222 protein-coding genes, 3 tRNA genes and 2 pseudogenes (1 of these 227 running past the window's edge) are annotated in these 222,302 nt (G+C 68.9%); 96 read left to right on the top strand and 131 right to left on the bottom strand.

Translation table 11 applies throughout. The annotated features are described in order from the left end of the window. The first annotated feature begins 197 nt into the window (after positions 1–197). Positions 198–674: a hypothetical protein gene (locus tag ASD59_RS05255; RefSeq protein ID WP_055829275.1), complete on the top strand. Its 477-nt coding sequence runs from the start codon at positions 198–200 to the stop codon at positions 672–674. Positions 675–699: 25 nt separating this feature from the next. On the opposite strand, the gene ASD59_RS05250 is transcribed toward ASD59_RS05255, so the two are convergent. Genes ASD59_RS05250 through ASD59_RS05225 form a run of 6 tightly spaced genes read right to left on the bottom strand, consistent with a single transcriptional unit; the run spans position 700 to position 4,204 of the window. Next, on the bottom strand, positions 700–888 hold the full coding sequence (locus ASD59_RS05250) for a hypothetical protein (protein WP_055829273.1): 189 nt from the start codon (positions 886–888) through the stop codon (positions 700–702). Then, on the bottom strand, positions 885–1,286 hold the full coding sequence (locus ASD59_RS05245; RefSeq protein ID WP_055829270.1) for a hypothetical protein: 402 nt from the start codon (positions 1,284–1,286) through the stop codon (positions 885–887). Before ASD59_RS05245 ends, ASD59_RS05250 begins: the two co-directional genes overlap by 4 nt. Next, a complete protein-coding gene (locus tag ASD59_RS05240; RefSeq protein ID WP_055829267.1) occupies positions 1,283–2,542 on the bottom strand; it encodes an NADH-quinone oxidoreductase subunit D in 1,260 nt (419 codons plus the stop codon). The genes ASD59_RS05245 and ASD59_RS05240 overlap by 4 nt, the downstream gene beginning before the upstream one ends. Next, positions 2,542–3,156 (bottom strand): NADH-quinone oxidoreductase subunit C, encoded by a 615-nt coding sequence (locus ASD59_RS05235; RefSeq protein ID WP_442854275.1) that lies wholly within the window; start codon positions 3,154–3,156, stop codon positions 2,542–2,544. The genes ASD59_RS05240 and ASD59_RS05235 overlap by 1 nt, the downstream gene beginning before the upstream one ends. 23 nt (positions 3,157–3,179) lie before the next feature. Next, positions 3,180–3,857 carry a NuoB/complex I 20 kDa subunit family protein gene (locus ASD59_RS05230; RefSeq protein WP_442854273.1) on the bottom strand — a complete coding sequence of 226 codons (678 nt, stop codon included), beginning with the start codon at positions 3,855–3,857 and terminating at the stop codon, positions 3,180–3,182. After that, complete coding sequence (locus ASD59_RS05225) at positions 3,827–4,204, bottom strand: NADH-quinone oxidoreductase subunit A (RefSeq protein WP_055829261.1); 378 nt, start codon at positions 4,202–4,204, stop codon at positions 3,827–3,829. Before ASD59_RS05225 ends, ASD59_RS05230 begins: the two co-directional genes overlap by 31 nt. 277 nt (positions 4,205–4,481) lie before the next feature. Here ASD59_RS05225 and ASD59_RS05220 point away from each other — a divergent pair. The 3 genes from ASD59_RS05220 (at position 4,482) to ASD59_RS05210 (ending at position 6,703) form a co-directional block, all read left to right on the top strand. After that, positions 4,482–4,558: transfer RNA gene (locus tag ASD59_RS05220), tRNA-Asp, on the top strand. A 145-nt stretch (positions 4,559–4,703) separates the two neighbouring features. Continuing rightward, complete coding sequence (locus tag ASD59_RS05215) at positions 4,704–5,078, top strand: BlaI/MecI/CopY family transcriptional regulator (protein WP_055829258.1); 375 nt, start codon at positions 4,704–4,706, stop codon at positions 5,076–5,078. Further along, the gene (locus tag ASD59_RS05210; protein WP_055829255.1) at positions 5,075–6,703 is read left to right on the top strand and encodes a M56 family metallopeptidase; all 1,629 of its coding nucleotides are present in this window, start codon (positions 5,075–5,077) and stop codon (positions 6,701–6,703) included. The genes ASD59_RS05215 and ASD59_RS05210 overlap by 4 nt, the downstream gene beginning before the upstream one ends. A gap of 112 nt (positions 6,704–6,815) precedes the next feature. Here ASD59_RS05210 and ASD59_RS05205 read toward each other — a convergent pair whose 3' ends face one another. After that, positions 6,816–7,178, bottom strand: coding sequence for a hypothetical protein (locus ASD59_RS05205; RefSeq protein ID WP_055829253.1), 363 nt, complete (start codon positions 7,176–7,178; stop codon positions 6,816–6,818). Positions 7,179–7,418: 240 nt separating this feature from the next. Here ASD59_RS05205 and ASD59_RS05200 point away from each other — a divergent pair, with 240 nt between their 5' ends. The 3 genes from ASD59_RS05200 to ASD59_RS05190 all read left to right on the top strand — a co-directional run bounded on the left by ASD59_RS05200 (position 7,419) and on the right by ASD59_RS05190 (position 11,036). Next, positions 7,419–9,044, top strand: coding sequence for a DEAD/DEAH box helicase (locus tag ASD59_RS05200; RefSeq protein ID WP_055829250.1), 1,626 nt, complete (start codon positions 7,419–7,421; stop codon positions 9,042–9,044). 109 nt (positions 9,045–9,153) lie between these two features. After that, positions 9,154–10,209 carry a GGDEF domain-containing protein gene (locus tag ASD59_RS05195; RefSeq protein WP_055829248.1) on the top strand — a complete coding sequence of 352 codons (1,056 nt, stop codon included), beginning with the start codon at positions 9,154–9,156 and terminating at the stop codon, positions 10,207–10,209. 38 nt (positions 10,210–10,247) lie between these two features. Beyond that, positions 10,248–11,036 (top strand): lysophospholipid acyltransferase family protein, encoded by a 789-nt coding sequence (locus tag ASD59_RS05190; protein ID WP_055829245.1) that lies wholly within the window; start codon positions 10,248–10,250, stop codon positions 11,034–11,036. Here the strand turns inward: ASD59_RS05190 and ASD59_RS05185 are convergent. Genes ASD59_RS05185 through ASD59_RS05125 form a run of 13 tightly spaced genes read right to left on the bottom strand, consistent with a single transcriptional unit; the run spans position 11,026 to position 21,154 of the window. Continuing rightward, positions 11,026–11,394, bottom strand: a complete 369-nt coding sequence (locus ASD59_RS05185; RefSeq protein WP_055829242.1) for a TfoX/Sxy family protein — start codon at positions 11,392–11,394, stop codon at positions 11,026–11,028. The genes ASD59_RS05190 and ASD59_RS05185 overlap by 11 nt on opposite strands. Positions 11,395–11,397: 3 nt before the next feature. Beyond that, complete coding sequence (locus ASD59_RS05180; RefSeq protein ID WP_055829239.1) at positions 11,398–12,204, bottom strand: MetQ/NlpA family ABC transporter substrate-binding protein; 807 nt, start codon at positions 12,202–12,204, stop codon at positions 11,398–11,400. Positions 12,205–12,227: 23 nt separating this feature from the next. After that, positions 12,228–12,893, bottom strand: a complete 666-nt coding sequence (locus ASD59_RS05175; RefSeq protein WP_055829237.1) for a methionine ABC transporter permease — start codon at positions 12,891–12,893, stop codon at positions 12,228–12,230. Next, complete coding sequence (locus tag ASD59_RS05170; RefSeq protein WP_055829234.1) at positions 12,893–13,882, bottom strand: methionine ABC transporter ATP-binding protein; 990 nt, start codon at positions 13,880–13,882, stop codon at positions 12,893–12,895. The genes ASD59_RS05175 and ASD59_RS05170 overlap by 1 nt, the downstream gene beginning before the upstream one ends. Further along, positions 13,882–14,274, bottom strand: a complete 393-nt coding sequence (locus ASD59_RS05165; RefSeq protein ID WP_055829753.1) for a HesB/IscA family protein — start codon at positions 14,272–14,274, stop codon at positions 13,882–13,884. The genes ASD59_RS05170 and ASD59_RS05165 overlap by 1 nt, the downstream gene beginning before the upstream one ends. 11 nt (positions 14,275–14,285) lie before the next feature. Continuing rightward, positions 14,286–14,681, bottom strand: a complete 396-nt coding sequence (locus ASD59_RS05160) for an SUF system Fe-S cluster assembly protein (RefSeq protein ID WP_055829231.1) — start codon at positions 14,679–14,681, stop codon at positions 14,286–14,288. After that, the gene (locus tag ASD59_RS05155) at positions 14,678–15,916 is read right to left on the bottom strand and encodes an aminotransferase class V-fold PLP-dependent enzyme (protein ID WP_055829229.1); all 1,239 of its coding nucleotides are present in this window, start codon (positions 15,914–15,916) and stop codon (positions 14,678–14,680) included. The genes ASD59_RS05160 and ASD59_RS05155 overlap by 4 nt, the downstream gene beginning before the upstream one ends. After that, positions 15,895–16,923: a Fe-S cluster assembly protein SufD gene (gene sufD / locus ASD59_RS05150; RefSeq protein WP_055829226.1), complete on the bottom strand. Its 1,029-nt coding sequence runs from the start codon at positions 16,921–16,923 to the stop codon at positions 15,895–15,897. The genes ASD59_RS05155 and sufD overlap by 22 nt, the downstream gene beginning before the upstream one ends. Continuing rightward, positions 16,920–17,669, bottom strand: a complete 750-nt coding sequence (gene sufC, locus ASD59_RS05145; protein ID WP_055829219.1) for a Fe-S cluster assembly ATPase SufC — start codon at positions 17,667–17,669, stop codon at positions 16,920–16,922. Before sufC ends, sufD begins: the two co-directional genes overlap by 4 nt. Further along, on the bottom strand, positions 17,669–18,022 hold the full coding sequence (locus ASD59_RS05140) for a hypothetical protein (protein ID WP_055829217.1): 354 nt from the start codon (positions 18,020–18,022) through the stop codon (positions 17,669–17,671). The genes sufC and ASD59_RS05140 overlap by 1 nt, the downstream gene beginning before the upstream one ends. Before the next feature lie 44 nt (positions 18,023–18,066). Further along, positions 18,067–19,533 carry a Fe-S cluster assembly protein SufB gene (gene sufB / locus ASD59_RS05135; protein WP_055829214.1) on the bottom strand — a complete coding sequence of 489 codons (1,467 nt, stop codon included), beginning with the start codon at positions 19,531–19,533 and terminating at the stop codon, positions 18,067–18,069. After that, the gene (locus ASD59_RS05130; protein ID WP_055829212.1) at positions 19,533–20,672 is read right to left on the bottom strand and encodes a cysteine desulfurase family protein; all 1,140 of its coding nucleotides are present in this window, start codon (positions 20,670–20,672) and stop codon (positions 19,533–19,535) included. The genes sufB and ASD59_RS05130 overlap by 1 nt, the downstream gene beginning before the upstream one ends. Continuing rightward, positions 20,669–21,154: an Rrf2 family transcriptional regulator gene (locus ASD59_RS05125; RefSeq protein WP_055829209.1), complete on the bottom strand. Its 486-nt coding sequence runs from the start codon at positions 21,152–21,154 to the stop codon at positions 20,669–20,671. Before ASD59_RS05125 ends, ASD59_RS05130 begins: the two co-directional genes overlap by 4 nt. Positions 21,155–21,312: 158 nt before the next feature. On the opposite strand from ASD59_RS05125, the gene ASD59_RS05120 reads away from it, so the two are divergent. Further along, the gene (locus tag ASD59_RS05120) at positions 21,313–21,963 is read left to right on the top strand and encodes an alpha/beta hydrolase (RefSeq protein WP_055829207.1); all 651 of its coding nucleotides are present in this window, start codon (positions 21,313–21,315) and stop codon (positions 21,961–21,963) included. 166 nt (positions 21,964–22,129) lie between these two features. Here the strand turns inward: ASD59_RS05120 and ASD59_RS05115 are convergent, their stop codons facing one another. Together ASD59_RS05115 and ASD59_RS05110 are read right to left on the bottom strand one after the other, a co-directional pair. Further along, positions 22,130–23,332, bottom strand: coding sequence for an exo-beta-N-acetylmuramidase NamZ family protein (locus ASD59_RS05115; RefSeq protein WP_055829204.1), 1,203 nt, complete (start codon positions 23,330–23,332; stop codon positions 22,130–22,132). Next, the gene (locus ASD59_RS05110) at positions 23,329–23,865 is read right to left on the bottom strand and encodes a DOMON-like domain-containing protein (RefSeq protein ID WP_055829201.1); all 537 of its coding nucleotides are present in this window, start codon (positions 23,863–23,865) and stop codon (positions 23,329–23,331) included. Before ASD59_RS05110 ends, ASD59_RS05115 begins: the two co-directional genes overlap by 4 nt. Positions 23,866–23,959: 94 nt before the next feature. Between ASD59_RS05110 and tyrS the strand changes: the two genes are divergently transcribed. From tyrS to ASD59_RS05085, 5 genes are all read left to right on the top strand, one after another. Continuing rightward, positions 23,960–25,219: a tyrosine--tRNA ligase gene (tyrS, locus tag ASD59_RS05105; RefSeq protein ID WP_055829198.1), complete on the top strand. Its 1,260-nt coding sequence runs from the start codon at positions 23,960–23,962 to the stop codon at positions 25,217–25,219. A gap of 129 nt (positions 25,220–25,348) precedes the next feature. After that, the gene (locus ASD59_RS05100; protein ID WP_055829195.1) at positions 25,349–25,816 is read left to right on the top strand and encodes a peroxiredoxin; all 468 of its coding nucleotides are present in this window, start codon (positions 25,349–25,351) and stop codon (positions 25,814–25,816) included. Between the two features lie 199 nt (positions 25,817–26,015). Beyond that, a complete protein-coding gene (locus ASD59_RS05095; protein ID WP_055829192.1) occupies positions 26,016–27,167 on the top strand; it encodes a peptidoglycan DD-metalloendopeptidase family protein in 1,152 nt (383 codons plus the stop codon). Next, positions 27,151–27,687, top strand: coding sequence for a bactofilin family protein (locus ASD59_RS05090; protein WP_055829189.1), 537 nt, complete (start codon positions 27,151–27,153; stop codon positions 27,685–27,687). Before ASD59_RS05095 ends, ASD59_RS05090 begins: the two co-directional genes overlap by 17 nt. Before the next feature lie 203 nt (positions 27,688–27,890). Then, the gene (locus ASD59_RS05085; protein WP_156376935.1) at positions 27,891–28,295 is read left to right on the top strand and encodes a hypothetical protein; all 405 of its coding nucleotides are present in this window, start codon (positions 27,891–27,893) and stop codon (positions 28,293–28,295) included. 529 nt (positions 28,296–28,824) lie between these two features. On the opposite strand, the gene prfB is transcribed toward ASD59_RS05085, so the two are convergent. The 5 genes from prfB to ASD59_RS05055 all read right to left on the bottom strand — a co-directional run bounded on the left by prfB (position 28,825) and on the right by ASD59_RS05055 (position 34,912). Continuing rightward, positions 28,825–29,947, bottom strand: a protein-coding gene (gene prfB / locus ASD59_RS05075) for a peptide chain release factor 2 (RefSeq protein WP_156376934.1) whose coding sequence is annotated in 2 segments (ribosomal slippage) — positions 28,825–29,877 and positions 29,879–29,947 — 1,122 coding nt in all. Because the reading frame shifts where the segments join, the coding sequence is not laid out codon by codon here. A gap of 158 nt (positions 29,948–30,105) precedes the next feature. After that, complete coding sequence (locus tag ASD59_RS05070) at positions 30,106–32,499, bottom strand: penicillin-binding protein 1A (protein ID WP_055829749.1); 2,394 nt, start codon at positions 32,497–32,499, stop codon at positions 30,106–30,108. 61 nt (positions 32,500–32,560) lie between these two features. Continuing rightward, the gene (locus ASD59_RS05065; RefSeq protein ID WP_055829179.1) at positions 32,561–33,286 is read right to left on the bottom strand and encodes an exonuclease domain-containing protein; all 726 of its coding nucleotides are present in this window, start codon (positions 33,284–33,286) and stop codon (positions 32,561–32,563) included. A 44-nt stretch (positions 33,287–33,330) separates the two neighbouring features. Beyond that, positions 33,331–33,660, bottom strand: coding sequence for a hypothetical protein (locus tag ASD59_RS05060; protein WP_156376933.1), 330 nt, complete (start codon positions 33,658–33,660; stop codon positions 33,331–33,333). Positions 33,661–33,742: 82 nt separating this feature from the next. Continuing rightward, positions 33,743–34,912 (bottom strand): N-acetylmuramoyl-L-alanine amidase family protein, encoded by a 1,170-nt coding sequence (locus ASD59_RS05055; RefSeq protein ID WP_055829747.1) that lies wholly within the window; start codon positions 34,910–34,912, stop codon positions 33,743–33,745. Positions 34,913–35,403: 491 nt separating this feature from the next. On the opposite strand from ASD59_RS05055, the gene ASD59_RS05050 reads away from it, so the two are divergent. The 3 genes from ASD59_RS05050 to ASD59_RS05040 all read left to right on the top strand — a co-directional run bounded on the left by ASD59_RS05050 (position 35,404) and on the right by ASD59_RS05040 (position 40,333). Next, positions 35,404–38,052: an Rne/Rng family ribonuclease gene (locus tag ASD59_RS05050; protein WP_055829172.1), complete on the top strand. Its 2,649-nt coding sequence runs from the start codon at positions 35,404–35,406 to the stop codon at positions 38,050–38,052. Positions 38,053–38,118: 66 nt separating this feature from the next. Next, positions 38,119–39,534: a M48 family metalloprotease gene (locus ASD59_RS05045; protein WP_156376932.1), complete on the top strand. Its 1,416-nt coding sequence runs from the start codon at positions 38,119–38,121 to the stop codon at positions 39,532–39,534. 22 nt (positions 39,535–39,556) lie between these two features. Next, a complete protein-coding gene (locus ASD59_RS05040; RefSeq protein WP_055829169.1) occupies positions 39,557–40,333 on the top strand; it encodes a DsbA family protein in 777 nt (258 codons plus the stop codon). 16 nt (positions 40,334–40,349) lie between these two features. Here the strand turns inward: ASD59_RS05040 and ASD59_RS05035 are convergent, their stop codons facing one another. From ASD59_RS05035 to glmU, 6 genes are all read right to left on the bottom strand, one after another. Then, complete coding sequence (locus tag ASD59_RS05035) at positions 40,350–41,132, bottom strand: chorismate mutase (RefSeq protein WP_055829166.1); 783 nt, start codon at positions 41,130–41,132, stop codon at positions 40,350–40,352. Positions 41,133–41,362: 230 nt separating this feature from the next. Next, positions 41,363–41,950: a prephenate dehydratase domain-containing protein gene (locus ASD59_RS05030; RefSeq protein ID WP_055829164.1), complete on the bottom strand. Its 588-nt coding sequence runs from the start codon at positions 41,948–41,950 to the stop codon at positions 41,363–41,365. Continuing rightward, positions 41,947–43,320 (bottom strand): class II 3-deoxy-7-phosphoheptulonate synthase, encoded by a 1,374-nt coding sequence (locus ASD59_RS05025; RefSeq protein ID WP_055829160.1) that lies wholly within the window; start codon positions 43,318–43,320, stop codon positions 41,947–41,949. The genes ASD59_RS05030 and ASD59_RS05025 overlap by 4 nt, the downstream gene beginning before the upstream one ends. 202 nt (positions 43,321–43,522) lie before the next feature. Continuing rightward, the gene (gor, locus tag ASD59_RS05020; RefSeq protein ID WP_055829158.1) at positions 43,523–44,902 is read right to left on the bottom strand and encodes a glutathione-disulfide reductase; all 1,380 of its coding nucleotides are present in this window, start codon (positions 44,900–44,902) and stop codon (positions 43,523–43,525) included. A gap of 277 nt (positions 44,903–45,179) precedes the next feature. Next, on the bottom strand, positions 45,180–45,866 hold the full coding sequence (gene rpiA / locus ASD59_RS05015; protein ID WP_055829155.1) for a ribose-5-phosphate isomerase RpiA: 687 nt from the start codon (positions 45,864–45,866) through the stop codon (positions 45,180–45,182). Next, positions 45,863–47,218 carry a bifunctional UDP-N-acetylglucosamine diphosphorylase/glucosamine-1-phosphate N-acetyltransferase GlmU gene (glmU, locus tag ASD59_RS05010; RefSeq protein WP_055829151.1) on the bottom strand — a complete coding sequence of 452 codons (1,356 nt, stop codon included), beginning with the start codon at positions 47,216–47,218 and terminating at the stop codon, positions 45,863–45,865. The genes rpiA and glmU overlap by 4 nt, the downstream gene beginning before the upstream one ends. A gap of 66 nt (positions 47,219–47,284) precedes the next feature. On the opposite strand from glmU, the gene ASD59_RS05005 reads away from it, so the two are divergent. Both ASD59_RS05005 and ASD59_RS05000 read left to right on the top strand, forming a co-directional pair. Next, the gene (locus ASD59_RS05005) at positions 47,285–47,968 is read left to right on the top strand and encodes an HAD hydrolase-like protein (protein WP_055829149.1); all 684 of its coding nucleotides are present in this window, start codon (positions 47,285–47,287) and stop codon (positions 47,966–47,968) included. Positions 47,969–48,024: 56 nt separating this feature from the next. Further along, positions 48,025–48,099: transfer RNA gene (locus ASD59_RS05000), tRNA-Val, on the top strand. Positions 48,100–48,112: 13 nt separating this feature from the next. Here the strand turns inward: ASD59_RS05000 and ASD59_RS04995 are convergent. Next, the gene (locus ASD59_RS04995; RefSeq protein WP_162252105.1) at positions 48,113–50,134 is read right to left on the bottom strand and encodes a pre-peptidase C-terminal domain-containing protein; all 2,022 of its coding nucleotides are present in this window, start codon (positions 50,132–50,134) and stop codon (positions 48,113–48,115) included. 187 nt (positions 50,135–50,321) lie between these two features. Between ASD59_RS04995 and ASD59_RS04990 the strand changes: the two genes are divergently transcribed. The 3 genes from ASD59_RS04990 to alr all read left to right on the top strand — a co-directional run bounded on the left by ASD59_RS04990 (position 50,322) and on the right by alr (position 54,784). Further along, a complete protein-coding gene (locus tag ASD59_RS04990) occupies positions 50,322–52,529 on the top strand; it encodes a DEAD/DEAH box helicase (RefSeq protein ID WP_055829143.1) in 2,208 nt (735 codons plus the stop codon). A gap of 92 nt (positions 52,530–52,621) precedes the next feature. Further along, positions 52,622–53,704, top strand: a complete 1,083-nt coding sequence (locus ASD59_RS04985) for an ABC transporter ATP-binding protein (RefSeq protein ID WP_055829140.1) — start codon at positions 52,622–52,624, stop codon at positions 53,702–53,704. 45 nt (positions 53,705–53,749) lie between these two features. Next, complete coding sequence (alr, locus tag ASD59_RS04980; protein ID WP_055829136.1) at positions 53,750–54,784, top strand: alanine racemase; 1,035 nt, start codon at positions 53,750–53,752, stop codon at positions 54,782–54,784. Between the two features lie 3 nt (positions 54,785–54,787). Here the strand turns inward: alr and ASD59_RS04975 are convergent, their stop codons facing one another. After that, on the bottom strand, positions 54,788–56,068 hold the full coding sequence (locus ASD59_RS04975) for a Xaa-Pro dipeptidase (protein WP_055829133.1): 1,281 nt from the start codon (positions 56,066–56,068) through the stop codon (positions 54,788–54,790). A gap of 132 nt (positions 56,069–56,200) precedes the next feature. On the opposite strand from ASD59_RS04975, the gene radA reads away from it, so the two are divergent. Genes radA through ASD59_RS04950 form a run of 5 tightly spaced genes read left to right on the top strand, consistent with a single transcriptional unit; the run spans position 56,201 to position 60,900 of the window. Continuing rightward, positions 56,201–57,571, top strand: a complete 1,371-nt coding sequence (gene radA, locus ASD59_RS04970; protein WP_055829131.1) for a DNA repair protein RadA — start codon at positions 56,201–56,203, stop codon at positions 57,569–57,571. Positions 57,572–57,599: 28 nt separating this feature from the next. Beyond that, positions 57,600–58,196 (top strand): CvpA family protein, encoded by a 597-nt coding sequence (locus tag ASD59_RS04965; protein ID WP_055829128.1) that lies wholly within the window; start codon positions 57,600–57,602, stop codon positions 58,194–58,196. Between the two features lie 27 nt (positions 58,197–58,223). Then, positions 58,224–59,738, top strand: coding sequence for an amidophosphoribosyltransferase (gene purF, locus ASD59_RS04960; protein ID WP_055829124.1), 1,515 nt, complete (start codon positions 58,224–58,226; stop codon positions 59,736–59,738). A gap of 27 nt (positions 59,739–59,765) precedes the next feature. After that, positions 59,766–60,110: a VOC family protein gene (locus ASD59_RS04955; RefSeq protein ID WP_055829121.1), complete on the top strand. Its 345-nt coding sequence runs from the start codon at positions 59,766–59,768 to the stop codon at positions 60,108–60,110. A gap of 37 nt (positions 60,111–60,147) precedes the next feature. After that, positions 60,148–60,900: an SDR family NAD(P)-dependent oxidoreductase gene (locus tag ASD59_RS04950; protein WP_055829118.1), complete on the top strand. Its 753-nt coding sequence runs from the start codon at positions 60,148–60,150 to the stop codon at positions 60,898–60,900. On the opposite strand, the gene ASD59_RS04945 is transcribed toward ASD59_RS04950, so the two are convergent. The 8 genes from ASD59_RS04945 to ASD59_RS04910 all read right to left on the bottom strand — a co-directional run bounded on the left by ASD59_RS04945 (position 60,897) and on the right by ASD59_RS04910 (position 67,671). Beyond that, positions 60,897–61,313, bottom strand: coding sequence for a hypothetical protein (locus ASD59_RS04945; RefSeq protein WP_156376931.1), 417 nt, complete (start codon positions 61,311–61,313; stop codon positions 60,897–60,899). The two genes, ASD59_RS04950 and ASD59_RS04945, sit on opposite strands and share 4 nt — an antisense overlap. 79 nt (positions 61,314–61,392) lie before the next feature. Next, positions 61,393–63,015, bottom strand: a complete 1,623-nt coding sequence (der, locus tag ASD59_RS04940; RefSeq protein WP_055829111.1) for a ribosome biogenesis GTPase Der — start codon at positions 63,013–63,015, stop codon at positions 61,393–61,395. Between the two features lie 33 nt (positions 63,016–63,048). Beyond that, a complete protein-coding gene (locus tag ASD59_RS04935) occupies positions 63,049–64,479 on the bottom strand; it encodes a PQQ-like beta-propeller repeat protein (RefSeq protein WP_055829109.1) in 1,431 nt (476 codons plus the stop codon). Between the two features lie 23 nt (positions 64,480–64,502). Next, positions 64,503–65,279, bottom strand: coding sequence for a tetratricopeptide repeat protein (locus ASD59_RS04930; RefSeq protein ID WP_055829106.1), 777 nt, complete (start codon positions 65,277–65,279; stop codon positions 64,503–64,505). A 92-nt stretch (positions 65,280–65,371) separates the two neighbouring features. Further along, positions 65,372–66,208, bottom strand: coding sequence for a 3-methyl-2-oxobutanoate hydroxymethyltransferase (gene panB, locus ASD59_RS04925; protein ID WP_055829103.1), 837 nt, complete (start codon positions 66,206–66,208; stop codon positions 65,372–65,374). Between the two features lie 75 nt (positions 66,209–66,283). Next, positions 66,284–66,697, bottom strand: a complete 414-nt coding sequence (locus tag ASD59_RS04920; protein ID WP_055829100.1) for a hypothetical protein — start codon at positions 66,695–66,697, stop codon at positions 66,284–66,286. Continuing rightward, on the bottom strand, positions 66,687–67,247 hold the full coding sequence (locus tag ASD59_RS04915) for an RNA polymerase sigma factor (RefSeq protein WP_055829743.1): 561 nt from the start codon (positions 67,245–67,247) through the stop codon (positions 66,687–66,689). Before ASD59_RS04915 ends, ASD59_RS04920 begins: the two co-directional genes overlap by 11 nt. Before the next feature lie 25 nt (positions 67,248–67,272). Beyond that, a complete protein-coding gene (locus ASD59_RS04910; protein ID WP_055829096.1) occupies positions 67,273–67,671 on the bottom strand; it encodes a DUF6249 domain-containing protein in 399 nt (132 codons plus the stop codon). Between the two features lie 141 nt (positions 67,672–67,812). Here ASD59_RS04910 and ASD59_RS04905 point away from each other — a divergent pair, with 141 nt between their 5' ends. Then, positions 67,813–68,631 (top strand): endonuclease/exonuclease/phosphatase family protein, encoded by an 819-nt coding sequence (locus tag ASD59_RS04905; RefSeq protein WP_055829092.1) that lies wholly within the window; start codon positions 67,813–67,815, stop codon positions 68,629–68,631. Here ASD59_RS04905 and ASD59_RS04900 read toward each other — a convergent pair. The 3 genes from ASD59_RS04900 to ASD59_RS04890 are packed head-to-tail and all read right to left on the bottom strand — an operon-like array spanning position 68,618 to position 69,884. After that, positions 68,618–68,914 carry a hypothetical protein gene (locus ASD59_RS04900; RefSeq protein WP_055829088.1) on the bottom strand — a complete coding sequence of 99 codons (297 nt, stop codon included), beginning with the start codon at positions 68,912–68,914 and terminating at the stop codon, positions 68,618–68,620. The genes ASD59_RS04905 and ASD59_RS04900 overlap by 14 nt on opposite strands. Then, positions 68,904–69,443 carry an RNA polymerase sigma factor gene (locus ASD59_RS04895; RefSeq protein WP_055829086.1) on the bottom strand — a complete coding sequence of 180 codons (540 nt, stop codon included), beginning with the start codon at positions 69,441–69,443 and terminating at the stop codon, positions 68,904–68,906. Before ASD59_RS04895 ends, ASD59_RS04900 begins: the two co-directional genes overlap by 11 nt. Before the next feature lie 21 nt (positions 69,444–69,464). Then, complete coding sequence (locus tag ASD59_RS04890; RefSeq protein ID WP_055829740.1) at positions 69,465–69,884, bottom strand: hypothetical protein; 420 nt, start codon at positions 69,882–69,884, stop codon at positions 69,465–69,467. Between the two features lie 179 nt (positions 69,885–70,063). Between ASD59_RS04890 and ASD59_RS04885 the strand changes: the two genes are divergently transcribed. Both ASD59_RS04885 and ASD59_RS04880 read left to right on the top strand, forming a co-directional pair. Beyond that, positions 70,064–70,303: a DUF2188 domain-containing protein gene (locus tag ASD59_RS04885; protein WP_055829083.1), complete on the top strand. Its 240-nt coding sequence runs from the start codon at positions 70,064–70,066 to the stop codon at positions 70,301–70,303. A gap of 86 nt (positions 70,304–70,389) precedes the next feature. Continuing rightward, positions 70,390–72,669, top strand: coding sequence for a glycoside hydrolase family 3 N-terminal domain-containing protein (locus tag ASD59_RS04880; protein ID WP_200943606.1), 2,280 nt, complete (start codon positions 70,390–70,392; stop codon positions 72,667–72,669). A 21-nt stretch (positions 72,670–72,690) separates the two neighbouring features. On the opposite strand, the gene ASD59_RS04875 is transcribed toward ASD59_RS04880, so the two are convergent. Continuing rightward, positions 72,691–73,290 (bottom strand): DUF2726 domain-containing protein, encoded by a 600-nt coding sequence (locus ASD59_RS04875; protein ID WP_055829080.1) that lies wholly within the window; start codon positions 73,288–73,290, stop codon positions 72,691–72,693. 98 nt (positions 73,291–73,388) lie between these two features. After that, entirely contained in the window at positions 73,389–73,739 is a 351-nt protein-coding gene (locus tag ASD59_RS04870; RefSeq protein ID WP_055829737.1) for an arsenate reductase, read from the bottom strand. Between the two features lie 101 nt (positions 73,740–73,840). Between ASD59_RS04870 and ASD59_RS04865 the strand changes: the two genes are divergently transcribed. Then, positions 73,841–74,332: a VOC family protein gene (locus tag ASD59_RS04865; RefSeq protein ID WP_055829077.1), complete on the top strand. Its 492-nt coding sequence runs from the start codon at positions 73,841–73,843 to the stop codon at positions 74,330–74,332. Here the strand turns inward: ASD59_RS04865 and ASD59_RS04860 are convergent. The 9 genes from ASD59_RS04860 to ccoN form a co-directional block, all read right to left on the bottom strand. Next, positions 74,329–75,732: a dicarboxylate/amino acid:cation symporter gene (locus ASD59_RS04860; protein ID WP_082560047.1), complete on the bottom strand. Its 1,404-nt coding sequence runs from the start codon at positions 75,730–75,732 to the stop codon at positions 74,329–74,331. The two genes, ASD59_RS04865 and ASD59_RS04860, sit on opposite strands and share 4 nt — an antisense overlap. Positions 75,733–75,842: 110 nt before the next feature. Then, a complete protein-coding gene (gene ccoS, locus ASD59_RS04855) occupies positions 75,843–76,049 on the bottom strand; it encodes a cbb3-type cytochrome oxidase assembly protein CcoS (RefSeq protein ID WP_055829075.1) in 207 nt (68 codons plus the stop codon). Next, the gene (locus ASD59_RS04850; protein WP_055829072.1) at positions 76,046–78,220 is read right to left on the bottom strand and encodes a heavy metal translocating P-type ATPase; all 2,175 of its coding nucleotides are present in this window, start codon (positions 78,218–78,220) and stop codon (positions 76,046–76,048) included. Before ASD59_RS04850 ends, ccoS begins: the two co-directional genes overlap by 4 nt. Next, positions 78,211–78,699, bottom strand: coding sequence for a FixH family protein (locus ASD59_RS04845; RefSeq protein ID WP_055829069.1), 489 nt, complete (start codon positions 78,697–78,699; stop codon positions 78,211–78,213). Before ASD59_RS04845 ends, ASD59_RS04850 begins: the two co-directional genes overlap by 10 nt. Beyond that, on the bottom strand, positions 78,696–80,186 hold the full coding sequence (gene ccoG, locus ASD59_RS04840; protein ID WP_055829067.1) for a cytochrome c oxidase accessory protein CcoG: 1,491 nt from the start codon (positions 80,184–80,186) through the stop codon (positions 78,696–78,698). The genes ASD59_RS04845 and ccoG overlap by 4 nt, the downstream gene beginning before the upstream one ends. Continuing rightward, on the bottom strand, positions 80,183–81,082 hold the full coding sequence (ccoP, locus tag ASD59_RS04835; RefSeq protein ID WP_055829733.1) for a cytochrome-c oxidase, cbb3-type subunit III: 900 nt from the start codon (positions 81,080–81,082) through the stop codon (positions 80,183–80,185). The genes ccoG and ccoP overlap by 4 nt, the downstream gene beginning before the upstream one ends. Next, a complete protein-coding gene (locus tag ASD59_RS04830; RefSeq protein WP_055829065.1) occupies positions 81,075–81,248 on the bottom strand; it encodes a cbb3-type cytochrome c oxidase subunit 3 in 174 nt (57 codons plus the stop codon). The genes ccoP and ASD59_RS04830 overlap by 8 nt, the downstream gene beginning before the upstream one ends. Further along, positions 81,245–81,982, bottom strand: coding sequence for a cytochrome-c oxidase, cbb3-type subunit II (gene ccoO, locus ASD59_RS04825; RefSeq protein WP_055829062.1), 738 nt, complete (start codon positions 81,980–81,982; stop codon positions 81,245–81,247). Before ccoO ends, ASD59_RS04830 begins: the two co-directional genes overlap by 4 nt. 10 nt (positions 81,983–81,992) lie before the next feature. After that, positions 81,993–83,480, bottom strand: a complete 1,488-nt coding sequence (gene ccoN, locus ASD59_RS04820) for a cytochrome-c oxidase, cbb3-type subunit I (RefSeq protein ID WP_369816578.1) — start codon at positions 83,478–83,480, stop codon at positions 81,993–81,995. Between the two features lie 353 nt (positions 83,481–83,833). On the opposite strand from ccoN, the gene ASD59_RS04815 reads away from it, so the two are divergent. Continuing rightward, positions 83,834–84,064 carry a hypothetical protein gene (locus tag ASD59_RS04815; RefSeq protein ID WP_156376930.1) on the top strand — a complete coding sequence of 77 codons (231 nt, stop codon included), beginning with the start codon at positions 83,834–83,836 and terminating at the stop codon, positions 84,062–84,064. 31 nt (positions 84,065–84,095) lie between these two features. On the opposite strand, the gene ASD59_RS04810 is transcribed toward ASD59_RS04815, so the two are convergent. Next, complete coding sequence (locus tag ASD59_RS04810) at positions 84,096–84,488, bottom strand: response regulator transcription factor (protein WP_200943607.1); 393 nt, start codon at positions 84,486–84,488, stop codon at positions 84,096–84,098. Next, positions 84,485–85,171, bottom strand: a complete 687-nt coding sequence (locus ASD59_RS04805; RefSeq protein ID WP_055829053.1) for a helix-turn-helix domain-containing protein — start codon at positions 85,169–85,171, stop codon at positions 84,485–84,487. Before ASD59_RS04805 ends, ASD59_RS04810 begins: the two co-directional genes overlap by 4 nt. A gap of 156 nt (positions 85,172–85,327) precedes the next feature. On the opposite strand from ASD59_RS04805, the gene ASD59_RS04800 reads away from it, so the two are divergent. Further along, complete coding sequence (locus ASD59_RS04800) at positions 85,328–86,035, top strand: Crp/Fnr family transcriptional regulator (protein WP_055829050.1); 708 nt, start codon at positions 85,328–85,330, stop codon at positions 86,033–86,035. Between the two features lie 72 nt (positions 86,036–86,107). Here the strand turns inward: ASD59_RS04800 and ASD59_RS04795 are convergent, their stop codons facing one another. Beyond that, a complete protein-coding gene (locus ASD59_RS04795; RefSeq protein WP_055829048.1) occupies positions 86,108–86,554 on the bottom strand; it encodes a pseudoazurin in 447 nt (148 codons plus the stop codon). A gap of 64 nt (positions 86,555–86,618) precedes the next feature. Beyond that, a complete protein-coding gene (locus ASD59_RS04790) occupies positions 86,619–87,257 on the bottom strand; it encodes a hemerythrin domain-containing protein (RefSeq protein WP_055829044.1) in 639 nt (212 codons plus the stop codon). A gap of 113 nt (positions 87,258–87,370) precedes the next feature. On the opposite strand from ASD59_RS04790, the gene ASD59_RS04785 reads away from it, so the two are divergent. Beyond that, a complete protein-coding gene (locus ASD59_RS04785; protein WP_055829040.1) occupies positions 87,371–89,608 on the top strand; it encodes an adenosylcobalamin-dependent ribonucleoside-diphosphate reductase in 2,238 nt (745 codons plus the stop codon). Positions 89,609–89,894: 286 nt separating this feature from the next. On the opposite strand, the gene ASD59_RS04780 is transcribed toward ASD59_RS04785, so the two are convergent. The 13 genes from ASD59_RS04780 to ASD59_RS04720 all read right to left on the bottom strand — a co-directional run bounded on the left by ASD59_RS04780 (position 89,895) and on the right by ASD59_RS04720 (position 105,647). After that, positions 89,895–91,097, bottom strand: a complete 1,203-nt coding sequence (locus ASD59_RS04780; protein ID WP_055829038.1) for a hypothetical protein — start codon at positions 91,095–91,097, stop codon at positions 89,895–89,897. A gap of 76 nt (positions 91,098–91,173) precedes the next feature. Next, entirely contained in the window at positions 91,174–92,220 is a 1,047-nt protein-coding gene (gene nirK, locus ASD59_RS04775) for a copper-containing nitrite reductase (protein WP_055829730.1), read from the bottom strand. Positions 92,221–92,566: 346 nt separating this feature from the next. Next, positions 92,567–94,627, bottom strand: a complete 2,061-nt coding sequence (locus ASD59_RS04770; RefSeq protein ID WP_055829035.1) for a TonB-dependent receptor family protein — start codon at positions 94,625–94,627, stop codon at positions 92,567–92,569. Positions 94,628–94,775: 148 nt separating this feature from the next. Further along, positions 94,776–95,111 carry a chorismate mutase gene (locus ASD59_RS04765; protein WP_055829032.1) on the bottom strand — a complete coding sequence of 112 codons (336 nt, stop codon included), beginning with the start codon at positions 95,109–95,111 and terminating at the stop codon, positions 94,776–94,778. Beyond that, positions 95,108–96,013, bottom strand: a complete 906-nt coding sequence (gene ubiV, locus ASD59_RS04760) for a ubiquinone anaerobic biosynthesis protein UbiV (protein ID WP_200943608.1) — start codon at positions 96,011–96,013, stop codon at positions 95,108–95,110. Before ubiV ends, ASD59_RS04765 begins: the two co-directional genes overlap by 4 nt. Further along, positions 96,010–97,002, bottom strand: a complete 993-nt coding sequence (gene ubiU / locus ASD59_RS04755) for a ubiquinone anaerobic biosynthesis protein UbiU (protein ID WP_055829031.1) — start codon at positions 97,000–97,002, stop codon at positions 96,010–96,012. The genes ubiV and ubiU overlap by 4 nt, the downstream gene beginning before the upstream one ends. Before the next feature lies 1 nt (position 97,003). Continuing rightward, the gene (gene ubiT / locus ASD59_RS04750; RefSeq protein WP_055829028.1) at positions 97,004–97,507 is read right to left on the bottom strand and encodes a ubiquinone anaerobic biosynthesis accessory factor UbiT; all 504 of its coding nucleotides are present in this window, start codon (positions 97,505–97,507) and stop codon (positions 97,004–97,006) included. A gap of 47 nt (positions 97,508–97,554) precedes the next feature. After that, positions 97,555–99,327: a pyridoxal phosphate-dependent decarboxylase family protein gene (locus ASD59_RS04745; protein WP_055829026.1), complete on the bottom strand. Its 1,773-nt coding sequence runs from the start codon at positions 99,325–99,327 to the stop codon at positions 97,555–97,557. A gap of 64 nt (positions 99,328–99,391) precedes the next feature. Beyond that, positions 99,392–99,847, bottom strand: coding sequence for a YbaN family protein (locus ASD59_RS04740; protein WP_235561719.1), 456 nt, complete (start codon positions 99,845–99,847; stop codon positions 99,392–99,394). Between the two features lie 50 nt (positions 99,848–99,897). Then, positions 99,898–101,079 (bottom strand): NnrS family protein, encoded by a 1,182-nt coding sequence (locus ASD59_RS04735; RefSeq protein WP_055829023.1) that lies wholly within the window; start codon positions 101,077–101,079, stop codon positions 99,898–99,900. A gap of 72 nt (positions 101,080–101,151) precedes the next feature. Then, positions 101,152–103,434 carry a nitric-oxide reductase large subunit gene (locus tag ASD59_RS04730; protein ID WP_055829021.1) on the bottom strand — a complete coding sequence of 761 codons (2,283 nt, stop codon included), beginning with the start codon at positions 103,432–103,434 and terminating at the stop codon, positions 101,152–101,154. A 130-nt stretch (positions 103,435–103,564) separates the two neighbouring features. Then, positions 103,565–104,929: an oxygen-independent coproporphyrinogen III oxidase gene (hemN, locus tag ASD59_RS04725; RefSeq protein WP_055829018.1), complete on the bottom strand. Its 1,365-nt coding sequence runs from the start codon at positions 104,927–104,929 to the stop codon at positions 103,565–103,567. 28 nt (positions 104,930–104,957) lie between these two features. Then, the gene (locus ASD59_RS04720) at positions 104,958–105,647 is read right to left on the bottom strand and encodes an alternative oxidase (protein WP_055829015.1); all 690 of its coding nucleotides are present in this window, start codon (positions 105,645–105,647) and stop codon (positions 104,958–104,960) included. A gap of 114 nt (positions 105,648–105,761) precedes the next feature. On the opposite strand from ASD59_RS04720, the gene ASD59_RS04715 reads away from it, so the two are divergent. From ASD59_RS04715 to ASD59_RS04655, 15 genes and pseudogenes are all read left to right on the top strand, one after another. Next, positions 105,762–107,282, top strand: a complete 1,521-nt coding sequence (locus ASD59_RS04715; RefSeq protein WP_082560044.1) for a PAS domain-containing sensor histidine kinase — start codon at positions 105,762–105,764, stop codon at positions 107,280–107,282. Further along, positions 107,272–107,877 carry a response regulator FixJ gene (fixJ, locus tag ASD59_RS04710; protein ID WP_055829013.1) on the top strand — a complete coding sequence of 202 codons (606 nt, stop codon included), beginning with the start codon at positions 107,272–107,274 and terminating at the stop codon, positions 107,875–107,877. The genes ASD59_RS04715 and fixJ (ASD59_RS04710) overlap by 11 nt, the downstream gene beginning before the upstream one ends. 217 nt (positions 107,878–108,094) lie before the next feature. Continuing rightward, positions 108,095–108,981, top strand: a pseudogene (hemA, locus tag ASD59_RS14525) (5-aminolevulinate synthase); the annotation flags it as partial. 1 nt (position 108,982) lies between these two features. Continuing rightward, positions 108,983–109,404 (top strand): annotated as a pseudogene (locus ASD59_RS14520) (aminotransferase class I/II-fold pyridoxal phosphate-dependent enzyme); the annotation flags it as partial. A 95-nt stretch (positions 109,405–109,499) separates the two neighbouring features. Beyond that, complete coding sequence (locus tag ASD59_RS14755) at positions 109,500–109,688, top strand: DUF6898 family protein (RefSeq protein WP_082560042.1); 189 nt, start codon at positions 109,500–109,502, stop codon at positions 109,686–109,688. A 36-nt stretch (positions 109,689–109,724) separates the two neighbouring features. Next, positions 109,725–111,041 (top strand): serine hydroxymethyltransferase, encoded by a 1,317-nt coding sequence (glyA, locus tag ASD59_RS04700; RefSeq protein WP_156376928.1) that lies wholly within the window; start codon positions 109,725–109,727, stop codon positions 111,039–111,041. A 6-nt stretch (positions 111,042–111,047) separates the two neighbouring features. Next, on the top strand, positions 111,048–111,506 hold the full coding sequence (gene nrdR / locus ASD59_RS04695; RefSeq protein WP_055829008.1) for a transcriptional regulator NrdR: 459 nt from the start codon (positions 111,048–111,050) through the stop codon (positions 111,504–111,506). 20 nt (positions 111,507–111,526) lie between these two features. Further along, positions 111,527–112,147: a RibD family protein gene (locus ASD59_RS04690; protein WP_055829004.1), complete on the top strand. Its 621-nt coding sequence runs from the start codon at positions 111,527–111,529 to the stop codon at positions 112,145–112,147. Continuing rightward, complete coding sequence (locus tag ASD59_RS04685; RefSeq protein WP_055829002.1) at positions 112,148–112,738, top strand: riboflavin synthase; 591 nt, start codon at positions 112,148–112,150, stop codon at positions 112,736–112,738. It abuts the gene before it with no gap. Continuing rightward, entirely contained in the window at positions 112,738–113,871 is a 1,134-nt protein-coding gene (ribB, locus tag ASD59_RS04680) for a 3,4-dihydroxy-2-butanone-4-phosphate synthase (RefSeq protein WP_200943517.1), read from the top strand. Before ASD59_RS04685 ends, ribB begins: the two co-directional genes overlap by 1 nt. After that, on the top strand, positions 113,865–114,329 hold the full coding sequence (gene ribH / locus ASD59_RS04675) for a 6,7-dimethyl-8-ribityllumazine synthase (protein ID WP_055828996.1): 465 nt from the start codon (positions 113,865–113,867) through the stop codon (positions 114,327–114,329). The genes ribB and ribH overlap by 7 nt, the downstream gene beginning before the upstream one ends. Further along, complete coding sequence (gene nusB, locus ASD59_RS04670; protein WP_055828992.1) at positions 114,326–114,856, top strand: transcription antitermination factor NusB; 531 nt, start codon at positions 114,326–114,328, stop codon at positions 114,854–114,856. The genes ribH and nusB overlap by 4 nt, the downstream gene beginning before the upstream one ends. A 7-nt stretch (positions 114,857–114,863) precedes the next feature. Continuing rightward, the gene (thiL, locus tag ASD59_RS04665; RefSeq protein WP_055828989.1) at positions 114,864–115,853 is read left to right on the top strand and encodes a thiamine-phosphate kinase; all 990 of its coding nucleotides are present in this window, start codon (positions 114,864–114,866) and stop codon (positions 115,851–115,853) included. Between the two features lie 37 nt (positions 115,854–115,890). Then, on the top strand, positions 115,891–116,316 hold the full coding sequence (locus ASD59_RS04660; protein ID WP_055828986.1) for a hypothetical protein: 426 nt from the start codon (positions 115,891–115,893) through the stop codon (positions 116,314–116,316). 177 nt (positions 116,317–116,493) lie between these two features. Then, positions 116,494–118,641 carry a sodium-translocating pyrophosphatase gene (locus ASD59_RS04655; RefSeq protein WP_055828984.1) on the top strand — a complete coding sequence of 716 codons (2,148 nt, stop codon included), beginning with the start codon at positions 116,494–116,496 and terminating at the stop codon, positions 118,639–118,641. Between the two features lie 106 nt (positions 118,642–118,747). Here ASD59_RS04655 and ASD59_RS04650 read toward each other — a convergent pair whose 3' ends face one another. After that, entirely contained in the window at positions 118,748–119,224 is a 477-nt protein-coding gene (locus ASD59_RS04650; protein WP_055828981.1) for an outer membrane protein assembly factor BamE, read from the bottom strand. A gap of 83 nt (positions 119,225–119,307) precedes the next feature. Here ASD59_RS04650 and ASD59_RS04645 point away from each other — a divergent pair, with 83 nt between their 5' ends. The 7 genes from ASD59_RS04645 to ASD59_RS04615 all read left to right on the top strand — a co-directional run bounded on the left by ASD59_RS04645 (position 119,308) and on the right by ASD59_RS04615 (position 123,440). Continuing rightward, positions 119,308–119,841: a ubiquinol-cytochrome C chaperone family protein gene (locus tag ASD59_RS04645; RefSeq protein ID WP_235561718.1), complete on the top strand. Its 534-nt coding sequence runs from the start codon at positions 119,308–119,310 to the stop codon at positions 119,839–119,841. After that, entirely contained in the window at positions 119,838–120,350 is a 513-nt protein-coding gene (locus ASD59_RS04640; protein ID WP_055828978.1) for a YceD family protein, read from the top strand. Before ASD59_RS04645 ends, ASD59_RS04640 begins: the two co-directional genes overlap by 4 nt. 93 nt (positions 120,351–120,443) lie before the next feature. Then, complete coding sequence (gene plsX / locus ASD59_RS04635) at positions 120,444–121,520, top strand: phosphate acyltransferase PlsX (protein ID WP_156376927.1); 1,077 nt, start codon at positions 120,444–120,446, stop codon at positions 121,518–121,520. Further along, the gene (locus tag ASD59_RS04630) at positions 121,517–122,494 is read left to right on the top strand and encodes a beta-ketoacyl-ACP synthase III (RefSeq protein WP_055828976.1); all 978 of its coding nucleotides are present in this window, start codon (positions 121,517–121,519) and stop codon (positions 122,492–122,494) included. The genes plsX and ASD59_RS04630 overlap by 4 nt, the downstream gene beginning before the upstream one ends. A 75-nt stretch (positions 122,495–122,569) precedes the next feature. Beyond that, the gene (locus tag ASD59_RS04625) at positions 122,570–122,878 is read left to right on the top strand and encodes an integration host factor subunit alpha (protein ID WP_055828963.1); all 309 of its coding nucleotides are present in this window, start codon (positions 122,570–122,572) and stop codon (positions 122,876–122,878) included. A 5-nt stretch (positions 122,879–122,883) separates the two neighbouring features. Then, on the top strand, positions 122,884–123,309 hold the full coding sequence (locus tag ASD59_RS04620; RefSeq protein ID WP_055828960.1) for a MerR family transcriptional regulator: 426 nt from the start codon (positions 122,884–122,886) through the stop codon (positions 123,307–123,309). 54 nt (positions 123,310–123,363) lie between these two features. Next, a tRNA-Pro gene (locus tag ASD59_RS04615) sits at positions 123,364–123,440 on the top strand. A 65-nt stretch (positions 123,441–123,505) separates the two neighbouring features. On the opposite strand, the gene ASD59_RS04610 is transcribed toward ASD59_RS04615, so the two are convergent. Continuing rightward, positions 123,506–123,712 (bottom strand): DUF2842 domain-containing protein, encoded by a 207-nt coding sequence (locus tag ASD59_RS04610; protein ID WP_055828958.1) that lies wholly within the window; start codon positions 123,710–123,712, stop codon positions 123,506–123,508. Between the two features lie 2 nt (positions 123,713–123,714). After that, complete coding sequence (locus ASD59_RS04605; RefSeq protein ID WP_055828955.1) at positions 123,715–123,966, bottom strand: hypothetical protein; 252 nt, start codon at positions 123,964–123,966, stop codon at positions 123,715–123,717. A gap of 134 nt (positions 123,967–124,100) precedes the next feature. Here ASD59_RS04605 and ASD59_RS04600 point away from each other — a divergent pair, with 134 nt between their 5' ends. Beyond that, positions 124,101–125,168 carry a COX15/CtaA family protein gene (locus ASD59_RS04600; RefSeq protein ID WP_055828950.1) on the top strand — a complete coding sequence of 356 codons (1,068 nt, stop codon included), beginning with the start codon at positions 124,101–124,103 and terminating at the stop codon, positions 125,166–125,168. Here the strand turns inward: ASD59_RS04600 and ASD59_RS04595 are convergent. Both ASD59_RS04595 and ASD59_RS04590 read right to left on the bottom strand, forming a co-directional pair. Next, positions 125,137–126,549, bottom strand: a complete 1,413-nt coding sequence (locus tag ASD59_RS04595) for an alkaline phosphatase PhoX (protein WP_055828949.1) — start codon at positions 126,547–126,549, stop codon at positions 125,137–125,139. The two genes, ASD59_RS04600 and ASD59_RS04595, sit on opposite strands and share 32 nt — an antisense overlap. Before the next feature lie 973 nt (positions 126,550–127,522). Next, the gene (locus ASD59_RS04590; protein ID WP_055828945.1) at positions 127,523–128,029 is read right to left on the bottom strand and encodes a phasin family protein; all 507 of its coding nucleotides are present in this window, start codon (positions 128,027–128,029) and stop codon (positions 127,523–127,525) included. 289 nt (positions 128,030–128,318) lie between these two features. Between ASD59_RS04590 and ASD59_RS04585 the strand changes: the two genes are divergently transcribed. The 8 genes from ASD59_RS04585 (at position 128,319) to ASD59_RS04550 (ending at position 136,534) form a co-directional block, all read left to right on the top strand. Then, on the top strand, positions 128,319–129,737 hold the full coding sequence (locus tag ASD59_RS04585) for a serine hydrolase (RefSeq protein WP_235561717.1): 1,419 nt from the start codon (positions 128,319–128,321) through the stop codon (positions 129,735–129,737). 71 nt (positions 129,738–129,808) lie between these two features. Continuing rightward, on the top strand, positions 129,809–130,375 hold the full coding sequence (locus tag ASD59_RS04580; RefSeq protein ID WP_055828941.1) for a hypothetical protein: 567 nt from the start codon (positions 129,809–129,811) through the stop codon (positions 130,373–130,375). A gap of 197 nt (positions 130,376–130,572) precedes the next feature. Then, positions 130,573–130,962, top strand: coding sequence for a 30S ribosomal protein S6 (rpsF, locus tag ASD59_RS04575; RefSeq protein ID WP_055828937.1), 390 nt, complete (start codon positions 130,573–130,575; stop codon positions 130,960–130,962). A gap of 12 nt (positions 130,963–130,974) precedes the next feature. Continuing rightward, a complete protein-coding gene (gene rpsR, locus ASD59_RS04570; RefSeq protein ID WP_055828934.1) occupies positions 130,975–131,250 on the top strand; it encodes a 30S ribosomal protein S18 in 276 nt (91 codons plus the stop codon). A 1-nt stretch (position 131,251) separates the two neighbouring features. Next, on the top strand, positions 131,252–131,836 hold the full coding sequence (rplI, locus tag ASD59_RS04565; RefSeq protein WP_055828932.1) for a 50S ribosomal protein L9: 585 nt from the start codon (positions 131,252–131,254) through the stop codon (positions 131,834–131,836). 156 nt (positions 131,837–131,992) lie between these two features. Beyond that, positions 131,993–134,455, top strand: coding sequence for a TonB-dependent receptor plug domain-containing protein (locus tag ASD59_RS04560; protein ID WP_055828929.1), 2,463 nt, complete (start codon positions 131,993–131,995; stop codon positions 134,453–134,455). A gap of 95 nt (positions 134,456–134,550) precedes the next feature. Beyond that, the gene (locus ASD59_RS04555) at positions 134,551–134,928 is read left to right on the top strand and encodes a hypothetical protein (RefSeq protein ID WP_055828926.1); all 378 of its coding nucleotides are present in this window, start codon (positions 134,551–134,553) and stop codon (positions 134,926–134,928) included. A gap of 118 nt (positions 134,929–135,046) precedes the next feature. Continuing rightward, positions 135,047–136,534 carry a replicative DNA helicase gene (locus ASD59_RS04550; RefSeq protein ID WP_055829716.1) on the top strand — a complete coding sequence of 496 codons (1,488 nt, stop codon included), beginning with the start codon at positions 135,047–135,049 and terminating at the stop codon, positions 136,532–136,534. A 33-nt stretch (positions 136,535–136,567) separates the two neighbouring features. On the opposite strand, the gene ASD59_RS04545 is transcribed toward ASD59_RS04550, so the two are convergent. From ASD59_RS04545 to ASD59_RS04515, 7 genes are all read right to left on the bottom strand, one after another. Then, positions 136,568–139,786: a discoidin domain-containing protein gene (locus tag ASD59_RS04545; RefSeq protein ID WP_055828923.1), complete on the bottom strand. Its 3,219-nt coding sequence runs from the start codon at positions 139,784–139,786 to the stop codon at positions 136,568–136,570. After that, the gene (locus ASD59_RS04540) at positions 139,783–140,598 is read right to left on the bottom strand and encodes a carbohydrate ABC transporter permease (RefSeq protein ID WP_055828920.1); all 816 of its coding nucleotides are present in this window, start codon (positions 140,596–140,598) and stop codon (positions 139,783–139,785) included. The genes ASD59_RS04545 and ASD59_RS04540 overlap by 4 nt, the downstream gene beginning before the upstream one ends. A 166-nt stretch (positions 140,599–140,764) precedes the next feature. Continuing rightward, the gene (locus ASD59_RS04535; protein WP_082560040.1) at positions 140,765–141,700 is read right to left on the bottom strand and encodes a carbohydrate ABC transporter permease; all 936 of its coding nucleotides are present in this window, start codon (positions 141,698–141,700) and stop codon (positions 140,765–140,767) included. A 163-nt stretch (positions 141,701–141,863) separates the two neighbouring features. Next, positions 141,864–143,141 (bottom strand): extracellular solute-binding protein, encoded by a 1,278-nt coding sequence (locus ASD59_RS04530; RefSeq protein WP_200943652.1) that lies wholly within the window; start codon positions 143,139–143,141, stop codon positions 141,864–141,866. Next, a complete protein-coding gene (locus ASD59_RS04525) occupies positions 143,138–144,598 on the bottom strand; it encodes a glucoamylase family protein (protein ID WP_055829710.1) in 1,461 nt (486 codons plus the stop codon). Before ASD59_RS04525 ends, ASD59_RS04530 begins: the two co-directional genes overlap by 4 nt. A gap of 90 nt (positions 144,599–144,688) precedes the next feature. Beyond that, the gene (locus tag ASD59_RS04520; RefSeq protein ID WP_055828918.1) at positions 144,689–147,769 is read right to left on the bottom strand and encodes a TonB-dependent receptor; all 3,081 of its coding nucleotides are present in this window, start codon (positions 147,767–147,769) and stop codon (positions 144,689–144,691) included. Continuing rightward, positions 147,769–148,842 carry a LacI family DNA-binding transcriptional regulator gene (locus ASD59_RS04515; RefSeq protein WP_055828915.1) on the bottom strand — a complete coding sequence of 358 codons (1,074 nt, stop codon included), beginning with the start codon at positions 148,840–148,842 and terminating at the stop codon, positions 147,769–147,771. Before ASD59_RS04515 ends, ASD59_RS04520 begins: the two co-directional genes overlap by 1 nt. A 256-nt stretch (positions 148,843–149,098) precedes the next feature. On the opposite strand from ASD59_RS04515, the gene ASD59_RS04510 reads away from it, so the two are divergent. After that, the gene (locus tag ASD59_RS04510; RefSeq protein ID WP_055828912.1) at positions 149,099–150,469 is read left to right on the top strand and encodes a GH1 family beta-glucosidase; all 1,371 of its coding nucleotides are present in this window, start codon (positions 149,099–149,101) and stop codon (positions 150,467–150,469) included. A 3-nt stretch (positions 150,470–150,472) separates the two neighbouring features. On the opposite strand, the gene ASD59_RS04505 is transcribed toward ASD59_RS04510, so the two are convergent. Beyond that, positions 150,473–151,960, bottom strand: a complete 1,488-nt coding sequence (locus ASD59_RS04505; protein ID WP_156376925.1) for a carboxylesterase/lipase family protein — start codon at positions 151,958–151,960, stop codon at positions 150,473–150,475. 156 nt (positions 151,961–152,116) lie between these two features. On the opposite strand from ASD59_RS04505, the gene ASD59_RS04500 reads away from it, so the two are divergent. Next, the gene (locus ASD59_RS04500) at positions 152,117–153,643 is read left to right on the top strand and encodes a PAS domain-containing sensor histidine kinase (RefSeq protein WP_235561716.1); all 1,527 of its coding nucleotides are present in this window, start codon (positions 152,117–152,119) and stop codon (positions 153,641–153,643) included. Next, positions 153,640–154,017: a response regulator gene (locus tag ASD59_RS04495; protein WP_055828907.1), complete on the top strand. Its 378-nt coding sequence runs from the start codon at positions 153,640–153,642 to the stop codon at positions 154,015–154,017. The genes ASD59_RS04500 and ASD59_RS04495 overlap by 4 nt, the downstream gene beginning before the upstream one ends. A 24-nt stretch (positions 154,018–154,041) precedes the next feature. On the opposite strand, the gene ASD59_RS04490 is transcribed toward ASD59_RS04495, so the two are convergent. From ASD59_RS04490 to queF, 3 genes are all read right to left on the bottom strand, one after another. Then, complete coding sequence (locus tag ASD59_RS04490) at positions 154,042–155,688, bottom strand: phytoene desaturase family protein (RefSeq protein ID WP_055828904.1); 1,647 nt, start codon at positions 155,686–155,688, stop codon at positions 154,042–154,044. Positions 155,689–155,796: 108 nt separating this feature from the next. Further along, positions 155,797–156,678, bottom strand: coding sequence for a DUF817 domain-containing protein (locus ASD59_RS04485; RefSeq protein ID WP_082560039.1), 882 nt, complete (start codon positions 156,676–156,678; stop codon positions 155,797–155,799). Positions 156,679–156,749: 71 nt separating this feature from the next. Beyond that, a complete protein-coding gene (gene queF, locus ASD59_RS04480) occupies positions 156,750–157,211 on the bottom strand; it encodes a preQ(1) synthase (protein ID WP_055828901.1) in 462 nt (153 codons plus the stop codon). Between the two features lie 206 nt (positions 157,212–157,417). On the opposite strand from queF, the gene ASD59_RS04475 reads away from it, so the two are divergent. The 7 genes from ASD59_RS04475 (at position 157,418) to ASD59_RS04445 (ending at position 161,329) form a co-directional block, all read left to right on the top strand. Continuing rightward, positions 157,418–158,344 (top strand): NAD(P)H-dependent flavin oxidoreductase, encoded by a 927-nt coding sequence (locus ASD59_RS04475; RefSeq protein ID WP_055828898.1) that lies wholly within the window; start codon positions 157,418–157,420, stop codon positions 158,342–158,344. Between the two features lie 30 nt (positions 158,345–158,374). After that, entirely contained in the window at positions 158,375–159,079 is a 705-nt protein-coding gene (locus ASD59_RS04470; RefSeq protein WP_055828896.1) for a TorF family putative porin, read from the top strand. A 38-nt stretch (positions 159,080–159,117) separates the two neighbouring features. Then, positions 159,118–159,330 (top strand): hypothetical protein, encoded by a 213-nt coding sequence (locus ASD59_RS04465; RefSeq protein WP_055828893.1) that lies wholly within the window; start codon positions 159,118–159,120, stop codon positions 159,328–159,330. Between the two features lie 161 nt (positions 159,331–159,491). Continuing rightward, positions 159,492–159,704, top strand: coding sequence for a cold-shock protein (locus ASD59_RS04460; RefSeq protein WP_055828888.1), 213 nt, complete (start codon positions 159,492–159,494; stop codon positions 159,702–159,704). Positions 159,705–159,919: 215 nt separating this feature from the next. Then, positions 159,920–160,522 carry a fasciclin domain-containing protein gene (locus ASD59_RS04455; RefSeq protein ID WP_082560038.1) on the top strand — a complete coding sequence of 201 codons (603 nt, stop codon included), beginning with the start codon at positions 159,920–159,922 and terminating at the stop codon, positions 160,520–160,522. Positions 160,523–160,745: 223 nt separating this feature from the next. Beyond that, positions 160,746–160,958 (top strand): cold-shock protein, encoded by a 213-nt coding sequence (locus ASD59_RS04450; RefSeq protein WP_055828885.1) that lies wholly within the window; start codon positions 160,746–160,748, stop codon positions 160,956–160,958. 101 nt (positions 160,959–161,059) lie between these two features. After that, positions 161,060–161,329 (top strand): hypothetical protein, encoded by a 270-nt coding sequence (locus ASD59_RS04445; protein ID WP_055828881.1) that lies wholly within the window; start codon positions 161,060–161,062, stop codon positions 161,327–161,329. Between the two features lie 69 nt (positions 161,330–161,398). On the opposite strand, the gene ASD59_RS04440 is transcribed toward ASD59_RS04445, so the two are convergent. The 4 genes from ASD59_RS04440 to ASD59_RS04425 all read right to left on the bottom strand — a co-directional run bounded on the left by ASD59_RS04440 (position 161,399) and on the right by ASD59_RS04425 (position 165,873). After that, entirely contained in the window at positions 161,399–162,562 is a 1,164-nt protein-coding gene (locus ASD59_RS04440; protein ID WP_055828878.1) for a cystathionine gamma-synthase, read from the bottom strand. 111 nt (positions 162,563–162,673) lie between these two features. Next, entirely contained in the window at positions 162,674–163,501 is an 828-nt protein-coding gene (locus ASD59_RS04435; RefSeq protein ID WP_055828875.1) for an alpha/beta hydrolase family protein, read from the bottom strand. Positions 163,502–163,508: 7 nt separating this feature from the next. Continuing rightward, positions 163,509–164,336, bottom strand: a complete 828-nt coding sequence (locus tag ASD59_RS04430) for an alpha/beta hydrolase family protein (RefSeq protein WP_055828871.1) — start codon at positions 164,334–164,336, stop codon at positions 163,509–163,511. Positions 164,337–164,469: 133 nt separating this feature from the next. After that, positions 164,470–165,873, bottom strand: a complete 1,404-nt coding sequence (locus ASD59_RS04425) for a pyridoxal-phosphate dependent enzyme (protein ID WP_055828868.1) — start codon at positions 165,871–165,873, stop codon at positions 164,470–164,472. A gap of 110 nt (positions 165,874–165,983) precedes the next feature. Here ASD59_RS04425 and rnr point away from each other — a divergent pair, with 110 nt between their 5' ends. After that, a complete protein-coding gene (rnr, locus tag ASD59_RS04420; RefSeq protein ID WP_055828865.1) occupies positions 165,984–168,299 on the top strand; it encodes a ribonuclease R in 2,316 nt (771 codons plus the stop codon). 196 nt (positions 168,300–168,495) lie between these two features. On the opposite strand, the gene ASD59_RS04415 is transcribed toward rnr, so the two are convergent. Next, the gene (locus ASD59_RS04415) at positions 168,496–168,870 is read right to left on the bottom strand and encodes a VOC family protein (RefSeq protein WP_055828863.1); all 375 of its coding nucleotides are present in this window, start codon (positions 168,868–168,870) and stop codon (positions 168,496–168,498) included. A gap of 47 nt (positions 168,871–168,917) precedes the next feature. Here ASD59_RS04415 and ASD59_RS04410 point away from each other — a divergent pair, with 47 nt between their 5' ends. Next, positions 168,918–169,637: an NUDIX hydrolase gene (locus tag ASD59_RS04410; RefSeq protein ID WP_055828860.1), complete on the top strand. Its 720-nt coding sequence runs from the start codon at positions 168,918–168,920 to the stop codon at positions 169,635–169,637. Positions 169,638–169,859: 222 nt separating this feature from the next. On the opposite strand, the gene ASD59_RS04405 is transcribed toward ASD59_RS04410, so the two are convergent. Beyond that, on the bottom strand, positions 169,860–170,480 hold the full coding sequence (locus ASD59_RS04405; protein WP_055828857.1) for a glutathione S-transferase family protein: 621 nt from the start codon (positions 170,478–170,480) through the stop codon (positions 169,860–169,862). A 16-nt stretch (positions 170,481–170,496) separates the two neighbouring features. Next, positions 170,497–171,768, bottom strand: a complete 1,272-nt coding sequence (locus ASD59_RS04400; protein WP_055828854.1) for a NupC/NupG family nucleoside CNT transporter — start codon at positions 171,766–171,768, stop codon at positions 170,497–170,499. Between the two features lie 208 nt (positions 171,769–171,976). Between ASD59_RS04400 and ASD59_RS04395 the strand changes: the two genes are divergently transcribed. Then, positions 171,977–174,034, top strand: coding sequence for a TonB-dependent receptor (locus tag ASD59_RS04395; RefSeq protein ID WP_055828852.1), 2,058 nt, complete (start codon positions 171,977–171,979; stop codon positions 174,032–174,034). Here the strand turns inward: ASD59_RS04395 and ASD59_RS04390 are convergent, their stop codons facing one another. Then, positions 174,035–174,910: a branched-chain amino acid aminotransferase gene (locus tag ASD59_RS04390; RefSeq protein WP_055828850.1), complete on the bottom strand. Its 876-nt coding sequence runs from the start codon at positions 174,908–174,910 to the stop codon at positions 174,035–174,037. An 88-nt stretch (positions 174,911–174,998) separates the two neighbouring features. Between ASD59_RS04390 and ASD59_RS04385 the strand changes: the two genes are divergently transcribed. From ASD59_RS04385 to ASD59_RS04375, 3 genes are all read left to right on the top strand, one after another. After that, positions 174,999–175,730, top strand: a complete 732-nt coding sequence (locus ASD59_RS04385) for a response regulator (RefSeq protein ID WP_055828846.1) — start codon at positions 174,999–175,001, stop codon at positions 175,728–175,730. 169 nt (positions 175,731–175,899) lie between these two features. Then, positions 175,900–177,243, top strand: a complete 1,344-nt coding sequence (locus tag ASD59_RS04380) for an ATP-binding protein (RefSeq protein ID WP_055828843.1) — start codon at positions 175,900–175,902, stop codon at positions 177,241–177,243. A gap of 78 nt (positions 177,244–177,321) precedes the next feature. Further along, complete coding sequence (locus ASD59_RS04375; RefSeq protein WP_055828840.1) at positions 177,322–177,816, top strand: hypothetical protein; 495 nt, start codon at positions 177,322–177,324, stop codon at positions 177,814–177,816. Here ASD59_RS04375 and ASD59_RS04370 read toward each other — a convergent pair. The 3 genes from ASD59_RS04370 to ASD59_RS04360 form a co-directional block, all read right to left on the bottom strand. Next, the gene (locus ASD59_RS04370) at positions 177,813–178,613 is read right to left on the bottom strand and encodes a pyrroline-5-carboxylate reductase family protein (protein WP_055828837.1); all 801 of its coding nucleotides are present in this window, start codon (positions 178,611–178,613) and stop codon (positions 177,813–177,815) included. The genes ASD59_RS04375 and ASD59_RS04370 overlap by 4 nt on opposite strands. 5 nt (positions 178,614–178,618) lie before the next feature. After that, complete coding sequence (locus tag ASD59_RS04365; RefSeq protein WP_055828834.1) at positions 178,619–179,122, bottom strand: YbjN domain-containing protein; 504 nt, start codon at positions 179,120–179,122, stop codon at positions 178,619–178,621. Between the two features lie 64 nt (positions 179,123–179,186). Further along, positions 179,187–179,474 carry an accessory factor UbiK family protein gene (locus ASD59_RS04360; RefSeq protein ID WP_055828831.1) on the bottom strand — a complete coding sequence of 96 codons (288 nt, stop codon included), beginning with the start codon at positions 179,472–179,474 and terminating at the stop codon, positions 179,187–179,189. Between the two features lie 190 nt (positions 179,475–179,664). Here ASD59_RS04360 and lgt point away from each other — a divergent pair, with 190 nt between their 5' ends. Genes lgt through pgeF form a run of 3 tightly spaced genes read left to right on the top strand, consistent with a single transcriptional unit; the run spans position 179,665 to position 182,390 of the window. Continuing rightward, a complete protein-coding gene (gene lgt, locus ASD59_RS04355) occupies positions 179,665–180,534 on the top strand; it encodes a prolipoprotein diacylglyceryl transferase (protein WP_055828829.1) in 870 nt (289 codons plus the stop codon). Positions 180,535–180,537: 3 nt separating this feature from the next. After that, complete coding sequence (locus ASD59_RS04350; protein ID WP_055828827.1) at positions 180,538–181,623, top strand: class I SAM-dependent methyltransferase; 1,086 nt, start codon at positions 180,538–180,540, stop codon at positions 181,621–181,623. Then, a complete protein-coding gene (gene pgeF / locus ASD59_RS04345; protein WP_055828824.1) occupies positions 181,620–182,390 on the top strand; it encodes a peptidoglycan editing factor PgeF in 771 nt (256 codons plus the stop codon). Before ASD59_RS04350 ends, pgeF begins: the two co-directional genes overlap by 4 nt. Positions 182,391–182,482: 92 nt before the next feature. Here pgeF and lpxC read toward each other — a convergent pair whose 3' ends face one another. From lpxC to ASD59_RS04275, 15 genes are all read right to left on the bottom strand, one after another. After that, the gene (gene lpxC, locus ASD59_RS04340) at positions 182,483–183,382 is read right to left on the bottom strand and encodes a UDP-3-O-acyl-N-acetylglucosamine deacetylase (protein ID WP_055829703.1); all 900 of its coding nucleotides are present in this window, start codon (positions 183,380–183,382) and stop codon (positions 182,483–182,485) included. 183 nt (positions 183,383–183,565) lie between these two features. Further along, positions 183,566–185,176 (bottom strand): cell division protein FtsZ, encoded by a 1,611-nt coding sequence (gene ftsZ, locus ASD59_RS04335; protein WP_055828821.1) that lies wholly within the window; start codon positions 185,174–185,176, stop codon positions 183,566–183,568. A 242-nt stretch (positions 185,177–185,418) separates the two neighbouring features. Next, positions 185,419–188,814: a TonB-dependent receptor domain-containing protein gene (locus ASD59_RS04330; RefSeq protein WP_055828818.1), complete on the bottom strand. Its 3,396-nt coding sequence runs from the start codon at positions 188,812–188,814 to the stop codon at positions 185,419–185,421. 214 nt (positions 188,815–189,028) lie between these two features. Beyond that, the gene (ftsA, locus tag ASD59_RS04325) at positions 189,029–190,357 is read right to left on the bottom strand and encodes a cell division protein FtsA (RefSeq protein WP_055828815.1); all 1,329 of its coding nucleotides are present in this window, start codon (positions 190,355–190,357) and stop codon (positions 189,029–189,031) included. Between the two features lie 16 nt (positions 190,358–190,373). Further along, a complete protein-coding gene (locus tag ASD59_RS04320) occupies positions 190,374–191,261 on the bottom strand; it encodes a cell division protein FtsQ/DivIB (RefSeq protein WP_055828813.1) in 888 nt (295 codons plus the stop codon). Continuing rightward, positions 191,249–192,184: a D-alanine--D-alanine ligase gene (locus ASD59_RS04315; RefSeq protein ID WP_055828810.1), complete on the bottom strand. Its 936-nt coding sequence runs from the start codon at positions 192,182–192,184 to the stop codon at positions 191,249–191,251. The genes ASD59_RS04320 and ASD59_RS04315 overlap by 13 nt, the downstream gene beginning before the upstream one ends. A 9-nt stretch (positions 192,185–192,193) precedes the next feature. Continuing rightward, on the bottom strand, positions 192,194–193,105 hold the full coding sequence (gene murB, locus ASD59_RS04310) for a UDP-N-acetylmuramate dehydrogenase (protein ID WP_055828806.1): 912 nt from the start codon (positions 193,103–193,105) through the stop codon (positions 192,194–192,196). A gap of 150 nt (positions 193,106–193,255) precedes the next feature. Next, the gene (gene murC / locus ASD59_RS04305; protein ID WP_055828803.1) at positions 193,256–194,686 is read right to left on the bottom strand and encodes a UDP-N-acetylmuramate--L-alanine ligase; all 1,431 of its coding nucleotides are present in this window, start codon (positions 194,684–194,686) and stop codon (positions 193,256–193,258) included. 80 nt (positions 194,687–194,766) lie between these two features. Then, entirely contained in the window at positions 194,767–195,207 is a 441-nt protein-coding gene (locus ASD59_RS14185; RefSeq protein WP_156376924.1) for a hypothetical protein, read from the bottom strand. A gap of 163 nt (positions 195,208–195,370) precedes the next feature. Beyond that, positions 195,371–195,817, bottom strand: coding sequence for a hypothetical protein (locus ASD59_RS14180; RefSeq protein ID WP_156376923.1), 447 nt, complete (start codon positions 195,815–195,817; stop codon positions 195,371–195,373). Positions 195,818–196,056: 239 nt separating this feature from the next. Continuing rightward, a complete protein-coding gene (gene scpB / locus ASD59_RS04295; RefSeq protein ID WP_055828797.1) occupies positions 196,057–196,716 on the bottom strand; it encodes an SMC-Scp complex subunit ScpB in 660 nt (219 codons plus the stop codon). Between the two features lie 181 nt (positions 196,717–196,897). After that, on the bottom strand, positions 196,898–197,716 hold the full coding sequence (locus ASD59_RS04290; RefSeq protein ID WP_055828794.1) for a segregation and condensation protein A: 819 nt from the start codon (positions 197,714–197,716) through the stop codon (positions 196,898–196,900). A 4-nt stretch (positions 197,717–197,720) separates the two neighbouring features. Beyond that, a complete protein-coding gene (gene nagZ / locus ASD59_RS04285) occupies positions 197,721–198,770 on the bottom strand; it encodes a beta-N-acetylhexosaminidase (protein ID WP_055828791.1) in 1,050 nt (349 codons plus the stop codon). Between the two features lie 7 nt (positions 198,771–198,777). Beyond that, positions 198,778–199,530, bottom strand: a complete 753-nt coding sequence (locus ASD59_RS04280; protein ID WP_055828788.1) for an SPOR domain-containing protein — start codon at positions 199,528–199,530, stop codon at positions 198,778–198,780. A 76-nt stretch (positions 199,531–199,606) separates the two neighbouring features. Beyond that, positions 199,607–200,824 carry a deoxyguanosinetriphosphate triphosphohydrolase gene (locus tag ASD59_RS04275; protein ID WP_055828785.1) on the bottom strand — a complete coding sequence of 406 codons (1,218 nt, stop codon included), beginning with the start codon at positions 200,822–200,824 and terminating at the stop codon, positions 199,607–199,609. Positions 200,825–200,845: 21 nt separating this feature from the next. Here ASD59_RS04275 and erpA point away from each other — a divergent pair, with 21 nt between their 5' ends. Further along, on the top strand, positions 200,846–201,223 hold the full coding sequence (gene erpA, locus ASD59_RS04270) for an iron-sulfur cluster insertion protein ErpA (RefSeq protein ID WP_082560037.1): 378 nt from the start codon (positions 200,846–200,848) through the stop codon (positions 201,221–201,223). On the opposite strand, the gene ASD59_RS04265 is transcribed toward erpA, so the two are convergent. Beyond that, positions 201,220–202,551 (bottom strand): dihydroorotase, encoded by a 1,332-nt coding sequence (locus ASD59_RS04265; RefSeq protein ID WP_055828781.1) that lies wholly within the window; start codon positions 202,549–202,551, stop codon positions 201,220–201,222. The genes erpA and ASD59_RS04265 overlap by 4 nt on opposite strands. A 32-nt stretch (positions 202,552–202,583) precedes the next feature. After that, positions 202,584–203,543, bottom strand: a complete 960-nt coding sequence (locus ASD59_RS04260; RefSeq protein WP_055828778.1) for a glycosyltransferase family 9 protein — start codon at positions 203,541–203,543, stop codon at positions 202,584–202,586. 84 nt (positions 203,544–203,627) lie between these two features. Here ASD59_RS04260 and ygfZ point away from each other — a divergent pair, with 84 nt between their 5' ends. Continuing rightward, positions 203,628–204,416: a CAF17-like 4Fe-4S cluster assembly/insertion protein YgfZ gene (gene ygfZ / locus ASD59_RS04255; protein ID WP_055828776.1), complete on the top strand. Its 789-nt coding sequence runs from the start codon at positions 203,628–203,630 to the stop codon at positions 204,414–204,416. Between the two features lie 50 nt (positions 204,417–204,466). Here the strand turns inward: ygfZ and ASD59_RS04250 are convergent, their stop codons facing one another. Beyond that, the gene (locus tag ASD59_RS04250; RefSeq protein ID WP_055828773.1) at positions 204,467–204,697 is read right to left on the bottom strand and encodes a hypothetical protein; all 231 of its coding nucleotides are present in this window, start codon (positions 204,695–204,697) and stop codon (positions 204,467–204,469) included. 118 nt (positions 204,698–204,815) lie between these two features. On the opposite strand from ASD59_RS04250, the gene ASD59_RS04245 reads away from it, so the two are divergent. Next, positions 204,816–205,466: a cyclase family protein gene (locus ASD59_RS04245; protein ID WP_055828770.1), complete on the top strand. Its 651-nt coding sequence runs from the start codon at positions 204,816–204,818 to the stop codon at positions 205,464–205,466. Between the two features lie 78 nt (positions 205,467–205,544). Here ASD59_RS04245 and ASD59_RS04240 read toward each other — a convergent pair whose 3' ends face one another. After that, positions 205,545–206,216, bottom strand: coding sequence for a hypothetical protein (locus ASD59_RS04240; RefSeq protein ID WP_235561715.1), 672 nt, complete (start codon positions 206,214–206,216; stop codon positions 205,545–205,547). Between the two features lie 289 nt (positions 206,217–206,505). Between ASD59_RS04240 and ASD59_RS04235 the strand changes: the two genes are divergently transcribed. Together ASD59_RS04235 and ASD59_RS04230 are read left to right on the top strand one after the other, a co-directional pair. Continuing rightward, positions 206,506–207,093: a DNA-3-methyladenine glycosylase I gene (locus tag ASD59_RS04235; protein ID WP_055828764.1), complete on the top strand. Its 588-nt coding sequence runs from the start codon at positions 206,506–206,508 to the stop codon at positions 207,091–207,093. Then, positions 207,051–207,752, top strand: a complete 702-nt coding sequence (locus ASD59_RS04230; RefSeq protein ID WP_082560036.1) for a ribonuclease HII — start codon at positions 207,051–207,053, stop codon at positions 207,750–207,752. The genes ASD59_RS04235 and ASD59_RS04230 overlap by 43 nt, the downstream gene beginning before the upstream one ends. Here ASD59_RS04230 and ASD59_RS04225 read toward each other — a convergent pair. From ASD59_RS04225 to pyk, 3 genes are all read right to left on the bottom strand, one after another. Next, entirely contained in the window at positions 207,749–208,003 is a 255-nt protein-coding gene (locus ASD59_RS04225; protein ID WP_235561714.1) for a hypothetical protein, read from the bottom strand. The genes ASD59_RS04230 and ASD59_RS04225 overlap by 4 nt on opposite strands. 61 nt (positions 208,004–208,064) lie before the next feature. Continuing rightward, positions 208,065–209,105, bottom strand: a complete 1,041-nt coding sequence (locus tag ASD59_RS04220) for a DNA adenine methylase (protein ID WP_055828758.1) — start codon at positions 209,103–209,105, stop codon at positions 208,065–208,067. 15 nt (positions 209,106–209,120) lie between these two features. Then, positions 209,121–210,560: a pyruvate kinase gene (gene pyk / locus ASD59_RS04215; RefSeq protein ID WP_055828755.1), complete on the bottom strand. Its 1,440-nt coding sequence runs from the start codon at positions 210,558–210,560 to the stop codon at positions 209,121–209,123. A 169-nt stretch (positions 210,561–210,729) separates the two neighbouring features. Between pyk and ASD59_RS04210 the strand changes: the two genes are divergently transcribed. After that, positions 210,730–210,912: a DUF3606 domain-containing protein gene (locus ASD59_RS04210; protein ID WP_055828753.1), complete on the top strand. Its 183-nt coding sequence runs from the start codon at positions 210,730–210,732 to the stop codon at positions 210,910–210,912. Between the two features lie 69 nt (positions 210,913–210,981). Here ASD59_RS04210 and ASD59_RS04205 read toward each other — a convergent pair whose 3' ends face one another. After that, complete coding sequence (locus ASD59_RS04205; protein WP_055828750.1) at positions 210,982–211,566, bottom strand: NAD(P)H-dependent oxidoreductase; 585 nt, start codon at positions 211,564–211,566, stop codon at positions 210,982–210,984. Between the two features lie 67 nt (positions 211,567–211,633). After that, complete coding sequence (locus ASD59_RS04200) at positions 211,634–212,464, bottom strand: universal stress protein (RefSeq protein WP_055828747.1); 831 nt, start codon at positions 212,462–212,464, stop codon at positions 211,634–211,636. A 111-nt stretch (positions 212,465–212,575) separates the two neighbouring features. Here ASD59_RS04200 and ASD59_RS04195 point away from each other — a divergent pair, with 111 nt between their 5' ends. The 7 genes from ASD59_RS04195 (at position 212,576) to ASD59_RS04170 (ending at position 217,565) form a co-directional block, all read left to right on the top strand. Further along, complete coding sequence (locus ASD59_RS04195) at positions 212,576–212,953, top strand: c-type cytochrome (RefSeq protein WP_156376921.1); 378 nt, start codon at positions 212,576–212,578, stop codon at positions 212,951–212,953. Beyond that, positions 212,950–213,438: a pyridoxamine 5'-phosphate oxidase family protein gene (locus ASD59_RS04190; RefSeq protein WP_235561713.1), complete on the top strand. Its 489-nt coding sequence runs from the start codon at positions 212,950–212,952 to the stop codon at positions 213,436–213,438. The genes ASD59_RS04195 and ASD59_RS04190 overlap by 4 nt, the downstream gene beginning before the upstream one ends. 58 nt (positions 213,439–213,496) lie before the next feature. Continuing rightward, a complete protein-coding gene (locus ASD59_RS04185) occupies positions 213,497–214,357 on the top strand; it encodes a universal stress protein (RefSeq protein WP_055828742.1) in 861 nt (286 codons plus the stop codon). Further along, complete coding sequence (locus tag ASD59_RS14175) at positions 214,357–214,494, top strand: hypothetical protein (protein WP_156376920.1); 138 nt, start codon at positions 214,357–214,359, stop codon at positions 214,492–214,494. Before ASD59_RS04185 ends, ASD59_RS14175 begins: the two co-directional genes overlap by 1 nt. Next, the gene (locus tag ASD59_RS04180; RefSeq protein ID WP_055828739.1) at positions 214,491–216,083 is read left to right on the top strand and encodes an MBL fold metallo-hydrolase; all 1,593 of its coding nucleotides are present in this window, start codon (positions 214,491–214,493) and stop codon (positions 216,081–216,083) included. The genes ASD59_RS14175 and ASD59_RS04180 overlap by 4 nt, the downstream gene beginning before the upstream one ends. After that, positions 216,083–216,841 carry a TIGR00730 family Rossman fold protein gene (locus ASD59_RS04175; protein WP_055828736.1) on the top strand — a complete coding sequence of 253 codons (759 nt, stop codon included), beginning with the start codon at positions 216,083–216,085 and terminating at the stop codon, positions 216,839–216,841. The genes ASD59_RS04180 and ASD59_RS04175 overlap by 1 nt, the downstream gene beginning before the upstream one ends. Positions 216,842–216,944: 103 nt before the next feature. Next, positions 216,945–217,565, top strand: coding sequence for an NAD(P)H-dependent oxidoreductase (locus tag ASD59_RS04170; protein ID WP_235561712.1), 621 nt, complete (start codon positions 216,945–216,947; stop codon positions 217,563–217,565). A gap of 3 nt (positions 217,566–217,568) precedes the next feature. Here ASD59_RS04170 and ASD59_RS04165 read toward each other — a convergent pair whose 3' ends face one another. The 6 genes from ASD59_RS04165 to ASD59_RS04140 form a co-directional block, all read right to left on the bottom strand. After that, positions 217,569–218,336, bottom strand: coding sequence for an SDR family NAD(P)-dependent oxidoreductase (locus tag ASD59_RS04165; RefSeq protein ID WP_055828729.1), 768 nt, complete (start codon positions 218,334–218,336; stop codon positions 217,569–217,571). 129 nt (positions 218,337–218,465) lie between these two features. Next, entirely contained in the window at positions 218,466–218,843 is a 378-nt protein-coding gene (locus tag ASD59_RS04160; RefSeq protein WP_055828726.1) for a response regulator, read from the bottom strand. Positions 218,844–218,925: 82 nt separating this feature from the next. After that, positions 218,926–219,525, bottom strand: coding sequence for a response regulator FixJ (gene fixJ, locus ASD59_RS04155; RefSeq protein ID WP_055828722.1), 600 nt, complete (start codon positions 219,523–219,525; stop codon positions 218,926–218,928). Beyond that, on the bottom strand, positions 219,518–220,978 hold the full coding sequence (locus tag ASD59_RS04150) for a sensor histidine kinase (protein WP_235561711.1): 1,461 nt from the start codon (positions 220,976–220,978) through the stop codon (positions 219,518–219,520). Before ASD59_RS04150 ends, fixJ (ASD59_RS04155) begins: the two co-directional genes overlap by 8 nt. A gap of 76 nt (positions 220,979–221,054) precedes the next feature. Continuing rightward, positions 221,055–221,693 carry a helix-turn-helix domain-containing protein gene (locus ASD59_RS04145; RefSeq protein WP_055828714.1) on the bottom strand — a complete coding sequence of 213 codons (639 nt, stop codon included), beginning with the start codon at positions 221,691–221,693 and terminating at the stop codon, positions 221,055–221,057. A gap of 109 nt (positions 221,694–221,802) precedes the next feature. After that, positions 221,803–222,302 carry the final stretch of a copper-transporting P-type ATPase gene (locus ASD59_RS04140; protein WP_156376919.1) on the bottom strand. The gene runs 1,675 nt beyond the window's last position, so 500 of the gene's 2,175 nt are visible here — the last part of the coding sequence; its start codon lies off the right edge, out of view — the gene reads right to left on this strand; its stop codon occupies positions 221,803–221,805.

Below are 222,302 nucleotides of genomic sequence, written 5' to 3'. Positions count from 1 at the left end.
GGGCCGGCCAGATCATCCGTTTCCAGCGAGTTCGGGATGCCTGACACAGGAAACCCCGGCGAGGCGAGGAGCCGTCCGGGATCGACCGTTCATCGCACGCCGTTTGACGAACCATCATAAACCTGCCCTGTCTCTTCCTGCTGTCCGGTCGCCTGGCCTTCTGGCTCGCGCGCAGTCCGGACCGGGAAGCCCCTGTCATGTCCAGAGTGTTCGCCGTCCTGGCCTCCACCGCTGCGCTGCTGGCCGCTGCGCCGGCCGTCGCGGGCCCGTGCGAACAGCTCGCGGGCGGCCGCTGGCTCTACCATCTCTCGGGGGGCGCGCCCGCCCAGATCGTGACCGGCGTCATGGACTTCCGGGACGGGTCGGGGGCCGACCCCCAGGTGCAGCGGGGGGTGGTCTTCTTCGCCCACACGCCGACGCCCTTTCCCGCGCAAGTCACCGGCGTGCCGCTTGCGCACGGAGCCTCGGGTTGGGGCCGGTGGGTGCAATGCACGGCGCAACCGGGCAACGTCGCCAGATTGTCGCGCGCCATCACCGTGGACCTGACGGTGTCCGCCGACGGCAGGTCAGCGGTGGCGACCGGCTACTATGGCGGCCTGTCGGGCTGGGCGGTGCGCGAGCCGGGCGCTGCTGCGACTCCGGCAGGGACCGTGGCGCAACGTCCGCGCAACTAGGCCCCGGGCCGGCCGACGGCGCTCGTCAGACGTCCAGCTCCGAGGCGACGACGCCTTCGCCCATCACCTTCTTGCGCACGGAAAGCACCTTGTGCTGGCCTTGGCGGCTCAGCAGGAAATTGTGTTTCCACGCGTCTCCGCCGCTATCGGTCACCGTATAGCCGACCACGGTCCAGCCCTGCCGCACGAGGTCGCTCAGGGGTTTGTCGCTCATCTCGCCCTCCCCATCCAGCGGCCGAGGCGCTCGCTCCATACCGCCCGGTCGGCGTCGCGTAGATCACGCGACAGCCCCGCCATCGGCGGCAGGAACCGCACCGCCAGCTGGCCCGCGAGGATCGCGCCGCTCATCCATACCATCGAGCGCAGATTGGCTTCCCAGAAGCCGCGGCCCTCGTCCAGATAACCCAGCCGGTACGCGCCCCGCACCAGGGTCACGCCTGCCAGACCCGGCGCCGCGACAAAGGCGCTGGCCGCGGCGAACTTCAGCCCGCCCATGATGGCGCGCCGCTTCGGCGAAAACACGACCTGCGTCGCGACGGCGAACGCCAGCAGCGCGACGAACCAGATGATGTGCGTGGCGGTCAGGACAGGCTCGACCGCGAAGGCGCTCACCGATCCACTTCTCCGAACACGATATCCAGCGAGCCCAGGATGGCCGAGACGTCCGCCAGCATGTGGCCGCGGTTCATCCAGTCCATGGCCTGCAGCGAGCGGAAGCCCGGGGCCGAGATCTTGACCCGGTACGGCCTGTTGGTGCCGTCGCTGACCAGGTAGATGCCGAACTCGCCCTTGGGCGCCTCGACTGATGCGTAGACCTCGCCCTCGGGCGTGCGGAAGCCCTCGGTGTACAGTTTGAAGTGATGGATCAGCGCTTCCATCGAGCGCTTCATGTCGCCGCGCTTGGGCGGGACGACCTTGTTGTCCTCGGTCATCACCGGCTCGCCGGGGCAGTTGCGCAGTTTGTGGATGCACTGCTCCATGATGTGCACCGACTGCTTCATCTCCTCGACGCGGCACAGGTACCGGTCCCAGCAGTCGCCGTTCTTGCCCACGGCGATGTCGAACTCGAGGTCCGCGTAGCATTCGTAGGGCTGCGACTTGCGCAGGTCCCACGGAATGTCCGAACCGCGCAGCATCACCCCGGTGAAGCCCCAGTCCAGCGCCTGCTGCTTCGACACCACGCCGATGTCGACGTTGCGCTGTTTGAAGATGCGGTTCTCGGTGACCAGGGACTCGATGTCCTTCAGCGCCGCCGGGAATTCGGCGCACCAGCGGCCGATGTCGTCGACCAGGGCGTTGGGCAGGTCCTGATGGACGCCGCCGGGCCGGAAATAGTTGGCGTGCAGACGGGCGCCCGAGGCGCGCTCGTAGAACACCATCAGCTTCTCGCGTTCCTCGAAGCCCCACAGCGGCGGCGTCAGGGCGCCCACGTCCATGGCCTGGGTCGTCACGTTCAGCAGGTGCGAGAGAATGCGGCCGATCTCGGAATACAGCACCCGGATCAGCTGGGCCCGGTAGGGCACGTCCACGCCCAGCAGCTTCTCGATGGCCAGGCAGAAGGCGTGCTCCTGGTTCATCGGCGCGACATAGTCGAGCCGGTCCAGATAGGGCACGTTCTGCAGGTAGGTGCGCGCCTCCATCAGCTTTTCGGTGCCGCGGTGCAGCAGGCCGATGTGCGGATCCACACGGGTGACCAGCTCGCCGTCCAGTTCCAGCACCAGACGCAAAACACCATGCGCGGCAGGGTGTTGCGGGCCGAAATTGATCGTGAACTTGCGGTCGTCCAGCGCCCGGGCGTGGTCGGTCAGGCCGTCGTCGAAGACGTCCGTGGCGCCGATCGGCAGGGGCGGGTTATGTCCGTCAGCCATCAGGCCTTGCTCCCTGCGAGGCCCTGGGCCTTTTCATCGCCCGGCAGGACGGTCGTCGCATATTCCGCGCCTTCCCACGGCGACAGGAAGTCGAAATTGCGGAACTCCTGGGTCAGTTTGACGGGCTCATAGATCACCCGCTTCTGCTCCTCGTCGTACCGGACCTCGACATAGCCGGTCATGGGGAAGTCCTTGCGCAGCGGATGCCCCTGGAAGCCGTAGTCGGTCAGCAGCCGGCGCAGGTCCGGATGCCCCTCGAACAGCATGCCGTACATGTCGAACGCCTCGCGCTCGAACCAGTCGGCGCACGGGAAGACGCCCACGGCGCTGGGCACCGGCTGGACCTCGTCGGTCGTCAGCTTGACCCGCACGCGCGCGTTCCGCGTCATCGACAGCAGGTGATAGACCACCTCGAACCGCTCGGCCCGGTCCGGGAAATCGACCCCGCACAGGTCCAGCAGCTGATGGAAGCCGAACCGGTCCTTCAGCGCCGTCAGCACCGACAGGATGTTGGCCCGCGTGGCGATCAGCGTCAGTTCGCCGAAGGCGATCTGCGCCTCGACGCCCAGTTCGCCGACCATCTCGGCGCCCAGCGGCGTCAGGGCGGTCTCGATCTCCTCGATCCTCGCGAGCGCGTTCATCGGTCGATCGTCCCCGTCCGCCGGATCTTCTTCTGCAGCTGCAGCAGCCCGTACAGCAGCGCCTCCGCCGTCGGCGGGCACCCGGGCACATAGACGTCGACCGGCACGACCCGGTCGCAGCCGCGAACGACGCTGTAGCTGTAGTGGTAGTACCCGCCGCCGTTGGCGCAGCTGCCCATCGACAGCACGTAACGCGGGTCCGGCATCTGGTCGTAGACCTTGCGAAGCGCCGGAGCCATCTTGTTGGTCAGGGTGCCCGCCACGATCATCAGGTCGGACTGGCGCGGGCTGGCGCGCGGGGCCATGCCGAACCGCTCCATGTCGAAGCGCGGCATCGACGCCTGCATCATCTCCACGGCGCAGCAGGCCAGGCCGAACGTCATCCACATCAGCGAGCCCGTCCGGGCCCAGTTGATGACGTCGTCCAGCGAGGTGGTGATGAAGCCGCGCTCGCCGAGCTCGGCGTTCACCGCCTCGAAGAATTTGTCGTGGATGGCCGGATCATAGCCCTCCACCGACGAGCGGGCGCCGGTGTTGAACATGGTGGTGCTCATCGGCCCCGGCAGGCGCGAGGATGCGCCCGGCGCCACGGGCGAACTGCCCTGGTTGCCGACCCCGATCAGCGGGACGGTGTTCGTGGTCGTCACTCCCATTCGAGCGCGCCCTTCTTCCATTCGTAGATGAAGCCGACGGTCAGCACGCCGAGGAAGACCATCATCGACCAGAAGGCGAACACCATGCCCGACTGCGACAGGTCGAACATCGACACCGCCCAGGGGAACAGGAAGGCCACTTCCAGATCGAAGATGATGAAGAGGATCGACACCAGATAGAAGCGGACGTCGAACTTCATCCGCGCGTCGTCGAAGGCGTTGAAGCCGCACTCATAGGCCGACAGCTTCTCCGAGTCGGGGTTCTTCGGGGCCAGGACCCAGGCCGCCAGCATGAAGCCGAGGCCGAGGACCGCCGCGATCCCGAGAAAGATCACGATCGGGAGATATTGAAGAAGGAATGCATTCATCCGGGGGGACCTCGGCCGCCCTTGAAGGGAGGGGCGGATTCGGCGCTTTCTAGCCGCTGAACCGCGCCCGTTCAAACCCCCGTTCAAACCCGTGTGACGAAAGGTTTTTCTTGAGAATGGTTCGCAGGTTTTCCAGCCCGTCCGGCGGCGGCTGAAACGGCGTCCGCGCGATGGAAAAACTCTCCGGACGCCCGCTTTCGTCGCTTGACAGTGCGAGCCGCCCCCGCCTAAACGACGCCCCTCGCCGCGACGCACCTCAGCGCCGCGGCCGGGATACGCGGGTGTAGCTCAGTTGGTTAGAGTGCCGGCCTGTCACGCCGGAGGTCGCGGGTTCGAGTCCCGTCACTCGCGCCACTTCTCCTGACCGGAGAGGTGGCGCGGATCCCCCGCCCCCCATCTTCACAGACAGCCTCCTTACCGCGGTTTCATCCCCGCGCCTCAGTCTTGCCTTTTTCCGCTACAAACGTAACACTACAGATGTAGCAGGAGACTCGCCGGCATGATCGAGACCCTTCCCCGCCGTGAACGCGAGGTGTTCGAGATTCTGTGCCGGCTGGAGCAGGGTACGGCCGCGGCGGTGCGTCAGGCCATGGCCGGCTCGCCCAGCGACTCGGCCGTGCGGACCCTGCTGACCCGGCTGGAGGCCAAGGGCCTCGTTGATCATCACAATGAAGGGGCCGCCTATGTCTACGCCCCCGTCCCCCGTCCGGAGACGGTCGCCGCCGGCGCCCTGAACCGTCTGGTCGACACCTTCTTCGCCGGATCCGCCGCCAGCGCCGCCACCGCCCTGCTCGGCCTGACGAAAAAACTGAAGCCCGACGAGCTGGCCGCTCTGGAGCGCGCGATCGAGAACGCCCGGGAGCGGGGCTCGTGACCGCCGTCATCCTCTCCCTTCTGATCAAGTCCAGCCTCGTCGCAGCCCTGGCCCTGTCCGCCGTCTGGTTGCTGGGCGGACGATCACCGGCCGAGCGCGTGACGCTGCTGCGCGCCGCCGTCGTTCTGCTGCTCGCCCTGCCCTTCATCGCCCTGCTCGGCCCCGACCTGACCATCTGGCTGGCCGCAGCGCCCGTCGCGGCGCCCGCCGGGACCTTCAGCCTTCCGGCCGCCGGAAGCGCCGCCGCCGCGCCGACCTTCACCCTGCCCGCCGTCTCGACATGGCTCGCCCTCGCCTGGGCCTCCGGCGCGGTCGCCCTCGTCGTCCGTTTCGGCCTCGGCGTGCTGACGCTAGCCCGCTGGACCCGGAGCGGCGACCTTGTTTCCGATCCCGCCTGGACCGCGGCGCTGGCCCGGCTGGCCGGCGGTTCCGCCCCGCGCCTGCTGGCGTCCGGCCGCGTCGCCTCGCCGCTGAGCTGGGGCGTCCCGCCGGGCGTGGTCCTGATCGGTGCCGCCCAGTTGAACCAGCCGCGCGACGCCGAGGCGGTGCTGGCCCACGAGCTCGCCCACATCCGCCGCCGCGACTGGCTGTTCCTGGCCCTGTCCCGCGTCGCTGTGGCCCTGTTCTGGTTCAATCCGCTGGTCTGGCTGCTGCAGGCCGAGCTCGGACGCCTGTCCGAGGAGGCCGCCGACGCCGACGCCCTGCGCCATGTCGAACCTGAGGCCTACGCCCGCACCCTGCTGGGCATGGCCGCCGACTTCACCCCCGGGGCCGCCACCGGCATGACCGGTCCGGCCCGTTCCCTCGCGAAAAGGATCACCAAGGTCATGACCCAACGCCGTCCCGCCTCGCCCCGTCCCGTCGCCATGATGATCGCCGTCGGCGCCCTGCTGGCCGTCGCCACGCCGCTGGCCGCGGTCGAGCTGTCCACGCGGGACGAGCCCGTCGCCCCGCGCGCGCCGTTCGCGGCCCTGGCCCCGGCGGCTCCGGTCGCTCCCCTCGCACCGGCCGCGCTCGCGGCTCTGGCTCCGCTCCAGGCGCCGGCCGCTCCACCGGCTCCGCCCGCGCCGCCTGAGCCGCCCGCGGCTCCGCAGGCCCCCGAATACCAGGGGGGCTACATCTACAACTCGACCGCGCAGCTCACCGATGAACAGCGCGCCGCCGTGGCCGCCGCGCGCGAATCCGCCGCCCACGCCCGTGTCATGGCCCGGGAGGCGCGGGCTCACGCCGCGGAAGCCCGGACCGTGGCGCGGACCAACGCCCGCATGGCGCGCCAGGCCGAACGCGCCGCCGGTCACTCCCGGGTCATGGCCGAGCACACAGCCCGCGCCCGCGTCAACGCCGAGGAGGCGCGAACCCTGGCCGCCCGTCACATGGCCGAGGCCCGGGCGCAGATGCGCGAAGGCGCGGAGCAGATGGTCGAAGGCGCCCGCAACATGCGCGAGGAGGCCCGCAAGCTGCGCGACCCGGCCTACCGCGCCGAACAGATCGAACGCGCCCGCGAGCGGGGGCAGACGGTCACTGACCAGCAGCTTCTGGATGCCATCCCGAAAATGGAAGATGGCGCGGACCGTATGGAAGCCGGCGCGGCGCGGATGCGGGCGCAGGGCGTCGACCCGAGCTGACGCCCATTCAAACCCCGGCGGCGGGGCCGAAGCCGGGCCCCGCCCTCGCGGGAACGCTGGCTGACGAGGGCGCGGGGGGGGGCATGCCCCCGGCCTTGCGGGATTGAATGCCCTACGGCGCCCGGCCCGCCACCAGCACGTTCTGCACGCGCCGGCCCATCGGATCGCGCGAGTGCCAGGTCTCGCCGACCGAGGCTTCGATCAAGGTGGTGCAGAAGCGCGGCACCAGCATATAGGGCCGGATGTTGGTCAGGCAGACCCGGTCCCCGCTCACCGACCAGCGCGCCGCCAGCCGCCGGCCGTCCGAAAACTGGGCCGAATAGCTGCCGTCCGGATTGAACCAGTGCTTGACCCAGCCGCCGTCCGGGTAACGCGACACCACCGTATTGCCGAAGGCGGAATTCATGTCGGCCCGAACGGAGCCGGTCATCAGCCATGCGACCGCGACAGTTACGACGCCGAGCGTACGCAGCATGCTTGTCCCTCAATCAGCCCTTCCCGGCGCGGACTATTAACAAACGTTCAGACATTGCCAAGCCCGGCCTCCGCCGGCACACGAATAGTTGACTCTGGCGGGGGGACTTCTATATCCGGCGCACGTTCGGGACAGGACTGGCGAATCCGCGCCGCCCGCTCGCCCAGAGATTCAGGGCGGTTCCGCGACATCGCACGACGGCCCGATGCGCGGGGCGTCCTTATCCAGTCCCAAGGACCCATGACCGAATTCTCCCAGCTGGGCCTCTCGCCCACGACTCTCAAGGCCGTCGCCGACACCGGCTACACCACCGCCACCCCCATCCAGGCCTCCGCCATCCCGGTCGCCCTCGCGGGCCGCGACGTGCTCGGCATCGCCCAGACCGGCACCGGCAAGACCGCCGCCTTCACCCTGCCGATGATCGACCGGCTGTCGTCGGGCCGGGCCAAGGCCCGCATGCCGCGCGCCCTCGTCCTGGCCCCGACCCGCGAACTGGCCGACCAGGTCGCCTCGTCGTTCGAGAAATACGCCAAGGGCACCAAGCTGAGCTGGGCCCTGCTGATCGGCGGCGTCTCCATGGGCGACCAGGTGACCCTGCTGAACAAGGGCGTCGACGTCCTGATCGCCACGCCCGGCCGTCTGCTGGACCTGTTCGAGCGCGGCAAGGTCATGCTGAACGGCGTCGAGATCATGGTCATCGACGAAGCCGACCGCATGCTCGACATGGGCTTCATCCCCGACATCGAGCGCATCTTCAAACTGACGCCGCCGCGCCGCCAGACCCTGTTCTTCTCGGCCACCATGCCGCCCGAGATCACCCGGCTGACGACCCAGTTCCTCAAGGACCCGACCCGGCTGGAGGCCTCGCGCCCCGCCATGACGGCCGAGACCATCACCCAGTATCTGGTCCGCATCCCGTCGAGCGATCCCAAGGCCAAGCGCGCCGCCCTGCGCGCCCTGATCGGCCGCGCCGACGTCCGCAACGGCATCGTCTTCTGCAATCGCAAATCCGAAGTCGACGTCGTCGCCAAGTCGCTGAAGCAACACGGCTTCGACGCCGCGCCGATCCACGGCGACCTCGACCAGTCGCTGCGGATGAAGACCCTCGCCGCCTTCCGCTCGGGCGAGCTGAAGCTGCTGGTGGCCTCCGACGTCGCCGCGCGCGGCCTCGACATCCCCGACGTCAGCCACGTCTTCAACTACGACGTCTCGCACCACGCCGACGACTACGTCCACCGCATCGGCCGCACCGGCCGCGCGGGCAAGCTGGGCCAGACCTTCATGATCGTGACGCCGGCGGATGACCGCTCGCTCGACAAGGTCCTGAAGCTGATCAAGATGGACCCGCAGGAACTGGTGCTGGACGGCCTCGACTTCGCCCCCGGCAAGGCCCCGCCAGCGGCCCGTGATGGCGACCGCGCCGAAAAGCCCGCCCGTGGCCGCGGCCGCGGGGCTCGCGGCGAGCCGAGGGCGGACGCCGCTCCCGTCGTCCAGGCCGAACCGTCCACTCCGGTTGAAGCCGTCGCGGCGGTCGAGGCTGCCGTCGAACCCGCCGCCGAATCCGCTGCGCCCGCGCCGGCCGCCCGTCGCTCGCGCAGCCGCCGCAGCGCCAGACCGGCGGCTTCGGCTGTCGAGACCGCCGCCGCTGCGCCCGAGCGCAAACCCACCGAAAACGCGCCCGTCGCCGCCGCCGCTCCGACGCCGGCAAGCCCGGCGGCGGACCGTCCGGTGCAGGAAACCCACCTGCGTCAGTCCGACCGTCGCGGCGACCGCGCCGACGCTCAGCCGGAACGCTCGAACGGCCGTCCGTTCGGCGAGGGCGACGTGCCCGCCTTCCTGCGCCGGCCCGTCTCGATCAAGGCCTGACGCCTCGTCCGGGCCCGGACCGGGCGGCGGTTTAACCCGACGTTACGAACCCCCGGCCTAGCTTCACGGCGCAGGATCGCCGCGGGGGCTTGAGTCTGGGGAATCGCGAATGACGGCCAAGGTCGAAACCACCCTGCGCAGTCCGCAAGCCTACGGGCTGGCGCGCAAGGTCGTCGACGCGATGGAAGCCGCCCGCGTCTGGCCCACGCCGCTGAATTTCGAACTCTGGACCCACGCGCTCGGCGAACCCGAGAGCGTCCTCGCCGTGGAAATCCAGCGCATGACCGCGGCGGGCGAGCCCTTCACCGAGGCCGTCACCGAGGGTCTGGCGGCGGAACACCTGCCCCGCGGCCGCCTGACCGAGCAGATCCGCGACGCCGGCCTGGTGCTGGACCGCGAACTGTCCAGCGTCTCCAGCGTCATCGCCGAGGCGCACCGGTCCCAGGCCGCCTATGGCCAGACCCTGGACCAGGCCGCCACCAGCATCGAGGCCGCCGCTGACGGGGACGGCCTCCAGACCATCGTCTCCGGCCTGACGAGCGCCACTCGCCAGGCCCAGCATGAGACCGAGTCGCTCGAGAAGAAGCTGGAGGTCTCCACCCAGGAGATCATCCGCCTGCGCCACCACCTGGAATTGGTGCGCCGCGACGCCATGACCGACGCCCTGACCGATCTGGCCAACCGCAAGGCCTTCGACGAGCAGCTGGCCGCCGCCTGCGATCACGCCGAGACCGAGGGCGCCGCCCTGACCCTGGCCGTGATCGACATCGATCACTTCAAGCGTTTCAACGACACCTGGGGCCACCAGACCGGCGACCAGGTCCTGCGCTATGTCGCCAGCGTCCTGGCCCGCGTCGCCGCCAATCCCCGGTTCGCCGCCCGCTACGGCGGCGAGGAGTTCGCCCTCATCTTCCCCTATGAGAGCGTGGCCATGGTCGAGGTCGCTCTGGAGAGGATGCGCACCGAGATCGCCTCGCGGGCGCTGCGCCGCCGCTCCACGAACGACGACCTGGGCGCCGTGACCGTGTCGGCCGGGTTCGCGGTCCGGCGGCGGGGCGAAACCGCCTCGGCCTTCCTCGAGCGCGCCGACGCCGCCCTCTATGCGTCCAAGCGCGGCGGCCGCAACCGGGTCTCCTCCGCCGAACGCCCGCCCAGGGCCGCCTGAGCCCTTCCTCCCCGGGCAATTCGCGCCATAGTCGCCGGATGCGCAGTCTCGCCTTCAACATCGCCTACTGGCTCCTGTCGATCGTCTACGCCTCGGCCGCGGCCTTCGCCGCCCTGGCCCCCGGTCGCGGCGCCACCAGCTGGATCATCCGCCGCTATGTGAAGCGCATGGTCCAGGCCATGCGGCTGCTGGCCGGCATCCGCCTGCAGGTGCGCGGCCGCGAGCGTCTTCCGACGGGGGCCTTCATCATCGCCTCCAAGCACCAGAGTTGGGGCGACGGCTTCGCGACCTACGACCAGTTCGACGACCTCGCCTTCGTCACCGGCGACCATCTGGAGAAATTCCCCCTGCTGGGCACGGTGCTGCGCAAGCTGGGGGCCATCGTCGTCAACAACTGCGGCGGCCGCGAAGCCCGCGAGGCGCTGAAGCACCGCTCGGCCGACGCCCACGCCGCGGGCCGCAGGATATTGATCTATCCCGAGGGCAATCTGGCGAAGGTGGGAGAGAAGTTCCGCTACCGATCGGGCGTCTGGCACATGTACCGCGACTTCGACATGCCGGTCGTTCCCCTGGCCACCAACCTCGGCCTGTTCTGGCCGCAGGAGCAATTCCGCAAGACCCCGGGGACGGCGACGCTGGAGTTCCTCGAGCCCATCCCGACGGGATTGGACAAGGACGACTTCCTCGCCCGGCTTGAAGCCGCCGTCGAAGGCAGGACCGCGGAACTGATCGCCGAGGCGACCGGCCGGCCCGCTGCGCCGGCGGTCCAGGTGCCCGCGCCCGATGAGGTGGCCAGGGCGGCGAAGCTGGCGGCGGCTACGACTTAGGTTTGGGCTTGCGCGGCTTCCTGGCCGCAGCCTTCCGCAGGGCGGCGTCGATCGATTGCCGGGCCCAGTCGACGGCCTCGTCCGCATCGTCCAGCGCGCTCTCCGGCAGCGACCAGTAGGCCATCGCCATCCGCTTCCCGTCCTTGGTCGGATAGGTGAACTGCCGAGCCCCCGCGGCCTCGAGAAGCGGCGCATTGACCTCATCGGCCTTCAGCCAGACGATTCCGTCGTCCAGCAGGGCGAAGATCAGGGCGTGGGAATAGACGGCGGCTCCGCCGAACATCCGCTTGATCTCGATCGGGCCCAAGCCGGCGAAATGCTCGCGCACCCACTCGCCAAAGTCCGGATCATAGGCCATCCGTCAGGCCGCCGGGATGACCGCGCCGTCGTATCGGGCGGCGATGAAGTCCTTGACGGCCTGGCTGCGCAGCATGGCCGCCAGCGCCGCGATGCGCGGATCGGTCCGGTTGTCGGGCCGCGCCACCAGATAGTTCACATAGGGGCTGTCCGCGCCCTCCAGGGCCAGGGCGTCCGTCTTCGGCTTGAGCCCTGCGTCCAGCGCGTAGTTGGTGTTGATCACCGCCATGTCGACCTGGTCCAGCACGCGCGGCAGGGTCGCCGATTCCAGCTCGCGGAAGCGCAGATTGCGGGGGTTGTCGGCGATGTCGCGCAGGGTCTGCAGCGGGTTGGCCGGGTCCTTGAGCCGGATCAGACCCGCCTTCTGCAGCAGGATCAGCGAGCGCCCGATCGAGGAGGCGTCGTTCGGCACCGCCACCTCGGCCCCGTTCGGCAACTGGTCCAGAGACCGGAAGCGGCGCGAATAGGCGCCCAGCGGCTCGACGTGCACGCCGGCGACGGTCACCAGATCGGCCCCGCGCGAGGCGTTGAACTCGTCCAGGTAGGGCTTGGTCTGGAAATAGTTCACGTCCAGCCGGCGCTCCATCAGCTGGGTGTTGGGCTGGACGTAGTCATTGAACACCTTGATCTCGATCTGCAGTCCTTCGGCGGCCAGCAGCGGCTTGATGTGCTCCAGGATCTCCGCGTGCGGCACGGCCGTGGCGCCGACGATCAGCGGCGCATCGGCGTCCGCCTTCTTCGGGCCCCCCTGCCCGCAGGCGGCGAGCACCAGCGAGGCGGCGGCGAGGGACAGGAGCGAGCGGCGGATCATGGGCGGGCCTTTCGGGGGAGCGATCAGCGGTGGGAAACGGAGGCGACCAGTCGGTCGCCCAGCATCTGGAGAAGCTGCACCAGCAGCAGCAGAAGGACGACGGTGACCACCATGACATCGGTCTGGAACCGCTGGTAGCCGAAGCGGATGGCCAGGTCCCCCAGCCCGCCCGCGCCGACGACGCCGGCCATGGCGGTGTAGGACACCAGGGCGATGGCGGTCACGGTCGCCCCGGCGAGGATGCCGGGCATGGCCTCTGGCAGCAGGGCGCGGGTCACGATCTGCCAGGTCGTGCCGCCCATGGCCTGGGTCGCCTCGACCACCCCCTTGTCGACCTCGCGCAGGGCCGTCTCGACCAGGCGCGCATAGAAGGGCGCGGCGCCCACGACCAGCGGCGGAATGGCGCCGGCCACGCCCAGCGACGTCCCGACCAGCAGCACCGTCACCGGCAGCATGACGATCAGCAGGATGATGAAGGGCACCGAGCGCAGGATGTTGACGATCAGCGACAGCACGGCGTTCAGCACCGGATTGGCCGCCAGCCGCCCCTTGCCCGACAGGTAGAGCAGAACCCCCAGAGGGATGCCGAACAGCACGGTCAGGGCCATCGAGCCGCCGAGCATCAGCAGGGTGTCGCGCGTCGCCCGGGCGATCTCGGGCCAGTCGATGTTGGCGAAGAAGGCTTCCATCAGGCGGCCTCCACCCGAACGCCACGTGCGGTCAGCTGGGCCACTGCGGCCTCCGCATCGCCGCCCGTGAAGGCCACGACAAGCTGGCCGTAGGGCTCGCCGCGGATACGGCTGATCCGTCCCGACAGGATCGAATAGTCCACGCCCACCGACCGCGCGACGCGGCTCAGTTCGGGCTCATAGGTCGAGCCGCCCCGGAAGGTCAGCTTGGCCAGCCGTCCGCCCGGCGGCACGTCGGCGGTCTCGAACCCGTCCTCGCCCTCGGCCAGCATTGCGCGGGTCGCGGCGTGCTGCGGATGCAGGAAGACGTCGGCCGTCGCCCCCTCCTCCACCACCCGCCCGTCCTTCAGCACGGCCACCCGGTCGCAGACGCGGCGCACCACCTCCATCTGGTGGGTGATGAGCACAATGGTCAGGCCGAGCTCCCGATTCAGCTGATCCAGCAGGGTCAGGATTTCGTCCGTCGTCTCGGGATCCAGCGCGCTGGTCGCCTCGTCGCACAGCAGCACGCCCGGCTCGCAGGCCAAGGCCCTGGCAATGCCGACCCGCTGCTTCTGCCCGCCCGACAACTGCGCGGGATGTTTCCGCGCGTGCTCTGACAGGCCCAGCTGCTCCAGCAGATCGACCACGCGCCGGTCAACCTCGGCCGCCGGCCGGCCCTCAAGCTGAAGTGGGAAGGCCACGTTCTCCGCGATCGTCTTCGCGTTCAACAGGTTGAAATGCTGGAAAATCATCCCGATCCGCCGCCGCGCCGCGCGCAGCTCGGCCGGGTTCAGGGCGGTCATCTCCCGTCCGTCCACCGTCACCCGCCCGGCGTCGGGGCGTTCCAGCAGGTTGATGGTGCGAATCAATGTTGATTTTCCGGCGCCCGACCGCCCGACCACGCCGAACACCTGCCCCGGCGCGACCGTCAGATCGACCGCGTCCAGCGCCACGCGCTCGCCCGCCGCGCTCCGGAAGCGCTTCGTAACCCCTTCAAGCCGGATCATCAGTCGGCTTCCGGCGCCTTGGCGGGAATTATGGTGACGCTCTCGCCACAGCCGCACGCATCCGTCTGGTTCGGGTTCCTGAACACGAATTTCGAGGCTAGTTTCGTGGTCTCGTAGTCGATCTCCGACCCGATCAGGAACAGGATCGCCTTGGTGTCCACGATGATGGTCGCACCCTTGTCGGTCACAACCTCGTCCAGCGGGCCGATCTCGTCAGCCAAGGCGAAGGTATATTCCTGGCCCGCGCATCCGGCATTCTTCAGACCGACGCGCAGCGCCTTGTGCCCGCCAGCCTCTGTCAGCGCGCGCACCCGCTCGGCCGCCGCGTCGGTCAGGGTGACGACAGCGGGGCGCGGACGGCGGGGACGGGTCGTGGTCTGAAGCTCGGTCATCGATCGGTCCATCAGAACATGTTCAGGGCCAGCTTGGCCTCGTCGCTCATCTTCGAGGCGTCCCACGGGGGATCGAACGTCAGCTCGGCGCGCGCCGACCGCACGCCCTCGACCTTCTTCACCGCCTCCTCGACCCAGATCGGCATCTCCCCCGCCACCGGGCAGCCCGGGGCTGTCAGGGTCATCTCGACCAGCACGTCGCGGTCGTCAGACAGGTCGACCTTGTAGATCAGCCCCAGCTCATAGATGTCGACCGGGATTTCCGGGTCGAACACCGACTTCAGTGCCTCGATGATGTCGTCCGTCATCCGGTCGATCTCGCCCTGGGCCAAGGCGCTCTTCTGCGGCGCGTCCCAGGCTTCGGCGAAGGCCGCGCTGTCAGAAATCGGGGTCGTCGGGTCGCTCATGCGAAGAACTCTCGGGCCTTGATCAGGGCGTCGGCGAAGGCGTCGGCGTCCTCTGTCGTATTATATAGGGCGAAGCTGGCCCGAACGCTCGACGTCAGGCCGAAACGATCCGCCAGAGGCTCGGCGCAGTGCAGGCCGGCGCGTACGGCGACGCCATAGCGGTCCATCACCTGGGCGATATCATGGGCGTGGGCGCCGTCGACAGTGAAAGTCAGGATCGCCCCCTTCCCTTCCGCCTCGCCGACCACGCGCAGCCAGTTCACGCCTTCCAGCCGCTGGCGCGCGTGCTCGTAAACGGCGCGCTCATGGGCCGCCACCGCGCCCTTGTCGAAGCGCGACAGCCAGTCGATGGCCGTGCCCAGGCCGATGGCCTCGAGGATCGGCGGGGTCCCCGCCTCGAACCGATGCGGCGGTTTCGCATAGGTGACGCGGTCCATCGTCACCGTCTCGATCATCTCGCCGCCGCCCTGATACGGCGGCAGGGCCTCCAGCGCCTCCGCCGTTCCATACAGGCAGCCAATGCCCGTCGGGCCGAACAGCTTGTGGCCGGTGAAGGCGTAGAAGTCGCAGCCGATGGCCTGAACGTCAGGCGCCGCATGCACCGCGCCCTGGCAGCCGTCGATCAGCACCCGCGCCCCGACTGCGTGCGCCATCTCCGTGATGGTCTGCACCGGATTGATCGTGCCCAGCACATTGGACATGTGGGTCACCGCGACGACCCTGGTCCTCGGCCCCAGCAATTCCGCATAGGCCGCCATGTCCAGCGAGCCGTCGTCCAGCACCGGGATCCACTTCAGCACCGCCCCGCGCCGCTCGCGCAGCAGATGCCAGGGCACGATGTTGGAGTGGTGCTCCATCTGGCTGACGATGATCTCGTCGCCCGGCTGGATCGACTGGCCGATGCCGGCCGCCACGAGGTTGATCGCCTCGGTCCCGCCCTTGGTCCAGACGATGTTCGAAGCCGCCTCTGCATTGACGAACCGCGCCACGCCGTCGCGCGCCGCCTCGAAGGCCTCGGTCGTCTCATTGGCCAGGGTATGCAGGCCGCGATGGACGTTGGCGTAGCTGCCCTCCATCGCCGCCGTCATGGCGTCGATCACCGCCCGCGGCTTCTGCGCCGAGGCGGCCGAGTCCAGATAGACCAGCGGCTTCCCGTTCACCTGCCGCGACAGGATCGGGAACTGCGCGCGAACCGCGTAGGGGTCGAAGGTGGTCACAGGCGATCCGTCAGCCATGCCCTCGCTACCTCTCTCGCGCCCTCGTGCTCGATCCGGTCGACCACCTCGATCAGGAAGGCCTCGGTCAGCAATGCCCGCGCCTCGTCGGCCGGAATGCCGCGCTGCTGCATGTAGAACAGGGCGCTCTCGTCCAGATTCCCGACCGTGTTTCCGTGCGCGCACTGCACGTCGTCGGCGTAGATTTCCAGCTCCGGCTTGGCGTCCACCTCGGCCCGCTCGCCCAGGATCAGGGCATGGTGGCCCATCCGCGCATCCGTGCCGTCGGCTCCGCGTTCGACCACGATCTTGCCCTGGAAGACGCCGCGCGCCGTGTCGCGCACCACGCCCTTGGTCAGCTGGCTGGTGACGCCGTTGGGGGCCACGTGATCGACTACCGTCGTCAGGTCCGTCTGCCGGTCGCCCGACAGCAGATAGACGCTGTCCAGCTGCACATCCGCGCCCCGGGCGCGGTGAGTCAGCTGCGTCTCCTGACGCTGCAGCTTCGCGCCGCCCGTCAGGATGGTCTGGCGATAGAAGCCGCCCGCCTCGACCCGCACCTGCGCCTGGGTGATCGAGACCGCATCCGCCGGCTCGTCGGCCAGAACCACCCGTGTCACCTCGGCGCCCCGCGCCACGTCCAGCTCCAGCCGGTTGTGCGCGACATAGGCCGAGCCGTGGCCCTCATGCGTCTCCAGCAGCAGCAGCTTCGCCCCGGCCCGCACCGAGAGACGCGCCGTCAGGGCGTGGCCCGTGCCGTTGGCCTTCGAAATGAAGCGCAGGCGCACCGTCTGCTGGCCGGAGACCATCAGGGCGCTCGCCCCCACGGCCCGGCCGTTGATGAACACCATGGCCTCGCCGCCGAGCGCCTCGAACGGCCCGCCGCCGGTTACCGGCACGGCCGCCGACGGCGAGGGCGCGGGCGCCTCGCGCAGATGACGGCGCAGGTCCGAATATTTCCACGCCTCGACGCGGCGCGAGGGGAAGCTGGAGGCGTCCTTCAGGTCGATCAGCGGAAGGGCGTTCACGCCGCCTCCAGCGCATATTTGTCGTAGCCCTCGGCTTCCAGCTGATGCGCCAGTTCCGGTCCCCCGGAGGCCACGATCCGGCCGGCGGCCAGCACATGCACCCGGTCCGGTTTGATGTAGTCGAGCAGCCGCTGATAGTGGGTGATCACCAGCATGGCGCGGTCGGGGCTGCGCAGGGCGTTGACCCCCTCGGCCACGATGCGCAGGGCGTCGATGTCGAGGCCCGAATCCGTCTCGTCGAGGATCAGCAGCGACGGCTCCAGCAGGGCCATCTGCAGGATCTCCATCCGCTTCTTCTCGCCGCCCGAGAAGCCGACGTTGAGCGGCCGCTTCAGCATGTCGAAATCCATCTTCAGCGCCGCCGACGCCGCCTTGACCATCTTCAGGAAGGCGGGCGCCGAGACCTCGTCCTCGCCCCGCGCCCGCTTCTGGGCGTTCAGCGCCGTGCGCACGAAGGTCAGGGCCGGGACGCCGGGGATCTCGATCGGATACTGGAACGACAGGAACACGCCCTTGGCCGCGCGCTCGGCGGGCTCCAGGGCCAGGAGATCCTCGCCCTTCCAGCTGACGGCGCCTTCGGTCGCCTCATAGCCGGGCCGTCCGGCCACGGCGTAGCCCAGCGTCGACTTGCCGGCCCCGTTCGGCCCCATGATGGCGTGCACCTCGCCCGCCGGGACGGCGAGCGTCAGCCCCTTGAGGATCGGCTTGTCGCCGACGGAGACGTGGAGATTCTGGATAGAGAGCATCACTTGTACCAATCGATAGCGAGCCCAGCGTTCAGCCGGGCGAGGGCGGCAATCGTCGCCGCCTCGATCATTTCGCCGCGCTTCGCTTCATCAGCCGTGGCGTAGAGTTCTATGTCGGCGCCCTGCACCGCCAACGCCGTCAAAGCGGCGGATCGACTCTCCAGTCGATTACCCAAGGCGATGATCGCGGCGTTCAAAGCCAGGGTTCCGGCCTCAGGGACGTCGAAGGCGCAGTAGGTTTCGTCGCGCGCGCCACCGATAGAACGCCCGTTCGGCGCGACGCGCGCGTCGCCGGCCGTCCACTTGACCTTCGCGGCTTGCCCGACGGCCTCTTCGATCAGTTCCGCCGCCATCGATGCGTGCCGAATACGCAAGCTGAGAAGAGATTGTCGCGCGCTCACCCCACGCTCCCTTCCAGACTGATCGCAACCAGCTTCTGCGCCTCGACGGCGAACTCCATCGGCAGCTTCTGCATCACGTCGCGGACGAAGCCGTTGACCAGCAGGGCCACCGCCTCCTCCTGCGACAGGCCGCGCTGCTGGGCGTAGAACAGCTGGTCGTCGGACAGGCGCGTCGTCGTCGCCTCGTGCTCCAGCTGGGCCGAGCCGTTGCGGGCCTCGATATAGGGCACGGTGTGCGAGCCGCAGTCCTTGCCGATGAGCAAGGAGTCGCACTGGGTGAAGTTGCGCACGCCGGTCGCCTTCGGATGCACCGAGACCAGGCCGCGGTAGGTCGAATCCGACTTCCCGGCCGACACCGCCTTGGCGATGATCCTGCTCTTCGAATTCCTGCCCAGATGGATCATCTTGGTGCCGGTGTCGGCCTGCTGATGTCCGTTGGTGATGGCGATCGAATAGAATTCGCCCGAGCTGTCCTCGCCCTTGAGGATGCAGGACGGATATTTCCACGTCACCGCGCTGCCGGTCTCGACCTGGGTCCACGACACCTTCGACCGGTCGCCCCGGCAGTCCGCCCGCTTGGTGACGAAGTTGTAGATGCCGCCCTTGCCCTCGGCGTCGCCGGGGTACCAGTTCTGCACCGTCGAATATTTGATCTCGGCGTCGTCCAGCGCCACCAGCTCGACCACCGCCGCATGCAGCTGGTTCTCGTCCCGCATCGGGGCGGTGCAGCCCTCCAGATAGGAGCAGTAGCTGCCCTTGTCGGCGATGATCAGGGTGCGTTCGAACTGGCCCGTCTGGCTCGCATTGATGCGGAAATAGGTCGACAGCTCCATCGGACAGCGCACGCCCGGCGGTATGTAGACGAACGACCCGTCGGAGAAGACCGCGCTGTTCAGCGCCGCGAAATAGTTGTCCGAGACCGGCACCACCGAGCCCAGATATTGGCGCACCAGCTCAGGATGTTCGCGCAAGGCCTCGGAAATCGGCATGAAAATCACCCCGACCTTGGCCAGCTCGGCCTTGAAGGTGGTGACCACCGAGACGCTGTCGAACACCGCGTCCACGGCATACCGCGGCGCGCCCTCGACCCCCGCCAGCACCTCCTGTTCCTTCAGCGGGATGCCCAGCTTGGCGTAGACGGCCAGCAGTTCGGGATCGACCTCGTCCAGCGACTTCGGCCCGTCCTTCTTCTTCGGCGCGGCGTAGTAGAACAGCTCCTGGTAATCGACCGGCGTGTATTTCACCGACGACCAGGTCGGCTCCTCCATCGCCTGCCAGCGCTCATAGGCGGCCAGGCGCCATTCCAGCATCCACGCCGGCTCGCCCTTCTTCTCGGAGATGAAGCGGACGATGTCGGCGTTCAGCCCGCGCGGGGCGTATTCGGTGTCGATGTCCGAGGTGAAGCCGTGCTCGTACTTTTCCAGCGCGGCGACGGCGTCGATGGTCTTCTGAACGGCGGCCATCAGGCGACTTCCTTCGCGCGGGCGGCGGACCGTTCGCGGTGCTTGCCATAGGCCTCGACCCAGGCTGCGGCGAACCGCTTCCAGTCATCCTCGACCGTGCCCCAGCCCCCGGAAATGCGGATGCCGCCCGTGGCCATGTCGATCCGGCCCGTGGCCAGGATGGCCCGCGAGGGTTTGGTCTTGCCCGACGAACAGGCCGAGCCGGCCGAGACCATCAGGCCCATCAGATCAAGCGTGATCAGCTGCTGCGGGCTCTCCCAGTCGGACACGGCCATGAACAGGGTGTTGGGCAGGCGTTCGGCCCCTTCGCCGATGATGGTCGCCCCGGCCTTCTTGACCACGGCTTCAGCCGCGTCGCGCCATCTGGCGTGCGCCATCGCCGTCGGCAGGTCACGCGCGGCGCAGACCGCCGCGGCGCCAAAGCCCGCAATTCCCGGCACATTCTCGGTCCCGGCCCGCAGACCGCGCTCCTGCCCCGCTCCGTGCAGGATGCGCACGGCCTCGCGGCCCTCGCCCAGCACCAGGGCGCCGACGCCCTGCGGGCCGCCCAGCTTGTGCGCGGACAGGGTCAGGCTGTCGGCCCTGAGTTCGCGGATATCGACCGGGATCTTGCCCGCCGACTGGATGGCGTCGACGTGCAGCCAGCCGCCCGCCGCCCGCACCAGCCGCGCGGCTTCCACGATCGGCTGGATCACCCCGCTTTCGTTGTTGGCGTGATGGATGGCCACCACCGCCTTGCCCGGTTGACCCAGCAGCTGGCGCAGCTTGTTCAGGTCCACGACGCCGCGCGCGTCGACCGGCAGCATCTTCACCGGCTTGCCCGAGGCCGTCGCGGCCTCGGCCACGCACGGATGCTCGGTCGCGCCGACGATCAGCCGCTCGCAGCCCGCCGCGATGGCGCTGATGATGGCCTGGGCGTTGGATTCGGTGCCGCCCGACGAAAACACCACCGATTGGGAATCGGCCCCGACCAGTTCGGCCACCTGCGCCCGCGCCGTCTCGATCCTCGCCCGCGCCCGCCGCCCGGCCGCATGCACCGCCGACGGGTTGCCGTTGTCGGCCAGGGCCTGCGCCATCACGTCCTGAACCTCGGGACGGACCAGGCCGGAGGCGTTGTAGTCCAGATAGACGCCGCTCACGCCGCCACCCCCATGTCGGCCCGGGCTTCGGACTCGGTCGCGCGGCGCCGCGCTCCGGTGCGGTTCATGACCACGTCTTCCAGCGACACGCCGGCCAGATAGCGGTGGATTTCGTCGCCGAGGTCTTCCCACAGATTGTGGGTGATGCAGCGCTCGCCGGCCATCATGCAGCCCTTGGGCGACGACTGGCCGATGCAGCGGGTGGCGCGGATGGGTTCGTCGACGGCCAGAACGATCTCGGCCACCACGGTCTCGTTCGCCCCCTTGGCCAGGCGATAGCCGCCGCCGGGGCCCCGCACGCTTTGCACCAGGCCGCTCTTGCGCAACCGGGCGAACAGCTGTTCCAGATAGCTCAGCGAGATCTCCTGACGCGTCGCGATCTCGGCCAGGGACACGGCTCGAACCACGCCCTCGGCCTGCCCGTTCTTGGCCAGATCGGCCATCGCCATCACGGCGTATCGTCCCTTGGTCGACAGACGCATCGCGCACCTTCAAAAATCGCGCGCTTTTCGAGGGTCCTGTGCTAGAACCCGCGCCTTCGCAAAGGCGTCGGCGCGCAGGCGGGACTTAGAAAGTCCTACCGCTGCGGTCAAGTATTACGCAGATGCGAAACGACAGTTGAACACGGATTTCGCCGCACATGCCTGAAGTCATCCTGCCCGGCGCCTCCGGCCGCATCGAAGGCCGCTACTCCCCGGGCAAGCGCCCGAACGCGCCGATCGCCCTGATTCTGCATCCGCACCCCAAGGCGAACGGGCATATGAACAACCCGGTCACCGTGACGCTGTACCAGCTGTTCCAGAAGCGCGGCTTCGCGACGCTGCGCTACAACAGCCGCGGCGTGGGCAAGTCGCAGGGCGAGTTCGACAGCGGCATCGGCGAACTGGCCGACGCGGCCACCGCCCTCGACTGGCTGCAGTCCAACAATCCCGGCGCCTCCCAGACGTGGGTCGCCGGCTATCAGTTCGGCGCCTATATCGGCATGCAGCTCCTGATGCGCCGCCCCGAGACGGACGGCTTCATCTCGGTCTCGCCGCCCTCGAACATGTACGACTTCAGCTTCCTGGCCCCCTGCCCGGCCTCGGGCCTGTTCCTGCACGGCACCAACGACACCGTCGTCCCGCCGGTCGAGGTCGAGCGCGTCGTCAACAAGCTGCGCACCCAGAAGGGCATCATCATCGACTATGAACTGGAAGAGGGCGCGACCCACTTCTGGCAGGACCACATCGACGCCGTCGAACGCCGCGTCGGCGCCTATCTGGACAAGCGGCTGGCCGAAAAGCCGGCCTGATCGCCCCATACCGTTCGTCACCCTCGGGCTTGACCCGAGGGCCGGATTGTCCGGTGCTCAGCGCGGGCCGATGGTTCGCCGCTCGCGGCCCCCCCGGCGTCCCGTCCCGATGACGTCCGATCCTCGGGTCAAGCCCGAGGATGACGGCCAGGAGTGGCGGACCTGATCAGTACAGCAGGTACGGCCGCCGCAGCTCCACCCACGCCGCCTCGTCCGGGCCGGCCAGCGCCTCCAGATCGGCGGACGTCGAGGCCGCATCATCGACCCATTCCCTCAAGCCCGGCCCGCCGTTGATGACGTCGATGGCCAGCCTGTCGAAGACGTATTCGTACGGGAAGTCGCGCCACAGGGCGTAGTCCGGATACCGCCGCCGGATCGCCTTGAACCCCAGCGCCTGCAGCCGCCACGGCCGGAACGCCGCATGGTCATAGGCCGGGTCGTCGACGTGAATCTGCACCCCGTTGCACAGGGTCCCGACGTGTTTGTGGAAGGTCGGCTCGAACCAGCAGTCGCGCAGCCGGCAGCCTTCCAGCCACTTCGGCGCGAACGCCTGCATCTCGGCGATCACCGCCCGGGCGTCGATGTCCGGCGCCCCGAACAGCTCCAGCGGCCGCGTCGTGCCCCGGCCCTCGGACAGGGTCGTGCCCTCCAGCATCACCGTCCCGGCATAGGCCCGCGCCATCGACAGGTTGGCGGCGTTGGGGCTCGGATTGATCCAGCTCCGCTCGCCGATCGGCCAGCCGAAGCCCGGACCCTGTTCGGGCGCCCAGCCGCGCATTTCAATGACGCGGTATTCCACATCCAGTTTGAAGTGGTCGATGAACCACCGCCCCATCTCGCCCAGGGTCATGCCGTGCCGCATCGGCATCGGCCCGGCCCCGACGAAACTCTCCCAGCCCGGCAGCAGGGTCGTGCCCTCGACCGGCCGCCCGGCCGGGTTGGGCCGGTCCAGCACCCACACCGCCTTGCCGTGCTTCGCCGACTCCTCGAGCACGTACAGCAGGGTCGTCACGAAGGTGTAGATGCGGCAGCCCAGGTCCTGCATGTCGACCAGCAGGACGTCGAACGTCCCCATCGCCTGGCCGCTCGGCCGCCGCGCCTCGCCGTACAGGCTGAACACCGGGATGCCGTGGCGCGGATCGGTGAAGTCGGGGGACTCCATCATATTGTCCTGCAGGTCGCCGCGCATGCCATGCTGCGGCCCGAACGCGGCCGTCACGGTCAGGTCGGGACAGGCCATCAGCGCGTCCAGCGAATGCGTCAGGTCCGCCGTGACCGAGGCCGGATGCCCCAGCAGCGCGACCCTGCGCCCCTTCAGCGCGGCCCTCAGCGCGGGCTCGGACAGCAGGCGGTCGATGCCGAATTTCATGCGGGCTCCACGGCGGGCAGGTCGAGGGTGAAGGCGGCGGCGTGATGGAAGTCGGGCGGCCCGGCCGGATGGGCCAGCGCCCACCACGCCTTGGCGCCGTCGGCGTCCTCGATGACAGCCGAAAGCCCGAGTCGCCAGTCCGACCGGGTCAGGTCTGGCGCGCCGCCGAGGTCGATCAGCGCCTCAAGCTCATGGCGCTCCGGGTACGAACGGCTCTCGATATGCGGCGGCGGCAGGTCCAGATTACCCATGCCGTCGCGATAGCGGCCGAACCGATAGGCCGCCCAGCGGGTCGAGGGCGACAGGTTGATCTCGCAATAGGCCTCGCCCGCCGGCGTGCGGATGAAGGCCTCCAGGCAGGTATGCCGCCACAGGTGATCGACCCGCACCGACTCCGCCATCGGCGGCAGCTTCAGCTCGTCCGACGGGGCATGGATCACATAGAGCAGGGCCAGCCGCCCGTGCTGCGGACGCCAGGCCGTGACCTCGACCCGCGACGCCGCCTCGCCCGCGGACTGCGCGTGGCGCAGCAAAGACCGTCGTTGGCCGGACGTCCCGGCGGTTCGCGCTTCCATATGAGCGTGCTACACGCCCCTTCCCTCCCAAGCCAAGCCTGATCCCCGACTCATGACCGCCGAGACCGCCTTCCAGTCCGACTTCCTGAAATCCCTCCAGGCGCGCGGCTACATCCATCAGGTCACCCACCCGGCCGAGCTCGACGCCGCGGCGGCGAGCGGGATCGTCACCGGCTACATCGGCTTCGACGCGACGGCCCCGTCGCTGCACGTCGGCAGCCTGATACAGATCATGATGCTGCGCCGCCTGCAGCAGGCCGGCGGCAAGCCCATCGTCCTGATGGGCGGCGGCACCACCAAGGTCGGCGACCCCACCGGCAAGGACGCCTCGCGGCCCCAGCTGACCGACGAGACCATCCAGTCCAACATCGCCTCGATCCGCACCGTGTTCGAGAAATTCCTCACCTTCGGCGACGGCCCGACCGACGCGGTCATGCTGGACAACGACGCCTGGCTGTCGACCTACGGCTATGTCGAATTCCTGCGCGAATACGGCACGCATTTCACCATCAACCGGATGCTGGCCTTCGACTCGGTCAAGCTGCGGCTGGAACGCGAACAGCCGATGACCTTCCTCGAGTTCAACTACATGCTGATGCAGTCGGTGGACTTCCTCGAGCTGAACCGGGCCTGGAACTGCACCCTGCAGATGGGCGGCTCGGACCAGTGGGGCAACATCGTCTCGGGCGTCGACCTGGTGCGCCGGGTCGACCACAAGGCCGCCTTCGGCCTGACCACCCCGCTGCTCACGACCGCCTCGGGCGGCAAGATGGGCAAGACGGCGCAAGGCGCCGTGTGGCTCAACGCCGAACAGCTGTCGCCGTACGACTACTGGCAGTTCTGGCGCAACGTCGACGACGCCGACGTGGGTAAATTCCTGCGCCTGTTCAGCGACCTGCCGCTGGACGAGATCGCCCGGCTGGAGGCGCTCGAGGGCGCCGGCATCAACGACGCCAAGAAGACGCTCGCCGACGCCGCGACCACCATGCTGCACGGCCCTGAAGCCGCCGCCACCGCTCGCGCCGCCGCCGAGGGCGCCTTCGAGCGCGGGACCCTGTCCGCCGACCTCCCCACCGTCGAACTGCCCTCGGCAGAGGTGATCGGCGCCATGATTGCCGCCGTCACGACCAGGGCCGGCCTGACCGCCTCCAACGGCGAGGCCCGCCGCCTCGCCCAGGGCGGCGGCCTGCGTCTCAACGACGAGGCCATCGCCGACGGCGCCCGGCTGATCGAGGCCGGCGACGTCAACGCCGACGGAGTCCTGAAACTGGCGGCGGGCAAAAAGAAGATCGTTCTGGTTCGCCCCACGTAACGCCGGCCGTCACCCTCGGGTTTGACCCGAGGGCCGGACCCTCCATCGCTCGTGCGAAGATGGCCTCGCACCGGCGGCTCAACATCCGATCCTCGGGTCAAGCCCGAGGATGACGGGAGTAAAAAGCCCATGCCCGAAATCACCGAAGGCCAGAAAGCCCCCGCATTCGACATGGCCGCCGACAACGGCGCCCGCGTCTCCCTCGCCGGCCTCGAGGGCAAGACGATCGTCCTCTATTTCTACCCCAAGGCCGACACCCCCGGCTGCACCACCGAGAGCCAGGACTTCTCGGCCCTCGTCGATGAGTTCGCCGCCGCCGGCGCCGTGATCATCGGCGTCTCGCGCGACCCGGTGAAGAAGCTGGACCGGTTCAAGGCCAAATACGATCTGAAGGTCGTCCTCGCCTCCGACGAGCCGGAGGAGGTCACCAACGCCTGGGGCGTCTGGGTGCAGAAGAAGCTCTACGGCCGCGAATACATGGGGATCGAACGCGCCACCTTCCTGGTCGACGGCCAGGGCGTCGTCCGCCGGGTCTGGCGCAAGGTTTCAGTCAAGGGGCACGCGGCCGAAGTGCTGGCGGCCGTGAAGTCGCTCTGAACACGGACTATTCTCTGCAACCTCAGATGTAACATTGGTTACAGAGATTCGCGCACTCGCCTGACAGGCGAGTTTTGGGCTCGAATACGGTCTTCGTTCGCGCGAACACGCGCCATCATGGTTAACAATGCGTGAAGAGACTTGTCCCCGGGGCATGGTCCGGCGCATAAACCCCGCTCGTACGTGGGGGCGTTGCGTGATGACCGAACGTGAGCCGACCGTCAGGCGGTCTCTGATCGGAAAGTGGTTTCCGACCCGATATCTGTATCTGCGCGACGGCGACGCCGTCCGCGCCTGGGCGCTGACGCCCGGCAAACAGGTCATGGCCGCCGCGGCCGCGGTGCTGCTGGGGGGCTGGACCCTGACGGCCTCGGGCAGCCTGGTCTTCGACATGGTGGCCAGGAGCCAGCAGGATCGCACCGTCGCCCGCGCCCGCGCCGCCTCGGAACGGTTGAACGCCGACCTTCAGGCCCGTCTGGACAGCGCCGTGGTGCGCATGAGCGCCACGACCGGATCGCTCGACGAAATGGCGCAGATGGTCGAGCGCCGGCACGCCGCCCTGACCCAGGTCATGGGCATGTTCCGCGGCGTCGAGGGGGCCCAGACCGCCTTGCGGCCCGCCCTGCCGCTCGACGCCAGCCGGTCGTCGCCGGTGCAGCGCATGATCGCTGTCCGCATGGATCAGGAACGGCTGATCGCCCGCGCCGAGAACGAGGCCCGCACCCGCGCCGAACGCCTGCGCCTCGCCTTCCGCCTCGCCGGCCTGAACCCGGCCGCCTATGCGCCGCGCGACGCGGCCCTCGGCGGCCCGCTGGTCGAGGCTCGCGATCCCCGCGCCCTCGCGGCCGTGCTGGACGTCGACGAGGCCTTCGCGGTCCGCATCCGTCACGCCGCCGACGATCTCTCGGAGATGCGGACCCTGGCCAATGCGGCCGAGGGCATGCCGTTCCGCCGCCCGACGCCGGCCCGTACCACTTCGGGATTCGGCGTCCGTTTTGACCCGTTCAACGGCCGTCCCGCCCTGCATCAGGGTCAGGATTTCGCCGCCCCGCTGAACACGCCGATCTACGCCCCGGCTCCCGGAATCGTGTCTTTCGTCGGCGTGCGATCAGGCTATGGCAACACGGTCGAGATAGACCACGGTCGAGGTTTCAAGACGCGCTATGCTCACCTGAACGCCACATCGGTCGCCGCTGGCCAGAGAATTGCACTGGGACAACGTGTCGGCGCGATGGGAACCACCGGACGATCCACCGGCGTTCACCTGCACTACGAAGTGTGGATGGACGGCCGCCCGCAGAACCCCGCCCGCTTCATGAGAGCCGGAGATCAACTTGTTCAACAAGACTAAGTCCCCCGTCCCGTCCCCCGAGCCCCGCGCCAACAGCGGCTCGGCCATTCCGCCCCTGCCCGACCTGCCGACGCCCGGCGGACCGGCCGCGGCGCCGCGTCCCGCCTCGCCGGCTCCGGCGAGCCAGCGCGGCCTGTCGACCCTGTCGTCGGACCTCCAGTTCGACGGCAACATCTCGGGCGGCGGCGATCTCCAGATCGACGGCGCCATCAAGGGCGACGTGCGCGTCGGCCGCCTGATCGTCGGCGAGACCGGCGCGGTCGAGGGCAATGTCTCGGGCGACTATGTCGAGATCCGCGGCCGCGTCGTCGGCGCCATCTCGGGCAAGCAGGTCAAGCTGATCGCCACCGCCTATGTCGACGGCGACATCACCGCCGAACAGATGTCGATCGACATCGGCGCCTATTTCCAGGGCCGCGTCCTGCAGGGCCGCCGCGAGGCGCCCGCCCCGACCGCCCCGCCCCGCCCGGCCGCGCCCGAACCGGCGCCGCAGATCATCGACATGAAGCCCCCGGCCTGATCATCGCGGACTGAAAAGACAAAAAGGCCCCCGGAGCGAGCCGGGGCCTTTTTCTCCGCCCGGGCACGAGGGACAATCGTGGCTCCCCATTTCCGATTCCTGACACGCCGGGGTAGCGTGCACATTGGCGGTCGTTCCCAGGTTCGACCGGCCTCAATTTCTGCGCCGCTTCACTCACATTTCACATGCCCCGGGGAGGGACCATGTCTCGAGTTGTCGTTCTTGGACTGACCGGTTTGATCCTCGCGTCTTGCGGGCCTGCGGATCAGACATCGGCCCCCGAAGCCGCCGCGCCAGAGCCGGCGGCGGCGCCCGCCAGTGCGGCCGCCACGGATCCTGCGGGAGCCTGGACGAAGATCAGGATCACCGGCCTGACCTGTGGGGACAACTGCTATGTCCAGATCCAGCCGATCGACGGTGGCGAGGCGGATGACGTGATGTGCTCCGCCGACCTCTGCACGCCCTGGTTTGAAAACCAGGCTCTGGCAGCCGGGGTCACCGACAAGACCTGGGAGGTGCAGATGGGCGCCGTCGATCAGCTCGATAACGAAGGCACTGTGATGGACGATAATTTCCCGGCCATCATCGCGATCCGCGAAGCGGTCTGAGCGCGTGTCTCGCGCCGTCGTTATTGGACTGACCGTCCTGCTCCTCGCGGCCTGTGGGCCTGCGGATCAGACCCCGGCCGCGGAAAGCGCCGCGCCGGCGCCCGTCCCGGCGCCGGCTGCGCCGGCGAGCGCTCCCCGGACCTCCGCGCCGATGTCCTGGGCGGCGACCGGGGAGCGCTGGCGCCAGGTTGAGGTCGAGCCCTCCGACCCTCTGGAGGCCCTGGAGTATCGGGGCGTCCATTGTCAGCACTATTCCGGCGAGTTCGGCGGGGATGGTTCCGAGCGGGACCAATGGCTGAACACGCAAATGGACAGGCTTCGGTGCGGGGAGCCGCTTGTGGCCGAGGCGCGCGCCATGCGGGCCTCCCGTTCCCGGGAGCCGGATGTCGTCACCCGACTGGACGCCGTTATCGCCGTCTACGAACCATAGGCCGGTCCGCTTGCCACTCCTGGCAGCCACTGGGCGCGTCCGCTTCCGGCTCAAATCTCCACCTGGCCACGCGGCCTGGTCGCCGACGCGCCCTGTTCCCTATTCCACTGTGGACCCGCGCGTCTCGCCAACCCGGGCCGCCAGCGCCGCGCCCATGAACATGTCCAGGTCGCCGTCCAGCACGCCCTGGGTGTCCGACGTCTCGACGTTGGTCCGCAGGTCCTTGACCATCTGGTACGGCTGCAGGACGTAGGAGCGGATCTGGTGACCCCAGCCGATGTCGGTCTTGGCGTCGGCCACCGCCTGGGCCGCCGCCTCGCGCCGCTGCAGCTCCAGTTCGTACAGCCGCGCCCGCAGCATCTTCCACGCCTGTTCGCGGTTCTGGTGCTGCGACCGGCCGGCCTGACAGGCCACCACGGTGTTGGTCGGAATGTGCGTCAGGCGCACCGCCGAGTCGGTCTTGTTGATGTGCTGACCGCCCGAGCCCGAGGCGCGGTAGGTGTCGGTGCGCACGTCAGACGGATTGATGTCGATCTCGATGGCGTCGTCCACCACCGGCGACACCCCGATCGAGGCGAAGGACGTATGCCGCTTGGCCGCCGCGTCATACGGGCTGATGCGCACCAGCCGGTGCACGCCCGACTCCGACTTCAGCCAGCCATAGGCATTGGGCCCGCTGATCAGGATGGTGGCCGACTTGATGCCGGCCTGGTCGCCCGATTCCTCGGCCTCCAGTTCGACCTCATAGCCATGCGCCTTGGCCCAGCGCGAATACATCCGCAGCAGCATGCCGGCCCAGTCGCAGGACTCGGTGCCGCCGGCGCCGGAGTTCACTTCCAGATAGGCGTCGTTGCCGTCGGCCTCGCCCGACAGCAGGGCCTCCAGTTCGGCGCGCCCGGCCCGGTCCTTGATCGCCTTCAGCGACGCGCGCGCCTCCTCAAGCGTCGCCTCGTCGCCTTCCTCGTCGGCCATTTCGGAGAGCATGATGCCCTCCTCCAGACCGGTCTCCATCTCGCGGACGGTGTTGATCTGGGTCTCGAGCCGCGAGCGGTCGCGCGACACGGCCTGGGCGGCCTCGGGGTCGTTCCACAGCGTCGGGTCCTCGACCCGCGCGTTCAGCTCATCGAGCTTTCGAAGTGCGACATCCCAGTCAAAGACGCCTCCTGAGCAGAGCGATGCTCTGCTCGATGTCGGCCTTCATGGCCTCGACATCCGGTCTCATCGCGAACTCCTGCGATACAAAGTGAGGCGCGGACATAGAGCGCCGGGGCGGAAAGGGGAAGGGACTAAGGCAACAGGCAACAGGCAACAGGAAAACCTTGGACGGCCCCGCTCCCTCGGCAGGCCCACCCCTGTTGGCTGATGCCTGTTGCCTGCTGCCTAGTAGAGTCCGCTCAGATCCTCCGCCGGCTCCTTCTTCGGCGGCGGCGGGGTCGTGACCGGCGGCGGGGCGGACGGCGCCGCGGCGGCCGGACCTTCCTGTTCGCGGCGGACCACCTCGTCGTAGTTCTGCGGGCCGGTCGGAATCTGCTGCGCCGGCGCGCGCCGCTCCTCCTCGCGGCGCCGTTCGGTGCCGGGGCGGAAGGCTTCCTCGATGCCGTTGACGGTGCGGAAGACGGCGTTGCGGGGCCGCACGAACGGCCGCGCCGGCCGCTCGCGCAGGGCCACCTGCATGAAGTCTGTGAACACCGGGACCGGCCCCGTCGCGCCCGTCTCCCCCGAGCCCAGCGGCCGGTTGTCGTCGAAGCCGATGAACACCCCGACCACGATGTCGGACGAGAAGCCCACGAACCAGGCCGAGCGGTATTCGTTGGTCGTGCCGGTCTTGCCCCCGACCCAGGGGCCCAGGCTGCTGGCGCTCGCCGCCGTGCCTCGCCGGACCACGCCCTCCAGCATCGAGCTCATCTGATAGGCGGTGATGGGATCGATGACCTGGGTCCCGCGCTGCTCGAGACGCGGCGACTCCTGGCCGGTGAACGGCCGGCCGCAGTCGCGGCAGCGGCGCGGATCGGCCCTGAAGATGGTCTCGCCGTCCCGGTCCTGGACCATTTCGATCAGATAGGGATCGACTCGCCGGCCGCCGTTGACGAAGGCGGCGTAGGCGGCCGTCAGCCGGTACGGCGTCGTCTCCCCGGCCCCCAGCGACACCGACAGATTGGGCTGCAGATCGTCGGCGACGCCCATCTTCCTCGACAGATCGACGACATTGCGCATGCCGATGGCCTGGGCCAGTCGCACGGTCATGACGTTGCGCGACAGCTCAAGACCGCGCCGCAGGGTCTGCGGCCCGTAATATTCGCGGCTGTAGTTCTCGGGCGTCCAGCGTTCCCCGTTGCGTCCGCCGGCGAAGCTGATCGGGGCGTCCAGGATGATCGAGGCGGGCGTGTAGTCGCCCTCCAGCGCCGTCGCATAGACGAACGGCTTGAAGGCCGAGCCCGGCTGGCGTTTCGCCTGGGTGGCGCGGTTGAAGCTGGACAGGGCGTAGGAATAGCCCCCGACCATGGCCAGCACCCGGCCCGACTGGGGCTCGATGGCGACCAGGGCGCCGTTGACCCGCGGCACCTGTTTCAGGGCGTACTGCCCTCCTTGCGCCTCGACGAAGATCAGATCGCCGCGCTTCAGCGGTCGGTTGGCGTTGGCCCAGGCTGCGTCCTCGGTGATCAGATAGCCGGTGCGGTCGTCGCGGGCGGTGCGGATGCGCACGCTGTTGCCCGCCGCGTTCTCGACGGCGGCGGCTTCCCAGGCGCGGCGCTCGGGCGGACGCTGGCCGCGTACGGCGGTCTCGCGCCAGCCCTCGGCGAAATCGGTCGTGCCCCACGCCCCGCGCCAGCCGTGGCGGCGGTCATAGTTCTCCAGCCCCTTCATCAGCGCGTCGCGCGCCGCCGACTGCAGCGTCGGGTCCAGCGTCGTGCGCATATAGTAGCCGCCGCGATTGACCTCTTCCTTGCCGAAGCGGGCGATGGCCTGACGGCGCGCTTCCTCGACGAAGAAGTCGGCGTCGGCGTACTGGGCCCGGCGCGGCGCGTCCTGGGTCGTCAGCGGCCGGGCGCGAGCCTGCACCAGCTGCTCGTCGCTGATCCAGCCGCTCTGGTTCATCTCGCCCAGCACCCAGTCGCGCCGGCCCTTGGCCGCGCCGGGGTGGCGTTTGGGATGATAGTTGTTCGGCCCCTTGGGCAGGGCCGCCAGGAAGGCCGCCTCGTCCGGCGTCAGCTGGCTCAGCGACTTGCCGAAATAGTTGTAGGCCGCCGCCGCCACGCCGAACGAGCGGTACCCCAGGAAGATCTCGTTCAGATACAGCTCGAGGATCTGCTGTTTCGTCAGCGTCGCCTCCAGCCGGTTGGCCAGGATGGCTTCCTTGACCTTGCGGTTGATGCTGCTCTCATTGGTCAGCAGGACGTTCTTGGCCACCTGCTGGGTGATGGTCGAGCCGCCCTCGAGCCGCCGCCCCGTGGCCGCGTTGAACACGTTCTTGAACATGGCCCGGCCCAGGCCGCCCACGTCGATACCGCCGTGGTTGAAGAAATTCCGGTCCTCGGCCGCCAGGAAGGCCTGCACCACCGGCAAGGGGATCTGCTCATAGGGCACATAGATGCGCCGCTCGTCCGAGAACTCGCCGATCAGGGTGCCGTCGCCCGCATAGACCCGCGTCGCCGTCGCCGGCCGGTAGTCGGCCAGCTCGGACGCGTCCGGCAGGTCATGGAACAGCCAGGCCGCATAGACGGCGACGATCAGCCCCGCCAGGGCGATCCCGCCCAGCAGCGCGACACCCGCCATTACGAACCAGCGTTCGGCAATCTTCACCGCAGTCTCCGAATGGCGGGCCCCTTCGACGGGTTTAGCTTGCGTCGTCCGCGTCCGCCATAGCATCCGTACGACGGGTCAGCTCCTGTCGCGCCGCGGCCACGACATCGGCGTCCATATCCCCCTGCCCCGCCATCCAGCGCAGATAGTCGTCGGGCGGTTCCGACCACGGCCGGCCGCGATGCTTGCCGAAGGGAATGCGGTCCATCCGCCGCGGCTCGGCCGTCCAGGCGATCATCTGCTCGACCGTCGCCTCCTTCAGCAGGTCGATCAGCAGATGGGCCGTCACCCAGGCGTCGGGTCCCGCCCGGTGCGCCGGATTGGCCAGGGCCGGATCGAGGTCCAGCCCGCGCCAGTAGCGCAGCACCTGGTTGGAATGCCCCGGCGCCTGCGGCCACACCGCCTTGGCGGAGCGCACGGTGCAGATCCACGGCAGGCCGCCGTGGGCCGTGTCGGCGATGAAGCCCCGCTCGAACCGCGCGCTGTGCGCCACCATCACATCGGCGGGCGGGGCGCCGAACATCTCGCGCAGCCGGTATTCGTCGCAGTGCGGATCGTCGTCGCGGAAATGGCCCGGCGTCAGATGATGCACCGCCATGGCGTGGAACGAGATCTCGCCCTTAGGCCGGAACAGCTTCGCCACCGGCGGCAGAGCCCGCCACCCGTCCCCGTCGCGCACGACATCGACGATCCCGACCTCGATGATCTCCGCGGTCCGGTCTCCCCCGGTGGTTTCCAGATCGACGACTCTCAGGCGCATGGGACCCAGATAGGGGATCGGGCGCGGGAGTGCGAGGCGCGGCGTCATCCCCCGCCCGGGCCGTCGGACCGAACCCGCACCGCGACGCCGTCGGCGATGGACTGCCCCGGATGGAGCACCACCCGCTCCCCCGGCTTCAGCCCGGCGCGAACCTCGGCGGAGTCCCCGTTGGTCTGGCCGATCTCGACCCGCTGCAGGCGGGCGCGGCCGGCCTCGACCTTGAACACCGCCCGCTGCCCCCGATGCCGGAACAGGGCCGATACGGGCGTCCGGACCACCGCCTCCGCGCTCCACACCGTGACCGCCGCCTCGACCCGATAGCCATGGCCGACCGCCGCCCAGGCCGCAGGCGGATCGACGGGATCGATGATCACATTGACCCGCTGCAAGCCGGACCGGCCCGTGCGCGAAACGGTTCTGCCCCCTCCAGGGCTGACCGACGCGCCCTCCCTTGCCCTAGGGCTGCCCCGCCGTCCCGTTCGACGCCATCTGCAGCGTTCCTGCCGGCTCGCGGAAATAGCGGTCTATGCCCGCGGCCACGGCGCGCATCAGGCGGCGGCGCGCGCGGCCGTCATTCAGCAGCCGCTCGTCCTCGGGGTTGGTGATGAAGCCCATCTCCAGCAACACCGCCGGCACGTCGGGGGCCAGCAGCACGGCAAGGCCGGCGTCGCGGTGGCTGCGGCGCAGCATCGGATGATCGGCGCCTTCCAGCTCGCCCAGCAGGGTCCGGGCCAGCCGGGCCGAGCGGTTCTGGGTGGCGCGCTGGGTCATGTCCAGCAGGATGCGGTCCACCGACGGGTCGCGCCCCGGCAGGTTGAGGTTGCGGTGCCAGTTGTCGCCCCGCGTGAACTCGCGCACTGCCCGGCCCGCGCCCTGTTCGGACAGCGTATAGACGCTGGCCCCGCGGGTGACAGGATCGGCCCCGGCATCGGCGTGCAGCGAGATGAACAGGTCGGCGTCGGCCTGGCGGGCGATGGAAACCCGGCGGTAGAGGGCGACATAGGCGTCGCTCTCGCGCGTCAGCCGCACGCGGTAACGGCCGGTGCGCTCCAGCTCCTGCTTCAGGGCCTGGGCCGCCGCCAGGGTGACGTCGCTCTCGTCCGAACTGGCCCCGTGGGCGCCGGGGTCGCGGCCGCCGTGGCCGGCGTCGATGAAGATCAGGGGCCGTTCCGCCGTGCGGACCGGCGCCCGGGGCGCGGAGCGGGCCGAGGCGCGCGTCGGGGCCCGACCGGTGGCCTTCAGGTCGATCACATAGCGGTAATGGGCGATGCCGTCGCCGGGCGGCAGCAGGAAGCGGCGCTCGATCTCGGCGCTGGTGGCCAGGTCCAGCTCGACCCGTGAGGCCACGCCGGCTCCGGCGACCCGCCAGCCGCGCACCAGGCCCGAGCCCGTTCCGTTGAGCCCGCGCTGCGGCGCCACCCCGGCCAGCGACACCACCACCTGGCCCTGCTCGCCGGATTCGACCACCTGCCCGCGCGAGGTCCGGTCCAGATCGACCACCACGCGGGTGTGCTGGGCGTCGCCGCCGAAGCGGACGCGCAGCACCTCGCCCATGGCGCCCGAGGCCAGCCCCCGCCCGGCCGCGAACACGGCGACGCAGAAAACGACGAAGGCCACAGCCGTCATCGCCCACTCGCGAACGCGCCATTGCGCCAGGTTGATACGCGACAGTCCGTGCATTTCGACGGAAACCCACCTTCTTGGTTGGGCCCATCATGGCTCAACGTCGTCGCCAAGCCGTTAAAGCGGACGCGCCTTTTAATTCACGTTCGTCCTGCCTATGATTGTTTTGTCCGCGAACGATCGCGCCCCCTGACTTCAGGCCGGGCGCGCCCTCCTCGCGGCGTGACTTTCACTGATCCGAAAGCCGGCCGGGTTTGCCCCCACCGGTTTGAAGACGGGACCGGGACGCCCCTCAGACGGCGCGTCCGGCCCCAGGACCGTACGAACCCCCATGGGCCTTATCGCCTGCGCTCCCTTCCGGTTTGAAACAACCGACCTCGCCCGCGGCCTTCGCCGCGGCGACGGGATTGCGTCTGCGTCCGCCCCCCATCCCATTCGGCGAGCCGCCTGCCCCCTTCGCGGGGATGGCCGAGCGCGCCAGAGAGAGACTTTCCATGTCAAAGACCATGTTGATCGATGCAGCGCACGCGGAAGAAACCCGCGTCGCCATCGTCGAGGGCCGCCAGGTCGAGGAATTCGACTTTGAATCCCGCGCGAAGCGCCAGCTTCGCGGCAACATCTATCTCGCCAAGGTCGTTCGCGTAGAGCCCAGCCTGCAGGCTGCGTTCGTGGAATACGGCGGCAACCGCCACGGCTTCCTCGCCTTCAGCGAGATCCACCCCGACTATTATCAGATCCCCGTCGCCGACCGCGAAGCCATCATGGCCGAAGCGCATTCGGAGGACGACGAGCACGACGAACACGCCCGCGAAAGCGACGACGAATCCGAAGGCGGCATGGCCGAGGAAGAGCGGCTGAAACGCCGCCTGATGCGTCGCTACAAGATCCAGGACGTCATCAAGCGCCGTCAGGTCATGCTGGTCCAGGTCGTCAAGGACGAGCGCGGCGGCAAGGGCGCGGCCCTGACCACCTGGCTGTCGCTGGCCGGCCGCTACTGCGTGCTGATGCCCAACACCGGCAAGGGCGGCGGCATCTCGCGCAAGATCACCCAGGCCACCGACCGCAAGCGCCTGAAGGCCGCCGCGGCCGCCCTGCACGTGCCCCAGGGCATGGGCCTGATCATCCGCACCGCCGGCGCCAAACGCACCAAGGCAGAGATCAAGCGCGACTATGAATATCTGCTGCGCCTGTGGGAAACCATTCGCGAAACGACGCTGAAGTCCAACGCGCCCTCGGTCATCTATGAGGAAGAAAACCTCGTCCGCCGCGCCGTGCGCGACATGTTCGACAAGGATTTCGACGGCATCCAGGTCGAGGGCGTCGAGGGCTTCAAGGAGGCGCGCGACTTCATGCGCGTGCTGATGCCCTCGCAGTCGAAGAAGGTGCATCTGTACCAGGGCGCGCGGCCGCTGTTCGCCACCAACGGCATCGAGGAGATGCTGACCCAGATCCACCAGCCAGTCGTGCCCCTGCCCTCGGGCGGCTATCTGGTCATCAACCAGACCGAGGCGCTGGTCGCCATCGACGTCAACTCCGGCCGTTCGACCAAGGAACGCAACGTCGAGGCCACGGCCACCAAGACCAACATGGAAGCCGCCGTCGAGGCGGCCCGCCAGCTGCGTCTGCGCGACCTCGCCGGCCTGATCGTCATCGACTTCATCGACATGGATGAGTCGAAGAACAACCGCACCGTCGAGAAGGTGCTCAAGGACGCGCTGGCCAAGGACCGGGCCCGTATCCAGATGGGCCGCATCTCGGGCTTCGGCCTGATGGAGATCAGCCGTCAGCGCCGCCGCCTCGGCGTCATCGAGGGCGCGACCGAGGTCTGCCCGCACTGCCAGGGCGCCGGACGCGTCCGCTCGGCCGAAAGCGCCGCGCTGATGACCCTGCGCGCCGTCGACATCGAGGCCGGCAAGAACGGCGCGGGCTCGGTGAACCTGCGCCTGTGCACCGCCGTCGCCCTCTACATCCTGAACCACAAGCGCGACTATCTGCAGCGCCTGCTGGCCCAGCGCGGCCTGAACGTCGTCATCCTGATCGACGACACCCTCGGCCAGGGCGATCACTCGCTCGAGCGCACCGAAACCAACGAGGACTTCGTCCCCGAGGAACGGCCCGAAGCCTTCATCGACCTCGACGACGACTTCGACGACAGCGCCTTCGAGGACGAGGACGAGGACGACGAAGAAATCATCGCCGACGACGACGCCCTGGACCGCGAGGACACGGACGACGACCAACCCCGCGAGCGGACCGAACGCGTCGAGGGCGAAGGCGGCCGGGGCCGCGGCCGTCGCCGTCGCGGCGGACGCCGTGACGGCGCCGAAGCCTCGACGGACGAGGCCGCGCCTGTGGCCCCCGCCCTCGCCGCCGGCGAGGACGACGACGACAGCGAGAACGGCCGCCGCCGCCGGCGCGGACGCCGCGGCGGTCGCCGTGTGCGGGAAGAGGGCGGCGAGCGCGACGGATTCAACTGGGTGCGCGGCCGCACGCCGTCGCTGGAGGACCCCTACGTCTGGTTCGATCCCATCAATCCCGAACGCACCGAGCCGCGCGCTGAAGCAGACGCCACTCCGGCCGGCGATGTCGACGAGGTTGTCGGCGAACGGCCCGAGGGCGAGATCGGCGGCGAACGCGGTCCCCGCTCGCGCCGTCGTCGTGGACGCGGTCGCGGTCGCGATCGCGGCAGCGAACAGGGCCTGACCCACGAGACCAAGGTCGAGACCCGCGCCACCAACGAGGGCATGCCGCCCGACGGTTCGGTCGATACGCCGATGGCCGTGGTCATCGACGACGCCGACGTCGCCCCGGTCGCCATCGCGGAAGAGCCCAAGCGCCGGCGCGTCCGCCGCAAGGTCTCGGCCAGCGCAACCGCCGCGTCGGAGGCCGAAGCCGTCACCGCGCCGATCGAGCCCAACGAGGCCGAGCCGGAAGCCGCGCCCGCGGTGCTCGACGTCACGCCCGCCGAAGCCACGGTCGAGATAGCCGAGGCGCCAGTCAGGCCGGAGCCCGCGCCCGCTCCTGTCGTCGAACGCGTCGCACCGCCGCAGCCCGAGGTCGATGTCGCCGCCCTGATCGCGGAAGACCCGAACCAGATCGTGGCTCCGCCAGAGAAGCCGAAGCGCGGATGGTGGCGCCGCTGAATGGCCGTGATTAGGTAGTGACCATCGGCCGGGCGGGGGCGCAGACTTGGGTATGAGGAGTTCGCAGTGAACTGGCTGTCCCGAAACGCCGCCGCCCGGCTGTCCGGCGCCATCGCCGCCGTCGGCCTCGTGCTGGCCGCGGCGTCGCCCGCCACGGCCCAGAGCGCCATTCGCGACACCGAGATCGAGGGCATCATCCACGCGTGGTCGGACCCCGTGTTCACCGCCATGGGGCTCGAGCCGTCCGAGATCGAAATCCTGTTGATCAGCGAAAACGACCTGAACGCCTTCGCCACGCGCGGGCGCATCCTGGGCGTCAACACCGGCCTGATCCTGAAGACGCGCAGCGCCAACGAACTGCTGGGCGTGATCGCCCACGAGGCCGGGCACATCAAGAACCGCCACACCCTGCGCGACGGGGCCCAGGGCGCGGGCATGCAGCCCATGCTCATGACCATGGCGCTCGGCGCGCTCGCGATCGCGGCCGGCGCGCCCGACGCCGGCGCGGTCCTGTTGGGCAACAGCCAGTATTTCGGCACGCTCAACGCGCTGCGCTACATGACCCATCAGGAAGGCGAGGCCGACAACACCGGCGCGCGGGCGCTCCAGAACGCGGGGCAGTCCGGTCGCGGTCTGGTCACCTTCTTCGAGAATTTCCGCGCGCAGGAGGTGTTCTCGGATCAGCGGCGCTATCCCTATTTCCGCAGCCACCCCCTGTCGTCGGAGCGGATCGAGAACCTGCGCCGCTTCGTGGCCGAACAGTCAAATTACGATCATCGCGACAGCCCTGAACGTGTCGCCGAACACGCGCTGATCCTGGCCAAGATCCACGCCTTCATGGACGCGCCGAACCAGACGCTGCGCGATTATCCGGAGAGCGACACATCCCTGCCGGCGCGCTACGCCCGCGCCATCGCCCTGTATCGCGACGGCCAGACCGAAAGGGCGCTGGCCGCGGTCGAGGTGTTCCTGACCGAACAGCCGGAGAACCCCTATTTCTGGGAACTCAAGGGCCAGATCCTGTTCGAGGAAGGCCGGCCCGCCGAGGCGATCGGCGCCCACCAGCGTTCCGTCGAATTGAAGCCCGACGCCCCCCTGCTGCGCATCAACCTGGCCCACGCCCTGATCGAAACCCGCGACCCGGCCAAGCTGGACGAGGCCGTCAACCAGCTGAAACGCGCCACGGCCCTGGAGCATGACAACACCCTGGGCTGGCGGCTGCTGAGCCAGGCCTACGCCAGCCAGAACAGGGAGGGCGAGGCCCGCCTGGCCTCAGCCGAAATGTATTTCGCCATGGGCGCCGAACAGCAGGCGACCCAGTTCGCCCTGCGCGCCCGCGACATGCTGACCCCCGGCACCGCCGAATGGACCCGCGCCATGGACATCGTCTTCGCCTCGGGCGCGACCCAGGACGACATCGACGACGTCGACCGCCGCAACAGCCGCCGCGACCGCGGCGGCGTCATCCCCGCCGCGGGCTGACTTCCTCCTTACCGAGACTCCCATGACCGACGCGCCAGACCCGACGCCCGCGCCAGACCGCGGCTTCTTCGACCGTCCCCGCGCGGCGATGGCGGCCATGGCCGTGTCCCTTGTCGCCCTGGGACTGGCGGCGGCGCCCTATGTCTCCGGGGGCGATTTCGACGGGCGGGTCCGGGCCTATCTGCTGAAGAATCCGGAAATCCTGCAGGAGGTCAGCGCGGCGCTCCAGGCGAAGGAGGACGGCGCGCGCACCGATGCGATCAATCAGCGCGCCGCCGCCAGTCCCTCGCTGCTGGCCGTCAGCGCGCAGGACCCAGCCTTCGGGCCGGCTGACGCCAAGGTCACGGTGATCGAATTCTTCGATTTCCGCTGCCCCGGCTGCAAGGCGACGGCGCCGGATGTGCTGCGTCTGATGCAGGCCCACCCGGACGTGCGGTTCGTGTTCAAGGACTGGCCGATCCTTGACCGCGGGACCGACGACGTTTCGCACTACGCCGCCCGCGCCGCCCAGGCCGCGCACCGCGAAGGCAAGTATCTGGCCGTGTTCCGGGCCCTGATGGCCGAACCTGCTCTGAACAAGGCGGCGGTCGACCGCATCCTCGCCGCGAACATCGCGGGCCCCGCCGCACAGGCGGCGATGTCGAGCCCGGAAACGGCGCGGCATCTGGCCGACGTCCAGACCTCGGCCTCGGGCCTCGGCCTGCTCGGCACCCCGACCTTCTTCATCAACGGCCGCGCCAGCGCCAGCATCCAGCCCGCCGACATCGACCGCGCCATCCGGGCGGCCAAGGCGGCCTGAGCCCACTTCTTCGGTCCTAGCCGATCGCGCCGACGCAGCCCTCGTCGCCGCCGACCGGCAGGGCGGCGTCGGTCAGCGACAGGGTCCAGCCGTGGTGGGTCGCGAGACCGCGCCGACGGATGTCGCCCCCGTCGCCGGCGTCTCCGCCGGCGACGACCAGGACGCGCCGGCCGCTCGGCAGGGCCGCGGGATCGATCCGCCCGACCGCCAGCGCTGTCGGCGTCGCGCCGCCGAAACCGTCGAACACGCTGAGCATCGACCAGTCGCGGCGCAGGCCGATCCACCAGGCGCTGTCGGCGTTGACCGCCAGCACGGCGACGCCGTGGCCTTCCGCGGCCCAGGCCAGCGCGGCCTCGGGATCATGGACGGCGCGCATCCCGGCGGCGGCGCCGAAGCGCAGCCGGGCGCCATCGAAGGCGCGGGTCGGCTCGATGGGCGACCAGACCTGGACCTTGATCCGGCCCTGACGCGCCAGACCCCAGCCGACGATCTGCCGCCAGAGGGATTCCACCGCCTCGCGGTTGTCGGGACGGGCCTTGGCCAGCATTCGCGCCAGCACCGCCTGTTCGCGGTCGGGGCGCAGCTTCACATGGGGGCCGGCGGGCGCGTCCTTGGCCTGGCCGACGCGGGCGGCGATGGCGAGGCGGCGCTCGAACAGGGCCAGCAGCTCGTCGTCGAGGTGATCGATCTCGTGACGCAGGGCCGCCAGGGCCATGTGTTCGGGCGAGATGTCGGTGACCGCAGCGACGGCGGTCGGCCAGACTTGCTGGAGGGCGGGGTTGGTACGGAAATGGGGCACGGGAGAGGGCTTTCGGTTTCGGTCACGGCGCTGTGGGGGTTTGCGGGCCGCCGCCCCGTTGCGGGGCGGTCGCCGGCGAGGCCGTCAGGACGATGTCCCGGACGCCTCAGCCGGCGTATCGAAAGCCGTAGAAATACAGGTCCGCGGCCGCGGAAACGCGGGCGGAGGCAGTCGCAGCGATGGCTTGCGGGCGGACCATGCCGCTCAAAGGGCGCACGGATCGTGCCGCGTCAAGCCGGATGGGCGCTGAGAAGGACAAAACGCGTCCGGTTGTCTTCCGAATCCTGAATATCGTTGCGCAGGATCGACAGTTCATAGACCTCGGCGGCGCGTGTGGGCGCCACGGCGGCGCGGGTGAGGTCGCCTGCTTCGGCCACGGCGCGGGCCGCGCCGGCCGTGTCGAAGGCCTCGACCGGCGTCAGGCCCAGGGCCGCGAGAGAGTCCGGACACTGGCGCAGGGCGATCGGATGGCTCTCGGCCGTCTTCACGCTGCGCAGGGTCGCGCCCGACGGCGCCATCAGGGCGAGGCGGATCGGACGCCAGACCTCGGAGACGATGTTCAGTCCCGCGGCCTCCACCAGGGACGCCGCCGGCTCGATCCGGCCGACGGAGGTGTTTTCGACCGGGATCAGGGCGCAGCCGACCTCGCCGGACTTCAGCGCCGCGAGGGCGCCCTCGAACGAGTCATAGGCGACGGCCTCGTCCCACGGACGAAGGTCGAGACAGGCTTCGTGACTGAAGGCCCCCGGGGCGCCCTGGTAGGCGCAGCGTCCGCCCGCTTCGTCCCCTGCGGGCCTGCCGACGCCCTCCATGCTCATGCCGCCTCCGATCGCGCCTGACGGCCCGCCTTCAGCCGTTCGGCGACCAGGAAGGCCAGTTCCAGCGCCTGATCGGCGTTGAGGCGCGGATCGCAGTGGGTGTGGTAGCGGCTGGACAGGTCATCCTCGGTCAAAGCCTGGGCCCCGCCGAGGCATTCGGTGACGTTCTGGCCGGTCATCTCGAGATGCACGCCGCCGGGGTGGACGCCTTCGGCCTCGGCCACGTCGATGAAGCCGCGGACCTCGGCGAGGATGCGTTCGAAGGGCCGGGTCTTGTAGCCGTTGCCGGCCTTCAGGGTGTTGCCGTGCATGGGGTCGATGGACCAGACCACGCGCCGACCCTCGGCCTTCACCGCCTTCATCAGGCGCGGCAGGCGGTCGCCGACCTTGTCCGCGCCGAAGCGGCCGATCAGGGTCAGGCGTCCCGGGATGTTGTCCGGGTTCAGGGCGTCGATCAGCGGCAGCAGATTGTCCGGCTCCATGGTCGGCCCGCATTTCAGGCCGATCGGATTCCTGATGCCGCGCGCGAACTCGATGTGGGCGCCGTCCAGCTGGCGGGTGCGCTCGCCAATCCAGACCATGTGGGCCGAGGTGTCGAACCACTCGCCGGTCGCACCGTCCAGGCGGGTCAGGGCGCTCTCGAGGTTCAGCAGCAGGGCTTCGTGGCTGGTGAAGACCTCGACCCGGCTCAGGTCCGGATGGCTCTCGGGCGTGACGCCGACGGCCTCCATGAAGGCCAGGGCCTCGGTGATCTTGTCGGCCAGTTCGCGGTATTTGTGGCCGTAGGCGCTGTCGGCCGCGAACCCCATGGTCCAGCGGTGGATGTTGTAGAGGTCGGCGTAGCCGCCGCCGGCGAAGGCGCGCAGCAGGTTGAGGGTCGAGGCCGACTGGTTGTAGGCGCGCAGCAGCCGCTGCGGATCTGGCACGCGCTCTTCCGGCGTGAAAGCCATGCCGTTGATGATGTCGCCGCGGTAGCTGGGCAGGGTCTTTCCGTCGATGGTCTCCAGCGAGGACGAGCGCGGCTTGGCGAACTGGCCGGCGATGCGTCCGACCTTCACCACCGGCTTGCCGCCGGCGAAGGTCAGGACCACCGCCATCTGCAGGATCAGGCGGAAGGTGTCGCGGATGTTGTCGGTCGAGAACTCCTTGAAGCTCTCGGCGCAGTCGCCGCCCTGGAGCAGGAAGGCCTCGCCCGCCTCCACCTGCGCGAGCTTGGCGGTCAGGTGGCGGGCCTCGCCGGCGAAGACCAGCGGCGGCAGGGCGCGAAGCTCGTCCTCCACGCGGCCAAGCGCGGCCATGTCCGGATAGTCCGTCGGCATCTGCACGACGGGTTTTTGTCTCCAGCTATCGGGGGTCCAGCGCGTACTCATGCCCTAAGGATAGGCGCTCGCACCGCCCGGGACAACGAAGGCCGTGTCGCAGGCGTCTGTCCGGCGCGCGCGAGAGCCCGCGCCGGTGAGAAAAAGCAGTCTCATGAGTCTCATCCGATGCCCGCCACCTCGCCTGTTCCTCGAGCTCAGCCCCGAGCTATCGCGGCAGACCGACAGACCGGTACGTCAGTATTGGACGTCCCTACCCCGCCGAGGTGTCGGTGGACTGCTTTTCCTTCAGCGTGACCAGTTCCTCGGCCATGGTCGGGTGGACCGCGCAGGTGGCGTCCCACTGGGCCTTGGTCAGGCCGGCCTTCACGGCGATGGCGGCCAGCTGGATCATTTCCGGCGCCTCGGGGCCGACGATGTGGACGCCGACGACCTTCTGGCTCTCGGCGTCGACCACCAGCTTCATCAGCATCCGCTCGTCCGAGCCGGTGAAGGCGTATTTCATCGGCCGGAAGCGGGTGACATAGACATCGACGGCGCCCGGGCACGAATGCCGCGCCTCGCTCTCGGACAGACCCACCGTGCCGACCGGCGGCTGGCTGAACACGGCGGTGGCGACCGCCTCATAGTCGAAATGCTGAGGGTTGTTGCGGTAGACGGTCTCGTGGAAGGCCACGGCCTCGCGGATGGCGACCGGAGTCAGGTTCATCCGGTCGGTGACGTCGCCGATGGCCCAGATGTTGTCGGCGGTCGTCTTCGACAGCGTGTCGACCTGGATCGCGCCCTTGTCGTTCAGGCTCACGCCGGCCGCCTCGAGCCCGAGATCCTTCACATGCGGAACGCGGCCGGTGGCGAACATGACCACGTCGGTCTCGATCTCATGCCCGTTCTCGAGCTTGTTCAGCAGCCCGGTCGCCGTCTTCTCGATGGCCGAATGCTGACAACCCAGAATGACCTTGATGCCGCGCTTCTCGATCTCGCCGGCCAGATGGGCGCGGACGTCGTCGTCGAAGCCGCGCAGGATGTTGGGGCCGCGATAGATCAGGGTGGTCTCGACCCCGAGCCCGGCGAAGATGCCGGCGAACTCCACCGCGATGTAGCCGCCGCCCGCGATCAGGATGCGCTTGGGCAGCTCCGGCAGGTGGAAGGCCTCCTCCGAGGAGATGGCGTGCTCGATGCCGGGCACCTCTTGCGGCATCCACGGGCGGCCGCCGGTGGCGATGAGGATCTTCTCCGCCGTGATCGTCTGGTCCTTGCCGACGATCTCGACGGTGTGGGCGTCCTTCAGCACCGCGCGGCCGTGGATCAGGTCGACGCCCGCCTTGCCGAGGTTGGCGGCGTAGATGCCCGACAGGCGGGCGATCTCGACATCCTTGGCCTGGATGAATTTGGGCCAGTCGAAGCTGGCGTCGACGGTCCAGCCATAGCCCTCGGCCGTATGGAACTGGTGGGCGAAGTCCGAGGCCATGACCATGAATTTCTTCGGCACGCAGCCGCGGATCACGCAGGTGCCCCCGACCCGGAACTCCTCGGCGATGGCGACGCGCTTGCCGCCCAGCGCCGTCAGCCGCGCCGCGCGCACCCCGCCCGAGCCGGCGCCGATGACGAAGAGGTCGTAGTCGTACTGGCTCATTTGCTGTCCCGTGGTGGCCAGAGCGACTTAAGCAGGCCCGCTCGAAATACTAGGCTTGGCGGCTCGTCAATCGCCGGTCGCCCCGCCGCCCTCCATGCCCGGTACCCCCAGACGAAGTTAAACGCGACGCACGCCATGAACGGGAGCAGCGGCCAGCGGTACCCGACCAGGGCAAGGGGGATCGCGGAAAGCCAGGTCACGAAGTTGGCGCGCGCCAGCCACCATGGCGTGTTGAGAGCCATAAAGCACGGCAGGTCCAGCCGGACCGAGCCCCGTCTCAAGGCGCGAGAACCTCTACCCCGTCATCCCCACCGATGATCGCCTCATCGGCCAGATCGAGGAACAGGCCGTGCTCGACGACGCCCGTGATCAGCTTGAGGTCGTCGGCCAGGCGGACCGGATCATGGATGGCTCCACATTTCGCGTCATAGATCAGATTGCCGCCGTCGGTGCGGACCAGTCCGCGCTCGGCGGTGCGCACGCGCGCCGGCATGGCGATGTCGTGATCGGACAGCACGTCGGCGATGCGGTTGGCCGTGGTCTTGTGACCGAATGCGACGACCTCGATCGGCAGGGCGAAGGCGCCCAGGGTCTTCACCACCTTGGCGCTGTCGGCGATGACGATGCAGCGGGAGGACGCCTCCCAGACCAGCTTCTCGCGCAGCAGGGCCGCGCCGCCGCCCTTGATCAGGGCCAGCCCGGGACCGATCTCGTCGGCGCCGTCGACGGTCAGGTCGATGCGCGGCGTGTCCTCAAGCGTCGACAGCGTCAGTCCCAGGTCGCGCGCCAGTTCGGCCGTCGCCTCCGAGGTCGGCACGCACCGCAGGCCGGCCAGGTTCCGGGCGGCCAGCGCCTTGACGAACCAGGCGGCGGTGGAGCCGGTGCCGAGGCCGACGACCATGCCGGCCTCGACCCGGAGGGCGGCGGCCTCGCCCGACCGGCGTTTCTGATCGTCCGCGCTCATTTCGATTTCAACACCTTCTTCGCCCGCATCTTTTCCATGAAGCGCGCGGCCCAGCCGGTCTTGGCCGACTGCTCGCCCCGCGCCAGCGCCAGATCGCCCGGCGCCACGTCCCGGGTGATCACCGAGCCCGACCCGACCATGGCGCCCGCGCCGATGGTCACCGGGGCCACCAGCGAACTGTTGGAGCCGACGAAGGCCCCCTCGCCCACCGTCGTGCGGTGTTTGAAGAAGCCGTCGTAGTTGCAGAAGATCACGCCCGCGCCGATGTTGGCCTTCGCCCCCACCTCGCCGTCGCCCAGATAGGCCAGGTGGTTGGCCTTGGCGCCCTTGCCCATACGGACGTTCTTCACCTCGACGAAGTTTCCGACCTTCGCGCCCTCGCCCAGATCCGCGCCGGGCCGCAGGCGGGCGTAGGGGCCGACCTCGGCGCCCGTGGCGATCGTCGCGCCCTCGATATGGCTGAAGCTGCGGATGCGGGCGCCGGAGGCGATCTTTGCGCCCGGACCGAACACGACATAGGGCTCGATGGTGGTTCCGCCGCCCACCTCGGTGTCGAACGAGAAATGCACCGTCTCGGGCGCCGGCATGGTGACCCCGGCGGCGAGGAAGGTCTCGCGCTGGACCTTCTGGAACAGGGCCTCGGCCACGGCCAGCTCGCCCTGGGCGTTGACGCCCATGACGGCGTCCTCGTCGGCGAAGACGGCGCGCGTCGGGGCGCCGCGCCTGCGGGCCAGTTCGACCACGTCGGTGAGATAGAATTCGCCCTTGGCGTTGTCGTTCTTCACCTCGGCCAGCAGTTCGAACAGCAGGCCGACCGGCGCGGCCATGACGCCCGAGTTGCAGGCGGTCAGCGCCAGCACTTCCGCCGAGGCCTCCTTGGCCTCGGTGATGGCGGCGAGCGTGTCGCCCTCCATGACCAGCCGGCCGTAGGCGCCCGGGTCGCGGGCCTCGAAACCGATCACCGTGACGCCCTCATGGGCGGCGAAGACGGGCTCGATGTCGGCGGCGCGCAGCAGGGGTACGTCGCCATAGGTGATGACGACCTGGCCAACGAAGTCGCCGAGCACGGCCTCGGCGGCGCGGACCGCGTGGCCGGTGCCCAGCGGCGGGTCCTGGACGGCGATGGCGTCCTCGCCCAGCCGCTTGACCACATGGTCGCGCACCTCGGGCGAATGGGCGCCGACCACCACCACGATCCGCTCGCAGCCAAGGGCCTCGGCGGCGTCGATGGCGTGGTCCAGCATGGCGCGGCCGCCGACCGGGTGCAGCACCTTGGGCAGGGCCGATTTCATCCGCGTTCCCTGGCCGGCGGCGAGGATGATGGCGGCTCTCGGATGGGCGGTGCTGGTCATGAATCGGTCCGGCGGCTAGTCGTCGCCAGCGGTCTAGCCCATCACGGCGGCCGGCGGGAGACGCCAATGACGACGCGCGACCTCGAAGGCTGGACCCTGGCCTTCGATCTGGACGGGACGCTGGTGGAGACGGCCCCTGACCTGGTGGGGACGCTGAACCGGCTGCTGGCGCAGCAGGATCTGCCGCCCGTCCCGCTCGAGGCGGCCCGCAACCTGATCGGCCACGGCGCCGTCGCCCTGCTGAAGCGCGGGTTCGAGGCGGCGGGCGCCCATTGGGATGAAGCCGCCTCCCCGGCCCTGCTCAAGGCCTTCCTCGCGGACTATCTCGAACATATCGCCGACCACAGCACGGCCTATCCGGGATCGGTCGAGGCGCTGGACCATCTGGCGGCGCGGGGCGCCATCCTGTGTGTGGCGACGAACAAGCCCACAGATCTGGCCGTCGCCCTGTTCGACGCCATCGGCCTGTCCGACCGGTTCGCCGTCATCTGCGGGCCGCAGTCGGTGTCGGCGAAGAAGCCGCACGCGGCCCATATCCGCGAGACGGTGCTCCTGGCCGGCGGCGACCCCGTCCGGGCCATCATGGTTGGCGACAGCATCACCGATCTGGACGCCGCCCGCGCGACCGGCGTGCCCTGCATCCTGACGACCTTCGGCTATACCGACATCCCGGCCGCCGAGCTGGGCGCGGACGCCGTGATCGCCCATTTCGACGAGCTTCACGCCACGATCAGCCGATTGATCGCCTGATCTGACGTCTTGCGTGGCGCCAAAGCCCGGGCTATGTCGCCGCCTCCGCGATTGATGGATGCGTAGCTCAGCGGGAGAGCACCTCGTTCACACCGAGGGGGTCACAGGTTCAATCCCTGTCGCATCCACCATCACCCTTCCAGATTATTGAGCCCCAGCCGCCGCCGCCGGCAGCCGCACGATCACGTCGTCGATCTGCACCCCGCCCCGGTCGACGACGAGGTTCTGGTAGTTGCGCTGGCCGTCCTGGGTCTCGGATTCGACGTTCTCGACCTGTTCCCGGAACTGGCGGCGCAGATAGGTGGTGAGCTCGCCGGCGGTCACCAGCCGGTCGCCGTCTCCGTCGGCCTCGCCGCCCATGCCCGCGCGCAGGAAGTGGGACAGATAGCCCCCGGCCTGGAATTTGTCGGCCACGGCGCTGGTCAGGTCCTCTTCCGAGCTGAACAGCCCCATCACGCCGGGCCGATCGACGACGTTGCGGGCGAAGCCGCCCGAGAAGCAGGAATCGATCACCAGCAGCGACAGCCGGGTGCGCAGGGAGCCGAACAGCCGGGCCATTTCGGTGTCGCTGATCTGGCCGTCGCGCAGCACGATGGATTCGGACTTGCCATCCGGCTCCAGCCCGCTGACCGCTGCGTCCGACTGGTCGCCGTGGCCCGAGAAGAAGAACAGGAAGGTGTCCTGCGGTCCCGCCTGGGCGGCGACGCTGGCGAAGGCGCGGCGCACGCCGGCGACCGTGGCCTCGGCGTTTGTCAGCACCAGGCTGGCGTCGTTCAGCGACCCGTCCGCGCGCAGGGTTTCGGCCAGTTTGCGGGCGTCCTCGTCGGTGAACTCAAGGGGACTTTGCGCCCCGCCGTAGTCGGACACCCCGACCATGACCGCGAACACCCGCGCCCCGCCCTGCACGGAGGCCTGCCGCGGCGAGCCGAGGCTGGGGCTGACGCTGAAGCGGTATGAGCCGGTCTCGCCGGGGGCGTAGGAGGTGACCATGACCTCGTATTCGCCGTCCTCGGCCAGGACGGTGTCGAGCCGGCTGTCGTGTCCGCCGTCGCGGGCGTCGTCATTCTCCTGCTGGTCCCCCGACGGGGTCCTGAGGATGGTGTAGGCGTCGAAGGCCGAGGAGGTCAGCTCCACCGCCACGCGCTGGCCGCGACGGCCCGTGAAGCGGAAACTGTCGACGTATTCGCCCGAATCCAGAGTGTCGTCGCCCGCGTCGAGGGAGCCGCTGACGGTCTGGCCAATGGTGATCCCGCCGTTGGCCGAAGCGCGTTCGGACGGGCGCACTGCGGCCGGGGGCGGCGTCGCGGCCCCGGCTCCGTCCAGCACCGCCAGCCGGTAGCTCCCCTGTTCGCCCGAGGCGTAGCTGGTGGCGGTGATGCGATAGTCGCCATCGGCAGGAAGGGTCACGACCAGACGGCTGTTGCGCCCGTCGGTCACGGCGGGGTCGTCGTCGTTGAAGGCCGAGAAGCCGCCGGGGCCGCTGATGCCGACATAGGGATCGAAGGCCGTCGAGGTCAGCCGAAGGTCCAGCGTTTGTCCGCGGCGCCCGCGCAGCACATAGCTGTTGATGTACTCGCCGCTGTCGAGCTGGCGGTCGCCCGCGGCGAGCCGGCCATCCAGCGTCTGGCCGAGGCGAACGGGGCGGTCCGGGGTCGTGGCGGCGGCCTGTGACGACGCGGCCGGCGCCGCGGCGCCGCCCAGCGTCAGGGTGTAGGCCCCCGTCTCGCCGGGCTCATAGCTGGTCGCCGAGACCTCGACCTGGCCATTGGCCGGGGCGGTGAAGCGAATCCGGCTGTCGTGCGAGCCGCGCGCGGCCGGATCGTCATCATTGTCTTCGCTGAGCCCGCCGGGCCCCCGCACCAGCAGATAGGGATCGAAGGCCGAAGACGAGAGCGTGAGCTCATAGGTCTGGCCGCGTCGAACCGTGAATGTGAATTCGTCGGCGTATTCGCCGCTCTGCAGGGTGTCGTCGCCCCGCGCCAGCTGGCCGCGAACGGGCCGCCCGCTGGTCAGTGCGACCGCGCCCTGTGCGCCCGGCCCCGGCGTCTGTTGCGAGGCCGGCCGGCTCCCGACCGGCCTCTGCGGCGGGGTCAACTCCTGCGCCCAGGCGACGCCGGTCATGGAGGCGAGCGTCAGGGCGGTGGTGGCGGCGAGTATGGTTTTCAACATGAGATCCCCCGAAAGGGCACTCTGCCCGCGAAACGACGGTCTGTCAGCGGTCATTCGCTGAGGTCCGAAACAGGCAGGGCCACCCTTCGGCCTTGTTCCGGGCGCACACACCCCGCCCTTCGCCGGTCGCCCCTTCCCCGGGGCGAGACTGGCGCGCGCCGCGTTGGCGCCTTACGGACTGCCCATGCCTTTCCCCGCCAGTCATCCCGCGCTTGATCGCGCCCTTTCCGAACGCGGCTATGCCGAGCCGACGCCGGTCCAGTCCGCCGTTCTGGACGCCGCACCGAACGAGGACGGCTCGGGCCGCGACCTGCTGGTCAGCGCCCAGACCGGTTCGGGCAAGACCGTCGCCTTCGGCCTGGCCCTGGCCCCCACCCTGCTGGGCGAGGCCGAGAAATTCGCCGAGTACGGCGCGCCGGTGGCCCTGGTCATCGCCCCGACCCGTGAATTGGCGCTGCAGGTCTCGAACGAGCTTCAGTGGCTGTACGCACAGACCGGCGCGCGAATCGTCTCCTGCGTCGGCGGCATGGACCCCAAGGTCGAGCGTCAGGCCCTGAACCGCGGCTGTCACATCGTCGTCGGCACCCCGGGCCGTTTGCGCGACCACGTCGAGCGCGGCTCGCTGGACCTGTCGACCCTGAAGGCCGTGGTGCTGGATGAGGCCGACGAGATGCTGGACATGGGCTTCCAGGAAGACCTGACCTTCATCCTCGACGCCGCCCCGGCCGAGCGCCGGACCCTGCTGTTCTCGGCGACGCTGGCGCGCGACATCGTGCAGTTGGCCAAGACCTATCAGAAGAACGCGCTGCGCATCGACACCGTGGCCGGCAACGCCTCGCACGCCGACATCGAATACAAGGCAATCCGCGTCGCACCGAACGAGGTCGAACTGGCCGTCGTCAACGTGCTTCGCTATTTCGAGGCCCCCGGCGCCCTGGTGTTCGCCAATACGCGCGAGCGGGTGAAGCATCTGACGTCGAGCTTGCGCGAGCGCGGCTTCTCGGTCGTCGGCCTGTCGGGCGAACTGACCCAGAGCCAGCGCTCGGAAGCGCTGCAGGCCCTGCGCGACGGACACGCCCGGGTCTGCGTGGCCACGGACGTGGCCGCCCGCGGCCTCGACCTGCCCGATCTGGGCCTGGTCATCCACGCCGAGATCCCGGTCAACAAGGCCGGCCTGCTGCACCGTTCGGGCCGTACGGGCCGCGCGGGCAAGAAGGGCGTCTCGGTCCTGCTGGTCAGCTATACGCGCCGCCGCAAGGTCGAGCTGATGCTGCAATCCGCCTCGATCAAGGCCGAATGGTCGGGCCCGCCCTCGGCGGACATGATCCTCGAGAACGACCGCAAGCGCATGCTGGCCGATCCCGTCCTGACCGCGCCGGTCGAGGACGAGGACACGCTGGCCCTGGGCCGGCAGCTGCTGGAGAAGAGCACGCCGGAGCAGATCGCGGCCGCCCTGATCCGCCTGTACCAGCAGAAGCTGCCGGCGCCGGAAGACGTCTATGACGACGACCGCATGAAGCGCCAGCAGGAGACCGGCAAGAACGACAAGGGCCAGCCCGATGTTCCGTACACGGACTTCGCCCGCGGCGGCGACATGGTCTGGTACCGGATCAACATCGGCCGCGACAAGAACGCCGACCCGAAATGGCTGATGCCGACCATCTGCCGTCTGGGCCACGTCACCAAGCGCGACATCGGCTCGATCAAGATCTTCGAACGCGAGACCAAGTTCGAGATCACCCAGGAGATGCAGGCCAAGTTCGAGGCCGCCATCGCCCTGGGCCTCGAGGAAGGCGTCAAGATCGATCCGGCCGTGAAGCCGGGTCCGCAGGAGAAGCCCGTCAGCCGCTGGGACAAGAAGCCCGCCGGCGGCGACCGCCCCGACAGGAAGCCGTGGGCCAAGCGCGAGGAAGGCGGCGACAAGCCGGCCTGGAAGCCGCGCGAGGACCGTTCCGAGGGCGCCAAGAAGCCGTGGGTCAAACGCGACGACGCCGCGCCTGCCGCTGAAGGCAAGAAGCCCTGGGTCAAGCGCGAGGACACCGGCGACAAGCCGGCCTGGAAGGCCCGCGAGGACCGCCCGCAGCCCGACAAGAAGCCGTGGGTGAAGCGCGACGAGGCCCCTGCTCCGGCCGCCGAGGGCAAGAAGCCCTGGGTCAAGCGCACCCCGAACGATCCGACGCCCGAGGGCAAGAAGCCGTGGGTGAAGAAGCCCCCGGTCGAGGGCAAGACGCCCTGGACGCCGCGCTCCGACGCCGAGGCTGCTCCGGCCGCCGCCGGCGACAAGCCGTGGAAGGGCAAGCCCAAGGGCGGCGACCGTCCGTGGGCGGCCAGGGACGCGCGCGGCAAGCCTGCCGAGGCCAGGGCGCCTTACAAGGGCAAGACACCCCGCTGACCCCTGCCCTTCGGCTCCCCGAGCCGAGGATTGATCCGCTCCTGTAACCGTTTACGGTGACTGCAAAACAAGAAGCTGCGGGCAGGAAACATATGGCGGACGTCAGGCTGACCGGCGTGACCAAGAGCTTCGGGACCACCGAGGTTCTCAAGGGCATCGATCTGCAGATCACGGACGGCGAGTTCGTGGTCTTCGTCGGGCCGTCGGGCTGCGGCAAGTCCACGCTTCTGCGCACCATCGCCGGTCTGGAGGAGGCGACCGGGGGCGACATCGCCATCGGCGGCAAGGTCGTCAACGACCTGGGCCCGTCCGACCGGGGCATCGCCATGGTGTTCCAGTCCTACGCCCTCTATCCGCACATGAGCGTCTACGAGAACATGGCGTTCGGGCTGAAGCTGGCGAAGGCCGACAAGGCCGAGATCGACCGGCGCGTGCGCGGCGCGGCCGAAACGCTGAACATCACCGACTATCTGGACCGCAAGCCCAAGGCCCTGTCCGGCGGCCAGCGTCAGCGCGTCGCCATCGGCCGGGCCATCGTGCGCGAGCCGCAGGTCTTCCTGTTCGACGAGCCGCTGTCCAACCTCGACGCCGCCCTGCGGGTGCGGATGCGCTATGAGTTCGCCAGCCTCCACGAGCGGCTGAAAACGACCATGGTCTATGTCACCCACGACCAGGTCGAGGCCATGACCCTGGCCGATCGCATCGTGGTGCTGAACGCCGGGCGGATCGAACAGGTCGGCAAGCCGATGGATCTGTACGAACGGCCGCGCAACCTCTTCGTCGCCGAGTTCATCGGCAGCCCGAAGATGAACCTGCTGCCCGCCGAGATCGTCAGCGCCACGGCGAAAGGTGCGACGGTGCGGACCGCGGCGGGCGAAACGCTGAAGGTGGCGGTCAACGCGGCCCGGGCCAGGGCCGGCGACACGGTCACGCTCGGCGTACGGCCCGAGCATCTGACGACGGCGGGCAAGGGCGATGCGATCCGGGCCGCCGTGACCTTCGTCGAGACCCTGGGCCACGCCACCTACGCCTATCTGACGGCGGGGGAGGCGCCGGTGACAGTGCTGTTGCCGGGCGATGTGCGGCCCGCGGCGGGCGAGACCCTGAGCCTGAAGGTCCCCGCGGACCAGGCGCATCTGTTCGACGCCGAGGGCGAGGCCTTCGCCCGGCTTTAGGCGCCGCTTGTTGCATCGCACAAGCGGGTCGCCATAGATGGCGGGATGCCGGCGCCCGCCACCCTGACCATCGACCTGAATGCACTCGCCGCGAACTTCCATACCCTGGAGGCGGCCGGGCGCGCGCCCGTGCATCCGGTGGTCAAGGCCGACAGCTATGGACTGGGCGCCGCGGCCTGCGCCGCGCGGCTGACAGCCGAGGGGGCGCGGACCTTTTTCGTGGCGCGGACCAGCGAGGGGGAGCGGTTGCGCGCCGCGCTCGGTCCCGATGTCGCCATCTATGTGCTGGACGGATGCCTGACCGGACGGGCGGCGCGGTTGCGGGCGGCCGGGCTGAAGCCGGTCTTGAACACCGGCGCGCAGCTGGCCGAATGGCGGGACTCCGGCGGCGGCCCCTCCGGGCTGCAGATCGACACCGGGATGAACCGGCTGGGCTTCCGCGTCGAGGACGCGCCGGACGCCTTCGAGGGGCTGGATCTGGTGCTGAGCCATCTGGCCTGCGCCGACGATCCGGCCGAGCCGATGAACGCGCGGCAGCGGGCCGCCTTCGCGGCGGCGGCCGCGCGCTATCCGGGAACGGTGCGGTCGTTCGCCAATTCGGGCGGGGCCTTCCTGGGCCCCGACTATGCCTTCGACGCCCTGCGGCCCGGCATCTGCCTGTACGGCGGCGGGCCCGAGGGACGGCCGGACGCGCGGATCAGGCCGGTGGCGACCTTGGCCGCCGAGGTGCTGCAGGTGCGCGAGGTTCCGGCGGGCGAGAGCGTCGGCTATTCGCGCGGCTTCGTGGCGAGCGGGCCGACGCGGATCGCCACCTGCGCCGCGGGTTACGCCGACGGCGTGCTGCGGGCTTACAGCCCCAGGGGTCTGGTCTTTGTCGCGGGCGAACTGCGACCGATCCTGGGACGGGTGTCGATGGATGTCTGCGCCGTCGACGTCACCGGTCTGGATGTCGTGGTGGGCGACCGGGTCGAGCTGTTCGGCCCCAACCGGGCGCTGGACGACGCGGCCGGCGCGGCGGGGACCATCGCCTATGAGCTGCTGACCTCGGTCACGGCGCGGGTTCCCCGCGTCTGCGTCTGAAACTCAGCGCGCGTCCCGGACCACCGCTCCGCCCTTGATCACCACGGGCACGGTTTCCAGCATCCGCACGTCCGCCAGCGGGTCGCCGGAGACGGCGATCAGGTCGCCGTAGCGGCCCGTGACGATGGCGCCGACATCCCCTTCCCGGCCCAGGGCCTGGGCGGCGTTCCAGGTGGCGGCGCGGATCGCTTCGGCGGGGGTCATGCCGTATTCGACCATGACGGCGAACTGCCGGGCGTTCTGGCCGTGCGGATAGATGGCGGCGTCGCTGCCGAACACCATCCGGGCCCCGGCGCGGTGGGCGGCGCGGAAATTGTCGCGCTGCAACTGGCCGATCTCGCGGTCCTTGCGCAGATTGTCCTCGGTGACCCCGAACTCCGTGCCCGTCGCCTGGGTGAAGTCGGTGTTGTAGATGTCCATCGACAGCCAGGTCCCGCGCTGGACCGCCAGACGGATGCCCTCGGCGTCGATCAGCGAGGCGTGTTCGATGGTGTCGATGCCGGCGCGGATGGCGTCGGCGATGCCCGAGGCGCCGTGGGCATGGGCGGCGACCTTCAGCCCCCACATATGCGCCTCGTCGGCCACGGCGGTCAGTTCGGCCAGGGTCATCTGCTGCTGGCCCGGCTCGGTGTTGCGCGAGAAGACGCCGCCGGTGGCGCAGACCTTGATCACCTGGGCCCCGTATTTGCGCACCTCGCGCACGCTGTGGCGGGCGGCGTCGACGCTGTCGGCGTTGTAGTCATTGGCCCGGGCCAGCGAGCGCGGCAGGCCGGTCTCGTCGCAATGGCCGCCGGTGGCGCCGAACGAGACGCCCGCCGGGATGACGCGCGGCCCCTCGACGAAGCCGGCGTCGATGGCCTGACGCAGGGCGACGTCGGCGAAGTCGGGGCCGCCGAGATTCCGCACCGTGGTGAAGCCCGCCATCAGATTGGCGCGGGCGTTGGGGACCTGGAGCACCGTCTCGAAATCGTCGGCGTACTCCAGAACCTTGAAGCCCGAGACATAGGGGGTGCCGGCCAGATGGACGTGCATGTCGATCAGGCCGGGCAGCAGGGTCAGGCCCGGCAGGTCGAGACGGCGGGCGTCGGCGGGCAGGTTCGCCGGGACGGCGGTCCCGACCGCGGTGATGCGTCCGTCGACGACCACGACGACGGGATTGTCGACATAGCGGCCGCGCTCGACATCGACCATGCGGGCGGCGGTGACCACCAGGGTGTCGGCGCGGGCGGGCGCCGCGAGGCCCAGCGTGAGAGCGAGGGCGGCGGCGGCCAGACGGTGCAGCATGGTGTTCTCCCCAGGGTCGGCGAAGCTTGCATGGAGCAGTCGCCCGGGCAACCGGAGAGCCTACGTCAATTCCGGACGCACCCCCTCGCCTGCCCCCTGCCCCGCCGCGCGCGACTCCTGTAAGCCGGAGGCATGGCGAGAGACGGTGCGATCTATGTTTGTCAGTCCTGCGGGGCGGTCCACGGCAAGTGGTCCGGCCAGTGCGGGGCGTGCGGTCAGTGGAACTCGATCGTCGAGGAGAGCCGCGCGGCGCCGCCGGGGGCGATGAAGCCGGCGACCAGCGCGGCCGGGCGCGGGCGGGGCGTGCAGTTCGAGGGGCTGCAGTCCGAGACGCCCGAGCCGCCGCGCATCATCACCGGCGTGGCCGAATTCGACCGGGTCTGCGGCGGCGGGGTGGTGCCGGGGTCGGCGATCCTGCTGAGCGGCGATCCCGGCGTCGGCAAGTCGACCCTGCTGCTGGACGTGGCCGGGCGCGCGGCCCTGTCGGGGCGGCGCGTGGCCTATATTTCGGGCGAGGAAGCCGTCGAACAGATCCGCGCCCGGGCCAGACGGATGGGGCTGGAGACGGCGCCCGTGGAACTGGCCTCGGCCACGGCGCTGCGGGACATCCTGGGGACGCTGAAGCGCGAGAAATTCGACATCGTCATCGTCGATTCCATCCAGACCCTGTGGTCCGACGCCCATGAGGCCGGACCGGGCTCCGTGACCCAGGTGCGGGCCTGCGCCGGCGAGATGGTGCGGCTGGCCAAGTCGCAGGGCGTGGCGGTGGTCCTGGTCGGCCATGTGACCAAGGACGGCCAGGTCGCGGGACCGCGCGTGGTCGAGCATATGGTCGACGCCGTGCTGAGCTTCGAGGGCGAGCGCGGCTATCCGTTCCGCATCCTGAGGGCCGGCAAGAACCGCTTCGGGGCCACCGACGAGATCGGCGTGTTCGAGATGGGCGACGCGGGTCTGCGCGAGGTCGCCAATCCGTCGGCCCTGTTCCTCGGCGAGGGCCGGGACCGAGCCCCGGGGGCGGCGGTGTTCGCCGGCATCGAGGGCTCGCGGCCCGTGCTGGTGGAGATGCAGGCGCTGGTGTCGAAATCGGCCTACGGCACGCCGCGCCGGGCGGTGGTCGGCTGGGACACCGGGCGGCTGGCCATGGTGCTGGCCGTGCTGGAGGCGCGCTGCGGCTTCGGGTTCGGAGACCAGGACGTCTATCTGAACGTCGCCGGGGGCCTGCGCATCAATGAGCCGGCGGCGGATCTGGCGGCCGCCGCGGCCCTGATCAGTTCGGCGACCGACACCCCCCTGCCCCAGGGCTGCGTCGTGTTCGGCGAGATCAGCCTGTCCGGCGAGGTGCGGGCGGTGGGCCGGGCCGAGGCGCGGCTGCGCGAGGCCCAGAAGCTGGGCTTCGACCAGGCCCTGACGCCGCCGCTGACGGTGAAGGACAAGGGGGTCAAGGTGACCTCCGTCACGCGATTGACCGAAGCGGTCGAACGAATCTCGCAAAACCGCTATTGAGGTCGGACCGACTTCAGTTCGAGCGCGCATGACCGGTTTCGACGTTATCGCCATTCTGGTCATCCTCGCCTCCGCCGCGGCCGGCTGGGTGCGCGGGGGCACGCGCGAGCTGATCACCCTGCTGAGCTTCGTGCTGGCGGCCTTCATCGCCCTGGTCGCCCTGCCGCTGACGGCGCCGCTGGGACGCGCCCTGGTCAATCCGGACTGGATGGGGACCATGGCGGCGGCCGTGGTTTCCTTCCTGGCGATCTATTTCGGCATCCGGCTGTTCGGCTCGATCCTGTCGAAGCGGGCGCAGGCGCATCCGCAGCTGGGCGGAGTCGACCGCATCCTCGGCATCTTCATCGGCGCGGCCCGCTCCCTGGTGCTGCTGGGGGCCATCCATCTGGTCATCGTCGCGGCCATGCCGGGCGAGAAGATGCCGCGCTGGCTCAGCGAGGCGGCCCTGCGGCCGGTGACGGCGGGCGCCGCGCGGCTGATCCAGATCGTGCTTCCGGGCATCGGCCGGGGCGCCGACGCCCTGACCCCGGTCGTGACTTCGTCCGTGAGCAAAGGGTTTTCCGAAGACAAAGCCTTGCCCCCGCCCCAAAGAGACAATACTTCGCCGCCGTCCGCCGCACGCTAGCGTTCCCCGCTTCATCGGAGCCCCACGATGAGCCGCCCTGAGCATTCCATCGCCGACCCGGTCGTCCACCGGGCGCATCACCGCGATGCGGACGACGACCGTCCGCGCCTCGAATGCGGCGTCTGCGGCGTCTGGGGGACCGAAAAGAATGCGGCCTCGGCCGTCGTCGCCCTGGGCCTGCACGCCCTGCAGCACCGCGGCCAGGAAGCCTGCGGCATCGCCAGCGTCCACGACACCCGGTTCCACACCGAGCGCCACATGGGTCTCGTCGGAGAGGCCTTCGGCGGCGCGGACCTGCCCGAGCGTCTGCCGGGCACGGCGGCCGTGGGACACACCCGCTATTCGACGGCCGGCGGCAGCTTCCTGCGCAACATCCAGCCGATGTTCGCCGATCTGGACCAGGGCGGCATCGCCATCGCCCACAACGGCAACCTGACCAATTTCCTCTATCTGCGGAACCAGCTGGTCGGCGAAGGGGCCATCTTCCAGTCGACCTCGGACTCGGAAGTCATCCTTCACCTGATCGCGCGGAGCCGTAAGGCCAAGATCGTCGACCGCTTCATCGACGCCATCGGCCGGATCGAGGGCGGCTACGCCCTGGTCTGCGCCACCCGCTCCAAGCTGATCGGCGCCCGCGACCCGCTGGGCATCCGCCCGCTGGTCCTCGGCCGTCTGGGCGAGGCCTGGGTGCTGGCGTCGGAAACCTGCGCCCTCGACACCATAGGCGCGACCTTCGAGCGCGACGTCGAGCATGGCGAGGTGGTCGTGATCGACCACGAGGGGCTGAAGTCGCTGAAGCCCTTCCCCACCCGCGGGGCCCGGCCCTGCCTGTTCGAATACGTCTATTTCTCGCGCCCTGACAGCGTCGTGAACGGCCGTTCGGTCTATGGCGTGCGCAAGCGGATGGGCATGAAGCTGGCCCGCGAGCATGCGGTCGAGGCCGATGTGGTCGTGCCGGTGCCGGACTCCGGCGTGCCGGCGGCGCTGGGCTATGCCCAGGAGAGCGGCATTCCCTATGAGATGGGGATCATCCGCAGCCACTATCTGGGCCGCACCTTCATCCAGCCCAGCCAGGGCGCCCGGCAGAAGGGGGTGCGGATGAAGCACAGCCCCAACGCCTCGGTGCTCAAGGGCAAGCGGGTCGTGCTGATCGACGATTCCATTGTGCGCGGCACGACGTCGGTGAAGCTGGTGCGCGCCGTCCGCGCGGCGGGCGCGACCGAGGTGCATCTGCGCTCGGCCAGTCCGCCGATCCTGTGGCCGGACTTCTACGGCATTGACATGCCCGAGCGGGACCAGCTGATCGCCGCCAACAAGACGCTGGAGGAGATGAAGGCCTTCCTCGAGGTCGACTCCCTCGGCTTCCTGTCGGTCGACGGCCTGTATGACGCCATGGAGGCGGGTCCGCGCGACCCACACAATCCGCAGTTCACGGACCACTATTTCACCGGCGAATACCCGACCCGCCTGCTGGATCGCGAGATCGAGGAAGGCGGGCGCGAGGTGGCGGCGCGGCAACTTTCCCTGCTGGTCAGCGCTTAAGGTTCACACGATCACCGGAGGCGTCGCATGGTCCAGCTCGGCTATTTCACCATCGACACCCACGATGTCGCCAAGGCGCGCGCCTTCTATTCGGCCCTGTTCGGCTGGACGTTCAACGAGACCGAGTCGGGCCCGACCTACGCCCATGTCGCCGGCAGCAAGCCGGCGTTCGGCTTCACCAAGGCCGAGCGGCCCGGCCAGTTTCCCCATCTGTATTTCCGCGTCGATGACCTCGACGCCCTGTGCGCGCGGGTGATCGAGCTGGGCGGCAAGGCGGCGGTTCCGGCGGAGAGCTCGACCGGACGCTCGGTCGTGATCAGCGACGACCAGGGCGTCAGCCTCAGCCTGTGGCAACCCGCGCCGGGCTTCTGACTTTCGCCGGGCCGACGGGCGGGCTATCAGGCCCGGCATGACCGACCTTCCCCTCAAAGACCGCATCGCCCTCGTCGTGGGGGCCTCGCGCGGCATCGGCTATGAGACCGCCCTGGCGCTGGCCCGGGCCGGCGCGCACGTCATCGCCACGGCGCGGACCCAGGGCGGGCTGGAGGAGCTGGACGACGCCATTTTCGCGGCGACCGGCAAGCACGCGACCCTGATCCCGTTCGATCTGGTGGACGGCGGCGCGATCGACCGGCTGGGCGGGGCCATCTTCGAGCGGTTCGGGCGGCTGGACGTCTGGGTGCAGGCGGCCGCGACCATGGGGGCCGCAGGCCTGACGCCGGTCAGCCATGCCGACCCGCGCGTATGGGCCAAGGTCGAGAAGACCAATTTCACCGCCGTCTATCGCCTGATCCGCTCGCTGGAGCCGCTGCTGAAGGTGTCGGAAGCCGGGCGGGCGATCTATGTGACCACCAGCGTGGCCAGCGCACCCAAGGCCTTCTGGGGCGCCTATGCGGCGACCAAGGCGGGCGCGGAGGCGCTGGTCAAATGCTGGGCCGACGAGATCGAGTCGACGCCGGTGCGCGTGGCCATCGTCGATCCGGGCCGGATGCGCACCGCCATGCGGGCCCAGGCCTATCCGGGCGAGGACCCGGAGGAGGTTCCGCATCCGTCTGCCATCGGCCCGCTGATGGTCGAGCTGGCGCGCGGCGATCTGGAGCCGGCGCTTGAGGTGAAGTTCAGGGACTGGAGCGGCGGGCCGCCGGTGGCGGCGCTGATCTAGCCAGCGCGCAGGAAGCCGGTCGAACCCGCCTTGGCGCCGATCCAGCCGGCGGCCACGACCAGCACGACGCCCGCGATCGCCATCCACGTCGGATGGGGGATCAGGAACAGGTTGGCGGCGGTGGCGCACAGGAACAGACCCGCGGCGACCCAGCCCGCCCAGGCGCCGCGCCGCGCGAAGCGGGCCGCGAAGGCGGCGGCGGCGAAGGCGGCCACGGTCCATGTCGCCAGCATGGTGATGAACACCGCTGTCGGCAGACCGGCCATATAGGCCTCCATCGCCGCGCGGTCGGTCATTTCGGTCGGAGCCGGCCCGGCCGACGCGGCCATGGACTGGGACAGGATGTCGCCAGCCATGACGATGACGAAGGCGATGGCCACCCCGACGACGATAGACAATATGAGCCTGAGCATCCGGAACCCTCCCGAGGTTGAGGCAGGGTAACGGCGTTTCCGGCGGCGCGTCAAAGACAGGCCGCCGGGACCGGTGGGCCTACTTCTTCGGCAGGTGCTTCTGGCCCGTGCGGACGCGACCCGAACGCGAGACCTGGCGGGCGCCGCCGCGCGCGCCCTTCTGGACGGCGACCGAGGAGCCGGCCTTCTTGTTGGCGCTGGCCTTCAGCCCGGCCAGCGGCTTGAGCTTGGTCTTGCCGGCCTTCTTCTGCTCCAGCGCCTTGCCGGGCAGGTTGGACAGCATCTCGGCCCGCTCGGCCTTCTTGATGACCTTGCGCGGCGCGGTCTTGGCGTCGCCCTTGTAGCGCTCCGGCCCCGATTTTGAGCCGCCCGGCGCATAGGGGTTCTCGCTGCCCGACTTGACCAGCAGCCGGATCGGCGTGCCCGGCAGATCGAAGGATTCGCGCAGGTTGTTGACCAGATAGCGCTTGTACTGCTCCGGCATGGACTCGGCGCGGCTGGCCATCAGAACGAAGGTCGGCGGCCGGGCCTTGGTCTGGGCCATGTATTTGGGCTTGATCCGCTTGCCGTCGACGGCGGGGGGCGGATGCCTCTGGGTGGCCAGGGCCAGCCAGGTGTTGAGGTCCTTGGTCTTGACCTTGACCGACCAGGTGGCGTGAGCCTGAAGCACGGCCGGCATCAGGCGCTCGACGCCGCGGCCGCTGTGCGACGACAGGGCCACAAAGGGCGAACCCTTCAGCTGGGGCAGCTTGTCCTCGGCCATCTGGGTCAGCTTGGCCAGCTTCGACTGGGGCTCTGTCTCGAGGTCCCATTTGGCGGCGACATAGACCAGGGCCCGGCCCTCGCGCTCGACCAGGTCGGCCAGCTGCAGGTCCTGGGTGTCGAAGGCGTCGTCCTTGTCCATGACCAGCACGACCACCTCGGCGAAGGTGATGGCGCGGATGGTGTCGGCGACCGACAGCTTCTCCAGCTTCTCCTGCACCCGGGCCTTGCGGCGCATGCCGGCGGTGTCGACCAGGCGGATGTTCTGGCCTTCGTATTCCCAGTCGACCGAGATGGAGTCGCGGGTGATGCCGGCCTCGGGGCCGGTCAGCATGCGGTCCTCGCCGATCAGGCGGTTGATCAGGGTCGACTTGCCGGCGTTGGGGCGGCCGATGATGGCGATGCGGATCGGCTTGTCGGGCTCGTCGACCTCCTCGATGAAGATGTCGGCGCTGGCGGCGACGATGGCGGCGTAGAGATCGGCCATGCCTTCGCCGTGCTCGGCCGAGATGGCGACCGGCTCGCCAAAGCCGAGCGAATAGGCCTCGCCGATGCCGCCGCCGCTCTCGCGGCTCTCGGACTTGTTGGCCAGCAGGATGACGGGCTTGTGCTGCTTGCGCAGGCGGTCGGCGAAGATCTGGTCCAGCGAGGTCACGCCCTCGCGGGCGTCCATCATGAACAGGATCAGGTCGCCGTCTTCCAGCGCCGCCTCGGTCTGTTCGCGCATCCGCGATTCGAGGCTGTCGTCGGTGACGTCCTCATAGCCGGCGGTGTCGATCAGCGTCAGATCCATGTCGCCGATGTTGCCGTCGGCGTAGCGACGGTCGCGGGTCACGCCCGGGCGGTCATCGACGAGCGCGAGGCGCTTGCCGACGAGACGATTGAACAATGTCGACTTGCCCACATTGGGGCGGCCGACGATGGCGACTTTGAGAGCCATGTCGGCCTTCTAACGCAGATTGAGGGTCCGGTGTCAGCGAATGCTGACGAGGTCGCCCTTGTCGGTGAGAACGTAGAGCGCGCCATTGTAGGCGGCGGGCGCGAGATAGACCGGTCCGGCGCCGAGCCGGAGCGAAGCCGTCTGGGCTCCGGTCTTGGGATCGAAGGCGACCAGTTCGCCGTCCGAATTGGTCAGGACCAGCCGGTTCGAAGCCAGCAGCGGACCCGACCATTCCGGCCGCACCGTGCGGTCGAAGAAGCCGAAATAGCCGCCCTCCTGACGCACGCGGCCCTCGTTGAGGTCGCGGCTCCAGTAGATCTGGCCGGTGTCGCGGTTGATGACGGTCAGTTCGCCGTCCTTGGACACGACATAGACGACGTCGCCGGCCGGCAGGGGCGCATTGACGCCGGCGATGGGCAGGGGCGCCCATTTGGGCTGACCGGTGCGGAGGTCGAGGGCCGACAGCAGGCCCGAATGACTGACGGCGTAGACCGTGCCGCGGCTGATGACCGGACGGCCGGCGATGTCGCGGATCTCCGACAGGGCGCTGGTGCGGCTGGTGCGCGAAAGCACCTGCTGCCAGACGGCCTGGCCGGTCGAGGCGCGCAGGGCGACGACCTCGCCCGACGAGAAGGGCGCGATCACGGTGTCGCCGGTGACCGCCGGGCTGGAGGCGCGCATGATGCGGGCCGGCTCCGGGATGCCGCGGTAGGACCAGTCCTGACGGCCGGTCGTGGTGTCGAAGGCCTGGATCTGGTTTTCGACGTCGACCACGAACACCCGGCTGCCCGACACGGTCGGGGCGCCGTGGATCGGCACATCCACCGGCGTGGTCCAGAGGACCGCGCCCGTGGCCTGGTCGAGGGCGGTGACGACGCGATAGCCGGACGCGACGAAGACCTTGCCGCCGCCCACGGCGACGCCGCCGCCGAAGCCGCCGCCGGTCGTTCCGCCCGTGCCGCCGAAGCCGAGGAAGCCGCGGCTGCCGCCTTCGCGTTCATCGGGCTTGATATTGACCTTCCAGGCCTGGGCGCCCGTGCCGGAGTCGAGCGCCGACACGGTGGACTCGCCGTCCAGCACGAAGACGCGGCCGTTGTCGGCCACGACCGGCGCCATCACCTGACGCGTGCGCGAAGAGCCGGCGCCGACGCCCCGCCGCCAGGCCACCGCGAACTCCGGAGCCGCGATCACGTGCTCGACCGAATTCTCGGCGTTGCCGCCGGGCTGGGTCCAGGCCGTGGCGGCCTGGGGACCCGGGAGGAAGAAGTCACGCCCCGACAGGGCGGCCGACGGCGCCAGCTGCTGTTCGAACTCCAGGACCGAAATCCGCTGGCCCTCGGACGCGGTGGCCTGGGGGTCCTTGGAGCCGCCGAGGCCGAACGGCAGGGCGTTGCGCACCGTGCCGCAGGAGGCGAGGGAGACGGCCAGACCGCCCAGCAGAGCGACTTTGAGCACGCGATTCATGGCGGACGTCCTGGAAACGGGGATCACGGGCGGGCCGGTGCGGCTGCGGGCGCGGCGGGAGCAGGCGCGCCCGGCTGGGCGGCGGGGGCCGCGCTCACGGGCGGGGCCACGGGAAGAGCCGCCTGGGCGCGAACGATGGCCGGCAGGTTGGCCGCGGCGCCGGAATCGATGGCCGCGATGGTCAGGTCGGCGCGCTGGCTGACGATCTCGGGCGTATCCAGACCGTTCTTGAGCAGCACCAGCGCCTCGCGGGCCGGGGCGACCTGCCCGTTCTGGAGGCGCGCCATGGCGAGGGCCTCGAGGGCGAAGGGGCTGAACGGACGGCCGTCCTTCGCGATCGGCGCGAGACGGGCCTCGATCTGGGCCAGAGTCTCGCTGTCCATGGCCAGCCAGGCGGCCTTGAGCGCGGCGGCGTCGGCCAGCAGCGGGTCCCCGGAGGCTTTCGCCGCCTCGTCGAAGCGGGCGATGGCGTCGGGGATGCGGTTGGCGTCGACGGCGATGGCGGCGCGCTGCATCAGGGCGAGGGCCTTGTAGGCGCCGTTGCCGTCTTTCGCCGCCTGGGTGAAGGCGGCGTCGGCCCCGACCGGATTGTTGGCCTGGAGCGACTGCATGCCGCGATCGAAGGCGACCGAGGCCTTGTCGGCCTTCGACGTCTGCAGGCTGTCCCAGCCCCAGAAGGCCAGGGCGGCGATCAGGGCGATCAGTAGCACGCCGCCGACAACGGGCAGCCAGGTGCGGGCGAGCCGCTTGTAGCGGTCGGAGCGGAGCTCCTCCTCGACCTGCTCGAAGACATCAACCACGGATACGTCGCCCCCAGAAAACGGCGCCGAGGCCGCTGAAATTCAATCCGGCCGGACCCTAGAGGGTCAGCCTGCCCGCCGCAACGCAGCCCTTACGGCGTAGCGGGCTTTTTCGAGAAGTAGGTCTCGACTTCGGCAGGAAAACGGCGGGCCTTCACGTCGGCGGCGTAGGCGGCGACGGCCCGGTCGATCTCGCCGCGCATATCGGCGTAGCGGCGGACGAATTTCGGCGTCCAGTCGAACATGCCCAGCATGTCGGGCGTCACCAGAATCTGGCCGTCGCAGGCGGACGAGGCGCCGATGCCGATGGTGGGCTTGTCGACGGCGGCGGTGATGTCGCGCGCCAGGCCCTCCGCCACGCCCTCGATGACGATGGAAAAGGCTCCGGCGTCAGCCGTGGCCTCGGCCTCCGACATGACCCGCAGCCGCTCCTCGTCGGTCCGGCCCTTGGCCTTGAAGGCGCCGTCCGTCAGCACGGCCTGGGGCCGCAGGCCGACGTGGCCCATGACCGGGATGCCGCGCTGGACCAGATAGGCGATGGTTTCCGCGACGGTCGGGCCGCTTTCCAGCTTCACGCCCTGGGCGCCCGTCTCCTTCATGACGCGAGCGCAGTTTTCGTAGGCCAGCTCCTTGCCGCCCTCGTAGCTGCCGAACGGCATGTCGATGACCACCATGGCCTTCCTCGAGCCGCGCATGACGGCCTGGCCGTGGAGAATCATCATCTCGAGGGTGACTCCGACGGTGTTGGGCAGGCCGTGCACGACCATGCCGACGCTGTCGCCGACCAGCAGCAGGTCGCAATGATCGTCCAGCAGGGCCGCCGTGGGGGCGTCATACGCCGTCAGGCAGACGATGGGCTCTCCGCCCTTGCGGTTGCGGATGTCCGGCGCGGCGAGGCGGCGGACGGTTTCCTGCTTCTGGCTGGACATGGCGGTCCTCCTGTTCGGAGACCTAGATAGCGATGGGGCTTGTCCCCGTCATCCCTGAGGACGACGGGGACAGACTCACATATCCTGCGACAGCTTCATCACGCCGGCCGCGGCCAGGGCGATCAGGGCTCCGGCGGCGATCCAGAACAGTTGCATTCCGCCCATGGAGCCGAGTTCCAGGCCGCCCAGACCGAACTGGTCGAGCGCCCCCTGAACCGAACTCTGGACGCTGAGCGAGGCGGAGCGAATGCCCTCGCCGAGGGCGTCGCCGGCGACCACGCCGTCGCCGACGCCGAGGTTCACGCTCATGGTCTCGCGGACCGCCACGACGCCGCCGACGACGCCGGCCAGCCCCAGGGCGAAGACGCGAACCTGGGAGCTCTTCTGCAGGCGCTGTTCGACCCGGGCGTTGAACAGGGCCGCGTCGGGCAGATGCGGGGTGCGCGCGAACAGGCGCTCGATTTCGGGATCGAACTCGTCAGCCGACATGCTGCGCTCCCCCCAGGGCTGTCGCGGATCGCGGCTGTAGCCGCGCGCGGAGTTTATCCAGACCACGTTTGACATGAGACTTCACCGTGCCGAGTGGCAAATTCAGGGCGGCGGCGATCTCGGGATGCGCCATGCCGGCCCCGTGACAAAGGGAGACACACAGTCGTTCAGGCTCGCTGAGGCCTTTCAGGGCTTCGTCGAGATCCATCAGGCCCGCCTGATCGGCGGCGGGCGCGACTTCTTCCTGTTCAACTTCAGCAATGTAGCGGGCTTCTTTCGTAACACGCTTGATGTAGAGACGCGCCGCGATCCGCTTGACCCAGGCGGCGAAGGTGCCCTCGCCGCGAAACTCCGCGCACCGCTCGAACGCCTGGATAAAGGCGTCCTGGGCGATGTCGTCGGCGAGCGAGGGCTGGGCCCCCATCCGCCGCAGCAGGCCGCGCACCGCCGAACCGTGGCGGCGCACCAGCTCGCCGAACTCCCGCCGTCCGCCCGCCGCCGCAAGGGCGGCGAGCTCGACGTCGTGCCGGTCGATCAGAGGTTGGGTCATCATCAATCCCCCTGTCCGCTCGGGCTTACTCCTTGTTCGGGTTGAAGAAGCTCAGGATGATGAACGCCAGACCGATGGTGGCGGGAATGGCCGCGATGCCCATCAGGCCGCCTGCTACGCCTTCGACATCGTGGTCGTGCCAGCCGAACTGGGTCATGTACCCGAAGGCGGTGAGGCCGACGCCGACCGCCAGCCAGATGACGCCGCGACGCAGGTCGCGGGTCCGCGAGGGAAGCTTGCTGGCCACGTCGCGCGTCATGGCGTCGATCAGGTCGGCGGGCAGTTGCTGGCCCTTGTCGATCGCGTGACGAACCGTCGTCTGGATATCGCGCTTCTCGCGGGATTTCAGATAGCTCGGACCGAAGATGACGGCGGTAATGGCGGTGAAGATGATCAGTACGATCAGTATGGGCGTCAGGTTCATGGGATGTCCCCTTTTCTCGAAACCGGAGCGTGATGCCTCGGCCTTCTGACGACAAGAGGCTGTGAAGACGCTCCATGGATGCGGACGACGAGGTGAAACTTTTGTAAGGCGAAGGCGGGCCCCGCAACCGGAGACACGCCGATGATCGACCGCCGCCTCCTTCTGGCCGGACTGGCCGCGGCCCCCCTGACCGCCTGCGCGACCGGGACGGGCGCGGTGACGGAGGTGCGAGGGGCGGCGCTGACCCTGGTCACCTTCAACATCTGGCACAACCAGGGCGACTGGGCCGCGCGACTGCCGCTGCTGATCGCCGCGATCCGGGCGGAGAGCCCGGACGTCATCGCCCTGCAGGAGGTGCTGGAAGACGCCGCCGTCGGGCTGCCCAATCAGGCGCGGACGATCGCGGACGCCCTGGGCGGCTATGAGATGCATTTCGTCTCGACCGACGCCGAAGGCGCGCCCCGCCGGTACGGCAATGCGATCCTGAGCCGCCTGCCCGTGCTGGCGCACGACTGGAAGACGCTGGAACCGCTGGACGACTATCGCACGGCGCTGCGCGTCCGGGTCGACGCGGGCGGCCGGGCCGTGGATGTCGTCAACACCCATCTGGCGTGGCAGGCCGACGCCCAGGCCGTGCGGGCGCGCCAGCTGGCCGATCTGATGAGCTGGCTGCCGAAGGACGGGACGCCGCTGATCGTCACGGGCGACTTCAACGCGGTGCAGGAGGACGCCGGGCTGGCGGTGCTGACCGGCGAGCGGTTCTTCAGCGCCCTGCCCCGCGGGACGGCGCCGACGACGCTGAACCCGGCGAAGAACCATCCGCCCCGGGTCATCGATCACGTCTTCGCCGAGACGGCCCGGTTCGCGCCGGTGCGGGCGGCCGTGATCGGGGCCGAGCCGACGGACGGGGAGTACCCGTCGGATCATTTCGGCGTGGCGGCTACCGTCAGGCTGCGCTGAACCGGCGCGCGAGGGCCAGGGCGGCCGCGGCGCTGACCGCCACGCCCGCCAGCATGGCGGCGGCGGGGATCAGGGCGCCGATGTCCTCGGTCAGCGGACCGACCACCGGAATCAGGGCCCACAGGATGGCGACGGCGGCGACGACCCAGGGCACGAGGGCCGCGACGGTCATCCACGCCCGGCGCAGGGCGAGCCGCTGCGCGATCCGCGCCTGGAAGGCGTAGTCGCGCGCCGGGAGCGCTTCGGCGGCGAACAGGGCCTGCAGTTTCTGTTCAGGCGTCATCGGTTCCTCCGAGCGCTTTGAGCAGCCGCGCCCGACCGCGCGCAACATGCGACTTCACCGTGCCGAGCGGCAAGCCCAGGGAGATGGCCGCCTCGCCGTGCGACCAGCCGTCGGCGAGACACAGGGCGACACAGGCGCGAACGTCCGGGGCCAGTTCGGCCATGGCGGCGGCCAGGGCCAGCCGGTCCTCGTGCGACACGCCCGCGGGGAGGTCGACCGTCTCCAGCCACACGCCGTCGCGCGCCGCGCCGCGCCGCGCGCTGCGGATCCGGTCCTGGGCCTTGCGCCAGGCGATGCCGCACAGCCAGGCGCGGACCCCGCCCGGGTCCCTGAGCGACCGGAGCGACCGCCAGGCGGCGAGGAAGGCGTCCTGGGCCACATCGTCGGCCTCGGCCCAGCCCCCGCCCAGGGCGCGGCGCAGAAAGCCGCGGACGGCCGCCTGATGCCGCTCGACCAGCCGCGAAAAGGCCGCGTCCGAGCCGGCGAGCGCATGACTCACCAGCTCGGCGTCGCTGTGAAATCCCCCCATGGCGCGCGTTCCCGGGCCGCATCAGGCCCGCGGACCGCGTCCGCCGCTGCGCAGGGCCGAGACCAGCGAGGCCAGGCAGAGCGCCCCCAGCACGAAGCTGACGATCAGGAAGGCTTCGCCGGCTCCGTAGATGTCTGACCAGCTGGCGTAGGCGAAGCCGACCGCCATCACGCCGAACAGCACCACCGAGAACCAGGCGCCGTCGCCGGACCGGCCGCCGCTGTTGTCGCTCGAGGAGTCCCACATTCCGGAGCCGTCGATCGGCTTTTCGATCAGGGCGAGCAGGGCGGCGGGCGGCTCCTGGCCCTTTTCCGCATAGGTCTGGATCAGCTTCAACGCATCCCGTTGCCGGCGGTAGTTCAGGAAGCTGGAGAAGCCGCCGAACACGAACCAGGCCAGCGGGAACAGCAGCCACCAGTAAGAACGGAACAGGTCTTCCATGATCGTCACCCCTCATGCGCCGGACGCCGTGTCCACGCTTTCATAGGGTAGTCGTCGCCGATCCCGCCAGCGGATGCGACGGCCGGGACTTTTTGCGCCCCCCTCGCCGTCGGGACGCGCAACCCATCTTGCGGCCTCGCGTTCGCTGGCGGACACTCAGTCCCCACGGGAGCCCGGCCATGGTCCAGATCACCTATCGCATCGTCGAACACGACGGGGGCTGGGCCTATCAGTCGGGCGGGACCTATTCCGAGACCTATCCGACCCATGACTCGGCGCGGGCCGCCGCTGTCGCCGTGGCGCGCGAGCAGAAGGTGCCGGACGAGGACGCCCTGATCGAATACGCCGACTCCTCTGGCCGCTGGATCACCGAGCGCGCCGACGGCCAAGACCGGCCCGAGATCGACGTCGAGGGCTGACCCGCAACCGCTTGTGATCGGACCGGGCTAGGCGCGGCCCACCCCGGCCGTTAGGTCTGGCCGCCCCAGTCAGCGGAACCGGTTACATGCTCCACGCCCCCCTCGCCGCCCCGACCCGCCGCATGCTCCTGGCCGGAGGCGCGATGGCGGCGGGGATGGTCATGGCGCCGCGGATCGCGGCGGCGCGGGCGGCGGCGGATCTGGACCGGGTCAACGCCCTGATCGCGCGCATGACGATCGAGGAGAAGGCCGGCCAGCTGAACCTGCTGAACGATCCCTTCCGCTGGCGGCCCGAGGGCGTGAACCCGGGCGACTTCAACGCGGACCAGGCCGCCGTCGCCGCCGACATCCGCGCGGGGCGGATCGGAGCCCTGTTCAACGGCGTGGGGGCGGAGAACACCCGGATGGTGCAGGAGATGGCCGTCCGGGACAGCCGGCTGGGCATCCCCCTGCTGTTCGCCGCCGACATCGTCCACGGCCTGCGCACCACCTTCCCCGTGCCGCTGGGCGAGACCGCCAGCTGGGATACGGACCTGGCCATGCGCACGGCGCGCGCCGCCGCCGTCGAGGGCGGGGCCGCCGGCGTGCACCAGACCTACGCCCCCATGGTCGACGTCGGACGCGACCAACGCTGGGGCCGGGTGGTCGAGGGGGCGGGCGAGGACGTCCTGCTGGGCAATCTGTTCGCCGCGGCGCGGACGCGGGGCTTCCAGGGCGATGACCTGAAGGCCTGGTCGTCCCTGCTGGCCTGTCCCAAGCATTTCGCCGCGTACGGCGCCGCCGAGGCGGGCATGGACTACAATTCCACCGACATGAGCGAGCTGGAGTTGCGGTCGGTCTATCTGCCGCCGTTCAAGGCCGCCTTCGACGCCGGCGCCCTGTCGACCATGAGCGCGTTCAACGACCTGAACGGCGTCCCGGCCAGCGGCAGCAAATGGCTGCTGACCGACATATTGCGGGGCGAGTGGGGCTTCGCCGGCTTCGTCGTGTCGGACTACACCTCGGAGCAGGAGCTGATCGCCCACGGCTACGCCGCGGACGGGCGCGACGCGGCGCGGCTGGCCCTGATGGCCGGCGTCGACATGTCGATGAAGAGCGGGCTCTATCTCAAGCACATCCCCGAACTGGTCCAGTCGGGCGACGTGCCCATCGCCCGCGTCGACGAGGCGGTGCGGCGGGTCCTGATGACCAAGGCGGCGCTGGGCCTGTTCGAGACCCCGTATCGCGGTTCGGACGTCCGCATGGAGAGGCGGGTGCACGGCAGCCGCGAGCATCTGGCGCTCGCCCGAGAGGCGGGCCGCAAGTCGATCGTGATGCTGAAGAACGAAGGCGGCCTGTTGCCCCTGCCGAAGTCGGGCAAACGCTATGCCCTGATCGGGCCGTTCGGGGCGGATGCGACGGACCTGTTCGGGCCGTGGTCGATCTTCAAGGATCCCAAGCTGGCGGTGTCGCTGGAACAGGGGCTGCGGGCGGCGCTGGGCCCAGGCTCCAGCCTGACGGTGGTGAAGGGTTCAAACGTCGAGACGCCGCTGGCCGGCGGGATCGAGGCGGCGGTGATGGCGGCGGCCCAGGCGGACGTCGTCCTGCTGGCCGTCGGCGAGTCGCAGGAGATGTCGGCCGAGTCCAAGTCCCGCGTCGATATTGGCATTCCCACGCCGCAACTGGCGCTGGCCGAGGCCGTGGCGGCGACCGGCAAGCCCGTGGTGGTCCTGCTGCGCAACGGCCGCGGCATGGAGCTGGCGGGCGCGGTGAAGGACGCCCCGGCCCTTCTGGCGACGTGGTTCCTGGGCTCCGAAACCGGCAACTCCGTCGCCGACATCCTGTTCGGCGACCATGCGCCGACGGGCCGGCTGCCGGTCAGCTTCCCGTACCGCTCCGGTCAGTCGCCCTTCTACTATGCGCACAAGACCACCGGCCGGCCGTCGCAGCCGACCGACACCGAGTTCACCTCCAAATTCCGCGAGGCGCCGCATCTGGCGCTGTATCCGTTTGGACACGGCCTGACCTATGGGACGGTGCAATATTCGCCCGTCCGGCTATCGGCGCCGACCATGGCCTGGAACGGCGAGATCAGCGCGACCGTGACCCTGACGAACACGGGCGCGCTTCCGGTGTCCGAGGTCGTGCAGCTCTACATCCGCGACAAGGCGGCCTCGATCACCCAGCCGGTTCGGTTGCTGAAGAATTTCCGTCGCGTGACGGTGCCGGCGGGCGGCGCGCTGGAGGTGACGATGTCGCTGAGGTTCCCGGAGCTGAGCTTCCTCGGGCCCGACCTGCGGCCGACGGTCGAGCCGGGGCTGTTCGACGTGTGGCTGAGCGCCGACGCTCAGTCGGGAACGGCGGCGACGTTCAACCTGGTGCGTTGACCGGGTTGCTCCGGATCCCGGTCAGGCGGCGAGGCCGAGGTCCTTACCGGCCGAGACCCGCATGAACTCCCGGGCCAGATGCTCGGCGACGTCGTGGCCGGGCGTCACCTCGATATAGGCGACACCGGCACGCCGCAGCGCCTCCTTCTTGACCGCGTCCCGGGCGGCGGCGGTGCCCAGATAATGCCCGCTGCCCTGGTATTCGATGGCGGCGACGGGATGGCCCGAACCGGAAATCACCAGAATGTCCACGCGCTTGCTGTTAACCGTCGCATAGGCCGCCGGATCACCCGAGGACAACACCTCGCCGAGGCTGACCTGGGCCATGACCCGCCATTTCAGATTCAGGCGTTGAACCACGGCCTCCGCGACCTTGAAGACCCGCGCCTCGTCGGCGGACATCAGGCGGCGGGGTTTGAACGTCGCAGACATCACTGTGCGAAGCTGCTCGGTCGCATCGGGAGCCCGGCCCTCAGAACGCGAGACCGCCGGCCGGGTCGGCCCGGTCGCACTCCGCCAGCCCCGGCGTTCACGGCGGGCCATCAAACGGGAGGCCTTCATCCCCGCGAGGAAGGCCGCCATGACAATCAGGACGACGAGAATGGTCTGCTGATCCGACATCGATCACACCTCTTGCGCGAGCTTCGTCGCCTCAAGCGTGCGCGTGGCGGATTGCAGAGGGCTTAAACGATAAGGCTAACGGGGCGAAGGCGAACTGCTCAGCGACCAAGAGCGGCCACGTAATGATCGGGCTTGAATCCCACCAGGGTCCGGCCGCCCAGATCCAGCACCGGCCGTTTGATCATCGACGGCTGGGCCAGCATCAGGTCCACGGCCTTCGCAGCGTTCAGGTCTGCCTTGTCAGCGTCCGGCAGCGCCTTGAACGTCGTGCCGGCGCGGTTCAGCACCACTTCCCAGCCGTGTTCCGCCACCCAGCCCTCGATCCGGGCGCGGTCAATCCCGGCCTTCTTGTAGTCGTGAAACTCATGCGCCACGCCGTGTTCGGCCAGCCAGACGCGGGCCTTCCTGACGGTGTCGCAGTTGGGGATGCCGTAGAGAGTCGGAGTCATGGCCGCCTGTGTGGCGACCTCGCCCCGGAACCGCAAGCCGGGCCATTTGCATTTAACCAGATAGTTTAATATAAGACGTCGATCAGCAAAGGAGACGTGCCATGACCGCCCTCCCGCCCCGCCAGAAGGTCATCCCCTGCCTCTGGTTCGACAAACAGGCCGAGGAAGCCGTGAGCTTCTATGTTTCGCTGCTTCCGGATTCCCGCATCGACGCCGTCATCCGCTCCCCCGGCGACTATCCCTCCGGCAAGGCCGGCGACGTCCTGCTGGTCGAATTCACCCTCGCCGGCAATCGCTACACGGCATTGAACGGCGGGCCTCATTTCACCTTCACCGAGGCGATTTCGCTGCAGATCGACTGCGAGGACCAGGCCGAGGTCGACCGCCTGACGGAGGCCCTGTCCGCCGTGCCCGAGGCCGAGCAGTGCGGCTGGGTCAAGGATCGCTACGGCCTGTCGTGGCAGATCGTGCCCTATGCCATGAACCGCTTTCTGGCCGATCCGGACCCGGCCGTGCGCCAACGCGTCTTCGCGGCCATGATGGACATGAAGCGGCTGAACATCGCCGCGCTGGAACGCGCCGCGCGGGGCTAGTCCTCGTCCGCCTGCACGGCGCCGGCCACGACCGGGCCGGGCGCGCCTGAGAGCGCCAGGTCCAGGGCCTCGCGGTCCAGACCCTTCTCCCACTTCGCCACCACGATGGTGGCCACGGCGTTGCCGATGAAGTTGGTCAGGGCCCGGCATTCGCTCATGAAGCGGTCGACGCCGAGGATCAGGGCCATGCCAGCCACCGGCACCGACGGCACCACGGCCAGGGTCGCGGCCAGGGTGATGAAGCCCGCCCCCGTGACCCCCGCCGCCCCCTTGGAGCTCAGCATGGCCACGGCCAGCAGCAGCAGTTGGTCGCCCAGCGACAGGTCGACCCCGCAGGCCTGGGCGATAAACAGGGCCGCCAGGGTCATGTAGATGTTGGTGCCGTCCAGATTGAAGGAATAGCCGGTCGGCACGACCAGCCCGACCACCGACTTGTCGCAGCCGGCCCGGCCCATCTTCTCGATCAGGCTGGGCAGGGCGGCTTCGGAGGACGAGGTGCCGAGCACCAGCAGCAGCTCCTCCTTGAGATAGCGGATCAGCTTGAAGATCGAGAAGCCGTTGAAGGCCGCGACGGCCCCCAGCACCACGACCACGAACAGGGCCGAGGTCAGGTAGAAGGTGCCGACCAGGGCGGCGAGGTTGATCACCGACTCGATGCCGTATTTGCCGATGGTGAAGGCGAAGGCCCCGAAGGCCCCGATCGGGGCCGCCTTCATCAGGATGGCGACCAGTTTGAAGAAGGCCTCGGACACGCTCTCCAGCACGGCCATGACCGGCTGGGCCCGATCGCCGATCACGGCCAGGGAGATGCCGAACAGGATGGCGAAGAACAGCACCTGCAGGATCTCGCCGCCGGCGAAGGCGCCGACCACCGTCTCGGGAATGATGTTCATCAGGAAGCCGACGATCGAGGTCTCGTGGGCCTTGGTGGCGTACTGGGCCACTGCGGCCGGGTCGAGGGTGGCCGGATCGACGTTCATCCCGGCCCCGGGCCGCACCACATTGGCGACGACCAGGCCGATGATCAGGGCCAGGGTCGAGAAGGTCAGGAAATAGGCGAAGGCCTTGCCCACCACCTTGCCCAGCCGGCCGAGGTCCCTGAGGTGGGCGATGCCGGTGGCCACGGTCAGGAAGATGACCGGGGCGATGATCATCTTCACCAGGCGGATGAAGGCGTCGCCGAGCGGCTTCAGGCTCTCCCCGAACGTCGGCCAGAAATGGCCGATCAAGGCGCCCAGCCCGATGGCGACCAGCACCTGGACATAGAGGTGGGTCCAGATCGGCGTCTTCTTCGGCGGCGTCGGCGCGGTCGCATCCACGGCGACGCCGGGCGCGACCTTGACCGCGGCGGGCGCAGGCGTGCGCGGCGTGGGCGCCTTGTCGGCGGGTTTCCGGGCCATGGCGTTTTCCCTCGTCGCGGACCAGGAGCCGCGATTCCCCGACCCAGCCTAGAGGGCTCGCCGCCGTATTCCCATCCGCCTGTGACCTGACGGCCCGGAAGCGGAGCCTTTCAGGCGTCGTCGGCTTCCGGCCGGTTCGTCCCGGCATCGCCACAGGGCGCCGGGCCGTCAGGATCGGCGTCGTCATCGATCAGGATGCGGGCCGCATCCCCCTCGATGTCGTCGTACTGGCCGGAGCGCAGGGTCCAGACGAAGGCCCCCACGGCCAGCAGCCCCAGCAGAACCGAGAACGGCGCCAGCAGGAAGATGATGTTCATCGCCCGCCCCTGACCCGAAGCGCATTAAGGGTGACCACCAGCGACGACCCCGACATCGCCAGGGCGGCGACGAACGGATTGACGAAGCCGAGCATGGCGGCGGGCGCGGCGACCAGGTTGTAGAGGGCCGCGAAGCCGAAATTCTCCAGCGCCCGGCGGCGGGCCGAACGGGCCACGTCGATCGCCTCGACCACCGCCATCAGGGCGTCCCGGGTCAGGACCAGGTCGGCGGCGTTCTGGCTCGCCTCGAGCGCCGACCCGGGCGCGATGGCGGCGTGGGCCCGCGCCAGGGCGGCGGTGTCGTTCAGCCCGTCCCCGACCATCAGCACCTTGCGGCCCGCGGCGGCGAGGCGGTCGATCGCCTCGGCCTTCTCCTGCGGCACCATCCCCGCCTTCCATGCCGTCACGCCGAGCGTGTCGGCCACCGCGCCGACCGCCCCGACCTGATCGCCGGAGAGAATCTCCACCGTGATCCCGCGGGCGCCGAGCGCCTTGATCGTCGCGGCGGCGTCCGGCCTGACGACGTCAGAGAACTGCAGCCGGACCTTGGTCTCGCCTTCGAAGCCGAACCACAGTTCCGTTTCGCCCGATCTCAGGGTCGAGGCGCCGACGAAGGCCGCCCGGCCGAGGCGGGCGCGGCGCCCGTCGATCAGCCCCTCGACGCCCAGGCCGGCGTGTTCGACGACGTCCGTCGCCACGGGCCCCTCGCCCGCCGCGCGGGTGACGGCGCGGGCCATGGGGTGGCTGGAGGCGCGAGCCAGCGGAGCCGCCATGGCGATCACCGCCTGCGGCGCGCCCACCAGCGCCGGACGCCCCTCGGTCAGCACGCCGGTCTTGTCGAAAACGACGTGATCGATCTCGGCCAGCCGCTCCAGCGCGGCCCCCGACTTGACCAGCACGCCGCGGCGGAAGAGCCGCGCCGAGGCCACCACCTGCACCGCCGGCACGGCGAGGCCGAGGGCGCAGGGGCAGGTGACGATCAGGACAGCGACCGCGCGGATCAGCGCTTCCCGGGGATCGAGACCGAGGGCCCAGCCGCCGGCGAAGGTCGCCAGCGCCGCCGCATGAACCACCGGCACATAGAGGGCGGCGGCGCGATCCGCGAGTCGGACATAACGCGAGCGCGACTGGGCGCCGGCCTCGACCAGCCGGGCGATGGCCGCGAGGGTGGAGTCCTCCGACCGGGCGCTGGCGCGCACCGTCAGCAGGCCGGCGGTGTTGACGGCGCCGGCGCGGCACAGCTGCCCCGGCCGCACGCGCTCCGGAGCGCTCTCGCCGGTCAGCAGGCTGTTGTCGAGAAGCGCCTCACCCGACTCGAGGACGGCGTCCACGGGGATGCGGTCGCCGGGCCGGACGCGCAGGATGTCGCCTAGCTGGATGTCGCCGAGCGGAACCGACCGTTCGCGGCCGGGCGCATCCACGACGCAGGCGGCGGGGGCCTGCAGGGCCAGCAGGTCGCCGGCCGCGCTGCGCGCCTTCGCCCGCAGCACATGGTCGAGCCAGCGTCCGATCAGCAGCAGGAACAGCAGGGAGACGGCGGCGTCGAAATAGGCGTCGCGGCCGTTGAGGATCGTCTCGGAGAAGCTGATCGCCAGGGTCAGGATCACCCCGACCGAGATCGGGACATCCATATTGGCGCGGCCCGCGCGGAGCGACCGCCAGGCCGACTGGAAGAAGGGCATGCCGGCGAAGATGGCGCACGGCGCGCCGACGATCGCCGACATCCACATCATCATGGAGCGGGTGGCCGGACCCAGCTCCTGGTCGAACAGCCCGGCCCAGATCGGCACCGAGAACATCATGGCGTTCATCGCGCCGAAGCCCGCCACGGCCAGGGCGAGGATCAGACGGCGTCCCTCGCGGTCGCGCTGGACCATGGCCGCGCCGGGGTCGAACGGCGTCGCCGGATAGCCGAGCCGGTCGAGGGCCGAGATGATCCGGGCGGGATCGACGGCGCTGTTGGCGAGGCCGACAGCGAGCCGTCCGGTCGACAGGTTGAGCCGGGCGGACTCGACGCCGGGGAGGCCCGACACCGCCCGTTCGATCTTCGAGATGCAGCCGGCGCAGCGCGCGCCCGTCACCAGAAGATCCACGCTCGCGCGCCCGTCGTCCGTCCGCCGCAGGAAGGCCGACATGTCCGGCGAGCTGGCGGCGTCGAAGGTCAGGGCCATGTCAGCCTCCGCTCGGCGATGAACCGCGCGCCCGAGCCGCCGGCGGCCACGATGCGGGCGTCCCAGGTCCCCTTCAGGGTGCGATCGACGGCGTATACGCCCGGCGCCCTCTCCTGCAGGATCAGTTCGGTGCGTCCCTGCTCGGTCGCCGGGCGCTCAAGGGTAGCCGAAACCCGCAGTCCGGTCAGCGGCTGACCGTCCCGGCTCTGCATCAACACCTCCAGCCCCCGTGTCCGCGCCTCGGCCCCCGCGCGCCAGCCCAGCACCTCCTGTGCTCGCAGCCGCGCCAGTTCCGCATTGTAGATCAGGCCGGCTTCATAGGGCCGCGGCGCCACCTGCCCGGGGTGCGACCGGTAGGCGAGCACCAGAAAGCCGGTGTCCACCCCGATCACCAGAGCGAAGAAGGCCACGACGGCGGCGCCGACATGCCAGCCCTTGATCGTGAAGGGTGGTTTCGAGCCTGATTTCGGGACGTTCATCGCATCTGGCTCCCGTAATCGAAGGCGGTCCGGACGGTCTGAGTCTCGCCGCCCGAGCGGACTTCAAAAGCCGCGTCCCGGCTGCCTTCGGCGACCTGATTGGCCGGGGCGGTGACGAAGATCCGCAACGGGGTGACGCGATTGGGCTCGACCTGGACGCGCAGCGGATCGGCGCCCGGCTGACCGGGAATTCTCAGCGCCGCTCCGGGAACGCCGGCGTAACGGATTTCCACCGTGGCGGTCTCGAAGCCATGATTGGCGATCTTCAGGGTGTAGCCGTTGCGGACCGCGCCGTCGTGCAGCCGGACCCAGGCCGGGTTGCGGTCCCGCAGGGCATGGACGCCGATCTGCTCGCGCGTGCTGAAGCCCCAGATCATGAGGCCCCCGACCAGGATCAGCGCCAGGCCGTAATAGAGGGTGCGCGGCCGGACCAGGCGGTGCTTCGGCTTCAGGCCGACATTCCGGGCCGTGACGGCCGCGTCGGTGTCATAGGCGATCAGGCCGCGCGGCCGCCCGACCTTGTCCATGATCTCGTTGCAGGCGTCGATGCACAGGCCGCAGTTGATGCACTCCAGCTGCGCGCCGTTGCGGATGTCTATGCCCATCGGGCAGACCACGACGCACTGGTTGCAGTCGATGCAGTCGCCGCGGCCCTCCCAGGACTCGGTCTTCTTGTGCGGGCCGCGGGGCTCGCCGCGGTCGTAGCGGTAGGTGACCTGGAACGACTGGTCGTCGAGCATGGCCCCCTGGATGCGCGGCCACGGGCACATATAGGTGCAGACCTGCTCGCGCATGTGGCCGGCGAAGACATAGGTGGTGAAGGTCAGGATGGCGCACGAGACATAGGCCGTCATCGGCGCGGTCCCGACCCAGAAGGTGCGGATCAGCGTTGGCGCGTCATGGAAGTAGAATATCCACGCTCCGCCCGTGCCGAAGGCGACGCCGATCCACACCGCGTGCTTGCCGGCCTTTCGCCACAGCTTGTTGAAGGACATCGGGGCCGCGTCGAGGCGCATGCGGGCGTTGCGGTCGCCCTCGAACATCCGTTCGATATGGATGTAGAGATCCGTCCACACCGTCTGCGGGCAGGCGTAGCCGCACCACAGCCGCCCGAACAGGGCCGTCACGAGGAACAGCGCCAGGGCCGCGATCACCAGCAGGCCGGTGATGAAATACACCTCCTGCGGCCACAGCTGGATCATGAACAGGTAGAAGCGGCCGCCGTCGAAGTCGACCAGAACCGCCTGGTCCGGCAGGCCCCCCGGGCGCTCCCAGCGGATCCACGGCGTGATGTAGTAGATCGCCAGCATCACGATCAGCAGGGCCCATTTGATCCACCGCCACCGGCCGTGGACCAGCTTGGGGTAGATCGGGATCCGCGGCTGATAGAGTCCCCTCGGTCGCGCCTTCTCGCGCTGGCGTTCGGCGACCGAGACCGGACCCGCCGTCGCCGGCCGCTCGCGGGTCCGGTCGATGATGATGGTCATGGCGCGGCGGCTTCACTCGCGCCGGAGGCTTCGCCGCCACCGGCGTTGACGTGGACATAGACGGCCAGCGCCTTGATCACGGCGGGCGAGAAACGGCCCTCCCAGGTCGGCATGACCCCGTTTCGGCCGTTGTGAATCTGGGCCCGGATGGAGTCCCGGTCAGAGCCGAACAGCCATTCCCGGTCGGTCAGGTTCGGCGCTCCCAGCATGCGGTCGCCCACGCCCGTCGGCGTATGACAGGCGGCGCAGTTGTCTGCGTACAGCTGTTGCGCCCGGCCCACCGCCGCGGCGTCGGCCTCGCGGCCGGACAGCGCCATGACATACTCCGTCAGATCGGAGACCTGGGCGGCGTTGAGCATGCCGTCGCGTCCGAACGCCGGCATCTGCGACGTCCGCGTCTCGGGGTGGGCCGACCGGACGCCGACGCGAATGGTGTGTTCGATCTCGGCCAGGGTGCCCCCCCACAGCCAGACGTCGTCGCGCAGGTTCGGATAGCCCTTGGCCCCGCCGCCGCCCACGCCGTGGCAGCTGGCGCAGTTGTCGCCGAAGACCGACTGGCCGACCGCCAGGGCATGGGCCTGCAGGTCGGGATCCGCCTCGATCTGCTCCAGCGACGCCGACATCAGCAGGGCCTCGCCCCGGCCCCGCTGGGTCTGCAGGGCGGCCAGCTGCTCGACCAGGTCGACGCGGTCGGACTGTTTCATGAGCCCGGGGGTGTAGCCCCTGAGGCCGGGCCATGCGGGCATCAGCACCCAGTAGGCGATGGCCACGACGATGGAGCCGTAGAAGACCCACAGCCACCAGCGCGGCAGCGGATTGTCCAGTTCCTTGATCCCGTCCCACTCGTGGCCGGTCGTCTCGACGCCGGAATGTTCGTCGCGCTCGCGTTCAGACATGGTCATCCTCGTCCTTTTCGAGCGGCAGGTGGGACAGGCGGCGGAAGTCTTCGCCGTGCTTCGGCCACAGGGCGTAGATCAACCCGGCCACGAAGACGGCGCCGAAATAGAGGGTGCCGCCCTGCTGGGCGAACCGCGCCACGGTTTCGTAGTCGAGCCCGCTCATCGCATGTTGTCCGGGTCTTCGGCCTGGTAGGTCCGGAAATCGACCTGGGTGCCGAGTTGCTGAAGATAGGCGATCAGGGCGTCCATCTTGGTCAGGCGCGACGGGTCGCCGTCGAAATCACCCTGGGCGACCCGGGGCCCGTAGCGGCCGCGCAGCTCGGAGGTCTCGCTCGCGAACGGATCGACCTGGGCGTTCAGATCCGCCTCGGCGTTCTCGATCTGCGCCGCCGTATAGGGAACGCCGACCGCCAGCATGGCCCGCAGCTTCGCCCGGATGGCGTGCTGGTCCAGGTCCTGGTCGGCCAGGAACCGGTAAGGCGGCATGTTGGACTCCGGCACCACGGCGCGCGGGTCCGTCAGGTGCTCCCGGTGCCATTCGTTCGAGTATTTGCCGCCCACGCGCGCCAGATCCGGCCCGGTGCGCTTGGACCCCCACTGGAACGGGTGGTCGTACATGCTCTCGGCGGCGAGGCTGTAGTGGCCGTAGCGTTCGACCTCGTCGCGGAGGGGCCGGATCATCTGCGAGTGGCAGCTGTAGCAGCCCTCGCCGATGTAGATGTCGCGGCCGGCCAGCTCGAGCGGCGTGTAGGGGCGAACCCCCTCGACCTCCTCGATCGTGCTCTCGACCCAGAACAGCGGGGCGATCTCGACGAGGCCGCCGATCGAGACGACGATGGTGATGCCGATCACCAGCCAGAGCGAGTGACGCTCGAATTTCGCGTGCTTCTTCCACATGGGGCGATCCTCACTCGGCCGGCAGGAGTTGCGGCTCGATCGTCGTCGCGGGCACGTTCGCGGCGGTGCGCGAGGACGGCATGCGGATCGTCTGCCACAGGTTGTAGGACATGATGAGCGTGCCGCCCAGGAACATCAGGCCGCCGACGGTGCGGATGACGTTCTGGATGTGCTTGGCCGACACGGTCTCGATGAAGCTGTTCGCGAGGAAGCCGTCGGGCGTGTACTCGCGCCACATCAGGCCCTCCATGATACCGGAGACCCACATCGCGGTGATGTAGAGAACGATGCCCGTCGTCGCGATCCAGAAATGCCACTCGACGAGGGCGTTGGAGTACAGCCGGTCCTTCTTCCACAGCCACGGGACCATGCAGTAGATGGCGCCGAAGGTGATGAAGCCGACCCAGCCGAGGGCGCCGGCGTGGACGTGGCCGATGGTCCAGTCGGTGTAGTGCGACAGGGCGTTGACCGTCCGGATGGACATCAGCGGGCCCTCGAAGGTCGCCATGCCGTAGAAGGCGATGGCCACGACCATCATGCGGACGACGGGGTCGGTGCGCAGCTTGTCCCACGCTCCCGACAGGGTCATCAGGCCGTTGATCATCCCGCCCCAGGACGGCATCCACAGCATGATCGAGAAGGTCATGCCCAGCGTCTGCGCCCATTGCGGCAGGGCCGTGTAGTGCAGGTGGTGCGGCCCGGCCCAGATGTAGATGAAGATCAGCGACCAGAAGTGGACGATCGAGAGGCGGTATGAATAGACCGGCCGCTCAACCCGCTTGGGCACGAAATAGTACATCATCGCCAGGAAGCCGGCGGTAAGGAAGAAGCCCACGGCGTTGTGGCCGTACCACCACTGCACCAGGGCGTCCTGGACCCCGCCGAAGGCCGAATAGCTGCGCGCCTCCAGCAGGCCGACCGGCACGGCGGCGTTGTTGACCAGATGCAGCAGGGCGATGGTGACGATGAAGGCCAGATAGAACCAGTTGGCCACGTAGATGTGGGGTTCCTTGCGCTTCCAGATGGTGCCGAGGAAGACGAACAGATAGGCGACCCAGACGATGGTCAGCCACAGGTCGACGTACCATTCCGGCTCGGCGTATTCGCGCGACTGGCTGATGCCCGCGACATAGCCCGTGGCGGCCAGGACGATGAACAGCTGGTAGCCCCAGAACACGAACCACGGCCAGACCCCGCCCGCCAGTCGCGCCTTGCAGGTGCGCTGGACGACCCAGAAGGACGTGCAGATCAGGGCGTTGCCGCCGAAGGCGAAGATCACGCCCGAGGTGTGCAGGGGCCGCAGACGGCCGAAGTTGAGCCAGCCGTGCTCGGGGAAATAGAAGATGTCGGGCCATGAAAGCTGGGCGGCGATGAAGACGCCGACGGTCATGCCGATGACGCCCCAGAACATGGTGGCGATCACGCCGGCGCGAATCACCCCGTCCTCATAGCGGGCGGGATCCGACCGGAAACGTCCATGTGCGATGCCTATGGTCATGGCGGCCAGCGCCACGACCGAAGCCGCCATCAGGAAATAGCCGTGGAAGCGGAAGGCCGCGTCGTCGGTGAAGGCCGTCGCGAGCAGGGCCACCACCGCCGCAACGCCCACGAACAGGTACAGGGCGACCACGTCGCCTGGCGTATCGGTATCCTGTGAGACGGTGATCGGCATTCGGCTGGGCCCCGGTGAGAGAGGCCCCTGCGTGCCTCGACTCCCCGTGCGCCGCTTTGCGCTGACGCAAAGCCGTGGCTGGAAAATCGTGGCTCAAACAGTCGCGAGGTTCAAAAATGCGGCACAGCGGTACCCGGAATTCACGGACAATTGGCGTCGGCCTGATCATGATCGGCGCGATGCTCTTCGCCGGCGCGGCGGCCTGCACCGTCGCGGCCGCCGATCACATGGCCGTCGCCGCGGCCCTCTGCGGACCCGTCTCCCGCCACTGCATTCTCTGCGTCGCCTCGGCGGGGAGCCTGCTCGCCTCCGCGGGGGTCATCGCCGCCGGCGTGATGCTGCTGGACGGCCGCCCGAGGCTGCAGGAGGCCCGATCCGGGCGGAGCGTCCGAATCCGGAAGCGCGGTTGACCGCACCGCCAGGCGCGGTCGCCATGTTCGCCTAGTCGATGTGGGCGAGCGCGCTGCGCACCGCGGTCAACAGGGCGTCCGTCAGCAGAGGCTTCTCGATGATCGGAACGCCCGCCGCCGCCGCCCGCGCCCTCAGGTGCGGGCGCGGATTGGTCGTGATCAGAACCGCCGGCATGCGCACGTCGTTGGCGCGGAGCCGGTCAAGAAGCTCCAGCCCGTCCACGCCCGGCAGATGGTAATCGAGGATGAGGCAACCCTTTTTCGGCAGACTCCCGGACGCCAGCAGGCTTTCAGCGTCCCTGAAGCTGCGCACGTCCAGCCCTTCGAGGTCGAAGGAGAATTGCACGGCGTGCGCGACCGCCGGGTCGTCGTCGACGAGGAAGACGGCCGGACGCGGCGCGGAGGTGGACAGGAGCGCGGTCACGCGCAGATGCCGTCCAGGCGGTCACGTTGCAGCAGACGCACGTGCCGGGTGGAACGGGCCTCGATCAGGCCGGCGGTCTGCAACTGGGACAGGGTCCTCGAGACCGTGTGGATTGTCAGACCGACATGGTCGGCGATGTCCTGCCTCGTCATCGGCAGGTCGATGAACTCCGGATGTCCCTGGCGCGCCGCGAAATCGAGCAGGAAGGCGACGACGCGTTCGGTCGCGCCCTGCCGGGCCAGGATCAGGGCGTGGTCCTCGCTGCGCTGGAAGGCGCGGACGGTGATCTGCCACAGGGCGCGGGCGAGGCCGATATCCGTTACGGCCCGCTCGGCCAGCTCGACGCGCTCGATCGCCGAGGCGTGGACGGCGCTCAGGGCCTCGGCGGTGGTGGCGTGTTCGACGCCGGCCTCGAGGCCGACGAAGTCCCCGGGCAGGTGAAAGCCGGTGACCTGGCGACGCCCGTCGCTGAGAAGCCGGTAGCTCACCACCGCCCCCTTCAGGACGCGGTAGACCAGCCGCACCGGATCGCCTTGCCGGAACAGGTGCTCGCCCGGTGCGAACGGCGATCGCGGGGCGGCCGAAGCGTTCGCGAACACGGCGCACAGATGGCAATCCGGCGTTTCCTCGCGCGGCGTTGGGATCGGTTGGTCCGTGATTTCGCAGATGCGGAGAGCGGGCATGGGGTGGTCCGGTGAACTTGAGCCCTCACTCTAGGGCCCGCCCCCTCCCCGCCGATATTCGGGAGTGCCCCCTAGGGGGTTTACCGGAGTCGACGGAGCGCATGGGCAGGGCTCTGGTAAGATGGCCGTCACTCCCGTCGGTCGCAGAGGCGCGCCATGCCCGTAGCCTTCGATATCGAAATCCTGAGGCGTTCGGAGATGTTCGCCGGTCTGGACGCCGAAGCGCTGCAGGCCGTCGTCGCCGCGGGCTCGGTTCGCCGGCTTCCGGCCGGAACCCGCGTTTTCGCCCAGGGCGATCCGGGCGTCAGCGGCCACAGCCTGCTGGAGGGACGGGTCAAGATCGTCCAGACCCGCGCCGATGGCGGACAGGCGGTGCTGCGCTTCATCGGCCCCGGAGAGATGTACGGCACCGTCGCCGCCCTCATGAACCAGGCGTTCCCCGCGGACGCGGTCGCCGTGGTCGACAGTATCGAGATCTGGTGGACCATTCCCGCATTCCGTCAGCTCATCCGTCAGTTCCCCGAGATCGGGCTGCGTTCGACGGCGGCGGCCGGAACGCGCCTGATGGACCTGCAGAGTCGGATGGGAGAAATGACCGGCGAACGGGTGGAGCAGAGGATCGCGCGCACCCTGTTGCGTCTGATGGAGAAGGCGGGCCGGCCCACCGGCGCCGGCGCCGAGATCGAGATCGATTTTCCGATCACGCGTCAGGATCTCGCCGAGATGGCGGGCTCCACCCTGCATACGGTCAGCCGGACCCTGGCGGCCCTGGATCAGCGCGGCGTGACGGGCAGCGCCCGGCGCCGGATCATCGTGCGCGATCCTCGCGCCCTGAGCCAGCTGGCTGAGAACGGCGTCGGCTGAACCGTCGGCTCCGTGTCTCCCGGACAGCGGCTGAAGGCCGACCCGCGAGGGTCGGCCTTCAGCCTTTCCGGCTTAGCGAACGCGGGTCAGCATCTCGGTGAACCGACGGCGCGCGATCGGCGGCGTGCGGGCCACGGCCGTCCGGACGGCTTCCAGATTCGAACCGGCCGCGCCCACCTGGATCAGGGCGACCATGCCCATGCTGTAATGCGGCGCGCACTTCACGCCATACACGCCGGGCTGGGTCACCCGCAGGACGAATTCCCGTCCCATCGGGCCGCGCTGAACCGTCGCGCCGGCCGGAATCATGCCGGCGATGGTTTCGGCGTTGTGGCCCGGGTCGGTCGGCACGAAGCGGATCGTATCGCCGGCCCGCGCCTGAACCACGGCCGGCGAGAAGATCATCGCCCCGCCGGGACCGCGGTTCAGCATCTGCACCGTGTGTTCGCCGGCGACGGCGGGAGCGGCGGCGATCAGCGCGGCGGCGGCGCAGACCATGGGGAGGAGTTTCAGGAACATGACTTGGACCTTAAAGGTGAATGCGCGAGATGTTCGCGGCATGGCCTTGTTCTAGTCTTTGTCGTCACCGGAACATTGCGGCTGAACAAACACTGTCCTCCGTAGTATCCCGGATGTGTGCTGAAAACAGCTCGCATTCTTCCAGTCGCATCTGTTCGCGGATGTCGACATTGATCTTGCAGCACAGGACAAGCAGGACCCGCCATTTGGCGCAGGCGCCCGCGGGAGCCTCGAAGCCCCGGGTGAGGCTGTGCAGGGCGTCGAGCAGCCGGCGGATCCGCGCGTGCTCGGCCTCCATGATCCTCGCCGCCCCGGCCGCCCGCGGCGTTTCCGCCAGGAGCATGGGGAAGACGACGGCGTCCTCGCGCTGCTGGTGGTGTTCGAGCGCCTCAAGAACCTCGATCAACCGGTCGGACAGGCCGTGCGGCCAGATCTCCTCGCCGCTGTGCGCCGTTTCGCAGGCCGTCGCCAGGGCCACCGCGTCCCCGATCACCTCGACCAGGGCGCGGTGGTAGCGGTCGCGGATGTGTCGGACCAGGCGGGCGACGTCCGACGGCGGCGCGACCTCGTCGTGCTGCAGGCGGGTAAGGCTGCGGGTCAGGGCGCCGCGGTCGACCCGATCGCAGTCGGCGACGCCCCAGCGCCGCAGGACGCCGGGATCAGCGTCGGGAATCAGGTCGGGACGCCGGAACTGCGACGGCATGGACTCATCTCCTTGATGCGTCCCGATGACGAAGGCGGACCGGTCCGTCGTTGCGCCCGGACAATCTCCCGGCGGGCAGAATCGGCGAGTCTCCGGGGGAAGGAGATTCCCCCATGGCGTTCGACAACCCGCTCGCGGCCGACATATGGTCCAGCAAATACCGCTTCAGGCCGGCCGAGGGGTCCGGCGACGACACAGTCGAGCAGACCTGGGCGCGGGTGGCGGCGGCCATAGCTGAAGCGGAGACGCCGAAGCTGCGACGGCACTGGCGGGACCGGTTCGCCGACGCCCTGTCGGATTTCCAGTTCCTCCCCGCCGGCCGGATCATGGCGGGGGCCGGGACCGGCCGCACCGTGACCCTGTTCAACTGCTTCGTCATGGGAACGGTCCCGGACGATCTGGGCGGCATTTTCCAGGCCGTGAGCGAGGCCGCCGTGACCATGCAGCAGGGCGGCGGCGTGGGCATGGACTTCTCGACCATCCGCCCGTCGGGCGCGCCGGTGAAGGGCGTCGGCGCCGACGCCTCGGGCCCGCTCAGCTTCATGGACGTGTGGGACTCGATGTGCCGCACCATCCTGTCCGCCGGGCAGCGGCGCGGGGCCATGATGGGCTGCTTGCGCATCGATCACCCCGACATCGAGGCCTTCATCGACGCCAAGCGCGACCCGGCCCGGCTGAGGAATTTCAACGTCTCGGTGCTGGTGCCCGACGCCTTCATGCGCGCCCTTGAAGCCGGAGCGGACTGGCCGCTGGTCTTTGGCGGCGAGACCCACCGGACCGTTCCCGCGCGCGACCTGTGGGCCCGGCTCATGCAGGCGACCTATGACGTCGCCGAGCCGGGCGTCATCTTCATCGACCGGGTCAATGACCGGAACAACCTCGCCGGCGTCGAGACGATTTCCGCCAGCAACCCGTGCGGCGAGCAGATGCTGCCGCCCTACGGCGCCTGCCTGCTGGGCTCGATCAACCTGGCGCGGCTGGTGAACAGTCCGTTCGAGGCCGGGGCGACGCTGGACGAGGAGCGGCTGGGGGAACTGACCCGCACGGCGATTCGCTTCCTCGACAACGTCATCGACGTCTCGCGCTTCCCGCTGGAGGCCCAGGCGGAAGAGGCCCGGGCCAAGCGGCGGCTCGGCCTCGGCGTCACCGGCCTGGCCGACGCCCTCGTGTTCTGCGGCATTCCCTATGGGGGCGAAGCGGCGGCGGACACGGCCCGGCGATGGCTGGGCGTCATCAAGCGCGAGGCCTATCGCGCCTCGGCCGAACTGGCCGCCGAAAAAGGCCCCTACCCGCTCTACGATCCCGCCGTGCTCGACCGGCCCAACCTGCTCGAACTTGACGAGGAGACGCGGGCCCTGATCGCCCGGCACGGCCTGCGCAACGGCTGCCTGACGTCGATCGCGCCGACCGGCACCACCTCCCTGATGGCCGGCAATGTCTCGTCCGGCGTCGAGCCGGTGTTCGCCTTCGCCTACACTCGCAAGGTGCTTCAGCCCGACGGCTCGAAGCGCGAGGAGGCGGTCGAGGACTACGCCCTGACGGTGTGGAAACGGCTGCACGGCGACGCGCCGCCGCCCGCGGACTCCTTCGTCACCGCCCAGACCCTGACCCCGGCCCAGCACCTGCGCATGCAGGCGGCGGCCCAGGAAATGATCGACAGCTCGATTTCCAAGACCGTGAACTGCCCCGAGGACATCGCTTTCGACGACTTCGCGGATGTCTACGTCGAAGGGTGGCGACTGGGCTGCAAGGGCCTGACCACCTATCGGCCGAACGCCGTCACCGGCTCCGTGCTTTCCGCCGCTCCGGCCGTCGCGCCCGTGCCCGCGCCGCCCGCCGAGATCCGCCTGAGCCCGCGGCCCGAGGCGCTGACCGGTTCGACCTACAAGATCAAATGGCCCGACAGCCCGCATGCCGTCTACGTCACCCTGAACGACGTGGAGGGGCCGGACGGGCCGCGGCCGTTCGAAATCTTCGTCAACTCCAAGAACATGGAGCACTACGCCTGGACCCTGGGCCTGACGCGGATGATCTCGGCCGTATTCCGCCGCGGCGGCGACGTGTCCTTCGTGGCCGAGGAACTGAAGGCGGTGTTCGAGCCGCGCGGCGGCGGCTGGATCAACGGCCGCTATGTGCCCTCCCTGCTGGCGGCGATCGGCGGCGTGATCGAGCGACATCTGGCCCGGGACGCGGCCGCCTGCGACCATGGCGACCCTGTCGCGGCCGCGCCGGGCGATCAGACGGCCGCCGCGCGTCCGACGGCCTGCTGCCCCCGTTGCGGCGCCGGCGGCCTGGTCCGCAAGGAAGGCTGCGACACCTGCTTCGAGTGCGGCTATTCGAAATGCGGCTAGGGGGAACGCCCGGATAAGGCCCCTCCCCCGCGTTCCAGACCTTGTTATCCCGGACGCGGCTCAGCCGCGTCCGGGGCGAAATGCGCACGAGTTTTCGGACGCTCGGAAATCGCAGCGCGATTGTCCGGAAGACAGGCAGGGGCCGCACTCGGCCTGACCCGTCTCCCGGATAGCTGCCGCCGCAGCTTCCGGGAGAGCCAGGCGCGGCGGCGGAGCGTCCCGGATCACCGCCCTGCGGTGTCCGGGATGACAAGATGGGGCGTAGGGACGCGGATGTCCCCTCCGTTCAGTAGCGGTATTCGAGGATCAGCCAGCCCTTGTCGGCGTCGCCGAAGGCCGGGTGCTCGCCCTCGAAATGCGCCGCCTTGAGCTCCACCGACCAGTGGCTGTCGATCGGCAGGGCGGCCGACAAATCCAGCTCCCGACCAAGGTCGAACGCGCCGTCGGCGTCGTGGAATAGGTGCGCTTCGGCGGTCAGGCGGGCTGTGCGCCCCCACGCCGGGACGCCGACATGGCCGCGCAGGAACAGGTCGCGGACGCCGAACGCCGGCGTCGAGGTGATGACGTCGGACCAGCCGAGAAATCCGTGACCCGTGCCCAAGGGGGTCTGGAAGCCGGAAACGCCGTCGCCGTCGAACCGCTCATAGCCCAAGCCCGCCGACCAGCGCGGCGCCTGAAGTCCCAGGGCCGCCGCCTGGAAATCAAGCGAATAGTCGGCTGGATTGGACCCGTTGTCGGACTGCACCGCGTATTCGCCGGCCCATGTCAGCGACAGATTCCCGGCCACGGTCCGCGACCCGGCCAGCCGCGCGCCGATCGTGGTCGAGGACGAGGCGGCGGCGTTGTCGAGATCGATGGCGAGGCCGAAGCCGCTCAGCCGGCCGACGGGCGTGTCCGTCTCGGCCTGCAACAGGTGGATATCGCCCCTCCAGACTCCCTGGGGATGTTCATGGCCGAGCGGCCGCTGGACACTGTCGGCGAAGACATAAGTCAGGGCGACCGGCTTCAGCGCCGTCGTCGCCAGCCGCACGGCGTCGAAGGTCTGTTCGTTCTGGCGCCAGCCGGAATTGCCGAGGAACCGGCCATTGCCCACGACCAGCCGCTGGCGGCCCACCGTGAACTCGGTGTCGGGCAGGCCGGTCCAGCGCACCTGGGCCCTGTTCAGCTCCAGGGTTTCCCCGTCGGCGACCGCGGGTCGGCCCGGGACCGGATCGGACGGCGCGGAGTAGCGGTCGTCCAACACGGCGACGCCCTCCCCCTCGATCAGCAGCTGCAGGCCATGGGCCGTCGGCGACCGCCAGCCCAGCCGGGCCCGCAGGGTCAGCGCCTGGGCCCGGTCGACGAATCCCTGCTGATCCACCGTTTCGCTGCGCAAACGCGTCTCGACGAGGATGCGCGCCTTCGTGTCATCCGCCGGCGTCTGGGCCAGGGCCGCCGCGGGGACCGCAGCCAGCGCAAGGGCCAGGGCCGCGGCGCGTCTGATCGTCATGGTCTTCTCTCCGGCTGAAAAAGGACGGCCGCCGGGGACATCCCCGACGGCCGCAAGTCGCACACCAGACTGGCGACTAGTGTTCCATATGGTTGTGGGCCTCGGGCGCGCCCCGGAAGATGTCCGGGTTCTGCGGTCCGGTGACCTCGATGATGCCGGCGGCGCCGCGGTCGACGCGGCTCAGGGCGTGATCGACCATGATATAGCTGCCGGGGACCTCGAAGGTCAGGTCCACCACCGTGGCGCCGCCCGGGGGCACCAGCACGGTCTGCACGTCGGTGACCGGCGGGCTGGTCAGGGAGGCGTCGCGGTAGACGTTCTCGAAGATCTCGCCGATGACGTGGAAGCTGGAGATCTTGTTGGGGCCGCCGACGCCGAAATAGATCCGGGCGCTGTCGCCGACCTCGACCTTGAGGGCGTTTTCGCCGGTCAGGGCCTTGAAGGCGCCGTTCATGACGTAATAGGTCGGCCGTTCGTCGAGCAGCTTCTCGACGCTCTCCGTCAGCAGGCCGGGCGTGCCCTGGTCTTCCTCGGTGTAGATCTCGCCCTGCATGACGTAGAACTCGTGGTCCACCGCGGGCAGTCCGCCCTCGGGCTCGACGAGGATCAGGCCGTACATGCCGTTGGCGATATGCTGGGCCACCATCGGCGTTGCGCAGTGGTAGACGTAGAGGCCCGGCTGCAGGGCCTTGAAGGTGAAGGACTTGGTCTCGCCGGGGTTTGCGTTGGTCGCCGCCGCCCCGCCGCCCGGACCCGTCACGGCGTGGAAGTCGACGTTGTGCATCATGACGCTGTTGGCGGCGTTGGTCATGTTGACCTCGACCGTGTCGCCGACCCGCACGCGGACGAAGGGCCCGGGGACCTTATTGTTGTAGGTCCAGTAGGTATAGCTCGTGCCGTCCTCCAGTTGGCCGATCACCTCGGTGGTCTCAAGGCCCACCACATGGTGGCGCGGGCTGTTGGCGGTCAGCGGCGCGGGCAGGTCGGTGGCGCTGCGGATGATGTTGACCGCGGGCGCCGGGGGCGCTGCGGGCTGGGCGGCCTCCTGGGCGAAGGCGACGCCCGGAGCCGCGGCGGCCAGGGCCAGGACGGCGACGCTGGAGAGAAGTGCAAAGAGTTTCATGGTCATTCCCCGGGGCTCTCTGTGGCCCCAATGGAGGTGGTCTAGGAGCCGTCCGGAGGGGCGACTTTGTGCCGGAACAACGTTCCGAGGGCCTGCGACCGGCGGCCGCGCGGGGGTCGCAGGAAATCCTCCTGACAGGTCTGACATATAAGCAATTACAGTAGGTTACATAACACTTGGGGAGGCGACGCTTGAGCCTTCGCATCACTCCCTAAGGGTTCATACGGAGGGTCGCCCGGGCCGATCCAGGCAGTTCAACCCGCAGGGCGGGCGCCCTGCGGGTTGAAAATCTCTCGATCCGCCCTCAGCCCTGGCCGGGCGGAATCCGGGAGGCTGGATCGATTATTCAGAAACTGCCGCGGAGCCCGACGAAACCGCTGCGCCCCTCGCCCGGCCAGAAGACCGCGCTGGAGGCGACGCGGGCGTCAGTGACGGCGCTGGCGTTGGCGATATAGCGCTCGTCCGTCAGGTTTCGGGCGTCCAAGAACAGCTTGAGTCCGGGTGCGACGGCGAACGTGGCGTTCAGCGACCAGACGGCGTAGCCCGGCGACTTCAGGGTGTTGGCGTAATCGACCCAGCTGTCCTTCGGCGACCACTGCACCGAAGGCGCAACCGACCAGCGGCCGGCGTCGTAGCTCAACTCGGCATGGTAATGGTGTTCCGGGACGACCGGCAGGCCGCCGTCGCCGTAATGGGGATCGCCATCGAAACGCAGATCGGTCCAGGCCCAGGTCTGGTGCAGTTTCAGCCGCCGCGCTCCGTCCCGCCAGATCGTCCAGTCCAGCCCGGCCTCAAGGCCCTGGTGCACCGTATCGCCGGCGTTGAAGGTGGCGGCCGGGATGTCCGGCGCGGTCAGGAAGGTCAGCAGTTCGTTCTCGACCGCCATGCGGTAGAGGGCCACGTCCCATGACAGCGGGCCCTTCCGCCCCCGCGCGCCGACTTCGATGGTCCAGGCCTCCTGGGCCTCGACCGGCACGAAGTCAGGATACGGCGCCTGCACTAAGGCGGAGAAATGCGGCGGCTCGACCGAGCGGGTCAGGTTGGCGAATAGCTGCCGGCCGCCGTCATCCTCCCACAAAAGCCCGACCCGGGGGGCGAACCAGTCGAAATCCTTCGAGGCGCTGCGTACGGGATTGACTTGGTCGACATAGTCGCGCGTCGCCTGGCCCCAGCTTCCCCCGGCGACCAGCGCCAGTCGGTCGGTGACGAACAGCCGGCCCTCGGCGAAGATGTCCGCGGCCGTGGCGCGCTGGGTGTTGTCGCCGGTCCGGACACCACGCTCTCCCGCGTTGTTCTGGAAGGTCAGGCCGTCCAGCCGACCGTCGCGCAGCCAGGCGCCGACGAACAGGTCGGCGTTTCGTCCGCCGAAGGTTCCGGTCCAGTCGAAGCGGCCGAAGGCGCCGATGTTGCGGCTCTGCTGGTCAATGACCACCGAAATGGGGTGATCCAGATCCTTGACCGCGGCATAGACGCCGCCCTCGAACGTCCAGGCCCCGTCCAGGCGCCAGTGGGTCAGGATCGAGCCGCGCAGCGATGTCATGTCGCGACGATAGTCCCGCGCGACATTGGCGGCGGCGGCGGCGGTCGGGTCGTTCAGCGCCTGCGTCAGGGTCAGGGCGCCGGGAATCTCGTTCTCGATGTCGGCGGCGCTGACCAGCATCCGGATTTCGCGGTCCTCGCCGAAGCTGTGGCCCAGGTTCAGGCTGAGCCGCTGCGACGCCTGGGCGGAATGATCCCGCCAACCGTCGGCGCCGAGCACCGTGACGCCGGCCCACAGATCCGTGTCGCCCCACTGGCGCGCGATCTCGCCGTGGCCGCGCCAGGTTTCGAACGAACCTGCTTCCAGCCTCAGTTCGTGGCGGGCCGGCGCGGTGCGGCCGGTCGGGGTGTTGAGCTGGATGGCCCCGCCCATGGTCGCGCCGCCGAAGCGGATGGCGTTGCCGCCCTTGAACACTTCGATGTAGCGGGCGCTGAGCAGATCGACCTCCTGGAAGTCGCCGAAGCCGTCGGCCTGGTTGAACGGCACCCCGTCCTGGGCCAGCACCACGCCGCGGTTGTGGGACGAGTTGCCCACGCCGGAACCGCGGATAGACAGGCGAACCTCCTCGCCCCAGCGCTTCTCGGCGAAGACGCCGGGCACCGCGTGCAGGGCGTCGCCGAGGTGCAGGGCCAGATGGTCCGCGTACTGCTCACGGCTGACCACGGCGACCGCGCCGGGCGTTTCCTGCGCGGCGGCGCGGGCGCGGGCGGCGACCGCCGGGTCCATCGGATCGCGCCGCCCGGTGACCACCACGTCGGCGATCGCCACCGGTTCGTCCGCGGCCGCCAGATGGACGAGGTGCGAAGGCTCCTGAGGCGCCGCGGCTGTAAGCATGAGGGCGGCGGCGGAGACGGTGGAGAGGAGCATGGCGAAACCGGAAAAAGGGCGTTCGGCCCGGATCGGACCGTGCGCCCAATTGGGCCCCCTCCCCTCCGGCCTCCTTGCGCTGACGCAACGGCCCGGCTCCGCAATTGTACGGTGATGCGCCCAGGGCCTTCGCCGGCAAAGGCCGGTCTCAGCGAACGGCGGAATCCTCCTGACAGCCGCAGCAGCTGTCGCGCGGCGGCTCGGCCCGGGCTTGCAGCCAGGCCGCCTCGTGATCGGCGCAGCGGTCGACCAGCAGACGCCAGACGGGTTCGGCGATGGCGGGGGACAGGCCGGCCAGGTCGGCCGCCCGCAGCACATTCGCCAGCACCGCCTCGATCCGCGTCGGATCGCGCACCTTGTCCGGGTCGCCCTTCAGGCGGGCGATCGCCTCGACGACGCGCTGCCGCCGCGCCAACGCCTTGACCATCTGGCGGTCCAGCGCGTCCAGCTCGGTCCGGAGGGTAGCCAGTTTCCGCTCTCTCATGACGACGCTTCGATTGAACCGAGGCCCGCCTCGCCGCGGAGGTAGCCGCCGACGAGCGCGCCGGGCGGGCCCGACGCCCTCACCCGCGCGGCGAGCTCGGCCCCCTCGATCCGGCCGTCCGCCCGGTCGCGCAACGCCGCCGCCACGGCGACCATGTCGGATGTGTGGGGCGACAGGCGCAGGGCCCTGACCCCGGCCGCCCTGAGCGTCGCCGGCGCCGCGTCGATCAGCTGGACGCCGTGCGACAGGGTCTGGACGCCGTTGACGGCCAGGAATTCGCGCCCGTCCAGAGTGCTGAGCGCCAGTCCGTCGGGGTCGCGGTCGCAGATGAACTGACAGGCGTCCTTGTGCAGGCCGTGGTGGCGGGCGTGGTAGCAGCGCCCCGACAAGGCCAGCGGCAGCCGTCCGAACGCGAACAGCTCGATCTCCAGCCCGGGGCAGGCCGCGGCGATCGCCGAAACGGCCTCGAGCGACAGCTCGATATTGGCGCAAAGCCGGACGCAGCCGCGCGCCATCAGTTCGCGCGCGGCCCCCTCGTTGTAGATGTTGAGCAGGGGTCCGGCCACGAACGGCCCGGTCCGGCCCCGCAGGCCGGAGATGTCGTTGATCTCGACCAGCATCTCCTGTTCGGCCGACAGGGCGGCGATGGCCTTGCGGTCGCGCTTCAGGGCCGGCAGCCCCAAGGTGGACCAGACCACCGTCTTGCCCGCCTGCGTCAGCCGGTCGGCGGCGTCGGCCAGGGCGGCGTCGACGAGCGGCGCGCGCTTTCCGCACACCACCTCGCCCAGATAGACCCGGTCGACCGAGGCCTCATCGGCGATCCGCGCATAGAAGTCGCGGATGCGGTCGGGCGCCCAGTTGAACAGCAGAGGTCCGAGAGTCAGCTGAATTGGATCCATCATCGCCAGGTCTTCCGGTAGGCGCCGGCGGTCTCGCGGCCGCCCTCGGCGAGATCGGTCAGCAGGCTCTCGAACGGCGTCGGATCGGCGCCCTCGTCGAGGGCGTCGATGGCGCCGCGGAAGGCGGAGGCGACCCGCGCCACATAGGCCTTGCCACGCTGTCGGCCCTCGATCTTGACCGCCGTGACGCCGGCGCGGCGCAGGGCGGCCAGCAGGCTCATGGCGTTCAGACTGACCGGGTCCTCGAACAGGTAGGACAGGCCGCCGTCCACGTCGAACCGGCCCTTGCACAGGGTCGGATAGCCCGCCGGCTCGCCGGGCGCATACCGGTCCAGTGCCAACCCCCCGAGGCGCGACACCAGAGCCCCCTCCTCCTCGGTGTAGGTGACCGACTCGGGCGGCGAGCAGACCCCGCTGAGGTTGGGCGATCGGCCGGTGACGTAGGAGGACAGGGCGCAGCGCCCCTCGGCCATGACGCACAGGCCGCCGAAGACGAAGGCTTCCGTCTCCACCGTGATCTCCCGCATCAGGGCGGCGATCTCCTCGACGCTGAGGACGCGCGGCAGCACCACCCGTTTCACCCCATAGGCCTCGGCGTAGAAGGCGATGGCCTCGGGCGAGCCCGCGGCGGCCTGGACCGACAGGTGCAGGCGCAGGTCCGGGTGGGCTTCGCGCGCGTGCGCCAGAACGCCCAGGTCGGCGACGATGACGGCGTCGACGCCGGTGCCCGCCGCGGCGTCGACCGAGGCGCGCCAGCGGTCGCCGGCGCCGGCCCGGGCGAAGGTGTTGACCGCCAGCAGAACCTTCGCGCCGCGATCATGAGCCCAGGCGACGCTGTCCGTCAGCTCGGCCGGCGAGAAGTTCAGGCCCGGGAAATTCCGCGCATTGGTGTCGTCCCGCAGACCGCAATAGACGCTGTCGGCGCCGGCCTCGACCGCCGCCCTCAGCATGGCGGGAGACCCCGCCGGACAGACCAGTTCGATCGATCCCATCTCAGGCCTCCGCACCGGCCGGACGCAGGCGGTCCAGCGCCCCCGCCAGGCCCGCATTCAGCCGGTCACGGAACGCCGGCGCGACGCCCAGCAGGTCCGCGAGAGTCAGTTCCGCGGCCTCCAGCGTATTGTGCAGGGCGACCACCGCCCGCGTGTCGCCGTCGACGCGGATGCGTCTCGAGAAGAAGGCGGAGTCGGCATCGCAACGACCGTCGAACAGCGCCAGAAGGGTCAGCAGCGGCCCGGATATCCGGGCGGCGTGGAGCGCCTCGTCGTCGCCGCGGACCACCTGGACCTCGCCGGATCCGCGGCCGGGTCGCAGACGGAAAGCCACCGGAAAGTCCGTGGGGGCGACGATGAAGACCACGTCGCCGGCCTCGCCGAGCCGTTCGAACACGTCAGGCCGGAGGCGCGCCACCCGGCGCAGGGCGAGGGTCAGCAGGCGCTCGACCGGACCGCGCAGGGCCATCAGTACGCCGGTGGCGGCCTTGCCCCATCCGGGCACAGGGCTCCGCGGGAGATGTGATCGCCACCCCGTCCCGCCGTGACCCATCACGCCGCCGCCTCGAGACCGCCGCCGAGGCTCTCCCGGACCAGGTCGATGAACGGCGGGAACAGGGCGGCGCGGAACTCCGGGGCGGCCCAGTAGGGGTTCATGAAGACGCAGCGCACCAGCACCATGCCCGGGGCGTCGACCACGCCGCCGAAGCCGTCGACATGGCGTGCGACCGCCGCCGCATAGTCGGGGCCCAGCGTGGTCTTGGAGACCGAGAATTCCGGCGAGTGATGGATGAGGTCGAACAGCGCCGTGGTTCGACGGTTGGCGCTGGCCAGGGACTCGCCGGTCAGGGCCACGGAGAAGCAGACGATGTTGGCGTCGGCGGGCTCGAGGAAGCGGACTTCCGGCACGGCGGCCCCGAGGGCGGCCTCGAACGCCCGGCGCGTCCGCACCGTCTCGGCGAGCAACGCGCCCAGTCCGGACGGGCCGAAACCCATGGTGCGCCCGCTCAGCCAGACCGCGGCGGCTCCGGCCGCCGAGCGCGACCCCTCGAGGGTCGACGACCATTTGCCGTCGCCGAGTTCCGGCCGGTCGAGATAGGGGGCGTCAAACGCCGAAACCGCGTAGCGGGCCGTGTCCCGGGTCAGGAAGGCGCCGCAGGCGTAGGGCACATAGCCCAGCTTGTGCGGGTCGATGGTCACGGAATCCGCCCGACCGATCGCTTTCAGCGCGGCGACGCTGGCCGGGGTCAGGACATCCTCGTCCGGCCCGCCGAGGATGGCGCACAGAAAGCCGCCGTAGGCCGCGTCGACGTGTCGCCAGATGTGCAGGCCACGCTCGGCTTCCCAGCGTTCCAGCCGGTCATGCAGGGCGTCGATCGGGTCGATCTCGCCCGTCTCGGTGGTGCCGGCCACGCCGACCGCCATCAGCACCGGCCGGCCCGCGGCCTCCGCCCGAAGGATCAGTCTCTCGAGATCGTCGACGTCGAGCCGTCCCTCGGAGTCGAGGTCCACGGCCCACAACGACTCCTCCCCGAGCCCGAACAGGTTGGCGGCCTTGGACCAGGAATAGTGTTTGTTGCCCGGGACCAGCAGCACGGGACCCAGGTAGTCGCGACCCGAGGCGCGGCCGATCCGCAGCCAGATGTTGGCCGGAACGCCAACGGCGGCGCTGTAGCGGCGCAGCACGGCGTCGGTCAGGCCGTGCTCGGCCCACAGCGCGCGGAACCGGTCCCAGCCCATGTGGGCCGAGGCGAAGACGTCGAGCGGTTCGCCGGTCTTTTCAGCAATGTAGAGGCCGAGGCTGAGCCAGTGGTCGAGGCGGTAGCGGGCCCGCCATACGGCCTCGAAATTGGCCACCGTGCCGCCGGAGGTGAAATGGCCCTCCGCGGTCGCCGGGTCGTAGCCGACCATGGCCGCCAGCATGGCGATGGCCTCGGCCTCGATCACCGTGCCGACCTTGCTGGCCTCGCGCGAGGTGTTGTTGGGATTGTGCAGCATGGCCGCCAGCCAGCCCAGCAGCGCCGGCATAGACACCTCGGCCTTCATGTGGCCGATGTAGCGGGGGGTGTAGGTGGGCGTCTCGGCCGTCAGCGTCTCGCACAAATTGGCGAGTTCCCGGGACAGGATCTCGCGTCGTTCCAGCCGCTGGGGCGACAGACGGTCCGCGGGCCCGACGAGGCAGGGATCGTCGGCGAACAGGCTCTTGCGCCAGTCGAACCATTGATCCAGCACCGCCTGGAATTCGCCGCGCACCCAGGTCTCGTTTTCCGAACGAGGGCCAGGGAACAGGGCGCCGGCGATTACGGCGGCGGGGGATGGGTTCATGGTAGCTCCTGCGGGATGGATGGTGCAGAGCCGCCGCCGCGTCGTTGTCGGCGCGCAAGCTCCGTCAGGACGGGCGCGTCAGAATCCAGCCGCCGACGCAGGCCAGCGCGACTCCGACCGACGCCGTGACGGCGAGGCCGGCCCCTGACGCATGAACGAGCAGGCCACTCAGGGGGAGGCTCACCGCGGCGACGGCCTTGGCCCCGCGCGGGATGGCGCCGCGTTGCTCCCAGGCCTTCAGGGGCGGACCCAGTCGATCATGGTTCCGCAGCCACGCCTCAAGCCGGGGCGAGGAACGGGCGAAGGCCCAGGCCGAGACGAGGGCGAACGGCGTCGTGGGCAGAAGCGGCAAGGCCACGCCGGCGACAGCCAGCGCGGCCGCGCCGAGCCCGAGCGCCTGCATCATCAGCCGCCGCCGGTCGCCCTGGGCCGCCGAGGGGGCGCATTGGCACTCCCCGAAACAGCACAGGTCGGTCGGGCACAGCGCCGGATCGCAGCCGTCGGAAACAGGGCGGGTCATGCCCGACCTGTCGCACGTCCCGGTCGCCGCCGCCTTGCGCGGGCGCAATGTCACAGCGATCGGCGCCACAGCATCGGTCCGTAGGCGGCGACGAAGCCGGCGAAGGCGAGGGCCCACAGCGTCGCCGAGACCGCCAGCAGGGCCACGGTCCACTCCGTCAGGAACGGCGCCGAGACCCGCACGACCACCGCCGACAGGATCAGCAGATAGATGGCGGTGGTCGAACCGTCGGCGACACGCGGCCGGCCGGTATGGCCTCGGGTGGCGCGGGTCATCATGGCCAGGGTCTCGACCCCCATGGCGCCCGTGGTCAGGGCGTGAATGCCGGCGGTGAACGGCACGGAGTCGGGGACCAGCGCGGACAATCCCAGCAGGATCAACCCCACGCCGAGCCACGCATAGCCGGCGTGCAGAATCCAGACGAGCGCCTCGCGCCGGGCCAGCCAGCCGCGCCAGCGCGCCAGCCGCGCGAGATTGGCCAGGCCGGCGAGGACCATGGCCGCGCCGGTCAGGGACGCCCAGGGCGCCGCGACCCAGGCGATGAGGGCGAGTGCGGTCAGGGCCAGAACCCCGGCGTCGAAGCGGTTGAAGGCGGTCGGCCCCCGGGCGATCCCGTGGGCCTGGGTCCAGTTCTGGGTGAAACTGGGGGTCACCCGACCCCCGATCAGGGCGATCAGGCCGGTGATGACCGCCACGGCGGCCCGCTCGCCGCCCGGTCCGAACAGCGGAACCTGATCCCGCAGATGGAAGGCGATGTTGGCGGCGGCCAGCACCGACACCATCAGGCAGACCGGCAGGTTGCGCCGGTTCTTCGCCGCCAGCACCTCGCGCCAGATCAGCGCGGCGAAGACGACCAGGAAGGCGCTGTCGATCACGGCGGCGGGGACGGACAGAGACGCCGGCAGGAATCCCGCCGCCCGACCCGCGGCCCAGAGGACGAACAGGCCCGCCAGCTTCAGGCCGGTCACCGGCAGGCGGCCGGTCCAGTTGGGCACGGCGGTCAGCAGGAAGCCGGCGATGACCCCGGCCAGATAGCCGAACAGCATTTCGTGGATGTGCCACAGGCGGCCGTCCATCCCGCCCACCGTCCCGTCGCCCAGCGACATCGACGCGACCCAGATCGGCACGGCGACCGCCGCCCAGACGGCCGAGAACAGGAAGAAGGGCCGGAAACCGAAACTGAACACCGGCGGGCCGGCGTATCGCCGGATGGACTGGGCTGTCGTGGCCACGGGCAGGAATCCTTTGAAAAAGAAAGGGCGGGGAGAGGCGAACCCCTCCCCGCCCCGTACGCTGTCGGCCCGTTACTCGGCCGGCAGGACGGCCGGCTCGGCTGCGGGGTCGGTCCCGGGCCTTGGCTTGAGGCCCGCGATCACCAGCCGGGCGGCGAAGATCGCCAAGGTGACGGCCCCCGCCCCGAACACCACGTCGCCGGGGACGCGCATCCACACCAGGGTCTGGACCAGCGGCGAGTGCAGCACCGCCGGAGAGCGCGCGTACCACATGCCGTGCTCGATGCTGGCGAAGGCCTGCACCACCCCGATCGGCAGCAGCGACAGGAAGAGCATCATCGCCAGACCGATGTTCAACAGCCAGAAGGTCCAGGCCAGCAGGGTGTCGCTCCAGGCCTCGCGGCGCGCCAGGCTGCGGAAGCAGAACAGCAGCAGGCCGATGCCCAGCATCCCGTAGACCCCGAACAGGGCCGCGTGGGCGTGGGTCGCCGTCGTGTTGAGCCCCTGGATGTAATACAGGCTCAGCGGCGGGTTGATCATGAAGCCGAAGACGCCGGCGCCGAGCAGGTTCCAGAAGCCGACGGCGACGAAGAACAGGATCGGCCATTTGTAGGCCTTGACCCACGGGGCGGCCTTCGTGTGCCGCCAGTTCTCGAAGGCCTCGAAGCCGACCAGGGCCAGGGGCACGACCTCGAGGGCCGAGAACACCGAGCCGATGGCCATCACCGAGGTGGGCGTGCCGGCGAAGTACCAGTGGTGGGCGGTGCCGAGGACGCCGCCGGTCATGAAGACGATGGTGCCGAACACGACCGCGACATTGGCGACCATCGGCCGGACCAGGCCGAGGCGGACGAACAGCAGGCTGATCACCGCCGTGGCGAACACTTCGAAGAAGCCCTCGACCCACAGGTGGACCACCCACCAGCGCCAGTATTCGACCATGCTGATGTGAGTGTGTTTGCCCCACATGAAGCCGGCCGCATAGAACAGGGCGATGGCCACGGTGGACAGGAACAGGATCACCAGCACCGGCTTGGCCTGGGACTTCTCCCGCAGCGCCGGCCAGAGGGCCCGGGTCACCAGCAGCAGCCACAGCAGCAGGCCGACGAACAGCAGGCTCTGCCAGAAGCGGCCGAGGTCGATGTATTCCCAGCCCTGGTGGCCGAACCACCAGTTGGTGTCGAGGTCGAAGATCTGCTGCACGCCGAACCATTCGCCGGCCATGGAGCCCAGCACCACGACGACGAGGGCGACCCAGAGAACGTTGACGCCCAGGGCCTGGAACCGCGGCTCCTTGCCCGAGACGATCGGGGCGATGTAGAGGCCCGTGCCCAGCCAGGCCGTGGCGATCCAGAACACCGCCAGCTGGGTGTGCCAGGTGCGGGTCACGGCGTAGGGAATCCATTCCGAGATCGGAATGCCGTAGAAGTCATGGCCCTCGACCGCATAGTGGGCGGTGACGGCTCCGAGCCCGACCTGCAGCAGGAACAGGGCGATCACGGTCAGGAAATACTTGCCCGCCGCCTTCATCGACGGCGTCGGCTTCATGCCCATCAGCGGATCGGCATTGGGCGGTTCGAGGTGCTCGTCCTTCGGCTGGCGGGCGTGCCAGAAGACCAGGGCGGCGACGCCGAAGATCAGCAGCAGGACGCTGGCCACCGACCAGACGATGTTGGCCGGGGTCGGGACGTTGTCGATCAGCGGCTCGTGCGGCCAGTTGGAGGTGTAGGTGATGACGTCGTTGGGACGCTGGGTTCCCGCACCCCAGCTGGCCCACCAGTAGAAGGCCGAGATCTGGTTGCGGCGGCCGGCGTCCGGCACGGCGTTATTGGCGATGGCGTATTGCTCGCGCAGCGATTCCAGGGCCGGATCGTCGCCCAGCAGGGCGACGTAGTGGGCCTTGACCTCGCGCATGGCGGCGGCCCGGTCGGCCGAGACCGTGATGGTGTCGGTCGCCGGATCATAGGTGTTGGTGCGCATCTCGCGCTTGACCCGGGCCTTCAACGCCGCCTGGCGTTCAACGTCCAGGCTGGCCCAGGACTGGCCGTGTTCGCGCTGCGACCACATCTCCAGCAGAGCGGTGGTTTCCCGGTGCAACTGGTCGGCCGACCAGTCAGGCGCGACATAGCCGCCGTGGCCCCAGACCGAGCCGACCTGCTGGCCGCCCATGGACTGCCAGGCCAGCTGGCCGGTCTGGATGTCCTCGCGGGTCAGCAGCACCGCCCCGGTCGTGTCCACGACCTGCGCCGGTATCGGCGGCGCCTGCCGGTTTATCTCCCGTCCCATCATCCCCAGCACGGCGAACGATGTCGCCATGATCAGGGCGAGGACGATCCAAAGTCGTTTGGTTGTCATCGCGATATCCTTGCGGCCACTCGGGAGGTCCCGAATCCGGCCAATTGAAGCTTCCATTCCGTCGATCAGCGTGGCCGGACGTTGTGCGCCGACAAACTCCGGGATTCCCCCAGTGGGGGTTGTCCCGGGATCACACAGCCCGGGCGTGCCGGCTCGTGGCGACCGGCAGACGGGCGTCGAAACAGGCCGCCACCACGCGCATGACGCGGTGGGCCTCGGCCGGGATCCGGATGGTTCGGCCGCTGACCTCGCACAGGCCGTCGGCCTGCAGCCGGCTCGCGGCGACGATCGCGCTGTCCAGCGTCACGTCGGCGAAGCCGTGCGCCCGGCAGACCTCCGCGACATCGACCGTGAGGTCGCACATCAGCCGCTCGATCACGGCGGCGCGCAGTTCGTCTTCGGCATCGACGGCCAGGCGGCGCGCGACCGGGAGGCGTCCGGCCTCGACCTCGTGGCCCCACCGGTCGGTCGTGATGGCGTTCTGCACGAACCCCTCGGCGAAACGTCCGATCGAGGAGGGACCGATCGGCACCAGCACGGGCGCCGGGTCGTCGGTGTAGCCCTGGAAATTCCGACGCAGCCCTCCCGAGGCCGCGGCGATGGCCAGGGGGTCCTCCGGCAAGGCGTAGTGATCCAGGCCGATGCGGACATAACCGGCCGCGCGCAGAGTCTCGTCGGCGGCCTCGGCCTGGGCCCAGCGGCCGTCGCCGTCCGCGAGGTCGGCCTCCCGGATCATCACCTGGTGCTTCTTCATCCACGGCACATGGGCGTAGCCGAACACGGCGACCCGGTCGGGCCGAAGGGTCACCGCCGCCTTCGTGGAGGCCGCGACATTCTGGGGCGTCTGGCCGGGGAGGCCGTACATCAGGTCGAAATTGATCGCGGCTACGCCGGCCTTGCGTAGACGGTCGTTGGCGGCGGCGACCATGTCGAACGGCTGGATGCGGTTGACCTTCGCCTGGACGTCGGGGTCGAAGGTCTGCACGCCGAGGCTGACCCGGGTCACACCCGCCTCGCCGGCCGCATCGATGAAGGCGTCCGACAGCATGCCCGGATCCAGCTCGGCCGCCACTTCCGCGCCGGGACGCAGGGCGAACCGGTCCGCCATGTGCCGGACAAGGGCCAGGAAGTCGTCAGGCGACAGGGCGTTGGGACTGCCGCCGCCGAAATGCAGATGGGCGGCGCCAGCGTGCGGTCCGATGGCGTCCGCCCAGAGGTCCACCTCCAGCATCAGGGTCTGGAAGAAGGCGCGGACCCTGTCGTACTCGTGGAAGACGCTGGTGTGGCAGCCGCAATACCAGCACAGGCGCTTGCAGAAGGGCACATGGACATAGGCCGAGATGGCCTGGTCCGCGCGGGTCGCCGCCAACCACTCCCGCGCCTGCCCCTCCCCGGCGGCGGTCTCGAAGGCGACCGCCGTCGGATAGCTGGTGTAGCGCGGCAGGTTGCGCTCGGCGTGGGAGCGCCAGGCGGGTGGAAGGGTGCGGAGCGACATGCGGAACGCCTCGGTCTGTGGTTCGCTGTTACGCCGCCGCCTTCCAGTTGGGTTGCAGCTCGACGTGCACCGGGCAGGGCGCGATGGCGATCGGCGCCGCGCCGCACAGTTCGTTGGCGAAGCCGTGATTGACGTCGCGGTGGTGGGCTTCGTCGGCGCGCACCACCAGCACCACGTCACGCAGGGTGGCGTCGGCCGGCAGGTTCCAGTAGCGGAGGGCGATCTCGGGCGCGGCGACGTTCTCGCTGCGGCCCTCGTCGATCTCGGCCAGGTAGTGGGTGTAGCTGAGCACCGCCTCCTCCTCGAAATAGCCGACCACGCGGTGCGCCGTCTTCGCGGACACGAGGTAGAGGCCGAAGAAGAACAGGTAGAAGACCCACTGCACGGCGATGACCATGAAGCGTTCGAACAGGGTCGGCTTGCACACCTCGATGAAGGTCATCAGGTGCATCCGCTCGTTCTCGGCCTCGTCCATCAGGGTGCGAATCCAGCCGTTGTCGTCCTTCATCCGGCGCAGGGCCTTCAGGTGATTCAGCGTCGCGCCGACCATGCCGGGCACGGCGGCCACGGTCTCCAGCACCACGGCGCGGTGGCCGTAGCGTTTGGCGAAGAAGGTGTCGGCGAAGAAGCGCAGCGCCTTGACGAAGCCCCAGGCGGTGCGGTCGGACAGGCCCCTGGGGGCGTGGTGGACGGACAGGTCGACGAGGGGAGCGATCATGGCGGCTTCCGAAACAGTGAACTTTGGGCCGGCGGCCCGATGGCGGTGGAGTAACCGCCGGCTGCGTCTGGTGAAATTCCGGTGTTTCACCTACGGGGTGTTGCGGAGGCCACGATGACGACCACCCCGACGGATGCGCTGGAGGCCCGGACCCCCTGGGACTGGATGCTGGCGACCCGCCATACCGGCTACGGCCTGGCGACCGCCGTCCTCGGCGCCGCGGGCGGCCTGGCGCTGCGCCTGGCCCTGACGCCGTGGCTGGAGGACCGGCTGGCGCTGCTGTTCTTCGTCCCGGCCGTGGTCGTGGCCGCGGCGCTCGGGGGCGCCGTGCCGGGCATTGTGGCGACGGTGCTGGGGTTCGCCTGCGGCCTCTACGTCACCTGGTCGACCGGCGCCCTGACCGGGGGCGACGTAGCCGGCGCGGCGGTCTTCCTCCTGCTGGGAGCGAGTATTTCAGCGGGCGGCGAGGCCTTCCAGAACATGCGCTCCCGGGCCGTCCTGGTGAACCGGGATCTGCGCGCGCGCGAAGCCCACCTGCAGTCGATCCTCGCCACCGTGCCGGACGCCATGGTCGTCATCACCGAGCGCGGCGTCATGCAGTCCTTCAGTCCCACGGCCGAGCGCCTGTTCGGATGGACCCCCGGCGAGGTGATCGGCCGAAACGTGAAGATGCTGATGCCCGAACCCTATCGCGAACAGCATGACGGGTATCTGGACCGCTATCTGACGACCGGCGAGCGACGGATCATCGGCGTCGGCCGCGTCGTGGTCGGGGAACGCAAGGACGGTTCGACCTTCCCGATGGAACTGTCCGTCGGGGAAATGATCTCGGGCGACCAGCGCTTCTTCACCGGCTTCGTCCGGGACCTCAGCGAACGCCAGCAGACCGAGCAGCGGCTCCAGGAGCTGCAGTCGGAGCTGGTCCACATCTCCCGTCTGACCGCCATGGGCGAGATGGCTTCGGCCCTGGCGCATGAACTGAACCAGCCGCTCTCGGCGATGGCCAACTATCTCAAGGGCTCGCTGCGCCTTCTCGACGCCGAGGCCATCCCCCGGGACCGGCTGCGCGACGCCATTCACAAGGCCGGGGACCAGGCGCTGCGGGCCGGCGACATCATCCGCCGCCTGCGCGACTTCGTCGCCCGCGGCGAGGCGGAACGGCGGGTCGAAAGCCTGCCCAAGCTGATCGAGGAGGCCAGCGCCCTGGCCCTGGTCGGGGCCAAGGAACATGGCGTCCGCGTGCTGTTCCGCTTCTCGCCCGAGATCGACCTGGTGCTCGCCGACAAGGTCCAGATCCAGCAGGTCGTGCTGAATTTGATCCGCAATGCGATCGAGGCCATGGAGGAGGCGAAGCGCAAGGTGCTTGAAATCCGCCTCGACCCCGTCGCCGATGAATACGCCCAGGTCACCGTGGCCGACACCGGCTCGGGCATCAGCCCCGACATCGCCGATCAGCTGTTCCAGCCGTTCGTCACCACCAAGCGGACCGGCATGGGCGTCGGACTGTCGATTTCGCGCACCATCGTCGAGGCTCACGGCGGCCGTATCTGGGTGGAGCCAAATCCCGGCGGCGGTACGCGATTCTGCTTTACGCTGCGTTCTGTAGGCGAGGAGGAACTTTACGATGGCGAATGAGCCGATCGTCCATGTGGTGGACGATGATCCTGCGATCCGGGATTCCCTGGCCTTCCTGCTGGACACCGCGGACCTGGTTTCCAGAACCTATGAGTCGGCCGCGGCCTTGCTGGCCCACGCCGACACCCTCGCTCCGGGGTGCATCGTCACCGACGTCCGCATGCCGGACATGAACGGGCTGGAGATGGTTCGGCGGCTGTCCGAGATGGGGGTGCGCCATCCGGTCATCGTCATGACCGGCCACGCCGACGTTCCGCTGGCCATCGAGGCCGTCCGCGCCGGGGTCAAGGACTTCATCGAAAAGCCCTTCGACGACGAGGCCCTGCTGTCGTCGATCCGCTCGGCCCTCGCCGACCAGGCGGGAACCGCCGAGCGTGAAGGGCAGGACGCCGAGGTGCGTGATCGCCTCGCCTCCCTGTCCACGCGCGAGCGTCAGGTGCTCGAGGGCCTGGTCGCGGGCCGCGCCAACAAGGTGATCGCCTACGATCTCGAGATCAGCCCCCGCACCGTCGAAGTCTATCGCGCCAACGTCATGACCAAGATGCAGGCCCGCAGCCTGTCCGAACTGGTCCGGATGACGATCCTGGCCAGATAGGCCGCCGGCCCCCTCCTCCTTCAGGACCGCGCGCCGACGGTCTCAGGAGTTTACCGGAGGTGACGCGGAGGGACGGGGGTGGGAGGAGGAGGCTCACTCGCCGCGGGATCATCCTGATGTACGACTACAAGGCCGCATTCGGGACCGCCGTGGAGCAGGTCAGGGGCGAGGGGCGCTATCGCGTCTTCGCCGACCTCAAGCGCGTGCGCGGCCAGTTTTGTACGACTACAAGGCCGCATTCGGGACCGCCGTGGAGCAGGTCAGGGGCGAGGGGCGCTATCGCGTCTTCGCCGACCTCAAGCGCGTGCGCGGCCAGTTYCCGAAGGCGGTCCGCCGTCGCGAGGACGGGTCCGAGCAGGACGTCATCGTCTGGTGCTCGAACGACTATCTCGGCATGGGCCAGCACCCGGCCGTGCTCGAGGCCATGCAGGCCGAGATCGAGGCGGTCGGCGCCGGGGCCGGCGGCACCCGCAACATCTCGGGCACGACCCGGTCGGCGGTCGATCTGGAGGCCGARCTGGCCGCCTGGCACCGYAAGGAAGCGGCCCTGCTGTTCACCTCGGGCTATGTCGCCAACGAGGCGACCCTGACCACGCTGCAGCGCATCCTGCCSGGGCTGATCGTCTTCTCCGACAGCCTCAACCACGCCTCGATGATCGCGGGCATAAGAAACGGCGGCTGCGAGCGGCACATCTTCGCCCACAACGACCTCGAACACCTCGAAAGCCTGCTGAAGGACGCCCCGGCCGACGCGCCCAAGCTGGTGGCCTTCGAGAGCGTCTATTCSATGGACGGCGACATCGCCGACCTCGCCGGGACCATCGCCCTGGCCCGCAAATACGGGGCCCTGACCTATCTCGACGAGGTCCACGCGGTCGGCCTGTACGGCGAAACCGGYGCGGGCGTGGCCGAGCGCGACGGGGTGCTGGACGGCATCGACATCGTCGAATGCACCCTCGGCAAGGCCATCGGCGTCATGGGCGGCTATATCGCCGCCGACGCGGTGATCATCGACGCCGTGCGCAGCTGGGCCTCGGGCTTCATCTTCACCACCAGCCTGCCGCCGGCCCTGACGGCGGGCGCCCTGGCCTCGGTGCGCTGGCTNATCATCGACGCCGTGCGCAGCTGGGCCTCGGGCTTCATCTTCACCACCAGCCTGCCGCCGGCCCTGACGGCGGGCGCCCTGGCCTCGGTGCGCTGGCTMAAGGCCCATCCCGAGGTGCGCGAGGCCCACCAGGAACGCGCCGCCGCCCTCAAGGCCCGCTTCCGCGCCGCCGGCATCCCGGTGATGGAGAGCGTCAGCCACATCGTGCCGGTGTTCGTGGGCGATCCGGTCCACGCCAAGATGATCTCCGACATGCTGCTGGAAGAGCACGGCGTCTATGTCCAGCCGATCAACTATCCGACCGTGCCCAAGGGCACCGAACGCCTGCGCTTCACCCCCTCGCCCAACCACTCCGACGCCATGATGGACGACCTCGTCAAGGCGATGGACCGCCTCTGGACCCACTGCAACGTGGCGCGTCTNTTCACCCCCTCGCCCAACCACTCCGACGCCATGATGGACGACCTCGTCAAGGCGATGGACCGCCTCTGGACCCACTGCAACGTGGCGCGTCTGCCTGCCGTCGCCTGAGGACAGCCTCGGCGAGGTCATCGTCGAACTGACCCGCAACGGGTCCTATCTGAAATGCTCGGCCATCCATGTCGCGACCGGCGTGGAGGCCTCCGCGGTTGGACCGGTCGCCCAGCGGGCAGGGCTGGAACGGATCGCCCTCGGCAAGCTGAAACGGGCGCTGGCCGCCCGCTGACCACAAGATGTTGTGGTGAACCGGCGTCAGGCCTAAATGGGTCGCCGCGCCAGAGCTTCGGGGATTCCAGTGACCGCCTTCACCCACGCCGACTATTTCTCGAAGAGCCTTGCCGAGGCCGATCCCGACATCTTCGGCGGCATCGAGGGCGAACTGGGCCGCCAGAAGGAGCAGATCGAGCTGATCGCCTCCGAGAACATCGTCTCGAAGGCGGTGCTGGAGGCGCAGGGCTCGGTGCTGACCAACAAATACGCCGAGGGCTATCCCGGCCGCCGCTACTACGGCGGCTGCGAATATGTCGACGTCACTGAGAACCTCGCCCGCGAGCGCGCCAAGGCGCTGTTCGGCTGCGCCTTCGCCAACGTCCAGCCGCACTCGGGGGCCCAGGCCAACCAGGCGGTGTTCCAGGCCCTGCTGACGCCCGGCGACACCTTCCTCGGCATGGATCTGGCGGCCGGGGGCCACCTGACCCACGGCTCGCCCGCCAACCAGTCCGGCAAATGGTTCCGGCCGGTGACCTACAAGGTGCGCGAGAGCGACTGCCTGATCGACTATGACCACGTCGCCGAGATGGCCGAGAAGGAGAAGCCGAAGCTGATCCTGGCCGGGGCCAGCGCCTACAGCCGGCACATCGACTTCAAGCGGTTCCGCGAGATCGCCGACAGCGTCGGGGCCTGGCTGATGGTCGACATGGCCCACTATGCGGGCCTGATCGCCGGCGGCGTCTATCCCGACCCGCTGCCGCACGCCCACGTCGTCACCACCACGACGCACAAGACCCTGCGTGGCCCGCGCGGCGGCATGGTGCTGTCGAACGACATCGAGCTGGGCAAGAAGATCAACTCGGCCGTCTTCCCCGGGCTGCAGGGCGGACCGCTGGAGCATGTCATCGCGGCCAAGGCCGTGGCCTTCGGCGAGGCGCTGAAGCCCGAGTTCAAACTGTATGCGCAGCAGGTGGTGACCAATGCGCAGGCGCTGGCCGCGGTGCTGGTCGAGCGCGGCGCGGCCATCGTCTCGGGCGGCACCGACAGCCATCTGATGCTGGTCGACCTGCGGCCCAAGGGCGTCACCGGAAAGGCCACCGAGGCGGCGCTCGAGCACGCCCTGATGACCTGCAACAAGAACGGGGTGCCGTTCGACACGGCACCGTTCACCGTGACCTCGGGCGTCCGTCTCGGCACCCCGGCCGGGACGACGCGCGGCTTCGGCGTCGGCGAGTTCCAGCAGGTCGGCCACTGGATCGCCGACGTCATCGATTCGATGAAGGGCACGGACGAAGCGGACGCCGGCGTGTCGCAACGCGTGGCGGGCGAGGTGCGTGAGCTCACGCGTCGCTTCCCGATTTACGGATAAGCGCTGATGAAGTGCCCTTTCTGCGGACATCAGGACACCCAGGTGAAGGACAGCCGCCCGTCGGATGACGGCGCCGCCATCCGTCGCCGCCGGTCCTGTCCGTCGTGCAGCGGGCGGTTCACCACCTTCGAACGGGTGCAGCTGCGCGAACTGATGATCCTCAAGCGCAACGGCCGCCGCACGCCCTTTGACCGTGACAAGCTGGAGCGGTCGCTGAACGTGGCCCTGCGCAAGCGCCCGGTGCAGCCCGAGCAGGTCGAACAGCTGGTCAGCCGCATCACCCGCCAGCTGGAAAGCCTCGGCGAGACGGAAATCCCGTCATCGACGGTCGGCGACTTCATCATGAAGGCGCTGAAGTCGGTCGATGAGGTCGCCTACGTCCGCTACGCCTCGGTCTACAAGGACTTCCGCCACACCGGCGATTTCGCCCGGTTCCTGGGCGATGAGGGTCTGGACGAAAGCTGATGCGCCCCCCGGGTCAAAGGATGCGCGTCACCCTGAAACTGGCGACGTCCCTCGACGGTCGGATCGCGACCGCCACGGGTGAAAGCCGGTGGATCACCGGCGAGGCCGCGAGGCTGGAAGGCCACCGCCTGCGCGCCGCTCATGACGCCATTCTGGTGGGCGTCGAGACCGTGCTGGCCGACGACCCTGAACTGACGGCGCGTCTGCCCGGGCGCCCCGTCGATCAGCCCCTCCGCGTGGTGCTCGACAGCCGGCTCCGCACGCCGCCCACCTCGAAGATCGCCCATGGCGACAGCCTGATCCTGACCGTCGCCGAGCCTGCGCCGGTGGGGACCGCGGTCGTCGAACGTGTCGAGGCCGACCACGGCCGCCCGTCGGTGGCCGCGAGCCTGTCGGCGCTGACGCGACGGGGCGTTTCGTCCGTCCTGATCGAGGGGGGCGGGCAGGTGGCGGCCAGCTTCCTGCGCGCCGGCCTGGTCGATCGTCTGGAGTGGTTCCGGGCGCCGATCCTGCTGGGCGCCGAGGGCCGGCCCTGCGTGGCGGCCCTCGCCCTTTCGAAGCTGGCGGACGCCCCCACTTTCCGGCGCCTTGCGGTGGAGCCTTGCGGTGACGACCTGTGGGAACGCTACGAGAGAGTTTGAATGTTCACCGGGATTGTCACGGACATCGGCCGCGTCCGTTCGGTCAGGCAGACCGAGCGCGACCGGCGGTATGAGATCGAGACCGCGTGGGACACGTCGGGCATCGATCTGGGCGCATCCGTCAGCCATGCCGGCTGCTGCCTGACAGTGACCGAAAAGGGCCCCGGCTGGTTCGCCGTCGAGGTCTCGGGCGAAACCCTCTCGAAAACCAACCTCGGCGACTGGACCGAGGGCCATCGCGTCAATCTCGAGCGGGCGGCCAGACTGGGCGACGAGATGGGCGGCCATGTCGTCTCGGGTCATATCGACGGCCTCGGCCGGGTCGTCTCGGTCACGCCCGAAGGCGGTTCGCACCGGATCGACATCGAGGCCCCGGCGCCGCTGCACCGCTATATCGCCGCCAAGGGCTCGATCACGGTCGACGGGGTGTCGCTGACGGTCAACGCCGTCGAAGGCCGGACCTTCGGCCTGAACATCATTCCCCACACCTGGGAGGCCACGACTTTGGGCGCCCTGAAACCCGGCGACGCGGTCAATCTCGAGATCGACATGCTGGCGCGATACCTCGCGCGGTGGCAGGAGACGGCGTGATGCAATTGGCCGCGAACATGAACGACAGCCCGATCAGCCCCATCGAGGACATCCTCGAGGACGCCCGCAACGGCAAGCCCTACATCCTCGTCGACGCCGAGGATCGCGAGAACGAGGGCGACATCATCATTCCGGCCCAGTTCGCCACGCCGGACCAGATCAATTTCATGGCCCGCCACGCCCGTGGTCTGATCTGCCTCGCCATCACCGCCGACCGCGCCCGCCAGCTGCGCCTGCCCCCGATGGCGGCCGAGAATCGCGAGAGCATGGGCACGGCCTTCACCGTCTCGATCGAGGCGCGCGAGGGCGTGACCACCGGCATCTCGGCCGCCGACCGCGCCCGGACCGTTCAGGTGGCGGCCGACCCGACCCGGGGCGCCGACGACATCGTCTCGCCCGGCCACGTCTTCCCGCTGGTCGCCCGCGACGGCGGGGTGCTGGTCCGCACCGGCCACACCGAGGCGGCGGTCGACATCAGCCGCATGGCCGGGCTGACGCCGGCCGGGGTGATCTGCGAGATCATGAATGACGACGGGTCGATGGCGCGGATGCCCGATCTGGTCGCCTTCGCCCAGCTGCACGGGCTCAAGATCGGCACCATCGCCGACCTGATCGCCTATCGCCGCCGCACCGAGCGGATGGTCGAGCGGGTCATGGACACGCCGTTCGACAGCGTCCACGGCGGCCCGTTCCGGCTGATGCTGTACCGCAACGCCATCGAGGGCGTCGAACACGTCGCCCTGGTCAAGGGCAAGATTGAACCCGGCAAGCCCACCCTGGTGAGAATGCACCAGGTCGATTTCGCCGCCGACCTGCTGGGCCATGTCGAGGCGCGCCAGAATTATGTGCCCCGCGCCCTGAAGGGGATCAGCGACCATCCGGGCGCCGGCGTCACGGTGTTTCTGCGCGATCCGGAACTGCACGGCCTGGCGGAGCGGCTGGCCGGGGTCGAGAAGCCGACCGCCGTCGACCGGTCGATCCGCAACTACGGCGTCGGGGCGCAGATCCTGCTGGATCTGGGCGTCCGCGACATGATCGTGATGAGTTCGACCCGCCCCAATCCGGCTGCGCTGGAAGGCTACGGCCTGCGCATCGTCGGCTGGCGTGACATGGACGGAGAAGACCAATCGTAAGCGAGCCCATCCGCGTCCTCATTGTCGAGGCGCGCTTCTATGACGACCTCGCCGACGCCCTGCTGGAAGGGGCGAAGGACGCCCTGCGCGCGCGGGACGTGGAGTTCGACATCGTCTCGGTTCCGGGCGCGCTGGAAGTGCCGACGGCGATCGCCCTGGCCGTCGAGGCCGGCCGCTATCCGACCGCTCCCCGCTATGACGGCTTCGTCGCCCTCGGCTGCGTGATCCGCGGCGAGACCTATCATTTCGAGATCGTATCGGACCAGTCGGCGGCCGGAATCCGCAACCTCGGCCTCAACGGCGTGGTCATCGGCAACGGCATCCTGACGACCGAGGACGAGGACCAGGCCTGGGCCCGGGCCCGCATCAGCGAGGGCGACAAGGGCGGCGGCGCGGCGCGCGCCTGTCTGGAGCTCATTGCCTTGCGCAAGCGGCTGCGCGTAGGACTGGGCGCGTGACCGAACCCGCCAGCCTCCAGTCCGTCCTCGCCCAGCTCGCCGAGGCCGAGAAGCAGCGCGCAGAGCCGCAGCTGACCAGCCGCCAGCGCCGCGCGCGCACCGTCGCGCGCCTCGCCGCCGTGCAGGCCCTCTATCAGATGGAGCTGGCCGGCGAGGGGGTCGAAACCGTGATCTCCGAATTCTCCAACCATCGCTTCGACGCCGACATCGACGGCGAGGCGCTGGCCGAGGCTGACGAGGACTATTTCGCCGAGATCGTGCGAGGCGTGGTCAGCGGCCAGCGCGACATTGACGACGCGGTCAAGGCGCGGCTGGCCTCCAACTGGCGGATGGAACGGCTCGATTCCACCCTGCGGGCCCTACTGCGGGCCGGGGCGTGGGAGCTGCGCGAGCGGCAGGACGTGCCGCGCGAGATCGTCATCGACGAATATGTCGAGCTGGCCAAGGCCTTCTTCGACGACGCCGAGGCGAAGTTCGTCAATGCGGCGCTGGACGGCGTCGCCCGAGACGCCCGGCCCAGGGGCTGACCCCGCCATGCCCGCGGTCGACGTCGCCGGCGAGTTCGAAACCATCCGCCGCCTGTTCGCGCCCCTGGCCCATCCGGTCTGGGGCCGCGGCCTCCTCGACGATGTGGCGGTCGTCCCGTCTCGCGCCGGCCACGACCTGGTCCTGACCAAGGATGCGATCGTCGAAGGCGTCCATTTCCTGTCAACGGACCCGCTGGACACCGTCGCCCGCAAGCTGATGCGGGTGAACCTGTCCGACCTGGCGGCCAAGGGGGCCGAGCCGTTCGGCTATCTGCTGGCCTGCCACTGGTCCGAGCGCTGCGGCTGGCCGGAGCGGACGACCTTCGCCGAAGGCCTGCGCGTCGATCAGAAGGCGTTCGGTGTCGCCCTGCTGGGCGGGGACACGGTGGCGACGCCCGGCCCGGCCGGCTTCTCCATGACCATGCTGGGCTGGGTTCCGAAGGGGCGTGCCGTGGGCCGCGCCGGCGCCCGGCCGGGGGACCTCGTGTTCGTGACGGGCACGGTTGGAGACGGGTGGCTCGGGCTGGAGGCGGTGCAGGGCAAGCTGTCGCTGGATCCCGAGCGGATGGCCGCCTTGTCGGATCATTACCGGACGCCGACGCCGCGCGTCGACTTCGCCGGTCCGGTCCGGGACATGGCCAGCGCGTCCATCGATATTTCCGACGGCCTGATCGCCGACCTCGGGCATCTGGCCGAGGCCGGCGGGGTGCGCCTTGAGATCGATCTGGAGAACGTGCCCCTGTCCGCGGCCGGTCAGGCCTGGTTCGACGGCCGGGTCGATGCGCAGGCGGCGCTGGAAAAGCTGGTGACCGGCGGCGATGACTACGAAATCGCCTTCACCGCCACGCCGCGGGAAGAGGCCGCGCTGCGTCGGGAGGCCGAGCGTCGGCATCTGCGCCTGACCCGGATCGGCCGCGTGACGGCGGGGGAGGGCGTCGTCGCCCGCTTCGGCGGCCAGCCCGTGGCGTTCGACCGGCCAGGCTTCACTCACGACTGACAACGAAATCTCAAGGCGTGGCGGTCAACATGCGGGGATGCGCCGTCGCGATCTCATTGCAGCTTCCGCCGCCCTGCCGGTTCTCTCCGCGGGGAGCGACGCCCTCGCCGGCGAGCGACCAGCGGCGGGAGGCGCCAGCATCAGCATGCCGGGCGTGGGCTTGCCGATCATCGCGGGGGGGCGGCTGCGAAACTATGTCTTCGTCTCGCTGCGCCTGCATCTGGGAGGGTCCGCCACGCCCGAATCGATGCGACCGAAAGAGGCTTTCCTGCGCGACGCCTTGGTGCGCGCGGGGCACCGGACGCCCTTCACCGTGCCCGACGACTGGCGGGTCATCGACACCGCCGCCCTGTCAGCCAGCCTGATGCGATCGGCCGCTACGATAGCCGGACGCGGCTCGGTCACCCGGGTCGAGATCGTGAGCCAGGCGCCCCGCCGCCGGACGGGCGTAACCGCCGGCTGAACTTCGTTCACCAACGCTGTTGCGTCGGCCCCCGGCATTTGGCACGTTTCCGCCGCAATTCCCCAAGGACGCAACATGCGTCCGGTGCGCACGGGGGGACCGGAAGGCGGACAGAGGCGAATAACGCCCGCCGCGCCAAGGAACCGGGCGCCTGAACACACAGGGTTTGGAAACGCCATGAGTAACTATCTGTGGCTGGTCATCGCCGCAGGCGCGCTGGGAGTCCTCTACGGGCTGATCCAGACCGCCGCGTTGATGAAGGCCAGCACCGGCAACGACAAGATGCGCGAGATCGCCGCGGCGATCCAGGAAGGGGCCTCGGCCTATCTGCGCCGCCAATACACCACCATCGCCATGGTCGGAGTCGTGATCCTGATCGCGGCCTGGCTGCTGATCGGGCCCTATGCGGCCATCGGCTTCGTCATCGGCGCGGTGCTTTCGGGCCTGGCCGGTTTCGCCGGCATGCTGATCTCGGTCCGGGCCAACGTCCGCACCGCACAGGCGGCCTCGGAAAGCCTCGCCAAGGGTCTGGACCTGGCCTTCCGGTCGGGCGCCATCACCGGCATGTTCGTGGCGGGCGGCGCGCTTCTGGGCGTGGCCGGCTACTACGCCTTCCTGACCGCCGGCGCGGGCTTCGAGAGCACCAGCCGCGAGGTCATCGACGGACTGGTCGCCCTGGGCTTCGGCGCCTCGCTGATCTCGATCTTCGCCCGCCTCGGCGGCGGCATCTTCACCAAGGGCGCCGACGTGGGCGGCGACATGGTAGGCAAGGTCGAGGCCGGCATCCCGGAGGATGACCCTCGCAACGCCGCGACCATCGCCGACAACGTCGGCGACAACGTCGGCGACTGCGCCGGCATGGCCGCCGACCTTTTCGAGACCTATGCGGTGACCACGGTCGCCACCATGGTGCTGGCGGCGATCTTCTTCCGCGACCAGCCCTATGTCGAAACCATGATGCTGCTGCCGCTGGCCATCTGCGCCATCTGCGTGGTGACCTCGATCATCGGCAGCTTCTTCGTCCGTCTGGGCAAGAAGCAGAACATCATGGGCGCCCTGTATCAGGGCCTGATCGTCACCGGCGTCCTGTCGGTCGGCGCGGTCTGGTGGGTCATCACCCAACTGGTCACGGGCCCCGTCACGACGACCAGCGGTCTGGTCATCGAGCCGATGAGCCTGTTCTGGTCCGGCCTTGTCGGTCTGGGCGTCACCGCGGCCATCGTGGTGATCACGGAATACTACACCGGCTCCAACTTCCGCCCGGTGCGCTCGGTCGCCAACGCCTCGGTTTCGGGCCACGGCACCAATGTGATCCAGGGTCTGGCCGTTTCACTGGAATCGACCGCCCTGCCGGCGCTGACGATCATCGTCGGCATCATCGCCAGCTACCAGCTGGCGGGCCTGTTCGGCATCGCCATCGCCACCACGACCATGCTGGGCGTGGCGGGGATGATCGTGGCTCTGGACGCCTTCGGTCCTGTCACCGACAACGCCGGCGGCATCGCCGAGATGGCGGGCCTGCCCTCGGACGTGCGCCACGTGACGGACGCCCTGGACGCCGTCGGCAACACCACCAAGGCGGTCACCAAGGGCTATGCGATCGGTTCGGCCGGCCTCGGCGCCCTGGTGCTGTTCGCGGCCTATACGTCGGACCTGCAGTATTTCTCGGCCAACCCTGACGTCTATCCGTTCTTCGCCAACATGCGCGAGGTCGCCTTCGACCTGACCAACCCCTACGTCGTCGTCGGCCTGCTGTTCGGCGGGCTGCTGCCCTTCCTGTTCGGCGGCATGTCGATGATGGCGGTCGGTCGGGCCGCTGAATCGGTCGTGGAAGAGGTCCGCCGCCAGTTCCGCGAGAACCCGGGGATCATGACCTATGAGGTCAAGCCCGAGTACGGCCGGGCGGTCGACATCCTGACCAAGGCGGCGATCCGCGAGATGATCGTGCCGTCGCTGCTGCCGGTGCTGTCGCCGATCGTGCTGTTCGTGGCCATCCTGTTCCTGTCGGACAAGGCGGATGCGTTCGCGGCCCTGGGCGCCATGCTGATGGGCGTGATCGTGACCGGCCTGTTCGTGGCCATCTCGATGACCTCGGGCGGCGGCGCGTGGGACAACGCCAAGAAGGTGATCGAGGAGGGATTCACCGACAAGAACGGCGTCGTCCACGGCAAGGGCTCCGAGGCTCACAAGGCCGCGGTGACCGGCGACACCGTCGGCGATCCCTACAAGGACACCTCCGGACCGGCGGTGAACCCGATGATCAAGATCACCAACATCGTCGCCCTGCTTCTGCTGGCGGTGCTGGCGAGCGGCAAGATCGTCTGAACCTGATCGGCCTCTCCGGTTCGCCGGAGAGGCCGTCTGTCCTGAAACGAAAGAGGCCCCGGAGATCGCTCTCCGGGGCCTTCTTTTTATGTCGTCGGCCTTGGCCCTATTCGCGGCGCTGCTGGCCCGGCGTGTCTTCGTCGGTGCGGGGCAGCTGGCCGCGGCCGACGTTGCCGAGCAGCTGCTCGAGGATCGTCAGTTGGCGGCCGCGGGTCGGCGTCTCGCGACCGTTCATGGCCACGACCTGGCCGTCCTCAAGCCCGAGGTTGTTGACCGCCGACACCTGACCGGCGTCGTTGAAGGTGATCTCCGTCACCGAACGCTGGGTCACGTGGGGGCGGTTATAGGTGTATTTCTCGGTGACCTGGCTGATGTAGTACCAGATGCTGTCGCGCTCGAAGGTCGAGGTCGTCGAGGGCGTGCCCAGCTTGGTCAGCACGGTCTGCTTGGTGTCCGTGCCGGCGACGATGTCGGTGGGCCGGGCGTCGATCGCCTGGAAGCCGTTCTGACCCACCACGGGGGCGCACGCGGCCGTGAGAGCCGCGACGGACAGAGCAGCGATAACGAGCTTCGAACGGACCATTTGCGGCGCCTGCGACTTCAACAAGGTCTTTGACCTAACCGGACCCGAGCCTTAGTTCAACGGCGCGGCGGAAAAGGGGCCGCATGATCATGCTTCAGAATCTGTTCCGAACCCGTCCCCGAGAGCGTCTCGGCCAGCCACTGTATGAACTGGCGGTGCGCCAGGCCCGCCGGCCCGGCTTCTACACCACGCTGGGCGTCGCTGACCGGATCGATGCGCGATTCGAGCTCTACACCCTGCATGTGCTGCTGCTGGTCATGCGTCTGCGCGATGAGGGCGAGCGGGGGGCGGAGGCCGGGCAGGCCCTGTTCGACACCTATGTCTCGGCCCTGGACCACGCCCTGCGGGAGCTGGGCGTCGGAGACATCTCGGTGGGCAAGAAAATGCGCAAGCTGGGCGAGGCCCTGTACGGCCGGATGACCGCATACGAGGGACCGTTGCGCGACGGCGACGCCGCCGCCCTGTCCGCCGGTCTGGCGCGTAATGTCTACGAGAGCGACGATCCCGCGGTCGGCGCCGCGCTGGCCGCCTATGCCCTGGCCAGCCGGGCCCGTCTGGCGGCGCAGGATTTCGATGCGGTGGCGGCGGGTCCTGACTGGGCGGAGATTGATCAATGAGCGTTCCGAGCCTTCCCTATAGCGAACCGGTCCGCCTGCATCAGGTGCCGGGCGGCGTGAAACGCACGCTGGAGCCCGACGCGGCGGCCCGGGCGAGGATCGCCAAGGCGCTGGACCTGGCGTCGCTCGACTCGTTTACGGCCGAGATTGATCTGGCCCGCGTCGACGCCGGCTGGCGGCTGTCCGGCCGGGTGCGCGCCAGCCTGGCCCAGACCTGCGGCATCACCCTTGAGCCGCTGCCTCTCGAGGTGGACGCGCCGTTCTCCCTGACCCTGGCCGAGGCGGTCGACGAGGATTCCGACGAGATCGTCATCACCCTGGACGACGAATCGTCGGATCTCATCGAGGACGGCCAGATCGACCTGGGCCAGTATGCGGTCGAGCAACTGGCCCTGCGGCTGGATCCGTTCCCCCGCAAGCCCGGCGCCGAGTTCGTCCAGCCCCCGGAACCCGCCGAAATTTCGCCCTTCGCCGTGCTGAAGCAACTCCGGCCCTCCGACGAAGGTTGACGCAGCGGCGGCGCGGTTGCATCCCCCCGGGGCGGCGCTATCGTCGCCTTACTGACAAGCGCCGAACGCACGGCGCGACGGAGTCGAAACGGCTTGTCATCCCCGATCCTGATTTCGCTCGACGCCATGGGCGGGGACCACGGTCCATCGGTCGTGGTCGGCGGCGTCCGCGACTACCGCAAACGCCACGGCGGCGAGGGCGTGCGTTTTCTGCTGCATGGCGACGAGACGGCGATCCGGGCCGAGATGGCCCGATGCGCGCTGACGGAAGACGTCTGCGTCGTCCGCCACACCGACAAGGTCGTGGCCATGGACGAAAAGCCCGCCCAGGCCATGCGCCGCGGCAAGGGCTCCAGCCTGTGGAACGCCATCGAGGCGGTGAAGCTGGGCGAGGCGGGCGCCGTCGTATCGGCCGGCAACACCGGCGCCCTGATGGCCATTTCCAAGCTGCTGCTCAGGATGTCGGCGCCCGGCCTGGAGAGGCCGGCCATCGTGGCCGGCTGGCCGACGCCGCGAGGCGTCACGGCCGTGCTCGACGTCGGCGCCAATGTCGAGAGCGACGCGGCCCAGCTGGTCGAGTTCGCCATCATGGGCGAGGCCTTCATGACCGCCGTCCACAGGATCACGAAGCCGACCATCGGCATCCTGAATGTCGGCTCCGAGGACATGAAGGGCCACGAGGAGGTGCGCGAGGCGGCGCGTCTGCTGCGTGAGGGCGGCTTCGGACTGGACTATTTCGGTTTCGTCGAGGGCACGGACATCGCCAAGGGCACGGTGGATGTGATCGTGACCGACGGCTTCACCGGCAATATCGCGCTGAAGACGGCCGAAGGGGTGGCCAAATTCATCGCGGGGCTGATGAAGGAAGCACTGAGCTCAAGCCTGACGTCAAAGGCCGGCGCGCTGCTGGCGATGCCGGCGTTGAAGCGTATGAGCCGGAAGATCGACCCCAACGCCAACAACGGCGGGCCTCTGCTGGGCCTCAACGGGATTGTCGTGAAAAGCCACGGCGGGGCGACGGCGGGCGGCTTCGGCGCCGCTATCCGGGTGGCGGTCGAACTGGGCCGCAGCGACTATCTGACCAAGGTCAGCGCGAGCTTCAACCGGCTGACCGCCGTCATGGAACAGCCGTCCGAGCCCGCGGAACCGGCCATGGAGACTCCCCAGTGAGCGTCATTCGCAGCGCCGTGACCGGCGTCGGCTCATTCCTGCCGGAACAGGTCGTGACCAACGCGGACCTGGCGAAGATCGTCGATACTTCCGATGAATGGATTCAGGAGCGGACAGGCATTCGTCAGCGACACAAGGCCCGCGACGACCAGCCGACCAGCGACCTCGCGGTCGAGGCGGCGAAGAGAGCTCTGATCGACGCCGGCCGGACGGCTGCGGAGATCGACCTGATCATCGTCGCCACGACCACCCCCGACATGACCTTCCCGTCGGTCGCCTCGATCGTGCAGCGCAAGATCGGCGCCCCGACCTGCATCGCCTTCGACGTCCAGGCCGTGTGTTCAGGCTTCGTCTACGCTCTGAGCGTGGCGGACGGCTTCGTCGCCCGGGGCCTGGCGAAATGCGCCCTGGTGATCGGCGCCGAGGAAATGACCCGGCTGATGGACTGGACCGACCGCTCGACCTGCGTGCTGTTCGGCGACGGCGCCGGCGCGGTCGTCGTCGAGCCGCGCGAGGGGCAGGGGACCAAGGAGGACCAGGGTCTGCTCGGCTTCGCCCTGCGTTGCGACGGCACCAAGACCGACCTGCTGTACGTCGACGGCGGCCCGGCGACCACGGGGACGGTCGGGCACCTGCGGATGGCGGGAAACCAGGTCTTCCGGCACGCCGTGGTCAATATCGCCGAGGCCATCACCGCCGCCTGCGCCGCATCGAACATCGAGATCGCTGACGTCGACTGGTTCGTGCCCCACCAGGCCAATCAGCGCATCATCAAGGGCGTGGGCGACCGGCTGGGGCTGGATGAGAACAAGGTGATCTCGACCGTCGCCATGCACGCCAACACCTCGGCCGCCTCCATCCCGCTGGCTCTCGACGCCGCCATTCGCGACGGCCGCATCAAGCGCGGCGATCTGGTCCTGCTGGAGGCCATGGGCGGCGGTCTGACCTGGGGCGCCTGCGCGTTTCGTCTGTAGGGCGTATTTCCGGCTTTCCATTTGACGACGCTTGCCCTTTTATGTCGCCGACCGACCTTTGGAGGGGAGCGGACCTTGGCCGAACACCAGACCCTGACACGCGCGGACCTGTGTGAAGCGGTGCATGAGGAGGTCGGCCTGTCCCGACAGGAATGCTCGTCGCTGGTCGAGCGCACGCTCGAGCTGATCATCGAGTCGCTCGAACGCGGCGAAACCGTCAAGCTGTCGGGCTTCGGTGTCTTCCAGGTGCGCGAGAAGCGCGCCCGGATGGGGCGCAATCCGAAGACGGGCCAGCCCGCCGCAATCCATCCGCGCCGCGTGATCAGCTTCCGCGCCTCGCAGATCATGAAGGGCCGGGTTCACGACGCCGTCGTGAACGCCTGACGCCCGTGGCCAAGAGCCCGAACGCCTTCCGGACGATTTCAGAAGCCTCCGACGAGGTCGGCGCGCCCCAGCATGTGCTGCGCTTCTGGGAGACGAAATTCGTGTTCCTGACGCCGCTGAAGCGAGCGGGCGGGCGGCGGTTCTATCGCCCGCAGGACATCGTCGTGCTCAAGGCCGTCAAACGGCTGCTGCATGAGGAAGGCCTGACCATCAAGGGCGTGCAGCGGCTGCACAAGGAGCAGGGGCTCAAGCGCCTCGCCCATTACGGCGACCCCGAGGGAACGGTGACCTTCGAGCCCGAGGGCGCCGCGCCGGCCGGGGATTCCGCGCCTGTCGCGAGCGCGCCGTCGACCATCCGCCTGCGTCAGGTGCTGGCCGAACTGGAGGGCGCGCGGGCCCGGCTGGAAGCGGTGCTGTCGAGAAGCGCCTGAGGGCTGCTTTTTCGGTTTGCGGCGCCGCCAACCCCGTCTATAGGGAGCGCCTCTCGGAGCGTGGCGCAGCCTGGTAGCGCACTTGACTGGGGGTCAAGGGGTCGCAGGTTCGAATCCTGTCGCTCCGACCATTTTCCTTGCGAAAATCGGTTGGTTGAAGGGGTCGTCTCAGGACGGCCCCTTTGCAATTGGGCCGTCACTTCTTTCCGGAACCGCCTTCGGCCCAGCGGAACAGCGGGTAGAGGGGCACGCCCCAGCCGATGCCGGCGACGGCGTAGACCAGCAGGTCGATCAGGGGCGACGGCGGCAGCAGGCCCCGGATCGCGATCGCGCCCCAGATCCAGACGACGAGAAAGGCGACCACGCCCAGCATGGCGACGAAGCGGCGTGTCCGCGGACTCATGGTCAGCGCTTGCTCCGGAACAGGAAGAAGCCGCCGAGGGCCAGGGCCGAGGCGGTAAGGGACCAGACGACCCAGTCCCACTCGTCCATGGTGCCGATGGCGAAGACGCGGATGGCCAGGAACCAGCCGGCGACGGCGGCGACGCCGGAGACCAGCGAGGTGGCGAACAGGCCGCGGCGGCCGGTGACCAGGTCGGCCAGCCAGGCCAGGGCGAAGGCGCCCACAACGGCGATGGCGATGTCGGCGTACTGCAACGGCCTCTCCTGACTTGCGGCGATGCGACGCCGAAAAGCGACTCGATCTCGCCGCGCCGGGCGGGCATACCGCTCAATCCGGCGTCGGACCAGTGACGCGCCGGCACTGTAACGGTCGGGACGGCGGGCGTCGAATGAAGCGTTTCATCGGGGGCGATCAGAGCCGGGCCGTCGCCATCTGGCTGTTCATCTGCGCCGTGCTGGTGTTCGCCATGGTGGTGGTCGGCGGCGTGACCCGCCTGACCGGCTCGGGCCTGTCGATCACCGAGTGGAAGCCGATCATGGGGGCGCTACCGCCGATGAACGCGGCGGACTGGAACGCGGCCTTCGAGAAATATCGCGCCATCCCGCAATACGCCCAGGTCAACGCCGGCATGAGCATGGGCGAGTTCCAGGGGATCTTCTGGTGGGAGTGGGCGCATCGGTTGCTGGGGCGGCTGATCGGGGCCGTCTTCTTCCTGCCGTTCGTCGTGTTTCTGCTGCTGCGCAAGCTTCCGCGCCGGCTGATCGGGCGCTGCGCCGTGCTGCTGGCGCTGGGCGGGCTGCAGGGGTTCATCGGCTGGTGGATGGTGTCCAGCGGCCTGTCGGAACGGGTCGATGTGGCGCCCGAGCGGCTGGCGACGCACCTGGGGCTGGCGCTGCTGATCTTCATGGGCCTGATCTGGACGGGGCTGGAGGCCTGGAACGGCGAGTCGCATTCGCGCGCGCCCCAAGGGTGGAGCCGGGGCGCGGCGATCCTGCTGGGCGCGGTCTTCGTGCAGTGCCTGCTGGGCGGGCTGGTGGCGGGGGCCAAGGCGGGGTTCGTCTACACCGACTGGCCGATGATGAACGGGGCGGTGCTGCCGCCGGTGGACTGGGGCAGGGGCGCGCTGGCGGTCCTGCACGACCAGGCGCTGGTTCAGTTCAATCACCGGGTCTGGGCCTATGCGTTGCTGCTGGGAGGCACGGTCTATGCGGTGCAGGCGTGGCGCTGGCGGCTGGCCGAGGGGCTGGGCGTTTCGGCCTTCGTGACAGCGGCCGTGCTGTGGCTGCAGGCGCTGCTGGGCGTGGTCACGCTGGTCCACGCCACGCCGCTGTGGCTGGGCGCGCTGCACCAGGCGGGGGCGGCGCTGGTGCTGACGGCGGCGACGGTGAACCTGTGGCTGGTCCGCAGATCGCAGGCGCGGCTGTTTACGTCCGGACCGAGGTCCAGGGGCCTCTGATCGCGAAGGTGATGCCCGGGTACTGGATGTTGACGAACAGCACCTGACCGTCCGGCGAGAACACGGCGCCGGCGAACTCGGAATTGCCGGTGAAGACGTTGCGGGCGATCGTGTAGAGCTTGCCGTCGGGAGTGACGCCCTTCACGTGGTTGCGGATCTCGTCCGAATAGTTGTCCTCGCAGACGACCAGATGGCCCCACGGCGCGACGCAGAGGTTGTCGCCCATGTTGATGGTCTTCTCGTCGGCGCTTTCGACGAACAGCTGGATCCGGCCCGGGCGCAGCCGCTCGCCGACCGAACCCTCGAAGCGCGAGGGGACATAGCGCAGGATCTGGCCGCGCTTGATCGGGCCGCCCGAGGTGGCGGTCAGATACAGTTCGTCGTCGCCCCAGAATACGCCTTCGCCGCGCGACACCAGGGTGGCGCCGGCCGCGTGGCCGCGCCGGCGCAGGTCGTTGGCGGGGCTTTCGACGTCCTCGAGATCGATCCAGACGACCTCGCGCCAGTCGCCGACGGACCAGATGCGGGTCTCGTGGTTGGAGGAGTCCGATCCGCGGGCGTCGCGGAAGGCCATGGCCTGAAGGCGGCCGCCCTCGATCAGCTTGCCCGGGGTCTTCGGGATGAAGCGGTAGAACAGGCCGTCGACCTTGTCCTCGGTCAGATAGACGATCCCGGTGCGGGGATCGATGCAGACCGCCTCGTGGTCGAAACGGCCCATGGCCCTGAGCGGCACGGGGTCGGCGAGGCCGGTTCCGTCGGCGGGCACCTCGAAGACATAGCCGTGCGCCCTGGCGACATCGGCGTCGGCGGGCGTGGCCTCGGTCTCCTCGCAGGTCAGCCAGCTGCCCCAGGGCGTCTGGCCGCCGCAGCAGTTGGTGCTGGTGCCCGAGAGCGAGAGGAACTGGCGCACCGTGCGCCGGGTCTCGAGGTCATAGATCAGGGTGGTCGTGCCGCCGGGCAGGGGACGGCCGTCCTTGTACGTGTCATAGCCCCGGGCGGGGTCCAGCAGGCCCAGGCGTTCCTGATGGAAACCGCCGGGGCCGAGGTTGCGGTGGAGGCCGCTGGAACTGCCCAGTTCATGGTTGCGGACGAGGGCGATGCGCGGCCCGTCGAGGGGGAAGCAGCCCATGCCGTCGAACTGGCCGGGGACGAACAGGCCGTCGTCCATGGTGTCGCCGGCCTGGGAAATGACCTGGTAGGAGAAGCCTTCCGGGAGGTCGAGCAGGCGGTTGGGGTCGCGGATCAGCGGGCCGTAGCCGATGACCTCGTTGATATAGGTCTCTTCCGTCGCGGCGGCCTGGGCCTCGACGCTGCGGGCCAGGCCGGCGAAGGCGAAGGCCGCGGCAGAGCCGGCGATCAGATCACGACGATGGGGGCGCATGGAGACTCCGGAGTGTGGCGACGCTTATGACGGGGGCGGGCGTTGCGGTCATCATGGTTCTGTGACGCAGGCGTGCGTCTTCGCCGCTTCCGGAGAARCGGTTGGGGAGGTCGCGGAGCGCGGGCGGCTAGCCCGGAACCGRWATGTGGCCCCCTGCTTTCGCGTTACGGGGACCGGACTGTGTTTTCGGCGTCGCCGCCTTCGCTCCGCGCGACCGGTTCACGCAAGCCGACGGGGGCGGGCTTCATCATGGCGGCCTGCGGGGCTTGTGGTGTTTTNTGTGTTTTCGGCGTCGCCGCCTTCGCTCCGCGCGACCGGTTCACGCAAGCCGACGGGGGCGGGCTTCATCATGGCGGCCTGCGGGGCTTGTGGTGTTTTCCCACCCCGRCCTTTTCGCCGCTTTCATCCCTGTCCGTCATACGCTCGCGACGGGCGGAAGGCGTCCAGGCCTCCCGGGCCCCGGGGTTTCGACCCCCCGGGCAGTCCGCCGACCCCACGCCCCCGATTATTCCACAAGCCGCAGGGTTCAAGCCGCGCAAGGGTCCGGGCGACGATTCCGGGACGACGTTTCCCGCTCGTTCGCACCCCGCCGCACGTTGATGGCCCTGGCGCCAGACGCCCTCCCCCGCGACGGGATGCAGATAGTATGCGGCCGCCGGGAGGGGGTGCTGACAATAGAGTTTGAGAAAAGCGGAAGATGTTGAACAGGCGCGATATTTTCCCGCCAACCCGACTATAGATCCGGCGAGCAGCGTCACGCGATCGCACCCCTCACCGTGCATCCCCGCGAAGGCGGGGACCCAGGTTTGAGCGACAGCCAGTCTGGCTGAGGTAACCGGCGCTCATTCAGGCATCGGCGGCGGGGCCAAAGCCTGGTCCCGCCTTCGCGGGGATGCGCGGATCAGGGGGGACAGCAAAAAGCCCCCGGCGTTTCCGCCGGGGGCCCTTCGATACGCTTACTGAATTCTCAGGCTTAGCGGGCGGCCTGGAACTTTTCGACCGAGGCGGTGACGCGCTCGTTGATCGGCTTGAAGCTGTCCTTGACCGAGGCGGTCAGGACGTCCGTCGCGCGGGTGACTTCGGCCAGATAGGCTTCGGTCGCCGACTTGGCCCAGGTCGTCTGCAGCTCGAGCAGCTCCTGGATCGAACGGGCCTGCGACATCGACTGGGCGGCGGCGACGCCGTCTTCCCACGACTTCCTGGTGAAGGCGACGCCCTGGGCCGAGAGGGTCTCGACGCCCTTCTGGGCGGCGGCGGCCGAGGCGGCGAGGGCTTCCAGGTTCTGCTTGCCCTGGGCGCTCAGCTCGCTGATGCCGGCGGCCGACTTGTCGGCGACGTCGCGGAACGCCTTGGCGCCGGCGGCCTGCGCCTGCTCGGCATTCGCCTGGAACGTGGCCTGGGCCTTCTCGGCCGAAGCCTTGACGGTGTTGGCGGCGGTCTCGACGGTCTTCTTGACGGTCTCGGCGGTGTTGTCAGCCATGATGATCTCCTGAAACCTGTGCGCGGTCGGGGGACCGCCTGGAATGTCTTGTGCGAGGAGCCAGTCCATCGCGACAGGCCGGTATATGGTGCAAGTGCGAAGAGAGGTCAAGAGTTTTTGTGCGCTGCACAATAACTTCACACCCGCCGGCGCGCCTGAGAGGCGAAGCGGCTTCACAAATCCGTTGACGGCTTGTTTACCCTCACGAAACCCCGATGACGCATGTTAGCCTTTCGTCAGCGTCGCGTGGTGGGGCCGCCGTCGCGCTAATGTCTTGTGAGGCCTGCCTTTGTCGATCTCCGTCCTGATCCGCCGCGGATGGCTTTCGTTGCTGCTGGTGGCCGTCCTGGCCCTGACGCCGACGACCGCCCCCCTGGTCGCCCAGTCCTCGGACAACGCGCGTTACGCCGCCATCGTCGTCGACGCCGAGTCGGGCGAGGTGCTGTTCTCGCGCTTCGCCGACAGCCGCCGTTTCCCCGCCTCCATCACCAAGGTCATGACGCTGTATCTGACCTTCGAGGCGTTGAGCGAAGGCAAGGTCAAGCTGGACGACGTCCTGACCGTGTCGTCCCACGCCGCCAGCCAGCCGCCGTCCAAACTGGGCCTGGGCGCCGGCGAGACCATCAGCCTGGACAACGCCATGCGCGCGACCGCGGTGCGCAGCGCCAACGACATGGCCGTGGCCCTCGCCGAGCATGTCGGCGGCTCGGAATCCCGCTTCGCGGCCCGCATGACGGCGAAGGCGCGCGAGCTGGGCATGACCCAGACCCAGTACGTCAACGCCAACGGCCTGCCCGACAGCCGCCAGATCACCTCGGCCCGCGATCTCGCGGTCCTGGCCCGCGCCGTCATGCGGGATTACCCGCAGTATTACCGATATTTCGGCCTGCACGACTGGGCCTACAACGGCCGTGAATACCGCAACACCAACGGCCTGCTGCGCGGCGGCAATGGCTATGACGGGATGAAGACCGGCTACACCAACGCCTCGGGCTACAATCTGGCGGCGTCGTCGGTGCGGGACGGCAAGCGGCTGATCACCATCGTGCTGGGCGGTCGGTCGACCGCCAGCCGCAACGCCCATGTCGCCGCCCTGATGGACACCGGCTTCGATGTCGAGCGCGCCCGGGCGCGCGGGGAGACGATCCAGATCGCCCAGACCTATTTCGAATCGCGCGGCTTCGGCGTCGGTCAGGAGCCATCGGGCGGAATCGAATACGCCTCGGTCGCCACCGAGGACGGCGCGGCCGACGTCGGCTCCGAAGGCGTGGCCTATACCGCCCTTGCCGCCGCCCAGCCGCAGCCCTTGCGAGTCACGCCGGCGCCGTCGGAGACGCGCCCGCCCGCCCCCGTCCAGCGCGCCGAGGCGCGAACCGGGGACCTGACCGCTTCCCTGAACGGAGCCGTCCCGTCCCGCGCGCCGGCCCCGCCGCGCGCCGCCGCCGCCCGCCCGGCCGCCCGGACGCCCGCCGGGGCCTGGTCGGTCCAGGTCGGCGCCTTCCGCGACGAGGCGGTGGCCAGCAACTGGCTGACCGAGGTCAACCGCCGCTTCCGCACCCAGTTCGCCGCCGCCGAACGCACGGTCCAGAACGCCGAAGGCTGGTACCGGTCGCGCTTCACCGGCATGACCGAGCAGGCCGCCCAGGGCGCCTGCGCCGCCCTTGCCGAGCGCCGCGTCACCTGCATGGTCATTCGCCCCCAGGGATAGGGCCGTCGACCAGGGATTGGCCGAGGCGATGAAAGCGACCTAATCTCGCCCGACACGGTTCGGGGAACGGGATGAGCGCGTTCGAATACACCTCGGTGATGGCCTCCATCATCGTCGGTCTGGCGCTGGTCGACATCCTCGTCAGCCTGAACCGGCTGATCCGCGCGGGCGGCTCGGTGCGCTGGCACTGGGCCGCGCCGGCGACGGCCCTTCTCGTCTCTCTGACCATCATCCAGATCTGGTGGAGCCTCTACACCCCCCGGGACACGGCCATGACCATCGGCCAGTTCCTGCCGCTGCTGGTGGAGCTGGTGATCCTGTTCCTGCTGGCCGCCGCCGCGCTTCCCGACGAGATTCCGGTCGGAGGGATCGATCTGCGGATCTATTACGACCGCAACGGCCGCTATTTCTGGAGCCTGTTCACCGCCGCGCTCGGTTGGCTGATCGTCCTGGAAGGCGCCGAGGTCGTGGCCAACGGCGAAGGCGTCGGACGCCTGCTGGAGACCCGTCTGGTCGATCTGGCCGTGCTGGCGGTGTTCGCCTCATTGATCTTCGTGCGGCGACTCTGGTGGCACGCCATCGCCCTTTGCCTTCTGGCCACGGGCCCGATCGGCTGGCTGTCGAAGAGTCTGGGCTGAGACCGCGGCCGGCAATCCCGCCGCGGCTTGCTCCCTCGCCCCTTTTCCCCTATACGCGCCGCCTTTCCAGGGCTTCGGTCCCGGTCGCGGAGCTCCAAAGGGTTCGGGAAGTCATCCCGGCCGCCGCATCGGGATCCATCGTGGGAGAGGACTTACCCGGTCCCCTCGCGCCGACGCCCACCAAGGGAGACTACCGCATGGCTCTTTACGAGCACACGGTCATGTCGCGCCAGGATATCAGCGCGCAACAGGCCGAAGCGCTGAACGACACCATCAAGGACCTGATCACGCAAGGCGGCGGTTCCGTCGCCAAGATCGAGTACTGGGGTCTGCGCAACCTGACCTATCGGGTCAAGAAGAACCGCAAGGCGCACTATTCGCTGCTCGCCGTCGACTGCCCGCCCGCCGCCATGGCCGAAGTGGAACGTCAGCTGTCGATCAACGAAGACGTGCTTCGCTGGCTGACCGTCCGCGTCGAGGAGCTCGACCTGGAGCTGTCGCCGCTGCTGGCCCGCCGTGAGCGCGAGCGCGAGCGTGAGCGCGAGCGCACGCCGCGTGAAGACGCCGCCGCCGAAGCCGTTGAATAGGGAACCCGGAACATGACCGACACCACCGCCCCCTCGCCGGGCGCGCCGGCCGGCTCCGGCCCCGCCCGCCGCCCCTTCTATCGCCGCCGCAAGGTGTGCCCGTTCACGGGCCCGCAAGCGCCGAAGATCGACTACAAGGACGTCAAGCTGCTGCAACGCTACATCAGCGAACGCGGCAAGATCGTCCCTTCGCGCATCACGGCCGTTTCCCAGATCAAGCAGCGCGAACTGGCCAAGGCCATCAAGCGCGCGCGCTATCTGGCCCTCCTGCCCTATGTGGTGAAGTAAGATGAAGGTCGTTCTGCTTGAGCGCGTCGATAATCTCGGCGCCATCGGCGACGTCGTGTCCGTCAAGGACGGCTTCGCCCGTAACTTCCTTCTGCCGCGCGACAAGGCCCGTCGGGCCACGTCGGCGAACCTGAAGGCCTTCGAACTCGACCGCGCCGCCATCGAGGCCCGCAACGAGAAGAACAAGGCCGACGCCGGCACGATCGGCGCCAAGATCGACGGCCAGACCTATGTCATGATCCGGCAAGCCGGTGAGACGGGTCAGCTGTACGGTTCGGTCGCCGCTCGCGACATCGTCGAGGCCGTCGTGGCCGAAGGCGGCAAGATCGAGCGCAGCCAGATCGTGCTCAACACCCCGATCAAGACCCTGGGCGTTCACGAGATCACCGTGCGTCTGCACGCGGAAGTCTCGGCCACGGTCAAGATCAACATCGCCCGCTCGGCCGACGAAGCCGAACGTCAGGCGAAGGGCGAGGACGTGATCAAGGCCGCCTACGACGAGGACCGCGAAGCGGCCCTCGAACAGGCCAAGGACATGGTCGCCGGCGGCGCCGGCCAGCAGGAGGGTCTGGGTTCGGAAGCCTGAACCCGGCCTGACGGCTGAAGACAAAGGGGGCGCGTCCAGCCGGGCGCGCCCCTTTTTGATTCAGAACAGATGACCGATCGTTCGCGACCCGATCATGCTTGACCTGCGCCACGCCGCAACCCAGCATGCATGATCATTTTGCGACGGGGGCCTGTCATGCATATTTTATCCACACGCGCCACTCTTCTCGCCTTCACCTCGGCCGGCGCACTGCTGGCCTGCCCGCTGGCCGCCTCGGCGCAGCAGGCGACGCCCGCTCAGGATGAGACGGAAATCGACGAGGTCATCGTTACCGGCACGCGCGTGGCCGGACGGACCCGGCTGGACACCATCGCTCCCGTCGACGTGATTTCCAGCGAGACCCTGGAACGCCAGGGATCGACCGAACTGGCCCAGGGACTGTCCAACCTGGCTCCGTCCATCAGCTTCTCCCGCCCCTCGATCACGGACGGCACCGACACGGTCCGTCCCGCGACGCTTCGCGGCCTGTCGCCCGACCAGACGCTGGTGCTGATGAACGGGATGCGCCGGCACGCCTCGGCCCTGGTCAACGTCAACGGCTCGATCGGCCGGGGATCCGCGGCCGTCGATCTGAACGCCATCCCGTCCATCGCCATCGACCGCGTCGAGGTGCTGCGCGAAGGGGCCTCGGCCCAGTACGGCTCGGACGCCATCGCAGGCGTCATCAACCTGCGTCTGCGCGAGGCGCGATCGGGCGGCGGCGCGGTCTTCACCCTCGGGCAGTATTTCACCGAGTTCGCCACCGCCCGTCTGCCGGCGCGATCCGAGGAAGACGGCCAGACCTTCACCGCCGCCGGCTGGCAGGGGCTGCCGCTGGGCGCGGAGGGCTTCCTGACCGTCTCGGCCGAGTATCGCGATCGCAACCCGACCAGCCGCGGCGACCTCGATCCGCGTCTGGCCCCCCGCCCGGCCCGGATCACCAGCCGCTATGGCGACCCGGAAACCACCGACGCCACGATCTATCTGAACGCCGGCGTCCCGCTCCGGAACGACTTCGAGCTGTACGGCTTCACCGGCTACCAGCACCGCGAATCCGAAAGCGCGGCGACGCCGAGGACCTGGAACAACCCGAACAACGACCTCACCGTCTATCCGGAAGGCTTCCTGCCGATCATCGCGCCGACGGTGGACGACTTCACCGCCGCGGCGGGCATTCGCGGCGCTGTGGCGGGCTTCGACGTGGACCTGAACCTGGTGTTCGGCAGCAACGAGGTCGCCTACCGCGTCGAGAATTCGCTCAATGGATCCCTCGTGCCCAATTCGCCGACCAGCTTCGACGCCGGCGGCCTTGCGTACGACCAGTTCGTTCTGGGTCTCGACGTGGTGCGCCGCTACGACGTCGGCCTGTTCGAACCCCTGAACGTCGCCTTCGGGGCCGAAGCCCGCCGCGAGCATTTCGAAATCTTCGCCGGCGAGCTGGCCTCCTACCAGTTCGTCCCGGGCCGCCCCGGCGCCGGCGCGGGGTCCCAGGGCTTCATCGGCTTCCGACCCTCCAACGAGGTGGACGAGAACCGCCATTCCTTCGGCCTCTACCTCGACGTCGACGCCCAGATGACCGAGCGGCTGAACCTGAACGCGGCGGTCCGGTTCGAGGACTTCTCGGACTTCGGCAACACCACCACGGGCAAGATCGCCGGCCGCTACGACTTCAGCGACAGCTTCGCCCTGCGCGCCGCCGCCTCCACCGGCTTCCGCGCGCCGGCGCTGCAGCAATCCTATTTCACGGCGACCGCGATCAACTTCATCGTCATCGGCGGGGTCAGCACGCCGGTCGAGGTGACCACCTTCCCCGCGACGGATCCGATCGCCCAGTCGCTGGGGGCCCGTCCGCTCGAGCCCGAGGAATCGACCAACTATTCGGTCGGCATGGTCTTCCACAGCGGCCCGTTCGAACTGACCATCGACGCCTACAAGATCGAGATGACGGACCGCATTGTCCTGTCCGAGAACCTGCTGGGCGCGCCCACGGGCAGCCCCACCGCCGTCGCCATCTACAATCTGCTCAACCCGCCGGGATCCGGCGGTTCGGTCGGCGGCGGGCGCTTCTTCATCAACGGCGTCGACACCACCACCGAGGGCGTCGACATCGTGGGCCGCTATCGTCACGACTACAGCGACACGGGCCGGGTCGATTTCACCCTGGCCGCCAACCTCAATACGACCGACGTGACCCGGGTGCCCGCCATCCCCTCGGGCGTGCCGATCCCGAACCCCCCGGTGCTGTTCAACCGGATCAATGTGCTGACGATCGAGGAGGGCACGCCCAAGGAGAAGATCGTGTTCAGCGCCGATCTTTCGGACGGCCCGTTCGGCGCAACGCTCAAGCTCCAGAGCTACTCGGATGTCCTGCACCCGTTCAGCAACACCGACCCGGCCTTCGACGTCCACACGGGCGACAAGGTCCTGCTGGATTTCGAGGGCCGCTACCAGTTCAATGAGCGGGTCGGGCTCGCCATCGGCGTCAACAATGCGACGGACGAATATCCCGACCGCACGGCAGCCACCATAAACACCAACGGCGCCCTGGCCTTCTCCGGCTATTCGCCCTTCGGCTTCAACGGGCGCTTTGTCTACGCCCGGCTTGGCCTGAGCTGGTAGGTTCCGACGGGGTGCGGCGGTTCCCGCCCGCACCCCCGTCGACCGTTGTTTCGCCACGAATTGCCGGTCAAGCTGCCGGTATCGGAGGGAGAAACATGACACGCATCCTGCTGACGGCCGGCCTCGCGCTGGCCATGGCCGCGAGTTCGGCGACAGCCCAGTCGGGCATGACGCTCGACACATTCGTCACGCGCGCGAACCGGATTCCGCTCAATCCGACGGCCATGCTGCGCCCCGACGCCCATCGCCTGAAGGGCGAGGCGGAACGCGCGTTCCGTACGGTCGGAAACGAGATCGAGGCGGCCCGCGCGGCAGGGCGATCCCCGCCCGCCTGTCCGCCTTCGCGGATCAGTCTGAATGTCGGCCAGATGCTGGCCTTTCTGAACGGAATACCCGAGGCCCGCCGCCAGCGCATGACCGTCACCGACGGCATCCGCAGCTGGATGGCCTCACGATATCCGTGCGGAGCCTGAGCCGTTAACTGATCCGCCTGCGGAATTCGCCGCCGTCCACAGCGGTCCGAATCTGTCCCCGTCGAAGGCTGCGTCCGAACCTGTCGTAGCGCGCGCGCAGGGGTAAGACATGACCCCCATGAACGCCCTCGCACCGCTTGCCTTCCCCGGTCCCGCCGACTCGGGATCGATCCCGTCCATGCCGCACAACCTGGAGGCGGAGCAGGCCCTGCTGGGCTCGCTGATGTTCGACAACGCCGTGTTCGAACGGCTCAGCGACCGGCTGCGCGGCGGCCATTTCTACGAGCCGTTCCACCAGCGCCTGTACGAGGCCATCGAGGACCATATCCGCCAGGGCATGCTGGCCGAGCCGACCATCCTGATGGAGCGGTTCAAGCAGGACCCCGCCTTCCAGGAGTTCGGCGGCCTGCGCTATTTGGCCGACCTTGTCGACCGCGCCCCGCCGGCGGCCAACGCCCCCGACTACGCCCGCGTCGTCTACGACCTGGCCCTGCGCCGCGACCTGATCCGCATCGGCGGCGAGATCGTCAGGGAGGCGCCCCAGCCCGAAACCGCCGCCATCGACCAGATCGAACAGGCGGAACAGCGGCTCTACACCCTGGCCGAGACCGGCAAGCCGTCGTCGGGTTTCGTCAGCTTCTCACAGGCCCTCGGCGGGGCGGTGCAGATGGCGGCCGAGGCCTATCAGCGAGACGGCAAGCTGGCCGGTCTGGCCACCCATCTGGACGATCTCGACGCCAAGCTGGGCGGCCTGCACCCCTCCGACCTTCTGGTCCTCGCCGGCCGTCCGTCGATGGGCAAGACGGCGCTGGCGACCAACATCGCCTTCAACGTCGCCCGCAACTACCGCTGGGAGCCGACGCCCGAGGGCCGCAAGACCGTCAACGGCGGGGTGGTGGCCTTCTACTCGCTGGAAATGAGCGCCGAACAGCTGGCCATGCGTATTCTGGCCGACGCCTCGGGCGTGTCGTCGGACAAGCTGCGCAAGGGCGAGATCGACGCCGCCGACTTCGGCAAGATCCGCGAGGCCGCGGTCGAGATCGGCGAAAGCCCCCTGTTCATCGACGCCACCGGCGGCCTGTCGATCTCCAAGCTGGCCGCGCGCGCCCGCCGCCTGAAGCGGATGGAGCACGGGCTGGACCTGATCATCGTCGACTACCTGCAACTCATCACCGTCGGCGAGGGCAACAACCAGAAGAACCGGGTGCAGGAGGTGTCGGAAATCACCGGCGCCCTGAAGGCGCTGGCGAAGGAACTGTCGGTGCCGATCATCGCCCTGTCGCAGCTGTCGCGTCAGGTCGAGCAGCGCGAGGACAAGCGGCCGCAGCTGTCCGACCTGCGCGAATCCGGCTCGATCGAGCAGGACGCCGACTGCGTCATGTTCGTGTACCGGGAAAGCTACTACCTGGGCCGCGCCGAGCCGCGCGAGGGCTCGCCGGAACACCTGCAGTGGCAGGAGGACATGGACCGGCTGGAGCATCAGGCCGAGGTCGTCATCGGCAAGCAGCGTCACGGCCCGATCGGCATCATCAAGCTGAGCTTCGACGCCAACACGACCAAGTTCGGCAACCTGGCGCAGGGCCAGCGGTACGACAACTACGAATAAGTCTTCTTCTCCCCTTGGGGGAGAAGGATATCGTCAGCGCATCTCCACACGGCGCGCGCCCGCCGGGATAGCCAGGTCCGACCCGTTCCAGTCCGCCGCCCGGCCGTCGATGCGCACCCGGGCCGGCGGCCTCTCGCCCGCAGGCCACTGGATGACGAAGCCGCCCGGAGGGGTGGCGGCCCCGTCCAGCGTCAGCACATAGGCGTCGCTATCCCCACGCAGCCGGTAGGTCAGCGGGCCGTAAGCGGTCCGCACGCCCGCGACGCCCACTCCCTCGCCCGCCAGCCACGCTGTCGGCACGCCCGCCGCCAGCACCAGGGCGTGGTCGCGGTCGCGCTCATAGACCAGCAGGTCCAGGGCCGAGCGGATGTAGTCCGAGCTGATCCAGGCGTGCGGCATGTCGCCGATGAAACGGGGCTCGCGAATGTCGCGGCCGACCACCTCGGCCCAGCCGTTCCAGGCGCGCGGGCGAATGTCGGCGAAGTAGAAGTCCAGCGCCCGCAGGGCCTGGGCCCGCCGCCCCAGACGGACCAGCGCCCCGACGTTGCGCAGTTCGTAGGGGGTGTAGTCCTTCCACGCCTGCCGGTTCTCCTGCCGGGCGGTGAAGTTGTCCCACCATTTGTCGAAGGTGCCTTTCAGCAGGCCTTGCGGCAGTTCGTCGATCAGCCCGCCGGGCGACAGGGCGATGGTGGTCGAGGTGGCGTCGAAATCGCCCCGGTCGGCGGCCCCGGCGATCCAGTCGATGCCATGCACCCGCGCGGTCGCCTCGATGGAGGCCATGATGTCGGTGCGGAACTCGGCCCCGCCGGCGCGGATGCGGGCGGCGCCGGGCGCGTCGCCCAGCGTGTCGGCGATGAAGGCGGCGTCGCGGTAGCCCAGCAGGCCCCAGAAATCATCCCAGTAGGAATAGGCCGGCCGGTCCGAATAGCCCTCGTGGCTGATCGTCGGCGGCAGGAGGCCGAACAGGTGACGCTTATCCGCCGCCTCGAATTCCGCCGTGCGGGTCGAGGCGCGCAGGCCGTCCATATAGCCGATCGCCGCCTGGACCTGCGGCCAGACCTCGCGCAGCAGGGCCTCGTCCCGGGTGTAGCGGTATGTCTCGGCGGCGAGGAAGACGAACTCGCCGTGGCTGTCGTTCTCGGGCACCGGGTCGGCCCCGCGGCTGTCGGCGCAGCACGGCACCTTGCCATTGTCGAACACCAGAGGCGCGAACCAGCGCAGATAGTCGGCCGACAGCCTCTCATGCCCCAGCCGGTTCAGGCCCTCGGCCATCATGGCCCCGTCGCGGATCCAGCTGCGGTTATAGGAACGCGTGCCCGGCTGGAGGATGGGGCCCTGCCGGGACATCAGCATGTGGGCGAGCGAGGAGCGCATCACGTCCTCGATGCGCTGGGCCTCCGGCGGCAGGGTCAGGTCGAAGCGGTCGAGCCTGGCGCGCCATGCGGCGGCGACGCGGGTCTGGGCCGCGTCCAGCGCCGCCTCGATCGAGCCGGTGACGGGTCCGTCGGGAACGCCGCCCGCGAGCGCCGTCCGGGTTCCGAAGGTCCGGGTCTGGCCGGGCTGGAGCGTCACCTCATACAGCAGGGCGCCGGCCATCAGGTCCGTGGCGTCGGACTCCACCTGCCGCTCGCCGACGTTCCGGCGCGCGCCGGCCGAGGCCAGCAGGCTTTGCGGATCGGCCCCGGCGGCGAAGGTCGAGAGGGCGATCGCATCGGGCCGGACCAGAGGGTTCACCCGGATGGCGTCGTTCAGCACCATGGCGCCGCCGTTCCAGTCGATCTGCTGGATGGGCCCCACGCCGCCCGGCGTGGTCAGGAACTGGGTCGGCCCGTTCACCTGGAGCGGTCGGGCCATCAGCGCCAGAGTGAGGGTCTGGACCCGGTTCGAGGTGTTGGTCAGGGCGTAGCGGCCATAGATCTGGGCCGCCTCGGGCGTCCCGTCCGCGAAGGCCGTCGTCGCCAGCGTCCAGCCTTCGCCGGTCCAGGTCACGCTGGGGATCGGCAGGTCGCCGTCCTGCAGCGACTGGCTGATCTCGACATCCGCCCATGTCACGACCCGCCCGTTCTCGATCACGAACGGCTCGATCGACGGCCCGCCGCGGCGCAGTTCGATGGCGCCGTCCTCGCCCATCAGGCCGCTCTCGCCGCCGCCGTCGACGCCGACGAGCGTCCAGTAGGGCTGTTCGCCGACGAAGCCGCGCGGATAGAGGCCGCGGCGGCTCTCGCCCGCCACGGCGCGCATGAATGCAGTCGGCGTCTCGCCGAACGACAGGGGTTCGATCTCGAGCGCGTTCAGGGCGTAGGCGTCGGCGCGGCGGGCGTTCAGCATCTGGCCCGCGCCGCTCTGGGTCGCATGGGCCGGGCCGTCGCCGGTCGGGGCCAGCAGCTCCAGCCGCAGCCAGCGCGCCGAGGCCTCGGGCGTGCGCAGCCAGTCGACGCCGCCGTCGCCGTCGCTCACCGCCGCCAGTTCGCGCCAGTCCTGTCGGTCCGACGAGGCCATGAGCCGATAGCGCGACGCCGCCAGCCCTTCGGCCCAGCGCAGGGTGACGCCGCCGAATTCGCGTTCGTATCCGAGGTCCAGCGTCAGGCTCTGTTCGCCTGCGCCGCTCGTGCGCCAGGCCGTGCCGGGGTCATCGTCCACCGCACGGGCGGCGACGTTCAGCCCCTCCTCGCTGCTGGCGCTGGCCAGCGGACGCGGCGGCACTGAGGGTTCGGGGGGGAGTTCGCGCAGCTCCAGCTGGTCGACCTCGATCCAGCCCTCGCCGCCCTCGCCCGCCGTGACGACGAACTCGATCCGCTCGGCGCCGCGGAAGGTGCGGTTCGGGTTCGGGCCCCAGGCCCAGATGATCTGGCGCGCCTTGATGGTGTAGCGGGTCCATTCGGCGTTGGCCCGGAAGCCGCGGATCTGGCGCCAGTGGACATTGTCGCCCGAGCCGTCGACGAATTTGATCTCCAGCGTATTGGGCTGCATCTCGCCGCGCAGCCAGAAGCTGATCTCATAGTTGGCGGGAACGTCCAGATCGAGGGCGCGTGCCGCGAAGGCGTAGCCGGAACGACCGTTGAAATCATAGTCCAGCCGCATGGCCTTGCCGTCGTGGCCGGGCGTGCTCGCGATGGCCGAAGACACGTCGGTGGAGGCGTCGGCGGACCACGGGGTCAGGGTCTCGAACGCGTCGAGGACGCGCGGGGTCTGGGCGTGGACGGCGGTCGCCAGCAGGGCGAACGCGCCCGCGATCGCGACGAACAGCCTCATCCCTTCACGCTGCCCGCCAGCATGCCGCGGATGTAGTAGCGCTGCAGGGCGAGGAAGAGGATCAGCACCGGCGCCACGGTGATGACGGCGCCCGCCATCATCAGCTCGATGTCCTGAACGTGCTCGCGCGACAGCGCCGCCAGCGCCACCGGCAGGGTGTAGTTGGACTGGTCGGTCAGAATGATCAGCGGCCACAGGAAGTCGTTCCAGCTGCCGAGGAAGACGAACAGGGCCAGGGTGACGATGATCGGCTGCAGCGTCGGCAGGACGATGCGGCGGAAGATCTGCCCTTCGGAGGCGCCGTCGATGCGGGCGGCCTCCAGCATCTCGTCGGGGATGCTGAGCGAATACTGGCGCACCAGGAACAGGCCGAAGATCGAGGCCAGCCACGGCACCAGGGCGCCGGCGTAGGTGTTCACCAGCCCCATCGACTTCAGCATCAGGAACAGCGGCAGGGTGCCGATCTGGGCCGGCACCACCAGCGCCCCGACCAGGATCTGAAACACCCGGTCGCGGCCCTTGAAGGCCAGTTTAGCGAAGGCGTAGCCGGCCGGCACGGTGAACAGCAGCGCCAGGCCGGTGGCCAGCGACGCGAGCGCGAAGCTGTTCCACAGATAACGGCCCATGCCCTGGGTCACGAAGAGGTCGCGGTAGTGATCCAGCGTCCACGTCTTCGGCAACAGCGGCGGCGGGAAGGTCGCGGCCTCGCCCGTGGTCATGAAGCTGACCGACAGCATCCACAGCAGCGGGAACAGGACGATCAGGCCGATCAGGCCGACCGCGACGTTGAGGACGATCGCTTTGACCTTCATGCGACCGACCCTCTCCCGCCGTCATCCTCGGGCTTGACCCGAGGATCGGATGTCGGCCCGCATGGCGTATGGTCGATGGCCCTCCGGTCGTCGTGATCCCCCCGCCTCTGAGCGCCGGATGGTCCGATCCTCGGGTCAAGCCCGAGGATGACGGTGCTGTTGGCGGTCATTCGTAAGCCCCCATCCGCTTCGCCACCGCCAGCTGCACCAGGGTCACGGCCAGGATGCAGAGGAACAGGATGAAGGCCACGGCGCTGGCGGAGCCGAGGTTCCACCATTTGAAGCCCTCTTCGTACATGAAGTAGAGCACCGTCACGGTCGACTGGGCCGGCCCGCCCTGCGTCATCACATAGGGCTCGGCGAACAGCTGGAAGAAGCCCGCCACCGAGATGATCGACACCAGCAGCAGGGTCGGGGCGATGGCCGGCAGGGTGACGTGCCGGAACTGCTTCCAGGGCCCGGCCCCGTCGATGCGCGCGGCCTCATACAGGTCGTCCGGCACGGTCTGAAGAACCGCCAGGAAGATCAGCATATTGTAGCCGAAAATCTTCCAGACCACGAACATCAGTATGGCCGGGATCGAGGTCGAGGGCTGGCCCAGCCAGTCGACGGGCGGCAGGCCGAGGCCCTGGATCGCCCAGTTGATGACGCCGTATTTGGTGTGCAGCAGGTAGTTCCACAGCACCGCCGTCGCGACCAGGGTCGTCACATAGGGGGCGAAGAACATGACCCGCCAGATTGGCCGCCATCTGATCACCCGCGCATTGAGGATCACCGCCGCCGCCAGCGAGGTCGCGATCGACACCGGCACGCCGATCAGGGCGAACAGGCCGGTGTTCTTCATCGCCCCCCAGAACAGCGGATTGCCCAGCAACCGCTCATAGTTCTGCAGTCCCACGAAGCGGACGTTGCCGATGTCGGCCAGGGCGTAGATGTCGAAATCGGTCAGGCTGAGCAGCAGGGCCGAGAAGACGGGAATGGCGAAGAAGACCGCGATGGCGATCAGGGCTGGCGCCACGAACCCCCAGGCCGCGCGCTCGCGGGATCGGGGCGTCCCGGTTTTTCGCGTCGGCTTCGCAAGCACGGTCGCGTCCATCGTCATGTTCCTTCTCCCCTTGGGAGAGAAGGTGGCTCGCGAAGCGAGACGGATGAGGGGTGGGGCTCGACAGACATACAGGCAGCGGATGAGCATGAGGCCGCAAGCCCCCTCATCCGGCCCTCCGGGCCACCTTCTCCCCCGAGGGGAGAAGGGAAACGCATGCGCTTCATGTCGCCCTCCCCTGTTCGATCATCCAGCGGCGCTTCTCCAGCAGGCGGTCGGCGCGGCGGTCGATCTCTGCGGCGGCGGCGCGCGGCGTGAACTGGCCGCGCACCATGCGTTCGGCGACGATCTGCATCTCGGTGACGATCCGCTCCCACTCCGGCACCTTGGGCACGGCCCTGGCCCGCGACAGCTGGCCCTTGAAGGCGGCGACATAGGGGTCGTTGGCCACCGCCGGCGTCGCCCAGGCGCTTTCGCGCGCCGGCAGGTCGCCGGTGATGGTGTTGAAGCGCGCCTGCACCGCCGGATCGGCCAGATAGCGCACCAGCTTCCAGGCCGCCTCCTGATGCGGCGACTGACGATAGACCACCAGCGACGATCCGCCCGGCGCCGAGGCGCCCGGCCCGGTCGGCCCCGGCACGCCCGAGGTCATCCAGCGGGTCGTCGGCTTCAGCCGGTTCTTGAAATCGCCGATTGTCCAGGGGCCGGAGAAGTAGAAGCTGAAATAGCCGCGCTCGAACTCGGTCCAGACGTTGGAGATCTGGGTCGAGGACGCCACCGGGGCCAGACCCTCGTCGAACAGGCTCTTGTAGAATTCCAGCGCGGCGACGAAGGAGGCGCTGGAGAAATTGCCCCGCGTGTCGCGGTCGCGCAGCAGAGGCTCGGCGCCCTGCAGGCCGAAGGTCAGCAGCTGTTCGAACTCGTTGACCGGCAGCAGGACGGCGTAGTTGCCGGGCCCCGCCACGCGCTTGACCGCATGCATGGCCGCCTTCCACGTCTCCCAGGTCTGGGGCACGCCGTCGCCGAACCCGGCCTGCTCCAGCAGGTCGGCGCGGTAATAGATCAGCCGGGTGTCGACGTACCAGGGCACGCCTACCACCTCCCCGCCGATACGGTTGGTCTCCAGCACGGCCGGGAACTGGTCGGTCAGCAGGTCCGAGGCGAAGGCCGGCAGGGCGCTGATCGCCCCGATGGCCGCCATCTCCGACACCCAGGTGTTGCCCACCTGGCTGAGGTCCGGCAGCGAACTGCCGGCGTATGAGGTCAGCAGCTTGGAATGGGCCGCCGTCCACGGCAGGGCCTGGACCTCGACCTTGATCCCCGGGTTCAGCCGTTCGAACCCGGGCAGGATCTGCGGCACATTGGTCGCCTCATTGCCCATGGCCCAGAAGCGCAGTCGGGTGACCCCGTCGCTCCGTGCGCCGCAACCGGCCAGACCCGTCGCCGCCGCGCCCGCCAGCAGCCCCAGGGCCGTCCGCCGATCGGGGCGCAGCCCGGTCACAGCGCGCGCACCGCCGGTAGATCGAGCCAGCCCCCGTGGAAGCCGGCCCGTTTCAGGCCACGCACGAGATTGGGCTCCAGCCGCATCCTGCTCCAGACGGCCTCGGACCGACCGTTCTCGATCTGGATCACGATCGGTCCCTGGTCGATGCCCAGATAGTCGCCGTCGACCCAGCCCACGCCCGGCACGATGCGGCCGTGCTGCAGCCGTCCGTCGCGCTGCGTCAGTGTCGGGTTGAACGAGTCCAGGAAGCCGAACTCCGTGTAGACGCCGGCCCCGTAGCGCGCCTTCATCGCCTTCAGGCAGGCCGTCACCTCGGCCGGGGCGAAGGGATAGGACGCCATGGCGGCTGTCGGCGCGATGGTGCCGTCGTCGCGGTCGCCGGGGCCGCGGGCCGAATAGCTGAAGAACTCGCGCTCGCGCCCGGCGATGACCTGTTTGAAATCGCCCGGTCCGTCGCAGGCCGTGAGGCCCCAGACGTCGGCCGAATAGCCGGCCCAGCCCATCGGATTGTCGATGGCGTACTGGCGCTGCGCCTGCACCGCCCGGACGCTGTTGATGCGATAGTCAAACTCCTCGCCCGTCTCGCGGATCTTGGCCCGGATCCACGGGTCGTAGATGCCGCCGAAATCGACGAACATGTGGCTGTACTGGTGGCCGAACAGCGGGGCGAAGGCCAGGTGCGCGGGGCCCCAGCGGTCAGTCCAGCTGCGGTCGTAGACGCTGCACCATTCGTCCCAGACGGCCGCGGGAACCGGATGGGTCCGGCTGCCGATGGCCAGCAGCAGGACCAGCATGCCCTCGTTGTAGATGTGCCAGTCGGACGGGATGAAGCCCGTTTCCGGATGCCAGCCCATCGAGACGCGGTTGGGCCGCACCACGGCCCAGTCCCACTCGATACGGTCATAGACGGCCTGGGCCAGCCGTCGGATTTCGGCCTCGTCGGCATGGTCGCCGTCGAACCAGCGCGCCGCGAACAACATGCCCGCGACCAGCAGGGTGGTGTCGACCGTCGACAGCTCGGTGCGGCCGAACCGGTGACCCGTCTCCATGTCGAGGAAGTGGTAGAAGAAGCCCTTGTATCCCGTGACGCCCGTGGCCTGGGGCCCCTGCGGCGCGTCGTGGAAGAAGCGGATGGTGGTCAGGGTGCGCTCGCGCGCCTCCTCGCGGCTCATCCAGCCGCGCTCGACGCCGATGGGCCAGCAGGTCAGGGCGAAGCCCACGGCGGCGACCGACGAGAAGGACTCGGTCGGCCAGCGGTCGGGCGTCAGGCCGTTGGCGCGGTTGGTGACGTGCGTGAACCAGTTGAAGGTACGCTGTTGCAGCTCGTCGACCTCGGGGTCGATCAGCGGCGTTCCGGGTTTGAAATAGTCGAGCCCGGCCGCGCCGCATCCGCCGACGGACAGGGCCGCAACGCCCGCGACCGTGGAGCCCATCAGAAACCGGCGGCGATCCATGGTCTCCATCCTCGTACTCAAGCTCCCGACAGTCAAAAAATGGCCGCCCCTCGTCGGGATCGAGGGGCGGCCGTCAGGCTCAGGAGACGGTTAGAAGCTGTAACGCATACCCAGCTGGAAGGTGCGGGTCGGGAACAGCACCCTCGACGGCTTCTCGAAGTTCGGGTTGGGGTTGGCGAGCGAGCCCGTACCGCCGTCGAAGCCGGTGAAGTTGTCGAAGTTGAACACGTTGATGACGTCCACGAAGAGCGACAGTTCCGACCCGCCGAACACCGTGAAGTCCTTCGTCAGACGCAGATCGAGGTTCCGGTAGGCGAACGAGTTCGGGATGATGAAGTTGTACTGCTGCGGACGGCCGTGCATCGGGCGGTAGACGAAGTTGGGGCCGCGTCCGTCGAACACGTCGAAGGGCGTGCCCGAACCCAGCGTCAGTATCCCCGACAGCTGGAAGTCGAGGGGCAGGTCAACGATGCCGTTGGCCACGATGCGGTGACGCTCGTCAGTGGAGGTCGGACGGACCGGCGAACTTTCGATGCTGAAGCAATCGAAGCAGAAGTTGTCGTTGCCGCCGTTCTGTTCGGCTTGCGACCAGGTGTAGGCGACGTTCAGGCCCCAGCCGGAGTCGGGCGTGTAGTTCTTGTCCAGCTTGACGTAGAGGGCCCGGAACTCGCGCTCCTTGTTGTGGTCCGACGCGAAATAGCCCCGATAGGGGTTGGTCCCGCCAGGACCGCAGAAGCCGCCGTTGTCGCCGAAGCCGCCGCCGTCGTTGCCGCGTGTGGGTTCGCGGCAGCGGGTCACGTACGCCCAGGTGAACTCGTTCTCGGTCTTGCCGTAGGCGAGGGTGAACTCGCTCTGCCAGTCGCCGAACCGCTGGCGGAGGCCCAGGTTGAACTGGTCCGTCATCGGCGGCTCGAAGTCGTTGGCCAGCAGGAAGGCTTCGCCCTTGCCGGGGAGGGTCGCCAGGGCCGGATCGAGACCGGCGGCCGTGCTGTATGAGGCCTGCCACAGGATGGGATCGCCGGCGTCGCCCGGCAGGTCCACGCCCGGACCCGGATCGCGATCCTGCCCTGCGGGACGGCCGGTGGTGCTGAAGAAGGCGTTCTTGCGGATGTCGAACGGCTTGACCAGTTCGTCGTACGAGAAGTTGAAGTTGACCCGGTCATAGTACCGACCGGCGCCGCCGAAGATCACCGTGCGGCGGTCCCCGAACACGTCGTACGAGAAGCCGATGCGGGGCTGGAAGGCGCCCGCGAACGGATCGCGGTTGTCGCCCGTCGAGATGTAGTCGGCGCGGTTGAACCAGCTGGGAGCATAGCCTGCGGGCTTGCCGCCGTCGGTCGAGGCGATCCACTGATCCAGGCCCGCGATGACGCTGGCCGGGGTCACATAGTCGTTGTTGTTGGCGTTGGTCTCATAGTCCCAGCGGATGCCGAGGTTCAGCTCCAGCTGGTCCGTGATCCGCCAGTCGTCCTGGGCGTACAGGCCGATGACCGTGTTATCGAGATCGACCTCGGGGAAGGCCTGACCCAGTTCGACGCGGTAGGGCACCGTGGTGCTGCCGCTCAGTTCCGGGCGGCCGTCGACGTCGTAGTAGAAGAGCGGGTTCCGGCCGAACTGCTTGTTCACCTCATAGTTCTGCAGCGACACCTTGGCGCCCAGCTTGATGGTGTGGAAGCCGTGCATCTCGAGGTCATTGAATGTCAGGTCGTCGCGGAAGGTGAGCGCGTTGTCGTGAATGTCCTGGGTGCTGTCCCGGCCGCCCCGGTTGAAGACGGTCTGACCGCCGAAATAGTTGGGCTGGAAGCCCGGCGCCGGATTGGTGTCGGTGAACAGCCGGTAGTTCTCGCCCAGATCCGTGAAGTTGGCGGCGCCCGGGTTGTAATTGTAGTCGCGGTAATCGACGGCGAACTCGTTCAGGAACGAGTCTGTCCGCCACTGGTGGCGGAGGTTGCTGGTCAGGGTCGTCTGCTGAAGATCGTTGGCGCGCTCGACGGAGGTCGGGCCGTTGCCGAAGTCACGGAGATCGGATTCGTCGCGATAGGTGACGCTCCAGTCGATCAGGTGGCCGTCCGCCGGTTGCCAGCTGAGCTTGCCGAAGAACAGGTCTTCCTCGAACGGCGCGGCGAAGGTGCCGAGATACGGGCCGAACTGGGCGACGAAGCGCGGGTCCTGAAGGTCCAGGCTGACCGTACGGGCGCGGTTTTCCTGCTTGTGCTCGTACGTCCCGAAGAAGTGCAGCGTGTCCCGAATGATGGGTCCGCCCAGGGCGAAGCCGTACTGCTGGACCTCGAGGTCGGCCTTCGGCTCGTTCCGCGCATCAGCGAACGAATCCTGGGTGACCATGTCCTGATCGCGGTAGACGCCGAAGATCTCGCCGTGGAACTCGTTGGTGCCCGAGCGGGTGACGGCGGTGATGATCGCCGACGAGGCCTGTTCGTACTCAGCCTTGAAATTCTGGCTGACGACGCGGAATTCCTGGACGCCGGCCTGCGGGAAGGGGTTACCGCGGCTGTCGTCCTGGCCGATGATGCCGCCGGCGATGACGTTGGACTTCAGGCTGGCGCCGTCGATGAAGGCGTTGATCGATTCCGCGCGCTGACCGCCGGCGGTGATCTGCTGCTCTTCCTCGTTCAGCGAAAGACGGACGCCCGGCGCCAGGGCCGCGAAGTTGAGGAAGTTGCGGTTGATCTGCGGCAGGGTGTTGATCTGCTGCGTCGTGACGTTGGTCGCGTTCTCGGGCGTGCGCACCTCGGCCAGACGGCGGCCGGTGACGACCACGTCGCCCAGCTCCGTGGCGTTGGGATCAACCGCGCCGGTGACGACCGGCGCGCCGACCGCCAGATCCAGATCGCCGACCTGGCCGACGCCAATCGTGACGACGTCCGACGCCGTTTCGCCCTCCGCCGTCGTCACCGTCACCTCATAGGTGCCGGGACGCAGACCCGACAGCACATAGCCGCCGTTGGCGTTGGCGGTGGACCGGGTGGTGAAGCCCGACGACGTGTCGCGCGCCACGATCACGGCTCCGGCCTCGGCGACGCCGTCGTCCGTGACGGAACCGCGGATGGTCGATGTCGTGACCTGGGCGGAAACCCCGCCGGCGCAAGCCAGCGAGACGGCCAGGGCGAGGGCGGAAGCCGCCCCCATGTATTGAATGGATTTGCGGGTCATCAGGTATTCTCCCCCTTCAGAGATGGCGTGGCGGCGTCGGCGCGAAGGCGCCCGCCGGATTGGGACTGGTCGGATGTCGCCGGCTGGCTTGACGGGCGCACGACCAGCTCGGGCCGTACGACCTCGCATGCGGTGTCGGCGACGGCTTCGCCCGCTGCGTTGATCATGCGGACAAGGCGCTCGAGGGCGCCGCGTCCGGTTTCTGCAATCCTGATTCTGAGCGTGGTCAGGGCGGGCCGGACCAGGCTGGCGATCGGCACGTCGTCGAAGCCGACGATGGCGACGTCCTCGGGCACCCGCAGTCCGGCGTCCTGCAGGGCCAGCATGGCGCCGACGGCCATGTTGTCATTGCCGGCGAAGACCGCGTCGGGCCGGGAGTCGCCTGCGGCCAAAGCTGCGCCCGCGTCGTGACCCGAGGCCTGGGTGAATGCGCCCTCGACCACGTTCGTGGGCAGTCCGGCCTGCGCCATGGCCTCGAGATAGCCGGCCAGCCGGGTCTCCGCCTCGAGGTTTCCGGTCGGGCCCGAAATATGGGCGATGCGTCGGCGGCCGGTGGCGATCAGATGCTCGACGGCCTGGATCGCGCCGCCGTGGTTGTCGACGACGATCGAGGGCCGGCTGGCGTCGGCGCCGCCGTTCATCAGCAGGATCGGGGTGCGGCCCGCGAGGCCGGCGGCCAGATTGGCGGCGTCGAGATGGGGCGAGAGAACGATCAGGCCATCGACGCGGCCGCGCATCGAACGGATCGCCGCCGACGCCTCTTCCGCGTCGTCGTGCGAACTGGAGACGATCAGGTGATAGCCAAGCGCCCGGGCGGCGACATCCATGCCGCGGATCAGCTCGGAGAAGAACTCGCCATACAGGTCCGGCAGGATGACGCCGATCGTCTGGCTCTTGCTGGTCGACAGGCTGCGGGCGCCGGAATGCGGCACGTACTGGAGCGCTTCAGCGGCCGCCAGGACCTTGTTGCGGGTCGCTTCGGTGACCGGGCCGGCGCCGTTGAGGACGCGCGAAACCGAGGCCACGGACACATCGGCCCGCCGGGCGACATCGCGGATCGTGGCGGCCTTCACGCCACCGCCTCCACGCAGGTCTGCCGGATCGCCATCGGCGTCAAAATTCATCCTCCCTGGGAAATTCCAGCCCCGGCCCGCTTGTCGCGGGTCCGTCCGAAAAAACCGTGTAACCGATTACATGACACACTAGTCAGGCGCCCCGCAAGTGCCCTAGTTTGGTCACATGGAGGTTGTGCTGCGGACGCTACACGCGTACCGACCGCCGCCGACCTCCCCTTTCAGTTCGCGTTTCCGCTTGCCGAGGCCTTTCGATATGACTTCAGACAATGCAGGCAACTATCGGTTTCCTGACGGTTTTCTGTGGGGCGCCGCGACGGCCGCCTATCAGATTGAAGGCTCGTCCATGGCCGATGGCGCGGGCGCGTCCATCTGGGATCGCTTCAGCCACACCCCCGGCATGATGCTGAACGGCGACACCGGCGACGTGGCCTGCGACCATTACAACCGCTGGCGCGAGGACATCGACCTGATGACCCGGCTGAACCTCCAGGCCTACCGGTTCTCGGTCAGCTGGAGCCGGGTGATTCCGGAGGGCCGCGGGGCCATCAATCCGAAGGGGCTCGACTTCTACGACAAGCTGGTCGACGGCCTGCTCGAGAAGGGCATCGAGCCGCTCTGCACCCTCTATCACTGGGACCTGCCGGCGGCGCTGGACGATCGCGGCGGCTGGCTCAACCCCGACATCGCCGACTGGTTCGCCGACTACGGCCAGGTCCTGTTCGAGAAGTTCAAGGGCCGGGTGAAGACCTGGGGCACCATCAACGAGCCCTGGGTGATCGTCGACGGCGGCTATCTGCACGGCGCCCTGGCCCCCGGCCACAAGTCGGCCTTCGAGGCCATGATCGCGGGCCACAACGTTCTGCGCGCCCACGGCGCGGCGGTGAAGCGCTTCCGTGAAGTCGGCGAAGGCCAGATCGGCATCGTGCTCAACATCGAGCCCAAATACTCCGCCTCCGACAAGCCCGAGGACGAGGCCGCGCGCAAGCGCGCCGAGGCCCAGATGAACCGCTGGTTCCTCGACCCCCTGATGGGCCGCGGCTATCCGGAAGAGCTCAAGGACGTTTATGGCGAGGCGTACCGCGAGTTCCCGCAGGAGGACTTCGACCTGATCGCCCAGCCCACCGACTGGATGGGTCTGAACTGGTACACCCGCTCGGTGCCCGAGAACGCCCCCGACGCCTGGCCGACCCGCTCACGTCCGGTGAAACAGGTCCAGCACGCCCACACCGAAACCGGCTGGGAGGTCTATCCCCCCGCCCTCACCGACACCCTCGTCTGGCTGCACGAACAGACCGGCGGCAAGCTGCCGCTGATGGTCACCGAGAACGGGTCGGCCTGGTACGATCCGCCCCACGCCATCGACGGCCGCATCCAGGATCCGCTGCGGGTCGACTATCTGAAGAACCACCTCAAGGCCCTGCACGACGCTATAGGCAAGGGCGTCGACGTGCGCGGCTACATGGCCTGGTCGCTGCTCGACAATCTCGAATGGTCGCTGGGCTATTCCAAGCGCTTCGGCATCACCCATGTGAACTTCCTGACCCAGGAGCGGACCATCAAGGATTCCGGCCTGCTGTACGCCGAGGTCATCAGGACCCACGGCGCGGTTCTGGACACGCTCTGAGCCTCAGCGCACCCGGGCGTAATAGGCCTCGATCAGATCCAGCCGGTCCGCGAACGGGATCGGCTTCGCCACGGGGCCGTCATTGGTGAACTCCAGCAGTTGGTCCCGCCCGGGGCCGAATTCCGGCCAGGCGGGCCGGCCTTCTCCGTTGGGATCTCCCTTGGCCGCGAACCGGGTCCAGTAGCCGGCCATAGCGTCCGCCGCCCGCTGGTCCCGCTCGCCCATCGGCCGCCCGACGGTGTGCAGATTGTCGAACACATAGGGCCGTTCGGACGCATGGGTCGCGCCGCCGCTGGGCTCCGGATTGGAGTCCGGCACGACATCGAAGCGGTACAGGTACGTCGGGTGACCATTGCGGGCGTGCAGCCGCGCCAGATGCCGGGCCGGCTCGTTGAAGGCCAGATCGCTGACCACATGGGCGCGATAGCCGTCCTCGCCGCCATAGGCCGCGTACAGATCGACCCGCTCCTGCGACGTCAGGGCGTCGTCGATCGCGCCATAGGGGCTGATCTCCTGCGGCCGGATCCACCAGAACTCGGCGCTGTTCGTGCCGATGATCAGCGGCACCGGGGCCTCGCGCCCGCCGGAGAAGGCGGTTTCCACGTCCTCCGTGACCAGTCGGCCGTCGATCACCAGATTGTCGCCGCCGTAGAAGTTCGGCGCCGGCCTCAGCAGCGCCTCGGCCGGGAGGTCGCGAAGCTCCGCCGCCGTCGTCGCCCCGATCGTCCGCGCGAAGGCCATGCCCCGGTCCCGCAGCGACGGACCGCCGACGGCCGACGGCGCGTCCAGCGGGACGCCCGTATCCCGACCCAGTCCCGACTGGACCACCGCCCGGTGGAACAGGCCGCGCGCCTCGGGCGAGATCATCAGCCGGGTCACCGCAGCCCCACCCGCGGACTCGCCGAAGACCGTGACATTCCCCGCATCGCCGCCGAACGCGCCGGCGTTCTCGCGCACCCATTTCAGCGCCGCGACGATGTCCATCATGCCGTAGTTGCCGCCCGGCTCTCCCTGCGCCCGTTCGGCGGCCAGCGCCGGATGGTCGAAGAAGCCCAGCCGGCCCAGCCGATAGTTGACCGTCACCACGACGACGCCCCGCTTCGCCAGGTTCGCGCCGTCGTACAGCGCCGCCGTGCCGGAGCCGTTGTTGAACCCGCCGCCGTGGATCCAGACCATCACCGGCCGCGGCTCCGCCCGCTCGGCCGGCGTCCAGACGTTCAGCGTGAGGCAGTCCTCGCTCATCGGCGGCGGACCCACGCCCGGATCCCCGCCGGACGGGGGCTGGATGCAGAGGGCGCCGACCTGTCCCGCGTCACGCGGCTGGCTCCACGGCGCCGGCGGCCGCGGCGCGCGCCAGCGCAGCGGCCCGACCGGCGGCGCGGCGTAGGGCACGCCCCTGAAGCTGCTCACCGCCCCCTCCCGACGACCGATCAGGACGCCCTGCTCGACGGTCGCGCGGGGATCTGGCGGCTCGACCGCGGATGGAGTCATCAGCAAAACCGCCGCGAGGAAAAATGAGGCAGGAAACATGAACCGACCCTAGCGCGACCGACCCCGGCGTCTCAAATAGCTTTGCGCCCCGCGCACGCGAACGGGTGAACCGATGACGGGTCAACGCGTTGTGGCCATAGTGGGGCGGGAATTGGCTTGAAATATCTGATGAAATCGGGCGACCTTGCGGTCGATCTGGCCGCGGCGTTCGACGCCTCGCCGAATCCCTACGTCCTGCTCACGCCCGATCTGCGCATCGCCGGCGCCAACCAGGCCTATCTGGACGTCACCAGCAGCACGCGCGACGCCATCGTCGGCCGTCCCCTCTTCGCCGCCTTCGATTCCGGGCCGGGCGAAGAGGCTCCCGAGAATGTGCGTCAGGTGAAGGCGTCGCTGGAAAAAGCCCGCGACGGCCGCAAGCGGGATCATCTCGCCCTTGTCCGGTTTTCCATCCCGCGCGCCGCCCCGCACGGCGAACCGGTCATGGAGGAGCGATTCTGGAGCGCCACCCACACGCCGATCCTCGACGCCTCCGGCGAGGTCGTCTGGCTGTTGCAGCACACGACGGACATCACCGAGCTGGAGTTGTTGCGCAATCGCATGGCGACCCCGGAAACCGCCTCGTCCACCAGCGCCCTGGACGCCATGATCGGGGGCAACGTCCTCGAGCGGGCCCGCATCGTCCAGGAGGACAACCTCCGTCTCGCCAGCGAACGCAACCGGCTGGTCGACATGTTCATGCAGGCGCCCGGCTTCGTCGCCGTGCTCGCCGGACCCGATCACGTCTTCCAGTTCTACAACGAGGCCTACCGGCGCCTGATCGGCCATCGCGATGTCGAGGGCCGGCCGGTCGCGGAAGCCCTGCCCGAGGTCGAGGGCCAGGGCTATATCGACATGCTGGACAGCGTGTTCGAGACGGGCGAGCCGGTCCAGGGCAAGGCCAGCCTGGTCCGGTTTCAGCGCGAACCGGGCGCGGAGCCGGACTCGGCCTATGTCGACTTCATCTACCAGCCGATCCGCGACGCCGACGGGCGCATCGTCGGGGTTTTCGTCCAGGGCCATGACGTGACCGATGTGGTGATGGCCGCCGAACGCCAGAAGCTGATGATCGACGAGCTCAATCACCGGGTGAAGAACACCCTCGCCACGGTTCAGTCGATCGCCATCCAGACCGCCCGCTCGCACCTCGATCCCCGCACCTTCGCCGAGGGGTTCCAGGCCCGTCTGCTGGCCCTGTCGCACACCCACGACCTGCTGACGCGCAGCCACTGGGAAGGCGCCGACCTGGGCGACATCCTCCAGCACGAGACGGCGGCCCACGGCGTTCACCGGGTGACGCTGAACGGACCGCCGATCGCCCTCGAGCCCGCCGCGGCCCTGTCGTTCGGGATGATTTTCCATGAACTTGCGACCAATGCGGCCAAGTACGGCGCCCTGTCGGCTCCGGACGGGCGGGTGCTGGTCGACTGGACGGTGGCCAATCAGGCCGGGCGCACCCTGCATCTGACCTGGCGCGAGGTCGGCGGCCCCCCGGTCCGCCCCCCGGAAGGCCGGGGTTTCGGCAGCCGGCTGATTGAACGAAACGTTCGTCACGATCTGGCGGGGGAGGTCAAACTGGACTACGCAAGCGACGGTTTCAGTGCGGACTTCTCGATTCCGCTCGATCGCGGGACACTTTCATGAGCGCACCTCTAACCGGCCGCCGGGTTCTCGTGGTCGAGGACGAATCCCTCGTCGCCATGCTGCTTGAGACCATTCTGGAAGACATGGGCTGCACCCCGGTGGGTCCCGCCGCCAATATCGACGAGGGCCTTGCCCTGGCGACGGACGGCGAACCCCTCGACGCCGCCCTTCTGGACGTCAATGTCGCCGGCCGTCAGGTCTTCCCCGTGGCCGAGGCGCTGAAGGCCCGCGGCGTGCCGTTCGTCTTCTCGACCGGCTATGGCGAGGGCGGCCTGCCCGAGGAATGGCGCGGCCAGGCCACGATCCAGAAACCCTTCACCGAGGCCGCCGTCCGCGACGCCCTGATGAAGGCGATGGGGGTCGAGAACGTCTAGGTTCCAGGTTCCAGGTTCCAGGTTTTAGGGAAGGCCCAGCCCCACCCTGGCCCCTAGCCCCTGGCCCCTGGCCCCTGGCCCCTGGAACCTACCCCCCAGGTCCTTCAGCACCGCCCGCGCCGCATTGTGACCCGGCGCGCCGGTGACGCCGCCGCCCGGATGGGCGCCGGATCCGCACAGGTACAGGCCGGGAACCGGCATGCGGTGGTCGGCGTGGCCCAGCACCGGGCGGGCGCTGAACAGCTGGTCCAGCGACAGCCGGCCATGGAAGATGTCGCCGCCGACCAGGCCGAAGCGCCGCTCCAGATCGCGCGGCCCCAGCGCCAGCCGGCCGACCACCGACGCCTTGAACCCCGGCGCATGGGCCTCGACCGTCTCGATCATGAGGTCCGCCACGGTGTCGCGATGTTCGTCGCCGAGCGTCGGATCGACATGCTGGCAGAAAAGGCTGGCGACATGCTGTCCCGGCGGCGCGAGCGTGTCGTCCAGGGTCGAGGGGATCAGCATCTCCACGATCGGCTTCGACGACCAGCCGTTCAGACGCGCCTCGGCATGGGCCCGGTCCATATAGGACAGGCTCGGGGCGATGATGATGCCGGCGGTCAGATGGTCGCCCTGTCCCGGCAGGGCGGTGAAGTTCGGCAACTCCGACAGGGCCACATTCATGCGGAAGGTGCCCGAACCCGACTGGTAGGCGCCGATCCGCTCGCGGAAGTCGGCCGGAACGACGGCGTCGTCCACGAAGCGCTCGAACAGAAGGCGCGGATGCAGGTTGGACACCACGGCCCGCGCCCGGACCACGTCGCCGGCCTCGGTCACCGCCCCGACGGCCCGGCCCTTCTCGGTCAGGACCGAGGCGATCGGCGTGTCCAGCCGTACGTCGACCCCGACCTCGGCGCAGGCGGCGGCCATGGCCTGGGTGATGGCGCCCATGCCGCCGATGGCATGGCCCCAGACGCCCTTGCGCCCGTTCACCTCGCCGAACACGTGGTGCAGCAGCACATAGGCCGATCCCGGCGTGTACGGACTGGCGTAGTTTCCGACGACGCTGTCGAAGCCGAACAGGGCCTTGATCGGATCGCTCTCGAACCAGCCGTCCAGCCAGTCGCCCGCCGACTTGGCGAACAGGTCCAGCAGGTCGCGCCGCCCGGTGACATCCAGCCCCGCCGCCTGTTTGCCCAGCGACACGCCCTTCAGCAGTTCCGGCAGCATGGCCATCCAGCCGGCCTCGACCATGTTGGGCGGCGCCTTCAGAATCCAGTCGCGCAAGACAGACGCCACGACCTCCAGCCGCGCCTCATAGTCGGGCAGCCGCTCCGCATCGCGGGTCGAGAATTTCGCCAACTCCGCCTGCGTCCGCCCCTCGCCGGCCAGGAAACGGCGGCCGTCATCGAAGGGCAGGAAGTTGGACACCTTGCGCTCGACCACCCGCAGGCCGTGCCGCGCCAGCTCCAGATCGGCGATGATCTTCGGGTTCAGCAGGCTGACGGTGTAGCTGGCGGTCGAGTTGCGGAAGCCGGGATGGAATTCCTCGGTCACCGCGGCCCCGCCGACCACATGGCGGCGCTCCAGCACCGTGACCTTCAGCCCCGCCTTCGCCAGATAGAAGGCGCACACCAGCCCGTTGTGGCCCCCGCCCAGGATGACGACGTCGGTGGTGGTTGTGGTCATGGTTCCCTTTTACTCCGTCATCCTCGGGCTTGACCCGAGGATCAGGCCCGGCGGTCGCAGGGTGTCAGAACCCTTTGCGTCCAGCCCTCCCAACCTCCGATCCTCGGGTCAAGCCCGAGGATGACGGTCTGAAGGCAGAACCTCCTCCTCCGGCCGGTGCACCAGCGACACCAGCACCACGCTGATCATCATCAGCAGGAACCAGCTGCCCAGCTTGGCCAGCGACACCGGATGCCAGCCGTCGCTCTGGGACGGATAGACCCAGGCGTTGGCGAAGGTGGCGATGTTCTCGGCCAGCCAGATGAAGGTCGCGACCAGGAAGAATCCCAGCAGGAAGGGCATGGCCCGCCGCGTCCGGTCCGGGGTGAAATAGAACCAGCCGCGCCCGAACAGCACCGCCGTCAGGGCGAACAGGCCGAGGCGAATGTCCGGCAGCCAGTGGTGGGCGAAGAAGTTGACGTAGATCGCCGCCGCCAGCACCCAGGTCGTCCACAGCGGCGGGTAGTGGCGGAATTTGATGTCGAAGATGCGCTGGATGCGGGCGATGTAGCTGCCCACGGCCGCATACATGAAGCCCGAGAACAGCGGCACCATGCCGATGCGCAGGATGCTGTCCTCGGGATAGATCCACGACCCGGCCTGGGTCTTGAACAGCTCCATGATGGTGCCGACCACATGGAAGACGAAGATGACCCTCGCCTCCTCCCAGCTCTCCAGCTTCAGCGCCAGCATGGCCGCCTGGATGGCCAGCGCCCCCACCACGAGGAAGTCGTAGCGGCTGACCGCCGCCTGATCCGGCCACCACAGATGTGTCGCCAGCAGCAGGGCCAGCATCGCCCCGCCGAACAGACAGGCCCAGCCCTGCTTGATGCCAAACATCAGGAACTCGAAGCCGTAGCGGCTCCACGCCCGCCGGTCGGCCCGGGTCTGGAGACGGCCCAGCCAGTGACGGCCCCAGGTTTCGAGTGGAAGGCGGGAGGAATCGGTCATGAGGTCACCCTGACCGCATCCGCCCGTTCAGGCATGAGCGGAATGTGAGCATTTCGCGCGGTCGGGCGAATTCACCCCCGCCCGCGATAGGTCGGCACGCCCTGGTCCGGCAGCCACAGCCCCGCCGGCGCGGCCCCCGTCTGCCAGAAGACGTCGATCGGGATGCCGCCGCGCGGATACCAGTAGCCGCCGATCCTCAGCCATTTCGGCTGCAGCAGGTCGGCGATCTTCTTTCCGATGGCGACGGTGCAGTCCTCGTGGAAGGCGCCGTGGTTGCGGAAACTGGTCAGGTACAGTTTCAGCGACTTCGACTCGACCAGCCAGTCGCCCGGCGCATAGTCGATGACGATGTGGGCGAAGTCCGGCTGGCCGGTCACCGGGCACAGGCTGGTGAACTCCGGCGCGGTGAAGCGGGTCAGATACAGGGTGTCCGCGTGGGGGTTAGGCACCCGCTCCAGCTCGGCCGTTTCCGGGCTCGTCGGCTGGACGGTGTGTTGGCCGAGCTGGTGCAGGCCTGAGGTGTCGGTGGTCATGGCGGGGATGTAGCGGGTTCCCCCGATCCCGTCATCCTCGGGCTTGACCCGAGGATCGGACGTTCCGGCGCACGATGCCGACTGTCAGTCTACCGGCTGGCCCCGCCTCCGATCCTCGGGTCAAGCCCGAGGATGACGGCGGAACAAAGTTTGCCTTCCCCCGCGACAGCCCGCTATCCGTAGCCAAAGACAACTGGGAAAACACCATGGCCATTCCGGCTTCGCTGAAAAAGGGCCTGAAACTGCCGGTCATCGCCGCGCCCATGTTCCTGGTCTCCGGACCGGATCTGGTGGTCGAGGCCTGCAACGCCGGGGTGATCGGCACCTTCCCCTCGCTGAACCAGCGCACCACCGAGGGCTATCGGGACTGGATCCACGAGATCAAGGGCCGGCTGAAGCCCGACGCCGCCGCCTTCGGCGTCAACCACATCGTCCACCCGACCAATCCCCGGCTGATGGCCGACATGATGGTGACGGTCGAGGAACAGGTTCCGCTGGTCATCACCTCCCTGGGGGCCGTGCGCGACGTGGTCGAGGCGGTGCACGGCTACGGCGGCGTGGTCTTCCACGACATCGCCAACATCCGCCACGCCCGCAAGGCGGCCCAGGCGGGCGTCGACGGCCTGATCCTGGTGGCCAACGGCGCGGGCGGCCACGCCGGCGTGGTCAATCCCTTCGCCCTGGTCGACGAGGTCCGCTCCTTCTTCGACGGGACCATCATCCTGTCCGGCTGCCTGTCGACCGGCTCCGACGTCGCCGCCGCCCTGATGATGGGCGCCGACTTCGCCTATATGGGCACCCGCTTCATCGCCACGACCGAGAGCGGCGCCCAGGGCGAGTACAAGGAGATGATCGTCGATGCGGGGGCCAGCGACATCACCTACACCCCCGCCGTCTCGGGCATCCCCGCCAATTTCCTGACCCCGTCGCTGGTCGCCAACGGCATCGATCCGAAATCCCTGCCCGAGCACAAGCTCGACATGGGCGAGGAGGCGAAGGCCTGGAAGACGGTCTGGTCGGCCGGCCAGGGCGCCGGCGCGGTGCATGACATTCTGCCCACGGCGCAGCTTGTCGCTCGGCTCGCGGACGAATTTTCGCAAGCTTGTGACAAATTCGACAAGAAGCGTCTCTAGACCCCGCCTCGTTCAACGAGGCCGACTCACATGCTCCGCACCCTGACGACCGCCGCCACGGCGACCGCCCTGCTCGCCTTCGCCGGTTCCGCCGCCGCCCAGGAGGCCGCGCCGGCCGCCGGAAGCTGGTCCTTCGCCTTCGGCGCCGCGACCGACAACCGCTCCAAGGACGCCTCCAAGTCGAATGGCGAGGCCTATGTCTGGGGTCAGGCGGAGTGGGAGAGCGCCTCGGGTCTGTTTTACGCCGGCGTGGGCGCCGAGACGATCAAGAGCTCGACCGGCTCGGAGCTGGAAACGGAAATCGGCGCCGGCTTCACCCCGGAACTGGCCGGCTTCGATCTGGACCTGAACGCCACATACAAGCAGCAGATCGACGCCAATCCGGGCGCGGACGACAACGCCTGGGAGTTCACGGCCGACGTCAAACGCTCCATCGGCCCGGCCAGCGGCCGCCTTCGCCTGCAGCACTCGCCCGACGGAACGGGCGGCACGCGCGCGTGGACCTGGTACGAGGCCCGCCTCGGCTGGGAGTTCACCGAGAAACTCGAAGCCACCGCCTCCATCGGCCGCCGCGAGCAGGACAACAGCATCGACTACACCGGCTGGAACGCCGGTTTCACCTACGCCCTGACCGACAATCTGGAGGCCGAGGTCCGTTATCACGCGACCGACGCCGACGTCCCGGGCGAGCAGTATGCGGACGCCCTGGTCGCCGGGATCAGCATCGCTTTCTGAAACCTCGCTTTTTGCGGCGAAGCTCCTATCTAGGAGCAATGAGCAACCATCGTCCCACGACCCTCGAGCGCGCCTATGAACTGGCGCGCGGCGGGGGCTGCCGCACCGTCGGCGAGATCAAGACCGCGCTTCAGGCCGAAGGGTTCGAGCGCATCCAGGACTCGCTGTACGGTCCCACCCTGACGGCCGCGCTGCGCAAGCTGTGCCAGGAGCACTACGTCCCCGCCCCCGAGGGCGAGGCGGCTGAGTAGCCCACGACTTGATTTTGCCGCGCCGACAGGTCAAAAGCGTTTTGTCGAGCTCTCTGCGAAACGCCACCCTCTGCTTTCGCACTGAGGTCTAGCCGCTCCTTTCAGACCCGACAGGCTCCAGGGGCTCTTCCCTGAGGTCAACGCTAGCGGAGGTCCTGAAAATGGCTACCGGCACTGTTAAATGGTTCAACTCCACCAAGGGCTACGGCTTCATCCAGCCTGACGACGGCGGCAAGGACGTCTTCGTCCACATCTCGGCCGTCGAGCAGGCGGGCCTGCGCGGCCTGGATGAAAACCAGAAGGTTTCCTACGAAATCGAGCGCGACAAGCGTTCGGGCAAGGAATCGGCTGGTCAGCTGAAGACCGAAGGCTGAGGTCCCGCGTCGGCCTTGGCCGATGCATGATTTCGACGGCGGCGAGGGCGGGAGCCTTCGCCGCCGTTTCGTTTTGGGGGCTTGCAACGTCCGACCCCGCTTTCCGGTTGCGGGGCGTGGCCAGACGCCGCAGATCGTCGTCATACGGCATCCGTCTCGCTCCGGTCGCCGTCTCTCCGCCGAGCCGTATAGACGGCCGCTCAGGAGAGACGCAGATGACACTGACCCCTACCCGCACCCTGCTCATGGCCGCCCTCGCTGCCGGCGCACTCACAGCCGCCGGCTGTTCCTCCATGGATGGCATGGGCTCGATGGACGCCGGCGCTGACGCAAATGCCGCCGTCATGGTCGGCGGCGCCGCCATGTATCCGAACCGGACCATCGTCGAGAACGCCGTCAACTCGCGCGACCACACCACCCTTGTGGCCGCCGTGACCGCGGCCGGTCTTGTGCCGACCCTGTCAGGATCCGGCCCCTTCACGGTCTTCGCCCCGACCAACGCCGCCTTCGCCAAACTCCCGGCCGGTGCGGTCGACAGCCTGGTCCAGCCGGCCAACAAGGCGACCCTGACCAAGATCCTGACCTACCATGTCGTGTCGGGACGGGTCAGCGCGTCAGACCTGATCGGCCGTATCCGGACCGGCGGCGGTCGCGCGGCGCTGACCACCGTCGAGGGCGGCGTGCTCACGGCCTCCCTGCGGGGAGACTCCGTGATCCTGACCGACGAAAAGGGCGGCGTCGCCACCGTGACCCAGGCCGACGTCTTCCAGTCGAACGGCGTCATTCACGTCACCGACACCGTCTCCATGCCCGACTGACGAAAGCCCGGCGGAGCCTGCACTGTCGGGCTCCGCCCCCTCCGTCCGGAATCATCGAGCTTGCTATTCGAAGGGAAAGGGCCCATTTGGGGCTACGTCGATCTCTTGCGAAACGCTGCTGCCCCTTTGCATCGCGCACCGAGGTCCAAAGCCGATCCCATTCAGACCCGACAGGCCGATCCGGAACCTCTTCCGGCGGTCAACGCCTAACGGAGGTCTCAAAATGGCTACCGGCACTGTAAAATGGTACAACTCCACCAAGGGCTATGGCTTCATCGCCCCCGATGACGGCGGCAAGGACGTTTTCGTCCACGCCTCGGCCGTTGAAACGTCCGACCTGGGCACGCTCAACGAAAATCAGAAGATTTCCTACGAAGTCGAACGCGATTCGCGTTCGGGCAAGGAATCGGCCGGTCGCCTCAAGGCTGCCGAATAGTTTCCGACAAGCGACCCTGCCGGGGGTAATCCCCGGCTGACGGAAGGGCCGGCTGCCGAACAGGCGCCGGCCCGACTGCTTTTCAACCCCAGGAGACTTCGATGACCCCGCTTGCCGACATGATCCCGACCATGAGCGACCCGGACCTGAAGGCCCTGCGCCTGAACGCCCTGCGCCTGTCCGCCTCGACCACCGCCTCGCCCACCCAGATCGCCTCGGCCGCCGACGTCATTCCCCTGATCGACGCCGAAGTGGCCCGCCGCGCCGCCGACAAGACGACCGCCGTGAAGAAGCCCCGCGCCCCGGCCAAGAAGAAGGTCGTCCCCGCCACCGGCCACCAGACCGCCCTGCCCGACTCCAAGGCCGCCTGAGCCGACGCACTCCCTCTCCGTCATCCTCGGGCTTGACCCCGGGATGACGCCGCAGGGCCTGGCCCTCGATCAGCCCAGCGCCTGATCCAGGTCCGCGATCAGATCCTCGACCTCCTCCACGCCGACAGACAGCCGGATCAGGTTGTCGGTCACGCCGCCCGCCTCGCGGACCTCCTTCGGCACCGAGGCGTGGGTCATGATGGCCGGGTGGTTGACCAGGCTTTCGACGCCGCCCAGAGACTCCGCCAGGGTGAAGACCTGAACCCGCTCCAGCACCCGCCTGGTCCGCTCCAGATCGCCGTCGATCAGGACCGTGACCATGCCGCCGTACTGGCCGTTCATCTGGCGTGACGCCAGGGCGTGCTGCGGGTGGCTGATCAGCCCGGGATAGATGACCTTCGCCACCCCTTTCCGGTCTTCCAGCCAGCGCGCCACGGCCATGGCGTTCTCGTTGTGCGCCTTCATGCGCAGGCCGAGCGTCTTGAGGCCCCGGTTGGCCAGGAAGGCGTCGAACGGCCCCATCACCCCGCCGATCGAATTCTGGAGGAATTTGATCTCCTTCGCCAGGTCGGGGTTGGCCGTCACCAGCGCGCCGCCGATGATGTCGGAGTGGCCGTTCAGATATTTGGTCGCCGAATGCATGACCACGTCGGCGCCCAGCTTCAGCGGCTGCTGGCTCCACGGCGTGGCGAAGGTGTTGTCGACGATCAGCAGCAGGCCGTGCGCCCTGGCGATCCGGGACAGGCCTTCGATGTCGGCCAGCTTCATCAACGGATTGGTCGGGGTCTCGGCCCAGATCAGCCTGGTCTTCGGCGTGATCGCCGCCTCGACCTTCGCCAGATCGCTGAGGTCGACATAGGCGAAGTCCAGCCCCATCGACCGGCGCCGCACCCGCTCGAACAGCCGCCACGAGCCGCCGTACAGGTCGTCGCCGGTGACGATGTGCGAGCCGGCGTCCAGCAGCTCCAGCGCCGTCGAGGTCGCCGCCATGCCGCTGGCGAAGCCGAAGCCGTGCGTCCCGCCCTCCAGATCGGCCAGACAGGCCTCGAACGCCTCGCGTGTCGGGTTCTTGCCGCGGGCGTATTCATAGCCCTTGTTCACGCCCGGGCTTTCCTGGGCGTAGGTCGAGGTGGCGTAGATCGGCGTCATCACCGCGCCCGTCGTCGGGTCGGGCCGCTGGCCGGCGTGGATGGCGCGGGTCGAGAACCCCTGGCTGTTCTTCAGCTTGGTCATGGTCTGTCCTTGGGCGGGGCGGCGGATGTGCTGGGTGTGGAAGGCCGGCGGCGGGGGAAGTTTCCGCCCGTTTCAGGCGGCATGAACAGATGGCCGGGACGGGCCGACAGTTCAACCCGTCGGAGCGCCGGGACGCGGCGCGGACCGCTCGCGCCGGGCCTCGACGAAGGTCCGCGTCAGCGCCATGACCGAGCACCAGGTGGGCAGGTCATACTGATGCCCGTCGAAGTCGAGCGCCTGAACCTCGACCGCGGCGCCGGCCGCGCGAAGGCTGTCGGCCAGTTCCAGGGTCGCGCGGACGGGCACGGCCTCGTCCCGCCGGGCGTGAAGCAGGAGAAACGACAGGTCGCGGCCTTCCAGCGTCTCGTCGACCCCTCCGCCCCCGGCCACGATCACCGCGGAACGGACGCCTCCCTCTGACGCGGCGGCCGCATCGACCGCGACGCCCGCACCGCGAGAGTATCCCCACAGGACCACCTGGTCGGGAGAGACCCCGGGCTCGGCGGCCAGACGGCGGGCCGCGTCCAGCGCCGCGTCGCGCCAGGCCCGGGCGTTGACCGTGCGCCGGCGCGGGTCGGGCCTCGAAGCGTCGAAATAGGCCGGCAGGATGACGCGGTAGCCGCGCGAGGCGAGCTGGATGGCGTGGGCGTCGAACAGGATGGCGTTCATCTCGAACCCCGTGCCGCCGTGCAGCATCACGACCCCCGCTCCGTTGACCTCGCCGCGCGGGGTGTAGAGGTGGGCCCGCACCGGGCGGCCCCGGCTCCGGAAGGTGATCAGTTCGCGCGACGCCCGCACCGCCACGTCGTCCGCGCAACCGGGAACGCCGACGCGCGGCGCGGCTTGCGGAGCCTGCGCCATGGCGGCCGGCTCGCCCGCGAGCCCAAGGACCGTGGCCACGGCCGCCGCGAGCGGGGTCAGGCCGGTGCGGCGGCGCATCGGCGGCTCACCCGGCGGGCGTCGTCGGGACCGGCGGAGCGCCCTCGACCAGCAGGTTGGCGTCCAGGAAGCCCCGCGTCAGGCGGAACGCCTCGCACCAGGCTGCGGGATTCAGCTCGTGATCGCGCGAGTCCAGCATCTGAACGTCGACGGTCGCGCCTCGCAGGCGGAGATTGGCGGCCAGGCTGCGCATCGAGCTGGGGCTGACCGCCGTATCGGCGCGCCCGTGGATCAACAGCACCGGCATTTCGCGTCGCCCGCGCGAGGGCTCGCTCCAGATGTCCGTGCCAGTTTCCAGACCGATGGCGAGGGCTGCGGGGGCGTCCGGAACCACCGAGCCGTCGGTGGCCAGGAAGCCGCCGTAGGAATAGCCCCACAACGCGACCCGCTGCGGATCGACGTTCGGCTGGGCGCCGACGAAGCGCACCGCATCCGCCCCGACCCGGGCCCAGGCGACCATGTCCACGCCCGTCCGTCGCGCACGGAAGGGGCGGGCGTCAAAATAGTTCGCGACCAGCACGACATAGCCGCGCGACGCCAGCTGGATGGCGTGAGGGTCAAAGCGCTGGGCGTCTCCGCCAAACCCCAGTGCGCCGGGCAGCAGCACGACGGCGGCTCCGTTGTGGTAGCGCGGCTTGTAGATGAGGGCGTGGATGGCGTGGCCGTCGCTGGTGAACTCGATCAGCTCGCGCGTCGCATTCTGGCGCACATCGTCCGGGCACCCCGTCGCGGAGGGCGCCGCGGGTGCGGCTTGCGGAGGGGTATGGGCGGAGGCGGGCGCCGCCAGCAAGAACAGGCTGGCGGCGGCGAGGCCAAGGGTCGGCAAGCGGGTCATCGATCGTCTCGACTGGAAAAGAGGTCCAGCCCTCAGTCAGGCCTACAAATTCGCCGCCGTCCAGACGATTCGCCACGAATTCGCCACACCATGAACACCCCGACGCCACAGCGCCCCAGCCTGGCGCAGCGACCTAGCGGTTCAGGCTCAGGTGATTGATCAGGTCGGTCCGGGTGATCAGGCCCACGAATTTCTCGCCGTCCAGCACGATCGCCACGCGATCGCGGTCGAACAGCGGGATCAGGGCGTCCAGGCTTTCGCCGACCTGAACGGTGTCGAGGTCCCGCGTCATCACCGCGCCGACCGGCTTTTTGAAACGCTCCTGCCGCGTGATCTCGTCGGTGTTCATCACATGGACGATGTCGCTCTCGTCCAGGATGCCCACCAGCCGGCCGTCCTGAATGATCGGCAGCTGGGACACGTCGGCGCCCCGCATCCGCTTGAAGGCGGTGTCCAGCGTATCGTCCGGCCCCGCCACCACCACGTCGCCCTTCTCGTATTTGCGCGAGATCAGGTCCGACAGGTCGCCATGCAGCGGCTGGTCGCCCAGTCCCTGATCGGCCAGCCAGGCGTCGTTGTAGACCTTGGACAGGTATTTGGCGCCGGTGTCGCAGACGAAGGTCACGACCCGCTTCGGTTCGGTCTGTTCGCGGCACCAGCGCAGGGCGGCGGCGATCAGCGTTCCCGATGACGAGCCGGCCAGGACGCCTTCCTTGAGCAGCAGTTCGCGCACCGTCGCGATCGCCTCGGCGTCGGGGATCGAATAGGCCCTGTCGATCAGTTCCATCTTCGCGGTGTCGGGCACGAAATTCTGGCCGATGCCCTCGACGGTGTAGCTGCCCTCCGGCCCGGGAACGCCCTCGTTGACGATCCCCGCCAGGGTCGAGCCGACCGGATCGGCCAGGATGATCTCGGCCTTCGATCCCACGCTCTTCAGATACTGGGCGATGCCGGTGATGGTGCCGCCCGAGCCGATGCCGGCCACGAAGGCGTCGATGTCGCCGCCCATCTGTTCCCAGATCTCCGGACCCGTGGTCTGGAAATGGGCCAGGGAGTTGGCGTCGTTGGCGAACTGGTTGACGTAGAAGCCGCCCGGAATCTGCTGCGCCAGCCGCTCGGCCATGTCGGTGTAATATTCCGGATGCCCGTGCGGCACGTCCGAACGCGTCAGCCGAACATCGGCGCCCATGGCCCTGAGATGCTGGATCTTTTCCTTGGACATCTTGTCCGGGATGACCAGCAGCACCTTATAGCCCTTGGCCTGACCCACCAGCGTCAGCGCCAGCCCCGTGTTGCCGGCCGTCGCCTCGACGATGGTGCCGCCGGGCTTCAGAAACCCCTCCGCCTCGGCCGCCGCGATCATCGACAGGGCGATGCGGTCCTTGATCGACCCGCCCGGGTTCTGGGCCTCCAGCTTGAGGAACAGGCGGCACGGCCCGGTGTCGATCTTCGTCACCTCCACCATCGGCGTCTTGCCGATCAGGTCCAGCAGGGAGCCGGTCGGACCGGACAGGACAGGGGTGGCGGCCAACGACATTCAAACACTCCGGAAGGTTCGCGCCGGAAGCTAGGCGCAGCCTCTTTCCATCACAAGCGACGCAAGATTTCGCCTCCGAAGAGGCCGGTCGTGCGTTATCAAGGATACAAATGAGCAAATCACCCCGCCGGCCCGTCGCCGGACTCCCCGACGAAGACACGCTGATCGCCTTCCTCCGCGAAGCCGGATCAGCCGAGAAAACCGATATCGCCCGCCACTTCGGCCTCAAGGGCGGCGAACGCCGCGCCCTGCGCGAAATGATCCGCGCCCTCGAAGAGGCCGGCAAGCTGGGCAAGCGCGGCCGCAAGGGCTTCTCCGAGGTCGGCGCCCTGCCCGCCGTCGGCGTCGCCGATGTGGTCGAGCGCGACATGGACGGCGAACTCTACGTCCGTCTGGTCGAGGCCTCGGCCGACGCCCCGCGCGCCCTGCTGGTCCCCGACAACGACAAGCCCGGACCCGCGCCCGGGATGGGCGACCGCGTCCTGGTCAAATTCGCCCGCGGCGAGGACGGCTGGGAAGCCCGGCTGATCAAGACCCTCGACGCCGGCGCCAACAAGGTGCTCGGCGTCATCCGCAAGTCCAACAAGGAGGTCCGGGTCGAACCCGTCGACCGCCGCTCCAAGGACGTCCTGCTGGTCCCCCACGCCCAGGCCGAGGGCCTTCGCGACGGCGATCTGGTTCTGGCCGCCATAGAAAAGGGCGACCAGCGCTATGGTCCCAAGCGCGGCAAGATCCTCGAGAAGATCGGCCACGAAGGCGACGCCCGCGCCGCCTCCCTGATCGCCATCGCCGCCCACAATGTGCCGATGGGCTTCTCCGAGGCTGTCGAGAAGGAGGCCGAGGATCAGGAGCTTCCGTCGCTGAAGGGCCGCGAGGACCTGCGCGACCTGCCGCTGATCACCATCGACCCCGCCGACGCCCGCGACCACGACGACGCCGTCTACGCCATGCGCGACGACGACCCGAAGAACCCCGACGGCTGGGTCGTCTGGGTCGCCATCGCCGACGTCGCCGCCTACGTCCGCCCCAACACCAATCTCGACCGCGAGGCGCGCGACAAGGGCAACTCCACCTACTTCCCCGACCGCGTCGAGCCGATGCTGCCCGAACGCCTGTCCAACGGCCTGTGCAGCCTCAAGGAAGGCGAGAACCGCGCCTGCATGGCCGTGCGCATGGTCTTCGACAGGGACGGCCGGAAGACCGGGCACAAATTCGTCCGCGGCCTGATGCGGTCGCAGGCCAAGCTGTCCTACGAACAGGCCCAGGCGGCCATCGACGGCCAGACCGACGACGCGACCGGCCCGATCATGGAGGCCATCCTCTATCCGCTGTGGAACGCCTACCGGACGATGCTGAAGGGCCGGCTGAAGCGCAGCCCCCTGGCCATCGAGAGCCCCGAACGCCGCATCCGCATGAACGACCAGGGCCAGATCATCTCGATCGAGCCTCGCGTCAGTCTCGAGGCCCACCGGCTGATCGAGGAGATGATGATCCAGGCCAATGTCTGCGCCGCCGAGACGCTGGAGCAGAAGAAGACGCCCCTGCTGTACCGCGTCCACGACGCGCCCAGCCAGGAGAAGCTGTTCAACCTCGGCGACTTCCTCCAGACCATCGGCAAGACGTGGACCAAGGGCGAGCCGGCCACGACCAAGCGGTTCAACAAGCTGCTGGACGAGACGCGCGGCGGCGACCACGCCGAGGTCGTCAATGAAGTGGTCCTGCGCAGCCAGATGCAGGCCATCTATTCGGCCGAGAACGTCGGCCACTTCGGTCTCAACCTCGACCGCTACGCCCACTTCACCTCGCCGATCCGGCGCTATTCCGACCTGATCGTCCACCGCGGACTGATCCGCGCCCTGGGTCTGGGCAAGGACGGGCTGACCGACCGCGAAGTCACGGAACTGCCGGCCATCGCCGAACAGGTGACCATGACCGAGCGCCGCTCCATGGCCGCCGAGCGCGCCGCCATGGACCGCTACATGGCCGCCTTCCTGCAGGAGCGGGTGGGGGCGACCTTCCCCGGCCGCGTCACCGGCGTGACCCGCTTCGGCCTGTTCGTGCGGCTGCACGAGACCGGGGCAGACGGCCTCGTGCCCGTGTCGTCGCTGGGCGGCGAATATTTCCACCACGACGAGAAGCAGCACGCCCTGATCGGCGAACGCTCGGGCCAGCGCTGGACGCTGGGCCGCACCGTCGAGGTCAGGCTGAAGGAGGCCACGCCGATCACCGGCGGTCTGGTGTTCGAAATGCTGTCGGAACCGGCGCCGCGCGATCCGAACGCGCCCGCGGCCCGTCTGGGCGTCCGCGGCCGGGGCGGCGGCGACTTCCCCAAGCGCGGCGGCGGGCGTCCCGGCGGTCCCAAGCCCCCCAAGGGCGGCCGCCCCTCGGGCGGGCTGAAGGGCGTCCGCAAGGGCAAGCGGCGCTAGGTCCTTTTGTCAGCCCGGAAGCCGCGCAGCGGCTATCCGGGACGGCCCACAGGACAATACCTCGCGCCCGGCCCTGAGCCGGGCGAAGGCCGCCGCCTTTCTCCCGGTTCGACCCTGAGGGGCCGCCCGGGATGACAAGATCACCGGCGTCTGCGTCCCGGATCAGCGCTGCGCGGCGTCCGGGATGACAAGGCAATCAGGAACCGGCGAAGAGGATCAGGTTTCCGGCCGGATCGGCGACGATGAAGGTCCGCGCGCCCCAAGGCTCGGTGCAGAGGGCCCGATGGAAGGCCAGACCGGCGTCAGTGAATTCGCGGTACAGGCCCTCGACGTCGGCCGTGGTCACCGTGGCCGACAGGACATCGCCTTCGGCCTTACGGAACGCCTCCGCGAACACGGGCCCGTCGACCTGGCGCAGGTTCAACTGCGCGCCCTCGCGCACGACCTGGGCGTAGACCACCGGCTCGCCCCAGGCGAAGGCGATCCGGAACCCGAGCCCGTCCGTATAGTGGTCCAGGGCCGCCTGCATATCGGTGACGAACAGCTGCGGTTCGGCGGCGATCAGGGTCATGGCGTGCTTCCCGTAGGCGAGGCCTCGGCCCATGCTAAAGACAACCGATGCCCCCCGCCAATTCCCAGCCCTTCGACTCCGCGCAGGACTTCGCCGACGCCCCGCGCACCGGTGACCGGCAGAAGCCCAGGGACGCCGCCACCCTGATCCTGACCCGGGTCCGCAAGGGCGGGCCCGAGGTGCTGATGGGCCGCCGCGCGCCCGGCCACGTCTTCATGGCGGCGAAATGGGTCTTCCCCGGCGGCCGCATCGACCGGTCCGACTTCGCGGCGGCCTCGGCCAACGACCTGCCCCACGCCGAAACGATCCGTCTGACCCGCGAGATGTCGGCCCGCCGCGCGCGCGCCCTCGCCCTGACCGCCGTCCGCGAAACCTTCGAGGAGACGGGCCTGCTGCTGGCCGAGCCCGCGCCCGTCGTCTCGGTCGCCGGGCCGTGGCGCGAGTTCCGGGCGGTCGGCGCCCTGCCCGATCTGGCGGCCCTGTCCTATGTCGCCCGCGCCATCACCCCTCCCGGCCGCTCACGCCGTTTCGACGCCCGCTTCTTCATGGCCGACGCCAAGGCCCTGCTCCATCCGGAGCCGACCGCCGGCTCGGGCGAACTCGACGAGATCGCCTGGCTGCCGCTGGACGAGGCGCGCGCTGTCGATCTGCCCGCCATCACCCGCTTCGTGCTGGACGAGGTGTCGGAGCGGCTGGCTCATCCCGCACGCCCCCTGCCCTTCGTCCGCATGGTGCGCGGACGGCATGTCATCGAACATCAGGACTAGGCTGCTCGATAGCCCCCACATCCGTCATCCTCGGCACAAGTCCGAGGATGACGGATTCAAGAAGTTGGGGATCTGCGACCAGAACTGACGCAGGCGGATGCTTCATTGGCCGAACCCCCTTGGGGGCCGGTCTTTGACAATCGAATTCAGCTGCAGTCGCCGACCGCTCCCCCGGGACGGATCAGACTCATGAGACTCATGAGACTGTTTTTTATCGTCCGGTCAGGCCCCCGCCTTCGCCCCCGGCCGCGCGCGGCAGGTCTCCAGCCAGCGCGCCAGATGGGTCAGCTCCTCCGGCGGCCGGTATTTGATCAGCCGCGCGAAATCCAGGCCGACCACGCCGACGATGTCGGCGATGGTGAACCGGTCCTCCGCCAGGAACTCGTGCTCGGCCAGGCGGCGGTCCAGCGACTTCATGAATTTCTCCGCCCCCGCCCGGTTGTGCTCGGCCACCTGCGGGACCTGGGACGCCTCCAGCGCCGCAAGGGCCGGGTGCGAATGGCGCACGGTCAGCATCAGCGGATTGGCCAGGTAGAACTCGCACCGGCGCGTCCACATCTCGATCACCGCCTGCTCGCGGGCGTCGCGGCCGAACAGGTTGGGCTCCGGGTGCAGGGCCTCCAGATAGCGGCCGATGGCGATGGATTCCGAGATCGTCGTGCCGTCGTCCAGCTCCAGCGCCGGCACATGCGGCACGCCTACGCGGGTGCGGTATTCGGGCGTCTTGTGTTCCCCCACCATGATGTCGATCTCGACCAGCTCGACGTCCTCGATGCCCTTCTCGGCCATGACCCAGCGCACCCGGCGGGGATTGGGGGCGCGGTGCGAGGTGTAGAGCTTCATCGTGCGGTCTCCGGCGTCAGCGGAATATGGCGGCGGGCATCGCCCCCACAATGGCCGCGGTCATCAGGGTGGCCAGGAAACCGGCGAACAGCCCCTTCCACACCAGCCCCAGCACCTCCTCGCGCCGCTCGGGCATCAGCACGCTGAGGCCGGTCACGGTGATGCCCACCGAGCCGATGTTGGCGAAGCCGCACAGGGCGTAGGTCATTAGCATCCGGGTGCGTTCGCTCATCTCGCCCGCCGGTATCTTGCCCAGTTCGATGAAGGCCACGAACTCGGTCAGGGTAAGCTTGACCCCCAGCAGCCAGCCGGCCTTGCCCGCCTCGGACCACTCCACGCCGGTCAGCCAGGCCACCGGCATGAACAGCCAGCCCAGCAGCCGCTCGACCGTGACGTGATCGCCGAACAGCCAGAAGCCGCCCAGCATGACGTTGACCAGGGCCACCAGGGCCACGAACACGATCAGCACCGCCGAGATGTTCAGCACCACCATCAGGCCGTCGGCGGTGCCCTTGACGATGGCGTCGATGGCGCTGTCGTACTTCAGGGCCGAGTTGTAGTCGGCGTGCGCCCCGCCCTCGCCCGGGGTCTCGGGGATCATGATGCGGGCCAGCAGCACGCCGGCGGGGGCCGAGACGATCGAGGCCACCAGCACATGGCCCGCGGCGTTCTGCATCACGGGCGACAGGATCGCCGCATAGGCCACCATGGTGGACCCGGCGACCGTGGCCAGACCGACCACCATCATCAGGAACAGCTCGGACCGGGTCAGCTTGTCGAGATAGGCCCGGATCACGATCGGGCTCTCGATCATGCCGAGAAAGATGTTGGCCGCCACCGCCAGCGCCGAGGCCCCGCCCAAGCCCATGGTGCGCTGGAACAGGATGCCGAATCCGTGGGTGAGCCACTTCAGCACCTTCCAGTGCCACAGCAGGGCCGACAGGGCCGAGATCACCAGAATCAGCGGCAGGACCTGGAAGGCGAAGGTGAACAGGGCTCCGTCATTGGTCACGGCATAGGGCTGGTCGCCCCCGGCCAGATAGCCGAACACGAACTGGGTTCCCCTCTGGGTCGCCGTGTTCAGCCCGTCCACCGCCCCGGTGATGGCCGCCAGCACGTTCTGCGAGCCGGGAATGGCGAACAACGCCATCACCAGCGCCGCCTGCACCGCGACGGCTCCCAGCGTCAGCCGCCACGGAAAGGCGCGCCGGTTCTCGGACAGGGCCCAGCAGGCGGCGACGATGACGACGAGCCCGAACAGGCTCTGGAGATTCAGCAGGCTGAACATGAACGGCTCCCCAGGATTCCCCCTTGCTGCCGGAGACCGTGAGGAGGCGCAAGCGCGGTCAGGGCGAACGCCGCCTCCCGCCTCTCCGTCTCTGCCCTTTGCCGCTCGCCCGAAACCTTCCGCATCCTCGCGGAAATGTGTTGATAATGAGAATGCATCGCATTATTTCCCCTCATCCTCCCCCGTTCAGCCAAGCGATCCGAGATTCATGCGCACCCTTCTGACGACGACCGCCATCCTCCTGGCCCTTCCGACTCTCGCCCTGGCCCAGGAGCCGGCGGAACTGGAGCCCGTCCTCGTCACGGGGCGGAGTCAGGGCTATGTCGCGTTGAACTCGGTGACCGCGACCAAGACGGACACGCCGCTGCTGAACGTGCCCCAGAGCGTCAGCGTCGTGACGCGCGAACAGCTGGACGATCAGGCTTTGCGCAGCCTCGGCGAGTTGCTGCGCTATGTGCCCGGAACGACGGTGGGCCAGGGCGAAGGCAATCGCGACCAGATCACCCTGCGCGGTCAGAACACCACGGCCGACTTCTTCCTCGACGGGGTGCGCGACGACACCCAGTATTTCCGCGGTCTCTACAATCTCGAGCGGGTGGAGGTGCTCAAGGGGCCCTATGCCCTGATCTTCGGCCGCGGGGGCGGCGGCGGCATCATCAACCGGGTGCAGAAGACCCCGAGCGCCGGCGGCGCCTTCGCCTCGGGGCGGGCGAGCGCAAACAGCTTCGGCGCGTGGGACCTTTCAGCCGACATGAACGCGCCGATCGGCGCCATGGCGGCGGTCCGGCTCAACGGGGTCTATGAGAAGCTCGACAACCACCGCGACCACTTCGAAGGCGAGCGGTACGCGGTGAACCCCTATCTGGCGGCGGAATTCGGCTCCGCCTGGCGCGCGGGCCTCTCGTACGAGTACGTCAACGACGATCGCGTCGTCGACCGCGGAGTCCCGTCGTTGGGCGGTGCGCCGCTGACCGGCTATCGCGACCGGTTCTTCGGCGTGCCCGGCGTGAACCGCACGACGCTGGAGGCGCACATCGCGAAGCTCCGGATCGACGGCGCCCTGTCGGACAATGTCGAGGTTTCAACCACGATCGTCTACGGCGACTACGACAAGGTCTACACCAACGCCTTCGCCAACGGACCAGCCTCCTCGCAGACCGGTACGGTCCCGCTGGCGGCCTACACCGACCCCACCACCCGGCAGAACCTGCTGATCCAGAGCAACCTCGTCTGGGACGTGTCGGCAGGGGGGATGATCCACAAGGTCCTGTTCGGCCTCGAATACGGCGACCAGGACTCCGCCAACCAGCGCCGCAACGGCGTCCTGTCCAGCTCCACCGTGAGCCTGGCCAATCCGGTCTTCCCCACGGTGACGTTCCCGGCGCTCAACCGCGACACGATCTCGAACGTCGAGTCGGTCTCGGCCTATGTCCAGGACCAGATCAGTCTGGGCGACCGTCTTCAGGTCGTGGCCGGCCTGCGATACGACCGTTTCGACATCACCGGCGTCGACCTGCAACCCAACCCGGACCGCCCCTTCGCCCGGCTTGACGAAAAGGTCTCGCCGCGGCTGGGGCTGATCTACAAACCGCGCCCCGAGGTCTCGCTCTACGGCAGCTACAGCCAGTCGTTCCTGCCGCGCTCGGGCGACCAGTTCCTGTCCCTGTCGACGACCCAGCAGAATCTGGAGCCCGAGGAGTTCACCAACCACGAGATCGGCGCGAAATGGGACATTCGACCGAACCTCAACGTCACGGCGGCGCTCTTCCGGCTGGATCGGACGAATGCGACCACGCCGGATCCGCAGAACCCCACCGTCACGATCAATGTCGGCGAGACCCGCACCGAGGGTCTCGAGCTGGCGGTGACCGGCCGTGTACGGCCCAACTGGCAGGTCAGCGGTGGTTACGCCTGGCTGGACGCCCGTCTGCAGGGCAACGACTCGGTGCGGCTGGCGCAGACGCCGGAGCACCACTTCAGTCTCTGGAACCGCTACGATGTGAACCGCCGGCTGGGCTTTGGCCTCGGCGTCATACATCAGGCTGGCCAGTATGCGGCCATCCGGACGTCGGCGGCGACCACGCGGCTGCCCGCCTTCACCCGCGTGGACGCCGCCGCCTTCTATCGGGTCAGCGACGACGTCGAGCTTCAGCTGAACATCGAAAACCTGCTCGACACGACCTACTTCCCGGACGCGCACAACAACAACAACATCTCGACCGGGGCGCCGCTGAACGCACGGCTGACCCTCAGCGCCCGCTTCTAGCTACTGGCGCCGCACCAGCCGGCCGTAGTCTTCCATCAGGCCGAGGCTCAGGGCGCCGGGAGTGAATCGGTATTCGCCGATCTCGCTCACCGGCGTCACCTCGGCGGCCGTGCCGGTGACGAAGCATTCGCTGAAGGTCGCCAGCTCCTCGGGCCGGATGTGGCGCACGACCACCTCGATGCCCTTGGCCGCCGCCATCTCGATGACGGTCTGGCGCGTGATGCCGTCCAGGATGGCGTCGACCGGCGGCGTGTGCAGGACCCCGTCCTGGACGAAGAAGACGTTGGCCCCGGTGGCCTCGGCGACATAGCCGCGCCAGTCCAGCATCATGGCGTCCGAATAGCCGCGCTTCTCGGCCGCCGTCTTCGACATGGTGCAGATCATGTAGAGGCCCGCAGCCTTGGCGGCCGACGGGGCGGTCATCGGGTCGGGCCGGCGCCATTTGGCCCACTCCATCCGGATACCCTTCGCCTTGGTCTCGGCGTCGAAATAGCTCGGCCACTCCCAGACGGCGATCGCCACATGGGTCTTGTTGTGCAGGGTCGAGACACTGACCTGTTCGGGGCCACGGTAGGCCACCGGCCGCACATAGCAGTCGGACAGGCCCATCTTTTCGCAGGTTTCCTTGCAGGCCGCGTCGATCTCGGCCACGCTGTACGGAAGGTCGAAATCAAGCAGGTTTGCAGAGCGCTTCAGGCGTTCGCTATGCGGGGTCAGCTTGAAGATTTCGCCGCCGTACATACGCTCACCCTCGAACACCGACGAGCCGTAGTGAAGGGCATGGGTCAGAACGTGCGTTTTCGCTTCCCGCCAGGGCACGAAATCGCCGTCCATCCAGATCCACCCGTCACGATCGTCGAAAGGAACGAAGGCCATTGAATAACGTCTCCCGCGAAGAACACCGGGTTAGAGCCCCCCGAACCGCTCAGGTCAACGCCCGGACCGGCTCGCGGGTCGCTTCCGCATGAGCGACGTGCGTTCCCATGGCCGGTCCGGCCCGATCGCCGGCCCGGGCGCCGGCCGCCATCTGCTGGTGGTCGATGACGACGACCGGATCCGCGAACTGCTGAAGGAATTCCTCGCCCGCGAGGGCTATCGCGTCACCGGCGCCGCCCACGCGGCCGCGGCCAAGCGGATGATGGAGCTGATCGAGTTCGACCTCGTCGTGCTGGACGTCATGATGCCGGGCGAGAGCGGTTTCGACCTGACCACCTGGGTGCGGTCCAAGGCCGAGACCTCGAAGACGCCCGTCCTGCTGCTGACCGCGCGCGGCGATCCCGACGACCGCATCGAGGGCCTGTCGCGCGGCGCCGACGACTATATGTCCAAGCCCTTCGACCCGCGCGAACTGGCCCTGCGCGTCGACGCCATCCTGCGCCGCACCGGCGGCAAGCCCCTGACCCCGCGCGAGATCAAGCTGGGCCCCGCGGTCTTCGACATGGAACGGCTGGAGCTGTCGAAGGACGGCAAGCCCCAGCGCCTGACCGAGGCCGAGGCCCAGCTGCTGAAGACCCTGGCCATCCACGCCCATTCGGCGGTCGAGCGCATGAGCCTGTCGCCCGACACCGCCGACATCACCGGCCGCGCCGTCGACGTCCAGGTCACCCGCCTGCGCCGCAAGCTGGAGGCCGACCCGAAGAACCCGCGCTATCTCCAGACCGTGCGCGGCGTGGGCTACATGCTGGCTCCGGACTGATGCAGGGCGACCTCCACCTTCCTTCCCCCATCTCGGGGGAAGGTGGCAGGCGGAGCCTGACGGATGGGGGCTGGCTGCCGGGCGCCCATTTGCCGGGAATCGGGACGCGGAAAGAGCCCCCATCCGAGCCGCTTCGCGGCCCACCTTCCCCCGCGAGGGGGGAAGGATCATGAGACTTCTGCCAGCCTCGTTGTGGCCGCGGTTTCTGAAGCGGCGTCTGCCGACCTCGCTGTGGGGCCGGTCGCTGCTGATCATCGTCCTGCCGGTTCTGGTCATGCAGGTGGCCGTCACCTGGGCCTTTTTCGACATGCACTGGCAGACGGTGACCGCCCGCCTGTCCGACGGCCTGGCCGGCGATATCGCCTGGGCCGCCGAAAGCTGGCGCGACGACCCGACGCCGCGGAACATGGCCGTCATCTCCGAACGCGCCCAGCGCTCGATGTCCCTGTCCATCGCCCTCCAGGACGGCGCGGTCCTGCCCGAGGAGAACCGGCGCGGCCCCGTCGGCGTCGTCGATCGCACGCTGGAGCAGGCGCTGGCCGCGCGGCTGGACCAGCCCTTCTGGTTCGACACCACCCGCTACCCCGCCTATGTCGATATCCGGGTGCAGCAGCCGCAGGGCGTGCTGCGCATCATCGCTCCGCGCGAGCGCGCCGTCGCCACCCAGGCCCACATCTTCGTGCTGTGGCTGCTGATCGCCACCGTCCTGCTGATGGGCGTCGCCATCCTGTTCATCCGCAACCAGGTCCGCGCCATCGAGCGGCTGGCCGAGGCCGCGGAAGCCTTCGGCCGGGGCGAGACCCAGGAACGGTTCAAACCGCACGGAGCGCGCGAGGTCCGCGCCGCCGCCGTCGCCTTCCTCGCCATGCGCGAGCGGATCCAGCGCCACATCGACCAGCGCACCGCCCTGCTGGCCTCGGTCAGCCACGACCTGCGCACGCCTCTGACCCGCCTCCGGCTCGAACTGGCCCTGGCTCCCCCGTTCAAGCGCGCCGGCGCCATGCAGGGCGACCTGGACGAGATGGAGCACATGATCGACGAATACCTCGCCTTCGCCCGCGGCGAGGCCGGCGAGGCGGCGCAGCCTGTCTCCCTGTCAGACCTGTTGGGCGCCGCCGCCGAGGACGCCCGTCGCGCCGGAGCCGAGGTCGAGGTCGTCGCGCCCGAGGGGCTGACCGCGTCGCTGCGCCCCCTCGCCTTCAAGCGGGCCCTGACCAATCTGGCGGGCAATGCGGCGGCCCATGGCGAGCATGTCCGGTTGAGCGCGCGCGCCCTGCCCTCGGGCGGACTGGAGGTGGCGATCGAGGACGACGGCCCCGGCATTCCCGAGGACATGCATGAAGAGGCCTTCCGGCCCTTCTCCCGCCTGGACGCCTCGCGCAACCAGAACCGCAAGGGCGTGGGCCTCGGTCTGGCCATCGCCCGCGACGTCGCCCGGGGTCACGGCGGCGACATCACCCTCGAGCGCAGCGATCTGGGCGGCCTGCGGGCCCTGATCCGCCTGCCCGGCTGATCACATTTGGCGCCCTCCACTGGCGAAGCGGAGCCATAGCGCGCATCTTTCGCGGCGACAGGGCTCTGGAGAACATCCATGCGTAGACTCGCCTTCCTTGCTCCGCTCGCCGCCGTTCTGGCGGTCGCGGCGACGCCGGTCCTGGCCGATCCCGTCGCCGTCAATGTCACGATCGGACCCGAGGTGCTCGAACACGCCGACGAACTGGGCCGGCGCGAGGTTCAGCAGCAGGCCTCGCGTCTGGCCGATGTCGTGCGTCGAACACTCGTGCGCCGCGGCGCGCTGAACGGGGCCGAGGTCAATCTGACCCTGACCGATCTGAAGCCCAACCGGCCGACCATGCAGCAGATGGTCGACCGTCCCGGTCTGGACGGAATCCGCAGCGTCTCGATCGGCGGCGCGACCATTTCGGGCCACGTGACGACGGCCGACGGCCTGATCCATCCGGTCGAGTACGACTGGTATTCGACGAGCATAGCGGAGGTGCGGGGCTTCACCGCCTGGCAGGACGCCGACCGCGCCTATCGCCGGCTGGCCGCCAACCTGGCCGACGGTCGCTACGTCACCCGCTAGAGGGTTCGCGCCCGCTGCACGGCGGCGGCGACGGCCGCCCTCGCCGCGCGCTCCAGATCGCCGCCGGCCGCCATGGCGTCGAGACCCGCGCGCGTCGTGCCGCCGGGTGACGCGATGCGGGCGATCAGCGCGTCCAGCGACTCCTCCGTCTCGACTCCGGCTCCCGCCGACCGCAGGGCGCCGCGGGCCAGTCGTTGCGCCGCCCCGGCCGACAAGCCGTCCGCCCGCCCCGCCTCGGCCAGGGCCTGGACGAAGGCATAGATGAAGGCGGGAGCGGAGCCCGCCACCGCCGTGGCGATGTCGATTTGGGCTTCGGACTCGAGGTCCACGACATCGGCCATGCCGGCGAACAGAACGCGCGCCAGCTCGCGCGTCTCGGCATCGGAGGACCACAGGGCGGCGACGCCGCGCCCCTGCGCCACCGCGGTCGTCGGCATGACCCGGGCGACAGGCCGCGCGGAGGCCAAGGCGATCTCGGCCGCCGGAACCCCCGCCATGACGGAAACCAGCCGCGTCTGCGGGCCCAGATGGGCCGTCAGCGGAGCCAGCGCCGCGCGCCAGATCGCAGGCTTCACCGCCAGCACCAGCGCCCGCGCGGCCGCCAGCGCCTCCATCGGCGGATTGATCCGCGCGCCCCGGGCCCGCGCCGCCTCGGCGGCCGGCTTGTCCGAGGGCGTCAGGATGATCAGGTCGGTCGCCGCGACCGTCCCGGTCTTCAGCCACCCCTCGACGATGGCCGAACCCAGCCGGCCGCAGCCCAGCAGGACGACGGGGCCCGAGGGGACGAGAGGGGTCATGGCCGTCAGGCGGTGCCGACGGTCTCGAACAGGCAGGCGTCGATCGCCTCCTGCGGCTTCTTCGATCCGCGGATCATGAAGTCGAAGGCCGGGTAGTAGCGGTCCGCGGCCTCGACCGCCGCGTCGATCATCGAGGCCGCCTGGGCCAGGGTGGGGCGCTCGCCCATCGGCAGGGCCAGCGAGTGGCGGAAGACGATCTCGCCGTCCTCGGCCCAGACCTCGAAATGGCCCATCCAGGTGCGCTGGTTGATCAGGCCGACCAGTTCATAGGCGGCGGCGCGCCGCGACTTCTTCGCCTGCAGGTCCAGGGCGCAGCACAGCTGAAGGCAGTCGCCCTCCGGCCGCCAGGCGAACCACAGCTCATAGTCCTTCCAGTCGCCGGCCAGGGCGAAGGCCAGATCGCCCTCGTCGGTCCGGTCGAACGGCAGGTTTTCGGCCACCAGGACGTGTTCCACGACATCCAGCGGATCGTAGGGAACATCGACTTCTTCGGGCCGTACAGCGTCCATCAGGCACTCTCCGGGCGCGACTCACGCCCCGTCACGCAACGGTAGGCGGGTTCGCAGATTCGGCTCAACCGGCTGCGTCCTGAGGGGGAACCGACCCTGTGGACGTTCCCGTGGCAGGCTTTTTTCCAGCCTTTGCAGGGGTTTTCAGCGCCGCGACCTCGGCGCGCAGGGCGGCGATCTCGGCCTTCAGCGCGTCGAACTCGTCGCGGCGGACCAGGTCCAGTTCCGCGGCCATGCGGTCCGTCTGTGCACGGAAGGCCGTCTTCGCCTCCTCGCCCGCCGCCTGGGCCAGGCCCATGGCGCCGGTCGTCAGCTTGGCGAACTCGTCGAGGATGGGGTTGCGCGTCTGCATCTGCGGGCTCCGGCTCGAACGGGCGAGCGTCGTTAATGAAGGTTCACCCGATATGGTGAACGAAACCTTGCTGTCGATGCGACCTATGGCCTGATTTGGGCGCCGGGCGACGCCGTGTTGCGGAAAATTCAGGGACGCGCCCGGCGACGCTTGCTAAACCGCCCTTCGAGACCCTTCGACAGGAGTGCCCGTGCAATTCCCCGAGTTCGATCCGGTGCTGCTCAGCATCGGCCCGCTGGATATCCGCTGGTATGCGCTGGCCTATGTCGCCGGCATCGTCCTGGGCTGGTGGTACTGCGCCCGGCTGGTGAAGGCCAACGCCCTGTGGCAGCCCGCGAAGCCGCCGGTCACGACCCTGCAGCTGGACGATCTGGTCCTCTACATCACCCTCGGCATCATCCTCGGCGGGCGCCTGGGCTTCGCCCTCTTCTACCAACCCGAGCTGTACGGCCGCCTGTTCACGGGCGCCGACTGGGGCGAACGGCTGGCGCTGTTCCGCCTGTGGGACGGCGGCATGTCCTTCCACGGCGGCCTGATCGGGGTTTCGGTCGCGATCGTCTGGTTCGCCTGGCGGCACAAGATCCGGCTGCTGAGCCTTGGCGATCTCGTGGCCCCCGCCGCGCCGATCGGCCTGTTCTTCGGCCGCCTCGCCAACTTCATCAACGGCGAGCTCTGGGGCCGCGAGACGACCGTCCCCTGGGCGGTCCGCTTCTGCAACGACCGCATCTATCGGCTCTATAACGGCTGCCCAGCCGGCGACGTGCCCCGCCATCCCAGCCAGCTGTACGAAGCCGGCCTCGAGGGCCTGGTCCTGTTCGCCATCCTGTGGTTCGCCATCCACAAATGCAGGCTGCTGTCCAAGCCCGGCTATGTCACCGGCGTCTTCCTGTTCGGCTACGGCCTGTCCCGCGCCCTGCTGGAGAATGTGCGCCAGCCCGACGCCGGTCTCGACAACCTGCCGCTGGGTCTGACCATGGGCATGATCCTGTCGATCCCGATGATGATCATCGGGGCGGTTCTGATCTGGCGCGCCTGGAGCCGGCCGCCCGCCGCCGCCTGATCCATGGGCGCTTCGCTTGGGGACAGACTGGCGCGGGAGATCGCCCTGACCGGCCCGATGACGGTGGCCGACTATGTCGCCCGCTGCCTGCACGATCCCGAGGGCGGCTATTACGCCACCCGCCCGGCGATCGGGGCGAGCGGCGACTTCGTCACCGCGCCGATGGTCAGCCAGATGTTCGGCGAGCTGATCGGCCTCTGGGCGGTCGAGCTGTGGCGGCGGCTGGGCGCGCCCGAGCGGATCCGGCTGGTCGAGGTCGGACCCGGCGACGGCACATTGATGGCCGACGCCCTGCGCGCGGCGCGGCTGGCGCCCGATTTCCTCTCTGCCGTCGACTTGGTCCTGATCGAACCCAGCCCGCCCCTGCGCGCGGCACAGGCGCGAATGCTGAACGACAGCGATGTTCATCCGCGCTGGGTCAGGGACCTGAACCGGGTCGAGACCGACGCCCCCGTCATCCTGATCGCCAACGAGGTGCTGGACTGCCTGCCCGCGCGCCAGTTCGTGAAGACGGACGACGGCTGGGCCGAGCGCCGCGTCGGCGTGACCGACGACGGCGGCCTGACCTTCGGCCTGGTGCGCATCACCGGCGGCTTCACCCGTCCCGCGTTCGCGGTCGAGCCGGGCCAGACGGTCGAGATGTCCGATCAGCAGGCCGCCTTCGGCCGCGACGTGGCGGCCTTGGTAAAGGCGGCCTCCGGGGCCGCCCTGCTGATCGACTACGGCCGCGCCAGGCCCGAGGCCGGCGACACGCTTCAGGCCCTGCGGCGGCATCAGAAGGTCGATCCGCTGGAAACGCCGGGCGAGGCCGACCTGACCCAGTGGGCCGACTTCCCGACGGTGCTGGAGGCCGCCGTCCGCGCGGGGGCCGACGTCACCGGAACCCTGGGTCAGGGTGAATTCCTCCGGCGGCTCGGGATCGAAGCCCGCGCAGACCGGTTGAAGGCGGGACGGCCTGACGCGGCGCCCGTCATCGAGCGCCAGCTGGCCCGCCTGACTGCGGACGACCAGATGGGGACGCTGTTCAAGGCCTGCGTGGTCTTCTCGCCCCGTAGCCTGGTGGTCCCGGGTTTCGAGGACGGGATATGACGCTGGAACCGATCACCCACTCGCTGCTGGACAAGGCGGGCGTCCGCCATGGCTTCTTCACGCGCCAGGGCGGCGTTTCCACCGGCATTTATGCCAGTCTGAACACCGGCGTCGGCTCCACCGACTACCCCGCCGCCGTGGCGGAAAACCGGAGACGGGTGGCGGCGCATATGGGCGGCGTCCCCGACGACTTCGCCGCCTGCTACCAGATCCACTCCAGCCTCGCCCGGGTCGCCGAAGCCGGCTGGAAGGGCGACCGGCCGGAGGGCGACGCCACCGTCACGGCCGCGCCGAGCGTGATCTGCGCCGTCCTGACGGCGGACTGCGCACCGGTGTTGCTGGCGGATCCCGAGGCGGGGATCGTCGGCGCAGCCCACGCCGGCTGGAAGGGAGCCCTGGACGGCGTCATCCACTCCACCGTCGCGGCCATGCAGGCCCTCGGCGCCGAGCCCCGGCGCATGGTCGCCGTGGTCGGCCCCTGCATCGCCCAGGCCAGTTACGAGGTCGGCGCCGACTTTCAGGGCCGGTTCGATCACCACGATCCCGGCAGCGGCCGCTTCTTCGCGCCCGGCGCGGCGCCGGACAAACGGCTGTTCGATCTTCCCGGCTTCGTGTTGTGGCGTCTCGAACAGGCCGGCGTCGGCGACGCGGCCTGGACCGGCCACGATACGCGCGTGGACGAGGTTCGGTTCTTCTCGAACCGGCGGGCCTGGCTGAATGGAGAGCCGGACTTCGGCCGGATGATGAGCGCGATCAGCCTTCGCTGAGGCCGTAGCCGTCGTCTCTCGATTCCCCGGATCCGGTATCCGAAATCACGCGAAAAGCGTCGTCGAATTCCCCGTCGTCCAGCGGCCGGTTTTTAACCCGCCATCGCCAGTTCCGGCGCGCCGGTCACTTCGCGCCACGCCTGCGGATTGGCCAGCAGTTCGCGGACCAGCAGGTTGTTGATGTGGTGGCCCGCCTTGACGCCCTCGTAGCGGCCCAGCAGAGGGGCGCCGAGCACATACAGGTCGCCGATCGCGTCCAGCGCCTTGTGCTTGACGAACTCCCGCTCCATCCGCAGGCCGCCGGGGTTCAGGATCTGGTCGCCGTCGATGACCACGGCGTTTTCCAGCGAACCGCCGCGGGCCAGGCCGGCGCGGCGCAGGGCCTCGACCTCATGGGCGAAGCCGAAGGTGCGGGCGGCCATGATCTCGTTGCGGAAGGTTTCCTCGTCGACGACGAAGTCCACCACCTGGTTGCCGATGACCGGCGTGTCGAACTCGATCTCGAACCGCATCTCATAGCGGTCGCAGGGCAGCAGGGCGGCGGTCTTGTCGCCTTCCTGGACCCGGATCGGCTCGAGGATCTCGATGTAGCGGACCGGGGCCTCCTGGCGGCGGAAGCCGGCGCGGTCCAGCAGCTGGACGAATTGCAGCGCGGAACCGTCGAGGATCGGCAGCTCGGGGCCGTCCACCTCGACCACGGCGTTCGATACGCCCAGGGCCGCGAAGGCGGCCATCAGGTGCTCGATGGTCGACAGGCGCACCCCGGCGGCGTTCTCGATCATGGTGTTCAGGCGGGCGTCGACGACGGCCTCGCCCGAGACCGGAATGCGGTTGTCGCGGTCCTTGATGTCCGTCCGCACGAAGACGATGCCCGTCCCGACCGGGGCCGGACGCACGGCCAGACGCACCCGGTCGCCCGTGTGCACGCCCACGCCCGCGATGATCGCGGGAGCGACGGTCGTTCTCTGGCGATGGTCGTAGCTGACCGGCAAGCTCAAAACTCTCTCAATCGCGATGCCCGCAACCCGTGCGGATTTCGCCCCAGCAACCGTCTAGCGACGGCCCCGCAACAGCGAAATGAAAGTCGGGTTTCCGATTGTTTCGGTTTTCGTAACCGTACTCGACGCGAAAAGCCCCGGAGCTCGCGCTCCGGGGCTTTCCTGATCGGTCGAAGACTAGTTGGCGAGGCGGCGCAGGAAGGACGGGATTTCCAGATCGTCTTCCGCCTGGTTCAGATCCGGCTCGGGCGCCGGCTGGGCCTGGGTGGTCGGACGCATCTCGGTCATGCGGGACTCGGTCGGACGCGACGGCGGATACGTCGGCTGGGCCGGCTGACGCTTGCCGCGGCCGAACAGGCTCCAGCCCGACTTGCGATGATCGCGGTCGTCGTACTCGTCATAGGCCGGCTCCTCGCGCCGGGTTTCCGGCTGGGGCGCGCGATCGGCCGAACGGTCCATGTACAGGTCGCCCTGGGCGACCGGGGCAGTCGTCTCGGCGGCCGTGCGGGCGCGGGGCGAGGATTCATACTCCTCGACCCAGGGATCGACGATCGGCTCCAGTGCGCGGTCCTCGGCGACGTGGATCACGGGTTCCGGGCGCGGCTCGGGAGCGCGGGCCGCAGTCCCGTAGGCCGGCTGGGCGGACTGAAAGGTCGGGACGATCGGCGCCGGCTCGGGCTGGCGCGGGGCCTCGGCCCGGACGGGCTCGCTGCGGGCGGGTTCGTTGCGGACCGGTTCGGCGCGCGAGGCGGCATAGGGGGCGGCCGGGCGGCGCGTGTCGAAGGCCGAGGTTCCGGCAACCGGCGCGCCCTTGGCGGCGGCCAGGTCTTCCATGCCCGTGGCCACGACCGAGACGCGGATCTTGCCGTCCAGGGCCGGGTCGAAGGCGGCGCCGAAGATGATGTTGGCGTCGGCGTCCACCTCGCCGGCGATGGCGTTGGCGGCCTCGTCGACTTCCAGCAGGGTCATGTCCATGCCGCCGGTGATGTTCACCAGCACGGCCTTGGCGCCCTTCAGCGAGGTCTCGTCCAGCAGCGGATTGGCGATGGCGTTCTGGGCGGCCTGCAGCGCGCGGTCCTCGCCCGAGGCCTCGCCCGTGCCCATCATCGCCTTGCCCATCTCGGACATGACGGCGCGGACGTCGGCGAAGTCGAGGTTGATCAGGCCCGGCAGGATCATCAGGTCGGTGATCGAGCGCACGCCCGAGTGCAGCACCTGGTCGGCCATGCCGAAGGCGTCGGCGAAGGTCGTGCGTTCGTTGGCGACGCGGAACAGGTTCTGGTTCGGAATGACGATCAGAGTGTCGACGTAGCGCTGCAGCTCGGCGATGCCCGCATCCGCCAGACGCATGCGGTGGCGGCCTTCGAAGGTGAAGGGCTTGGTCACCACGCCGACCGTCAGGATGCCGCGGTCGCGGGCGCATTTGGCGATGACGGGCGCGGCGCCGGTGCCGGTGCCGCCGCCCATGCCGGCGGTGATGAAGACCATGTGGGCGCCGTCCAGGTGCCCGTAGATTTCCTCGGCGGATTCCTCGGCGGCGTTCATGCCGACCTCGGGGTGGGCGCCGGCGCCCAGGCCCTGGGTGATGGTTTCGCCCAGCTGGACGCGGCGGTCGGTCTTGGCGAACGACAGGTGCTGCGCGTCGGTGTTGGCGACGACGAACTCGACCCCTTCAAGGCCCGCGTCGATCATGTTGTTGACGGCGTTCCCGCCCGCGCCTCCGACGCCGAAGACGACGATACGGGGCTTCAGTTCCGTGTGTTGCGGACGCACCAGCGAGAGAGACATAATTCTTATCCGACCTTATCCGACCCTGCCCTTGCCTTGCCCCGATGCGATTCCCCGCCGATTCGCATTGGTTATGAGCGCGTTAAGGAAACACCTGAACTGCTTAAGGGAGTGTTACCCCGTAGGCTGAGTCGGCCCCGGGGCCACGGATTTCGTTAACCTTCCCAGCAGTTTTCAGGTTCGGGCACGAAAAAGGGCGGCTCTCGCGAGCCGCCCTCTCCGTTTCGGTTCAGTCGCCGCCTTTAGAACGGGCGGTAGTTCAGACCGAAGAAGAAGCGCGTGCCGTACGGGTCCATGTTGTCGATGAAGCCGGTGCCGAAGTAGGCGGGTTGCTCGGCGTCGAAGGCGTTGGTGACCCCGGCGCGCAGCGACAGCTTGTCGTCCACATTGTAGCGAACGGTGAAGTCGTGGCGGGTGAAGTCGCCCGTGTTGAAGAACTCCGGCGGACGCTGGTCAGGGTTGTTGATCTGGTCGCGGTTCTGGACGATGTCCTGCGCCGCTTGCCAGTCAGCCACCCAGGTCAGGCTCCAGACGTCGTTCGGCGACCAGGTCAGTTGCGACGAGAAGCGAACGCGGGGGAAGTTCACCAGGCTGGCGCTCTCGACGAAAGCGTTCGGGTTCGAGATGTTGGTGAAGTTCTTCTGCTCGATCAGCCAGTTGCCGCGCAGGGAGTAGTCCAGCCGGCCCCAGTTGCGACCGAACACTTCTTCCGTGTCCAGCGAGTACCGGGCTGTGAAGTCGAGACCCCGGGTCTGAAGTTTGGCGAAGTTGATCGACCCCTGGATGAAGCCGATGCCGGTGTTGCCGGGGGTGCCGATCTCGAAGGCCTGCGAGCGGGCTTCCGCCGTCGTACCCGCGACCGGCGAGTTGAGGCGGAAGATGGTGTTGCAGGCCGCGGGGTTCAGCGACGGCCCCTGGACGCAGTTGAGGGCGGCGGCGGCGGGCGTGACCGCCGCGATCACGTCCTTGATCTCGACTTCGTAGTAGTCGAGCACGAGGCTGAAGTTCGGGAAGAAGCGCGGCTCCAGCACCGTGGAGAAGGTGAAGGATTCCGACGTTTCCGGCTGCAGGAAGGGGTTGCCGCCCGACACGCCGGCGATGCCCGAGGGATAGGTCGGGTTGTAATCGTCGTTCGGGTCAGCCGTGGCGCCGTTGAAGTCGAACGACGGGGCAGGCAGACCGCGGCTCGCCGCGACCTGGTTGAACAGGGTGGTGCAGTTTGCGACCCGATTGGCGCGATCGGTGGCGTTGGTGATGGCCACGATCTGACGGGTGTCGCAGGGATCGACCACGCCGTTGAAGAAGGTCTGGCTCTGCGGCGCGAAGTTTTCGCCGAGGTTCGGGGCGCGGAACGAGGTGTTGAAGCTGGTCTTGAAGGCGATGTCCGCAATCGGACGGTAGACGAAGTTCACGCCGTACACGTCGCCGGTTCCGACCGTCGTATAGTCGAAGTACCGGTAGGAACCGCTGATTTCGGCATACTCCCCCAGCCAGCTGTCGCGGAACAGCGGGATCGAGAGTTCGGCGAATGCTTCTTCCGACTCATATTCGACGCCCGGGAAATCGGCGCCGGTGTTGAGGAACAGGAAGCGACCGGCCGTGGCCGCGGTGCGACCCCGTCCTTCCGTATATTCGCGGCGGTATTCCACGCCGAGGGCGACGCCGATCGGTCCCGCGCCGAAGAAGTCCCACAGCTCGCCGGAGACGAAGGCGATCGCCTGCTCCTGCTCGTTGCGCTCGGTCGGGTTGATGGTGGCGTCGATATAGGCCAACGCCTCGGGGCTCTGGTTGCCGCGGCCGAACACGTTCAGCGGAACGCAGGCGTCCAGGGCCGCCTGACCTTGGGGCGTGTTGCGAAGATCGCCGCCGCGGAAGCTGTCGCCGAGGAGCGTGGCGGGGTTCTGGGCGCGCAGCAGCTTGGCGCGGCAGACCACTTCGCCGGGTCGGCCGTTGACCACGCCGGCCGTGTCCACCACGGCATCGGAGGCCAGCTGCATGCGCTGGTTGTCGACGCCGCGTTCGACGTTCTCGGCCTCGGCGACGCCGGCGTTGTACGACAGGCTCCAGTTGAAGTTGTCGACGAACCACAGGCTGTCCAGATCACCTTCGAGGGCGAGGTTCAGCTGGAACAATTCGCGGAAGTTCAACTGGCTGCGGTCGGGCCCGAACAGGGTGTGACGGGCGAACGGAGCGGCCGTAACGGTCGTCGGCTGGCCGGGAGCGGTCAGGGTGGGCGCCGAGTAGTTCTGCTGCGTGTTCGTCTGAATCGCCGAGCGGAGATTGTTCGGCAGATAGGCCGTGGTGTCGAGATTCAGCAGGAAGGCGTTGGTCGCCAGCGCATTGTCGACGCTGTTCGTCGGCTGCAGATTGTTGAGGTAGAAATCGAAGAAGGTCGGCTGGCTGACGTCGTACGTCTCTTCATCGATGTATTTGGCGTCGATCGAGAACCGGACGTTTGGCGTGATCGCGAAATTCGCCCCGGCCGCATAGCGGTACGACGTCGATTCCGGCGTCCGCGACAGCTGGCCGAAGTCAGCGCCGTTGTCGCCGTCGCCGCCGACATTGATGGTCCGGTTGGCGCCGGTGGAGCCGATCCGCGTGCCGAAGTCGGCGAGGCGGGCAGTGGTCCCTTCGAACACCCAGGTCTTGCCGGGCTGAACGTTGTAGCAGTTCGCCGCCAGGGCCGTCGTGAAGCCGCCGGCCGTCGGGCAGGTGACGAACGGGATATCCGGATCGTTGCGCGGGCTGGCCGCCTGGTTGTTCGCCAGGGTGGTCTGGCCCCAGCGCAGGATCTGCAGCTGTCGGCGGTTGAAGACCACCGTGTTGCCGGTGTCGAAGATGCTGTCGGAAACCGGACCGTCGGCAGGGGCGGTCGGATCGGCGTCCGCGCCGAAGGTGCCCGGGTTGGCCCGGTACCAGTCGATGTCCAGAATCCGGACTTCGTCGTTGTGGTCGTATTCGCCGAAGGCCCACAGGTTCAGCCGGTCATCCAGCAGGTTCGTGCCGACGAGGGCGGAGACCCGGGTGTTGGCCTGGCCATCCTGGTTGATCATGCCGTAGTTGGCGTCGATCTCCATGCCCTCGAAGTCCTTGCGGAGCACGAAGTTCAGCACGCCGGAGACGGCGTCGGCGCCGTAAACCGAAGAGGCGCCGCCGGTGACGATCTCGATGTTTTCGATCAGCAGGCGGGGAATGGTGTCCACGTCGACGGCCAGCGAACCGCCATTGGAGCCGACCTGGCGGCGACCGTTGATCAGGGTCAGGGTGCGGCCCGAGCCCAGCGAGCGCAGGTTGGCCAGCGACAGACCGCCGTCACCCAGGTTCGAGCCGGTGGTGTCAGACGGAACGACCGAGTTCGACAGGGCCGGAATGGTGGCCAGATAGTCGATCATGGTCGTCTGGCCGGTGGTCAGCAGATCCTCGCGCGCCACGGTGATCAGCGGGGTCGGCGCATTGGTCGGGTCACGGCGGATACGCGAACCGGTGACGACGACTTCGCCGATTTCGGTCGCGTCCTGGTCGGTCTGACCCTGGACCGTGACGCCCGGCAGCTGGCTCTGGGCGAAGGCCGGAGCCGAGACAGCCATGACGCCCGCGAGGATCGTCGAGCCGAAGAGGTACTTGCGCTTGAGAAGCATGGTGTTTGGGCCCCAACCAAGGAATGGATGCAATCGGCAGCATCCGCCTTGCGGCAGACTCTGCTTCGGATTTTCACGCTAACAGCAAAGTGGCGAGCGGCAAGGGATTGTGGCCGTATGGCGACCAATCCAGCATACTGTTGTTACAATACGGACACAGTCCCGCCACGGTGACCGCCAGATCGGTCGGCGCGACGGCCCCCGGTCAGGCTCCCTAGAGGTTTTCGCGCAACCAGCCCGCCGCGCGCGCCACAATCCCGCCTTGATGGATGCGTGGCGCGTCCGCAGCCGAGAGTTGTCTGGACATCAGCTTGCGGGCCGAAACCGCTTCGCGTGGACCATAGGCGGCGCGCAACAACACACCGGCGGCCGAACAGAACGCCGGGCCTGAGGCGGCATCGGCCAGGTGGGGCGCCCGCTGGGGCTTGCCGAGGCGTACAGGGCGATCGAACACCCGCACGGCCAGTTCGCGTACGCCGTTCAACTGGCTGGCCCCGCCGGTCAGGACCAGGCCGGCGCCGGGCTCCAGGCCTACGCCCGCGTTGCGCAGGCGGTCGCGGAGCAGCTCCAGCGTCTCCTCGACACGGGGCGCTATGACGGTCTTGAGCATGGCCCGCTGGACGAAGATCGGGCCCGCCGAGGAATCCTCGCCTCGCGGCGGCGCCTCCAGCATCTCGCGGTCCTCATTGGCGCTGGCCATGGCCGAGCCGTGCAGCGTCTTGAGTCGCTCGGCCCCGGCCTTGGACGTCGACAGGCCGCGGGCGATGTCGGCGGTCACGTGATCGCCGCCCACGTTCAGGGATTCGATATGCAGCAGCGAGCGCCCGCCCCAGACCGCCGCCGAGGTCGAGCCGCCGCCCATGTCGATACAGACGCAGCCGAGATCCATCTCGTCGTCTTCCAGCGCCGCGAGCGAGGACACCACCGGCGCCGCCGCCACGCCCTGCAGGTCCAGATGCGCCAGTTCGAGGCAATGGCTCAGGCCGTTGAAGGCGCTCTCGGCCATGGAGACGACCAGCAGGTCGAGGCCCAGCGAATGGCCCTTCATCGAGCGGGGATCATGCACGCCGCGCGCGCCGTCGACGGACCAGGCGATGGGCAGGACGTGAATCGGCCGGCGGTTGGGCAGGCGAATCTGGGCCAGGGCCATGGCGATGGCGCGCGCCAGATCAGCGTCGCCGACCGGAGTGGCGCCGAGGGACACGCGGGCCTGGACCCGGTGGCTGGCCATCTGGCCGATGGCCGTGGTGACGACGACGCCCGAAACCGGCGAGCCGGCGGCGCGCTCGGCGCGCTCGACCGCGTGACCGATGGCTTGGGCCGCCTCGTCCATGTTGACGATGCCGCCGCCGCGCACGCCGCGCGACTGGACGTGCCCCGCGCCCGCCACGCGGATGGTGCGGTCGGCGTGACGCACGCCCTCGGGCTTCATGATGAAGCAGGCGACCTTCGACTGGCCAAGATCCAGCGCCGCCACGACCGGCGCGCGTCCCGCGGCGCCCTTGGCGCCGTCCACGGATTTATCGACGGACCGTCCGGCCATAAGCGTTCCTCTAACTCTACGCGGCGCCGGCGGAGGGCCGGACGGCGACCTCCCCCGGCGTTCTCAGATCAATGCGGTCGAAGCCCAGCTCCAGCAGCCGCTCGCGCTGGTCCAGCGCGTCGAGCTGGATCAGGGCGGCGTCCTGGTCGGTGGCGGGCAGCTGGATCAGGCTGCCATCCTTCAGTCTCAGGTCCCAGCGGCGCTCGTCGACGCGAACCAGCGCCTCGACCCGCGCCTTCAGGCCGGGCCGTTGCGCGATCAGGGGCAGCACTTCGGACGCGGCCTGTTCGGCGCCCTTGCCCACGACCAGCGGAAGGTCGGGATAGCGGCCGGCGTCGGCGCCGGCGATCACCACGCCATGGCTGTCGATGACCCTGTTGCGGCCGCCGGCCTGCCAGACGGCCAGCCGGTCATGCTCGACGACATGGACGATCAGCGTGTTGGGCAGCAGGCGCACGACGCGCGCGCCCTTGACCCAGCCGACGGTCTCGACGCGCTTGCGGACGGCGTCGAGGTCGATCGAGGTCATGGGTTGGTCTGCATACAGCTGAACGGCGCGCTGGATGGTGGCGGTCGCCTCGGGCGACTCCCCTTCGATGAAGACCTTCTCGAGTTTCAGGCCCATGCCGGCGGCGGCCCCGTCGACGCCCTGGCCGATGGAGGCGCTGATGCGCTCGGCGCGGGCGCCGGTCGCCAGAACGCCGGCCAGGACGACGACGCCGGCGACGATGGAAATGATGACCGCGCGGGGAGACAGGTCGAGGCGGCCCAGCGCCGCCATCTTGCCCGGGGTCGCCGGAGCATTACGGGGCGAACGCCCGCGCCCCGGGGATCTGGGAGCCGCGCCGCGTTTTGCAGGCTGGTTCGAACTCTGTCGCCGACCGCCGCGAACTACCGCGGGCATGAGGCGTCCTCCACCATCCACCGCACCAAAGCTTTATAGTCCATCCCGACATGGGCAGCCTGCTCGGGACTGAGCGAGGTCGGCGTCATGCCGGGCTGGGTATTGACCTCCAGAAGGACCAGATCGTCCTTAATATCGTCATAACGAAAGTCCGATCTCGACACCCCGCGGCAACCCATGGCCGTGTGCGCCAGTTCGGATTCCCGCAGGGCTCGCTCGAACACATGCGGCGGCAGGACCGCCGGCAGGACGTGGCTGGAGCCGCCCGGGGCGTATTTGGCTTCGTAGTCGTAGAAGCCCTTGGCCGGGGTGATGTCGGTGATGGTCAGGGCCCGCGGCCCCGATTTTTCCCCAAGAACCGTGACGGCCAGTTCCTTGCCGGCGATAAAGGGCTCGACCATTACCTGTTCGCCCCAGGTCCAGCCGGCGTCGCCGGGCGCCGCGCACGGCGGCTCGCCCTCGCGCACCAGATAGACGCCGACCGACGAGCCTTCGGCGTTGGGCTTGATCACATAGGGCGGCGGAATGACGTGGCCGCGCGCCACCTCGAAGCGGTCGAACAGGCCGCCGCCGGGAACGACGACGCCCGCTGCCCGCAGCACGGCCTTGGACTTGTCCTTGTCCATGGCCAGGGCCGAGGCCAGCACGCCCGAGTGGGTATAGGGAATGCCCAGCGTCTCGAGCACGCCCTGGACGCAGCCGTCCTCGCCCCATTCGCCGTGCAGGGCGTTGAAGACGACGTCGGGTTTGAGGTCGGCCAGCACCTGGGCCAGGTCGCGGCCGGCGTCGATGCGGCTGACCCTGGCCACCTGCCCTTCGAGGGCGTCGGCGCACATCTTGCCCGAGCTCAGGGACACCTCCCGTTCGGACGACAGCCCGCCCATCAGGACGGCGACGTGCAGGTCAGCGAACGGGCGGGTCATGGGATCAACTCAAAGCGGGCGGCCGATCCTCTTGATCTCCCATTCGAGGTTTACGTTCCGTTTACTCTGCACGTCCGCGCGCACGGCATCTCCGAGACCCTCGATATCCGCCGCCGTCGCCTCGCCCGGGTTGATCATGAAATTGCTGTGCAGTTCGCTGAACATGGCCCCGCCGCCGGTGGCCTTGAACAACTTGCCGCGCCAGCCCGCCTCGTCGACCAGCTTCCACGAGGAATGGCCGGGCGGGTTCTTGAAGGTCGAGCCGCCGGTCTTCTCGCGGATCGGCTGGGTCAGTTCGCGGCGCGAGGTGATTTCGGCGATCTTCGCCGCCACGGCCTCGGGATCGGCCGGCGTCCCCCGGAAGGTCGCCTCCAGCCAGATGATGTCGGCCGGCGCCTCGGAGTGGCGATAGGTGTAGCCGAAGTCGGCCAGCGCATACTCGACCCGCTCTCCTGCCCGCGTCACGCCGCGCGCCGAGACGAGGATGTCCTTGGTCTCCGCGCCATAGCAGCCGGCGTTCATGGTCAGAGCGCCGCCGATGGTGCCGGGGATGCCGGCGTAGAACTCCAGTCCGGTCAGCCCCGCCTTGGCCGAAGCCTTCGCCACCATGGAATCCAGCGCGCCGGCGCCGGCCGTGATCGCATCACCCTCGGTCGTGATCCCGGCGAAGGGCCTCCCCGCCAGCCGGACCACCACGCCCTCGACGCCGCCGTCGCGGACGATGACGTTGGAGCCCACGCCCAGCACCGTCACCGGCACGACCGGATCCAGCGCCTTGAGGAAGTCGGCCAGGTCGTCGGCGTCGGCCGGGATGAAGAGCGCGTCGGCGTTTCCACCGACCCGGAACCAGGTGAACGGCCCCAGCGGTTCGTCGCACAGCAGCTTGCCGCGAACGGCGGGAAGAGTGTCGCGCCAGCTCATTCTAATTTCCGTGCATCCCCGCGAAGGCGGGGACCCAGGTTTTGGGGGCCGCACAGGCGGCGGAGGTTTCGAGATCGCTCAGTCCAGCAACGGCGTGGCCGCTCAAGCCTGGGTCCCCGCCTTCGCGGTGGTGCACGGTGAGGGACGGCATTACGCCAGAGCCTCCAGCTGCCCCGGCAGGGCGTAGGCCCAGGCGGTGATGTCGCCAGCGCCCAGCAGGACGACCAGATCGCCGTCCTTCGCCTCGGCCGAGATCACGCCCGGCAGGGCCTCGACGCTCTCCAGCGGCTGCACCGCGCGGTGGCCGAAGCGGCGGATGCCCTCGACCAGCGCATCCTTGTCGATGCCTTCAATGGGGAGCTCCCCCGCCGCATACACGTCGGCCACGAACACCGCATCGGCGTCGGAGAAGCAGGTCGAGAATTCCTCCATCAGGGATTCCAGCCGAGTGAAGCGGTGCGGCTGTACGACGGCGATGACGCGACCCTCGGCCACCTGACGCGCCGCCTTGAGCACGGCGGCGATCTCGACCGGGTGGTGGCCGTAGTCATCGACGATCCGCACCCCGCCCACCACGCCCGTGGTGGTGAAGCGCCGCCGCACCCCGCCGAAGCCGGCCAGACCCGCCCTGATCGCCTCGTCCGACACATCCAGCTCGCGCGCCACGGCGATGGCGGCCAGCGCATTGGAGACATTGTGCCAGCCGGCCATGGGCAGGTGCAGGCCCTCGATCTTGATCGGCTCGTCCAGCGCGGCGAGGCCCTGCTTCTGGATCACCACATCGAAGCGGCAGCCGTCCGGCTTCATCTCGACATTGTCGGCCCGAACCATGGCCTGCGGGTTGACCCCGTAGGTCACCAGCCGCCGGTTATCGATCGAGGCCACCAGCCGCTGCACCTCGGGATGGTCGAGGCAGACGGCGGCGAAGCCGTAGAAGGGGATGTTCTCGACGAAGTCCACGAACGCCTTCCGCACCCCGTCGAAGTCGCCGTAGTGGTCGAGGTGCTCGGGGTCGATGTTGGTGACGATGGCCACGGTCGACTTGAGGCGCAGGAAGCTGCCGTCGCTCTCGTCGGCCTCGACCACGATCCAGTCGCCGTCGCCGACCTTGGCGTTGGTCCCGTAGGCGTTGATGATGCCGCCGTTGACCACCGTCGGGTCCAGCCCGCCGGCGTCGAGGATGGCGGCGACCATCGAGGTGGTCGTGGTCTTGCCGTGGGTGCCGCCGACCGCGATCGAGAACTGCAGCCGCATCAGCTCGGCCAGCATCTCGGCCCGGCGCACCAGCGGGATGCGGCGCTCTCGAGCCGCGACCATCTCGGGATTGGTCGGCTTGACCGCTGTCGAATAGACCACCGCCGAGACGCTGTCGCCGATGTGGGCCGCGTCATGGCCGATGAAGATGCGGGCGCCCAGCCGTTCCAGCCGCTCGGTGTTGGCGCTGGCTTTCGCGTCCGACCCCTGCACCGAATAGCCGATCTTGAGCATGATCTCGGCGATGCCGCTCATCCCGATGCCCCCTATCCCGACGAAATGGACGGGGCCGAGGTCGAACGGTACGGGGCGAAGGCGAGCGATCATCCCAGCGGATTAGCAAGGGTTCGGCGGGATTGCACCACCGATCCGCAGTTCCTTCGCGGCGACCAACTTGCGCGTGGAAGCTAGCGCCCGAGGGACTCAGCGATCTCGCCGAGGTGATTGAAAGTCCGCCCCCGTCGGGCGGCGTCGGTGTCGCCGCACACCGCGTTCAGTTGCGTCGCCACGGCGGCGTCGTTCTCACCCACCGGATGCGCTTCCACCGTGCTCCTCTCGGGGTCGCGATTGCTGCTGTACCGGACTACCGACTTCATCGATCTGGTTCGCGAACGACAATCGAACTCCGCGATCCAGACGGTGTAGCGGTGGTGGTTCGCAGGCCAGGATCGCGGAAACGAAGCCAGCACGGCCGTGAACGGAGACGCTTTGTTTGCGGTCATTCCATCGAGTTGCACAAACACCCGTTGGCCCCTCTCGGAACCGGCCGGGATCCAGAACTCCGCCATGGCAGGGGATGCGAACAGCGCTGAAAGTAGCCCTGCTGTGAGTGCAAATTTGCGGCGCATGGTTTCGTCTCGCTAGCTATCCCCAGGACATGGGGTGGCCTCAGGATTAACCCACTCGGGCTCTAAAGTTCCCTGATTGGCAGCGGTTTCATCAGAAAGGGAAGCGCGACCGACGCCTGTTTTATATGCACCCGTCTGTAAATCTTGATATTGGGACACGACATTAGATGCCTACATTATCTGGCGCGCCGTAGTAATCTTTGAGATGCTTAGCAAAGGCGAAATCAGGGTTTGACGGAATTCCCGTTCCCAACCCCGGATGACTATGAACGTATCCGATAGGGGTACCGGAACCACAGCCGCCCGGAGCAATGGGCACGGTTGGGAGCCCTCCTGGATAACTGATAGCGTTGCCGTTGCTGTCTAGAATGGGATCGCCCGCCTCTATCGGTCCCAGCGCGATCTGACCGGAACTGAATTCGCAAATCAGCGCGCCAAACTCTCTGTTTTGCAAGTCTGCTTCATTGAACGATCTGGCCTTTTCACGAAACGCGGCCTCGGCTTCTTTTGCTTTGGCGTCAGCATTCCATTGGCGCCGTCCCTCTGGCATCGCACATTGTTGCTGCTTATCAGACTGCCCTTCCGGGGGGCTTTCGTCCGCCGGTTCCAACTGCTGCTGGTGGGCGCGGAACTGGTTATGGTGGGAAACTGCATCCCTGCGAACGGCGACGGAGCCCTGACACGCTGGCCGGTGACTATGACCGGTTCTAGTTGAGTAGGCGGTTCATCCGTCATGGCTAATTCCCTTGTTCAGGTTAGCATTGACAACCTCAAAGTTGTGCGAGTCAATATCCGCAACTCAGACAAACAACCCGCGCAGGCTTTCAACTTCCCCGGCTACCGCTTCGATCAGTCCTCAGCCACGAAGTCCTGCGCGAACTCGGGCGCGTCATCGGCGCCTTCCAGCAAGGGCGCGTCATCGTCATCGCCGGCCCGCGACGGGTCCGGGACCTCGAAGCCGACGGGGATGGACAGGTCCAGCAGGCCCGCCGCCTTCATCTCCTGCACGCCGGGCAGGTCGTACAGGCTGGCGAGGCTGAAATGCTCGAGGAATTTGTCCGCCGTCGCATAGGTGACCGGCCGGCCCGGCGTGCGCCGCCGGCCCTTCAGCTTCACGAACCCCATCTCCAGCAGCAGGTCCAGGGTGCCCCTGGACAGGGAGACGCCCCGCACGCTCTCGATCTCGGCGCGGGTGCAGGGCTGGTGGTAGGCGATGATGGCCAGGGTCTCGAGCGCGGCCTTCGACAGCCGGCGCGGCTCCTCGCGCTCCTCGGTCATCAGGAAGCCGAGGTCGGCGGCCGTGCGGAACCGCCAGCGGTCGGCGACGCATTCCAGCTCGACCCCCCGGCCCTGATAGCGCTCGCGCAGGGCCGAGATAGCCCCGCCGACGTCGGCGCCCTCGGGCAGGCGCCGCCCGATCTCGGCCGCCGACAGCGGGCCGGCCGCGGCGAACAGCAGGGCCTCGACGCGGCGCTCGATCTCTCCGTGATCGGGGGCGAACTGGATCATGCCCGTCCCGCCTCCCTTCCGACCGTCATCCTCGGGCTTGACCCGAGGATCAGACCATCCGGTGCGCGGTGAAGGGGATTTCGGCCAGGTCTCGGGGCCGCCCCGAACGCACAGTCCGCGGCCGCCTCCGATCCTCGGGTCAAGCCCGAGGATGACGGCAAGCAAGGGTGTGTGACCTGGATCACGGCATCAACTCCAGCGGCTGACCGCGTCCGCGCCGCTTCAGATAGAGCTCGGCGAAAGCCTCGGCCTGTTTCACATCCATCGCCCCTTCCTTGACCAGCTCCAGACTGGCCGACAGGGTCGAGGCGGTAAAGCTGGACTGGGTCGGACCCTCGGTTCCGCTGTGGGCGGGCGCGACCTGTTCCAGCGGCGTCCATTGCTCCAGCCGGGGCAGAATGTCCCGCAGCCAGTCCCGCGCCGCCTCCAGCCCGAAGGCCTCGACGCGCTGGCCCGGATTGTACTGGCGCTGCCCCTCGCGACGGCGCTGGGTCACATAGGCGGCCATCAGTTCGTACAGGCTGGCGTCGATCCGGTCGGACGGGACGATAACCGTCGCCTCGGGATCGCCGCGGGTGAAGACGTCGCGCTTCAGCCGGGGCCGGCTGGTGATGGTCTCGACCGCCTTGCGCATGGCTTCCAGCTTCTGCAGCCGGAAGGCCAGGGCCGCGGCCATCTCCTCGGCCGGGGGCTCCTCGTCCTTCTTGTCGGTGCGCGGCAGCAGCAGGCGGGATTTGAGATAGGCCAGCCATGACGCCATCACGAGATAGTCCGCCGCCAGCGAGAAATTGCGCCGGCGGGCTTCGTGGACGAAGGCCAGATACTGTTCCGCCAGTCTGGTGATCGACAGCTTCAGCAGATCGACCTTCTGCGTCCGCGCCAGCGCCAGCAGCACGTGCAGCGGGCCCTCATACCCTTCCAGATCGACCACGAACGCCTCGCGCTCGTCGACCTGTTCGGCGGCGGTGAAGTCCAGATTGGGCTGGAAGGCGTCGGTCATCGGATCAGGCCTGGGCCTCGCCGACGTCGGGGCCGCGCGCGGCGTCGAGCTTTCCGGCCAGCAGTGCGGCGAACCGCTCGCGGGCCTCGGGCTCATCGAGCGGTTCGGGCGTTTGGATGATGCGAGCCATGGCCGCCCCGGCCCGTTTCGCCGACCGGCCTTTCAGCTTGCCGACGCCCTCCGCGACCTCGCGCATCTCGTCCAGATCGCCGTTGCAGTGCAGAACGACGTCGCATCCGGCCTTCAGGGAGGCCTCCGCGCGTTCGCGCAGCGTGCCCGACAGAGCCTTCATCGACAGGTCGTCGGTCATGACCAGACCGCCGAACCCGAGGCGATCCCGCATCAGGCGCACCGCCTTCTTCGAGGTCGTCGCCGGCCGCTTCGGATCGATCGCGTCGAAGACGACGTGAGCGGTCATGGCCAGCGGCATGTCCGACAGCGCCTTGAACGGAGCGAAGTCCCAGCCGTCCAGCGTCGCCAGATCGGCGTGCACGACCGGCAGGGCGTGGTGACTGTCGGCGAAGGCGCGGCCGTGGCCGGGCATGTGCTTGATCACCGGCAGAACGCCGCCCGCGAGAAGGCCCTCGGCCGCCGCGCGGCCCAGCTGCGCCACCGTCGCCGGGTCATGGGCATAGGCCCGGTCGCCTATGATGTCGTGGGCGCCCGGAACCGGCACGTCCAGAACCGGGGCGCAGTCGACGTTGACGCCGACGGCTCGCAGGTCATGCGCGATCAGCCGGGCGCCCAGACGCGCCAGTTCGCGCGCCGCCAGAGGATCGTCAGCCGCCTTCAGATACGCTTCGCCCGGCGGATATTTCCGCCAGTGCGGCGGCCCCATCCGCTGCACCCGACCGCCCTCCTGGTCGATCAGGATCGGGCAGGCCGGGTCGCCGATGCAGTCCCTCAGTTCGGCGGTCAGGGCCCGCATCTGCTCGGGGCTGTCGACGTTGCGCCGGAACAGGATGAAACCCCACGGCCGCACGTCGGCGAAGAAGGCCTTTTCCGCCTCCGCCAGCCGATGGCCGCTGCAGCCGTAGATCGCGGCGGACGTCATCCGCGTGTCAACGCACGAAGCAGTCGCCGCCGCCGGCCTTGATCGCATTGCAGAGGCCGACGGCCTGTTCGCGGCTGAGGCCCGTGACGGTGGTGCGGTACACGGTCGAACCGTTGGACGCGGTCACTTCCTGCACCCGCTTGTCGGCGCCGCTGGTGAACTGCGGATAACGGCCGACGACGGCGGCGAACTCGCGGTCCGCCAGGCTCGGGGTCGAGAAGGCGCCGATCTGGACGCCGGAGGTTCCGCCAACGGCGGGCGCGGGACGCGGTTCGGCCTTTTCAGCCGGAGGCGCGGTCGGCGTTGGACGGGGCGCGACGGGCGCCGCCGGCTCGATCGCGGCCGGGGCCGGGCGCGGCTGAACGGTCTCGGGCGGAGGGGTGAAGGTCGGGGCGGCGGTCGGCGCCTCGGCGTCGGAATAGACGTCGATGCCGGCTTCCGGATCGATCGGCTGTGCGTCCAGCGGGGCCTCGGCCTTCATCTCGCCGACCGGCGTCCCCACGGCGGGCGGGGCGTCGTTCGAGGAGCGCGGTCCGGCGCGGTAATAGACCACCACCGCGACGATCAGCAGGACCAGTACGATCCCGGAGATGAGCAGCGTCATCGGCGGGGCCTTGGCGCCGCCTCCCCCGCCACCCCGGCGTGGATCATAGCCGCCGCGATTGAACGGCAGGTCGTCGTCTGTGGGCGGCGTATAGGCGCCGCGATCATGGCCGGGATCGCGGCCCGGGTTCGGACGATAGGGATCTTCGTGGGACATGACCGCGCCTTCCAGCCGGGCCGCGCGAATCGGCGCGCCCGAACTTCATCCTACCTGCCCCCGCCCCCCTTTCGAATCACAAGTCGAGGGCGAGGTCGAGGCTGAACAGCTTCTTGTGTTCCTCGATGGCGTAGCGATCGGTCATGCCGGCGATGTAGTCGCACACCGCCCGGGCCCGTTTCGCCCGATCCTCAACCCCGGCCTTGCCCGACCATTCCGGGGGCAGGGTCGCCGGTTCCGCCATGAACAGCTGGAACATCTCGGCCAGCAGGCGCCGCGCCTGGCTGCGGGTCCGGTTGACGCGATAGTGGCGGTACATCCGCTCGAACAGGAACTGGCGCAGCACGCCCAGGTCGGCCAGCATGGCGGGCGAGAAGGCCACCAGCATCCGGTCGGCCACGCGCACGTCCTCGGACGACCGGATGTTCGCGGCCTCGATGCGCCGTTCGGTTTCGGCCAGCACGTCCTCGACCATCACTCCGATCATGCGCCGCACGGCCTCGATGCGGATCATCCGCTCGTCGATGTCCGGCCAGTCCTTACGCACGCCGTGCAGCACCGGGCCGATCAGGGGCACCTTCGACAGGTCGTCGAGAGTGAACAGACCCGCCTGAACGCCGTCGTCGACGTCGTGGTTGTTGTAGGCGATGTCGTCGGCGATGGCGGCCGCCTGGGCTTCCAGCGAGGCGAAGGTGCCCAGCCGCAGGTCCCAGCCCGGCGCATAGTCGGCGATGGCCTTCCACGCCGGTTCGTCGAGGCGGTGGGACACCGGGCCGTTATGCTTGACCACCCCCTCGACAGTCTCCCAGCTCAGGTTCAGCCCCTCGAACTGGGGATAGCGGTGCTCCAGCCGGGTCACGACACGGAAGGTCTGGACGTTGTGGTCGAACCCGCCCCACGGCTCCATCTGCGCCTGCAACTCGTCCTCGCCCGCGTGACCGAACGGCGGATGACCCAGATCGTGGGCCAAGGCTACGGTCTCGGCCAGATCGGTGTCCAGCCGCAGGGCGTGGGCCAGCGAGCGGGCGATCTGGGCGACCTCGAGGCTGTGGGTCAGGCGGGTGCGGTAGTGATCCCCCTCATGCGCCACGAAGACCTGGGTCTTCTCCTTCAGGCGGCGGAAGGCCGTGGCGTGGATGATCCGGTCGCGGTCGCGGGCATAGGCGTTGCGCGTGCGGCTGATCGGCTCGGGCGTCAGCCTGCCGCGGCTGTGCTCGGGGTATTCGGCGTAGGGCGCGCGCTCGGGGATCAACGTCGGCTGCTCATTCGGCTGCGGGCCTTTGCGATCGGCCACCCGCGCCTCATATAGGCCCCTGTGAGCACCGTCCAATCCGTCCCCGCATTCCAGATATCGCCGTCCGCCGGCGGTCACGGCCTGACCCTGTCCGAAACCGCCGCCCGGCGGCTGGAGACGCTGAGCCGGGACGAGGGCCATACAGTCATGCTGCGCGTCGCCGTCGACGGCGGCGGCTGCTCGGGCTTCCAGTACCGGTTCGAACTGGTCGAGGCGGCCGAGGCTGACGACATCCGCATCGAAGCCGGGGGTCAGGCGGCGCTGGTCGACGCCGTCTCGCTGCCCTTCCTCAAGGGCTCGGAGATCGCCTTCGTCGACGATCTGGCCGGGGCGCAGTTCGTCGTCCGCAATCCGAACGCCGCCTCAAGCTGCGGCTGCGGCGTCAGCTTCTCGATCTAGCCCAGCGTTTCCTGGAACCGCACCGGCCGCCCGTGGGCCGCGCCGATCAGTTCCCCGTCCTTCATCACCACGCGGCCGCGGACGATGGTGGCCTTGGCCTGACCGATCGCCTCGAAGCCGTCAAAGGGCGTCCAGCCGGCGCGGCTGGCCATGTCGGCATGGGCGATCGTGTGCTTTGCTTTCAGGTCCACAATGGTCAGGTCGGCGTCATAGCCCTCGGCCATCCGGCCCTTGCCGGCGATGCCGAACACGCGGTTGGCGCCGTGCGAGGTCAGGTCGATGAACCGGTCCAGCGACAGCCGGCCGTGGGCGACATGGGTCAGCATGACCGGCACCAGGGTCTGCACCCCCGGCATACCCGACGGAGAGGCCGGATAGGGTCGGGCCTTCTCCTCGATGGTGTGAGGCGCGTGGTCGGAACCCAGCACGTCGAACACGCCCTGCTCGACCCCGCCCCACAGGCCGGCGATGTGGTGCGCATTGCGGATCGGCGGGTTCATCTGGGCGTAGCCTCTCAGCCGCGCGTAGGCCTCGTCCCCGTCCAGCGTCAGGTGCTGGGGCGTGACCTCGGCGGTGGCGACATCCTTGTGGTCGGCCAGGAAGCGGACCTCCTCGGCGGTCGAGACGTGCAGCACATGGATGCGCGCGCCCACCTCGCGCGCCAGCCGGACCAGGCGGTGCGTGCTCATGATGGCGCTTTCGGCGTCGCGCACCTCGGGGTGGCTGGTCCAGTCGCCGGTGCGGGCCAGAGGGCGGCGTTCGACCAGCCGGTATTCGTCCTCGGAGTGGAAGGTGGCGCGGCGCTTCACGTTCTGCAGCACCTTGCGCACGCCCTCGTCGTCGGCGACCAGCAGGGTGCCGGTCGAGGCGCCCATGAACACCTTGACCCCGCAGCAGCCGGGCAGCCGCTCCAGCTCGGCCAGATATCCAGCGTTGTCGTGGGTGCCGCCGATATAGAAGGCGTGGTCGGTCCACATGCGGTCGCGGGCGCGGGCCAGTTTGTCCGCGAGGGTGTCGGGGTCGGTGGTGTTGGGCTCGGTGTTCGGCATTTCGAACACGGCGGTGACGCCGCCGAGCGCCGCGGCGCGGCTGCCGGTCTCGAGGTCTTCCTTCCATTCCAGCCCCGGCTCGCGGAAATGGACCTGGGTGTCGATGACGCCGGGCAGGACGGTAAGGCCGGTCGCGTCGACCATCTCGCCGGCGCTGGCCTGCGACAGGTCGCCGACGAAGACGATCCGCCCGTCGGTCACGCCGACGTCGGCCATGCCGCGCCCGGCGTGGTTGGCCACTTCGCCGCCGCGGACGATCAGGTCGTATGTCTGGGTCATGCGCGTCCCTTAGACCGGCGCGCCCCGTCGATCTAGCGCGCGGCGTGTTCGGCCAGCAGCTTCGTGGCCGCCTTCAGCACCCGTTCGGCCGGCAGGTCGTTCATGTGCAGGATGGCCTGGTTCAGGTTCGGGTCGATCTTGCGGTATTCCTCGACCGAGCGCGGGCCGCGCACGGCGACCCCGCCCCATGGACCATGCTCGACCTCATCCGACGGTCCGAAGGCGGCGACCACCGGGACCCCGCTGGCCACAGCCAGATCGGTCCAGATCGTATCGGCCCCGACATAGAGCGCCGCCCGACCGAGGGCCGCGACCGTCTCCAGCCGGCTCAACCGGCCCTGCAGTTCAGTGACCCGGTTGCGCGGCAGCGACAGTCGCACGGTGTGGGCGGCCTCGCGGGCGTTGTCGTCGCCGACGACGATGACCCGCCCGCCCTCCAGCGGCCCGCCGTCGCCCACGAGAGCGACTGCGACCTTGGCGTAGCGTTCCGACGGCCAGACCTTGCCCATCCAGTCCGCCCCGGGTCCGATGGCGAGGATCGGAACTTCCTCGGCCGGCATCAACGCGTCAGCCTTCGCCTGCGTCGCCTCCGACACGAACAGCTTCGGGCCGGGAACCTCTTCCAGCTGCAACACCCGCGCGGCCTGTTCGACGGCATGGACCCCGGCTTCCCAGGCCCCGCGCACCGCCCGCTTCTGGCGCTTCAGCTTGGCGGACAGGGTGGTGCCGCGCATGTCGACCACCAGCCCCCAGCGCGTCTCCCGCACCTTGTTCCACAGTCCCAGCCAGTCCAGCCGGCTGTCCCGCTCAAGCACGATCAGGCGATCGAGACGCGGGGTGTCGGCGAACAGGGGCGCGCTCTTGGGTGAGCCGACCACCGTGAAGGTCGCTTGCGGCATGGCGGCGACCAGATAGGCCAGCACGCCTGACGACAGGATCGCGTCGCTCGCGTCGGCCTCGGCGATGTACAGAATGGGAAACCGGCTCGCCATCGATGCACCGTATACGGATTCTCTCTTCGTATCAGGCGTGTCACAGGTGTGGTCCACAGGCGCGCGCCGCCCTATCTAGGCGTAATGGCCCCTCGCATCGCCCGACTCGACAGCCGCGCCCTGATCCGCGTGACCGGTCCCGAAGCCCGGCCCTTCCTGCACAATCTGCTGACCCAGGACGTCGAGTCCCTGGCCCCGGGACAGCTGCGGTTCGGCGGCCTGCTGTCGCCGCCGGGGCGGCTGCTGTTCGACCTCTTCGTGTCGGGACTCGAGGACGGCGTCCTGCTGGACGTCGCCGCCGACCGCCGCGAGGCGCTGGTGCATCGGCTGGCCATGTACCGGCTGCGCGCCCAGGTCGCGGTCGAAGCCGACGACGGCGCAGTCTTCGCGGCCTGGAACGGCGAGGCCGAGGGCTTCATCCCCGACCCGCGCACGCCCGCCCTCGGTGGGCGGCGCTACGGCGGCGACGTCGAAACAAACGCGACCGAGGACGACTGGCAGGCGCATCGCCTGGCCGTCGGCGTTCCGGATCCGGCGGCCGACGCTCCGTCTGACAAGACCTATCCCATCGAGGCCGATTTCGACCTGCTGAACGGCATCGACTTCCAGAAAGGCTGTTTCGTCGGCCAGGAGACCACCTCGCGGATGAAGCGGCGCGGGGCGATCAGGAGCCGCATGCTGCCCATCGCCTTCGACGGGCCCGCCCCCGCCTTCGGCGCAGAGGTGCTGAACGGTGAACTGCGCGCCGGGGAAGTGCTCAGCGGGCGCGAGGGCGCGGCCATGGCGCTGGTGCGGCTGGACCGGATCGACGGAGCCCTGACCGTGGATGGCCGCGCAATCACGGTCAGACGGCCGGACTGGGCCCGGCTCTAGAACGAAAACGCGCCCGAAGCGGACTTCGGGCGCGTCTCTCTGCGGAAGGCCTATTTTTCGGCGGGGGTTTCGATGGCGGCGTCGACGTTTTCGGCCGCCTGGTTGGTTGCGGCGGCGGCGTTGTCGGCGGCGGCTTCGGCGTTGACGGCGGTGTCGTCAGCGGCCGAGGCGACCGTGGCGCCGGCCGCGTCTGCGGTGGCGTCGGCGTTCTCTTCGGTCTGCTGCGAGCAGGCCGTCAGGGTCAGGGCGGCCGCGGCGGCGGCGAACAGGGCGATACGCATGGGAGAAGTCCTTCCTTGTTGGAAAGAAGGTTGTTCAACCTGCGCCGTGACTTGTCCAGCGCTTTGACCCCCGCGAACCGCTCGCGCATCATCGCCGTCCCCCACCCCGGAGCCGCCCATGCCCCTGATCGACCTCAGCCACACGATCGAGGCCGGCATGGTCACCTACAAGGGCCTGCCCGCGCCCCTGATCTGCGACCACCTGAGCCGCGAGGCCTCGCGCACCAACTATGAGGCCGGCACGGAATTCCAGATCGGCCGGATCGAGATGGTCGGCAACACCGGCACCTATCTGGACACGCCCTTCCACCGCTACGCCGACGGCGAGGACCTCAGCGACGTCGGCCTGGACCGCGTCGCCGCCCTGCCCGGCCTCGTCGTCCGCGTCCCCGATATCCAGGTGGTGGACGCTGACCGGTTCGCGGACCTCGACGTGCGCGGCAAGGCGGTGCTGGTCCACACCGGCTGGGCCCGCCACTGGCGCACCGACGCCTATTTCGAGGACCACCCGTTCCTCACCGAGGCCGCCGCCGCCCTGCTGGTTCAGGCGGGGGCCGCGCTGGTCGGCATCGACTCCCACAACATCGACGACACCCGCACCCGGTCGCGCCCGGCCCACACGCTTCTGCTGGGCGCGGGCATCCCGATCTGCGAGCACATGCGCGGGCTCGAACTGGCGCCCGATAGCGGCTTCCGCTTCACGGCCGCCCCGCCGAAGGTGAAGGCGTTCGGAACGTTTCCGGTGCGGGCGTTCGCCGAGGTGGGCTGACGTCTCCCGAACGATGACCGCCGATCGCGGGAAGGGCGCCAAAGGAGGCGGCCTTCCCGCGAAGCTGACCGGTCCTGATCAGTTCGGCCGTCTCGGGGTCGGTGTCTCCGTCGACTCTTCGCGTAGGCCGGCGTTGCCGTTGGAGTTGGTGACGCCCTGTGCATTGGCGCGGTCCGGCGCCTGCCGATCGGAGCGTGCATCAGCGCGCACTTCGGCCCCGACGTTGAGAGACGCTTCGAGGCTTCGACGGTTGAGTTCTGCGGTCACCGCCCGCGCCTCCCGCTCGCTGAGGCGCCCGGTGACGCCTGTACGCAGACCGGCGTTGGCGTTGGACCGTTCGAGGGCGCGCGCGTTGGCGCGCTCGGGTCCGCGCCGGTTCGATCGGGAGTCGATGCGGCGGTCCTGGCCGTCAGCGTCGGTTTCGACCACGTCCGCGGTAAACCCTGCGTTGGCGTTGGCGTTCGCGGCGGCGTTGGGATTGGCCCCCGCATTCGGCGACCGGCGTTCGCGCGCTTCCGACCGGACGGCTTCGCCGTTTCGCGTCGCGCGGGCCGTTGAACTGATCGCGGCGCCCGCGCCGGCCGAACGGTCGGGCAGGGTCGCGCGAGGTTCACGCATCATGGAAGAAGGGGGCGCGGAGGGGCGCATCGACTGGCCGGGGGTCGTGCCTCCCGGGCGGCCTTGCGCGGAAGCTGCTCCGGCTATGAGAGCGGCTACGCCTACGGTGGCGAACAGTAAACGGGTCTTCATGATGGTAATCCTTCTACAAGCCCCGATGCCAAACGGCTCGGCCACCCCGTCGTTCCGTCGCTTGTTCGGTTGCAATAAAGCTTTACTGATTACTCTATTAACCAACTCAAAGGATTCGTTCGTGTTGATCCGGCAGAAATCGACGATGCCTACCTTATGTGAACGCTGTTTCAGCGCCTCCGTGAGAATCTTACCTTGACCGTTCTTTCATGGCCCGGGTCGCAGTGACATAAAGGACCGACTCGCGGAATCCCGGCGCACATTACTCTCCAGACGCTACCCTCCCCCCATGCCCGACTCACTCCACCGCTGCGCCTGGTGCGGGACCGATCCGCTGTACGTCGCCTATCACGACGATGAATGGGGCGTGCCCGAGTATGACGCCCGGGCGCTGTGGGAGAAGTTGGTGCTGGACGGCTTCCAGGCCGGGCTGGCCTGGATCACCATCCTCAGGAAGCGCGAAGGGATACGTGACGCCTTCGACGGCTTCGATCCTGAGAAGGTCGCCGCCTATGGCGAGGCCGACATCGAACGGCTGCTGGTCGACGCCCGCATCATCCGTTCGCGGGCCAAGATAAACTCGGCCGTCAAGGGCGCGAGGATCTGGCTGGAGGTGCGCGACAGCGGCGAGGATTTCAGCGAATGGCTGTGGTCCTTCGTCGGCGGCGCCCCGATCCAGAACGCCTGGCCCGACAGCGACGGCCGCCCGGTCGCGACCCCCGAGTCCGAAGCGATGGCCCGGGCCTTGAAGAAGCGCGGCTTCACCTTCTGCGGGCCCGTGATCGTGTACGCCTTCATGCAGGCTGTGGGCATGGTCAACGATCACGGCGTCGAATGCTTCCGTCACAAGGCGGTTCGTGCGATGGCCGGACGGTGAAGACTCCGGCGAAAACTCCTGCAAAGGCAAAGCTCAAGGAAGCGCGCGTCTTCCCGACCCTGGGTCTCGAATTCCTCCTGATCCAGTCCAGCGGCGGCCCTGTGTGCGGCGTGGACGAGGCGGGGCGCGGTCCCTGGGCCGGGCCGGTGTCGGCCGGGGCCGTGATCCTGAACCCGGACGACCTGCCCCCGGGCATCGACGACTCCAAGGCCCTGACCCACGTCCGGCGCGAGGCGCTGGAGATCGAGATCAAGGCCCGCGCCGTGGCTTGGGGCGTCGGCTTCGCTTCGGTGGAAGAGATCGCGGAGCTGAACATCCTTCACGCCACAGGCCTGGCCATGTGCCGGGCCATCGAGGCGCTGCAGGTGCAACCGGTCGCGGCGCTGGTGGACGGCAACTACCGGTTCAAACTGCCGTGCGATGTCCAGACGGTGGTCGGCGGCGACGGACTGTCGCTTTCGATCGCGGCGGCCTCGATCCTGGCCAAGACGGCGCGCGACCGGCTGATGGTCGAGCTGGACGCGGAATACCCGGGCTACGGCTTCGCGGGCCACAAGGGTTACAATGCGCCGGTGCATCAGGAAGCGCTGAAGACCCTTGGCCCCTGCCCCGCGCACCGGCGCGGCTGGGCTCCGATCCGGGCCTTGCTCGAACTCTAGATGTGCAACGCGCCGCCCAGCAGCGCGCCCATCAGAGCCGCAATCATGCCGCCGCCGACGATATGAAGCCACGCCGGGAGGCAGGCGAACTCTTCCCGAAGTGTCGGGCCCGGCCGCTCGGACCGATATCCGTCGTTGGCCGGACGCGCATCGACCCGCCGCGCCACGGGCGGACGCCACGCCACGGTGTCGAACGCATCGACAGTCCGGCCATAGGCGTGGTGGGCGTACTGGCGGCGGGCGGGGGTCATCGACAGCTGTTCCATGCCGCCCTAACGGCCCGGGAATCCGTCAGGTTCCGTACGGTCTCGTTCAGGCCGCGTCAGCCAGGCTGACAGGGCGTTCGCTGACCACGAACAGGTACTCGACATTCCTCAGCCGGCCCACGGCCCCGACCTTCTCGCCCTTCGGGTTGTGGATGCCGATGCGGGCGCCGACGTAGCGCGGCCGGGCGATCTCGATGACCTGGACCTCGCCGCGGCCGGACAGCATGGTCACCAGCTGGTCGCGCGCCAGATAGCCCTCGTCGTTGAACGAGACGATCAGGTTCGGCGCCTTCAGCCCCTCGATCACGGCCTGCAGCGCCGGAGCGATGCCGGGCTTGCTGTTGAAGGCGCTCTTGCGCGTGCGGACGTCGATGCGCTTGTTGGCGACGCCATAGGTCTCGGGCCGGTCCCAAAGGACCAGACTCTCCCAGCAGTGGTAGTTCCCCAGATAGGAATGCTGGTTGTACGGCGGGTCCAGGTAGACGAGGTCAGCCTCGATCTGCGGCGCCAGTTCAACCGCGTCGGCGTGGGTCGCCTTGCACGGCCCGGCCGCGACGCCGGGCAGGATGTCGGGCATCCGCAACTCCAGCGGCTTCAGCGCCCGCGCCGCCCATTGCTTCATATAGGCCATCTGCAGGCCGGCGGTGGAATCCACCCGGTCGGCGGCCTCCATCAGGCTGACCAGGGCGATGGCCTCCAGTTCGGGCTCCAGCGCCAGGGCCGCGATCCGGTCGCGCATGGCGTCGATGGCGGCGCCGTTCGCCGGGGTGAAATAGCGGGCGTCCTCGCAGAAGGCCTTGGTGAACCAGCCGGCCTCGGGGGTCACGGCCCGCAGCTCGGCCAGCACGGCCTGCGCCTTGTCCAGCCAGCGCTCCCGATCGGCCTGCACATAGGCCGTGGCGAGCGTGTGGGCGTAGGCGTTGTGGTCGTTCGACCAGACCTGGAACCCCTCGCGTTTCAGGGCGTGCCCCACCCGGGCGCTGCCCGAGAACAGGTCGCACACCGTGCCGCCATCGGGCAGGCCGGCGCGGACCGCGGTCGCGATCTGCGTCAGCAAAGCCCGCTTCGACCCGATGTATTTGATCATGCCGATCCTTGAGGATCAGGCGCGCGACTTGCCGCCCTTGGCCGGAGCATGGGCCAGTCGCAGGAGATTCGCAGCCCCCGGCGCGCCGAAGGGCGTCCCGGCCAGGATGAGGATGCGCTGGCCGGGCTCGGCCATCTCGTATTCGACCGCGCTGTTCACGGCGTCCTCAGTGACGTCCTCCAGCGAGGCCGGCTCCTTGCCCAGCCGCGTCTCCAGCCCCCAGACCAGGGCCAGCCGCCGCGCCGTGTCGGGATTGGGCGTCAGGGCCAGCACCGGCTGCAGCGGCCGCTCCCGCGCCATCCGCCGCGCCGTCCCGCCCAGGGTGGTGAAGACCACGATACAGGCCGTCGACTGGGCCTCGGCCGCCTTGCGGGCCGCGGCCACCAGGGCGTCGGCGTCGATGTCGTCCATGCCGGCGTGTTCGGCGTCCATCAGGCTGGGCCACATCGGATCGCGCTCGACCCTTTCGATGATCCGGCTCATCACCCCGACGGATTCGAGCGGATAGTGGCCGGAGGCCGTCTCCGCCGACAGCATCAGGGCGTCGGCGCCCTCGTAGGCGGCGTTGGCCACGTCCGAGGCCTCGGCCCGGGTCGGCGCCGGCGAGGATGTCATCGACTCCAGCATCTGCGTCGCCACGATCACCGGCACGCCGCGCTGGCGGGCGGCGCGGATGATCTGCTTCTGGGCCACCGGCACTTCCTCGGGATCCAGTTCCACGCCCAGGTCGCCCCGCGCCACCATCACGCCGTCGCAGTAGTCGAGGATGCTCTCCAGTTCCGCCAAAGCCTGGGGCTTCTCGATCTTGGCGAGGCAAGCCGCCCGGCCTTTCACGATCTGCTTCAGCTCGGCCATGTCCTCGGCCTTCTGCACGAAGCTCAGCGCCACCCAGTCGACGCCGATGCGCAGGGCGAAGGCCAGGTCCTCGCGGTCCTTGGGCGTCAGGGCCGAGACCGGCACCACCGCCTCGGGCACGGCCACGCCCTTGCGGTCCGACAGTTTCGAGCCGCTCTCGACGGTGACGTCGGCCCATTCGTCGGTCCGCTCCCCGACCCGCAGCCGCACCCGGCCGTCGTCGAGCAGCAAGAGCATGCCGGTGCGCAGGGCCTTGAAGATTTCCGGATGCGGCATCTGCACCCGCGTGGCGTCACCGGGCGTCGCGTCGAGGTCGAAGCGCATCCTGTGGCCCGGCTTGACGTCGATCTCGACGTCCTTGAACCGGCCCAGCCTCAGCTTGGGCCCCTGCAGGTCGGCCAGTACGCCCAGCGGCCGCTTCAGCGCCAGCTCCGCGCCGCGCACCGCCTTCAGCGCCGCCGCATGGTCCTCGTGCGAGCCATGGCTGAAATTCAGCCGGAACACGTCGACCCCGGCCTGGGCCAGGGCCTTGACCATGCCGGGCGCCCGGCTGGCGGGTCCCAGGGTCGCGACGATGCGGGCGCGCCGGGCTCTTTTCATCGAATATCCATAGGGCCTGAGGGGCGATTGCTCCTTGTGCCCATGAAAGCGCGCCGGGTTAAGGGCGGTTCTTTGCAAGAAACACGAAGTTATGCTGTTTCCGCATGGCTCCGGCGGTCGCGCGCGCGCGCGTTTCGCGCTACCTCGTCCCGGAGCAACGGAGCGGACCATGGCGGGCCTGAAGGACAAGCGCGGCTTCATCGACAAGGACCGGCTGGACCTGTCCGAGCGTCAGGCCGTCGAACACTGGATGAAGCGCTGGGGCGTGACCCGCGAACAGCTGACCGCCGCCCACCGCAAGGCCGGCCGCAACGTCAAGGACATCGCCGCCGAACTCGGCAAGAAGCGTTAGCGTCGCCGGGCTGGCGCCCATCGAGGGAGCCGTGGCCGTGCCGGGCGGTCGCCCGCGCGAGAGTAGCGACTAGGCGGCTTGTTCCCCCATTCGACGCATCCGTTCCAGGCGCCGTTTTCGGCTGGCGTCCGACCGGGTCTCGACGGCGCCGATGATCGTGTCCCTGATCGGTCCGATGCCGACCATGGCGAGGATGTTGCGCTTCAGGCTGCGCAGCGAGTGCGCGAAATAAAAGACCCGATAGGCGGCCGTCGGCATTCCCATGGTGACGACGATACGCGCGGAACGGCCTTTCAGCTTGCCGCCGCCCGGCGAGACCGCCTTGCCGCCGAAGGCGAAGGCCGGCCGGAAGGCCTGTTCGAGCAATGCCTTCAGCCGCGCCGGCATCTCGCCCAGCCAGAGGGGATAGACGATCACGATGTGCTCGGCCCATGCCAGCTGATCCTGGAACGCCAGGATCGCCGCCGGGGGCTGTCCGCTCTCCCAGTCGCTTCCGGATTGAAGGTCCGGAAAGTCGAGGTCCGAAAGGTTCGTCCGATGCACGACGTGGCCGGCCCCCGCGGCGCCGCGCGCATAGCTGGCGGCGAGCGCGTGGCAGTAGCGCGCGGGATCCGGATCGGGATGTCCGTCGAGGATGAGAATGCGGCGGCTCATCGCTCAGGCGCCGTCACGCATTCAAGGCCGTGGGTATGAATGGCCCGGAAAGTCACGCCGGTTTCCTTCAATGGGCGAGAGCCAGACAGATGGTGCTGTCCGCGATCAGACTGCGGGTTACGCCGCCAAGGGCCCATTCGCGCAGACGGGCATGGCCGTAAGCTCCGGCGACGATCAGGCCGGCTTCGCGCGCCATGGCTTCGTCGAGGATCTGGCGACCGGCGGGCTGGTCGCCGGCGAGGGCGATGACCGGTTCCGCGTGGATCTCGTGGCGGGCGAGATAGCGGACCACCTCGGCCATCTCGCCATCAGCGAGCGCGTTTTCCTCGGGCGTGCAGACGCTGAAGAGCGTCACGCCGGAGGCGCGTTGCAGAAGGGGAATGGCGCCGGCGAGCGCGTGCCGCGACTCCCGGCCGTCTTTCCAGGCGACGAGGGCCGGCGTGCCGACGGGCGAGCGCATTCGCGTCGGCGGGGTCACCAGGACCGGGCGACCGCATCCCATCAGCACGTCCGCCACATCAGGCGAATGATCGGGAGAGCGCCGGTTTCGTCCGCCGAGGATCACCAGGTCCGCCCCCCGGGCGGCCCGCGAAACGAACTCCGCCGGATAGCCGACGCCGCCGCGCCATTCGGTTTCGAGGCCGCGGTCGGCCGCGATTTCCGCAAAACGAAGCCGCGCCCGTTCAACGTCCGCTTCGGCCATGTCGCGATAGAGGCCCAGCAATTCTCCGACCATCGCGCCGCCAGCGAGGGGATCATACAGGGGCGGGGCGATCGACCCGACCGAGACGCCGATGAGCAGGGCGTCGAAGGCGATGGCGAGGTCGCAGGCGAGTTCGAGCCGGCTGTCGCTGTCCTCTCCGGCTTCGACGGCGACAAGCATGCTGGCGTAGGTCATTCGCAATCTCCTTTGGTCACAGCAGGCCGCGGAAAAGCTTCGCCCGCCTTGATCCGGATCAAGGCCAGGGCCAAACCTGACTGCCACGATCCGACAATCCTGGAGCAGGCCATGTCAGCAATCGTCCGAGCCATCGCCCTGGCCTGCATCTTCGTCGCCGGCGGCTGTTCCGCTTCCGGGCCCCGGATTCCCCAGCGAACAGTAGCCGAGGCGCCCGCCAGCGTGTCCGCCGTGGCGATCGAGCGTGGTCGTCTGCTGACCTCGACCGTCTGCGCCTCCTGCCATGCGACCGGGGCGACGGGTGACAGTCCCCTGCCGGACGCGACGCCTCTGCGGGAGATCGTCGGTCGCTATTCCCTGGACCAGCTGGAGGTCGCCTTCGCCGAGGGTTTCGTGACCACCCACCCCGCCATGCCCGGGTACGTTTTCCGCGCCAGCGAGATTGACGACCTCATCGCCTACCTGGAAACCCTGAAGACGGACCGATGACCGATCCCGCGCCCCCACCCATCCACGGTCGGGCCGTCGAAGCCATCACGGGCCTGCTGCATCGGGAAAGGCTGATGAGCCTGGCGCTCAACCGCTCCGACGGCTGGCCCCAGGTGACGACGGTCGGCTATCTGAACGAGGGGCTGAATCTCTATTTCATCGTCGCCCGTTGCAGCCAGAAATTCGCCAACGCGGAACGCGACCCCAGGGCGTCCGTCGCCATCCGTTCGGAAAGCGGCCCTCACGGCGACGCGGTCGGCGTCTCCATGTCCGGCCGGATCCGGGAAGTCCTCGATCCCGCGACGATCGATCGACTGAATCACCAGGTCGCCGAGCGCTATCCGGAGGTTCACGTCTACTGTCCGGCCGGCGATGCGGTGGCGGTCCTGCATTTCGCGCCGGAGATCGTGTCCACCGTCGGGGTCATCGACGGTCGCAGCCAGGCACAGACCTTCTTGATCGGGGAGGTCCCACCGGTTTCTTGATGTCGATCAAGGGCCGGCCGCGACGCGCGGTGCAGTCTTTCCCCGAACGGAGACCGAGATGAGCCTGAAACACATCATCGCCATCGCGGCGGGCGGGGACGGCGACAGCCGATCTCTCGGCCTGTCGAGCAGCCTCGCCAGCCAGCACGACGGCGTGGTGGAAGTCCTGCCCATCTATCCCGACAGCGCCGCCGACATGGTCGCCCTGGGCATGACGCTCGGCGCCACAATGTCCCCGGAGGCGATTGAGGAACTCGCCGCCGCGGAACGCGAACTCCAGGGCCGGATCGAGGAAGCGGCCCGCGCCGCGGCCAATCAGGCCGACGTCGTGTTCGGCCCCGGCGAGGGCGCGCCCCGGATGTCGGTCATGGGCCGGGGGCTGAGGCCCGCGCTGGCCGTAAGCCGCCACGCCGCGCTGGCCGATCTCGTCGTCTTCGGTCAGGGGCATCTGGATCACGGCCCCGGACGCGATGTCTTCGGGCAATGCCTGCTCGGCGACCGTGCGCCGGTGCTGGTCGCCCGACATGACGTGGATTCTCTTTCCGGACCGGCGGCGATCGCCTGGGACGGCAGTCCCCAGGCCGGACGGGCGGTCAAGGCCGCCCTCCCCCTCCTGGCGATGGCGAGCGAGATTCACATCGTGCAGTGCGTGACCGGCCTGGACCGCAGCGCGACCGACCCCGACATCGAAGCCTTGAACGCCTATCTCCGGCTGCACGGCGTCGGCGAAGGCGCCGAGGTGCTGATCGAGGGAGAGGATGAGGGCGCCGCCCTGCTCTCCGCAGCCAAGGGCAGGTTGGCCACGCTGCTGATCGCCGGCGCCTGGGGGCACTCGCGCCTCCGCGAAGCGGTCTTCGGCGGCGCCACGCGCGCCTTCCTGGGCGGCAAGGACGGGCCGAACCTGTTGCTGGCCCACTGATGCCGGGCGGCCGCGGGCGCGACCCGACCTACGGCGCCGGTCACATCCTGATCAGCGTCATGATCCACGCCGCCGCGAGGGCGGCGTCGCGGCTGACTTCGGCCCCCGTTCCGCGTTCAATGGAGCCCGCCCTGTGACCGTCAACCTGACCTTTCACGGCGCCGCCGAGTGCGTCACCGGCTCGTGCATGCTGCTGGACACCGGCCAGAGCCGCCTGCTGGTTGATTGCGGCATGTTCCAGGGCCCCAAGACGCTGAAAGCCCTTAACTACGAGCCGTTTCCGTTCGACGTCGACAAGATCGACGCGGTCCTGCTGACGCATGCGCACATCGATCACTCCGGCCTGTTGCCCAAGCTTGTGCGCGCGGGCTTCGACGGGCCGATCTTCACCACCAGAGGCACGCGCGACCTCTGCGAGGTCATGCTGGCCGACGCCGCCGGCATCCAGGAAAGCGAGGTTCGTCATCTCAACCGCCGCAACGAGCAGCGCGGCCTGAAGCGGGTGGAGCCGATCTACACGACCTCCGACGTCGAGCCGACCCTGCGGCTTTTCGAAACCGTGAAGTTCGGCGCATTACGTGACGTGGCGGATGGCGTCGAGGCGGTATGGTGGCCAGCCGGACACCTGCTGGGCGCGGCCTCCATCGAGGTGCGGATCGGTCGGGGAGAAGACCCGCTGACCCTCCTGTTCTCGGGCGACATCGGCTCCGGCCGCCAGCCGTTTCTGCCCAACCCTTCCGGTCCCGTCGATGTGGATCACGTCATTCTGGAAAGCACCTACGGCGACCGGGAGCGCCTCGATCTGGAGCTTTCGGCCCGCCGTCGGGCGCTGGCCGACGAGATGCGGGCCGCCAAGGCCGCGGGCGGCCCCCTGCTCATGCCGACCTTCGCCATCGGCCGGGCCCAGGAATTGATCCTGGACCTGCTGGCCGTCATGGACGCCGAACCCGACCTCGCGGCGGAGGTATTCCTCGACTCGCCCCTGGCCATCGAGGCGACGGAGGTGTTTCTCAGACGTGGCTGGAACGCGGACTCCGGCGACAATCCGTTCGAGCCGCTGCGTCATGCCCCCCGGCTCCATCACCTTTTGCGGCCGCAGGAGAGCGATAGGCTGGAGCGGCTGAGCGGCTGGCATGTGATCCTGGCGGGCAGCGGCATGTGCGACGCCGGCCGTATCAGACGCCACCTGAAGCGGCTGCTGTGGCGCAAGGAGGTCACCGTTCTGATCACCGGCTTCCAGGCGGCGGGCACGCTCGGGCGGTTGCTGGTCGAGGGCAGGACCGCGGTCCGGATCCAGGGCGAGGACATCCAGGTCGGGGCTCGCGTGCGGAGCATGGACAACTATTCCGGCCACGCAGACGCGACCGAACTGGTCGACTGGCTGAGGGCGCGCGGCGCCGTCGCGGGGAATGTGCTCCTCGACCACGGCGAACCGGAGGCCCTCGCCACCCTCGCTGGCCGCCTGTCCGGACTGGGCTACAGATCGATCACCGCGGGCCTCGACCAGACCTACGCCCTGACCCGGGACAGGGCGGAGCCGGTCGGGCGAGGCCACGCCAGGCTCGCGCCCGGACAGGCGACCCGTCCGGACTGGCACAACGATCGCGCCGCCTTCCTCGCCAGTCTCAACACCGTCCTGCAACAGCTGCCGGGGGACTCCGAGCGACAGGCGTTGATCCGAAGTCTCGAGGCGGCGATCAGACCCCCTTCACCGGACGGCGGATAATGAACGATTCCCTGCCGAGCGCCACGCCAGGCGGTTCCGGGGCGAGCCTCCTTCCGGCCGTCGACATGTCGTTTCTGCTCGGCGACTCGATGCGAGGGGTCCGCTTTCTTCTCGAGTTCGCCAAGGCCGACGAGATCCTGCGAGCCTGGAACATTCGTTCGACGGTCGTGGTGTTCGGCAGTTCCCGGATCGCGGAGGACGGGCCGCCCGACCACGCCCGCTGGTATGCGGAGGCGCGCCGGTTCGCGGAGCTGGCCTCCCGCGAGGGCGGGGCGCTCGACGGGGAGGACGGGCCGCGTGACAACGTCATTGCGACCGGAGGCGGCCCGGGCGCCATGGCGGCGGCCAACCGCGGCGCGTCCGAGGCCGGCGCGCCCTCCATCGGCTTCAACATCAGCCTGCCGAAGGAACAGGAGCCGAATCCATGGTCGACCCCGGACCTGACGTTCCGGTTCCACTACTTCGCCATGCGCAAGATGCACCTCGCCATGCGGGCCAACGCTCTCGTGGTCTTTCCCGGCGGCTTCGGCACGCTGGACGAGCTGTTCGAAATCCTGACCCTGCGCCAGACCGGAAAGATGCGCGCCGTTCCGGTGATCCTGGTGGATGAGCCGTTCTGGACCAATCTGATCCGGTTCGACGTCCTGGCGGCCCAAGGGCTGGTGACGGAAGACGACCTCGATCTCATCCAGTTCGCCAGCGATGGCGAGGACGCCTGGCGCCGGCTTTCCGCCTGTCTCATTCGTGGGCCCTGCTGATCCCGGGCAAAGCTCCCGCAGCGTCGCCCGCCCGACCGGCCCCGCCATGCGCCGGCTTGAGCCAGATCAATCCGCTCGGCCGCGGAAGGGCGATACTTGGGTCATGCAGACCTCAGCTCCCCGCATCGCCGTCATCGCCGCCCACCCGAGAAAGCGCAGCTTCACGCTGACGATGGCCGCCGCCTTCGCCGACACCGCGCGCGCCGCCGGCTGCGAGGTGGATGTGCGCGATCTCTACCGCCTGCGGTTCGATCCCCGGCTTCGCGCTGCGGAGATGCCCGATCACTTCGGCGCCACGGTCAGGCCCGACGTGGCCCGCGAGCGCGCCGCCGTCGCGGGGGCGGACATTTTCGCCTTCTTCTACCCCCTCTGGTTCAACGCCACCCCGGCGATGATGAAAGGCTATGTCGACCGCGTCTTCGGAATGGATTTCGGCTATTCGGCCATCCACGCAGGTGGGAACCACCCGCTGCTCGGCGGCCGGAAGATGATCACCTTCACCTCGTCGGGCGCGCCCCAGGACTGGGTCGAAACGACCGGCGCCTGGTCGGCCATGCAGAGGCATTTCGATGCCCATTTCGCCGCGATGACCGGCATGGAGATCATCGGCCACCACAATTTCGGAAGCGTGGGCCAGGGGATGCGGAAGGACGCCGTGGAGCGCTGCCGCACCGAAGTTGAGGACCGCGCCCGCCGCATCGTCGGGGCCTATCGCCGCGACTGAGGCCTATCGGGCCGTATAGCCGCCGTCGATGACGAGTTCGGCGCCCGTGACAAACCCGGCTTCGTCGGAAGCCAGATAGACGGCGCCCCAGGCGATGTCGTCGGGCTTGCCGATGTGACCCAGCGGATGCAGCGCGTCCACGGCCTTGCGGCCCTCCGCGACATCCCCCTGGCTGGCCAGGTGGCCCTCGACCATGGGCGTCCAGATGAAGCCGGGATGGATCGAGTTCACCCGGATCCGGTCGCCGGCATAGATCAGGGCGTCCGTCTTCGTCATCAGCCGCACCGCTCCCTTGGAGGCGTGATAGGGCGGCACGTCGGGCCCGCCCACCAGACCGTAGATGGACGACAGATTGATGATCGAGCCGCCCCCGGCGGACTTGAGATAGGGAATGGCGTGTTTGGTGCAGAAGAACACGCCCTTGACGTTGATCGACTGGACCCAGTCCCACTCGGCTTCGGTCACCTCGTGGGTGGGCTTGCTGACACCGGCGACGCCGGCGTTGTTGACGAGGATGTCCAGCTTGCCGAAGCGTTCGACGACCGCCGCCAGCGTCGTTCGCACCTCGGCCTCGCTCGCGACGTCGCAGCGCCAGTAGGCGGCTGGCAACCCGCGCTGTGTCAGTTCCGCGGCGAAGGCGCCGCCTTCCTCGTCGCGCACGTCGAGTATGGCCACGGCCGCGCCCTCCTCCGCCATGCGCAGGGCGGTGGCCCGGCCGAGGCCGACGGCGCCGCCGGTGATGACGGCGACTTTGGAAGCCAGTCTGTTCATCGGTCTGCTCCGAAACGGTGATGCGGGATTGAAGGGCGTCGGCGGCGATGCGGGGATCGGTTCGTCTCGACCCAAGGTCCCGGCTCGCGGCCAATTGAACCCGCCGCGGGGCCGGCGCCTTGACCGGGATCAAGCGGCGGCGAGAAGTCTCCCGATCTGCTGGAACAGACTCTCGTCCAGGAGGGGTTTTTCCACGATGGGCGCGCCGGCCGCGGCCGCCTGGGTGCGCAGCACCGCAGAAGGGCTGGTCGTCATCAGCAGCGCGGGGGTGTGGTTTCCGGCCGCCCGGATTTGCCTGAGAAGCTGGATGCCCTGGATGTCCGGCAGGTGCTGGTCGAGAACGAGGCAGGACACGGACCCGTCGAGTTCGGCCAGCGCCTGGGCCGCGGTCGCGCAACCGAGCACTTCATAGCCCCGCGTCCCCGCCATGAAGGCGAGGGCGCGGAGAACCTCTGCGTCGTCATCGGCGATCAGCAGGACCGGACGGGCGGTCGGCGACGGGGCCATGGGAAGACAATCTGTCGCGCTGGATCGGTCCAGCCCATCCAGTCTGGCGCTTCCGCGGAACGAGGTCTTGATTCAGGACAAATTACAGGCCGGCCGCGAGAGCGATCCGCATCAGGTCGGCGACGTTTCGCGCCCCCGTCTTGGACATCAGGTTGGCGCGGTAGATTTCCACGGTGCGCGGGCTGATCTCCAGTTCGTAGGCGATGACCTTGTTGAGCTTGCCTTCGACGACTCCGGCCAGAACGTCGCGTTCCCTGGGCGACAGCTGGGCCAGCCGCCCCTCCGCCGCGAGCCGGGCGGCATCAGGCTCGACATCGTTGTTCAACCGCTCGAAGGCCGCCTTGACGGCGGCGAGCAGGACGTCGTCACCGAACGGCTTTTCGATGAAATCGACGACGCCGGCCTTCATGGCTTCGACGGCCAGGGGAACATCCCCATGGCCCGTCATGACGATGACCGGCAGGTCGACCCCGCGGTCCTTCAACTCCCGGACGAGCTCGAGCCCGGTGAGGCCCGGCATGCGGACGTCCGTCAGCAGGCACCCCTGCTCGACCGGCAAGGCGGCCAGAAAGGCGTCGCCGGACTCGTAGAATCGCGCGTTGACGCCATTGACCTCGAGGAGAAAGGCAAGGGCGTCGCGCAATCCCGCGTCGTCGTCGATGACATGAAGCAGCTCAGCCAATGGCGCTCTCCCCGTCCGCACGCGGCAGTGTGAAGACGAAGACTGCCCCGCCGCCAGGGTTGTCCTCGGCCCATATACGCCCGCCGTGGGCCTCGACAATGGTGCGGCAAATCGACAGCCCGATCCCCATACCCTGAACCTTGGTTGTAACGAACGGTTGAAACAGCCGCTCGCGGACCACGGGGTCCAGACCGGGACCGCTGTCGGCGACACTGACGCGTATGGTGTCCGCGTCCTCCAGCCGGACCGCGATTTCAAGTTTTCGGCGCGGACCGTCCGCCATCGCGTCGATGGCGTTGCGGATCAGGTTCAGCGCGACCTGCTGGACCTGGATCTTGTCGACCACCACCTCGCCGAGGTTCCGGGCCAGGCGGAGATCGACACGGACGTCCTTGTCCTTGACGCCGACCAGCGCGAGGGCGCTCGCTTCCTCCATCAGCCTGGCCGGATCCTCGAGGGACTGTTCGGTCTCGCCCTTGGCGACGAACTCCCGCAGATGTTTGATGATGTCACCGGCGCGCAGGGCCTGGTCTCCCGCACGATCCAGCGCCGCGCGGAGTTTCGGCAAATCGGGCTGTTCGGCCTCGAGCAGGGTAACGGAACCCTTCATATAGCTGGCGATGGCCGAGAGCGGCTGGTTCAGTTCATGAGCCAGGGACGACGCCATCTCGCCCATCGCCGTCAGGCGCGACACATGCATCAGCTCTGACTGGAGCTCCTGAAACCGGCGTTCCTGGTTGCGCCGTTCAGTCAAATCCCGGACGAAACCGGTGAAAAACCGTTCGCTTCCCACCCGGGCCTCGCCGACCGCCAGTTCCATCGGGAAGGTGGAGCCGTCCTTGCGCTGTCCGACGACGATGCGCCCGATGCCGATGATCCGTCGCTTGCCCGTGTCGATGTAGCGCTCGAGGTAATGATCGTGCTCGGATCGATATGGCTCGGGCATGAGGACGCTGACGTTGCGCCCGATCGCCTCCTCGGGCGTCCAGCCGAAGAGGCGGACGGCGGCGGTGCTGAACGACTGCATCTTGCCGGCCGCATCGATCACGACCATCGCCTCGGGCACGGTTTCGAGAATCGATTGCAGGTGGATCTGCCGGGTCGCCGCTTCGCGGCTGTCGCGCCAGAGGCGTTCCCCGACCAGGGCGATGATGGGCCCCAGCGAGGCGAAGGCAACCGCTTCCGTGAGATTGGCGGGGTCGAGCCAGAGACTGTCCCGCAGGATGGTGGCGCTGATGCCCAGGCAGATCACCGTCGCCAGAAGCGCAGGCCCGCCGCCGCCCAGGCCCGCCGCGACGAGGACGACGGGCACGTAAAGAATCAGGGAGGTTCGATCACCAAAGGTGGCGTTCACAGCCAGACGGGCGCCGAGGGCCACGACCGCCCCGACGACCGCGGCGATATACCCGTTGCGCCGGGACATGATTCGCAGGACGGCGGATCGAAACTGCACCAGCCACTCCCGACCGGGCCGCGGGCGATGCGACCATCACCGAACTCTAGCATGGCCGCCCGCGGCCGCCGCAAGATCAGCCGGCCGCGAGTTCCGACAGGCAGCCGGGACGCCGGACGCGGTATTTGCGCGAGCCCGAGAATTCGATCACGCCATCAGCCTGGAGCCGGCCGAGCATGCGGGAGATCGTCTCGATGGTGAGACCGAGATAGTCCGCCATGTCCTGGCGGCTCATGGGCAGGATGACGAACTCGCCCCGGAACCGGTTGGCGATGTCCATCAGGAACCGGGCCACCTTCTCGCAAGCCGTCGCGCGGCCGAGCAGCAGCATGTGGGATTGGGCCCGCTGCAGTTCGCTGGCGGTGGCGGCCCAGATCATGCGTTCGACGCGACCGTTTTCGTAAGCCGCCGATCCGGCCCGCCGGAGCGCCAGAACCTCACAGCCGGTCAGCGCCTCGGCCGAGAAGCGATGGCCTTCGCCGACCTCGACGCCGATCACGTCGCCCTCATAGTAGAAGTCCCCGATCTGCCGGCGGCCGTCCGCCTGCAGATGCGTGGTTCTGACGGAACCGCGGACCACGCGATAGATCAGGTCCGCATCCTCGTCCTGCGCATAGATTTCTTCGCCCTGACCAAAGGTCAGCCGGACGGCGCCGGCCCAATCCTGACCGCCGACAGAACTTTCGGCCGGGACGATGGAGATTAGCTGCGACATGGCTCAACCCCTCAAGTGGATGGTGAAAAGTTAATCCGGCGAAGCTTCGTCCGTTATTCAGGAGCGGTCCCTAGGGGCTGGCCACTAAGTAGCGGTACGGAGGGGGACCTCAGAGCCTGATCCGGCCCAGGCGCAAGGCGTTGCCCACCACACTGACCGACGAGAGCGCCATGGCCAGGGCCGCCAGGGCGGGGGACAGCAGCCAGCCGAAGGCCGGGTACAGCAGACCCGCCGCGATCGGGACGCCCAGCGCGTTGTAGCCGAAGGCGAACACCAGATTCTGGCGGATGTTGCCCATCACCGCCCTCGACAGCCGCCGCGCCCGCATGATGTCCCGCAGATCGCCGCCCAGCAGGGTGACCCCGGCGCTTTCGATCGCGACGTCGGAACCGGCGCCCATGGCGACGCCGACATCGGCGGCGGCGAGCGCGGGCGCGTCGTTCACGCCATCGCCGGCCATGGCCACCACCCGGCCCTCCGCGCGAAGGGCGCTGACGACGGACGCCTTGTCCTGGGGCAGGACTTCGGCCCGGACGTCGTCGATGCCCAGGCGCCTGGCCACGGCTTCGGCGGTGGCGCGATTGTCCCCGGTCATCATGACCAGGCGCA

Origin of the sequence: Brevundimonas sp. Root608, assembly GCF_001427825.1 — a bacterium.
GTDB lineage: Bacteria > Pseudomonadota > Alphaproteobacteria > Caulobacterales > Caulobacteraceae > Brevundimonas.
Note: the sequence above shows the minus strand (reverse complement) of the source record. Positions and strands in the feature narration are given on the sequence as shown.

Excerpts from the sequence above, each read along its gene's own strand:
- ASD59_RS05255 (WP_055829275.1), top strand. The coding sequence starts at position 198 with ATGTCCAGAGTGTTCGCCGTCCTGGCCTCCACCGCTGCGCTGCTGGCC.
- ASD59_RS05250 (WP_055829273.1), bottom strand. The coding sequence starts at position 888 with ATGAGCGACAAACCCCTGAGCGACCTCGTGCGGCAGGGCTGGACCGTG.
- ASD59_RS05240 (WP_055829267.1), bottom strand. The coding sequence starts at position 2,542 with ATGGCTGACGGACATAACCCGCCCCTGCCGATCGGCGCCACGGACGTC.
- ASD59_RS05230 (WP_442854273.1), bottom strand. The coding sequence starts at position 3,857 with ATGGAAGAAGGGCGCGCTCGAATGGGAGTGACGACCACGAACACCGTC.
- ASD59_RS05225 (WP_055829261.1), bottom strand. The coding sequence starts at position 4,204 with ATGAATGCATTCCTTCTTCAATATCTCCCGATCGTGATCTTTCTCGGG.
- ASD59_RS05215 (WP_055829258.1), top strand. The coding sequence starts at position 4,704 with ATGATCGAGACCCTTCCCCGCCGTGAACGCGAGGTGTTCGAGATTCTG.
- ASD59_RS05205 (WP_055829253.1), bottom strand. The coding sequence starts at position 7,178 with ATGCTGCGTACGCTCGGCGTCGTAACTGTCGCGGTCGCATGGCTGATG.
- ASD59_RS05200 (WP_055829250.1), top strand. The coding sequence starts at position 7,419 with ATGACCGAATTCTCCCAGCTGGGCCTCTCGCCCACGACTCTCAAGGCC.
- ASD59_RS05195 (WP_055829248.1), top strand. The coding sequence starts at position 9,154 with ATGACGGCCAAGGTCGAAACCACCCTGCGCAGTCCGCAAGCCTACGGG.
- ASD59_RS05190 (WP_055829245.1), top strand. The coding sequence starts at position 10,248 with ATGCGCAGTCTCGCCTTCAACATCGCCTACTGGCTCCTGTCGATCGTC.
- ASD59_RS05185 (WP_055829242.1), bottom strand. The coding sequence starts at position 11,394 with ATGGCCTATGATCCGGACTTTGGCGAGTGGGTGCGCGAGCATTTCGCC.
- ASD59_RS05180 (WP_055829239.1), bottom strand. The coding sequence starts at position 12,204 with ATGATCCGCCGCTCGCTCCTGTCCCTCGCCGCCGCCTCGCTGGTGCTC.
- ASD59_RS05175 (WP_055829237.1), bottom strand. The coding sequence starts at position 12,893 with ATGGAAGCCTTCTTCGCCAACATCGACTGGCCCGAGATCGCCCGGGCG.
- ASD59_RS05170 (WP_055829234.1), bottom strand. The coding sequence starts at position 13,882 with ATGATCCGGCTTGAAGGGGTTACGAAGCGCTTCCGGAGCGCGGCGGGC.
- ASD59_RS05165 (WP_055829753.1), bottom strand. The coding sequence starts at position 14,274 with ATGACCGAGCTTCAGACCACGACCCGTCCCCGCCGTCCGCGCCCCGCT.
- ASD59_RS05160 (WP_055829231.1), bottom strand. The coding sequence starts at position 14,681 with ATGAGCGACCCGACGACCCCGATTTCTGACAGCGCGGCCTTCGCCGAA.
- ASD59_RS05155 (WP_055829229.1), bottom strand. The coding sequence starts at position 15,916 with ATGGCTGACGGATCGCCTGTGACCACCTTCGACCCCTACGCGGTTCGC.
- sufC (WP_055829219.1), bottom strand. The coding sequence starts at position 17,669 with ATGCTCTCTATCCAGAATCTCCACGTCTCCGTCGGCGACAAGCCGATC.
- ASD59_RS05140 (WP_055829217.1), bottom strand. The coding sequence starts at position 18,022 with ATGGCGGCGGAACTGATCGAAGAGGCCGTCGGGCAAGCCGCGAAGGTC.
- sufB (WP_055829214.1), bottom strand. The coding sequence starts at position 19,533 with ATGGCCGCCGTTCAGAAGACCATCGACGCCGTCGCCGCGCTGGAAAAG.
- ASD59_RS05125 (WP_055829209.1), bottom strand. The coding sequence starts at position 21,154 with ATGCGTCTGTCGACCAAGGGACGATACGCCGTGATGGCGATGGCCGAT.
- ASD59_RS05120 (WP_055829207.1), top strand. The coding sequence starts at position 21,313 with ATGCCTGAAGTCATCCTGCCCGGCGCCTCCGGCCGCATCGAAGGCCGC.
- ASD59_RS05115 (WP_055829204.1), bottom strand. The coding sequence starts at position 23,332 with ATGAAATTCGGCATCGACCGCCTGCTGTCCGAGCCCGCGCTGAGGGCC.
- tyrS (WP_055829198.1), top strand. The coding sequence starts at position 23,960 with ATGACCGCCGAGACCGCCTTCCAGTCCGACTTCCTGAAATCCCTCCAG.
- ASD59_RS05100 (WP_055829195.1), top strand. The coding sequence starts at position 25,349 with ATGCCCGAAATCACCGAAGGCCAGAAAGCCCCCGCATTCGACATGGCC.
- ASD59_RS05095 (WP_055829192.1), top strand. The coding sequence starts at position 26,016 with ATGACCGAACGTGAGCCGACCGTCAGGCGGTCTCTGATCGGAAAGTGG.
- ASD59_RS05085 (WP_156376935.1), top strand. The coding sequence starts at position 27,891 with ATGTCTCGAGTTGTCGTTCTTGGACTGACCGGTTTGATCCTCGCGTCT.
- ASD59_RS05070 (WP_055829749.1), bottom strand. The coding sequence starts at position 32,499 with ATGGCGGGTGTCGCGCTGCTGGGCGGGATCGCCCTGGCGGGGCTGATC.
- ASD59_RS05065 (WP_055829179.1), bottom strand. The coding sequence starts at position 33,286 with ATGCGCCTGAGAGTCGTCGATCTGGAAACCACCGGGGGAGACCGGACC.
- ASD59_RS05055 (WP_055829747.1), bottom strand. The coding sequence starts at position 34,912 with ATGACGGCTGTGGCCTTCGTCGTTTTCTGCGTCGCCGTGTTCGCGGCC.
- ASD59_RS05050 (WP_055829172.1), top strand. The coding sequence starts at position 35,404 with ATGTCAAAGACCATGTTGATCGATGCAGCGCACGCGGAAGAAACCCGC.
- ASD59_RS05040 (WP_055829169.1), top strand. The coding sequence starts at position 39,557 with ATGACCGACGCGCCAGACCCGACGCCCGCGCCAGACCGCGGCTTCTTC.
- ASD59_RS05030 (WP_055829164.1), bottom strand. The coding sequence starts at position 41,950 with ATGAGCATGGAGGGCGTCGGCAGGCCCGCAGGGGACGAAGCGGGCGGA.
- ASD59_RS05025 (WP_055829160.1), bottom strand. The coding sequence starts at position 43,320 with ATGAGTACGCGCTGGACCCCCGATAGCTGGAGACAAAAACCCGTCGTG.
- gor (WP_055829158.1), bottom strand. The coding sequence starts at position 44,902 with ATGAGCCAGTACGACTACGACCTCTTCGTCATCGGCGCCGGCTCGGGC.
- rpiA (WP_055829155.1), bottom strand. The coding sequence starts at position 45,866 with ATGAGCGCGGACGATCAGAAACGCCGGTCGGGCGAGGCCGCCGCCCTC.
- glmU (WP_055829151.1), bottom strand. The coding sequence starts at position 47,218 with ATGACCAGCACCGCCCATCCGAGAGCCGCCATCATCCTCGCCGCCGGC.
- ASD59_RS05005 (WP_055829149.1), top strand. The coding sequence starts at position 47,285 with ATGACGACGCGCGACCTCGAAGGCTGGACCCTGGCCTTCGATCTGGAC.
- ASD59_RS04990 (WP_055829143.1), top strand. The coding sequence starts at position 50,322 with ATGCCTTTCCCCGCCAGTCATCCCGCGCTTGATCGCGCCCTTTCCGAA.
- ASD59_RS04985 (WP_055829140.1), top strand. The coding sequence starts at position 52,622 with ATGGCGGACGTCAGGCTGACCGGCGTGACCAAGAGCTTCGGGACCACC.
- alr (WP_055829136.1), top strand. The coding sequence starts at position 53,750 with ATGCCGGCGCCCGCCACCCTGACCATCGACCTGAATGCACTCGCCGCG.
- ASD59_RS04975 (WP_055829133.1), bottom strand. The coding sequence starts at position 56,068 with ATGCTGCACCGTCTGGCCGCCGCCGCCCTCGCTCTCACGCTGGGCCTC.
- radA (WP_055829131.1), top strand. The coding sequence starts at position 56,201 with ATGGCGAGAGACGGTGCGATCTATGTTTGTCAGTCCTGCGGGGCGGTC.
- ASD59_RS04965 (WP_055829128.1), top strand. The coding sequence starts at position 57,600 with ATGACCGGTTTCGACGTTATCGCCATTCTGGTCATCCTCGCCTCCGCC.
- purF (WP_055829124.1), top strand. The coding sequence starts at position 58,224 with ATGAGCCGCCCTGAGCATTCCATCGCCGACCCGGTCGTCCACCGGGCG.
- ASD59_RS04955 (WP_055829121.1), top strand. The coding sequence starts at position 59,766 with ATGGTCCAGCTCGGCTATTTCACCATCGACACCCACGATGTCGCCAAG.
- ASD59_RS04950 (WP_055829118.1), top strand. The coding sequence starts at position 60,148 with ATGACCGACCTTCCCCTCAAAGACCGCATCGCCCTCGTCGTGGGGGCC.
- ASD59_RS04945 (WP_156376931.1), bottom strand. The coding sequence starts at position 61,313 with ATGCTCAGGCTCATATTGTCTATCGTCGTCGGGGTGGCCATCGCCTTC.
- der (WP_055829111.1), bottom strand. The coding sequence starts at position 63,015 with ATGGCTCTCAAAGTCGCCATCGTCGGCCGCCCCAATGTGGGCAAGTCG.
- ASD59_RS04935 (WP_055829109.1), bottom strand. The coding sequence starts at position 64,479 with ATGAATCGCGTGCTCAAAGTCGCTCTGCTGGGCGGTCTGGCCGTCTCC.
- panB (WP_055829103.1), bottom strand. The coding sequence starts at position 66,208 with ATGTCCAGCCAGAAGCAGGAAACCGTCCGCCGCCTCGCCGCGCCGGAC.
- ASD59_RS04920 (WP_055829100.1), bottom strand. The coding sequence starts at position 66,697 with ATGTCGGCTGACGAGTTCGATCCCGAAATCGAGCGCCTGTTCGCGCGC.
- ASD59_RS04915 (WP_055829743.1), bottom strand. The coding sequence starts at position 67,247 with ATGACCCAACCTCTGATCGACCGGCACGACGTCGAGCTCGCCGCCCTT.
- ASD59_RS04910 (WP_055829096.1), bottom strand. The coding sequence starts at position 67,671 with ATGAACCTGACGCCCATACTGATCGTACTGATCATCTTCACCGCCATT.
- ASD59_RS04905 (WP_055829092.1), top strand. The coding sequence starts at position 67,813 with ATGATCGACCGCCGCCTCCTTCTGGCCGGACTGGCCGCGGCCCCCCTG.
- ASD59_RS04900 (WP_055829088.1), bottom strand. The coding sequence starts at position 68,914 with ATGACGCCTGAACAGAAACTGCAGGCCCTGTTCGCCGCCGAAGCGCTC.
- ASD59_RS04895 (WP_055829086.1), bottom strand. The coding sequence starts at position 69,443 with ATGGGGGGATTTCACAGCGACGCCGAGCTGGTGAGTCATGCGCTCGCC.
- ASD59_RS04890 (WP_055829740.1), bottom strand. The coding sequence starts at position 69,884 with ATGGAAGACCTGTTCCGTTCTTACTGGTGGCTGCTGTTCCCGCTGGCC.
- ASD59_RS04885 (WP_055829083.1), top strand. The coding sequence starts at position 70,064 with ATGGTCCAGATCACCTATCGCATCGTCGAACACGACGGGGGCTGGGCC.
- ASD59_RS04880 (WP_200943606.1), top strand. The coding sequence starts at position 70,390 with ATGCTCCACGCCCCCCTCGCCGCCCCGACCCGCCGCATGCTCCTGGCC.
- ASD59_RS04875 (WP_055829080.1), bottom strand. The coding sequence starts at position 73,290 with ATGTCGGATCAGCAGACCATTCTCGTCGTCCTGATTGTCATGGCGGCC.
- ASD59_RS04870 (WP_055829737.1), bottom strand. The coding sequence starts at position 73,739 with ATGACTCCGACTCTCTACGGCATCCCCAACTGCGACACCGTCAGGAAG.
- ASD59_RS04865 (WP_055829077.1), top strand. The coding sequence starts at position 73,841 with ATGACCGCCCTCCCGCCCCGCCAGAAGGTCATCCCCTGCCTCTGGTTC.
- ASD59_RS04860 (WP_082560047.1), bottom strand. The coding sequence starts at position 75,732 with ATGGCCCGGAAACCCGCCGACAAGGCGCCCACGCCGCGCACGCCTGCG.
- ccoS (WP_055829075.1), bottom strand. The coding sequence starts at position 76,049 with ATGAACATCATCTTCCTGCTGGCGCCGTTCTCGGTTCTGCTGGGGCTG.
- ASD59_RS04850 (WP_055829072.1), bottom strand. The coding sequence starts at position 78,220 with ATGGCCCTGACCTTCGACGCCGCCAGCTCGCCGGACATGTCGGCCTTC.
- ASD59_RS04845 (WP_055829069.1), bottom strand. The coding sequence starts at position 78,699 with ATGAACGTCCCGAAATCAGGCTCGAAACCACCCTTCACGATCAAGGGC.
- ccoG (WP_055829067.1), bottom strand. The coding sequence starts at position 80,186 with ATGACCATCATCATCGACCGGACCCGCGAGCGGCCGGCGACGGCGGGT.
- ccoP (WP_055829733.1), bottom strand. The coding sequence starts at position 81,082 with ATGTCTGAACGCGAGCGCGACGAACATTCCGGCGTCGAGACGACCGGC.
- ASD59_RS04830 (WP_055829065.1), bottom strand. The coding sequence starts at position 81,248 with ATGAGCGGGCTCGACTACGAAACCGTGGCGCGGTTCGCCCAGCAGGGC.
- ccoO (WP_055829062.1), bottom strand. The coding sequence starts at position 81,982 with ATGTGGAAGAAGCACGCGAAATTCGAGCGTCACTCGCTCTGGCTGGTG.
- ccoN (WP_369816578.1), bottom strand. The coding sequence starts at position 83,480 with ATGACCATAGGCATCGCACATGGACGTTTCCGGTCGGATCCCGCCCGC.
- ASD59_RS04815 (WP_156376930.1), top strand. The coding sequence starts at position 83,834 with ATGCTCTTCGCCGGCGCGGCGGCCTGCACCGTCGCGGCCGCCGATCAC.
- ASD59_RS04805 (WP_055829053.1), bottom strand. The coding sequence starts at position 85,171 with ATGCCCGCTCTCCGCATCTGCGAAATCACGGACCAACCGATCCCAACG.
- ASD59_RS04800 (WP_055829050.1), top strand. The coding sequence starts at position 85,328 with ATGCCCGTAGCCTTCGATATCGAAATCCTGAGGCGTTCGGAGATGTTC.
- ASD59_RS04795 (WP_055829048.1), bottom strand. The coding sequence starts at position 86,554 with ATGTTCCTGAAACTCCTCCCCATGGTCTGCGCCGCCGCCGCGCTGATC.
- ASD59_RS04790 (WP_055829044.1), bottom strand. The coding sequence starts at position 87,257 with ATGCCGTCGCAGTTCCGGCGTCCCGACCTGATTCCCGACGCTGATCCC.
- ASD59_RS04785 (WP_055829040.1), top strand. The coding sequence starts at position 87,371 with ATGGCGTTCGACAACCCGCTCGCGGCCGACATATGGTCCAGCAAATAC.
- ASD59_RS04780 (WP_055829038.1), bottom strand. The coding sequence starts at position 91,097 with ATGACGATCAGACGCGCCGCGGCCCTGGCCCTTGCGCTGGCTGCGGTC.
- nirK (WP_055829730.1), bottom strand. The coding sequence starts at position 92,220 with ATGAAACTCTTTGCACTTCTCTCCAGCGTCGCCGTCCTGGCCCTGGCC.
- ASD59_RS04770 (WP_055829035.1), bottom strand. The coding sequence starts at position 94,627 with ATGCTCCTCTCCACCGTCTCCGCCGCCGCCCTCATGCTTACAGCCGCG.
- ASD59_RS04765 (WP_055829032.1), bottom strand. The coding sequence starts at position 95,111 with ATGAGAGAGCGGAAACTGGCTACCCTCCGGACCGAGCTGGACGCGCTG.
- ubiV (WP_200943608.1), bottom strand. The coding sequence starts at position 96,013 with ATGATGGATCCAATTCAGCTGACTCTCGGACCTCTGCTGTTCAACTGG.
- ubiU (WP_055829031.1), bottom strand. The coding sequence starts at position 97,002 with ATGGGATCGATCGAACTGGTCTGTCCGGCGGGGTCTCCCGCCATGCTG.
- ASD59_RS04745 (WP_055829026.1), bottom strand. The coding sequence starts at position 99,327 with ATGAACCCATCCCCCGCCGCCGTAATCGCCGGCGCCCTGTTCCCTGGC.
- ASD59_RS04740 (WP_235561719.1), bottom strand. The coding sequence starts at position 99,847 with ATGACCCGCCCTGTTTCCGACGGCTGCGATCCGGCGCTGTGCCCGACC.
- ASD59_RS04730 (WP_055829021.1), bottom strand. The coding sequence starts at position 103,434 with ATGACAACCAAACGACTTTGGATCGTCCTCGCCCTGATCATGGCGACA.
- hemN (WP_055829018.1), bottom strand. The coding sequence starts at position 104,929 with ATGTCGCTCCGCACCCTTCCACCCGCCTGGCGCTCCCACGCCGAGCGC.
- ASD59_RS04720 (WP_055829015.1), bottom strand. The coding sequence starts at position 105,647 with ATGATCGCTCCCCTCGTCGACCTGTCCGTCCACCACGCCCCCAGGGGC.
- ASD59_RS04715 (WP_082560044.1), top strand. The coding sequence starts at position 105,762 with ATGACGACCACCCCGACGGATGCGCTGGAGGCCCGGACCCCCTGGGAC.
- fixJ (WP_055829013.1), top strand. The coding sequence starts at position 107,272 with ATGGCGAATGAGCCGATCGTCCATGTGGTGGACGATGATCCTGCGATC.
- glyA (WP_156376928.1), top strand. The coding sequence starts at position 109,725 with ATGGGTCGCCGCGCCAGAGCTTCGGGGATTCCAGTGACCGCCTTCACC.
- nrdR (WP_055829008.1), top strand. The coding sequence starts at position 111,048 with ATGAAGTGCCCTTTCTGCGGACATCAGGACACCCAGGTGAAGGACAGC.
- ASD59_RS04690 (WP_055829004.1), top strand. The coding sequence starts at position 111,527 with ATGCGCGTCACCCTGAAACTGGCGACGTCCCTCGACGGTCGGATCGCG.
- ASD59_RS04685 (WP_055829002.1), top strand. The coding sequence starts at position 112,148 with ATGTTCACCGGGATTGTCACGGACATCGGCCGCGTCCGTTCGGTCAGG.
- ribB (WP_200943517.1), top strand. The coding sequence starts at position 112,738 with ATGCAATTGGCCGCGAACATGAACGACAGCCCGATCAGCCCCATCGAG.
- thiL (WP_055828989.1), top strand. The coding sequence starts at position 114,864 with ATGCCCGCGGTCGACGTCGCCGGCGAGTTCGAAACCATCCGCCGCCTG.
- ASD59_RS04660 (WP_055828986.1), top strand. The coding sequence starts at position 115,891 with ATGCGCCGTCGCGATCTCATTGCAGCTTCCGCCGCCCTGCCGGTTCTC.
- ASD59_RS04655 (WP_055828984.1), top strand. The coding sequence starts at position 116,494 with ATGAGTAACTATCTGTGGCTGGTCATCGCCGCAGGCGCGCTGGGAGTC.
- ASD59_RS04650 (WP_055828981.1), bottom strand. The coding sequence starts at position 119,224 with ATGGTCCGTTCGAAGCTCGTTATCGCTGCTCTGTCCGTCGCGGCTCTC.
- ASD59_RS04645 (WP_235561718.1), top strand. The coding sequence starts at position 119,308 with ATGATCATGCTTCAGAATCTGTTCCGAACCCGTCCCCGAGAGCGTCTC.
- ASD59_RS04640 (WP_055828978.1), top strand. The coding sequence starts at position 119,838 with ATGAGCGTTCCGAGCCTTCCCTATAGCGAACCGGTCCGCCTGCATCAG.
- ASD59_RS04610 (WP_055828958.1), bottom strand. The coding sequence starts at position 123,712 with ATGAGTCCGCGGACACGCCGCTTCGTCGCCATGCTGGGCGTGGTCGCC.
- ASD59_RS04600 (WP_055828950.1), top strand. The coding sequence starts at position 124,101 with ATGAAGCGTTTCATCGGGGGCGATCAGAGCCGGGCCGTCGCCATCTGG.
- ASD59_RS04595 (WP_055828949.1), bottom strand. The coding sequence starts at position 126,549 with ATGCGCCCCCATCGTCGTGATCTGATCGCCGGCTCTGCCGCGGCCTTC.
- ASD59_RS04590 (WP_055828945.1), bottom strand. The coding sequence starts at position 128,029 with ATGGCTGACAACACCGCCGAGACCGTCAAGAAGACCGTCGAGACCGCC.
- ASD59_RS04580 (WP_055828941.1), top strand. The coding sequence starts at position 129,809 with ATGAGCGCGTTCGAATACACCTCGGTGATGGCCTCCATCATCGTCGGT.
- rpsF (WP_055828937.1), top strand. The coding sequence starts at position 130,573 with ATGGCTCTTTACGAGCACACGGTCATGTCGCGCCAGGATATCAGCGCG.
- rpsR (WP_055828934.1), top strand. The coding sequence starts at position 130,975 with ATGACCGACACCACCGCCCCCTCGCCGGGCGCGCCGGCCGGCTCCGGC.
- rplI (WP_055828932.1), top strand. The coding sequence starts at position 131,252 with ATGAAGGTCGTTCTGCTTGAGCGCGTCGATAATCTCGGCGCCATCGGC.
- ASD59_RS04560 (WP_055828929.1), top strand. The coding sequence starts at position 131,993 with ATGCATATTTTATCCACACGCGCCACTCTTCTCGCCTTCACCTCGGCC.
- ASD59_RS04555 (WP_055828926.1), top strand. The coding sequence starts at position 134,551 with ATGACACGCATCCTGCTGACGGCCGGCCTCGCGCTGGCCATGGCCGCG.
- ASD59_RS04550 (WP_055829716.1), top strand. The coding sequence starts at position 135,047 with ATGAACGCCCTCGCACCGCTTGCCTTCCCCGGTCCCGCCGACTCGGGA.
- ASD59_RS04545 (WP_055828923.1), bottom strand. The coding sequence starts at position 139,786 with ATGAGGCTGTTCGTCGCGATCGCGGGCGCGTTCGCCCTGCTGGCGACC.
- ASD59_RS04540 (WP_055828920.1), bottom strand. The coding sequence starts at position 140,598 with ATGAAGGTCAAAGCGATCGTCCTCAACGTCGCGGTCGGCCTGATCGGC.
- ASD59_RS04535 (WP_082560040.1), bottom strand. The coding sequence starts at position 141,700 with ATGACGATGGACGCGACCGTGCTTGCGAAGCCGACGCGAAAAACCGGG.
- ASD59_RS04525 (WP_055829710.1), bottom strand. The coding sequence starts at position 144,598 with ATGGATCGCCGCCGGTTTCTGATGGGCTCCACGGTCGCGGGCGTTGCG.
- ASD59_RS04520 (WP_055828918.1), bottom strand. The coding sequence starts at position 147,769 with ATGACCCGCAAATCCATTCAATACATGGGGGCGGCTTCCGCCCTCGCC.
- ASD59_RS04510 (WP_055828912.1), top strand. The coding sequence starts at position 149,099 with ATGACTTCAGACAATGCAGGCAACTATCGGTTTCCTGACGGTTTTCTG.
- ASD59_RS04505 (WP_156376925.1), bottom strand. The coding sequence starts at position 151,960 with ATGACTCCATCCGCGGTCGAGCCGCCAGATCCCCGCGCGACCGTCGAG.
- ASD59_RS04495 (WP_055828907.1), top strand. The coding sequence starts at position 153,640 with ATGAGCGCACCTCTAACCGGCCGCCGGGTTCTCGTGGTCGAGGACGAA.
- ASD59_RS04490 (WP_055828904.1), bottom strand. The coding sequence starts at position 155,688 with ATGACCACAACCACCACCGACGTCGTCATCCTGGGCGGGGGCCACAAC.
- ASD59_RS04485 (WP_082560039.1), bottom strand. The coding sequence starts at position 156,678 with ATGACCGATTCCTCCCGCCTTCCACTCGAAACCTGGGGCCGTCACTGG.
- queF (WP_055828901.1), bottom strand. The coding sequence starts at position 157,211 with ATGACCACCGACACCTCAGGCCTGCACCAGCTCGGCCAACACACCGTC.
- ASD59_RS04475 (WP_055828898.1), top strand. The coding sequence starts at position 157,418 with ATGGCCATTCCGGCTTCGCTGAAAAAGGGCCTGAAACTGCCGGTCATC.
- ASD59_RS04470 (WP_055828896.1), top strand. The coding sequence starts at position 158,375 with ATGCTCCGCACCCTGACGACCGCCGCCACGGCGACCGCCCTGCTCGCC.
- ASD59_RS04465 (WP_055828893.1), top strand. The coding sequence starts at position 159,118 with ATGAGCAACCATCGTCCCACGACCCTCGAGCGCGCCTATGAACTGGCG.
- ASD59_RS04460 (WP_055828888.1), top strand. The coding sequence starts at position 159,492 with ATGGCTACCGGCACTGTTAAATGGTTCAACTCCACCAAGGGCTACGGC.
- ASD59_RS04455 (WP_082560038.1), top strand. The coding sequence starts at position 159,920 with ATGACACTGACCCCTACCCGCACCCTGCTCATGGCCGCCCTCGCTGCC.
- ASD59_RS04450 (WP_055828885.1), top strand. The coding sequence starts at position 160,746 with ATGGCTACCGGCACTGTAAAATGGTACAACTCCACCAAGGGCTATGGC.
- ASD59_RS04445 (WP_055828881.1), top strand. The coding sequence starts at position 161,060 with ATGACCCCGCTTGCCGACATGATCCCGACCATGAGCGACCCGGACCTG.
- ASD59_RS04440 (WP_055828878.1), bottom strand. The coding sequence starts at position 162,562 with ATGACCAAGCTGAAGAACAGCCAGGGGTTCTCGACCCGCGCCATCCAC.
- ASD59_RS04435 (WP_055828875.1), bottom strand. The coding sequence starts at position 163,501 with ATGCGCCGCCGCACCGGCCTGACCCCGCTCGCGGCGGCCGTGGCCACG.
- ASD59_RS04430 (WP_055828871.1), bottom strand. The coding sequence starts at position 164,336 with ATGACCCGCTTGCCGACCCTTGGCCTCGCCGCCGCCAGCCTGTTCTTG.
- ASD59_RS04425 (WP_055828868.1), bottom strand. The coding sequence starts at position 165,873 with ATGTCGTTGGCCGCCACCCCTGTCCTGTCCGGTCCGACCGGCTCCCTG.
- rnr (WP_055828865.1), top strand. The coding sequence starts at position 165,984 with ATGAGCAAATCACCCCGCCGGCCCGTCGCCGGACTCCCCGACGAAGAC.
- ASD59_RS04415 (WP_055828863.1), bottom strand. The coding sequence starts at position 168,870 with ATGACCCTGATCGCCGCCGAACCGCAGCTGTTCGTCACCGATATGCAG.
- ASD59_RS04410 (WP_055828860.1), top strand. The coding sequence starts at position 168,918 with ATGCCCCCCGCCAATTCCCAGCCCTTCGACTCCGCGCAGGACTTCGCC.
- ASD59_RS04405 (WP_055828857.1), bottom strand. The coding sequence starts at position 170,480 with ATGAAGCTCTACACCTCGCACCGCGCCCCCAATCCCCGCCGGGTGCGC.
- ASD59_RS04400 (WP_055828854.1), bottom strand. The coding sequence starts at position 171,768 with ATGTTCAGCCTGCTGAATCTCCAGAGCCTGTTCGGGCTCGTCGTCATC.
- ASD59_RS04395 (WP_055828852.1), top strand. The coding sequence starts at position 171,977 with ATGCGCACCCTTCTGACGACGACCGCCATCCTCCTGGCCCTTCCGACT.
- ASD59_RS04390 (WP_055828850.1), bottom strand. The coding sequence starts at position 174,910 with ATGGCCTTCGTTCCTTTCGACGATCGTGACGGGTGGATCTGGATGGAC.
- ASD59_RS04385 (WP_055828846.1), top strand. The coding sequence starts at position 174,999 with ATGAGCGACGTGCGTTCCCATGGCCGGTCCGGCCCGATCGCCGGCCCG.
- ASD59_RS04380 (WP_055828843.1), top strand. The coding sequence starts at position 175,900 with ATGAGACTTCTGCCAGCCTCGTTGTGGCCGCGGTTTCTGAAGCGGCGT.
- ASD59_RS04375 (WP_055828840.1), top strand. The coding sequence starts at position 177,322 with ATGCGTAGACTCGCCTTCCTTGCTCCGCTCGCCGCCGTTCTGGCGGTC.
- ASD59_RS04370 (WP_055828837.1), bottom strand. The coding sequence starts at position 178,613 with ATGACCCCTCTCGTCCCCTCGGGCCCCGTCGTCCTGCTGGGCTGCGGC.
- ASD59_RS04365 (WP_055828834.1), bottom strand. The coding sequence starts at position 179,122 with ATGGACGCTGTACGGCCCGAAGAAGTCGATGTTCCCTACGATCCGCTG.
- ASD59_RS04360 (WP_055828831.1), bottom strand. The coding sequence starts at position 179,474 with ATGCAGACGCGCAACCCCATCCTCGACGAGTTCGCCAAGCTGACGACC.
- ASD59_RS04350 (WP_055828827.1), top strand. The coding sequence starts at position 180,538 with ATGGGCGCTTCGCTTGGGGACAGACTGGCGCGGGAGATCGCCCTGACC.
- pgeF (WP_055828824.1), top strand. The coding sequence starts at position 181,620 with ATGACGCTGGAACCGATCACCCACTCGCTGCTGGACAAGGCGGGCGTC.
- ftsZ (WP_055828821.1), bottom strand. The coding sequence starts at position 185,176 with ATGTCTCTCTCGCTGGTGCGTCCGCAACACACGGAACTGAAGCCCCGT.
- ASD59_RS04330 (WP_055828818.1), bottom strand. The coding sequence starts at position 188,814 with ATGCTTCTCAAGCGCAAGTACCTCTTCGGCTCGACGATCCTCGCGGGC.
- ftsA (WP_055828815.1), bottom strand. The coding sequence starts at position 190,357 with ATGGCCGGACGGTCCGTCGATAAATCCGTGGACGGCGCCAAGGGCGCC.
- ASD59_RS04320 (WP_055828813.1), bottom strand. The coding sequence starts at position 191,261 with ATGCCCGCGGTAGTTCGCGGCGGTCGGCGACAGAGTTCGAACCAGCCT.
- ASD59_RS04315 (WP_055828810.1), bottom strand. The coding sequence starts at position 192,184 with ATGACCCGCCCGTTCGCTGACCTGCACGTCGCCGTCCTGATGGGCGGG.
- murB (WP_055828806.1), bottom strand. The coding sequence starts at position 193,105 with ATGAGCTGGCGCGACACTCTTCCCGCCGTTCGCGGCAAGCTGCTGTGC.
- murC (WP_055828803.1), bottom strand. The coding sequence starts at position 194,686 with ATGATCGCTCGCCTTCGCCCCGTACCGTTCGACCTCGGCCCCGTCCAT.
- ASD59_RS14185 (WP_156376924.1), bottom strand. The coding sequence starts at position 195,207 with ATGCGCCGCAAATTTGCACTCACAGCAGGGCTACTTTCAGCGCTGTTC.
- scpB (WP_055828797.1), bottom strand. The coding sequence starts at position 196,716 with ATGATCCAGTTCGCCCCCGATCACGGAGAGATCGAGCGCCGCGTCGAG.
- ASD59_RS04290 (WP_055828794.1), bottom strand. The coding sequence starts at position 197,716 with ATGACCGACGCCTTCCAGCCCAATCTGGACTTCACCGCCGCCGAACAG.
- nagZ (WP_055828791.1), bottom strand. The coding sequence starts at position 198,770 with ATGACGTCCGCCGCGATCTACGGCTGCAGCGGCCATCGGCTGGCGGAG.
- ASD59_RS04280 (WP_055828788.1), bottom strand. The coding sequence starts at position 199,530 with ATGTCCCACGAAGATCCCTATCGTCCGAACCCGGGCCGCGATCCCGGC.
- ASD59_RS04265 (WP_055828781.1), bottom strand. The coding sequence starts at position 202,551 with ATGACCCAGACATACGACCTGATCGTCCGCGGCGGCGAAGTGGCCAAC.
- ASD59_RS04260 (WP_055828778.1), bottom strand. The coding sequence starts at position 203,543 with ATGGCGAGCCGGTTTCCCATTCTGTACATCGCCGAGGCCGACGCGAGC.
- ygfZ (WP_055828776.1), top strand. The coding sequence starts at position 203,628 with ATGGCCCCTCGCATCGCCCGACTCGACAGCCGCGCCCTGATCCGCGTG.
- ASD59_RS04250 (WP_055828773.1), bottom strand. The coding sequence starts at position 204,697 with ATGCGTATCGCCCTGTTCGCCGCCGCCGCGGCCGCCCTGACCCTGACG.
- ASD59_RS04245 (WP_055828770.1), top strand. The coding sequence starts at position 204,816 with ATGCCCCTGATCGACCTCAGCCACACGATCGAGGCCGGCATGGTCACC.
- ASD59_RS04240 (WP_235561715.1), bottom strand. The coding sequence starts at position 206,216 with ATGAAGACCCGTTTACTGTTCGCCACCGTAGGCGTAGCCGCTCTCATA.
- ASD59_RS04235 (WP_055828764.1), top strand. The coding sequence starts at position 206,506 with ATGCCCGACTCACTCCACCGCTGCGCCTGGTGCGGGACCGATCCGCTG.
- ASD59_RS04230 (WP_082560036.1), top strand. The coding sequence starts at position 207,051 with ATGCTTCCGTCACAAGGCGGTTCGTGCGATGGCCGGACGGTGAAGACT.
- ASD59_RS04225 (WP_235561714.1), bottom strand. The coding sequence starts at position 208,003 with ATGACCCCCGCCCGCCGCCAGTACGCCCACCACGCCTATGGCCGGACT.
- ASD59_RS04220 (WP_055828758.1), bottom strand. The coding sequence starts at position 209,105 with ATGATCAAATACATCGGGTCGAAGCGGGCTTTGCTGACGCAGATCGCG.
- pyk (WP_055828755.1), bottom strand. The coding sequence starts at position 210,560 with ATGAAAAGAGCCCGGCGCGCCCGCATCGTCGCGACCCTGGGACCCGCC.
- ASD59_RS04210 (WP_055828753.1), top strand. The coding sequence starts at position 210,730 with ATGGCGGGCCTGAAGGACAAGCGCGGCTTCATCGACAAGGACCGGCTG.
- ASD59_RS04205 (WP_055828750.1), bottom strand. The coding sequence starts at position 211,566 with ATGAGCCGCCGCATTCTCATCCTCGACGGACATCCCGATCCGGATCCC.
- ASD59_RS04200 (WP_055828747.1), bottom strand. The coding sequence starts at position 212,464 with ATGACCTACGCCAGCATGCTTGTCGCCGTCGAAGCCGGAGAGGACAGC.
- ASD59_RS04195 (WP_156376921.1), top strand. The coding sequence starts at position 212,576 with ATGTCAGCAATCGTCCGAGCCATCGCCCTGGCCTGCATCTTCGTCGCC.
- ASD59_RS04190 (WP_235561713.1), top strand. The coding sequence starts at position 212,950 with ATGACCGATCCCGCGCCCCCACCCATCCACGGTCGGGCCGTCGAAGCC.
- ASD59_RS04185 (WP_055828742.1), top strand. The coding sequence starts at position 213,497 with ATGAGCCTGAAACACATCATCGCCATCGCGGCGGGCGGGGACGGCGAC.
- ASD59_RS14175 (WP_156376920.1), top strand. The coding sequence starts at position 214,357 with ATGCCGGGCGGCCGCGGGCGCGACCCGACCTACGGCGCCGGTCACATC.
- ASD59_RS04175 (WP_055828736.1), top strand. The coding sequence starts at position 216,083 with ATGAACGATTCCCTGCCGAGCGCCACGCCAGGCGGTTCCGGGGCGAGC.
- ASD59_RS04170 (WP_235561712.1), top strand. The coding sequence starts at position 216,945 with ATGCAGACCTCAGCTCCCCGCATCGCCGTCATCGCCGCCCACCCGAGA.
- ASD59_RS04165 (WP_055828729.1), bottom strand. The coding sequence starts at position 218,336 with ATGAACAGACTGGCTTCCAAAGTCGCCGTCATCACCGGCGGCGCCGTC.
- ASD59_RS04160 (WP_055828726.1), bottom strand. The coding sequence starts at position 218,843 with ATGGCCCCGTCGCCGACCGCCCGTCCGGTCCTGCTGATCGCCGATGAC.
- ASD59_RS04145 (WP_055828714.1), bottom strand. The coding sequence starts at position 221,693 with ATGTCGCAGCTAATCTCCATCGTCCCGGCCGAAAGTTCTGTCGGCGGT.